Below are 230,686 nucleotides of genomic sequence, written 5' to 3' on the forward strand. Positions count from 1 at the left end.
GTTGCGACTCACCTCTTTTGTGTCTTTCGAGAGATTCTTTTAATGCTTGCGATGTGGACTTTGCTGGTGCTGGCCTGTGCACTGGATCGTCCTGGCCGTGATATTTCACTTCAAAAACTCTGGTGCAATCCGCACACAACCACGCGAATTCTGTTTGCTCATCGGGGAAAAGAACTTCTCCCGCGCAGTATGGGCAGTACAGAGGGTGGTTGCGGTTGGGATTGGGTTTCCTCCGAAGACTCACACCAAATCTTCCTCAGCGGCCCGCTGGACCCAATCGCGGAAGTGCTCGTCCTCGTGGCGCTGTTCCTTGAAGTGGGTAACAACGCGAGTGACGTACTCTCCCACTTCATCGGCAATAACCTTGTGGCCCTTGAGCTTGCGTCCGAAGTTTGGATCCAAGTTCATGGAACCGCCCAGGTGAACCTGGAAACCTTCAACGCGGTTGCCGTCAGCATCAGTGACGGTCTGTCCCTTGAATCCGATGTCGGAAACCTGGGTGCGTGCACAAGAGTTAGGGCAACCGTTCAGTGCAATCTTGATGGGAACATCCAAATCGCCGAGTCGCTCTTCCAGTTCGTCGACAAGCTCAATTGCTCGTGACTTGGTGGTTGCGTGCGCAAGCTTGCAGAACTCCAAGCCGGTGCAGGAAATGATGCCGCGGCGGAACTCGGAAGGTGAAGAGTACAGTCCGATTTCATCCAGGTCACGTGCAACGGTAGTAAGGTTTTCTCGCTCAATATCGAGGAAGAGCAGTTCCTTTTCCGCCGTGGTACGAATCCTGGTGATGCCGTGCTTTTCTGCAACATCAGCAATGGCAATGAGCTGCTCACCGGTGGTGTGTCCAACGGTTGGCTTCACACCGAGGTAGAACTTGCCGTCCTTTTGTGGGTGAATGCCAATGTGGTCACGGTAGCCAGGGTTGGTGGTAACAACTGGGCCATCGATCAGCTTGCGCTCGAGGTATTCGGTCTCAAGAACTTCACGGAACTTCTCAATACCCCACTGTGCCACCAAGAACTTGAGGCGAGCGCGGTTACGCAGGCGTCGGAAGCCGTAGTCGCGGAAAATTCCGGCGACGCCAGCCCACACTTCTGGAACCTCATCAAGTGGAATCCAAGAACCAAGTGGCTGAGCAAGCATTGGGTTGGTGGACAGGCCACCGCCCACAAAGCACTCAAATCCTGGGCCGAATTCTGGGTGAATCGAAGGAACGAAGGAAACGTCCTGGATTTCGTGGGTAACATCCTGGCGCTGGTTGCCAGTGATAGCAGTCTTAAACTTACGAGGAAGGTTGTGGAACTCTTCCTTGTCTAGGTAGCGCTCACGAATCGCATCGATAGCCGGGGTGGCATCGATCAGCTCTTCAGCAGCTACGCCAGAAACTGGGGAGCCCAAGATAACACGTGGAACGTCACCGCAACCAAGCATGGTGGACAGTCCGACGGTTTCTAGCTTCTCCCAGATCGCAGGCACATCTTCAATACGAATCCAGTGCAGCTGAATGTTCTGGCGGTCGGTGAAGTCCGCGGTGGAACGAGCATAATCCCTAGAAATTTCACCCACGGCACGCAGGCGCTCAGGGGAAGCCAGTCCGCCATCAAAACGCACACGCATCATGAAGTACTCATCCTGCAGCTCATCATCAGGAAGCTGACCGGTCAGTTCACCGCCCAGATCCTGCTTACGCTGGGTGTAAATGCCCAACCACTTAAAGCGTGGGGCAATGTCATCCGGTGCAATGGAAGAAAAACCCTGCTTGGAGTAAATATCAATGACCCGCTGCTTGACAGCAAAAGCGGGTTCTTCTTGCTTAATTTCCTCGGCATGGTTAAGCGGCTCGGTGCCGTCGATTTTCCATTGGCCTTCGGGCTTAGGCTTCCTGGCGGCACGTGCTGGCCGGGCACTTCCGGTGGTTGTTGTCATAGGGAGTTAATCCTTAAAGAGCTAGTGAAGTACATGTCACTCGGTTTGATCTATCCGCAAACTTAGACGTACCGCTCTGTCTAGACCAACCATTAGATTCATGAGACTGAAAGCAATGGAGTCACCTTACGCCCGTTTAAATGAATTAACCTGGGGATATTAGGTTAGGTTCACCGTGAATATAATAGACTGATCTGTCTAGTTTTTTCATGGAGTTTGAATTTAATTAAGCAAAAGTCTTCGCATTGTCGCATTTCGCTGCTACGTTTACAGACCAAGCGGTCTAGGAGAGTTAAACAACCTGGACTTGAAATACCTTTAACTACTTGATTTTCACACCCTTGTTTCCATAAAAGGGCTCACGAAAGGCAACTTCAAACACATGACAACTCCCCTGCGCGTAGCCGTCATCGGAGCTGGCCCTGCTGGCATTTACGCATCCGACCTCCTCATCCGCAATGAAGAGCGCGAAGTGTTCGTTGACCTTTTCGAGCAAATGCCTGCACCGTTCGGACTCATCCGTTACGGCGTTGCACCAGACCACCCACGCATCAAGGGCATCGTTAAGTCACTGCACAACGTGTTGGACAAGCCACGCCTGCGCCTGCTCGGCAACATTGAAATCGGCAAAGACATCACCGTCGAAGAACTCCGCGACTACTACGATGCAGTCGTGTTCTCCACCGGTGCAGTTGCAGACCGCGACCTCAACATCCCCGGAATTGAAGCAGAAGGCTCCTTCGGTGCCGGCGAGTTCGTTGGCTTCTACGACGGCAACCCACGCTTCGAGCGCTCCTGGGATCTGTCTGCACAGTCCGTCGCTGTTATCGGCGTTGGTAACGTCGGCCTCGACGTAGCCCGCATCCTGGCCAAGACCGGCGATGAGCTCAAAGTCACCGAAATCTCCGACAATGTCTACGACTCCCTCAAAGAAAACAAGGCCACTGAAGTACACGTTTTCGGACGTCGTGGCCCAGCACAGGTCAAGTTCACTCCACAGGAACTCAAAGAACTCGACCACTCCCCCACCATCAACGTGGTTGTTGATCCAGAAGACATCGACTACGACGGCGCCTCCGAAGAAGCCCGCCGCGCATCCAAGTCCCAGGACCTGGTCTGCCAGATCCTGGAACAGTACGCAATCCGCGAGCCAAAGGATGCTCCGCACACCCTGCAGATCCACCTCTTTGAAAACCCAGTTGAGGTTCTTCAAAAGGACGGCAAGGTTGTTGGCCTGCGCACCGAACGCACCGCACTTGATGGCAACGGCGGCGTAAACGGAACCGGCGAATTCAAGGACTGGCCAGTCCAGGCTGTTTACCGCGCAGTCGGCTACAAGTCCGACCCAATCGACGGCGTCCCATTCGATGATGCCAAGCACGTCATCCCTAATGACGGCGGACATGTCCTCACCGCCCCAGGTGCAGAACCAGTACCAGGCCTCTATGCAACCGGCTGGATCAAGCGTGGACCAATCGGTCTGATCGGCAACACCAAGTCTGATGCCAAGGAAACCACCGACATCCTCATCAAGGATGCCGTCGCCGGTGTACTTGAAGCTCCAAAGCACCAGGGCGAAGAAGCCATCATCGAGCTTCTCGATTCCCGCAACATCCCATTCACCACCTGGGAAGGCTGGTACAAACTCGACGCAGCAGAGCGCGCACTCGGTGAAGCCGAAGGCCGCGAGCGCAAGAAGATTGTTGATTGGGAAGAAATGGTCCGCCAGGCCCGCGAAGCTCCAGCAATTGTCTAAATTGTTTTAACGCGTGAAGCAGTCCCCGCTCGATTTATTCGAGGCGGGGACTTTGGCTTTCCGGGATAAAAATTGCAACGCACTACACTGAGCAGTATGAATGATGAGAATATTCAAAGCTCCAACTATCAGCCATTCCCGAGTTTTGACGATTGGAAACAGATCGAGGTGTCGCTCTTAGATGTCATCGAATCCTCACGCCATTTTTCTGATTTGAAAGATAGCACTGATCGTTCTGCATTAGATGCTGCGCTAGAGAGAGCAAAAAGAGCTGCCGCAGTTGATACCAATGCCATAGAAGGAATCTTCCAAACTGATCGCGGTTTTACCCATACAGTTGCAACGCAGGTAGGGGCTTGGGAGCAACAAATGGCGATGAAAGGCAAACATGTTAAGCCTGCGTTTGACGATACTCTAGAAGGCTTTGAGTATGTTCTCGATGCAGTAACTGGTAGAACTCCAATCTCTCAGCAATGGATTAGAAATTTGCACGCCGTCATTCTGCGGAGCCAAGAAAGCCACGAGGTTTTTACAGCCGTTGGAGTCCAAAATCAGGCGCTTCAGAAAGGCGAGTATAAAACTCAGCCAAATAGTCCACAGCGCTCAGATGGATCTGTACATGCATACGCCCCAGTTGAAGATACTCCTGCTGAAATGGCTAGATTTATTTCAGAACTTGAATCTAAGGAATTCTTAGCAGCCGAGAAGGTTATTCAAGCTGCCTATGCCCACTATGCTTTCGTATGTATTCATCCATTTGCAGATGGGAATGGACGAGTTGCACGAGCCTTGGCTAGTGTTTTTCTATACAAAGATCCTGGTGTCCCTCTCGTAATCTACCAAGATCAACGCAGAGATTACATCCATGCTCTAGAAGCAGCGGACAAGAATAACCCGCTCCTGCTGATTAGATTCTTTGCTGAACGAGTGACCGATACTATTAACTCTATTATCGTTGATCTCACTACCCCGATCGCGGGTAAATCTGGTTCGGCTAAGCTTTCGGATGCGCTACGCCCCACTCGCGTATTACCAGAATTACATGATGCTGCACATAGGCTCCAAGAAAGTTTATTTACAGAAATCCGATCTCGATTGGATGAAGAAGGAAAAAGGAATGGGTTGGAGTTTCTACTTCAACGGATTTTTATCGGTTCCCCATTCAATCTGCCAGAGGGCTATAACGCTTTCCCTGATAGCTATTGTCTGACCTTAGCTTTCAATAGCAACTCTCCAAAACAAATCTTCCACCCGCTATCCATAGTAATAGCAGCTCGAGATGGGAAAAGAGCGAGCAGCGACCTCGTGGCAGCTACTTCTATTGGATACAACTTTCACGCTTACGGACGTGAAGTCGAGCCTGTTGTTACTGAAAGCTTTCGAGAACGTGTGAAAATTTACGCCGACGGGATTGTAGATCACTTCTTAACCGAACTGGCTAAAAAGTTTCAACAGAATTAATTAGCCTATCTCGGCTTTCGCCTTCCGATCCTCAGTCTAGGTTTAGCGACTTTTAAAGTCCCCGCTCGATTTATTCGAGGCGGGGACTTTCACTTTCCGCCTTGCGCGGCCGATTCACCATATAAACCAGCACTGCCACTGCCAATCCGGCGATCATAAAACCAAACGCAACCAACGCATTGGCATACATGATGCCGATGTACATCCCGGTGAGAACTCCAAGCAAGAAGATAATGAACGCCTTAACAACGGCCCTTCGTTGAAGATCTTCTTTCATGGCAATCACCTTTTCTTAAATACTAAATCTCAGCCTTAAGTCCAGAGTTGCAGTTGCTTCACCCGAATTCAATAAGTTTCCGTTTAAAGGTAACTTAAGTTTCCAAAAGTTTTAGCCACCGATGTTGAACATCCAGTGGGTGCCAAAACGATCCTCCAGCGCACCATAAACCGCGCCCCAAGGAACCGCTTCCAAAGGCATGGTCACGGTGCCGCCCTCAGACAGCTTCTCCCAGTATCCACGAATTTCCGCATCAGCATCAGCGCCACCAGTCAGCGACAACGGAGTGTCCTCGCCCTTCATACGCTGCATCATGCGCGGAATATCACTAGCAAAAAGCAATTTCTGACCATCAACGACCAACTCAGCGTGCATGATTTTCTCGCCATCGCCGCCAACTTCCTCATCAGAATGCACTGCAGAAAACGGCATCATCTGAAGCTCGCCACCAAAAACTGTTTGGTAGAACTCCATTGCTTCTTTGGCATTTCCATTGAACTGACGGTACGGGGTGAGATCGGCTTTCATCGGATTCCTGTCTTCCAAGCGAGAGCATTTTCTGTGACTCACATTACTCTAGAAAGCATGCGCCAATCAGATTCCAGACATGTCGCCCTCCTCAGCACCGCCACCCCACAAAAGATTTACGAAATAGCGCGCGATCTTCCTAGGCTGCCCGCTTGGGCTTCAGGTTTAGCAAGCGGGACGCTTTCGCTTATCGACGCCAACTCCCTCCATTTGGAATCCCCCATGGGCCTAGTTCACACCGAATTCACCCCAATAAACACCTACGGAATCCTCGACCACGTAGTCACCCTCCCCCGACGGAACTAAAGTGCTCAACCCTTTCCGAGTCATCCCCCACGACACCGGCTCCGAACTCATTTTCACCGTCCGCGCCAACGAAAACTTCGAAGAAGATTGCCAAGCAGTCGCAGCAGACCTCGAAAGGCTGGTCGCACTGGCCGAAAAAATGACCCCACAGAATGGTCTCTAAGCGACTTCGAGGCCTTAAACAAGAAACAGGCAAACCGTAGCCCACAGCTACGGTTTGCCTGTTTCTATATGGAGACTTTAAGCGTCGATGGTTTCGAGCTGAGAAGTCAGGTGCTTGCGGCGACCTCGTACTGCAGTAATGATGCTGACCGCGATGAAGATGGCGAGCACTGCGTAGAGGGACCAGGTGATGGGGCTGGAGACGAGGATGGAGAAATCGCCAACCGAGGACAGTAGTGCGTCGCGGAGAGAGGTTTCAGCCAAAGGTCCAAGAACCATACCGATCATCAGCGGAGCCAGCGGGTAACCGTAGCGACGCATGATCAAAGCCACGACACCGATACCGAGCAGCATGAGCAGGTCGAACACTGCGCCGGAGGTAGCGTAAATGCCCAGGCCACAGAACAATGCGATGCCGGAGTAGAGGTAGTGGTTTGGAATGAGCAGGAGCTTTGCCCACAGCTGCGCGAACGGCAGGTTGATGAACAACAGGACGATCATCGCGATAAAGAAGCTGGCAAGAAGTGCCCAGACAAGTTCAGGGTTGCGATCGAAAAGCAGTGGTCCGGGCTGGATTCCGTACTGACGGAACGCTGCCAACATGATGGCCGCAGTTGCAGAGACTGGCAGACCCAGGGCAAGAAGAGCACCCATGGCCATGCCGGTGGTGGCGTTACCTGCAGCTTCAGGAGCAGCGAGTCCTCGGATTGCACCCTTATCGCCGAACTGTGGATCTTTGCGCCGTTTATCCAACGCGCGCTCCGTAGAGTAAGCCAAGAAGGTTGGAACTTCAGATCCACCAACAGGGATCACACCGAAAGGCAGACCAATGATGGTTCCGCGTGCCCAGGCTGGAGCAGCTTCTTTGAATTCCGTTCCGGTAAGCCACGGACGTCCTGCGGAGCGCGTTTCCAGATTTGTTTTGTCACGGCGTGCGCGGGCTGCAATGTAAAACACTTCTCCCAGTGCCAAAATCGCGACGGTAACAGTAACGAGGGAAATGCCGTCGAAAAGCTGCGGTGCCCCGAGCGTGAAGCGCTCGATGCCGGTGACCGAATCGATGCCGATGGTCGCAATGCCGAGGCCGAAAATGAGGGACGCAAGTCCCTTAAACACGGAGTCGGACACCACGGAGGAAGTGGCGACGAACGCGAAGAGTGCCAGCGCGAAGTACTCGGCGGGGCCGAATGCGGTGGACAGTTCCGCCAGGGTTGGTGCGAGGAAGACCACGATAAAGGAGGAGACGATACCGCCGATGAAAGCACCGATCGCTGCGGTAGCCAGAGCCTGTGGCGCACGACCGTTAAGAGCCATGCGGTGGCCCTCGAATGTTGAGGCGATCGCTGATGCCTGACCTGGGGTGTTCATCAAAATTGCCATCGTGGAGTCGCCGAAGAGACCACCGAAGTACACGCCGGAGAACATAATAAACGCCGCAGTTGGATCAAGTGCGAACGTCATAGGCAACAGCAACGCCACAGCCATCGAGGAGCCAAGACCAGGCATGACGCCCACCGCGGTGCCGAGCAAACAGCCGACGATAACCCAGAGAAGGTTCATCGGCGTTAATGCGCCGGCGAAGCCTTCCATCAAGAGGGACAAAATATCCATTAGAAGCCACCACCCAAAAGTCCAGAAGGAAGATTAAGTCCCAAGCCCACATCGAATGCGAGGTAGACCACGGAGCTCATCATGAGGGAAACAAGAACATCGAAACCTGGGCGTTTGGAACCGAAAGCCCTGGTCATTGTCCAGAACAACAAGGAGCCAGCAAGGACCCAACCAAGATATGGAAGCAAGACTGCAAAGGCGAAGAAGCCACCGATCGCCCACGCGAGTGAGACGTAATCAGAGTGGAATTTCCAGCTTCGGCCAGATTCATTTTCTGGATGCATGGGGTACTTGATGGTTTGAATGGTCAACGCCACTGCCACCAGCAAACCCGCAATACCGAGGATTGTTGGGAAGAATCGAGGTCCTGGGAATGCTGCATTGCCCACATCCATGTTTAAAACACCGATGAGCAAATACAAACTAAATACCGTGAGAATTGCGGGCATGATGAGCCCGGAGCGGCCTTCCCAGAAAGTGCCCTCGCCAACTGGACGAGGTCCGGGCAGCTGGTGTGATTCCGGGATGTCGATATGGGACTCGCCGGATTGTTCAGTGACGTTCACTAGCCCATCTCCTTGAATAGCTGATCAATTCTGTCAATTTCATCTTCAACAAACTGGTCGAGTTCTTCGCCTTCAAGTGGTGCACTCATCCAGTAGTTACGCTCAACTGCGGATTTCCATTCAGGTGTCTCGATAGATTCAGCAACGATTTCCCGAAGTTCTGCGATCTGCTCATCGCTCAAACCAGGAGGAGCGAACATGGCACGCCAGTTGGTCAAGGTCACGTCATAGCCTTGTTCCACCAAGGTGGGGATCTCGGTGCCGGGCAGTCGTTCTTCAGCAGCAATTCCCAAGACCTTCAAGCGACCAGCTTCTACCTGCGGATACATATCAGCAAAACCACCAGTTGATGCCTTTGCGGTTCCGTTCAGTAGCGCCTGAATCGCTTCGCCACCACCATCAGAAGGAATAAAGGTGGTTTGCTTTGGATCTATACCTGCAGACAGTGCAATTTCTGTCATAACAAGCTGGTCAAAGGAACCACCACCGGTCCAGGACACTCCTGCTGGATCTGCCTTCCAACCTTCAATGAGCTCTTCAAGGGTGTTGTATGGAGAATCCGCTGGCACGGTGATGATGTCGAACTCTTCCACCACACGAGCAATTGGGGTCACATCCTGGATTTTCGCAGGGGTATCGAATTGAATTTGTGCTGCAATATGCCCCGTTCCACCCACCATCAAGGTGTTCGGTGCAGTCATGGTAGACAGTTTGCCAAGTGCAATGGTTCCACCAGCTCCAGGGATGTTGACCACCTGAATATTGTTCACGATCTTATTCACGCGCATAGACTGCTGCTGCTCACGTTGGAAAGTATCCCAACCTCCACCTGCAGCTGCAGGAGCAATCAGCGTCATGTTGGAACGAATATCCTCGCCACCGGATGCAGACTGGATGGAGAAAAACGCAGCGATTGCAGTGATGACCACCGCTGCGGTACCTACAACAAATTGTTTAGTTTTGGATTGTGCAGACCCTGCGGGTTCTGCTCCTACTTCGGCCATTTTGGGGGAATCCCTCTCGGTCGGACTTTTGGACAACAAGCTCTTGAATGTTTGATGCCTAAGTGCTTGGGTGATTCACGTCACCGCTTCACTGTGGTGTGGACTACATTAAATGGCTTGCCGTGATCCCTAAAAGTCCTTGATGGAATTCTTTGAGATTCACCCCCAATCAGAGTGTTAAAACTCATTGACCTCGATATATGCTTATTTGGATCATTTTAAATCATTTAGCGCACAGTGATTTGTAGATCATTCTTCAAGGTTTTGTGATCCAATCGAGAACTACTTGTGAGCTAGGGCTCCTCTTTCGCGTCCATCATGACGTCCATCATGTACTCAGCAATTTCTTCCGGATCCTCAAAGAAGTCACGTAGCGCTCGAAACGCCGTTGTCACCTCAAAATCAAACCCTCGATGCAGTTCCCCCGATGCACTAAACTCCCAAATTTCTGCACCCGGAATAGCCATCAACACCGGTGAATGCGTCACGATGATAATTTGCGCACCACTTTCCGCCAGAAAATTAAGCTCCGCCAGAATCGCCATCTGTCGAATGAACGATAGCCCCGCTTCAGGCTCATCCATCAGATACAGCCCCTTGCCCACAAAAGCATTCTGCACAATATGCATCACTGACTCTCCGTGCGACATGTGATGAAGGTTCACCCAGCCGGGAGCCTCATCGCGATATCCAGACGCGACGTTGAAATGAGTTTCCGCCCGCAGGAAATACCCCCGCATCGGCTCTTTTCCCTTGTGTGCTTTTGCCACAGTTTGCAAAGGGTTGTCGGAAGGTTTGAACTTTCCGGTGTGTTCACCACCTGCTGTGTCGAAGCCGGCATTGATCGCGATAGCCTCCAGCAATGTCGACTTACCCACACCGTTTTCCCCGGTTATGACGGTGATCGGCGCACGAAAGTCCAGTGTGCGTTTTTCTCTCAACACCCGAAAAGCAGGAACCTTCTCTGTCCAAGCAGCAGCCACACCCACATGTTCAAGCGCTGCAATATCGGTGATATACGGCATCATTGGTGATCCTCCTCCGCAGTCAGAAACGCCGCCGTACCTCGCGGATCTGCCACAAATTCCCGAGCCGCACGAACAGCCTCCGCATCCTCAAAATTCACCTTTGCAACACCCGAAGATGTAATTTCAAGGATCTCTGCCCCCGGAATAGCCAATAATATTGGAGAGTGCGTAGCCATAATTATTTGCGCACCACCTCGAGCAAGGTTGCCCAGCTTCCCCAATAGCTCCAACTGCCTCAGCATGGAAAGGCCTGCCTCAGGCTCGTCCAAAACAAAAAATCCCTGATTGTGAAAACGCCGATCAATCACCGCAAACACCGATTCACCATGGCTCATCTTGTGAAGATCATGCATATTCTTTTCATCCATTAGCTCCTCATAATAGGAAGCCACGTTATACATCGTCTCACCCCGAAAAAAGAACGCATCCCGAGGGTTTTCCCTCCGCACCAACTTCAACGACTGATGAAGCGACGACACAATATCGCCTTCCCTGCCAAAGTTTGCATGCCTAGAGCCACCAGACGGATTAAGGCGCATCCCCACCGCCAAAGCCTCAACCAACGTGGATTTACCCACCCCATTTTCACCAGTAATCACAGTGATCGGTGCACGAAACTCCAACGGCTGTTCATGCAGATATTCCACGATGGCCAGGCTCGATAGATACCCTGGTAAAGACTCCGGATGATCAAGCAGCGATACCTTTGTCAAGAACATAACTCCCCACCCTAGACAAAAGCCCAAATAAATCTGCTCAATAACCTAACCTAAAGTCCATGCACGCCCCTTCGTCCCAACCTCACCCTCAGCGCACCCGTGTTCTCAGCGGCCTGATTTTCGCCCAAATCATGGTTGGTGCGTCCAATGGCGTGACACTGTCGATGGGAAGTTTGCTGGCAGCGCACTTGGCGGGAGCTTCGTGGGGAGGATCAGCCGCCACATTGACCACGATCGGCGCAGCTATCTTTTCGATTCCCCTTGCCCGCATGGTCTCCACATACGATCGCCGAACTTCACTCAGCACGGGCATGTTGCTTGGTTGCGTGGGCGCACTACTGGCGATCCTCGGCGCACAATTCGGCTTGTTTCCAGTAGTACTTTTGGCATTCCTATTCATGGGATCCATGTCCGCGGTCAATCTCCAAGCACGTTTCGCCGCAACCGATGTGGCTAGTGAAGAAACCCGCGGACGAGACTTGTCGATCGTCGTTTGGTCCACCACCATCGGCGCAATTGCCGGACCAAATTTATTTGAACCCAGCGCCCGATTCAGCGAATCCCTCGGGTTGGAACAACATGCCGGCGCCTACCTGTTGTGTCTATTTGGCCAGCTCATCGCCGTCGCAGTCTGGCGATTCACCCTCCCCAAAGGCCTCAAACCCGAAGCCACCCCAAATGCACCAACAGAAAAGAAGCGCCTCACCCCGAAAGCCCTCCAAGCCATCACATCGGTTGCAACCGCGCACTTTTCCATGGTCGGCCTTATGTCCATGGCCGCCATCCACATGCAAGGCCACGGCGCCAGCCTCACCATCATCGGCTTCACCATCAGCTTGCACGTCGCCGGAATGTACGCCCTCTCACCCGTTTTCGGCCTGCTCACCGACAAACTCGGCCGCAATTTCACCATCTTTTCCGGCTTCACCATGCTCGCCGCCTCCGCCGCATTGCTTCTTATCTGGCCCGAACCGCAGTGGGCCATGATCACATCCATGATCCTGCTTGGGCTCGGCTGGAACTCCGCCCTCGTTGGTTCTTCGGCATTGCTTGTCGACGCCACCCCCATCCATCACCGCACCTACGCCCAGGGGCGCAGCGACCTAACGATGAATCTTGCGGGAGCTTCAGGCGGGTTGATCGCCGGACCGTTAATTGCCATGGGCGGAATGCCCTTGTTGGCAGGCGTCGTTCTTGCAGTTGTGACGCTTCAAACGGTGCTTAGTTTCAGAAACCGTTCAATTGAAAAGACGCCTGCTTCACGTTTTTAGCTTAGGAATTCACGCACCACGGAGTCATAACCCCGGACAGTCAGTTCGAGATCTTCCAGGTACAGCGCCTCGTCATGGGAGTGGAGTTGTCCCATTGCTTCCGCCAAAGTTCGTTCACGTGCATGAACTGCAAAACCATAACCAACACCGCCTAGTCGACGACCAAAGCGCAGGTCAGAGCCACCAGAGGAAATAATTGGGACCACAGGCGCATCGGGGAAGAAATCACCAAGAACTTTTTCCAAGGTGTTATACAACCTGGAATCAGTTGGGCTCACCGTTGCTTCTTCAGAGATGAGGTGTTCAATTTCTACTTCATCGGCAAGATCACCCAAAGCAGCACGCAAAGTGTCATCAACATAGTCGTTGGTTTGGCCTGGAAGAGTGCGGATATCTAATTCCAGGTACGCGTGCGATGGCAATACGTTGATGGCTTGACCTGCGCGAACCACCGTTTGGGCAATCGTGAGGTGCGATACCGCGTGGGCGAACCTAGCTAAGTCGCCGAACTCGGCGTAGGCCTCGGGGGAAGTGCCGTCGAAAAGCGCTTTCTCGGTTTCTGAGTCGAAGCGGTGAGCTTGGACGAAGCCTTGCCAGATATCGTCTTTGGCTACCTTTAAATCAGCAGCCGCAATGCGGCGGGCGACTTCACCGATTTTGACAATGGCGCTATCGCGGTCAAAGGGAATGGAACCATGACCGGCATCGCCATTGACGTGAATACGGCGCTGAGCTGCGCCTTTTTCACCAACAGTGATCACTACCGCATCGCTGCCATCGCGGACTGGAAGGTGCGATCCACCGGATTCGGAAAGGCAGTTTTTCCAACTGAAGAGGTTTTGGTGTTCTTCCGAAAGCCACTTCGCACCAAGCCCGCCGCGCGCCTCCTCATCGGCCACGCCAACAAATGTCAGCGTGCCACGCAGGCCGCCTTCACGGGCTACTTGACGGGTGACGGCCGCTTGGGTTGCGGTGATAAAGAGCATATCGACGGACCCTCTACCCCAAATCTGTCCATCCGAAATCTCCGCACCGAATGGATCTTTAGTCCATTTAGGCAGATCAACAGGCACAACATCGGTATGTCCAAGCAGTGTTAAAGGCTCAGCATCTGGATCGCTGCCTGGAACAGTCACGATAATTGAGGTCCGGCCCAGACGCGGTTCCAGCTTGGTGATTTTAACGTTGGGGGTTCCTTCAAAGAAACGTTCTAGGCTTTCCGCGTTTCTAATTTCCTGACCTGAATCTGGGGTTAGATCATTCACGCAGGCGTTGCGGATAAGTTCCTGAAGGAGGGTGAGGGTTTCGTCGTAAAGCGTCATCTTTTTCTTTCTAATATCGCGTTCATCGCCACTGTATCGAATTTCCAGCTAACTGACACTGGATTCTGTCTGTTTTCCCTGGAGTTTTAGACCGTATCGTTCAATGCGTATAGACTATGCAGTCTAGTAATGTTTCTTCGAACACGCTAACCATGCACCAGCCCACATGACTTTCCAGCGTGCCCGATTCGAAAGCATCACCCACCCAACACAACGTCACAGTATGAAACAAACCAGCTCACGATATGGAATTTCACCAAATGCAAACTACCCTAAATACCAAAGACAGACAGTGACAGCCCCTTCGAGAATGCAGCAAGAGACGACACCTCCTATGGACGGCACCTCGCCACAGAACAAAATTTCCACCACTCCCCCAGCGCCAGGAAATGCTATTCCTGCACCTGGAGGCGCCATTCCTACACCAGCGAAAACTGAGCAGGACGCAGTACCTCCAACTGTGGCGGCGAAACTACCCGTACCTGGAAGTTCTATTCCAGCACCCGGTAGAGCATTGCCAACTCCAGTGGCTCCGGGAGGTTCCGTCCCAGCTCCGGGAGCGTCCGCACCTGCGGTTCCTAACGTTCCTGCAGCTCCCGGCGCTGCTGTTCCAGCTCCGGGAACCTCGATCCCGGCAGCACCTAGTGCCCCAGGCAGTGCAATTCCAACACCAGGCACAGCAATCCCTGTGCCTGGAAGTGCAACTCCTGTCCCAGCACCTGGGGTTAGTGCACCTGGCGCAAGCGTTCCAAGCATTCCAGTACCAGGATCTGTCACCCCACCTGCACCAGGAATTTCCGCACCTGGCGGTGCACTTCCGACTCCTGGCAGTGCGCTCCCAACACCTGGCGGTGCCCTTCCGACTCCAGGTGAGGCACTTCCCGTTCCCGGAGCACCTGGTGCACCCGGAGCATCCGGAATCCCAAGTCCTGGCCTTCCAACCCCAGGTGTCCCAACTCCCGGAGCTTCCTTACCAGTCCCAGGAGCACCAGGCGCACCTGGAGCCCCAAGCATTCCCGCAGCTCCCGGCATTCCAGCACCAGGAATTCCGGCAGCACCAGGAGCCCCTGCCCAAGCTGCTGCTCACGCAAAGCCAGTATTCCAAGATGCAGAGAAACGACCTCGCACAGATGAAGCTGGAAATGCGAAGAAGGAACTGCCGCTGAGAGTTCGGTTGGCGCAGCCAATTACACGTAAGCAGTGGGCAATGACTCTTGGTGTCCTGGTTCTCGGAGCAATTGTCGTGGCTGCAATCGCGGTGGTCCTTACCAAATGGGCGTTTACCACGGAGTGGTTGCAGGACTTCGTCGAGAAGTATCCGGGTAAATATGACAACCCCGAAGGTGCGCCAGTAGGAATTCCAACGTGGCTGAGTTGGCAGCACTTCTTCAACATGTTCTTCATGGTGTTGATTATCAAGACGGGCATTGAGATCAATAGAACCCGCAGGCCAAAGGGTTATTGGACGCCGAAAAAGGGTGGCAAGAAGATCTCCTTGACGTTGTGGATCCACCTGGTTTTGGATTTGTTGTGGATCATCAACGGTGCGGTGTTCATCATTTTGTTGTTCGCGACAGGTCAGTGGATGCGCATTGTTCCAACTAGTTGGGATGTGTTCCCGAACGCGCTGAGTGCTGGTTTGCAGTATGTGTCGTTGGATTGGCCGACTGAGAATGGTTGGGCGAATTACAACAGTTTGCAGGAGCTGACGTACTTCTTCACTGTCTTTATTGCGGCACCGTTGTCGATTGTGTCTGGTTTCCGGATGTCGAGTTACTGGCCTAAGAACAATGCGACGATGAATAAGTTGATCCCCATCGGGTTTGCTCGTGCGCTGCACATGCCGGTGATGGTGTATTACATCGTGTTCATCTGTATCCACGTGTTCTTGGTGTTGGCGACCGGCGCGTTGCGCAATTTCAACCATATGTATGCAGGTCAAGACGTTGTGAACTGGGTTGGTTTTGGCTGGTTCGTGGCGTCGTTGGTGGTGATCATTGGAGCATTTGTGGCCTTGCGTCCAACGATTATCGCTCCGGTGGCCAAGCTGTTTGGTCAGGTCACTGCCCGTTAAGCGAGATCCCTCATTGCCCTTCAGATGTAATTCTGAAGGGCCTTTTCTGTTGAGTGCTCATCTAACGGGTCGAAGTCATGAGATGAGCTCTTTGTATAGCTTGGGTGCGTTCAGCCCCTTAGACGCGATTCTGAGAGGTCACTTCTTTTGGATCCGTAGGTAGATTCCTGACTGCACCAGACCACAGTGCCCACGAAGCCTCGAAACCCAAAACTTGGGCATCTGTGACCGGTATCGAGGGCGATAAAACAAACCACAGTGCCCACGAACTCGGAAAACCCGATCCGTGGGCACTGTGGTTTGGTCCAAAGAAACCTAGAGCCCCATTTCCTTCACTATCGCGTATTCAGCTACCTCTGCCACGAAGGTTTCATCATGGCAGGTCAGGATTATCGCTCCCCCATTCCCCAAAAAATCAGCAAAGCGCTGGTGGATGGCGTTTCGGCCGCCGATATCAAGGCCAACGTCGGGTTCATCAGCAAGCAAAACTTCCGGGTTATTACCCAGGGCTGCGTCGCATTGGGCAAGGCGGAGTTCGCGTTGCGATAAATCCAGCGGATGTTCTTCACTGTTATTGCCTGGTACCCACTGCGCCACGGTTGCATCAATCACTTGGTCGGCCGCATTTTGCAGCATCAATTCAGTGCCAGGTTCATTGGCGAGACCACGCAGGAGTGTGGATTTTCCAGAACCATTGGGACCCCGCAACCACAGCACTTGACCTGCAGAAACAGTAATATCCAGGGGGTCGATCTGAAACTGTGGTTGGGGTTCGTTGAATTGCCACCAGCGTCGGCGTTGTTGCCCGCGGGTTCCTGTAATTTCCGAAAATGTTCGAGAAGTGCCGGAAAATTCCACCCGCGCAGGCAGGGACAGCCCCTCCAAGTCCCCTAAGTACACAGTCGGCGCGTCGAGCCACCGTTTGTGTGCAGCGACGATGACATCGCCCTCATATGATTCCAACATTGTGATGAGTTGGGCTCGCGAGGAGGTATCAAGACCGGAGAAGGGGTCGTCGAGAAGCATCGTTGGTGCCTCTAAGATGGCGACAGTGCCGATCGCCAGCCGCCGGGTTTGCCCGCCGGAAAGTTGTGCAGGTGCGCGGTCGAGCAGATTTTCTAGGCCAAGCCCGATTTTTCGGACCCGTTCCCACATCTGAGCAGGTGCGATGCCGCGTTGTTCCAGCCCAAAGGCCAGTTCCTCCGCAACTGTTGCGCGCAGGTAGGTGATATGCGCGCGCGGGTCGGCGGTCAGCATCACCGCTCCGGGCGTTTCCCGGTAGCGTTTTTCCAATTCCCGCGTGAGCCCGGAGCCGGACGGTCCGACGATTTGAGTTAGAGCCACCACGCCATCCCGACTGCCAAAAGCGGCAGCAACCAGCGACAATGCTTTTCGACGCGCCCCTCCACCACATCAATCAACACCGTACGCGGCCCCGGCCTGTCCAGCCCCGCGACCTCCAAAGGAATCGCACGTGCGGCACCGGCACTAAGTAGATGTGTAATCAGTGGCAAACCCACATATTTCACCGCGCGCACGGGACCTTTGATGCTGCGCCCGCGCAAAGCATTGGCATCTCGAACCATCGCCAAGGTCTGTTTGCCCTGCGGAATCATCTGCAGCGCGGAGCCCACTATATACGCCAGCTTGGGCCAGCGATACAGTGATTTCACCAGCTCAGGGATAGTAATCGCCGTGGCGGCAAGAAGGAAAATAGACATCAACGCACTAAAACGCACCGTCAACGTCAACGCAATCAACCAGCCGTCGGAAGAATACGGCATGTGAATCAGCGCCATCGAGGCCAACACGGGAACTGATAACAACGCCGTTGAAGCCAACACAGATACATTGCGCACCCGAATCATCGCCACGACCTGCGCGATGATGATCACGGCGATGCTTAAACCAAGCTTATTAACGCCCAGCACCACGATCCACATGCTGAATGCGCCAATGATCCATGTCAAAGGATTCATATTTAAGCGACGTCCTCCGGAACCCGCTGCGGAGCCAATGCCCTGGTGGTGCGCTTGGGTAGCGACTTGACCACCACAAACACGATGAGCATAACAATGGCCTTATCCAAAGGATCGGAAATAAACGACTGCCACGTCACCGATGCGAGCAAAGAATTACCCATTTCGCGGAAGAGGCTGACCACCGCGCCAGTTCCCACACCTGCGGTTCCGCCATACACAAACGCCGCTACCGGAGCCGCCACAGCACCCGTGATCAAACCAATGACCGCACCAGAAATAACGGTGGCAAAGATGTTCTTAAACGCACCCTTTTTAATCACCACACCAGTCAACCAACCAGTCAGCGCGGAACCTGCAGCAAACGGCAACGCCAGCGGATTGAACAACGCCCACACCACAGAACTTAAAGCACCTGTTGCCAAACCAGCACTAGGACCAGCCAGAGCTGCGACCAGCACAGTTCCCACCGCATCTAAATACAGCGGAATGACAAAAGAACCAGTGACTTGGCCTAACAAAATATTGAGCACCAAAGCCACAGGAATGATCGCAATGGTCCTGGCTGGAAGCGTAGGCAGCACACCAACCAACAACGCGATCGTGCCGGCAACATAGCCCACCAACGTGATCAACGCTTCCGTGGAACCACCCACTGATTCCCAATCAGTAGGCCTGACCAAGACCAAATACAGCCAGGTAGCAGCGATGAGTAGGCCACCAAACGCGACCGAAATTTTAGATGAGCGTGACATAGTAATCCCCATGCAGATCGTCGAATGCAAAAACAAGCCAGCAGTATGTCACCTCGTGCTGGCGGAAACGATTTGAAAGTATAGCGGACTAGCGCATATTTCTCTGCATAGCGCTAGAATTTTCCACTTTCAATCAGTTTCCGGTTACGTTCTAAATCAATGGCCTGGAAGCGGTAATAATCCTCCAAGGGAATGCGCGGAGTAAAAGGATCTTTAATAAGATCCGGGCCACCAACGATGTACAGTAAAGATTCACCCTCATAAAAATTTGGATCATTCCACCGAATGCCATAAGTTTCTTCCAACCACTGGGAAACTAGGCGGGTATTGAAGAAATCCACAATGCGCTCTTGCCCGCGATGATCAAAGGGCAGTACTTTCAGGTAATCAGCTGAGGCCTCGGGATCCTTGTCATATTCTCGATAAGATGGCCCCAGATCAAATAACTTACGGAAACCTAAATCACAATACGATGGATAATCTTTAAGGATATGCTCTGGAACTTCCGCCCTCAGCGGAACATCTAGGCCCTCAAAACCAGGTAATCCATTTCCTGCGATTTCGTACCTATTCCAATTTAGACCTGGGACGTAGGAAGAATTTTCTGCGAAACGAGATGTCATAGTTGTCGAATAAACACCAACCACTAATCTATCGCCATACCAATGTGGACCGTATTCAATTCGTGGTTCGCGCAAGTCATATCGAATATGAATTTGAGCAATACCCAAGGGATCATTAAGTGGTGGACAACCATCTCTTTCAGCAACAGAACAGTATACCCCTTTACCAAGTTCAATATCCCGAGGCTCAACCGTGGGTTCAAAAATCATCGCAATCCACCCTGGTAACGCAACATCGATAAAAAAGAAGCGCTTGACATAATTCTGTGGCTGCAAAATCCTCAACCAGTCAGATGGAGAAGACTTTCCACTATAGAACTCACGGAACTGGATATCAGAACGCTCATCCTCAAAAAATGGATTCCGCCCCGGAGAGCTATTCCAATAGGAGGGATATTCTGACATCAGCCACCGCACATCATCCAGTGTGGCACGAATAAACAACATTTGCCGACCAGCGGGGTACGAATCAAAACTAAGAGTCATTTAGGCCTCACAGCACCATCGATAATCACAAAACGACCAGTAAGAAACTCAGGGTCTTGCAAGTCAATCCCCATCTCCATGCATAACGCATATAGTTTTTCATGATTAAATTTTTTCCAACCACGGCCTTCGTATGAGGGCTCACCAGGAAACTTGTAGGAAATATCATCGGAGAAGCTTGAATTAAACTTGCCACGAAAACGCTGCGCCCAGCGTTCACGAAGCTGGCCTCCAATGCGATAATCATAATGCCGAAAACTAACTGTTGGTGCTCCATTGCTCAATGTATAGTTGATCTGTATGGCCTCAGTCTTTCGTGCTACCCCGCTGTCTCTTAATGCGTTATGGAGAGGCCCAGAAAGGCTTGATTGTTCAATTGGAGCGCTGAAACACCATTGTGGGTTCTTTGTTTCAGAAATGACGTAAGTGACTTTCAATGGCGTCTCTTGAAAACCCTCCAACCATGTTTTAGGTGATCCCAGCTGCGGAGCCATAACAGGAGGAACGACATTACGTGGGTCCACGGATTGTGCAAAAGACCACCACGCCTCCAAAGCTTCCTCCAGGCTCCATTTCACCAATTCAAAAGACGGGTCAAAATGGCCTTCCGTACCTGCAAGAAGAATTGGCTTGAGCCCTTTAGGGATCTTCTCCTCTGAATCCTTCATGACGCTTTTTCCATCGTAGTTAAGCCCTTCAGAAGTGCTTCTTGATCAGCAATAAAATCTGTCAATGCCTTCTGTGCAGAATCTGACATTTTAGAGGTCTCCATCTTGAACAACACTACTGCGGCATTCGGATTCGCGTGGAGAAAGTGCTGAGCGTGAGAAACCTCACGACCACTACGAGGACGATCAAACTCATAGGAAACGCCATAATTGTACTGAGTGATCGTGGGGTTGTTGGTCGCATCAGCATTACCTTTAGTGAAAATTTGTACGTCAGGGCGCTTCTTTCCCACAAACCCTAAAATGTTTCCGATCTTAAGTAACAACCCTTGATCAATTCTGACATCCATATTGCTCTTTCCACCGACCCCTAGATGAGTTTGGGCAATTATTGATGCATAGGAGTTTTGCGCTGGGTCACCTCCCACGCTTCGGCGTTTCAGTTTGCCTCCCAGAAATTCCTTATTTTTTGTTCCGCTCAAAAGAAGTTTCTCATCTATAGAAACTGCCTTCGGATCTTTCTTCGCAGAGGACACCGCACGGCCAAAGCCATCCTTTAACTGAATGTTTTGCATGACTTCGTTAGTACTGTCTTTGACCAGATCATTCAGTCTTTCAACTTCCTTGCCTTCCAGGGGCTTCGGAACGAGCAGATTTCCTTCACGTTTGAGTACTACTGGATTTTCCAACCCAGAAGAAGGAATCCAATTAGCTACAAGGCTGAAATCTTCCTTCGTCTCCAACTCTGCTGCATCAACCCGATAAACCCGTCCAGCATCTCTGTCCGGATCAAAGCCCGATGGAACACATCCCGAATCTGCCATTGGGGCGGCCATCGCTGTGCGTGGAGTGATCCCACACGAGGCACCGCTGAACCTATTTTCTTCATAAGCCCTACGCTGTTGCTTCGCATCATTAAACCGCTCGAAAATCCTCCCAGACTTCCGAATCAAATCACGAATCACCGGTGCCGATTTCGCTAGCTTCGCAATTTTACCAATAGGTAACGCACCCGCAGCAGCCCACAAACAGGCACCAAAGTCACCACCAACACAATCAATAATGTCAGTAACCCCAATAAGATCCAACACAAGATCAGAAGCAGCAGGACCGATTTCTTCCCTAATGATCTGCCATAAATCAACTTCAGGTTCTAACTCACCATCAAGAACAGCATCCTGGATACCCATATCAGAACTGTTATGCATCTGGGTGGAATAGGCATACATTCGATCCGCCGCAGCCTGCGCTGCGGTAGCATCTTCTTGCGCATTAAGCGCAGATTCTCGAGCAGAAGCCGCAGCGACCTGGGCCTGCGATGAAGATTCACGAGCGGATGCTGCATATTGACCTGCAGCAACAGCATGAGTTTGTGCTGTGCGCGCATCATTTTCTGCCCGCCCTGCAGCCGCAGCTGCTCTCTGCCCATGCATCCGAGCAGTCTCAAGGTGCCCTTTAGCAACATCTAACAAGTTTCTCGCTGACGCAGCCGATCGGGCTGCATCTTCAGCATGCCCACGCGCGATCCCTGCATACTCATCAGCACGAGCAGCATCAACAAGAGCTTGAGCATGCACTACTTCTGCACTCGCAGCAGCTTCTTTAGCGACAGAGACTAACTCACTAATCACCTCATGAAGCCCTGCCACCTGCGCATCAGTAGCTTCTAAAGCCATATCGGCATGAAGAGCAGCAGGGCGGGTATAAAACAGATACTCCAAACGGTCGTTATCAGACCCTCTGATTGCTACTTCCGCCGCCATTGTTGAATGTGGCCCTAAAGTATCCAAGCTGTTATAAGCAGTAATCCGCGCATCTGTTGCCATGCCCTGGACAACACCAGCACTAAGATAAGACTCCATCTGCTCAACGGACTGTGATGCAAGTGCATCCTGTCCCCAACTAATAGCCACATCAAAAACAGGATCAGACCCAGCCTGAACTAGAAGATCATTTTGGGCACCAAAGCTATCAATGTAGCCTTGCACCTGTGCGCTCAAACTAGGAAGCCTCAGGTGTTCTAATTCCACACTCAAGAAATGGTGAATGTCTTCTTCGGAAGAATCCACCACTTCCCCTGCACGCAGAGACACAGCCTCATCACCGTGCTCCCACCAATACTGCGCTTCACTTTGCTCATACTGAGCAAACGCAAACTGATAACTGCTCAGCGAAAAATCGAAGATCGCCTCATCAGTACCTGCAGATAGAGCTACTGCAGCAGCACCGCGTACTGGTTCTGGAGCAAATTGCAATAAATCAACGGTTAAGTCATAAAGCTCACCAGCATGATCTTCAAGATCGACCTCAAAATCTTCAACAAGCTCGACGATCCGATCACCGGATTCATGCCAATTCTTATGCGCTTCGTCTTCTGCTTGTTGCTCCTGATCGAGCGTGTACTGAGCTAGAGCGTTCGCCTCAGCTTGGGCGATGCGTTTGTCACGTTCTTGCTCAAAAAGAGCCACTTGAGCTGCATCAGCAAGATCAGAAACCTGCAGCGCCAAGGCTGCAGTCGCTTCAGCAGCATTCGCTGCTTGTTGTGCGTTGCTAGCCGCTTCACCTGCTTTTTGTGCAGCGACAGAGCTATCACCTGCGTGAGCAACTGCCTCATATGCTGACTGGGCAGCAAGAGTTGCCTGGGTTTGCGCTTCAGTGGCAGCCGCTTGAACTTCACTGACGGTGTTATCAACTTCAATAATCAAACTGTTAACACGCTGTGATGCCGCCCGGGCGCGGTCTGCTGCCGCACGCGCCACTGCAGCACCTTCTCGTGCTTCCGCAGCTGCCTGCTCGCTCATACCAGCGGCTTCAGAGGCCTGTTGCGCTGCATCAGCTGCAGCGCCTGCGTTACCCGCAGCATTTAATGCAGCAACACTGGCATTATTAGCTTGAAACTGCGTTGCTGCTGTCTGTCCAGCAATAACAGTAAGGTCCTTGGCCAAACCACCAAGACGTTCCGCTTCTTCTGCTGCCTGCCGTGCTTGGGCTGCCACTTGAGAATCCCCATATGCAGCTGCAGCGAACTGTTGTGTCGTCGCGGCCCATTGCTGCGCCTTCGCTGCACCAGTAGCTGCACGATTCATTGCTTGTGCTGTACGAATCATGGCTGATTGAGCCTCATCAGCCGCAGCTACTGCCTCATCTGCTGCTTGTCCAGCCAATCTTGCGAGCTCACCGGCTTGACGTGCCCCGGCTTCCGCTCTTTGTACAGCCTGCCCAGCTGCTAATGCATGATCACGGGATCTTTCTGTGGCAAGCCGTGCAGCTTCAGCCGAGCGCTCTGCTTGTTTGCCGAACTCTACAGCATCGTTATAAGCATCAAGTGCAGCATCAGTTTCGCCCCTTACCTGATCAACTAACACGGCAATATCAAGTACTTCTTGATCTGCAGCAGCTGCGACGAACTGACCAAACTCCAAAAACTCGGTCACAACTTGATCCGAACCGCTTGTCAATGCATGGTGTGCGCCAGCAGCTACCGATGGCAATGGTGAGGCAGCCAACTCATACAGTGCACGACGTTGATCATGGATCTGTGCTTCAAGCTGTCCAGCGGAAACAAATTCTGTGATCGCGTGATCACCACCGGCCAAGGCTTCCTGTGCCCATTGGGTAACCACATCATGAGGATCGCCTTGGCTTAAGGCAGTTACCTCAACACGATCATCTTCTAACTGGAATGACTCCCACCCGGAATCAATAAACGTAATCATCTCATCTACATCACCTCCCTGGAGGATCCGCATTGCTTCTTGCCCTGTTGTTTCACCAGTAACTTTCACCAAGAAAGCAAGAATACGTTCTAGGTCAGCTTGCTGGGCTTGTTCGTATCCGCCCTCAACAAAATCCCCCAGACCTGCTCCGTGATCGGCCAAAGCTTCCGCACCAGCGGCTGCAACGTTAGGCAACGGCCCCAACACAGCATTAACCGCAAGTTGTCTCGCTATTGGCGACCCACTTTGTGCACGCGCTTGTGGAATCTCGTGGGTAAATACCGCACTGAGAAACACAGCAAGAGCGACAATAAAACTGACAATGAAGTGGGAACTGGTTTTCAATCCGCGTTGTACAGATGTCATTACTGTGGATCCGCCAATCCACGATCTAATCGCCACAGACCATTGTTAGATGACGCCGTTCTCAATGTCACTGAGCCAAGAATGTCGTTTTCTAACCAGCGCCCAGTCCCATCAGCAACCTGCAACCGAACCTGGGTGGAACTCGCATGAGTAACACACCATGTCGCTCGATTTGCTACCGTATTCATGGTTCGGATGACACCACCACCAGAGGCGGCTGCTGCTTGCAGGTACATCCCCGGATACGCTGCGCTTTGAAAACTGACACAAGAATCATCAGAAAGACCTGGTTGTACAACGAAAGAGGCATCTAAACGGTCTTCAAACCCGCTGTTTTGTCCCACTGACTTCAACTTTGCTTTGTCATCAAAGACATCAAATCCCAGTGTTCCTGAAGATAGGAAACCACTTTGATAGAAAGACACCGAGGCGCCGTCTTCGATAACTCCTTGTCCCTGCCCTGAGGTCGATGATGGAGTACCGACCATCATCTCAATGACTCTCGACCGAGAACGATCAACATCAAGGGTGCGAACTGTGCCAGCCTTAATTGTTTCCTGCCAAAATACGCTGCCTTCAACCAGCCTGAAGGCAATCACGACATCAAAAGAAGATCGGTTGTAGACTCCATATACTTTTTCAATATCGGTTCTGATCCACCCGGTTCCAGTCGTTTCAAAACAAACCGACCCACCAGGATTAGACGTATCAAGTTGAATTTGAGCACGACCATAATTACAGGTAGTCGCTGCGATGCCGCCATCACCGTCCTCCGCAGCAACTGCAGGTGTCACCAACACGGCCACAGCCGTTAATGCACTAAGCATGCCCAGGCCTAGTCGCGTGCCTAATCGTTTACTCATGATCATTAACCTCGCATCCTGAAGGGGCGCATTCTTCCAGTGGAAGAAGCTCAGATGCTTCAGTTGGCTTCTGTGTTCGTCTCATTGGCGATATGGCTTGCTGCTGAGCTGAAGCAGATGGTTCAGCTACATCCGCAAGGAGGGTGTCGTCAATACCTTCTACTAGGTAAACCGTATTCATATTGTCAGTTTCAATGAGAATATTGCTGCCCATATTCGCCCAGGACATGGCACCGATACGCCGATTGTTAAACGGACCAGACCACTGTGCATCAGCAATAGGACCAAATGACTCCACTGTCATTGCCACCCAGGATCTAGAAGGCTCTAATGTCTCGAAAAGGATTTGAGAGGCGGAGTTAGGAAACACAAGATCAACGTCCGAACTTCTGCTTTGAATAACATTAAACTTAAACGTTGTTGTTCGACCGGCCCCCTCAGGGGAACCTTCCAAGGTTGTAAGAGCAAAACCATCATCAGAGATGGTGGAAATCTCTACTGTTTCTTCCAACCCACCCATAGCTTGAAGCTGGCACGTCGACCCGACCCAGATTCTCTCAGGACAACTGGAATACGGAAAGACACTGGAAAACATCCGCTTGACATGCTGATTTACCCCTTCTGGCCCTAGATGTGCAGTTTTCGAACCAGCAGTAAAATCGACGGGGAAAACAGGAACAACCACCCGATAACTAGAATGTGGTTTCTTATCACTTAACGGAAGTGGAGTCATACTCCGTAGCGCCACACGAACATCGCCATGTTCAAAATGCTGAAGACCAGTGACATCAACGAGGTCGAGTTCTGGATCAGATGTCGGTAATCCCAACAGCGAGTTTTCCCACCCCTGGGCACTCCAGTATTGTTTAATCGCTCCAGACACCGGATGCGCCCCAGTTTCAGGACTCCAGTAAATCGATCCTCCCTCAAAATGATTAAACCGCCCCGTTCGCTGCGGAAGTGCGGTTTCATCAGTTGTGGGGTAGCCAAGGTAGCCTTGCTCCCAGTCGTTTTCTTCCCATTTTGACCGGATTAGTCCACCGACTTGGCGCGCAACACCACCTGAGACATCAGGATTCCAAAAAATTGATGCATCGTTGTAAAAGTGTTGATTTGTTCCACCCCGTGCTCCGGGAGTTTCATCGCTGATGGCATCTCCCCACACAGCATGTCCGCCTAGGCGCACATACGTTTCTTCGATAGCCCCACGAATCCATCTGCCGTGGAACACATCCGCGATAGCTGTAGGTACGGCTAGTAGTGTTGCCACCACTATGGTTACTAGGACAGTGCTATAGAAAGCATTCCTTTTTTTCCGGTAATTCCCCATAGTTACCGGACAGTATCATTGGAGTAACCTGTGTGCTGGTCGGAAATTAGATTATACACATCCTTTACCCGCTAACAGGGGTGTTTATTTTGCACAGCGCAGGAAAACACCTTAATCAGCCTCTTCCCATGCACAACTTTCGCACCTCTGGTAACAATAAACTGTAATGAGACTGTGAATTTTCCTTGAGCTCTTCCCTAAGATTGCACAAAAGAGTAGAAATAATGCGCCTAAATTACCGATGTGCTGTAGCCACTATCCTTCCCATGACACTATTTACACTCACAGCATGCAGCGGTGACAGTGCCGCCACCAAGGCAGGTGAAACGGCTGAAACCACAAGCAGTGTGTCTTCTGAAAGCACCTCATCTGAGCAACCTTCGACTGCTCCCCTTTCAGAAATCATTGTGGATGCATCGGTGGCACCGGTTGGATTTGAATACATTCCTCCTGCTGCAGAAGGTGAACCATCATTGGCTGAGCTTTTGGGGGCAGAGGATCCTGAAGCTGGTCTACCCATTGACATCAACACATTTAATCCACCACAATGCGCAGGTGTCCACATGGATTCACTGACCGTCTTGGACTGGATGATGGAACCAACTGACACCACGGCGACCGCCAGTTATGCCAATCCAAACAATGATAATGAAGCTATCTTTGTAAAAGTCACCTCGAGCCCAGCAGACCCAGAAACGTTCCCTGCAGATATGAGCGAGTGCGCCGAGATTTCTCGTGATATGTCAGGTGACGGTGAACAAGGCACTTTGTACTACGCAGCATCACCTGCTGATTTTTCCGTCGATGGTGCAGAGGTATTGGTGGCTGCACATGTGTCACTCACTGGTGCGAGCATGAGCGGTATTCCACTGGAGGCCGAAGGTATTGGTCAGGGCTTCCACCTGGTTACCGCAACTGTTGATGATTTAACGTTTACAATCGCTGCCGCGGATACTCTTGCTGTTGATGCGGTGTCCACTATTGCTCATGAGCAGGCAGCGCGCATCGCTGCAGCCCGCAGCTAAACGCCGCGCGCTTGGGTGGCGGGCGACGTCGATAAGCGTGCTTTTACCTCAGCCTAACCTCTAGCACACACCACAACAGCTTCTTGCCTGAAAAGTCCCCGATGATGCCGTGAAAACGATGGCACAATTCGTGTCACTGCCAACGGGTGTACTGAAAAACTCTTAAGCGAATTGTGTCCCTTCCAGAATACTAATGTGACTGATCAGTTCTGTGCACGATAAGCCACGGTCAAACACACTTCAGCTGTCCACTTACTGGTATTCAGCAGGAAAGATTCTAATTGCTCATCGCTAAGACCAGCGGGAAGATCGAGCCTTGCCTCCGCAAATACGCCCGAGCGTGCACCATTTTCAATCTCTTCGGTAAACACTGTCACCAATACGTGTGCCTCAGTGAATTGATTACACAACTCTAGAAGCTTCTGCATCTGCTTTTTCGACGACACCTTCATGCCAGTACCTGACGATACTGCTAGCGTCTGACGAGCCCGCCCATCACCGCCATTCGTTAGCCATGCGCTTACTCGCTGTCCCATCAGTTGGAACTCAACAAATCCATCTCTTTTTACCAAGCCTTCGGCTGAGAGTGACCCCAAGGTTGCATAGATTCTCTCCAGATCCACAACCTGCGTAGGTTCATCAATCAAGCCAAAAGGATTTCCCTCCGCACGCTGCTGCGCATCAAATTCAAAAGGAACATCTGAAGGCTGTGGTTCCTGCAATACAATTTGCTCGGGTGCAAACTTTGGCCAGGTCTGAGCACACCACGACACAAAGGTCTGGGAAACTTCAGTCATACAATAATGAACAAACTCAGTAGCTTGCTCCCAACTAACACCTGCGCCCGAGAACAGAAACTCGCGAGCTTGAACGATAACTCCCTTGGACTCAACAAGCTCAAGAAGCACCTGCAAGTCTCGGGTAGGGCTATTAAATTCATTGACGATTTTGAGATGATCCTGCAACTTTTTTGCAGGAAGGTATGCATGCCATACAAATACTGCCTCTACACAGGAAGTCACTGCATCCATGCGGAAAGTTACCGTCAAACCTGGCTGGCGCACAATAAGGGCAATCCCGTTATCAGTCACTGACATGTCATGGCTATAACCCAACACCAGCAAAGCCATTTGCACAGGCTTCATCTTCATACCTTGCAATGCGCTATTTAGATTTTCAGACATGTTCTCAGACATAAAACTACCAATTTCCCTCATCGACTACGACACATTTAGGTGTCGCTAGAATTTTCCACTTTCAATTAATGCCTTATGGCGTTCCAGTTCAATAGCTTGGAAACGATAGTAGTTCTCTATCGGAACACGCGGAGTAAAAGGTTTCTTAATAGCATCAAGCGAGGTCTCCGCCCCCTTGCCATAATAAGGCGTCATAACAGATGGAACGACATTTCGTAGATCCAATAATTGCGCAAATGGCCATCCGTGCCCTCAAGAAGAATCGGCTTGAGACCTTTTGGGATCTTGCTTAGAACTTCACTCATTTACTACTCCGTTCATCCTTCGACTGGCCTCTATCCTCAAAAGTCCACGTCACACGTATTTTAGGAACGCTATCATTTCGATTTACTGAATGCAGTTTGAAAAGAACTTTGATATTCCATGCCACCCCGACAAAGGGGGAGCATTTTCAGCTGTTCAAAAATCTTTAAAATTCCCAGTTAGAATATGTATACAATCTTGCTTTGTCGCCAAACAATAACTAGATCAAAAGCGCTATAGGTTCTAGTTCAGATTTCACGCCACACGGCGACCTACCTCCTGAACTCTCCAGAATTGAGAACCCCATGTCCGTAGCACCTGAAACTTTCCGCAATAATCTTTTTCCTGAAATCAATGCAACTTTAGAATTTCGTGGACTCACTTATGTCTTTTTCGAGCAGTTCTCCCTGCCTACTGCAGAGCAACTAGACCTGATCCAATCAACGCTTCCGGGCTGGTCGCTTATTACTTGGGGCTGGTGGAACGACGATGCTGATATTGAAGATCAAGATATCGAGGGGATCACTGAAGAGGGTGATAGCTTTGAGGATTTCTCAGAGGAAAATCAGACTGTCGCTTTAACTACGTTTGGCCTCAATGCTGAGGGTCTACCTCTTGGTGATCGCCAACTTCAACCCATCGACACTGCTGCAGAGCTTGAGCAGATTTTCCCGGAGGGTGACAATTGGGGCTTAGTGGCAATTAGCTGCCCGAATTGGCGTACTGTTTCTGCTTGCGAGTGGCGTGGCTGCATGAATGTTGCAGAGCCAGATGAAATGGCCTTAACGCTTAAGAAGTGGCAAGACAATTGGGGTATAGAAGCTCTGGCTTTTGGCGGTGAGGAAGATGATGCTGATTTATTAGTGCGTATCCCGGCAGAGCATGAAGCTAATTTAGAAATGTACTCGGCTTTGAGAGTTGCTGCTGATCAAGTAACCATCTTTAAAGATGACAATCTCGGCCAGCTGGCTAACCTGTGGTTTGACTAATTTCCCAGGACAATTCTAGGAATGGTGTTTCACACCCACCTATTCACGAGGTTCAAATACTCCCTCCACTGCTCTTAAAAGTTCGGCATGGGCACCGCTGATATCTGCAGATTCGATGAGGTGAGCGTTTGCTGGACGCCCCCAATGACCACGGATATCTGCAACAGTGGTGCCTCGCATGAGCGCAGAGTCCGCCTCGACATCAATAGTGGTATCGCGTCCTTGGTATTCAATTTTATCTAAGGCGATCATACAGGTGAGAAGGTCATGTATCTGGGCAAGATATCCTTCTCCTTGCGCTTCATGGAATTCAAAGTAGAAGCGGAGCATCTCGGGGAGAAATTGTGCAATGGGGGCGGAATCCAGGACGCTGATAAGCGCAGACAAACTCTCCGAGTTCAAGGTAAATTGTTCTGTTACCCCGAGTGAGCACACCTTGATGGGGTGCTCTGCCTGTGCAAAGGCTTGTTTTGCGGCGTGTGGATCTACCCAAGTATTCCATTCCGCGGTTGGCGTGGTATTCCCAGGATAAAGGTATGCACCACCCATTAACGTGGTGTTTTTAATCGGACCAAATGCGGCGAGGTTGGTGGCGGGGCCGGTAACGATCAACCTGGTAGCTGTGTTGCTGAGGTGTTCTTTCCACAGCTGCTTCCAGTCGATCTGGGAAATTTCGACGTGACCTGGGTTTATATAGCCAAGGCCGTGGTCGCCGTGCGTTTCGGGAGTAGTCACTAGCGACACGCGCTTTGGTTCAGATTGTCCTGAACAGACTGGGATGTCTGGTAATCCGCACTGGTTCAACACCCATCTGGTGTTAATGGCGGTTTGTTTCACATCTACATTTCCTGCGGTGGTCGTTGCTCCAAAAAGTTGGATTTCACCACGTTTATGCAAAGCAGCCAGGTAGATCAGGGCGAGGGCGTCGTCGATGCCGGTGTCGCAGTCGATGAGAACAGGAATCATGTCTCACGAGCTTAGTGTTTTCTGGTTTTGGGGTTGGGTCCTAGTTGGGGTCTAGTGCTGGATAGGCTCCTTGGTGGACTAACTGCCATAGCAGCCCATAAGGGGGAAAGAATGTGCGAAAATCCGTCTCCAACAAGGGGGAAACCGAGGATGAGAAGCTGATCAGCAACCTTTCAGGTTTCACTTCTGCCCCACTGGCAACAATATGAGCACCGCCTAGATTCGCCTCTAAGCGCCCGAACGAATCCCTTTTATGCTTAAGCCACACTAGAAACCCAACCCCTTAAATCGCCTTCTACCCCTGATATGTAAGCCTCAAAGCCATAATTCAACGAGACTTCATCGATATCACTTGAGCCGAATTGCCAGCAAGGAGATGCAACTCTACCTGCTCTGCGACCCAAGAATTACCATTTAATACACTGCCATCCATCAAACCAAGCTCATCACAGCCTTGCTTCGCAAACTCAGGATTTCCGAAAATACGAGCAACGGGAACATCTCCAACTACTGATTAGCGTTCTCATATGCATCCCCTGCGCAGGATTAATCTCAGCACCATGAGAACTATCGGTGTCTTTCACCATCACATGTACCTTATACCGGTAAAAAGTACAGTAAAGAAACCCGACACATAACGCCAAAGGTTTTCTTTAGCCCCAACCCTGATTTTACAGACCCAGAGACACCCACTACTTCCATGCGAAAACCACCCTGCACACAGCAAGGTGGCTTCAACGAGAAGTGTACAAGGTACTTAACTTACGGGTGTACTGCACTGGTGAAAATCCTCAATCGTCTGTAACGACGATGATCTCCCAACCACTACCCACCCCTCATCCAACTCACTCACATCACCATAAGTTGTCGTCAGTTGATGCGCTTGAGCATCTTTTCCACTCACCCAGGCAGTAACAAGGAGCTCAAATCATCGAATACTTCTTAATCAATCTTCTTGTCCTTGTATGGCGAAGCGGAGTGCTAGTGATCGTCTTAACGAATAGGAAAAACCTGACACAATCATCCCCAGACCTAAAAAAAGGAACAAATTGAGGAAAATATATGATCCATCAAGAAATGACCTGAAGTAAAGGAACAGCGGTAGACCTACCCCTATGTAACAAAAATCCACCCAACGCACACGAAGAGGAATAAATAGTAGAGGAATACCGGCTATAAGACCACTGAAACCAGCTATGTTCAAGATTCCTCCAAGTCGATTTAAATCGGAGAGAATTTCCGGATTGGTAAATTCAAGAACTAGACCCACAACGAAACTGACAAATTCCAACAGTGGTAAATTCCACCATTTCACTCGATAAAGCTTGCTATTTATAGTGGCTGGATTTGCGTCATTGTGTTTCTCATATGAGTTTAAGAACAAAGATCCCTCTTCTCATTTAGTACTGAGCCATTGTTCTGTATATCAGAGAAATAGGAGCTGTTTCTCATTGACGATCTACAGATGCCCCACCAGAGCATCTTGCACATGTCATCAATTCCCACCGTTAGCAAACCTTTGATAACCCTTTACAACTTGATACATCCCTTCAGCAATTGACCAACAATAACCTCTAGTAACAGATGTTCCATATGCTTCCCTACAGGCCGTTTTAAGATCTCTTCTGAGATTCGGATCACAGGAGTCAGCGCGGGTGCTATAGTCCCGATTTTGGTCGTAACATATATCGTGTGTTGCACAAGGTCCTCTGAAGTCTGCTACTCGATCCGTGTGGTTGAAGTTTTGAGTATCTTCACCCCACAAATCTTGCGAGACGCTGCAAAAATCGTGCAACCTACGTTCAGGGTGATTGGTGTCATATACATAGTTCACTGGGATACGAACTGGGGACACAATTCGCCATACTCTCCCTTTATAGGACCAGGTGGAGTTTTCTAAAGGGTCCCAAAGTTGAGTAGTGCGCAGCATCGGTTCTACTTGAGTAGTGGCCGATGACCCAGGGGGAATTTCAATTCCCAAAAATTCCTCTAGAAAGTTAAGATAGTCCAAGGAAACTTCACGATCACCCACCAATACAAGTTGATTTGATGTGAAATAGTCTCCGAGATTTAAGCTTTGGTTGCTGAAGTCTTGTCGAACATTGCTATCAGAATCTAGATATACGTCGGAAATAGGATACCCACGAGGACCGTTTTCTGCACCTTCTTGTTTCCACACTTGGAAAACGGCTCCATCAACTGCATGGGCTCCATAATTTGGGTGCCAATAGATTGCACCACTTTGGAATAGACCGAATCTACCCACACCGTCAGCTGTAACAGCTTCATCTGCGATAGGGAAACCGAGGTCACTCTCCGGACCACCCAGCTCAAGCCAACGATCCAAGATCAGCCCATTAATACTAGCAACCTGGAACCCGTCCACTACCGGACTGCGATACACTCGCCCACCCTGGAAAGTTTGCACCCATCCGTTCAACTCGCCATCAATTGGATTGGATCCTGATACTGGGACTTCACCACCAGTGGGATACCCCATCCACCCAGACTCCCAACCATTACGCTCCCACACCTGCGCACTGTAATTATTAACCGCATGCGCACCAGTAGAAGGATGCCAATAAATAAACCCAGCCATAAATCGCTGACGATACCCCTGACCATCAGGATTAAGCGCTTGGCCTTCAGTAGGCAACAACATCCACCCAAACTGGGACCCCTGCTGAATATAACGCTCTAAAATAGCACCACAGACCTGATAAGGCGACGGCCAAAACGTCTGACACGCCGCAGCCGCAGCAAGACCCCTCGCCTGCGGTTGGGACTGTTGCTGTGCAATAGCTATCTCAGCTTCATCAGCAGCGGCTTTATCAATAGTTGCTGGCAGCTCCACCTTATCTGACCACATCTGACCAGGAATAAGTTCATCATTAGGTGCACCAGAGTCTTGGGCTTGACGGATAGCCTCATGAATCTCAGCAATTTCTTCCTCCGTGTAGCCACCAACCCCATCAACAACAGGTGGGGTATCACCATCGTGGTGGAACTGTTGGACATAGGACTCTTGGTCTTCAGGTGTGACCACCTGAAGAGCTTGCCCCTGTGCCACAGGTGCTATACCACCTGTGACAAGAAGTGCTGCGGCAATCACACCTGCAGCCTTGGAAAACAGTTTCATTCACATATTCCTTTCGTCTCTATATAATGTGAACGAACTGACCCTAACCTGAAAACGTCATTAGTTCTGCGGATAAAACAGATAGTCATGTATTTTTACCCCCGTTATAGTCATGGCAAACAACACATAAAAAGGTAACTTTTGGCCACTGACTTTTGTGCCTATTCAGGGTATTTATGTGACTCCGCGAGCCAGGACCAAAAGCACCTGAAACATGAGGTAATCAAGGTTTTATTGTTCAAGCAGTTCACAAAAAGACCTCTCACGGTGGACGCGATTAGAACAAGCTCACTCCAGCATCACCCGCAAAAATCAGAAGACCCCTTTTAATGTGATATCACTTTCTGTTAAACTGATATCACATTCTTTTTCAGCACCCCAGACTTAAAAGGAGCACCACCATGAGCAGCATAGAAGAGCGCACTCCTGGAGCTGTCGCTACAGAACCAGTTGGACACGAGGGCGCACGCGTCAGTATTAATGAGAAGAAAGTGTGGTCTTTGGGCGCAGGTCCAGCAGCTTTCGCACTGCTCGCAATGATTGTGCTCATGATTGCCAGTGGAGTTTTCTTCGCTCAATCCATCAACACTTTAGAAAACGATGGCGGTGGAGCACTTGCGGTAACGGGACTGATTGCCAGCATCGTCGTTTTCACTGTTGCATTGGTGGTCACCATAACGTCGGTGAAGGTGGTCAGCCCTGGACATACTCTGACTGTGCAGTTCTTTGGACGCTACATCGGAACCCTGCGTCGGACTGGATTGTCCTTTGTTCCTCCATTGTCTGTGACAAAGAAAGTGTCCGTGAGGGTCCGAAACTTTGAAACCAACGAAGCCAAAGTTAACGATTACAACGGCAACCCCATCAACATTGCAGCGATCATCGTGTGGCAGGTAGCCGATACTGCACAGGCTAGCTTCTCCGTGGAAGATTTCGAAGAGTTCCTGCACCAGCAGGCCGAGTCCGCACTGCGTCACGTGGCAACCCAGCACCCCTATGATTCCCCAGTTGATGGTCGTGTTTCCTTGCGTGGCGCCACCGATGAGGTCAGTGAAGAACTCGCAGATGAGGTGGCACAACGTGCGGCTGTTGCAGGACTTGAAATCGTCGAAGCCCGCATCTCTTCTTTGAGTTACGCACCGGAAATTGCCCAGGCGATGCTGCAGCGCCAGCAGGCTTCCGCGATTGTTGATGCCCGCGAAAAGATCGTCGAGGGCGCTGTCACCATGGTGGAAACCGCACTTGACCAGCTTGAACAACGTGAAATCGTGGATTTGGATCCAGAGCGACGCGCCGCGATGGTTTCCAACCTGTTGGTTGTGTTGTGTTCCGACACCAATGCTCAGCCAATCGTCAACGCCGGTAGCCTCTACCAATAAGACAATGGCCCGCAAACAGGTGCCGCTGCGCCTTGATCCGGCAGTCTACGACGCAATCGCGAACTGGGCTACTGATGAAGCTCGCAGTACTAATGCACAAATTGAAATGATGCTCAGGGAACAATTGCGCAAGGCGGGTCGGCTGCCTAAAAATATTGGGGACATTCCGAAACCAGGCCGACCCAAGGAGAATCCATGAGTTCATTAATCGTTGGCGAGGACGGCCTCAGTCGCCCGAGTTGGGCTGCGCAAGATCCCCTGATGCGCGATTATTACGACACCGAGTGGGGCATGCCGATTCGCGATGAGCAGGGATTATTCGAAAGAATCAGTCTAGAAGCTTTTCAATCCGGGCTGTCCTGGGCGACGATTTTGCGCAAGCGCGATAATTTCCGCGCAGCTTTCGCTCAATTCAATCCGGAATTAGTCGCAAAATTCACCGACGCTGACATCGAACGCCTCATGGAGGATGCCGGCATCGTGCGCAACAAACGCAAGATTTTAGCCACCATCAACAATGCCAAAGCCACCCTTCAATTGCGTGAGAAGGGTGGCTTGGTGGATTTCGTGTGGAGTTTCAAACCTGCCAAAACCCCACAACCGGAGACCCTGGAGGAAATCCCGACGCAGTCGCCGGAATCAGTTGCGCTGTCAAAAGCGCTGAAGAAGGAAGGTTTTTCCTTCGTTGGTCCCACCACGATGTTTGCCCTCATGGAGGCCATAGGGATCATCGATACCCATTTGGTGGGCAGCCATCGCCGTGGAAGTTCTGGGGTGTGGGCTTAGGAAATCAGCCAGTCGTTTGGTGAGAACAGCTCGAAGTTCACATCGCGTGGCTGCTCTTCCAACGCTTCAATCTGGCCACGGACATTCTTCAAGAATTCCACGCCACCACACAGGTACACGGACGCACCTGATGGAATGCGGCCAGCGACCTCGAGCCACTGGTCGTTGTCGCGATAGAAGATTTCAAACGCAGCCTTAGGGAGCTTTTCGACGAGCCCCTGCACTTCCTCCACCTGCGCGTAGGTGGACTCGGCCTGGTCAGCATGCAAAACCACAACGTCACGCTCTGGATCCATGCCTGCGAGCATGCCTACCATTGGGGTGGAGCCGATGCCCTGGGAAATCAGCACAACTGGATTGGTGTCCTTGTTAAGAACCAGGTCGCCGGCCGCGATTGTGGCTTCAATCTTGTCACCAACGGATACGCGATCACGCAGGAATCCAGAAACCTCGCCGTTATCCTCAACCGCAATGCGATACTCGGAGCTGGAGCCGCCGAGCAAACTGTACTGGCGCAGCTGGCGGGCGCCGTCGTCAAGCACTACTCCGATGGAGGTGTACTGACCTGGCTCTGGGGCAACCAGCTCACCTGCCAGGGTGTATTCCCAGACGGTTGCGCTGAGCTGCTTCTTTGCAGTGACGGTGACTTCGCGGAAGACATCGCCAGGCTCCAGATCGTTGGAGGCGTAGAGGCTGTTCTCAAAACCGATGAGCACGTTAGCCATCATCCAGTACACGGCATCCCATGCTTCAGCGACAGGTGCGGTGACAGTTTCCGCTCCCAAAACCTCAACGATTGCGGCAAAAAGGTGATCGTGAACAATGTTGTACTGATCAGCAGTAATGCCGAGGGACACGTGCTTGTGACCAATACGGGACAGCAGCTGAACTGGGTCCGGAGCATCAGGAGTAACGAGCATGGTGGCAAACGTTGCAATCGAAGCCGCCAGCGCCTTCTGCTGATCGCCTTGCTTCTGATTGCCACGGTTGAAGGTGTTAGCGATCAATTCTGGGTGAGCCGCAAACATCTTGTTGTAGAAAACCGGCGTGATCTCATTAATCTTGCCGCCCACGAGAGGAAGCGTTGCTTTGATCACCTCTGCATGTTCTGCCGAGAGTGCGCTGCGATCAGTAATGGGCTGGGTGGAAACGATCAAGGGGTTTTCGCCTTTCCATGCTTCATGGGCTAATTTCTACGGATTTAATCTAATTAAATAAATCCCAGGATCCAAGCAATTTGGCCTTAATATGATGGCAATCACTAATTGGAAAAATGTTTAAACGGGCATTAAAAACGGATTCAACCGGGTTTAATGCCGTTTATCGCGATTTAATACAGGCCTACCCCCACTACCCCCATTCAGTTCAGGGAATCCCCGGATTTAAAACAATTAAAAACCCTCTAGAATGAGACATTATGGGCGAACAATTTCCAGGCGATAAAAACATCCGAGTCAGCGACACCGAAAGATCAGCAGCACTAGCAGCACTCGGCCAGTTCTACGCAGAAGGTCGCCTCTCCCTAGAAGAAACCGACGACCGCTGCGAAGCCGTCGCCGACGCCAAAACCCGCGGCGACCTCAACGCCATCTTCTACGATCTGCCCAACCAACAAATCGCAGTCGTCGACCGCTCCGAACAAACCTACACAGCCACCGAAGTTGCCGAACTCCACCGCAAAGGCGCACGCCCACGCGCCGGAATCCTCGGACTCACCACAGTTTTAGCCATCACCGGTACCGCTGCTTTCGCCAGCACCACAGCTTTTGCAACAGCACTTTTAGCCCTGATTCCGATCGTGTTCATCATGCTGTACGTGATGAAAATTGGTCCTGAATCCTGGCACGCACCAACACCTCGCCAACTTCAGCGAAAGCGCATGATCGAACTGCGTGAAAAGGAAAAACTCCGCGACATGGAGCTCAAAGCCCAGCGCAAGGAACGCACCCACGCATTAACCAACCGCGCGTTGGATGCTGCTGAAACTGCTTTCAACACCAAGCCCTGGAAGAAGAACAAATAGGGCTTTTGAGGTGTGTCGCGTGTGCGGACTGAAATAGTTTCCGCTTCAACTTGGTTGCTAAGGATAGGCTCCATAAAAATAACCAAAGGCGGAAAATTTCAATGTCACACACTAAGCCATCCATTGCCATCCTCGGTGCTGGCCGAGTGGGTTCTTCACTTGCCAGGTCAGCGGTCGCCGCAGGCTATGAGGTAAAGGTTGCTGGTTCAGGTGCTGTCGACAAAATCGCTCTTACCGCTGAGATCCTTATGCCCGGCGCGGTTCCAAGCACTGCTGACCAGGCTGTAAAGGATGCAGATATTGTGTTCTTGGCTGTTCCCCTGCATAAATTCCGCAGTGTCAATCCAGCCACTTTAGAGGGCAAGATCGTTATTGACACGATGAACCACTGGGTTCCGGTCAATGGTGAGTTGGAGGAAATTGATCAGGATCCGCGCAGCACTTCGGAGATTATTGCGGAGTTTTTCGCGGGATCAACCATGGTGAAGTCTTTTAACCACATTGGTTATCACGAGATTGAGCAGGATGCGGGTACCGGGCGTGCGATTGCGTATGCCACGAATGATGTGGATGCAGGTGCCCAGGTTGCACAGCTAATTAAGAGTTTTGGGTTTGTTCCTTTAAATATTGGCGCATTGGAAAACGGCCGTATTCTGGAACCTGGCCAAGAAGCTTTCGGCGCGCACCTTAATAAAGATTCGCGCCTAGAGCTTGTTAATCAGCGGTAGTACCTCGATCTTCAGCCAACCTCGCGACATGGAGCGCGAGGTAGGTTTGCTCGTCGGAGGAAAGCTCGGCACCCAATCGGAGACTGAGGATTTGGCTGAGTCTTTCCGCACATGCCACCGAATCCGGGTGGGAAATTTCTAGGCTGTTGCGCAGCACGGACATGCCGTCGTTTAGTTGGCCATCATGGTGAACTCGGACGAAAAAATAGCGCATGTGGGTGATAAATCGTGCGGCGTTGACGGATTGTCGGTCAAGGGTGATGCCAAACGAGGAATCGATTACCTCAAAGAGCTGCTCGAAAACACCAGTCATCACGTAGGTTTCTGCGAGGTCTTCCGTGTGAAAACCAGCATTAACCAGGTGTAATGAGATGGCTACAACTTCCGCTGGTGGCAGCGGAGGGATCCCTTTTTCAGCAAGCCAATTGTTGGTGCGTTCCAGGATCTCCGTTGCAAGACGAGTTTCCTCAGAATACAAATGATGCACTTCTGCGCTTAATGGGTTGGGTTTGGAGGTCAGCTCGGGTTCCAACTCATTACGTTTCACCTCCATTTGAAGGTGATCCGCCAACGCCACCACCGTGGTACTTCCGCCAGCAAGCTGACCATATGATCAGCGTCGCGGTTATTTTCTGGCACAAACACCTGCGCCACTTTGGACTAATCAATATCTTCACCTGGTTTTTTCTGGAAACCCACACCTCATCCGGTCAGTACCACCTCGGCACCGTCTTTCATGGCAAGCACAACATTATTGTTGAGCACTCTCAACCCTTTCACCGAAGTGACACCTACCTTTATTTCTTAGGATTCCAGGCTTTCGTCATTGGTGGCGATGACGTCGCGGCACCAACCAAAGGACTTCTTCTTGTAGCGCTTCAAGATTCCTGAGCCGCCGTCGTCGAGGTATTTGATGCGGTAGTCATCGTTTACTGTTGGGCCGGAGGGTCCGTCGATAAGCACGTCCTTTGCTCCTAGTCCGTTTTCGACGATGAACAGTGGCTTCTGCCAGCGCTCCCAGTAGTTGTTCAGGACGATGCGCAAACCGAGGGGATCAACTTGCCAACCCCATTCGGAAGCCGCGAGAGTGGGGCTGACCACTCCGCCGATGATGTTACCGCCACCGGTTGAGTAGTTTTCGGGGTTGTGGGCTTCACATACGGACATGTAATAGGAGAAGGAAATGAAATCGACGGTGTTTTTTAAGATCTCACGGTCTTCATCTGTGATGTCGATGGTGATACCCTTTCGCGGAATTTGCGCAGCAAGTAGCCTGGGTATTCGCCACGGACGTGAATATCGCCGAAGGCATAGTCCTCGTGGGACTTTTGCTGGGCGGTAAGTTGATCGCGTGGGTCCGGGGTAATGCCATAACGAGGAACGGCAATAATCATGCAACCGATCTGGTTTTGTGGGTCGATCTCATGAGCAATCTTAGTTGCCAAAGCACTTGCTACTCAATCATGGTAAACAGCCTGGTCGCAGTCCTTCACGATTCAAACTTTGCCTTCCGCTACGCCTTCCACCTGATCATCATAGAAGACGGTGAAGTAACAGCAGCCGGAGATCCCACAGAGATCGTCACTGCGGGACTGATCGAAGAAGTCTACAACGTCAAAGCCTGTGCATCCCAGACCCCGTGAACAGCAAACCGATGATCGTGCCACTGGAAAGATCTTAGGCAGCCGTGGGATTACACCCTTTTAGAGCTAGAACAGCAAAAATTCACCCAATAGCTTTCAACTACGCACACAAAGTGGCAACATTGAGCGGGTGACTACAGACAAGCGCAAAACCTCTAAGACCACCGACACCGCCAACAAGGCTGTGGGCGCGGATCAGGCGGCGCGTCCCACTCGGCGAACAACTCGCCGCATCTTCGATCAGTCGGAGAAGATGAAGGACGTGCTGTACGAGATCCGTGGCCCGGTGGCCGCGGAGGCGGAACGCATGGAGCTTGATGGGCACAACATCTTAAAGCTCAACACGGGAAATCCAGCCGTGTTCGGATTCGATGCCCCCGACGTGATTATGCGTGACATGATCGCCAACCTTCCAACTTCCCAAGGGTATTCCACCTCCAAAGGCATTATTCCGGCCCGACGAGCAGTGGTCACCCGCTACGAAGTTGTGCCCGGATTCCCCCACTTCGATGTTGATGATGTGTTCTTAGGCAACGGTGTCTCAGAACTAATCACCATGACCACCCAAGCACTCCTCAACGACGGCGATGAAGTTCTTATCCCCGCACCGGACTACCCACTGTGGACTGCAGCAACATCACTTGCTGGCGGAAAACCTGTGCACTACCTCTGTGATGAGGAAGATGACTGGAACCCATCCATCGAAGACATCAAGTCCAAAATCTCAGAGAAAACCAAAGCTATTGTGGTGATCAACCCCAACAACCCCACGGGAGCTGTCTACCCGCGCCGGGTGTTGGAACAAATCGTCGAGATTGCACGCGAGCATGACCTGCTGATTTTGGCCGATGAAATCTACGACCGCATTCTCTACGATGATGCCGAGCACATCAGCCTGGCAACCCTTGCACCAGATCTCCTTTGCATCACATACAACGGTCTATCCAAGGCATACCGCGTCGCAGGATACCGAGCTGGCTGGATGGTATTGACTGGACCAAAGCAATACGCACGTGGATTTATTGAGGGCCTCGAACTCCTCGCAGGCACTCGACTCTGCCCGAATGTCCCAGCTCAGCACGCTATTCAGGTGGCTCTCGGTGGACGCCAGTCCATCTACGACCTCACTGGCGAACACGGCCGACTCCTGGAACAGCGCAACATGGCATGGACGAAACTCAACGAAATCCCAGGTGTCAGCTGTGTGAAACCAATGGGAGCTCTATACGCGTTCCCCAAGCTCGACCCCAACGTGTACGAAATCCACGACGACACCCAACTCATGCTGGATCTTCTCCGTGCCGAGAAAATCCTCATGGTTCAGGGCACTGGCTTCAACTGGCCACATCACGATCACTTCCGAGTGGTCACCCTGCCATGGGCATCCCAGTTGGAAAACGCAATTGAACGCCTGGGTAACTTCCTGTCCACTTACAAGCAGTAGCAGTTGTTAGGATTCACCACGAATCTCAGGATTTTTGAGATTCGTGGTGAATTTTTGCGTTTTCCAGTCAGGTTCTTGCAACTTTCGAACCGATTTCAGAGGGTCGGAGCCGGTTTGTGGTGGATCCTTGAAATGAAACCTCGCAGGAAGCTTTCAGGAAGACCAAGTTGGGCCTAGGGGTGGCGCGATTGCAAAAATCCGTCCCCGGTTCGCCATGAAATGCTGATTTTGATCGAATCTTTGCGCTAACTGTGGGAGATTGTACGAAAATTCGTTCGCCTTTCGGATTTCCTGGCGATCTGAGACGAGAAGTTGAACAGCTAACCTGCAGAAACCTTGCAAGAATCACAACAGTCCCAATGGCCTCAAAAGTCACGCCCTCAGAATCTCTGCCAGGCGTCTAAATCCCCTAAAACGGGACAATAGGTCACTGGGCGATCCCAAGCCCTTAAAACGTGATCCTTAAATACCCACTGTCCTCTATTCTGGGTTAGGCTTCACTGGGTAAAAGTGCCTGCCTATGCCTGAAACTTGAGCATGGCAACAGCAAGGAGACACCGTGGGAAAACATGCAGCTGACACGTCGGAATCGAAGAAAAATTCACCGTGGCGCATTGGATTGTTGACGTTTTTGATTTCTTCAGTTGTCGTGACGCTGGTGGGCATGGTGATGCTGTGGCCGGATTCTGACGATGTGGTGTTGGCGGATAACTTTTCGCAGACGTTTGCGGGAAATCATGAGCAGGTGGATGGAACGATCACGCTCGTTGATAATTCTGCGTGTAATTCGCCAGACACCGGCCGAGTTTTTGCGGAAAGCCCCACGATTTCTGCGGAGCCGGCAACGTTGGAGTGCGTGCGTGCACTCGTAGATATCACATCGGGTGCCAATGAGGGTCAGAAAACTCAGCTGATCACTTACGCGCAACCTGGTGATCCGGAGTTTTCCGTGGGCGACAAGATCCGCATGGTGGAAACACCGGATACAAATGGCGAGATCATCTACACTTTTGCTGATTATCAGCGGGGCACGGCATTGGTTATTTGGGGTGTGATCCTTGTCGTGGCGATGGGAGCTTTCGCGGCGTGGCGAGGTGTGCGTGCGCTGGTTGGTTTGGTCGTGACCTTGGGGATTGTTGGTATTTTCTTGCTGCCAGGATTGGCCAGCGGGCACGATGCGATGTGGTTGGCGCTGGTGTGTGGCGCGGCGATCTTGTTGATTGTGGTGCCGATGGTTCACGGAATCAACTGGAAATCGGCAGCTGCGTTGGCGGGCACGCTGGTGGCATTGTTGTTGTCGGCAGTGTTGTCGTGGGCGTCGATCGTCACCACGAATTTGCGCGGACTGGGCGATGAGAATCATCTGAAGATCATCAACTATTTGCCGGAGGTGTCGATCTCTGGGTTGCTGTTGGCATCGTTCATCATTGGTACCTTGGGTGTGCTCAACGATGTGACGATCTCACAGGCGTCGACCATCAATGAGCTCGCGGAAATCGATGAAGATGCCACCCCGTGGAGGCTGTTTACCGGCGCGATGTCGGTTGGTCGCGACCACATTTCCTCAATGATTTACACCCTGGTGTTGGGCTACACCGGCGCAGCTTTGCCACTGTTGCTGCTGCTTTCCTTGGCAGAGCGTCCGCTGATTCAGACTCTGAGCAGCGATGTTATGGCCGGCGAGCTGCTGCGTTCAGGTGTCGGTGCGCTGACGTTGACACTGGCGGTGCCGATCACCACGCTGATCGCCGCATGGACGGTACCCGGCGATGAGCCTGCCCCAGATGATGGCAAGCCCCGCCTGGTCCACCGCCACTAAAGGTTGCGGCCGAGCGCTTCCATTTCCCAGCCGGCGGCCTTCCATTTGGCAACATCGAGGACGTTTCGGCCATCAATAATAGCGCGCTTCTCGACGACCCCTCCCGCCACTTGGGGGTCAAGGTCGCGGAATTCTTGCCATTCAGTGGCAAGAACGACGAGGTGGGCGTCGATAAGCGCCTCTTTAGTGCTGGACGCATAGCTGAGCGTCGGGAAGACGCGTCGAGCGTTGTCCATAGCTTCCGGGTCGTAAACCGAGACCGCAGCACCCTGGAGCGACAGCGAGCCAGCGACCGACAACGCCGGAGAATCGCGGACATCGTCCGAGTTGGGTTTGAATGCGGCGCCGAGTACCGTGATGCGCTTGCCCAGCAGCGAACCGCCACACATCTCTTTGGCCAGCTGCACCACGCGGTCACGGCGGCGCATGTTGATGGAATCGACCTCACGCAGGAAGGTAAGTGCCTGGTCAGCGCCCAATTCGCCCGCGCGCGCCATGAATGCGCGGATATCCTTAGGCAAGCAACCGCCACCGAATCCCAGGCCCGCGCCTAAGAACTTTCGGCCGATACGATCGTCGTGACCGATGGCATCCGCAAGCGCAACCACATCGGCGCCGGTCTGCTCACAAATCTCAGCGACCGCATTGATGAAGGAAATCTTGGTGGCCAAGAAAGCATTCGCGGAAACTTTCACCAGCTCAGCGGTAGCAAGATCAGTCACCAAAAATGGGGTATCGGCAGCAATCGCGGTGGAGTAAACCTCCCGAGCGATCGCCTCTGCTGTCGCCCCCTCACGCACACCCACCACGATGCGGTCCGGAGTGATGGTGTCTTTGACCGCGTAGCCCTCACGCAAGAACTCCGGATTCCACGCGATCTCCACATGAGAACCAGGCTTGACCAGAGAATCAGCAAGCTCCTGCAACTGCTCAGCAGTACCAACCGGAACCGTAGACTTGCCGAAAATAATGTGCTCACCCTCAAGCATCGGCACCAAATCCTCAACAACCTGACGAACATACGTCAGATCCGCCGCATAAGTACCCTTCTGCTGAGGAGTACCCACGCCCAAGAAATGCACCTGCGCGAAAGCCGCAGCCTCCGCATAATCAGTAGTGAAGTTCAGACGACCATTATCCAGATTGCGCTCCAAAACCTCAGGCAAACCCGGCTCAAAAAATGGGACCTTGCTGTCCTTCAACGACGCAATCTTTGCCTCATCGACATCAACACCAAGAACCTCATGGCCAAGCTCAGCCATGCAGGCCGCGTGCGTAGCGCCAAGGTAACCCGTACCAATCACTGTCATCCGCATGTAGGGTGATTCCTTTCAATGAAGAGTGGACTGGAGATTATCTCAACACGTTTTGATACAGCCCGCGACCGGAACACATGATTGCTTACTTGTTGGGGAAATTCAGGTACGCCTTCGAAGGAGTAGGACCACGCTGCCCCTGATACTTCGAACCAAGCTTGCCGGAACCATACGGAGTCTCCGCAGGGGAACTCATCTGGAACAAAGCCAACTGCCCCACCTTCATACCCGGCCACAACGTGATCGGCAGATTAGCCACATTGGACAACTCCAACGTGATGTAACCACTAAAACCAGGATCAATGAAACCAGCAGTAGAGTGCGTCAACAAGCCAAGACGACCAAGAGACGACTTACCCTCCAAACGACCAGCCAAATGCGCAGGCAAAGTGAACTTTTCCAGCGTGGACGCCAGCACAAACTCACCCGGATGCAGAACAAAACCATCGCCGTCCTCAACCTCAACAAGGCTGGTCAGCTCATCCTGATTCAACTTAGGGTCAATGTGGGTGTACTTAGAGTTATTGAAAACCCGGAAGTAACGGTCCATGCGGACATCGACACTCGACGGCTGAATCAGCTCAGCGTCGAAAGGTTCAATTCCCAAGTCGCCTGCGTCAATTGATTTACGAATGTCACGATCTGAAAGAAGCACGTCAACCAGTGTAGCGTTCAGCGTTCAGGGTTGGGCCACGGGTTGCTGCGATGAGGTTCCTGGGGCGCGTGGTGCTGGCGCTGATTTTTATCATGCTAGCCTTATTCTCGGCCCTTAATTAAGCGCCACCTTTACACTGCCGGTGTAGTTCAATGGTAGAACCCCTGCTTCCCAAGCAGGCGGCGCGGGTTCGATTCCCGTCACCGGCTCCAAATAAGCCCCTGACCTCTCAATACGCAATGAAGGTCAAGGGCTTAATTCTATGGAAACTACAAAAAGTACCCACTTAAATACACGCTTTAAATCCCCTCACGATGCGATCATCAGCCCTTTTACATTTTTAGAAAAAGCTTTGCAGTTTTCCATCGCAGCCGAAAACCGCTCCAGTGCGAAATTGCACACTACATCACACCGAACACTCGACGACATCTTTAATTTTCAACATATCCCCACCCCCAGAAATTATTCACCACTTACACTTCACATACTCACCAATGCATAACCCAAAAAGCGTTAGATGAAACTCCCCACCCGAATCCACAAGAACTCGGGTGCCCTCAGTTTCACATACCCCTAAGCGCAACACTGTGCGAGCTTTCCGCCAGTAGGCCAAGCACCCTTTCGATTAACCCCGACAAACTTTTAAGGCAAGCCTAAATTAGGTAAACCTTAAACAGTCGCCATTGAAGAAATTGAAGAATTTTAAAAACAAACAACCTTCAACGCGCTAACAAGCATCTTCCCACTCTCGTTACCGGAGTTTCTCACATGTCTCACAAGTTTTCCCGCCGCGCTTTCGCAGTACTGACCGCTGCCGCGATTTCCACTTCCGCTTTCGCAACCACTGCTCCGTCTGCGATTGCAGAACCAGTTTCCATAGTCACCACCGCAGACGATTCTAGCGTCGCAACTTCAGAAAACTCCCTTGACTGGGGTTTCAAGTCTTCCTGGCGCACCTATGTCACCGGACCTTGGACTGGTGGAACCGTTGACGCAACTGGCGGTGCAACTGTCAACGAAGATGGAACCTACAACTTCACCCTCGGAACTGGCTCCACTTACGACATCGACACCGAGAAGGGCCAGCTGAACTACGAAGGAACTGTTGCCTTCGCCAGTGACGCTCACGGCTTCAACATCACCTTGTCCAACCCGCAGATCACCGTCGAGGGCGACACTGCAACTTTGAGCGCCGAGCTGTCTGACAATGCCGCTCCAGAAGAGACCTCCACTACTCGCGTTGATGTCGCTGAGTTCGAGCTGACTGCTCCTGCGGTTTCAGAAACCGATGCAAACACCACTTACACTTGGATCGATGTTTCCGGCACTTTCCTAGAATCCCTGCAGCCTGAAGAATTGAGCCGTTACGCAGGCCAGGAAGCGGATGCGCTGAGCTTCTCCATCACCGTGGACAAGGCTTCAGAGAACCCTTCCGATGATGTTGCTACCGGATCTTCCTCCAGCTTCCTCTCCACCATCTTGAACTTCCTTCAGCAGCTGGCGAGCCCACTACTCAAGCTCTTCGGTTCGCTTTCTTCCTAAATAATCAGTAATGCCCCACCAGATCTGGTGGGGCATTTTGTTTTAGGAGCAGACCACGTTTGGTGAAGGATCGTAAACCGTGGTGACGGTTTCTCTGGTGATTTCGTTGCCAGAAAGATCGCTGATGATTCGGGTGTCGGAGGTGGTAAATCCTGGTGCACCGGTTGATGGCACACAATCTGAACCCGATACTCGAACTGTGTTGGGCTGGGTGGTGGACCAACGTCCGTTGTTGATGGATTCCACGGAGGTGGTGTCCACACCCATGATGCGCACGGTCACGTTTGAGGCGTCGGCAGAGGTGCTGATCATGACGGGGTATGGGGAGTTGTTGCGGAATTGAAGGTCGATGGCACCATCGAAAATAGTAGCTTCACGTCCGGCTGGGTAGCGGGAAATGTAGTAGCTGTGCGGGGTGTGCGTGATGTCTTCCAGACCTGCGAAGTAGTACGCGTTGTACAAGGTGGTGGCGAACTGACTGATGCCACCGCCGACTGCGGTGTCGGAACGACCATTCAAAATGATGCCGGAATCAACAAAGCCTTGGGCTGCGCCACGTGGGCCGGTGTAGTTGTTGAGGGAGAACGTATCGCCAGGTGAAACGACTGCGCCGTCGACCATTTGCGCGGTGAGGCGGATGTTTGTTCCGGAGGCAGCAGAGAAGCCGCCGGTGGTGAACTCGCCCATGACCTCATTGAAGGTAGCGTTTTGGGCGTCGGTGGCGGTGAATGTTGCTGGGGTGTCCTCATAGACAGCGTCGATGGTGCGGGGGCCATCGCCGGTGAGGTTGTTGGGCAGATCGGCCAGGGTTTCTTCCCAGTTGATTCCGTGTCCGGTGACTTCTGGGGTGACTACGCGGGAGCCTGAGGAGAAACTGATTTGAGCGTTGGTGGGCTCGATCTCTGTTTCTTTGAGGCCTTCGGCCAGCATTGCTGTGGCTGCTTCTGCATTGATGTCGACGCGGATGGTGCCGTTTTCTTCTGGGAAACTCACCACTTCACCCATGCGCTCGACGGGGATGGTGCCTTCAATTCCGTCATCGCCTCGGACGACGAAGGGGCTAGATACGGCTTTAGCTCCGGCGCCTTCTGCAAGTTCATCGATGGTGTCTTGGCTGATCGCAGCGGGAACAACGTATGGCTCGGCTTCTACGCCCTCTGGGTTGAGCCAGTTTTCTGTGACTGCTTGTTCCAAAACGGTGCGGTCTACGGCTTGTCCGTCGATGGTGTCGTTGACCACGAGGGTGCCGGCGTCGATATTCAGGTTTCCGGAAATGGGATCTCGATAGAGTTCGCCGACCATGCGATCAAGGGTTGGGCCGAAGGCTGCGGGATCGACGGTGCTCACGATGGGAGATTCGGATTCTTTGAACAGCGCCACGAAGCGGGTAATGGGGTTCCAAGACTGCTCGCCGGTGCCTTCGATGGTTGCGTCCCAATCGATGCCGACGCCGGAGGAAACTGGATCAAAAGTGGTGCTCTGCTCCCCTGCCGTCACGGTGACGGGCTGAACCACATCATTGGCCAGTTCAGTTTCCAACTTTGTGCGGGCTTCTTGTGCACTGAGGTTGGAAATACTGACGCCACCGACGGTTGTTCCACGAGGGATGTTGTCCTTGTTGAGGAAAACATCGACCGCATAGATGCCTGCAAAAATGGCAATAAGACCAACGAGAACCCCGATTAGGATCCCTTTGGTCCGATTCTTTGCCGAATTTTTCCCAGAGTTCTTCACACCTGAAAGGCTAGTTGCACTGATGCGAAATTCCTACTCAAAAGGGGTTACGGACTGGTAACTTCACTTTTTTTCGAGACGTGTGATGTAGAGCAATTGGACTCTCAACGCAGATGCCAGCATTTGTTCTTGAGGGTATTCACCGCTGCTAACGGCAGCATCAACGCGATCAATCGCGGAGCCCAACGACCCATAGTCGATCCATAATGCTTGGTCTGCGCCTGCTTTGAGGGAGGCAAGCACTGCTTCTGCGGGTGAATGGGTGGCGGAAATGGCACTCATTCCAGAGAGATCGTCGGTGTAAATCACGCCATCGAAAGGCACGCCACCTGGGTAATCGCCACTGCGGAGCAGTTGATAGGTGGCGGGGTCGATAGAGGATGGAACTCCGTCGGTACCAAGACCTGGAACAATCATGTGGCCAACCATGACGGCTCCGTCAGTTTCAGAAAGTGCTTGGCCATAAGGGATGAGGTCGTAAGTTTTAAGCTCATCAAGTGCGGGGGTCACCACATCTTGGGTGTGCGAATCGCCACTTGCACGACCGTGACCTGGGAAATGTTTGAATACTGGGGTAATTCCTACTTTGCTTAAGCCCTTTGCAAAAGCTGTGGCATAAGTAGCTGCTACGGCTGGGTCGTTGGAGAAAGAGCGATCGCCAACGACGGGGAGGCCCCAGGCATCGACATCTACGACGGGTGCAAAGTTCACGGTCACGCCATGGGCTGCCAGCCCGGTGCCTAGGATTTCTGCGAGGTCTTCTACCTGCTCTGGGGTCATGGTCTGCGCCATCACGCGAGGTGAGGGGAAATCACCAAGAATATTGGTGGCACGCTGGACGCGGCCGCCTTCGAAGTCGATGCTGACGGAGAAATCCCTGCCGACGGCTTCGCGGAGCGCCTCAATATTACGGCCAGGTTCCGTGAGCAGATTTTCATCTGTCCAGGAACCAATGAAAATGCCACCTACGCCTTGGTTGAGGGCATCCAACGCTTGATCATAATTTGCAACTCCAACCATCATCAGCGACGCGACTTGGTCGCGTTGCTGTTCAGGGATTTGCGCGCGCGCCAAATCCTCCGCGGTCGGTGCGGGAGGGGTGGAGGTGGACGTCGATAAGCGGCTTATTGCTTTTTGCTGTTCCAGCTCTTCTGCGCAGCCCGCAAGGAGCACACCGGCTACCGCGACGGCTGCTGCGAGGGGTTTCAATCGCTTCCACACGGCTCTAACTATAGGAAAAGACGGCAGCAAAGCATTAATCGTCGGTAGGCTGAAGTGAAGTACTTTCCACAAGTTTCACAGGGAGCATGCAATGACCGACAAAACCATGCTGGTTGCTTTTGATGGCTCACCGGAATCCCGGCGCGCTTTGGAATATGCAGCGAAATTGTTGCAGCCGCGCACCGTGGAAATTTTAACTGCGTGGGAGCCATTGCATCGGCAAGCTGCGCGCTCGGTTTCGTTGATCACCTTGGGGGTGGAACCCGAAGACCCCGCCCATTCCGCTGCACTAAAAACCTGCCAGGAAGGCGTAGAGCTGGCCCAATCTCTAGGTCTGGAAGCGCGAGCCCACATGGTGGAATCCGCAACGGCCGTGTGGAGCGCCATCGTTGATGCTGCTGACGAGCTCCGACCCGACGTGATTGTCACCGGCACCCGCGGGATCTCCGGATGGAAATCCCTGTGGCAATCCTCCACCTCAGACAGCGTGCTCCACCACGCCGACGTACCAGTTTTTGTCGTTCCGCCGCTGGACTAAAACCGAGACGAGAACCAAGAAGATGAAACCAAGGGGTAAAAACTGGTAGTCTCTTCCACGTCATGGCATACGAAACTGATTCCCTCAACCGACGCACCCTCGGGCCCGCGATTGCAAGCGCAGTCGTGGGAATCGCCGTCGGCGCAGTCGCAGTAGTTGGGGTCTCAATGATCTCAGGGCAGGACACTGTTCCCACTGGTAACGCCGTAACTGCAGACGATGCCCTGCTCGGTGGCCCTGAGTATGGTTCACGCGAAGCAGACTAAAAAGCCACTTCCCCGTTTTCTTCACTCGGCGCATTTCTATGTCTGGATTGCGCTGGGTTTTGTGGTGTTTGCGCAACCTTATGGTCAGGTTGCTGCCGATACTAAACTAGATTTGCTGCTCAACCCCGCAGGATTTTTAACCGGTGCGCTTCATGCGTGGACTGACACGTTCACCTTGGGTCAGTTGCAAAACCAAGCTTATGGCTATCTGTTTCCCCAAGGGTTTTTCTTCCTCATCACTGATTTCCTCCCTGACTGGATTGCGCAGCGACTGTGGTGGTGGCTTGTTCTTAGCCTGGGATTTTCTGGATTCTACGCACTGGTAGCCCGGCTGGGGATTGGCAATCCTGCATTCAGGGTGATCGCCGCACTGCTGTTTGCTCTGTCCCCGCGCACGCTCACCACCCTCACTGCAATCTCCTCCGAAACTTGGCCCATCATGCTCGCGCCATGGGTATGTCTGCCTCTGCTTTCGCGAAATGTGGGTGCACGAGCCATCGCGTTGTCCTTACTTCCCGCGGCATGCATGGGTGCAGTTAATGCCACCGCCACGATGGCAGCACTCATCCCGGCAGCGCTGATCTTGCTGTATAGAGGGCTCTTCTTAAGGCTGCTTCTGTGGGGAATGGGCGTTCTCGCTGTTAATTCATGGTGGATCGGACCTTTGTTGGTGCTTGGCAAATACGCCCCGCCCTTCACCGAATTCATCGAAAGTTCCTCCGTCACCACCTCCTGGCTCAACCCAGTAGAAATACTCCGCGGAACCACCAGTTGGACACCCTTCGTAGACACTGAACGACAAGCCGGATATCTCCTGGTCAACGACGCTCTCTTTGTCACCCTCAGCGTTCTCGTCGCAGCCCTCGGCTTGATCGGCCTCACCTTGATGAAACACCGTGGACTGTGGGCATTCATGCTGGCCATCGGACTCCTCATCCTCGGCAGCGCCCACCTAACGGCTGTTCAAGAATTCCTCGACGGCCCAGGCGCAGCACTTCGAAACATCCACAAATTTGATCTATTAGTCCGCATGCCGTTGATGGTGGGCGTTGCCGCATTGGGGTCGCATATCAGTCTGCCCTTGCTTGGGACGACTGCATTGACCAGCGGACAAGGCAAACACCACACCATCCCGCTGCCTCTCCAAAAACGCCAAGCCGCAGGACTCCTCGTGGTGATCATCGCTGTCGGTGCTCTTGCTCCCGCATGGTCGGCACGGCTGCTACCTCAGGGAACGTGGGATGAAGTGCCTGACTACTGGTACGAAGCCACAGAATTCCTCAACCAAAACGCCACAGGCACCCGCACGTTGATTTGGCCTAGCTCTCCGTTTGCCCGCCATGACTGGGGATGGACTCGGGATGAACCGGCTCAACCACTTCTTGATGTTCCGTGGGCTGTCCGCGATGCCATTCCTTTGGTTCCCCCGGAGGCGATTCGCGGATTAGATGGTCTCGACGACCTAGGCACTCTAGGCACCGGTCTAAACGACGAGGCATTAAAACGTCTAGGCATCGGCGCAGTACTGGTGAGGCATGATCTGGAAGCCGACCCAGATATTGAGGTGGATCTGCCTGGGGAAAAGCACACTTTTGGCTCCCAAGGCCAAGTAGACGTCTACCTCATCGACCCCGACCGCAATATGTGGATCACTTCCGGCACATCCAAGCAGCTGCCCACTGTCGCCGGCGGCGGTGAAATCCTCTCCCTCCTGGACACCATTAACGGCTATTCTCCGCGGACTTTGGTGAGTGAGAACGCCCAGATAGTCACCGATACCCCGCAGCTAGTCGGCACAAATTATGGCGATGGCACCAGTTCCGCAGCGTTGGCCAGCCTTGATGAGACTGAGGTGAAAAACCGCATCGTGGATTATCCTTCCGCGGGGCCAATGACGCAGGTGGTGCAGGAAGGTTCCATCACGGCGTCTTCGTCTGGTTCCGATGCCACTTCTTTCGGCGGCGCGGATCCTGATCGTTCCCTTAATTCACTTCTTGATCATCGTTACAACACCGCCTGGTACCCGACACCTGGCGATACGTCTCCGTGGCTCGAAGTCTCCGGTACCGGCACCACATTATCGATCTCCCCCCGTAGCACCGTCACCGCCACCATCACCTCCGGCGATTCCGTGATGGTCCGCGAGTTCGAAAAAGGCCGCACCACCACAGTTACGTTGGCGGAGCCTGAAGCTCACATTGAATTCGACGGTTTCGTAGGAATTTCCGAGCTGTCCCTCGAAGGCCTCAGCCGCACCATCACTGTGCCGGAGACCTCTCCTGACGTGCAGCAATTCGTTTTCCAACGCCTCACAGTGCCCACCTCGTTCCTCGACCGCACTTTCACAGTCTCCCGCCACATGTCCGTCACCGTGGACGCCCAATCCTGCGTCACCTTGGAACTCGACGGCGATCGCATCGACTGTGACCCCCTCGAACTCACCCCCGGAACCCACACGCTGCGCACCCAATCGGAATGGGTCACCCTCACCGAATCCGCCCCGCTCGCCGCTGTTCAGCCAGCAACAAACATCGAGGCAGCACCCACCGACCGCGTGCTCGTCACCACGCGCGCTTTCAATTCAGGTACCAGCGCGCTTATCGACGCCACCCCCCTCTCCCCCATCCAACTCGACGCCTCCTCCCAAGGTTTCATCATCCCCGCGAACGCCTCCGGCGAGTTGAGCTTCGCTTTCGACGGCGAAAAACCCTACAAACTGTCCCTTTTCGGTGGCGCAACCATCGCATTAATCGTGGTGTTGGGTTGTGTTGTTGTGGGGAGGCGTCGAGAAGCAATAAACCCCGTGTGGCAGGACACCCGCAACGCGCAATGGGCGGTGGTGGCATTGATCCCGATGTTGGGGTGGTGGTTCGTGCCGGCGGTGGCGTCGTGGCTAGTTCTGCGATTCACCCTCATCCCGAAATGGGTGTTGGCAGGGCTCCCGTTGGCTATCTGCGGATTGTGGCTCGCCCAAGCTCCCTGGCCGGCAGCCGCATACCCAGGAGATTCCCCCGCATTGGCCCTGCTAGCGGGCATTTCCGTGGCTGCGCTATTTGCTGGCGATTTAAGGCCTCCAAAGCGTTAAATGGGTGTCAGTTCATTCTGACAGTTCTAGGCCCTTGGAGGCGATTGTAGAGGGGGTCGGTTTTGGGACCATTGGGGCTCCTGTGATTCCTGTCAGCTTGTTGATCAAGGATCCACCACAATCCTGTGGCCAGACCTTCAAATCGAACGTATTTTTGCATCAAACCACCGGCGATTTGCAAAAATCCACCACAAACGGCTGAAAATCCGGATCCTGTGGTGAGTATTAGCAAATTAGTTCCCTTATCGGCTTGCCATGCCCCGTCCCCGTCTTGACGTGGTGCCGATTCACCATTTTCCAGACCTACCCCCAGAAAAATGGTGAATCCTAACGACCCCCAGTCCGAATGGCGCGCCGGGTCCACCGCATGATGGGCTCTTCGATGAAGGTGTAGCTGATGGCGGCAACTGGGATCGTCAACAAGACCGTCACGACAAACACCAACAGGAAATTTCCACTAAATAAAGGCAACCCGAGCAGTGGGAACACAATCGTCAGCACGGGAAGGTGCCAGAGGAAGATGGAATACGACCAGGTGCCGAGCGTTTTCATCCAACTGGAATCAAGAAGCCGAGAGGGCGTACCCAGCGCGTAGGGAACCACCAGAAATACAGCGAAAAGTGTGCCCGCGAGGACTCTTAAGTTGAATTCCCAGGGGCTGGGGTGCACTAAACCTAGTGGTCCGAACCATTCTTGGCCCGCGATCCAAGCGACAACTAAAGCCAGACCCACCCACACAAAGCTCGGAACCCGGGGGAATCGAACTCCTTCAATTTCTGCGGCGATCATGCCGACTGCAAACCAGCAAGCGTAGGCGGGTGGCCAGATCTGCATGTTTGCCCACCCCTCGTCCAACGAATGTTCTACTACTGGAATCCACGGCCACGCCAGACTCAACACTGCCCCACCAGCAATCAACAGGATGCGCACCGGCCGATCAAACCTATCCAACACCCACGCGAGAAGCGGCATCACCAGGTAAAATGCCACTTCCACGCACAGGGACCAAAGGTGGGTAAGGCCTGTCATGAGGCCGTCTGGCCAGTAAATTTGAGTCATCGTCAGGTTGGCTAACCAAGGGCCGGTGGGAATGAACAGTAGGACGGCGATGACCGTTGCCCAGTATGCGGGCATGATGCGGGCTAGGCGTTTGAGGTAGTACAGTCCCACTGGTTGCCCGGCGCGGCGTCGCCAAAGAACGAAGGCGGAGAGTGCGAAGAAGACGGCGACGAAAAAGTCGAAACGCGCGAGTACTGCACCGATGTTGCTGGCGGGGTCGACGGAGGTTTGGAATGCAACGTGGGTCGCCAAGACTCCCAGGGAGGCGATTGCGCGTAGTCCCTCGAGTGAGCTGATGAATCCGCGATGGCGGATGGGTGCATATGATTGGGTAGACATTATTTCAACATGCGAGTTTAGCGGAAAGGTGTGGGCTGTTTTTATGAAGCGATCTGCAACGGTCCTCATTATTGCGGGCGTGCTGTTCCTCATTTTTGCCTTCACGGTACCGCCGTATGTGACTGGTCAGGCGCGGACGATTCCGAAGGATTTGGATCTGACGTTGGTGAGTGAGAGTCCGCAGGGGTTTGTGCGCACTGAGCATATTGTGACTGCGCCGACGTCGATGGTCGATGAGATCGCGACGCATGTGGATCAGACAGTTACGGATGTGCAGGGGAAAACTGTTGCGGAAATTTCGGATGATGTGGTGCTGATTGGTCACTCTCGTTTTCCGGTGATTGAGCCGACTGCCACCATTTCGGGTTCGCCGGCGGATAGTAGCAATGTGGTGCGGGAGGGGTTGCATTACTTCTTCCCGGCGAATACGTTGCGGAATTCTTATCCTTATTACGACATTGTGTTAGGTGAGGAGTCCCCGGTGGATTACGTGTCCCGCGAGGGCAATACTTATACCTTCTACCAGCATCTTCGTTATGTTCCGTTGGATGATTCCAGGACGTATTCGGTGGAGCGGACCCTGAAGGTGGATCGTTTCTCTGGCATCATTGTGGCTAAAGATGAGGCGATGACGTTCCATGGCTCGGACGGTGATGACACAGTAGAATTCACTTATACTGCGGATACGTTGAAGCTTCTGCAGGATAATGCGCATGATATTGATCAGCAGTTGTCGTGGGCTAAGGGGTTTGATTTCTTTTCTAAATTCTTAGGCCTGTCGTTGCTTGCGATTGGTGTGTTCCTCACGGGAATTTTCAAGCGCGGCCGCCTGATGAGCACTGTGAATAAACTCAGGAGTTAAATCCTTATGACCCCAACCCGGCGTATCCTGCTGTGGGCATGGACGACTGTGCTTTTGGGATCTTTGCTGTGGCCGTTGGCTGCGCCTGGCGAGTTGTTGTTGCGGGATATGTCGGTGGTGGACCATCCGGCGTTGTCGTTGAATGCGTTGGGTTTTGGTGATTTGCCGTCGCGGAACGCCCCGCAGGATGGTGTGCTGGCGTTGCTTGGCTTTTTGCCGGTGAGTTGGATCGTTCGCGGCATGCTGCTTGTGGCGGGTTTCGCGGGCGCGTGGGGTGCGATGCGCCTTGGGCCTTCTAAGTTTTTGGCCGTTACCGTGGCGATTTACAATCCCTTCGTGGTGGAGCGTCTGCTGCAGGGCCATTGGTCGTTGGTGATGGCGGTGTGGCTGTTGCCGCTGGTTGTGGCGCTGCGCAGGCATCCGCGTTGGCAGGTTGTGGCGATCTGGGCGGCGTCGTTGACGCCCACGGGTGCGGTGGTTGCGGCGGTCACGGGCGTGGCGAGTTCCAAAAGAAAATGCTTTACGACGCTATGTTCCTTCCTTTCGTGGCTTCCTTGGCTAATACCTGCGCTTCTTGCCACCCCCACTTCGGGAGGTGCGCTGACCTTCGCCATTCGTTCTGAAACATATGCAGGAACGTTGGGAACTGCGCTGGGTCTGGGTGGAATTTGGAATGCGGGGGCAGTGCCGGCTTCCCGTGAAGTGGGTTTCGCAGTTGCTGGAATTTTGTTATTTGCGATTCTGCTGGCGGGTTTCAAAAACTGCCCGTTGATTCTCGCTCTGCTTGCAGTTGCAGGTTTCGTGGGGGCGATCGGTCCGTGGCTGATGCCGAATCTGTTCACGTGGACCATCGCATATGTTCCAGGCGCCGCGCTGTTTAGGGATTCTCAAAAACTCCTCATGCTGGCTATCCCTGCCTATGTGTGTTTGGCCGCCGGGGTGAAAAGCCCGCTGTCGTGGGTGGCTACCGGTTTGGCGTTGCTCCAGATTCCTGATGCACCACGTGAGGTTTCCGTGATACGCCCGAGTTCAGCGCATGTGGAATCAGTGGAAGCACTGGCAGAAATCGCTGATGGCCGCGACATCTTAATCATCGGCCAAGGCCCCTTGGTGACCCGCGAGGATGGGATCCCGGTTGTCGATCCCAAAACCAAAGCCCTCTCCGTGGTGGAATCCGGCGAACTGCGTGTGGATGGCATCATCACCGACGCGCCCTCACAGCGGTGGACCGAAGCAACGCAGGCATGGGCGGCCGGGGATATCGAGCGCCTTGAGGAACTTGGTGTTGGTGTCGTGGTGGATGGCGATACGATCACAGAAACTGGCGCACCACCGCAGCGTGGCTGGAAATACTACCTCGGTGTGGGCCTGACCGTGCTGTGGATGGCGTTGCCGCTGGGACTACTTCTTCGACGCAAGACCAAGAAGTAGTTCCTCGAACTGCGCTCCCGCGGTGTCCCACTTGTAGTTTTCGGCGCGCTGCTTCGCGCTGGCGCCGAGCTTGGAGCGGAGGGAGGCGTCGATAAGCAGGGTTTTGGTGGCTGAAATAAGCTCGGCCTTGGAGTCGACAAGCATGCCGGTTTCGCCGTCGACGACGGAATCGCGCAGGCCGCCTGAGCTGCGGTAACCGATCGTCGGAACGCCGTGCTGCGCCGCCTCCGTGACCGCCAGGCCCCAGCCTTCCTTGCGCGAAGGCATGAGATGAATCGTGGCGCGCTCCAGCAGGGCATGCTTGTGATCCTCGGCGACCTGGCCGTGGAAAACCACGCGATCGCTCACACCCAGCGTGCGGGCATAATCGACCAGTTCCTCCTGCCACCAACCGCTTCCGACTACATCCAGCACCACGCCGTCGAGCGCCGCGACGACATCCATCGCATGCTCAATCTGCTTGTGCGGAACCAGGCGCGACAACGTCACCGCATGCTGGCCATCGCGATCCAGCTTCGGCGTGTGCAGCGGCACGGGATCCACGCCATTGCGCACGATATGAATCCGCTGCGGATCCACACCCAACGCAATGAGCTCCTCAGCGCTCGGCTCTGAAACAGTCACATACGGCGCGGTTTTGTAAGCGCGCGGCGCGATCTGGCTCTCAATCAGCCAACCAACCTTCGCCAGCACCCGACCCACCACCGGCCACTGCTCCTTATGGCAATGATGCGTGAGCAGCACAGTCGGCTTACCGGAGAAAAACTTTCCAAAAAACGGAATGCCATTCTGCGTATCCACCACCACATCAACCTTGGAAAACGTGCCAATCCCCACACGACCCAACATCATGGCCACCCACGCCTTGGGATACACACTAAACTTCCCACCGCTCCTGGAATACCTCACACCATCGCGGAAAGAACGCCGTGGCGCATCCGTGTGCCCAGCAGTACGAAACACCACCTCATGGCCCTGATCCGCCAAAAACTCGCCCACTCGCTCCAGATAGCGTTCACTTCCGCCACCTTGAGGATGAGTGGTATCACGCCAGCACAACAAAAGGATCTTCATAGGGTTATTCAGTCTAGCTGCTTTTAAACAAGCCATAATGGAAGCCATGGCCACAACGATCACCGTTTTCTCTCCCACCCACTCCCCCGCACAAATCCGCGAAACCATCCTCAGCGCCGCGAAAGAAGACGACGTGGACTTCCTCGGAGTCCCCTTTACCCACCCCAGAAACGTCACCATCGAAGTCGACGACGAACTGATCAACGACTGCTTAGGCTGGCTCGACGACGTGGCACTCGCCTCCGGCCTGGGCATCCAATACAACGACGAAGTCCTCCGCTACGGCGACGAAGACATCTCCTTTACCGTCCAAACCAAAAATGACGACGACGCCCGCATCGGCGCCTCCCGCCTTGGACTCGAGCACCAGTTGAACGTCATTGCCGGGGGCTCTGGAGATTCCGGGGATTCCGGGGATTCCGGGGATTCCGGGGATTCCGGGGATTATTTGAAGATTGCACACTTCGACCTAGACAACCCCGCCGACGAGTCCTCCTACATCTCCGCGCGCAGCCTCGCAGAAGTAGACGGCTGGACCCTAGAATTCGGCGTTGCAGGAGTAAATAACACCACCATTGTTTCCTCCATCGACGATGCCATCACCACCATTTTGCGATGGATGAACGGCGAAGACATCCACGACCTCAACTGGACCCGCGCATAAATGGCCTCATTTCCGGAGCTTCCGGCTCTTCGTCGCTTGGCTACCTTGGGCAGGTCGTGGGGTTTACTGTCTGATTTCAAATACGAACAAACCCGACCTGACATCTTTTACGGAAACCTGGCCCTCGATACCTCGAGTCTGGTGGCGGCTTTGTCTGAAGATATTTCTGGCGCCGGATTAAATGACCTGAAAGTTCTCGACGTCGGCGGCGGACCCGGATACTTCGCCGAAGCCTTTGAGACACTGGGCGCCACCTACTTCTCCGTCGAACCCGACGTTGGCGAAATGTCCGCAGCTGGCATCGACGTCCACGGATCAGTCCGCGGATCCGGCCTCGACCTGCCGTTTCTTCCCGATTCCTTTGACGTGGTGTACTCCTCCAACGTTGCAGAACATGTCTCCGCACCGTGGGAATTGGGAGAAGAAATGCTCCGCGTCACCCGCAGCGGCGGCCTGGCAATCCTGAGCTACACCATTTGGTTAGGCCCATTCGGTGGTCATGAAACCGGACTGTGGGAACACTACGTTGGCGGAGAATTTGCCCGCGATCACTACACGAAGAAACACGGGCATCCACCCAAGAACGTTTTCGGGGAGTCACTGTTTAATGTGTCCTGCCGGGAGGGGCTGGAATGGGGAGCCTCCGTGGGCAATGCGGAATTGGTTGCCGCTTTTCCCCGCTACCACCCGTATTGGGCCTGGTGGATGGTTAAAGTCCCAGTGCTCCGAGAATTCGCGGTAAGTAACTTGGTGTTGGTGTTTAAAAAGCACTGAGGTTTTGAGGAATTCATCGCTTAACGACAAGAAAGGCTCCCACTTTCGGTGGGAGCCTTTCTTGTTATTTAGCAGTTCTTAAGCGTGAACTTTAAGCGTGAGCTGCTGAAATGCGGGCCTTCAGAGCATCGAACTGGCTGTGAACCTCTGCAGGAACACGTGGTCCGAGGAAAGTGAGGTACTCGGCGTTGTCTTCAACGTCGTTCGCCCACTGCTCTGCAGGAGCGGTCAGTGCTTCCTTGACATCCTCAATTGGGGTGTCGAGGCCGTCGAGGTCGAGGTCTTCAGCCTTAGCGGTGTGTCCAACAACGGTCTCGTCTGCGCCAACGCGGCCTTCGATGCGGTCGATGACCCACTTCAGAACGCGAGAGTTTTCGCCGAAGCCAGGCCACAGGAAGCGTCCATCTTCGCCACGGCGGAACCAGTTGACCAGGAAGATGGATGGCATCTTGTCGCCACCCTTGTTACCCATGTCAATCCAGTTCTGCAGGTATTCACCAGCGTTGTAGCCAATGAATGGGAGCATTGCCATTGGGTCGTGGCGGAGTGTGCCGACCTTTGCTTCTGCGGAAGCTGCGGTCTGACCGGATGCGAGCAGTGCACCAACCATGGTGCCGTGCTCCCAGTCGTAGGTCTGGGTAACCAGTGGGACGGTGTCTGCGCGACGTCCACCGAAGAGGATTGCGTCGATCTTGACGCCTTCCCAGTCGTTGAACTCAGGTGCTGCTGCTGGGGACTGGTCGATTGCTACGCAGTAACGGGAGTTAGGGTGAGCAGCGTTTTCGTCGGACTCTGGGGTCCAGTCGTTGCCCATCCAGTCAATGAGGTGAGCTGGGGCGTCGCCGTCCATGCCTTCCCACCAGATGTCGCCGTCGTCGGTGAGTGCCACGTTGGTGAACAGGGTGTTGCCTGGTTCCATGGTCTTCATCGCGATTGGGTTGGATGCGTAGTTGGTGCCTGGAGCAACACCGAAGAAACCATTTTCTGGGTTAACTGCGTAGAGGCCGTCCTCGCGCAGCTTAAGCCAAGCAATGTCGTCGCCAACAACCTGAGCGGTCCAGCCTGGGATGGTTGGAGTGATCATGGCGAGGTTGGTCTTGCCACAAGCAGATGGGAATGCTGCTGCGATGTGGTACGCCTTGCCCTCTGGGTTGATCAGTTTCAGGATGAGCATGTGCTCAGCCATCCAGCCTTCTTCGCGAGCCATGACAGATGCGATACGCAGTGCGTAGCACTTCTTTGCCAGGATTGCGTTTCCGCCGTAGCCGGAACCGTAGGACCAAATTTCCTTGGTCTCTGGGAACTGGGTGATGTACTTGGTGTCGTTGCAAGGCCATGCAACGTCTTCCTGGCCTGGCTCCAAAGGAGCACCAACGGAGTGGAGGCACCTGACGAAGCTGCCGTTCGCGCCGATCTTGTCCAGCGCTTCAATACCCATGCGGGTCATGATGCGCATGGACATGACAACGTACTCGGAGTCAGTGAGCTGCACACCAAGCTTAGGATCCGGATCGCTGATTGGACCCATGCAGAAAGGCACGACGTACATGGTGCGCCCCTTCATGGAACCAGCGTAATGCTTGGACATTTCGTCCTTCATTGCCTGTGGTGGAGCCCAGTTGTTGGTTGGGCCAGCATCTTCTTCCTTCTCGGAGCAGATGAAGGTGCGGGACTCAACGCGCGCAACGTCAGATGGGTTGGAACGAGCTAGGTAGCTGTTCGGACGCTTTTCCTCGTTGAGCTTGATGAGGGTACCGGCTTCAACAAGATCCTCCGCCATGCGATCCCACTCAGCCTGGGATCCATCAACGAACACAACAGCCTCAGGCTGGAAGAGCTCGACGGCGTCTGCGATCCAGTTCAGCAGTTCCTTATTCTTGGTCGGCGCCTCACCCTGAAGGCCCCTGATTGCAGCAGTAGTCATTACTTCTCCAGATTTTGTGTCATTCGACAGAGTTCTTGCCCCCTAGCGTAGCTTTCAGATACAGAACTAGTTAAAACTTTAGGTGAGACAACGGACACATTTGTCATTACCAGTGGACCTACCCCCTGCCCACACGCATCTACACACTTTCTTTAATATGAGAGCACCCGTTTAAATAGCCTATTTTGGGGGTGGTTTCAAGAATTAACCTCAACCGTTCTCTGACAGTTCATTCCCCGTCCATGGCCATTGGGTTCAGATTTGGGCAATTCTCACACATTCCAGGAGACAACTTTCCCAGATTTCCGACCATTAACACTTAACATTCGGACAATAGGCAACAAAACGCCAAGAACAGCGGTACTGGTAATCCCTTTCCCTTACTCTGCCATCACAATCCAAGCACTCCGCTAGTGGCCGACCAGCACAAACCGGCCCACTGTCAGTACACCCCTTTTTAAAACAACATTTACACCCACATGCATGCCCGCACTGTCACCACCCGCCCTCAACTACCGAACTAAAGGTATGTACTTGAAGCCAAATTTTTACCCTAGATCCCCCTTTTGAATACTCTGAAAATTACCCACACACATCCCCCACGTTACCCCAAAGGTTATATCCAGTTGGTCGTATCAAAAGGCGCTCTGAACTTAACTTTGCCCTACATAAATACATGACCTCACCACGACGGCCAGTACTAACGACAGAATCCACTAGCGAACCCATTTATTAACAAACATTGCAAACAAGTGTTGAAGCATTCGCGAAATTGCAACTTTTGGAGCCCAAAGGTCTAGACCAGTGATCGAGCGCACAACGCCCCCATTTAGCGGTTTCACTGCCCCAAAGGCTTAAAGTAATGGGCATGCCCACTCCCTCTTCGACCAAAAGCTACGCTGCGGTCTTACCTCCACCTGGCCCCTCGTGGGCTGGTTCCCTCATGGGCATCTCATTGTTGTCATCACTGTTAAAAATCCATGGTTTTCCAGTCGTCGCAGATTCCTTCTTCGCGTTAGCTGTTGTGGTGGCAATTGTCATTATTGGCGGTTGGCTAATCTACCGCTCTCCTTCATTCAAAACTGAAGTCATGCCGGCATGGGCAATGCTGTCCATGGGTTTGATCGCATTGGGAACTGCAAGCCCCGTAGTTTTGGGTGATGATCTGTGGGGATTCATGTTTGTGTGCTGGTCTATTGGCACAGCCGTGGGACTTGTTGCCTATTCCTTATATATAACGGCCATTTTGCGATCTAAGGCGGGCACACCAACTTTTGCGTGGGGTCTTCCTCTGGTCACGCCGATGGTTGCTTCCACCTCGGCAGCACAACTCCAAGAGCACTTTGAACTTCCGGCGATGCTGTGGGTTTCTTTCGGGCTCTTCCTTTTAACTTTGGCGTCTGCACCAGCAGTTTTTACCCGAGTGTATTTCTACTATTTCAGCCCCAAGGCGCAGGGCATCCCACTGATGGCAACACCAACATCGTGGATTCCTTTGGGTATGGTCGGCCAATCCACTGCAGCAGCTCAGCTCATCGGTGCGTCCTTTGGATCCAAGACAGCAATCACAATGGGCATTATTTACGGCATCGTCATGGGAATTTTTACGATTCCTCTGGGAGCCATCGCTCACTTTGTGTTCTACAGAGCTGTTTTCAAAGGGGCGACATACAGCCCCACATGGTGGGCCAGTACCTTCCCAGTTGGCACTTTGAGTTTGGGTGCGCATTTTTTATCACAGAGCACCGGAGTGGAGTGGTTTAACTACTTCAGCCTGTACTTAATTGCTTTAATGCTCTTTCATGTCATCGTGTCCACCATCGCCGGTACGATTGCAGTAATGAGAAGAATCGTCGGAAAGCTTAAATCTCAGCTGGCCTAAATTGCAGCGAGAGGTCTAAAAGGTAGTGCTCGAGGGATTCATCCAAACTCACGAATATTGAAGTTTTAAAGTTGAACAGGAAAAATAACAAATAATGTCTATTTCTGATAATTCCCGCGATCAATTAGGAGAACTGCCAGCTGGTCGGCCTCTCCAATCCGATTTTGATAATGACCTCGACTACCCACGTCTAGGCAGTGTCACGTTTAGGCGTGGCACCCTCACTGAAAACCAGCAAACCATGTGGGATGAAAAGTGGCCTGAACTGGGTCGCGTCCTCGAAGATGAGCTGATTGATGTTGATGCGTGGTTCGGGCGCGAAGGCGCAAAAACCATCGTAGAGATCGGCTCTGGCACTGGAACTTCTACTGCTGCCATGGCTCCACTTGAGGCTGATACCAACATTGTCGCCGTCGAACTATACAAGCCGGGCTTGGCCAAGTTGATGGGCTCTGTTGTCCGTGGAGACATCGACAACGTGCGCATGGTCCGCGGAGACGGCATCGAGGTACTCAACCGCATGTTTGCCGATGGGTCCCTGGACGGCATCCGCGTATACTTCCCGGACCCTTGGCCAAAGGCGCGCCACAACAAGCGCCGCATCATCCAGTCTGGTCCGCTGAACCTGTTTGCAAAGAAGCTCAAGCCAGGTGGAGTTCTGCACGTTGCTACCGACCACGCTGATTACGCAGAGTGGATCAATGAGCTAGTTGAGGTCGAACCACTGCTTGAGTACAAAGGCTGGCCATGGGAGGAATGCCCTCAGCTGACTGACCGTCAGGTCATCACCAAGTTTGAAGGCAAAGGCTTGGAAAAAGATCACGTGATCAATGAGTACTTGTGGCAGAAGGTGCAAAACTAATGTCTGATGTGCATGAGGTCATTCATAGCTACAATCCCACTGACAAAGAAGGCCCTGAAAGTGTCCTTCTAGTGTGGGACGCTCCCAACCTAGATATGGGTTTGGGCGCTATTTTGGGTGGTCGCCCAACCGCTGCGTACCGACCTCGCTTTGATGCCATCGGTCGGTGGTTGCTTGCTCGCGCAGGTCGCAGGGCACATGAGTTGGGCCGCCACATTGAGCCTGAGGCAACGGTGTTTGCCAACATCACCCCAGGTGGCTCTGATGTTGTTCGACCTTGGGTGGAAGCGCTGCGTAACGTTGGTTTCGCGGTCTTCGCTAAGCCTAAGATCGGCGAGGATTCCGATGTCGATCCGGACATGATTGATCACATTCGCAGGCGCTATGAAGAAGGCGTGCTGCGGGGTGTCATCGTGGCCAGTGCAGATGGTCAGAACTTCCGTGAGACTCTCGAGGAGCTCGTTGCAGAGGGCATTCCTGCCACGGTCATTGGTTTCCACGAGCACGCGTCATGGGCTGTAGCTCATGACACCATCGAGTTTGTTGATCTGGAGGAAATCCCCGGCGTCTTCCGTGAGCCGCTTCCTCGCGTCAGCCTGGATAACCTGCCAGACGGTGGCGCATGGCTGCAGCCGTTCCGCCCTCTGACTGCCTTGTTATCCAACCGCCACAATTCCCAGGAGTAATCCACCCGTGTTTTCTAAATGGGGCCACTTTGCTTACAGATTTAGGCGCATTGTTCCGTTAGTTGTCATCGCCGCGATTTTGGCTTTGTTTGTCATTTTCGGCACCAAGCTGGGCGACCGCATGAGCCAGGAAGGATGGGATGATCCTGGTTCTTCCTCGACCGCTGCGGCGCGCATCGAGTTGGAGACCTTTGGGCGTGACAATGACGGCGATGTCGTGTTGCTGTTTACTGCGCCTGAAGGCACTTCTTTCGATGATGCAGAGGTGTTCTCCAGCATCTCTGGCTACTTAGCTGGGCTAATCGAGAACAACCCTGATGAAGTCAGCCACATCAACAGCTACTTTGACACTCGTAATCAAAATCTCCTCAGCGAAGACGGCACCCAAACCTTTGCAGCTCTCGGGCTCAAAGGTGACGGCGAGCAAACGCTGAAGGACTTCCGGGAGATTGAAGATCAGCTTCATCCGGACAACCTTGCCGGTGGCGTCACCACTGAGGTCGCGGGTGCCACCGCTGTAGCCGACGCACTCGATGAGGGCATGGCTGGCGATATTTCACGCGCCGAAGTTTTTGCGCTGCCTTTCGTGGCTATCTTGCTGCTCATCGTGTTTGGCTCAGTTGTTGCCGCGGCGATGCCATTGATCGTGAGCATTTTGTCCATCTTGGGTTCGCTGGGCATCTTGGCAATTTTGGCTGGATTCTTCCAGGTCAACGTATTTGCACAATCTGTTGTGACCCTTCTGGGCTTGGGTCTTGCCATTGACTATGGCTTATTCATGGTCTCTCGTTTCCGTGAGGAAATGGATAAGGGCACCCCGGTTGAACAGGCTGTTGCCACCACTACGGCGACCGCGGGTAAGACTGTGGTGTTCTCTGCAGCGATGGTGGCTGTGGCGCTGTCCGGGTTGTTTGTTTTCCCACAGGCTTTCTTGAAGTCGGTGGCATTCGGTGCGATTTCCGCGGTTGGCCTTGCTGCTTTGATGTCGGTGACGGTGTTGCCGTCGCTGTTCAGCATGTTGGGTAAGAATATCGATAAGTGGAGTTTGCGTCGCACTGCTCGAACAGCGCGCCGTTTGGAAGACACCATTTGGTACCGCGTGCCGGCATGGGCAATGCGCCATGCCAAGGCAGTGACCGTGGGCGTCGTATTGCTCTTGCTTGCTCTTACAGTGCCGTTGACGGGCGTGAAATTCGGCGGCATCAATGAAACGTATCTGCCACCAGCTAACGACACCCGCGTCGCCCAAGAGCGTTTCGACGAGGCGTTTCCCGCCTTCCGCACCGAGCCGGTCAAGCTTGTGGTCACCGGGGCGGACAACAACCAGCTGATCGATATCTATGTTCAGGCCAACGAAGTTGAGGGACTGACAGATCGTTTCACCGCAGGTGCGACTACCGATGATGGCACCACGGTGTTGTCTGCTGGTATTCAGGATCGTTCCCTCAATGAGCAGGTAGTGGAGCAGCTTCGCGCTATTTCCGTCCCTGAGGGCGTTGAGGTGCAGATCGGTGGCACTCCAGCCATGGAGATCGAATCCATTGAGGCGCTCTTTGAAAAGCTCCCCTGGATGGCTCTCTACATTGTGCTGGCCACTTTCATCCTCATGGCATTGGTATTTGGTTCGGTGATTTTGCCGGCGAAGGCCATCATCATGACCATTCTGGGTATGGGTGCCACCTTGGGTATTCTCACCTTGATGTTCGTCGATGGCGTGGGTGCCAGCGCATTGAACTTCTCCCCTGGCCCACTGATGAGTCCAGTGCTGGTGCTGATCATGGCTATTATTTACGGACTTTCCACCGACTATGAGGTGTTCCTGGTATCTCGCATGGTGGAGGCCCGCGACAAAGGCGAATCCACCGACGACGCCATCAGATACGGCACTGCACACACCGGATCTATCATCACCGCGGCCGCACTGATCATGATTGTGGTCTGTGGAGCGTTTGGTTTCTCTGAGATCGTCATGATGAAGTACATCGCGTTCGGCATGATCGCAGCGCTGATTCTGGATGCCACCATCATCCGCATGCTGCTTGTCCCCGCCGTGATGCACCTGCTTCGCGACGACAACTGGTGGGCACCCGGCTTCGTTAAAAAGGCCTACACTGTCATGGGTCACGGCTCTGAGGTGGAGGAAGCACCTCGCCCAACCACCCGTCGCCTCAACGACGATGAGGAAGTCACCGTGCATGAAGCAGTTGTCGCTGGCGATACCGTGGCATCTCGCGGTGGTTTGAGCACGCAGGAAAACCGTGATCTGGTGTCCTTCGTGGAACTTAAGGCTCGTTTGGAAAAGCGCAGGCTTGAGGATCTAGATTAAATCTATGCGAGGATTTTTCAGCAACCCCTGGATTCGTTGGGCTTTGTCCCTGGCGTTTCTAGGGGTGATCCTATTTTTCCTGAGGGATCAGCTGGATTTCCTCAAAATGGGCATCCAACAAATCCGCCACGTCAGCCCCGTAGGCGTTGCCCTCACCATGGTGGCGTTGGTGTTGTCATTCGTTGCGATGGCCAGAGTCATGCAGATCATGTTGAAAGCCGGAGGTAGTCCTGCGACTCTCAAAGCCACCACGGCTTTAACTTTTGCGGCTAACTCCTGGTCCGCGACCCTTCCTGGCGGCCCGGCGTTTTCCGCGATTCTCACCTATAAAGTGCAGCGCAGCTGGGGTGCCAGCGCCGTGCTGTGTTCGTGGTTTTTCCTGCTCTCCAGTGCCCTATCGACCGTCTGGTTGGTTGCTCTCGGTGTCATCGCCGTGTTTTATATGGGCGCATCGCTGAACTTATGGTCACTGATCGCCACATTCATCGCCATGGTCGGGCTGTCTGGCGCCGTTTATTGGGCAGCCAACAACCCCGACTCCTTGGCTCGGTGGGTGCGAAAATTGACGAAAAACAGGGAGTGGGGCTTCGTCGAAAAGCTTCTTGGAAGCATTGAGCAGCTGCGCTCGGTCTCGCTCACCGGGCCACAATTCGCGGCCAGCGCCGCGTGGTCTTTAGGCAATAGGCTTTTCGACGCCATCTCCCTCTGGATTTGCATCTGGGCGGTCACCGGCACTGCCCCGATGTTTGAACCAGAACCCAACAACACCACTATCGCAGGCGTGCTGTTGGCGTACACCACCGCAAAAATCGCAGGCTCAATCCAAGCCACCCCAGGCGGAATCGGCCCTATCGAAGCCGCCTACATCGCAGCCCTCGTAGCCACCGGTATGACCGCAGTGGAAGCCGCCGGAGCTGTCATAATCTACCGTTTATGCTCATTTATCATCATGGCGATTGTCGGATGGGTCATCTATTTTATCTATTTCACCCCCAAGGGACTCAAGGCCAATGAATCCCTGGATGTGGAACAGGATACGATTAACTCAGACTCTAACCGACAGTCCGCAATTGAAAGGCCAGATACGTGAACCGCTGGATGTCCTTGCTGTGTGATTCCATCGCCATCGGTCTCTTCGCACTCTTCGCCCGCGTCGCCCACCAAAGCGCCGACATGCCACTAAATGTGCAGGGCTGGTTTTTCACATGGCTGCCATTCCTCGCAGGTGTGTTCATCGCCTACCTGGTGGCAATCCTCCCTGCGAAGCTTCCCAGCGAACGCATCCGCCCCGCTGGCCTGACCGTGTGGATACTCGCGGTAATTGTGGGACTTGTGATTTGGGGCTTCAACAATGGTGGGGTTCCACACTGGTCCTTCATGATTGTCGCAACGACCGCCTCCGCCATTTTGGTTCTCGGCTGGCGAGCGTTGTTTAAGGTGACAATGCGCTAAGTGCTTTTAAAAAATGGGAGCTTCTAGATTTCTAGAGGCTCCTTTTTTCACAACTCATCGACCCTTACTCCTTGTCTAAGACGCGAAAGAGGGGACCTTCTAAAGCGTTCTAGAAGGTCCCCTCTTTCTTGAAAGGCTTAGTAGCTCAAGAATCCTTGCAGGTAAGACAGGCTTACGCTGAGGAAGTCAATACCCGACAGAACTGCGAAGATGGTTGCCATTGCGGTCTCCTCTGGTGAATTAGTTACAGAATTTCTATCTGGATAATTCTTTGGACGTTACATCGGCATGATGGTGTGCTTTTTGTCGAGGTCTCGCACAGCCTTGGTTTCCAGCTGGCGGACTGCTCGGCGAAGCACCAAACGGGTCTCTGCAGGTTCGATCATGGCGTCGATGTAACCACGCTCGGCGGCCACATATGGGCTGGTCATGTTCTCGTCGTAGAAGTCCATGAACAGTTTCTTCATGTATTCACGCTGCTCAGGTGGGGCAGCTTCGAGCTGCTTGCCCTGGATCATCACGACAGCTGCGGCTGCGCCCATCACGGCGATCTGTGCGGTTGGCCATGCGAAGTTGAGGTCACCGGTGAGGTTCTTGGAACCCATCACGGCATATGCTCCGCCGTAGGCCTTGCGCACGATCAAGGAAATCTTAGGGACGGTCGATTCCACCACTGCGAAGGCTAGCTTTGCGCCACGGTGAATCAAACCGACCTTCTCTTGGTCCACGCCAGGCAGGTAGCCAGGGGTGTCCACGACGAAGATGATCGGGATGTTGTAGGCGTCGCAGATACGGATGAAGCGGGCGCCCTTGTCGGCGGCGTCAGCGTCGATGCAGCCTGCCTTATCCATTGGTTGGTTGGCCACCACACCGACTGCCTTGCCATCAACGCGGGCGAAGGTAGTGATCAGGTTGGGGGCGTACTCCTCTTGGATTTCCAGCAGGTTGGCGTCGTCGAAAAGCTTGTCCAGCAGGTCATGCATGTCGTAGCCCTGGTTAGTGTCATCAGGCATGAACGAGTTCAGAGCTTCGTCGTAGGCGATCTCTTCATCCGTTGGTGCTGCAAACACAGGGGCTGGATCATTGCAGGTCAAAGGCAGGAAGTCGAGCAAATCCTTGACCATATTCAGGGCCTCTTCTTCAGAGGACGCCAAATAGGAAATGTTGCCGTTTTGCATCTGCTGCGCACCGCCACCGAGGTCTGCGGAGGTGATCTGCTCGCCGGTGACTTCCTTGATCACGGCTGGGCCGGTGACATACATTTCTGTTTCACCATCAACGCCGATAACAAAGTCAGTGGTCACAGGTGCATACACTGCGCCACCTGCCGATTTACCCAGCATGATGGAAATCTGAGGGCTGCGGCCAGACAGCGGAAGCTGACGACGCGCGATCTCTGAGTACATCGCCAAGGAGGTCACCGCATCCTGAATGCGGGCTCCGCCGGAATCCTGAATACCGATAACTGGGCAACCAATGCGGATAGCCATGTCCATGACTTCGCTGACTTTACGTCCGAAAGTCATGCCCACGGAACCACCGTAAACGGTCTTGTCATGGGCGTAGATGGCCACTGGGCGACCATCGATGCGACCATAACCAGTCACCACACCGTCAGAGTAAGGCGCATCGGGTTCATCCGGGGTACGGCCTAGTGCACCGATCTCCACAAAGGATCCGGCATCAAGCAGAGCATCAATACGCTGACGAGGGGTGGTTCGGCCTTCCTCGTCGCGCTTTTTACGTGCGCGTTCACTACCTGGGTCTTTGGCAATCTCCAGGCGTGCGCGCAGATCCGCTAGCTTCTCTGCAGTAGTGGTGTTACTCAACTTCCGTCAGCTCTCCGTTACTAATTCTTCCGAGAAATCTCTTCAATGCGGCGACTCAAATGAGCTCCGACTGTGCCGATTTCTGGTTCATCGACAACTGCCAGGTGGTCACCATTCAGCTGAACAATTTCCAAATCGTTGACAATTCCGGACCATCCTCCATCTTGATCAATCTTGGCATAGTTTGGTTCAAGTTCGATAGCTCCATCATGCATGCGTTCCGCGCGGAACAGGATGACAGGGGCTTCAACGTTGGCCCAGTCTGCAAAATTAAGTTTAGCCAGGATGCGGTTGTCCACAAAAGAAGCGCGCTGGTGTTCAAGCACACCTGCGGACAATCCGTGTTCGGAGGCGTCGGTGTTGGCCAGGAAGTCGGTCATCATGGACAGCATTCCGTCTTCACCGATGGTGTCCAAGATTTCAAAAGGTACCTCGAAATCAAGGCCGTAGGTCTTCTTGGCGAAGTCCGCGTAGCGAGTCCAGCGTGCACGAGTTTCCTCAGCGGTATCTGGTGCTGGGTCTGAAGGCTGCACAGTATCCAGCAACGCCACGGTAGCTACCTCAACATCGGAGCCAACCAGTTGGTGGGCAACCTCGAAGGCAACGGCGCCGCCGAAGCTCCAGCCACCCAAAACTACTGGGAAGCCATCGGAGTACTTCTTGATGTCATCAACATATGCTGCCGCGCGGTCAGCGAGATCGCCTTCCAGACGCTCAACGCCATAGACAGGGACATCTTCAGGCAGACGACGCATTAGTGGTTGGTAGACCACGGAAGAACCGCCAGCTGGGTGGAACATGAACACTGCAGGCTTGGTGGAGCCTTCTGCACGTCTACGCAGCACACGAATGTTGCCCTGAACTTCAGTTTCGAGGCCTTCACGCACCAGGTCAGACAGTGGTTCGAGGGTTTCTGCAGCCAACACCTGTTCAGTGCTGATTTCAATTCCGGAACGCTCGGTGAGGCGCTCGGCAATTGCGGTTGCAGTATCGACATCGATCTGTGGCAACTTGCTGGTCACGCCAGCTGCCGCAGCGCCAGTCAGGCCTGCCCAAGTACCAAAGACCATGCGTTCCGACGCATCTCGCGGTGCAACGCCAACGCCCTGCACGTCCTCGCCCGAAGCAGAAGACTCAGCAGCTTGAGCCTCCCCTGCTGCCTCAGCTGGCACCTGCGGGGTGGCGTCGACAAGCGTCTCAGAGGAGCGGCCAGCGACCATGTTTTCCACCATGATTACCACGTCAGCGACGGATGCATCGCGGAGCGCTTGGACCTGGAGTGGTGGAATCTGGAAGTCGTTTTCGATGCGGTTTTTGATGCGCATGCCCATGAGGGAGTCGAGGCCGAGGTCAATCAGTGGGAGTTCGCGTGGGAGGTCATCCACGTCGTAGCCCATTGCTTCGGAGACGATGGCGCGCATGCGCTCTTCGACGGTTTCGGTCGCTGGGTCCCAGCGGACTGCTTCGATGTCCAAAGGCAGGTCGGAGCGAGGGTCTGGCTGGTCGCTGTAATCGGTGTTGAATCCGTCGTAGCCTGGACCGTCGAAGGAAGATGCTGCGGCGAATCCTGGGTTGGCTGCGAAACCTTCGGCGACAAGAGTGCTGGTGGTTCCCTCAATCTTGTATACGGACAGGCTCAAACCGCCCAAGGAGCGAGTCACGATGGTGGTGATTTCGCCGCTTGGTGGCAGCATGTCGCGCTCGTCCACTGCGTCGACGGAGGAACCTGGGGTGACAGCCATGGCGGCTGCTTCCATGATTGCCACTGCGGATGGTGCCAGTTCGGCTGCGGTGGAAAACGCCACAGTGTTGTTTGGCAGATTCACGCGGAAGCCCGGCAGATCCAGGGATGCGCCAGAGGATGGGCGTGCGGAAGTCCAGAAGCGCTGGTGCTTCCAGGTGATGTGTGGCGGATCGATGGTTTCACCTTCGCCGTACAGCGCGGAGAAATCAACGTTTGCGCCGTTGACGTACAGCTTCGCCAGAAGGTCGCGGAGGGATTCTGCCTCTGGGACTTTTCGCTTCAGGCTGAACAGCAGCTGTGCATCAGGCTTGCCCACGGTGAACGCGGTGTTCATCATGCCCATGAGTGCAACTGGGTTCGGGGAAATTTCCACCAAGGTGTTGTGGCCTGCAGCGAATGCAGCTTCGGTGGAGTCCTGGAAGTACACGGACTGGCGGGTACAGCGGAGCATGTAATCGGCGTCGTGGACCACTGCTCCAACTGGGTAGGTAACACCCTGATCGACAGAGCTGAACAACGGGATCTGCAGCGGAAGTGGCTCGATGCCAGCGATTTCGCCAGCGAGCTCACCAAGAAGTGGTTCCACAGCAGAGGTGTGGCCAGCGCCCTTGACGTTGAGCAGGCGGGCAAACTTGTCTTCAGATTCCAGCTTCTCTACGAACTGAACCACGGCGTCGCGAGGTCCACCCACGGTAGTCATGCCTGGACCTGCATAAACAGCAGGCTCAATGCCCTTGTACTCAGGGTTTTCTTCGATGAACTTATCCAGGTCCGCAGCGGCGAATTCCACCACAGCCATGGCACCCAGCTGATCCTCAGCCAGGGACTTCTCGCCCTCGCCCATTAGGCGGGAACGGTGGCTGGCAATGAGCATGGTATCGCGGTCGCTGAGTCCACCGGCAGCGTAAGCGGCAGCGATCTCACCCATCGACATGCCCATGACGGCAGCTGGCTTCACACCGAAGCTTGCCAACAGGTCAGTCAGTGCGATCTGGATTGCGGTGATCGCAACCTGCGCGGTCTCGGTGTCGTAAGTTTGCTCATCATCCAAAACAAGTTCCATGATGGACCAGCCGGACTCGAACTTAACCATTTCATCGAGCTCTTCGATGCGCTCGCGGAACTGTGGCGAAATTGAGCACAATTCCTTGATCATGAGGCGGTGCTGGGATCCGAAACCGGAGTACACAAACACAGGACCGTTGGCCGCTGGGGAATCAGCTGCGGAGATACCGACGCTGACCTTGCCTTCTGCGACCTGGCGCAGGCGCTTTACGGCTTCCTCGATGGTGCTTGCAAGCACGACTGCGCGGGAGCGGCCATGATTGCGGCCTGCCAGCGCGCGGGCTACTGGGGTCAGGTCGCAATCTTTGCGGCCCTCCAAGAAGTCCGCCAAGTCAGCAGCTGCTTGTCGACGCCTGGATGGCAGGTGACCAGACACCGGCAGGGCAACCTGCTGGTCAGGAAGCAACGCCGCCTTCGGGGCACGGGTTTCGTAGTCTTCTGCGTTGTACTCAGAGATCACCACGTGCGCGTTGGTTCCACCGAACCCGAACGCGGACACACCAGCTACTGCGTGACCGTTGTATTCCGGCCATTCACGTGGATCTTCCACAACTTCCAAACGCTCAGCATCGAAATCGATGTAGCGGTTTGGACCTGCAAAGTTCACGGTTGGTGGCAGAGTCTTGTTCTGCAAAGCAAGCAACACCTTGATGACACCTGCAATACCCGCAGCTGACTCAGTGTGGCCGAAGTTGGACTTTGCAGAGCCCAGAAGAGTTGGGGTGGATGCGTCACGGCCATAGCCCAAAACAGCACCCAGGGCGGTTGCTTCAATGGGGTCACCCAGGATGGTGCCGGTGCCGTGAGCCTCAACGTAATCCACGGTGGTGGGATCAACCTGAGCGTCAACATATGCACGCTGCAGCACATCAACCTGTGCGTCAGGGTTTGGAGCGGTCAGTCCGTTGGAGTGACCATCGGAGTTCACTGCAGAACCCTTGATCACACCGATGATCTTGTCGCCGTCGCGGATTGCGTCATCCACGCGCTTCAGCACAACGACTCCGGCGCCGTCGGAACGCACGAAACCATCGGCATCATCAGAGAATGCGTGGATCTTGCCGGTTGGGCTGATCACACCGAGCTCAGCGAATGCAGTTGTGACAAATGGAGATGCCAAAATGTTCACTCCACCAGCGATAGCGTGATCCGCTTCGCCATTCCGCAGCGCACGGACAGCCTGGTGAACCGCTACCAGAGAAGAAGAACATGCGGTATCCACGTTGACGGAAGGACCGCGGAAATCGAAAGCGTAGTTAATGCGGTTAGCGACAATCGCACTAGAAGTACCAGTCAGCGCATAAGGATGTGCTTCTGCTGGATCGGCAGCGATCATCATGCCGTAATCGTTGTTGGAGGAACCCATGAACACGCCCACGGCTTCGCCACGCAAAGTGTTTGGTGCGATGCGAGCGTACTCCAAAGCCTCCCACGTTAGCTCCAGCAAAATACGCTGCTGAGGATCCATGTTGGCGGCCTCGAGCGGAGACAGACCAAAGAACTCCGCATCAAAGCTAGAGATATCTGACAGGTAGCCACCGATGGTAGAAAACTCTTCCATCTTCCGAGACATAACCTCATCGCCTGCATACTCAGACCAACGGCCAATCGGTAGATCCGAGATACCGTCACGGCCCTCGACGAGTAGCTTCCACATATCCTCCAGGCTCTCAGCGCCTGGGTAACGCGCAGCCATACCGACAACCGCAATATCGTGGGAACCTGGGGAATCGCTCACCGCGGAGAAATTCAACTCACGCTGGGTATGTGCACGACGAGGCTCGCCCTCAACAAGGCGCTGCGCCAAACTACGGATCGTTGGGTACTCATAAGCGATGGTGGCATCCAAGGAGGTGTCCAGCAGGTTTTCCAACTCACCAGACAACACAACAACATCGCGAGAGGAAAGGCCAAAGGTCTCCATTGCCTTGTCATCCGTAACTTCCTCCACCGGAATACCCGTGGTGCGGACAACCCAATCACGGAGCCAGGTGCGAACCTGTTCAACGGTCATCTTCTGATCCGACGATTGGCTCTGTTCCATATTGAGGCCTCAGCCTTTCAGCTCGATTACAACTTAAACTTAAAAAAATATTAAAACTATCCGCATCAACCAAAACGAGGCTGAGGAGAATAGACATCCAGACGTTTATCGCTATTCAACCTTCGAACGTTTCATCCCCAGGTCAGAAGCAATTTTTTCCAGACGGATTTGTAAACCTATCGCGTCCACCGCTAACTGCAATAGTTTACAAGGACAAAGCGCTCGATGGAATTTATAGAGAAGCTTCACCTGACAATTCCGCTGATGTTTCTACTGATGTTTCCACTATGCACAAAACCAAAAGAACCCCGATGGATTCTGTTGAAAATCCATCGGGGTGCTGCTGTGTTTGCAAAGAACTAGTTAGCTTGTTCCTGAATGTAGTTGCGCTGGTTGACGCGGCGTGCGATCTTTCCGGAGGAAGAACGCGCGATCTCGTCAGGTGCGAGGATACGGATCTCTTCTGGAACAACACCGTGTGCAGTGCCAACGGCGGAGCGGATTGCTTCTTCAGCAGCTGCATCGTCGGCTTCGTTTGCAGTGGTGTCGCGTTCTGCCAGGATGATGAGCTTTTCAATGTCATCGCCTGGGACTGCGAATGCTGCGACGGAATCTGCACGGATGTGTGCGGAAGCAGCCTGGACGGTGTACTCGATGTCCTGTGGGTAGTGGTTTCGGCCTGCGACAACGATGAGGTCCTTCAGACGACCGGTGATGTAGAGCTCGTTGTCTACGATGACGCCGAGGTCACCGGTAGCCATCCAGTAGTTGTCGTCGGCAGCGCCTTCTGCGCGGGAGTTTTCCTCCAGGCGGGTGTTCAGTCGGTTGCGGAAGGTTTCTGCGGTGTCTTCCTCGCGGTCGAGGTAACCGGCTGCGGTGTTTTCGCCGTGGGTCCAGATTTCTCCGATCTGGCCGTCTGCCAGCTCAGTTCCGGTTTCGGAATCAACGATGACCAGCTGCTGTGGGGCTGCAACCTGGCCGTTGGAGACGAAAGCAACAGCCTTGTCATTGCTCTTTTCTACAAGCTCAACGCGGTTTTCGGCCAAGGCCTCGCGGTCGAAGAAGGAGATCAGCGGACGGTTTTCGGTCTGTGGGGTGGTGACCAGCAGGGATGCTTCTGCGAGACCGTAGGAAGGACGCAGGGTCTGAACAGGCAGGCCGTAAGGCTCGAAAGCTTCACGGAAGGTGGTCAGAGCATTCTCGGTGACTGGCTCGGAACCGATAATGATGGCATCCAATGCGGAAAGATCCAGGGTCTCTCCCTCTGCTGGCTTTGCGTAGCGTGCTGCAAGCTCGAGGGCGAAGTTAGGAACCACGGTGTAGACGTTAACGTCCACGTCGCTTTCACGGCGGTTGAGCTGCTTGATCCAGCGGGAAGGCTGCTGCACGAAATCGCGTGGGTTCATGAACTCGTTGTCCAGGCCAAGCATGGTGACAAACGCGGCGAGGATAATGCCCATGTCGTGGTGCAGTGGTAGCCAGGAGACCAAGCGCAGTGGGGTTTTAAGCTGTGCAGCGCTGAAGATCTGCAGGACGTTGGTCAGGATGGAGCGGTTGGTCAGAACAACGCCGGCTGGGGTTCGGGTGGAGCCGGAGGTGTACTGCAGGAATGCGGTCAGATCGATAGGTGCGGACTGGCGCAGAGCAGCCAGGCGGCGGCCGGCTTCGGTCAGCATTGGGTTCTCGTAAGAATCTGCGAGGGAATCAGGCAAGGAATCTACAGAGAGGATGCGTGGGCGTTCTGCAGCTGGAAGGCTGGAGAAGTGCTTGCGCACGGCACCTGCGGACTTAGAGTTGGTCAGCACAACTACTGGCTCGCTGTCTGCGAAAACAGCGTTGAGGTGGTCTGCGTGTCCTGGCTCGTTTGGATCATAAAGCGGCACAGGGACCATGCCAGCGTAGATCGCGCCGAGGAAGCTGAAAATGTACTCAGGGCTGTTGTTAGCCAGGATCGCTGCACGATCACCCAGGGTGGCGACCTGCTGCAAGCGGCCTGCTACAGCCTTGATACGAGTATCGATCTCGTTTCGGGTGTACTGAATCAGCTTGCCATCGCGGTCTTCGGAGAAGTCCCAGAAATGCATGCGTGGTTTATCCCCGCCGCCTTCAGCGATGTCAGCCTGGTACATGAACTCACCCATGGCTGCCAAAGTTAGGAATGGAGGAAGGTTGATTTCTCCATTCTCATCGAAGAATGAACCAATCGCTTTATCTAAATCCATGTGAACCCCTCTTACAATTCTTTAATGACTATTGTGACCATCGACAAAGATGAACATTTTATTACTTTTGCAAACTAACACTACTTGAGCGAGTGACCGTTCCTCCAACAAAAGACGAAGGGCTCGCCGTTTAAGGCGAGCCCCTGCGCAAAACCTCAAGCTTTAGCGCACAACGTCCGGGAGGTGGACGTCGAAAAGCGAAAAAGCTTTATCCGTTGTCGATGAGGTTGGTCGCCCAATCCACAACCCACGCATTAGTGGTTGTGCCTGGGAAAACATCCGGATTGGTGGCGTAGAGCGCGTGCACACCGTTGGCGGAGACCATGGCCAACGCACGATCAAGGGCGTTGCCGACATTCACCGGAGCATCACAGATCGCATCATTTGGAGCACAAATATCCTGCACCCGGTCGTTGAGCACACCGAAACCGCCCGCGCGCCCGCCACGCATGGTTGCGCCCGGAACAATCGGCTGCACCAGCAAGTTCAAAGGCTGCAGAGTAACCTCCGCGCCGATGCCATCCACAAACGTGCCTGGGAACTGGCCCACACCAGGCTCCCGGCGACCGTCAGCGATCAGGGCGACACCCCTGACGCTATCAGCTGGAATAACACCTTGCTCTGAACCGATCTGAGCAGCCACATCGCCCGCAATGACCGCACCCTGGGAGAAACCAACGATGATGAACTCCGTGGCAGGGCACTCATTGTGAGTGTTGATCAGTTCCTCATTCATCTTCGCGGTGCCTTCATTGCGCGAATCGTCATAGGACATCTCATTTTGCGAGTTGATGTTGCGGAACTGCGCAGTGTACGGCAGCGTCCACACCTTGACGTCATCCGCAGAATAACGCTCCTGCAGTGGCTGAGTGATGCTCAACATGAATGACAGCGGATTAGCGGTCGGGTTGATCGGATCATCATTAGCAGCCGACTCCCACGTACCCGGCGCGGCAATGACTTCTACCGCAGGGCACCAATCAGGTTGAACCGGTGGTTCCGTGGTTTCGGTACCGGTTGGCTCGCCAGGCTGGCCAATGAAATCTGAGTCATCGGATGTGTTCACATACTGCACGATGCCCACGCCGATTAAGACGAGGACGATCAATACAGCAATAACGGTGATGGTTTTCCTCATCGGTTAACAATACGTCCGATCCGCAGATTCCTTCAGCAGCGTAGAAATTTCCGCTGCTTGATCTTCCTTCACGCTGGTGCGTCCCTGCACGATGAGCTGGCCTGCAACCGCATCGACAGTGACGTTTTGGTCCTTGTTTTCCGAACTGCAGTAATTTTGCGCAGTCGCAATCAACTGGTCCTCCACGCCGGAGATGTCGATTTTTTCATCTTTCAGCGCATCCAGAAACGCTTGCGCCTCAGCGCTGCGTTCCACGGTCACCTCGGGCAGGCCGTCGATTTCCTCGGCTGCCCCGTCCCGGGCTGTGCTTCCGCCGCTTCCATTGCTTTGCGACGCCTGACTGCTGCGTTCGGTCGACCTTGCGGTGCTGCTTGACCCAGCGCTGCTTTCTGTTGGGGCTGCCGCTGTCGAGGGAGAATCATCTCCTTCAACAGTGACTCCCCCACAAGCAGCAAGGCTCAGGCACAAAAGTCCGGAAGCGAGAGTTGCGTAGATGCGCTTCACTATTAGCGAGACTCCTCAATTCGGCCATTGACCTGACGGATGGTGCCGTTCTGGAAATCAATGGTCTGTCCACCCGCGGTGATTGCGGTCTGGTCAGAGGTTGGGAAGCCGTATTCGCCCTGCTCCCAGCCCTTAGCACCCCATGCGTCGAAGATGTCGCCGTGCAGAATCACGTGCGCGCCAGTGGACGCGGACCAGTAGATGTTGCCCTTTTCGAATTCCTGGAAAGCGCCACCGTTGATCAACTTCTCATTGCCGGTTGGGAAACCAAGCTGAGCGAAGATTCCGTCATCGGCGTACTTCTTGGAGATTTCTCCGCGAACCCAGTAAGACTGGTTATTGGAGGTACGGAATACGTAGCCACCTTCGAACTGCTGGCGCAGGCCACCGTTGTATTCAACTGCAGCGCCGGTTGGGTAGCCGAGGCTGCCCTTCTCATAGTCCTGGGTGCCCCATGCGGCGAGCATATCGCCTGGGATTTCCCAAGGACCAGTGGTGGCGGTCCAGTAGATAGAGCCGTGCTCGAAGGTGACGAAGCGGCCACGTCCGTCTGGTGTCTTCAACTCAGAAGAGGTTGGGTAGCCCAACCAGGAGTCAGGTCCACCCAGCTCAGAGTAACGAGCGTTGATGCGTCCAACCAGGCCGAAAGCGCCAGTGTTTGCAGACCAGTATGCGCGACCGTTAGCGAAGTCCTGGGCCTTACCGCCGGTAACATCGTATTCGTTGGTCAGGCAGGTGCCCATCGCGCCGTCGGCAACAGCGTCAGCGATTGCGCCGACAGGTGCACACTCAACGCCACGGTCCTCAGTGGACATGCCAAGAGCGTTAGCGATGTGAGGGAACGCCTGAGTCATCTCGAACTGCCAGTATTCCCATGAGTGCACGCCGGATGGACGGAAGCTAGCAACAACTTCCACGCCAGCCTGGTTTGCACGATCGACGAAGGTCTGGGAAGTCATACGGGAGATAACTTCCAGACCGACACCTGCTGCGTTTGCAGGTCCAATAGCTACAGAGTCTTCCTTACCGAAGTCATCTGCACCGTTACCAGAGGAAACGTAGATGGTCTTGCCCTTGAGCTTGTCTACGTTGCTCTTTGGATCGTTTTCCTGCCAGCGCTCAGAACCGACTGGTCCCCACATTGCGTTGGCATCGTATCCGCCGGCGTCTGCCAGGGCTGCGGAAATAGCGATTGGCATGCCAGCGGAGGTGGTGTCCAGATAGCCGGAGAAGGAACCGACGAACTTAAACATGTCTGGGTGGTGGGTTGCGATGTTAACCGCAGCGGTACCGCCCATGGAGATACCGGTGATGGCGCGATCGGTGTTGGAACGGAAGCCCTTGTCCAGGATCGGTGCGAGCTCCTGAGTCAGGAAGGTCTCCCACTGGTAGTTCTTGCCGTTGTTTGGCTCTTCCCAGTCAGAGTAGAAGGAGCTCTCGCCACCGATTGGGAGCACAACAATGGCGTTCTTATCGGCGTAGTACTGCTCAATGTTGGTCTCAATGGTCCAACCACTCTGCTCTTCAATCGCGCGCAGACCGTCAAGTGCCCAGATTTCAGGGAACTCACGGTTCGGGGAAGAGTACCAGTCACGCGGAAGCAGCAGCTGCACCTTGATTGGGCGCTCTGGCATTGCTGCAGACTGAATAGTCAAAATGACATGCTTGGAGGTTGCCCACTCAGCGCTGATCACGCGCACACCATCAGGCAGCCCGGCGATCTCTGGGTAGGTGACTTCACCAGCAGGAAGCTCTTCGACGCGAGGCTTCAGGTAGTCAGTCAGGCCATCGGTGACGCCCTGCGCGATGCTGCCAACAACGGCATCAGAGGAAAGGTTGCTGGACTGAGCCGAAGCCATAGGTGCCAGGGACATAGTCAACGCAATTGCGGTTGGGACAGCGCCTGCTGCAATCCAGAGGGAACGGCGCTTAGCCTGAGCTTTAGCCTTGATGGAACGAAATGCGGTGTCGCGCATGAAGTTTTCCTTCTCATTTTGATTTTTGGATACTGCGCACAGGCCCGCAATGAGTTAGATCCGTCCCGAAAGTTCCCCGCTTCCGGCCCGACAAACACACGTGGGCTATGCCTTGAGAGTCTTCAGTTCTTTTCAGTCTGTCGTGATCTTAGTCCAGAAGGTTACATATGTGGGTATGTAACTCTTCTGATGCAGGTCACAACTTCAGAATGACCTCAATCTTAAGTTCAACTTTAGACTTTTTTCAATGCCACGCCGGGAATCCGCAAGACTCGCAGCATTTCCCCTCCACCTTTTCGCATTTCGCTGAATTTTTCAATCCGCCCCTCCGCTTCCTGTGGATAACTTTTCACCCCAGGGCGCGGATCACTTCGGATCTGTGGATAACTTTTAAGGCCCTTGTTTTCCCCTTGAAGCTTCGGTTGTGTGGAAAACAGAAAAGGAGGGGAAAACAAAATGCAAGAAATCCACACCATCATGAAACACATGGACGCGCTCATCGCCGACCCGTCCGCCGCCGCATTCAAAGCAACACTCCCCTTCGCCGAACTCCTCGAAAAGCTCCACAACAAAAAAGCGCTTTTCGACGCCGCCCTCGCCAAATCCGCCGAGCGCGCCGATGCCGGACGCATCATCGGAAAAACTTCCCACATCGATGCCCTCGCGTACCTTCTCGACATCTCCAAATCCGAAGCATTCCGACGCACAAAACGCGCCGAAGAACACTACGGCAACCCAAGCCCGGAACCCAGTTCAGAAGAACTCGCGAAAGAAACCCCCGAAGAGAAGCTAGCCAGAGAAGAAAAAGAGAAACAAGACCTAGCCGAACAAGCAGAAGCCAACCGCATCGCCCGCGAACACGGCATCTCCGCCGAAAAACAAGACACCATCCGCTACGAACTAGAAAAACTCAACGACAACACATCCCTATCCCGAGCCTCACTCCGCAAACTAGCAATGCAGGAAGCCACCAGCCGAACCCCCGAAGACCTACGCAACTGGACCCGCAACAAAGTTATCCGCATAAACCCCACCGCCAAAGACCCACTCGCCGCAGTAAAGAAACGCTCCTTAAGCATCGGACGCCAAGACCACGACGGCGGAGCCAAAGCATCCCTCTATTTAGATGCCAAAGGTCTAGCCCTGCTCAAATCACTGATGTCTAAAGCCAAGCCGGGGCATTTGCTTGAAGACTCTTTGGCGGAGGATAAACGTACGAAACCGCAACGCCAATACGATGCCTTCGCCGACATCCTCCACCGCGCACACAGCGATCTCCTCCCCGCACGATCCGGAGTGGGCACCATCCTCGTCTCCCTCTCCGCCAAAGACGTAGCAAACCTCAAAGCATCGGGCCCCGACCACCGCTACCCCACCAGCACCGGCATAAAACTCACACCGCTTGAGATCCTGCGACTCGGTGCAGCCAAATATGACTTCGTGACCGTCCTCGACTCCGAATCCGGCCGTCCGCTGCACCTGGCACGCACTCAACGCACCGCCAGCCTGTATCAACGCCTAGCCCTCTTCGCCTCCGAACTCGTCTGCACCCGCGAAGGCTGCGACTCCCCCTTCGAAGACAACGAAATACACCACATCAGATCCTGGCTAGACGGCGGCCCCACAGACATAGAAAACATCACCAACATCTGCCCCCACGACCACGGAAACAACAACGACCAACGCGACGGCAAAGACAACATGGGGCACATGAACATAGATCCCACAACCGGGCGCGTCGGATATCAACCCGCCGACCGCCGAAAACCCATGCGGTTTAACAACACCGCAGCCGCAGCAGAATCAGGAGGAGCACAGGCCAGGACCTGAGTTTTTAGCGCGCCAAAAAGCCCACTGCAATAGTACAGTGGGCTTTTGATTTTGGTGTGGCCTTTGGTGTGGCTCTACCAGGCGTTCATGACGTCTAGAACACGACCCTGAGTTCTCTCCAGCTGGGAGTTGAACTGAGCCCAGCCGTGAATGCCATACATTGGGTAATCCGCAGTTGGGTTCAGACCCTGAAACCTTGCCTTTGCTTCCCAAATCCTGGTGGATGTCATTGCCACGAATTCAAGCACAGAACCAGTGAGGCGGTGGTCTACGCGAACTCCATCATCCTGAGGGCTCCACAGGCCGGAAGCTGCAGAGATGTAGACGTCGGTGTTAGCCAAGCCGCCCATGTTCCAGAATGGGTCGTTTTCAAAACGACGTGGGTTAATGATTGAGCCATACATTGCGTTGACGTTGAATCCACCGGTGTCCAGCATGGCCAGACGCAGCAGGGTTTGCATGCCTGGTGCAGTGGTGTTCAAGTAGCCGGACCAAGACATAGCCTGGCGGAACTGATCTGGGTGCTTTGCTGCGAGGTTCAGCGCGGCAGTTCCGCCCATGGACAGGCCACCAATGGAGTTGTTGTTTCGCGCAACGCCGAAGTTCTGCTCAAGGTATGCAGGCAATTCCTGGGTAAGGAAAGTCTCCCACATGTAGATGACAGGATCGGAGGAAAGAGATGCCTGGGAGTTCCAGTCAGCATAGAAGGAACCTGCGCCACCAACTGGCATCACGAGGGTGATGTTGTTTGGTGCGTAGAGGCGCGCAGCGTTGGTATCCACGAGCCATGCGTTTGAGTACTCAGTAGCGCGCATACCATCGAGCAGGTACAGGCCAGCGTTTCCGCCACGCTCTGCAGGCTGGATCTGGACAGGAATGTTGCGGCCCATTGCAGGCGACCAAACATCACAGCGCTGAACCCAGAAGCCCACAGCATCCCAGTCACAGTAACCAGAGTTATCTGCGCGCAACCAGTCACGGTTTGCAGCTTGTGCGGTGCCTTGTCCAACAACCATGAGGGCTGCCGCGGTGGCAAGAGCCACTACAAGGGCGACGAGCTTACGGCTTGCCTCGCCAGCTCGTGTAAATACGGACATAATTCTCCTCCGGCAAAAATTGATATGTACCCATCGGCGGTATGGACCGCTGATACCTCTCGATGCCTATCTTGTTTTTCCGCCCACACGTTACCAAGTTGTGACACTCTTGGGTAGTTATCACAGCCCAATGATTTGTGAATAAGTGTTTACTGAGAGCTATATAAAGGTTCTCCGCGAGGTTCATCAAGTTTAATTTCCCCAGGCCAAGCAATAGTTTCTAACCCGTCCTGAATCTCTGCAGGGGTCGGGTTAAATTCTTTCAAAAGATCTTCAGGATTATCTGAAATTTCCAGTGTCCTTCCGGTAGTGAGTGCGTATTTAATATTGTCCACAAACCGGTGGTAGGACATTGGCTCACGGTAAGTCTGGAAAAGGTGAACCAATTCTGGGTGGCGTAGCGCCTGGCGGGCCTCATAAGTCTTTTGAGCATCCAACCAACCCGGTGTGTACGCCAGCGGAGTGGCGGATTCCGCGACCTGCCATTCCAAGTCCATCAATTTATCGTGGCCGATTCGACCACCTTCAATGCGTGGCTGGCGGGCTGCCAGTGGCGTTGCCAAACCAATCAGGTCTGTCACACGCACGTTGAGCGGTGCGTTCATGGAGGTCATGCCGAGGTTCACATGGAAAACAGTTGGCGGGAGGTTAGCCAAATCACCGGCTTCAACCCCCTCCACGCGAGGTGTGGTGATCCACGAATAAGTGGTCGGGTCACTGCTGGCCAGAATATTGAGTTGCTGGCCTGTTGGATTAACCAACGTCTGATCGCGCATAACCTCTGCGTAATCATTCATGGAATCAACAGTGAGGAAATCCTCTGCATAAAGCGGAGGATGATCTTCATCTCGGTTGGTGAAATCAATCCAAAAATCACGCTCATCAACCACATGCTGGCCGGTATTTTCCCATTGGTGCCCCTGCACAAAAACCACAGTGGACCACACCCACGTAGAGAAAACGAGAACCAGCGCAACCAAATCCTGCCAACCTCGATCAACAACATTGACCGGAATGACAGAAACAGGCAGCAGAATGGCAAAAAGTGGAAGGAGCAGCATGCGTCCATGCATGAAGTCGCCACCAACACGGATAACGTAAAGGAAGTGGAGGAGCGCACAGATAACCAGCAACGCTATAGCCATACCCGGAGTGCGCAGCCCCAGCCGCCCCTTCGGTATCGCTAAGTGCTTGTCAGTTTTCCACACTGTCAACGCGCCTGCGGCCAACAGCAAGGCCAAACCGAGCCACAGGTTGTAAGGCCCCGTGAAATCCTCAACATATTCCCAACCAGTCCCCCACACCGCATCTGAGGCTGATTTCGCTACAGCCGTGTGCGGCACCATCAGCCCGTAATAACCCATGCGGAAGATTTGGTACGCAGCTGGAAGAGGCAAAGCCGCCACCAGGATCCCCAAAACAACCCGCCATCGTGGCGCAGTAAGCAGCAGCAACACTCCAGTCAAACCGCCATACATCGCCAGTTCTGGGCGAACCAGCCAGCTCAAGCCTGACCAAAAGGCCAAAGCATAGGTTATTGCACCGGCATTAACGATAGGATTTGAAGTTTTTGCGCCCGAAGCCTTCTTGCCCGAGGTCTTGCCCGAGGTCTTGCCCGAAGTCGCCCACAACACCAGCAGCAGCCATTGGATGGAAATCCACATCAAAGATAGGCCCCACTCCAATCCGGAAGTGGCAAAGTCTCGCGCCGGGGAAAGGCTGAAGTAGCCGATCACGCCTGCAGGAAGCAATACGGCAATGCGTTTGCGGTGGAGATGCGCGGTACCCAGGACACCGATGATGGACGCTGCGGTGGTGAACAGCAGCGCAAGCCACAGAGCAATATCTTCGAGGCGATAGTCAGTTACTAAGGCAACCAGATAGATGCAGTATTGCCACAGAGTAGATGTGTTGGCTTCGACGCGTTCGCCAGCGTTGAATACTGGCCCGTTTCCAGCCAGGAGGTTTCGGACGGTGCGTAGGACGATCAGTCCGTCGTCGCTGATCCATTTGCGGGTCCAGCCTGCCCAGAAAGCAAAGATGCCAGCAGTAAGGGCCGCTAAAAACGTTGTAATGAGGGTGTAGTTCGGACCAGAAGAACCGTTAGATGCGGCGCGAGGAGCACTGCTTGAGGTTTCTTCAAGGAGGTCACCTGCGTGTTCAGTTTCTGGATCTGGCTGCTTACCGGTCTCAAACTCCGGACGCTGGGGGCTAAACGTCATGAGGCCACATGCTAGCACCGCATGTGGCCTCAAACGTTAATGGACATGCTGGTCAGAGCATGTTCATTGGTAAATATTTAAAACATCGGCATGATGTACACAGCCATCACGATGCAGAAAACCCATGCTAGGGCTAGTACCTGCAGAACTTTGTCGCTGAGTGCCACTTCGTCAGGGGCACCGCCGTCGCCGGTGTCTACGCCGGCTGCGTAGCGCAGGATGGCGATGGTGAATGGAACCATGGAGATTTGGTACCACGGACCTGCGTCGGTGGAGTGTTGGGAAAGGTCGAAGCCCCACAGTGCGTAGGACATGACCACTGCTGTTGCTGCCATGGTCCAAACGAAGCGCAGGTAGGTGGGGGTGTAGCTTTCCAGGGATTTGCGGATTTTGGCTCCGGTGCGTTCGTGCAGAAGGATTTCTGCGTAGCGCTTTCCAGATGCCATGAACAGGGAGCCAAACGCTGCAACCAGCAGGAACCACTGGGACAGCTCGATGCCTGCTGCGACACCACCGGCCATTGCGCGGAGCATGAATCCGGAGGAAACAAGCGCAATATCGATCACTGGCATGTGCTTCCAACCGAAGCAGTATCCCAGCTGCAGCGCAATGTACACGCCAATCACGCAGGCAAGTGCCACGCCGTCGGTGGCGAGGAAAGACAGTCCGATGGATAGTGCAATGAGCGCCACGGCCATGCCGTATGCCATTCCTACTGGCAGGACTCCTGCAGCGATGGGGCGGAAACGCTTGGTTGGGTGCTCGCGGTCAGCTTCCACGTCACGGGCATCATTAACCAAGTAAATGGCTGATGCACCGAAGCAGAACACTACGAATGCGATAGCAACGTCGATGATCGTGCGCTGGTTGAAGATCGCATCTGCACCAGCAGCAAGTGGTGCTGCTAGCACAAGAACGTTCTTGACCCACTGCTTGGGGCGCAGCGCCTTGATCATGCCGTCAGCAAGGTTTTTCGGCGGTTGGCGGTTCTTGTTGTCTTCGATTGCCGTGGTGTGCGGTTCGGAGGTTAAGAAATTTTGGGTATCGCGGTGATGTTCAGCGGCGTGTTCGCTCACTTCGTAGCCCTTTCGATCTTATGGACGGCCTCTGCGGTCGCTGCTCCCAACAACGCGCCGGCTAGCACATCGGTTGGGTAATGCACGCCAAGCACCATGCGTGATAGCGCCATGATGGGGATTCCTAGCAGTGGCACTGGTGACTTGGTGATGCGCGCAAGATAAACCATAGTTGCGGTTGTCGAGGTCGCATGTGAAGAAGGAAAGCTTAGCTTTGAGGGGGTGCCCACACCAATCCTGATGGCTGGGTCATGTGGTCGAGCGCGGCGGACAACTCGTTTGATGATCACTGATGCTGCGTGGCTTCCCAGTGCAGCGATGAAGAGTCCAGCCCAGGAGCGGCGACGTTTTTTGTCCACAACAGCACCGCCAGCGCCGAGTGCCAGCCAGCCTGCAGCATGTTCGCCGAGCAGGCTGAGTCCTCGTGCGGTGGGCAGTACTCCTGGGGCATCCATGAGTTGATCCTGGATTGCTACCAGAATCTGTACTTCCTTATTGCTCATCGAAGACCTTTCCCCAGGCTTCACGGCTCACAAGCTCAGGATGAGCGTTGCGGTAGGCGCGACTGAGTTCGTCGAAACGCTCTGCTACTTGCTTTTGCAGTGCGCGTGCTTCTTTGCCAAGTTCTTTAGCTTTGTCGCGGTCGCGCTTGCGGTAGACCACGCCGCGGCCATCCGCGGTGGTAACTGTTGCGCCATCGACTCGGGACAGGCTGAACCAACGTGCTTCGATTGGTGCGAAGTTGGCCTGTGGCACCTCGTGGTGGGAGGCATCTTCCTTAGACAGGGAGTGCTTCAGGCCCTTAGCCAGCCACATTGCCTTCTTGATTGGGGCAAGGCGTCCACCGATGTCCTTGGTTGGGACACCCGGCGCGCCGGTTGCTCGTGGCAGTTCGGTGGCGCTTGGCAGCACAACGGCGTCTGGATAGGTTTTGCGAATCGCTGCAATTCGAGGTAGTGAGGTGTCCAGGATCGAGAAGAGCTGATCTGGTCCTGCAAGGAAGTCCTTCATTGCTTCGTTTTGGATTGCCACGGTGGAGTATTCCAGGCACAGCAGGTGCTTGAAGGTGGCTTTTTGCATCGATCGGACAATGCCGTCGACGCTGCCTTGGTGGTACATCGCGGCAACCACGAGGCGGTTGCGGAGGTGGAAGTAGGCCTGCCAGTCGATGGCGTCGTCTTTGTCGGACCAGGCCATGTGCCAGATTGCGATTCCTGGCCAGGTTGCTGTGGGGAATCCGGCTTTGCGTGCGCGTAGACCGTATTCGGCGTCGTCCCACTTGATAAAGAGTGGGAGTGGTTGGCCGATCTGTTCGGCGACAACGCGTGGGATCATGCACATCCACCAGCCGTTGAAGTCAACGTCGATGCGGCGGTGCAGGTCGCGGGAGTTTGGTGCGTCTGGCTTGTCGTCGAATTTACCGCGATCATGCAGTGGGTGTGCAGAGAAGTCGTGGTCGTAGTGCACGTGTGGTGCGGCGGTCCACATGAAGTCGTGTCCGCCAACTACTTCGCCCATGGTGTGAAGGTGGCTGCGCTCTTGCAGGTTGAGCATTTGTCCGCCAACGAGAATGGGGGATTTTGCGTAGCGGGCTACCTGAAGCGCACGCAGCACTGAGTCTGGCTCAATAGCAATGTCGTCATCCATGTACAGGATGTATGGGCTCTTGGCAGCGCCTGCTTCGCCCTTGCCGTCGACTCCGCCAAGGGCTTCGAACATGATGCGGGAGTAACCGCCGGATCCGCCGAGGTTGCCCTGGCGGAATTCGAAGAAGCGGTCGCCGAAGTGCTCAACAGCTGCCTTGTAACCTGGCTCGTCGGCAGGGTGCTTGTTGCCTTGATCAGGCATGATGACGGTATCAATGACGGCGTCAACTGCTGGGTCGGAGGCAAGTGCTTCCAGTGCTGCAACTGCATCAGCTGGGCGGTTGAAGGTCGGGATTCCGACGGTTGCACGGGCTTCAAATGGGCCGACTTCAGATCCATCTGGCATGATCTGGGCTTTTGGCGCGTGTGGAGCGTACCAGCCTGCTTCTTCGACGGTTGCGTCGGTTTCAGCGGTGAGGTCGAACCAGATCCAGCCGCCGTCTTCGAATGGGGCTAATGAAACTTCAAATTCGATGAAGTCATCTTTGACTACGGAACCGGTAATTCCGATGCGTGCTCCATCGATCTTGGATCGGTAGAGGTCGACGCGCGCTTCGCCGGAAACTTTCAGTTTCAGTACGACAGAATCTAGCTGTGACCAGCGACGCCAGTAGCTTGCAGGAAATGCATTGAAGTAGGTCTGAAAAGACACCTCGGCGCCAGCGGGGACGGAAACGCTAAAACGATCTTCCCATTCCAGGCGTTCCTTATTACTTTCTGCTTCCAACAGGTACAACGACCTGACATCTGCTGGCTCGCCGCGCCTCGGCAGGAGTACTCGCTGTAGCTGCTCAACCGCCAGGTTTGTTGCGCTCATTGACGTATCTTCACCCTTCATTGAACTCACAATTTATCTTGCCTAAGCGTAGTATCCGGACCCCGCATTCACAGAACTTACGCGCCGTATCCGCCATGGAAGATCCTGGCAATTGTATGAGATTGTCTGTTTAACCGGGCTGTCTTTAAAAGATTTTGCTTTTCGACGCACCGTTCGGCCGTTATCTAGATCTGGTCACAATGTCGGTTTTTCATGGATTCATGTCCTTTATCGGACGTACTGTGGGGAGTATGCAACCTTTTCCACTGTCCTTAACCAACAGCTCCGTTGCTGGTATTGCAGCGGGAGCGTTGCTGTTTCTCTCAGTCCCTTTCGCATCGCCTGTTCACGCGCAAACCATACTGCAAGACACCCTTGAAGTGACTGTGTTGGATAATGCCGACGAGCTCGCTCCAGAGGATGAGGATTTCCTCAGCACGGAAACACCCAAGATTGATTTCCCTGACTCAGTTACCGCAGTCCGGTACATCACGCTCACGGACAACACTGACAAAATCAATGATGACGTTGAAAATTACCTGCGCGCCGAACACCCCGAGTGGATCCAAACAAACTCTTTCGCCCCTGGTGAAGTGATCATCGCAGTCGGTTTCGACCCCAACACCATGGGTGCCTACGCGGGTAACGATGTGGCCGCAGAGACTGGAATCGCAGAACAAGACCGCATCGATGGCACCACCGATGCGATGCGCCCATTACTCCAAGACGGTCGCATTGCCCTAGGCATGTTGGAGGGTGCAAAATCGGTTGCTGATACCTCCGTCGTTCGGGAAAGCTCAGCTCCAAGTGGTGGAGTAATCGCCGCTATTTTGGGTGGCATCGCTGCTCTCGTGGCAATTATTGTCGCGTGGGCTACGAGTTACGCGAATAAGAAGAAGGCAGAAAAGGCTCGTGAGCAGTTTGATTATGCATCACGCCATTATGGTGAGGTCGCCCAGCAACTCGACGGCATCAACGTGCGAGCGCACTCGCTAACTTCCCCACTGGCTGATGATGAGCTCCGCAGGCAATGGGACGATGTAAATTCTCGTTTTCTTGAAGTCAATGATATTTTTGGCAGGCTCGAAGGTTTGACCTCGACCTCAGAAAACAAGGCATTTCGAAAAGCCTTGCCAGATATTGAAAAAGCTCATACTGCCGTGACTCAAATGGAGATCGCACAGAAAAACATTGACACGCTCTACGATATGGAGCACGGCCATGAAGACACCCGTCGCAGGGAATTAACTAGGCTGCGTGCCGATATGCAGGAAGCCCGTCAAGATATCAACGATAAAGATACAGTTGTTGACGATATTCTCCGCACGCTGATCCAGCGCACGGAAACTATCGCACCGTCCGCACCTGATTTCATGGACCAATACGCCCGCTTGATCCGTGATTATGCCGTGGCGCTTCAAGGTGTGGAAAAGAACCTCGAGCAGGTTAAACAGACCACCGAGCGCAATGCTCCAGCCATCTACGACGACAATTGGCGCGTGGGCACTGGCTACAACTCGTGGGTCCCGTACTACATGATCAGTTCTTGGCACGCAGCTGATGTCAGTGCTGCATCGTCAGCTTCTTCCAGTTCAGCAAATACCACTTTCAGCAGTGGTTTCAGCGGCGCTGGAGGAGGTTCCAGCTGGTAAACACCACCACTGAAGTCAACGCACCGATGGCCCAGCCGGCAAGCACATCGCTGGGCCAATGCACACCGACATACAACCGAGACAGCCCCACAAGCAGCGCGATGACCCACAACGTGAGTTTCCACCACCGGTTCACAGAGTAGCCAACCGCCACGACACATGCTGCAGCGCCCACAGCATGACCAGAAGGGAATGAAAAGTTAGTTTCTACAACCAAGTGCTCTGCTGTATTTGGTCGAGGCCGTTCAAACGCCCTCTTGAGAAAATGACTGATCAGATTAGCCAGCCCCACCGCGATCGGGGCGGTGACGCTCTTGCGCAACAAGCCCCACACAAGCGCATACACAAACATCAGTGTTGGCCCGGTGAGCTGGGTGAACAAAATAATCACCGGACTCAGCCAAGTCACTCTCAAGCCGATAAATGCGTCGAGGATTAGCTGATCCATAATTCTCCTTTACGCAAGTAGGAGTGCATAACAAATGCCGGTTGCAACTGCTCCTGTAACAACGCCCGCCACAATCTCCGACATCGTATGATGCTTGATCCGCATACGTGCCCACGCGGTGACTGGGGTAAACAGCAACCCGAGTAACCACCACGAAGAAACCGTCAGACCGAGGAACATCACTAAACACACCCACAGCCCAACATGAACTGAGGCTTTAATTTTCAACGTCACTTGTGCAAACAGAACTAAGAAAATCAGTGCTGAGAACATGCCGTCCCAAATCAGCTGAGGTGCTTCAAGGGCTCTGAGGATAAAAATCAAAATGATGACACAAACAATGATGCCCACAAACACAAGGCCGCGCTGATTTCGGGCCGTCACATGGTGGTTTCCTACCCTGCCGAGCTTCATCAAGCCCAAAATTAAGATCATCGGAACGATTCCGGTTCCGATTGCCGCCACAATTCCTAGCGTCCAGGCGCCTGTTGCGCCGCCCAGGATGAGGAAAAATCCGATGTTGAGTACCCACGGTGCACAGATTTCACTAACGATTCTGGCCGCAAGCTCACTGAGACTTCTTTTGTTTTGGTCAGTTGTCACGATCTCCAACCATATAGTGTCCGATTTCCCCTCTCCCGTTGACTGTGGTTCAACCACAGGATCCATCCAGTTTTCCGTCATAGGGGGTACTTTCCCAAAGTTATGTTTTGCCAATTCATTCGATAGATCCTCGCAAAAAGTACACAGTACCCACTTTGCAAGAATTACAAACGGGGGCACCCTCAATGACTTGAAACACTTTATTGAGTAGAAAGTGAGTCACGACACTTTTTAAAGGAGGATGCTTTGCCCGAACAAGACTTAACCACCTTGGCCAATGATTGGCTCCAAGCTTTTGAAAAGGCCACTGCTAGTTCCAGCCCTGATGAAGCTGCCACTGCAGTCGTGCAACTTTTTGAGGATGAAGGATACTGGCGAGACCTTCTTGCATTCACGTGGAACCTCACCACCGCTGAAGGTGCAGATGAAATCGCCGAGATGATTCGCAATACGTGGCCATCAAGCATCTTCCGAAACGTTGAGCTAAAGGGCGAACCAGCTGATGAAGGAGATGGTGTCACTCGCGTACATTTCTCCTGCGAATCCGCAGACTTCAAGTGCACGGGCATTGTCCGCCTTCGTAATGGCAAGGCGTGGACGCTACTCACCTCAGCTCGTGAGCTCCTGGAGCACCCAGAGCCCAAGGGGCGCAACCGTGAGATGGGCGTCGTCCATGGACAAAATGAGGACACCCGAAATTGGACTGACCGCAAGAATGATCGACAAGCAGCGTTGGGTGTCACCGAGCAGCCATACACCCTCATCATCGGTGGTGGACAGGGCGGCATTGCCTTGGGCGCACGACTCAAGCGACTTGGTGTGCCCGCTCTAATCATTGATAAAGCATCTCGCCCCGGCGACCAGTGGCGTAGCCGTTACCATTCCCTCTGCCTGCACGATCCAGTTTGGTACGATCACCTGCCTTACATTCCATTCCCAGATCATTGGCCAGTATTTACTCCAAAGGACAAGATGGGCGACTGGCTCGAGCACTATGTCGGCATCATGGATTTGGACTATTGGACCAACACCGAGTGCCTGCGCGCCTCCTACAATGAGGACACCAAGCAGTGGGATGTGACGGTCAATCGTGATGGCGCGGAGTCCACGCTCCACCCCACCCAACTAGTCATGGCTACTGGAATGTCGGGCAGCCCGAACAAACCAACTTTGCCTGGCCAGGATAAGTTCCAGGGTGAAATTCGGCACTCTTCAGAGCACCCCGGCGGCGATGTCGATCGCGATAAGAACGTTGTAGTTCTGGGCGCTAACAACTCAGCCCACGACATCTGCGCGGATCTTTATTCCAATGGTGCAAAGCCCGTGATGATTCAGCGCTCGTCTACACACATCGTGCGTTCTGATTCGCTGATGCGCGAAGTCTTCGGCCCTCTCTATTCTGAGGATGCCGTTGAAGCCGGCATTGATACCGATACTGCAGACCTCCTGTTTGCTTCGTGGCCATATAAGGTGCTGCCAGGCGTACAAAAGCAGGCTTTCGACAAGATCCGTGAAGACGACAAGGAGTTCTACAAAAAGCTTGAAAATGCTGGATTCTTGCTTGATTTCGGCGATGACGATTCGGGGCTTTTCTTAAAGTACCTTCGCCGTGGCTCTGGCTACTACATCGATGTCGGCGCCTCTGAACTGGTGGCTGATGGAAAGATTCCGGTGCGCTCCAATGTCAGCATTGAAGACGTCAAGGAAAACTCTGTGGTGCTCACAGATGGCACTGAGCTCCCAGCTGACGTGATTGTTCTAGCGACCGGCTATGGAAACATGAACAACTGGGTTGCTCAGCTGGTTGATCAGGAAACCGCTGACAAGGTCGGCCCATGCTGGGGCCTGGGCTCTGAAACCACCAAGGATCCAGGCCCATGGGAAGGCGAACTGCGCAATATGTGGAAGCCCACAAACGTGGATTCGCTGTGGTTCCATGGCGGCAACCTTCACCAGTCACGCCACTACTCACGGTATTTGTCCATGCAGTTGAAGGCGCGCTACGAAGGTATGAACACTCCGGTGTACAGCAAGTAGATACAAAGAAAAGGGCATCTCCGCCATATGGGTGATGCCCTTCCTTTTAGTGTCCGCGTTCCTGCTCTAGCGGTGTGCCTTCTTCAAAGAACGGCACCAGCTTGTTGTCAAACATGCTCAGCGCAGAACCGATAGCCATGTGCATGTCGAGGTATTGGTACGTGCCCAGTCGACCGCCGAACAGCACCTTATTATTAGCAGCCTCTTCAGCAGCCAGAAGGCGGTACTGCTTCAGCATATCCCGGTCATCTGGAGTGTTGATTGGGTAATAAGGCTCATCCTCGTTATCTGCGAAACGGGAGAACTCACGCATGATGACGGTCTTATCCTTGGGGTAACTGTCATCACGCTCTGGGTGGAAGTGACGGAACTCGTGGATGCGGGTGAAAGGTACATCCGCATCGTTGTAGTTCATCACTGGGGTTCCCTGGAAGTCACCGGTTTCTACTACTTCGGTTTCAAAGTCGAGGGTGCGCCATCCCAGCTTGCCCTCTGCGTAGTTGAAGTAGAGGTCGAGTGGGCCGGTGTAGACCACAGGTGCGTCGGGGTTGCTTGCGCGGAGGTCATCGCGAACGTCGAACCAGTCGGTGTTGAGGCGGACGTCGATAAGCTCATGCTCTGCCATCTTTTCCAACCATGCCGCGTAGCCGTCTGTGGGAAGGCCTTCGTAGGTGTCGTTGAAGTAGCGGTTGTTGAAGTTGTAGCGAACTGGCAGGCGGGTGATGTTGCCGGCTGGGAGGTTCTTTGGATCAGTCTGCCACTGCTTTGCGGTGTAGTCGCGGATGAATGCCTCGTAAAGTGGGCGACCAATGAGGGAAATGGCCTTTTCTTCGAGGTTGGTGGCGTCGGAGGAATCGATTTCTGCAGACTGTTCCTTGATGAGCTCACGGGCTTCATCTGGGCTGTAGTACTTGCCGAAGAACTGGTTAATCAGGCCCAGTCCCATGGGGAATTGGTAGGCGGTGCCGTTGTGCATTGCGAAGACGCGGTGCTGGTAGCCGGTGAAACTGGTGAACTGGTTGACGTATTCCCACACGCGTGTGTTGGAGGTGTGGAAGAGGTGTGCGCCGTATTTGTGGATTTCAATGCCGGTCTCTGGTTCTGCTTCAGAGTAAGCATTGCCACCGAGATGCGAGCGGCGTTCAACGATGAGGACTTTCTTACCCAGCTGGCTAGCTGCACGCTCAGCCACGGTGAGCCCGAAGAGGCCGGAGCCTACAACGATTAAGTCGTAATTTTTCGATTCCGTCATGCATTCGACACTAACTTACATTCGGCGTTGCCGAAATTTCAGACACCCGATCGGGCCAAGTTTCTCCAGTTAGCAGGGCATATCCACACCCAGATACCTTTGTCGTTCTCACAGGCTCTTAACAACTTGCGACACACCCTACGAAACTTTAGTCACATAGGTACCATTATCCTCAGAAGTGCACTAGGCTTCTCAGTTGTTTCATATAGTCTCAGCCGCACCAATATCATCAGGGAGAACATCGTGCAGCAACGACGCCGCATCAGCGAGACTCGGAAAAAACCGATGCTCGCTATTATTTTGACCGCCGTATTGGGCGCATCTGGCCTTGCAGCCGCTGGCACTCAGTACCTCAATACTCAGGGCGAAGGCATCGGTCCGGTCGCCGTCCAAAACGACAGTGAATCGTTTAATTCCGGCACCAACGTGGTTGTTGAAGACGCAGCAGTCACCGCCCAGGGTGAAGGCGGAGGCGCTCGCACCGTTAAGGAATTCCAGCGTGACCAGCAATTCTCAAGCTTTGCTCTCACCTGGTCTGGCCAAAAAGATGTCACTGCTTTTGTTCGCGCAGAACAAGAAGATGGCACCTGGTCACAGTGGTACGACTTGGAGCCAATGGTCAATGAAGATCAAGGCACCAACGGAACTGAGCTGATCTGGCACGGCCCTACCAACAAGATCCAGGTTTCCACCCTCAACGTGGATCTCTTTGGAGCAGATGCTGCAGCCGCTGATGAAAACGGTCAAGACATTCCAGCAGTAGATGCAGCCGAGGCAGCGCCAGCAGCAGAACCTGCACCAACTGAAGCGCCAGTCGAGGAAGCTCCTGTACCTGTCGCAGAACCAGCACCAGCTGCTGAACCTATCGCTGAGCCAGCACCAGCTGCTGAACCTATCGCTGAGCCAGTCGCTGATTACTCAGCAAATGACGGCCTCGCTCCCCTGCCATCCAACTATGGCGACATCCAGCCTGTTGCCGATGTTGATGACGGCCTAAACGCAGTATTTATCGATGGCAATGCTGATGCAGGCGTGGGTATCGCTAACGTTGCTGACACCGATGGCATGCCAAAGGTGATTTCCCGCGCTGGTTGGGGTGCGAACGAAACTATGCGTTGCTCAACCCCAACTATTGATGATGGCGTTTCTGCAATCACCATTCACCACACTGCGGGTTCCAACAACTACACCGAGGCGCAGGCTGCAGCCCAGGTTCGTGGTGCTTACAGCTATCACGCTCAGACCCTTGGGTGGTGCGATATCGGATACCAATCGCTGGTTGATAAGTTCGGCAACATCTACGAGGGTCGTGCTGGTGGCATGACCAACGCTGTTCAGGGTGCTCACGCTGGCGGCTTCAACCAGAATACTTGGGCAATCTCCATGATTGGCAACTATTCCACTGTCACTCCTCCTACAGCAACTATTAAAGCTGTCGGTGAGCTTGCGGGTTGGCGTGCAAAGGTTGCAGGTTTCGATCCAACTGGTACTGATACTCACTACTCCGAGGGCACTTCTTACGCGAAGCACTCCTATGGCACTCCGGTTGTCTTAAAAAATATTTTCGCTCACCGCGATGTCGGTCTGACCGCATGTCCTGGCGATGCCGGCTATGCGCAAATGGATAATATCCGCCAGATCGCTAAGGCAAAGTACGACAGCCTGCAAAGCGGCAACACTGGTGGCACGACCACCGCAGCATCAACGCCGAAGGAAACGTCGACAAGCAATGCTCCTTCGACTACCACCCCGGCGACAACGCCGAAGGAGACGTCGACAAGCAATGCTCCTTCGACGACCACTGCCCAGCCTGTAACTCCCGCTGAACCTCAGCAGTACAGCGAGTCCGATGCCCTGGCAGCTCTGCTGACAGGTGGCTCTTCCGGTGGCACAGACCTGCTCAATGGCGCAAACTCTGAGCAGCTCCTGACTGGCCTGGGTTCCATTGCGGCTGTGCTGATTGCTGCGTCTTTGGCTGATGGTGGCCTGAATGGTCTGATCAGCAATGTTGGTAGCAACAACGGCGTCCCGGTGCTTGGCGATATCAAGATCACTGACGTCATCCCTATCGTTGATACCGTGATCAATCTGACTGGCGACAATAAGTACTCTCGCGGTTGGAACGACCTAAACAACACGCTTGGACCAGTGCTTGGCGCTGCCACTGGTGGCGAAACCACCGTGAAGTACACTAGTGACCAGAACTCTGAGGTTACTTTCGTGCCATTTGAAAATGGCATCATGGTGTCTTCCCCTGAGGCTGGAACTCACGGCCTGTGGGGCGCAATCGGTGACGCGTGGGCTCAGCAGGGCGCTGACCTTGGCCCTCTGGGACTTCCAACCAGCAACCAGTACCAGTCTGGTGATCTGCTGCGCGTTGACTTCCAGAACGGTTACATCACTTACGATTCTGCGACTGGCCAGGCAAGCATTCAGCTGAACTAGTCTCAATTAGAGCCAAAAACCCCGCTACCTTCCCTGAGGAGGCGGGGTTTTCTCCAATCAAAAGCCAATTAAAGGCCGACCCAAATCAGCTAGGCCTGGTCATAAGAATGCTCCACTGCCCTATTCCATTCGGCATAGCGACGTTCGCGCTCTTCTTCGCTCATGTCAGGGTTCCAGACTTTCTTCACTGCAATAAGTTTTTCGATCTCGTCAGTTGTTTTGAAGAATCCAGAGCCGAGACCTGCAGCGAATGCGACGCCGACGGCGGTGGTTTCTACGTCCTCGAGACGTTGGACGTCGATGCCGAGGAAGTCGGCTTGCATTTGCATGAGGAGGTCATTTTCCACCATCGCACCGTCGACGCGGAGGGATTCGAGGGCTTTGCCTGCGTCTTTGGCCATGGCTTCCACAACTTCGCGGGTTTGGAAGGCGTTGGCTTCAAGGACTGCGCGGGCGATGTGTTTGCGGTTGGCAAAACGGGTGAGGCCTGTAATGACGCCACGAGCATCGGGGCGCCAACGTGGTGCGAACAGTCCGGTGAATGCTGGGACAACATGAACGCCGCCGTTGTCTTCGACTTCTCGGGCGAGGTTTTCAATCGCTGGTGCGTTGGGGATTAGCTGTAGGTTGTCGCGCAGCCACTGCACCAAGGAACCGCCCATGGATACGGAACCTTCCAGCGCGTAGACCGGCGCGGAGCCTTCCCGTTGATAGGCGATGGTGGACAGCAGGCCGTGCTCGGAAATCTTCAACGAAGTGCCGGTGTTCATTAGCAGGAAGAGGCCGGTGCCGTAGGTATTTTTAGCAGCACCTTCGTGGAATCCGCCCTGACCAAAAAGGGCCGCTTGCTGGTCGCCGAGCACGCCAGTAATGGGGACGTCGGCTAGGGTTCCGCGGTGGCGCACGGAGCGGAATTCTCCGACGGAGGGACGAATCTCAGGGAGCATGGACATCGGAATGTCTAGGGCTTCGCATAGTTCTGGATCCCACTGTTGCGTGCGGAGATCCATCAATAGTGTGCGGGATGCGTTGGTGACATCGGTGACGTGGATGGCATCATCACCGTCGTCGCCGCGGACACCGCCGGTCAGGTTCCACAGCACCCAGGTATCCATGGTGCCAAACAAAAGGTCGCCCTTTTCGGCGCGTTCGCGAGCTCCCTCAACGTTGTCGAGAATCCACTTGATTTTGGGCCCCGATGGGTAGGAGTTGATCAGCAGGCCGGTGCGGTCAAGCCACTTTTCCTGGCCTTCTTCGCCCGCGATCTCTAGGCAAATGTCAGAGGTGCGGGTGTCTTGCCACACGATTGCGTTGTAGACAGGTTCGCCGGTGTGCTTGTCCCACACCACGGTGGTTTCGCGCTGGTTGGTGACTCCCAGCGATGCAACCTCGTGCGGGGTGATGTCAATGGAGACCATCGCCTGGCTGACGACAGATCGGATGTTGTCCCAAATTTCTTCAGGATCGTGCTCTACCCAACCCTGTTGTGGGAAGATTTGGCGGTGCTCCTTGGAAGCAGAAGACACCACTTTTCCTTGGGCATCAATTAAGATGCACCGAGTGGAAGTGGTGCCTTGGTCAATCGCTGCAACATACGCATTGGCCTTTGAGATTCTCATGGCCCTATTTTTGCACGTATTGGGCCACTAGGCAGTGTTTTAACACCACCTATTAGAACCACCACTCCAACACATCTGCTACTCCGGCGTCGTCGTTGGTGCGGGTGATGTGGTCGGATACTGCTTTGACCTCTGGTCGGGCGTTGCCCATCGCCACTCCCCGGCCGGCCCACTGGAGCATTTCAATATCGTTGGGCATGTCGCCGAACGTTATAACGTCCTTTTGCGCAATCTTTAGGCGCTCTGCCAGCATCGATACGCCCAGTGCCTTGGTCACGCCGGGCGCTGCGATCTCAATGAGTCCGCCGGACATGGAGAAGGTGACGTGGACTTGATCCTCGGGAACGGAAGCGCGGACGATATCAAAAAGCTGCTTGGAGTCGAGGTAATCGCTGCGCATCAACAATTTGGTGGCTGGTTCGGAAAGCACTTCGGCTTCCTCGAAGGTGCCGTGATCATTCGAGGGCCACGCGTGGCTGTATTCCGGGGTGACCAAAAACAGCTCATCGGCTGGATCGTAAGCGGATTTTCCAGCACGCTCGACAGCAATGCTGACCCCGCCATGCTCTTCCAAAGCGGCACGCGCAGCCATGACGGCACTCGTCATAACCTCCGAACTAAGCGTCTGAGCTGCAAGAATCTCATCGGCAGCGGAATCGTACAGCACCGCGCCATTCGCGCAGACGCAAATCGGCTTCACGCTCAGCTGATCCAGCACATAATGAATCCAGCGCGGCGGGCGGCCCGTGGACAGCGCCAGGGTCACGCCCTGATTGGTCATCCGCGTGATCACATCGCGCAGGCGTTGCGGCACGCGCTCAGAACTATTGATGAGGGTGCCATCAACATCGGAGGCAACCAGCTTGGGCGCTGAACCCAGTGCAATCATTTTTTAAAGATTTTCCTTATAAAGGTGGTGCGTTTCTTGGCGGCCTTAGCCGCGCGTTTTGCTTGTCGACGTTCCCGTTCGGCGATTTCCAACATTTTCGCCTGCTCCAACGTTGGGGCGCCGCCGCCGAGGGATTTCGGGCGCCACAATTCTCCACCTTCGAATGGGCCATACTTTTGTTCGTAGGCGGTGCGGGTTTCGTCGAGAAGCTTTTTCATAGCCTCGTAGAGGCGTTCCGTTGCTTCGTCGGGATCGCCGCTGGCGTCGACGGGTTCACCCACGCTGATGAAAACGGGGATGTGGGAGCGGCCAAAGTCGCGCTCGATGTCTTTGGTGATGATGCGCTGGCCGCCCCAAATAATAAGTGGCAGCAGCGGAACGTCTGAGCTGTCGGCAATGCGGACAGCGCCGGTTTTTAGTTCCTTGATTTCAAACGACCGTGACACCGTCGCCTCGGGGAAGATACCGACGAGGCTGCCGGCGTCGAGACGCTTTCGCGCATCTTCCATGGAACCGGCACCTGCGGAACGGTCCACAGAGACGTGCTTCATCCAGCGCATGAGGGTGCCGACAACTGGGGTGTCGAAAATTTCCTTCTTCGCCATGAAGCGAACCAGGCGCTTGCCCCGCACGAATGCGGGGATACCACCCAGAATGAAGTCATAATAACCAGTGTGGTTGATGGCGAAAAGCGCGCCGCCGGTGGTCGGAATGTTCTCCGCACCGAAGATGGAAATCTGCACATCCTGGGCTTTCATCACCGTCCGCACAGCACTAATGATGATGCGCCCATAAAACGTCTCCCGTGACTCTTCGGGATGCAGCGGAACCTTAGGCAGGGAATCCTCTACGAAAAAGCCAAACCTTTTGACCATATCGACCACGAGCTTTCCGCTTAATTAACCGGCTTGTTTCACTGGCTTGAGCACGTCTTTGCCCACGAATGGACGAAGCGCCTCAGGAACAACAACAGATCCGTCTGCCTGCTGGTTGTTCTCCAGGATCGCGACAAGCCAACGAGTGGTAGCCAACGTACCGTTCAAGGTTGCGGCGATCTGTGGCTTGCCGTTTTCATCGCGGTAACGAGTCTGCAGACGACGAGCCTGGAAAGTGGTGCAGTTAGATGTCGAGGTGAGCTCACGGTAGGTGTCCTGGGTTGGCACCCATGCCTCGGTGTCGAACTTGCGGGCAGCAGATGCACCCAAGTCTCCACCGGCAACGTCGATGACGCGGTAAGGAACCTCGATGGCTGCGAGCATTTCCTTTTCCATGCCGAGCAGCTGCTGGTGTACATCTTCAGCATCTTCAGGCTTGCAGTAGACAAACATCTCAACCTTGTCGAACTGGTGCACACGCAAAATGCCTCGGGTGTCCTTGCCGTAGGAACCAGCCTCACGGCGGAAGCAGGAGCTCCAACCGGCATACTTCACTGGGCCTTCGTTGAGATCAATGATTTCGTCCTTGTGGTAACCCGCAAGAGCCACCTCAGAGGTACCCACCAAGTACATGTCATCGCGTTCGAGGTAGTAGATCTCCTCGGAGTGATCCCCCAAGAAACCGGTGCCCGCCATGATTTCAGGACGCACCAAAACTGGAGGAATCATCATGCTAAATCCGGCTTCGCGCGCCTTCTGAGCAGCCAACATGAGCATGCCCAACTGCAGCATTGCGCCGTCACCGGTGAGGTAGTAGAAACGTGCACCGGAAACCTTGGTGCCACGCTTCATATCGATAAGTCCGAGGGATTCACCGAGCTCCAGGTGATCCTTTGGCTCGAAATCAAAAGTGCGAGGCTCGCCGATGGTCTCCAGGACGACGAAATCATCTTCGCCACCAGCAGGCGCGCCGGAAACCACGTTGGAGAGCTTCATCTGCAGCTCGTTGACCTTTGCCTCTGCAGCTTCCTGCGCAGCCTCGGCATCCTTCACCTTGGCCTTAAGCTCGTTGGAACCCTCCAGAAGTGCAGGGCGGTCCTCCGGAGAGGCCTGTCCGATCTTCTTTCCAAAAGCCTTCTGCTCAGCGCGCAAATCGTCGGCAGCCTTGATTGCTTCGCGACGAGATTCATCAGCACTAATCAGTTCGTCCACAAGCGCGGGGTCTTCGCCGCGAGTGATCTGGGAGACACGAACAACGTCCGGGTTATCACGGAGGAATTTCAGATCGATCATAAAGAACAATCTACCGTGATCGGTAGACATGTGGGCACTTAGGGCTTATCTGTTTTCCAGCCTTGCTTTTTACTAGGCACTCCTGTCCCGCTTCAGTCACCAAAACCACACCCCTGGTTATGACCAGATCGGCTAAAATGAACACCATGCCTGACCAACCGCTCAACCAGGACGGATTCCCTACCGCATCCAAAGGGGTGGAACCCGACAACCTCCCCGACCGCGTTCTCGTGGACGGCCTTAAACCAAAGCATCAGCAGCTTCGTGAAATTTTGGAGGAAATCTGCACCACCCAGCTTCAGCCTGGGGACATGCTGCCTGGTGAGCGCATCCTGGAAGAAAAGTATGGCGTCAGCCGAATTACGGTTCGTCGGGCGATTGGTGATCTGGTCGCGTCCGGCAGGTTGAAGCGAGCTCGCGGCAAAGGTACCTTCGTGGCCCACTCGCCGTTGATTTCCCGCCTGCATTTGGCCTCGTTTTCCGCAGAGATGGCCGCCCAGAAGCTATCGGCTACCAGCAGGATTTTGAGTTCTTCCCGCGGTCCCGCCCCAGATGATATTGCTGATTTCTTTGGTACCGATCGCGCGGCCCAGCACATCACGCTGCGCCGCCTGCGCCTTGGAAATGGTCGACCCTATGCCATTGACAACGGCTGGTACAACTCCGAATTCGCACCTGACCTGCTGGAAAATGATGTGTACAACTCCGTGTACTCCATCCTGGACCGCGTCTATGGCGTCCCCGTCACCCAGGCCGAGCAAACGGTCACCGCCGTAGCAGCCGACGAAGACACCGCACGGCTTCTCGACGTCACCCCCGGCGCCCCACTCCTTCGTATCCTTCGACAGTCACTTTCTGGCGATAAGCCCGTGGAATGGTGCGTTTCCTTGTACCGAACCGACCGATATTCTTTAAAAACATTGGTTACACGCTCCGAAGATCTCTGACGTGAACCCATTTTGGTGGCATGATGGTGTCAATTATGAGTACAAACTTTGACACTTCGACGTCTCCAGAGGGTGAAACCAAGAAGAACTCTTCTTTCCGCACTGCGGCCTCTGTGCAGACCATGCTTGTTGCAGCTTTGGCAGCAACGGCTGCTGTTGGCGTGTACTCCTACAACACGGACAATTCAGCAAACGGCGGCGAATCCCCCACAGGACCTGAGCAAAGTACAGTGTCCACCACCGCAACTATTGCCCCATTTACCACTGCTGACGTGGGCCAATGTGCAACCTGGGATGTTAACAATGAAGGTCTAGTGTCTGGTTTTGAACAAACCAGCTGCGATCAAGAGCACCGCTTTGAAATTTCTGCTCGGGAAAACTTGGCAACTTACCCAAGTTCGGAATTCGGTCCGGACGCAGCTCCACCAAACCTCACCCGTCAGGCGCAGCTGCGTGAAGAGCTCTGCCAATCTCCTACCTTGGCGTATTTGAATAACCGTTTCGATCCATCGGGGCGCTACACCATCGCCCCGATCCTGCCACCTGCGGAAGCGTGGGCTGCGGGAGATCGCACCATGCTCTGTGGACTTCAGGCAACCGACGCTTCAGGCACTCCACAACTCACCGTCGGACCGGTAGCAGCCAATGACCAGGCACGCGTTTTTGAAACCGGCGCCTGCGTGAAGGTGGAATCCTCCGCAGAGTTCCGCCAAGTTGATTGCACGGAAGATCACCACCTCGAATCAATTTTGACAGTCAACCTTGGTGTCCCCTTCCCACAGGGCGTGCCCAGCACGGATGAGCAGAACAATTTCCTCGGAAACACCTGCACCCAAGCATCCATTGATTACCTAGGCTCCGAAGAAAACGTCTACCAATCCACCCTGCAGACCTTCTGGCCAACGATTACCTCCAATTCCTGGTTGGGCGGTTCACACAGCGTGAACTGCTTCCTCATGTCACCATCCACCGAGGGTGCTGCAACATTTAACACCCTCAACGGTTCAGCGACTGGCACATTCACCATCAACGGTGAAGTTCCCCCACCTCAGCCAGAGCGCGATCCGCTCCGTGACACTGCAGGAACGACAGCATCCGCGGAGGTCGGAGTACCTGTAGAGGAGAATGCTCCATGATTGAAGTCAGCGACGAACGCTTCGAGGAACTGGTCGAACTAGCCTTCGACCAAGTTCCCCAGCAATTCCTGGATCACATGCGCAACGTGGTGTTGCTCATTGAGGATTTCAACCCAGATTCGCCTTATATCTTGGGTTTATACCACGGCGTTGCGCTGACTGAGCGTACTTTCAACCACGGTGGCCTGCCGGATTCCATCACCATTTATAAAGGTGCGTTGCAAAATTACTGCAATTCAGAGGAACAACTAGTGGAGCAGGTCCGGGTGACGGTACTGCATGAGATTGGGCATTATTTTGGCCTCGGCGAAGAGGACCTGCACAGGCTCGGATACGCCTAAAACGCCTCATTAGGTGCACAGACCAAGAACCCCTAAAAAGTGGGCGTCCTTGGTCTGAAACAGCAGTTTCCCAAGCCTAAACGCTCGCTGCCAGGGGTTTGTGAACCAGGGGGGCGATAAGAACACGTGCTAACTCAAGCACTTAACAGCGACGCTACACCACCAACCCTCTCCTGTACAGACCCATCATCACGCGCACCATTAAGACGCACCACACCAGCAACTTCCTGAACCACCGGCTGTCCCACATACCGCTGCGGGAACTGCCGGTAATGGGCATCCAACGCCTGCACACGCAACCGATGCACCGCCCTCCAACTACCATCAAACACCGACTGTGGAGTATGCCCAGCCACACCAGAATGCGGATGAACCGTGTTGTAATACACCACAAACTCCTCCACCCACACCCGGGCCTGATCCATCGATGCAAACACCTTCGGATAAAACGGCCGATACTTCAACGTATGAAACACCGACTCCACAAACGCATTATCATCACTCACCCGCGGCCGAATCAACGACAACGCCACACCATGATCCGCTAACAACCGCGCACCCTCGTCGATGTCATCGCCGACCCATTATCCGAATGCACCGTCACCACACCCGGATTATCCGCTAACACCTGCGTTAACAACTCCACCGCGGTGGAGGTATTTTCCGTCGGCGCGACCTTCGCCCCAACAATCTTGCGGGAAAACAAATCAATCGCCAGATGCAACGCATAGGTCTTACCACGTACCAGCGACGGCAAGAACGTCACATCCCAACACACCACCTGACCAGGCTGTGTTGCTTCCAACCTCGACTTAACCCGTGGCGTTGGTGATCGTTTCACCGGGGACAGGGCACTGACTCGGTCTTTGTGTAACAACTTGTGCTGCTTGGCAACACGCCACCATGTACGTAGTGATGCGCGGTAGATGCCTTTGTTAAACAACATGTTAAACACCCCACTAACGCTCAGTTGTGGGTACGCGGTGATCGCATCAACAATGAACTGGCGTTCGTGTTCTGCCAACGCTTGACGCACCGACGACACTGCTGGCTCCTTCCCCTGCCAAGGCTCTGGTGTGGGTTCCACACCAGGTGCTGCTAGTTCCACACCAGGTGCTGTTGGTGCTGGCACGGCCTGCAGGACAGGTTTCGGTGCAGGACAGGGACGCGCTTGTTGCGGTAATACGCCGTTGATTTCGACAGCTTGATCAGCCGTAATGCCTTGTTATGGCTCAGCCTGGCACAGGTGGTGAGATCTGTGATCAAGGTGTTTTCTTCCTTGAGTCCTTGATCAAAGGCGCGTTGCTCATCCACGTTTAGGTGGCGTCCTCCTCGTCTAAGCCCTCGCCAGGATTGGGCCTGGTCCCAATAGCTTTTCCCAAGATATCGATCACCATTTGATTCTGATGGTCTTTTTGCTTGTAGTGCGCGAGTTCTTTCTTCAGCGCTGCGATTTCTTTGAGGTACTCGTTTTCCATGATCGTGGCTCTTTCTAGTTGTTGGGCAATCATGTGGCGTAGTCGAACGATTTCGACCACGGTTCGGGTGGTCATCAACCCGATCTTGCGGGGTGAGATATCAGCGTCTAAGTCCCCGTCGGTCATAGCGGCGCACCAGGCCATGATGGTGTGCTTACGGAGTTGGTAAAACGTGAGGAATTGCTGGCCCTGACCGTGTGGTTGAGCTAAGTATCCTATGACCAGGTCACGTTTGTCATCAGCCGTTAGTGTGGTGACATCGTCGACTGGGGTGGTGCGTTCGATCCCGAAGCGGTGGGCATCATCAAAAGCATGGGGAAGCCGGCTGAAGGTGCTTATTGCTGCTAGCCAGGTTCGAACGGTGCAGTGGCCGATGTTGTTGGCTGTGAGGAAGGGCTGGCGGTAGCCGTGCGGCAGGGTGGTGTAGATCCGCATGAACTCGAGTCGTGTTTGTGGCTCGTAGTAGCGTCGCCCGTTGGCGGAGATTCGATCTGGTGGGAAGATCGGCCACTCGATGCTGTGTGGGTCCGGCGCCGGTGGTAGCTGGGGTGCTGTGGGGGCAGGGGCCGGGGGCTGTGGGATCTGGGGTAAGGCTTCGGGACTGATCAGATCCAGGTAGTCCTGAAGGACTGAGAAGGGGATGGACATGATGAACTCCTTGCTAAGGATGGTGGTTCACCACTGACCTGACACTGAGAGTAAAAACGTCGTTTTGGACCAAAGACCCACCAAAAATCCGAGCCTTTGGTCGCAATTACTCCTGCCATGGCAGTGGGCTGTCAGTCCAGCGCACAACATCCCATTGGCCGAATTTCTTACCATTTGGCTCCAGCACCACAAAGCGACAGTTGCCCAGGTAGGTGTTGAACGCAAAGTTGGGATCCACACCAGTTGAGTGTGTTGCCACGATGCGGATGACGGCGCCGTGGCTGACAACGGCAACATCGCGGTCGTCGTCAAGGTCGTGGCTGTCCATGATTCGATCAAGTGTTGGCTGGTAGCGGTTCAGCACGTCTTTGTAGGTCTCGCCGCCGGGAAGACCAGCAGCGGGATCGCCGTGGAGCCAGCCGTTGAGTGCGCGGGAGTAGTTCATGTGTGCTTCTTCGTCGCTGCGCATTTCAAAGTCGCCGACGTTGATTTCCTGAATGCCCTCTACAACATCCAAAGGAACCGCACCGGCCTGCATGTCGCGAGCCTTTTCAAAGGTAGAGGTGGCAAGCACCGCGGTTTGTTGGGCGCGCAACACGATGGAGCTGTAGACGTGGGCTAGTCGCTCACCGGAGTAGGTGGCTAGTTCGTGGCCAACTTCAAGGGCTTGTTTACGGCCCAGGTCGGTGAGTTCAGCTCCTGGTGGGCGGGTGTCCAGGAGGTGTTTGACGTTGTTGTGGGTCTGCCCGTGTCGTAGCAAAATAATTCGGCCGGCCATGGCTAGTTAAGTTTCCTTCCTTCGCTTGCTGCGCGAACCCATTCGTCCGCCTTGTGTAGCTTAGCTAGTTGGTCGGTTTGGGGCGTGCTGTCTTCCGCACGGTTGGAGGGCCAGGAGCCGACGAAGACGAGTTCTTCGGCTTGGAGGTGGAGTGCGCGGAGGGCTTCGGCGACGGGGATATCGCGGATATGTCCGGAAATGTCTAAGTGGAAGCGGTAGGTTCCGAAGACTTTGCGGGTGGGGCGGGATTCGATGCGGGTGAGGTCGACGCCACGGATGGCGAATTCGTTGAGGGCGCGCACGAGGCTGCCTGGCACATTCGGTAGGGAGAAAATGACGGAGGTGCGGTCGTGGCCGGTCGGTTCGGAAACAGCTGCTTGGGCTTGGACAGCAACGAAGCGGGTGCGGGCGCCACGGACGTCGGCGACATCATCAACAAGGCGTTCCAGTCCGAAGAGTTCGGCTGCGCGGGAGGGCGCTGCGGCTGCGTCGGCGGTTCCTTCGGCAACCATTTGTGCGCCGGCGCCGTTGGAGCTTGCTGAAAGATACATGGCGTCCGGAATGGTGGTTGCCATCCAGTTTTTCACTTGTTGGTACCCAACCGGGTGGGTGGCGAGGGTTTTGACGTCGGCAAGCGAAGTCCCTGGCCGGACCATGATGGAAAAGGCGATGTCGAGTTCTTCTTCGGCGATGATTTGCACGTTGGAGCCCTGGTCGAGGGCGTCGAAGGTGGGGGTGACGGGGCCGTCGACGAAGTTTTCGATGGCGACCACCGCGAACTGGGCGGTGCCGTGGCGGACGGCGTCGACAGCTTCTTGTGGCGATTTGGCTGGCAGCTGCTCGATCTCACCGTCGCCGAATACGCCGGCGTCGGCAAATTTGTAGAGGGCTTCTTCGGTGAAGGTTCCGGCAGGCCCCAAATAGGCCACAACAGTTGGTGCGTCGCTCATGGTTACACAGCTTAACCCGCCGAACTAAGGTGGGTGTCCATGTCTGTTGCTCAATTAGCGAACCGCTTGGCCCAACTCTCCCCCGCCGAGCATGGTTTTGCATGGTTCGACCCTGAAATCACCGCCGGACATGGCGTCGGACCGTTGCATGGCATGGTGATTCCAGCCAAGGACCTCAACGATGTCGCAGGCATGCCCACCGCGTTCGGAAATGCATCTCGGCGCAAGGTAGCAACAGACACCGATCCGTTCATCCAAAATCTCATCGACCGCGGCGCGATCATCGCTGGCAAAACCCAAACCAGCGAGCTCGGCATGACGGCGTATTGCGAGCCCATCGGCATGGACGCACCCAGCAACCCGGTTTTACCTGGTCACACGCCTGGAGGTTCGTCCGGTGGTGCGGCCGTTGCTGTTGCCAGGTCGCTTGTCGACGCCGCCCACGCCTCAGACGGTGGCGGCTCGATCCGGGTTCCAGCCGCCGCGTGTGGCCTGGTCGGGTTTAAACCCGCCCACGATTCCCGAGGTGGAAACCCCTCCACGCAGGGGTTTATCACCCGCGACGTGGCCACCCAAGTGCGTTTGCACGCACTTCAACCACGCACCAGACGCCTGCGCATCGGCGTGCTCGCTGAGCCTATCCATGCCAATTCGCTTGTCGACGCCCCCTTCCTGAGCATCCTCGAATCCACCGCCCACCTCCTGGAGAAAGCTGGCCACGAAATAGTGTCCGTACCCCTCCCTTATGGCGCTTGGGCTTTTGACGCTTATACAGAAGTTTTCATGATGAAATCCGCTGGACTAACCAACCTGGGTAGCCCCATTACAAGATGGTTGAGTGAACAAGGCCGTAGTCTTTCTCCTTCTGATAGACAATCAAGTGTCAAGGCTTTTGATTCCGTGGCTGAGACTGTACACGGAGCATGGGACATCGATGTTTTATTAACCCCTACCTTGGCTTATGCACCTCCCAAGATTGGGTACTTTTCATCCATGCCACCTGAAGAAGACTTCCTTGCACAAACCAAATGGACGCCGTGGGCAACGCTGTTCAACATGACCGGTGGTGCAGCCATCAGCGTGCCTGTTGAAGGTGTCGGCATTCATCTTGGTGGGATACGCGTACGAGATGAAGACCTCTTAGGATTAGCAGCATTTCTTGAAGGAGCTGTGGCATGAGTAGTTCAGTAATGTCACCGCGTCGAATAAAGGCGGAAATACTTATCGTTTTAGCCATCACCTTTGGCATGAGCGGTCTGCGATCAATCCTGCGCCTCATCGACGATCTCCTCGCACCGGTTGCGCTCAACGACCAGCAAGTTGCACTGAATGCCTCAATGGCAAACTCCGCATGGCTGGATCTCGCCTTGCAATTGTGTTCCGCCGGTGTGCTGTTTTCCTGGGGAGCGCTAGCGATCTATCTGCTTGGCGAACGATTCCGCTGGATCAAACCCAAAGATTGGACATGGGGTGCAGGCCTTGCAGCGCTCATCGGCATTCCCGGGCTGATCTTCTATGCGAGTGCTGTTCATCTGGGTCTTTCCAAACAGGTCGTGCCCACCACTTTGGAAACCTGGTGGGAAATCCCAGTGCTGCTTATATGGTCAGCCGCCAACGCATTTGGTGAAGAGATCGTGGTGGTCATGTGGTTCTTCACCAGACTGCGCCAACTGAAGTGGAGCGTGCCAGCAGTCATTGTGGCATCTTCAGTTTTGCGCGGTTCCTACCACCTCTACCAGGGAATCTCTGCGGGTTTTGGCAACATCATCATGGGAGTAGCGTTCACATATTTCTTTCACCGCACGGGCAAAATCTGGCCACTGGTAATCGCTCACTTCTTGATTGATGCGGTGGCTTTTGTGGGCTACTCCGCAATTGGGGGAAATTTAAGTTGGTTAGGGCTTTAAACTGAAGTTCCTATTTTATTGGGATTAGAAAAACACGAGAGATTTAAGGCAAATCCGCTAAATACATCTGTCCCTCCTAGGCGCTACTCTATTAACCATGGATTCACCAGGACAGGGCGAAATTGCCCGCGATAGTCAAGGACGCCCGATATTGGACCGGTATGGTCGGCCGGTTCGGGTTCGTCCGCAAGCGCGGCAAACTCCCCCAACTCCTCGGACTGCTCCGGTAAATGAAACGAGGGTCTATCAGCCAAGGCAAACGCCACCGCGCCAGACTCCTCCAAGGCAGACACCTCCACGACAAATGCCTCCTAGGCAAACCCCACCGAGGCAGGTTCCCCCACAACAGCAGTACCAGCAGCCTGGTCAGATCGGACACCTTCGCCCGCAGCCGCCAGTGATTACAAATGGTGGAGGGAGACGTCGAAAAGCAATATCTTTTAAGCCCCGTGGCTGCCTTGGCTCGCTCGCGGGCCTGGTTGCTGTGGTGCTGGTGCTCGCTTTTGTGGTCGCGCTGTGGGCGGATGCCAAGCTGAATCGCGTGGATGCGACGCCCGCGACGCAGGTGGCGAATACCGCAGGCACGAACTGGCTGCTGGTGGGTTCGGACTCGCGGCAGGGTTTAAGTGATGAGGATATTGAGCGGCTGGGTACCGGCGGAGATATCGGTGTGGGTCGTACGGACACGATCATGGTGTTGCATATGCCGCGTACTGGCGAGCCGACGCTGTTGTCGATTCCGCGTGATTCTTATGTCAATGTCCCTGGCTGGGGCATGGATAAGGCAAACGCGGCGTTCACTGTGGGTGGCCCGCAGCTGCTCACGCAGACCGTGGAGGAGGCGACTGGTCTGCGAATTGATCACTATGCAGAAATCGGCATGGGTGGTTTGGCGAACATGGTCGATGCGGTGGGTGGTGTGGAAATGTGTCCCGCCGAGGCAATGTACGATCCGCTGGCGAACCTGGATATTCAGGCCGGCTGCCAGGAATTTGATGGGGCGACCGCGCTGGGTTACGTGCGCACTCGTGCCACATCCCTGGGTGATCTGGACCGCGTGGTGCGTCAGCGGGAATTCTTCTCCGCTCTGCTGAGTACAGCTACGTCCCCGGGCACGTTGCTGAATCCGTTCCGCACCTTCCCGATGATCTCCAACGCGGTGGGAACATTCACCGTCGGCGAGGGCGATCACGTGTGGCACCTGGCCCGATTGGCGCTGGCGATGCGCGGAGGAATCGTGACGGAGACCGTGCCGATTGCCTCATTCGCCGACTACGATGTGGGAAATGTTGCGATCTGGGACGAAGCTGGAGCCGAAGCACTATTTAGCTCCATGCGCTAAAACCCCAGCTAATTGCTCACAGGAAGTGTTCAGTGAACTTTTTGGTTAATTGATTATCTTACCTAGAGACTTGGATACTTCCCTCCACGGATTGCTAACGATCCAGTTTTATCGTTGGACTCATGAAAAAGATCCACATGATTCCAGCGGCCCTCCTCATCGGCTCCCTTGCGCTTGTTAGCTGCGCGCCTTCACAACCTACCCAGAACGCGCAGACGGTTTCTTCTGTCATGACGGAAACTCCTACTTATACCTCTTCATCTAGGTCGGTGGAATCTACCGCGGGGACGATCGCTGCCTCGGAGGAAGCCGCGATGACGCTGCTGGCGAATAGTTCGGGGGATCCGGGATCTGATTCTGGGGGTGCGCGCTATAGCCTCAATTCGCTCAAGGTTTCCGAGCAAGCCGCGGCGAACGCCGTATTAAAGGCCATGCTTAACGACGCCTCCTACCAAGAGTTCGCAGACTCCTCCTACTTAGAAATCACAGGAACGCCCTCCGCCGACGGAACATGGGGCATCTCATTTGGCAGACCTTCCGAATCGGCCTCCGTGGAATTCTCCGACGGCAGCGTCAGCTTCTCCCCCGTCGACATGACAGTGCCCGCAACACGCTTGCCGCAAATGGGCGCATTTTATGAAACCCTGACCGAAGAACAATTAGGCATGCTGGAGACTGGCCTCGCGGTTTCCACCTTGGATTCGAGCCAACAGGAAATGCTTCTGGACTTGATCTCCAACTCGATCGGCCTGGCAGATACTGAAACCACTGCGACTGCAATTAGTGAAATCCGAGCAACGCTTTCCGAGACCTACCTGTTCGGAACCCCCGACGGATTAACCTTGGCGCTTAGTGGCCCACACGTTGATTTCGAAGTCTCCCACCAGGGCAGCACCGCGAAAATTACTTACCGCGATCCAAGCACCGACAGCTTAACCGCCGAAGATCGGGTAGATACCGCAAGTGTGGCTGCTGCTCCGCCGGAGGTTGTTTAGGCGTTTGCCGAGAAATTTTCATTGGGCCTGGATTTCATTGAAATTCAGGCCCTTGCCATTCCCGATGCTGCTAGGTTCGTGTTAAGCAACCACAAGTTGCACCACCATTCTTCCATCCAGAGAATACGAATTCGTTTACCTCTAGAAAGGCACTTTCCCATGTCTTACCACGATCACAGCGACATCGAATACCTCGAGAAGATCGGCGCCAACTCCCCTGACGCCTTCAAAGCTTTTGCCCATTTTGATGAGGCAGCTCTCCGCGGCCCGAACAAGAAAATCCCACGCAACTACACCGAAATGATCGCACTTGCGGTCGCATTCACAACCCAATGCGCCTACTGCATCGACATCCACACTGCCGCTGCGAAGAAGGAAGGTGTCACCACCGAGGAGCTCGCTGAGGTTGCGCTCATCGCCGCAGCACTTCGGGCAGGCGGCGCCATGACGCACGGCGCACTTGCCATGAAGCTTTACGACGAAAACTAGAAGCGATTCTGCACATTTTTTAACATCCCCAAGGCGTGATTTCGATTTTCGGAATCACGCCTTTCCCATTTTCGCGTTAAAATACCAGGTCAACACACACAGGAACCGTTCAGAAACCTTCCAGATTGCTCACTTTTTGATTTCACTTTTTTGAGAAGTTTTACTTTTATATTAGTTCTCATGCGCCTCAACAAACGACTCCCAGCGGCACTCTCCGGACTGCTGCTCTCTGCTGCCCTTCTTGCCGGATGCTCCACTTCTGGAACCGCCGAGACCACGACAACAACCGTTTCATCTGCTGCGGCATCAACAACCACTTCCACCTCCTCCGATTCCTCTTCCTCCTCTTCCTCCGACTCAAGCACCACCGCCGAAACCATCTCCAACACCGCGGAAGCTGCCCAAGCTTTCTTGTCCACCCTGTCCACCGAAGAACAAGACGCCGTACTCTACGACTACGACGCTGAAGAAAAGTCCACCGGCTGGTCTAACTTCCCAGTCACCTTCGTGCAGCGTTCCGGCGTGAACCTCACCGACCTCACTGAGGAACAGCAAGCAGCTGCCCTCAACGTGCTGAAGAACCTGCTCAACGACGACGCCTACCAAATGATCGAAGACATCATGGCTAGCGATCAGTACCTCAACGACGAAAGCAACACCACCGAGGATTCCCTCGGCCAGTACTACATCGCATTCTTCGGCGATCCAAGCAGCGACTCCGACTGGTCCATCCAATTCGGCGGACACCACATCGGCATCAACGCCACCTTCTCCGACGGTGCCATCACCTTCGCCCCAACCCACCTTGGCACCCAGCCTTCCGAGTGGACCAACCAGGACGGCGAAACCGTTGCAGCACTAAGCAACATGTACGAAACCGCCTTCGCCTTCTACGACAGCCTCACCGAAGAGCAGCAAGCACAGCTCTACCAGGGTGAAGAGTTGGATTCCATGGTCTGCGCACCGGGCAGCACCTGCGACTACCCAACCGGCACCGGCTTGAAAGGCTCCGACCTCACCGACGAGCAAAAGGAATTGCTTCTCGACGTGATCGCCAACTGGGTTGGTCTAGCCGATGAGGAAACCACCGAAACTGAACTCGATGCCATCCGCGAAACCCTGGATGACACCTACATCAACTGGTCCGGAGCCACCGAGTACGACACCTCCACCGGCGACGGCATCTACTTCCAGATCAGTGGCCCAAAGGTCTACATTGAGTTCGCTAACCAGCAAGGTTCTGCAGGTGCCGACATCGACGGTGTCATCACCGCTGGATGGGGCCACATTCACACCATCTACCGCGACCCAACCAATGATTACGCTAACTCCGTAACTCAGGAAGCAGCCAGCGGAATGATGGGCGGCGGCCCTGGTGGTAATGGTGGCGAGATGCCTAGCGGTGACATGCCTACTGGTGAAATGCCTTCTGGCGCTCCATCAAACTAACGCCATTTAAGAGGCCGAACCCGTGAGACGAGCATTTACATCACCTCACGGGTTTGGATCCCTCAGAGGCGATTCTGTGAAGTCGGTTTCTGCTGGGCCCAGGTCAGTTTCTCCAGGCGGTTAGCATTGGAGAGGCGTTTCAGACCAAAAGCGCTCGGATTCTTCCGATCCTTGGCCTCGAATGACAGTTTCCTCGCCTACAAAGTGCTGTTTCAGACCAAGAACCCCACTTTTCGACTGGCCCTTTGGTCTCTTTTTCAAGTCCACCCACAAAGCGCGTGTCCCTCGTCAAAGAAGGGCACGCGCTTGAAGTGTTTTTAAGAGATTTTAGCGGATGGTCACCTGGCGGGACTTGATGTTCTCCAGCTGACGGCGCTCGTCGGCGTTGAGCTGTGCATCGTTATCCAGTTCAGCGACGATCTTCTCGTTGAGTGCAACCAAAACATCGGCGTAATCGGTGGATGGACGCTCAGGATCGAGATCCCACACTGGGACGACGATGCCGTGGGTGCGGAAAGCGCCAGCGAACTTGGTTTCCTCGCCGAGATTCAGCTCGCCACGTGCTGCGATGCGTGCCAAAGCGTTGAACAGTGCGGTTTCGTTTTCGGTGCGGACCCAACGGATGTGAGCCTTGCCGCCTGGGTTGACCCACCAAACAGCGCCTGGGACGTCTGCTTCGACTTCGTGTGAAGGCAGGATGGAGTCATTGGCTGCCTGCATGTGCTGCGCAACTTCTGGGGAGAGGTTGTCGTTTTCCGCCAGCCACCAGTTGAAGTCCTGGTGAGTGGTGATTTCGAGGGTGTCAGCGTCGTTAAGCAAGCTCTTCAGCTCTGGCTGGGTGCCGTCCGCTGTGGCGGTGGCCAGTGACTCGCCGGCTTTTGCGTTGATGACCCAGTTCAGCGCGAACGCGAGGTCCTTGCTTGGGTTGTTGGAGCGGATGGCCTGCTGCATTGCAACAAACGCTTCGCCGCCGAATGCTTCTTCGCGGACAAGTGCCGCAGCTGCGCCTGGAAGCACGGTGCAGAGGGTGATCTTGCGATCGGTGCCTGCAACGGTGATGGGTGCGGTTGCAGATGGAATGAATTCCTGCAGTGCAACGAGCTGTGATTCCATTGCCAGGCCCTCGAATGGGCGAGGTTCACGCTCAAGTGCTGCACGTTCAGCTGCGCGGGCTGCCAGTTTTGCCTGACGACGGCTCATGCCCTCCGGCAGCTGTTCATTCTTCTTAGTCTTCTTTGCCATGCGCATTAGCGTACATGGCGGGCTTGGGATGTGGGTTCAAAAGCTCCGCCGCACGGTCCGGATAATTGGTGGCGAGCATGTCGACGCCCTGTTCGCGCGCCCACAGCATGTCTTTTTGCTTATCGACGGTGAAAAGATAGGTGGGTAACCCTTTCGCCCCAATCATCCTTGGATCCATCTTCGCCCGCTCCAGCGACAACCCCAAACCGGTGGGTACACCGCAGCGCAGATCGCCCGGATTACCCCAACGCTCCCACGACCTGCGCAGATGAATGCGATCAAGCTGTGGAGCAAGGCGAGCCATGCGATACATCGCGGGAAGTGCAAAAGAAATGATGTGGATGCGTGGGTCTTCCGTCAGCCCACGATATTTTAAGATTTTTGTGATTTCTTCTTCCAGCATGACCGCGTAGCGCATTGGGTGCTTGGTTTCTATATAAAGGTGCTTATCTGGATAATCCTCAAAAATATCTAATAGATTGTTTAAAGTAAGCACTTTTTCTGGGGATTCTTTGGTTCCAAAGTTCAAGCTCAGCAAGGATTCCAAGTCCAAACGCGACACCCGACCGCGACCATTCGACACGCGATCCACAATGGGGTCATGGACGTTAACCACTTCGCCGCATTTAGTCAGCCGGACATCAGTTTCAATTCCATGAATCGGTAGCTCTAGAGCCGCCCGAAACGCAGACTCTGTTAATTCGGGAAAGCGAGACGATAAACCTCGGTGCGCGATGACTTTCATGAACCCATCTCTCCTGGCCTTTATATACCTGCTATCGACTCTAGTATCCCTCCAAACCACCAGCCCCGCAGCGTGAACGGAAATAAATACACTGCGCTAATTTTGTGATGCAGATTACTTTTTCTTTTCACGACCTAGCAAGGATCTACGAGGAAAATGTCCGGCGGGTTAGATGAAGGGATTTTTAAGGAAGCCGGATACAATCCCAATACAGCAATCGATTGCATAGTTTCTTAAGAGGGCTTGATTGTGGTTTTACCGCCCGATCGGGGTATGAAAATTCCGACCAGAAGCGCCAGTAGAAGTAAATTATTCAGTGATAACCATTGGGTGTTAAGAAATTTGTGGCTTAGATCTCAATTTCTGTATAGTTTGATCATACTAATTCATTCACTTCCAAATTTTCACGAAGGATCACCCCATGGACACCTGGGAACAAACCCTTGGAACAGGGCCACTGCTAGGCATTGCAGCCGGCGCCATTGCCCTCATCTTGGTTCTCGTCATCGTTTTTAAACTCCATGCTTTTCTCACCCTAATACTGGTTTCAATTGTTACCGCACTTGCTGCCGGCATTCCCGTCACCGCAGTAGTGGACACTCTCCTTGACGGTTTTGGTAAAACACTCGCCTCGGTCGCCCTATTGGTAGGCCTGGGTGCCATGCTTGGTCGATTGGTTGAAACATCCGGTGGCGCAAAATCTCTAGCCGACACTATGGTGCGAATCTTCGGTGAAAAACGAGCAGCTTTCGCACTCGGTGTCGCATCGCTGATCATGGGATTCCCTATCTTCTTCGATGCTGGCCTCGTGGTCATGCTCCCAGTGATCTTCGCAGTAGCTCGACGCCTCAACGGCTCCGTCCTTACTTTTGGTATCCCTGCAGCTGGCGCCTTCTCTGTCATGCACGTGTTCGTCCCACCTCACCCAGGCCCAATTGCAGCCTCTGAATTCTTCGGCGCACAAGTTGGATACGTACTAATCGCTGGCATCATCATTGCACTACCCACCTGGTATTTAACCGGTTACCTGCTAGGTAAGTTCTTAGGCCGAAAGTTCCCCCTTCCCGTACCCGATCTACTCAGTGGTGGAGCACAGGAAGATGATCAGCCTCAGAACCCAGCTAACGCAGTGTCGATCATTGTCATTTTGCTCATTCCTATGCTCCTTATTTTTGGCAATACCGGAACATCAATGGCAGTTTCCGCCGGCCTCCTAGATGCAGAATCCACCATGGTGAAAATTCTAGGATTCCTCGGCGAAACACCAGTGGCACTGCTCATTACCTTGATCATTGCCCTGTTCTTTCTAGGCAACCGACGTGGCATTAATGGTTCTGCTCTAGAGAAAACCATCGAAGGCGCACTCGGCCCAATCTGTTCAGTCGTATTAATCACTGGCGCCGGTGGCATGTTCGGTGGAGTGCTACGCACGTCTGGAATTGGAGGAGCGCTTGCAGACTCCATGGCAGATCTAGGACTTCCAGTTATCGCAGGTTGTTTCATCGTGGCAGCCGTCCTTCGTGTCGCGCAGGGTTCTGCCACCGTTGCGCTAACCACCGCCGCAGCACTCATGGCACCTGCTGTTGCCGCTGCTGACTTTAACGAATTCCAGCTTGCTGCCATCGTTATTTCCACTGCCGCTGGTTCTGTTATTGCCAGCCACGTCAACGACTCCGGATTCTGGCTCGTTGGTCGACTCATGAACGCCGACGTACCCACCACGCTAAAAACTTGGACCGTAAACCAAACCTGCATTGCGATTGTGGGATTTGTGATGGCCTATGCAATGTTCGGATTGGCATCGCTTGCATAGTCCGCTGACCCCATTGATTCACAGGCTTTAAGTTCGAGACCTTAACTGCGATTTCTTATTACCGAGACCGGTCGATTTCGGGTGATAATCCGACTGAAATCGGTGTTAAGAAATTGAGCTTGAGGTCTTAGTAATGTGGTATCGAACTTAAGAAATCGCCCTCTGTCGTCAACGTACTCAGAGCCCTTCTAAGGCGTCGAAAATCTGCGATGAGCATAGGTACGGTAGGGCCAATAAAGAGGCTTAGAAGCAATTCTGGAGCCTCATGTTTTTTTGGGGTCGGGCTCCAAAAATCTCTCCACCCAGTCGAAACCAAACATACAAGACAAAAATACTGAAAACCCTGCAATTTTGGTACCTATGTTTGGTTTATCTCGCCCTCAACCAGCCCTCAACCAGACAGGGAGGAAAAGAATCTGGGAAAACCCAAATCCTTGTCACCCATGTTTGGTGCGAGCCGAACCAGGGTGCCCGCAATCCTTGAAGATCCAAATGTTGGGCATCTGTTTCCGACCCCAAGCCGAAACCGTCCTATATGGCCAAGCAGAGATGAGTTTGAAGTTCGTTGGTCACCTGGTTTGGTCGAGGAGCAAAGAATGAAAAATGGCTTTAGGCTCACAAAAAGGGACCTCACAGAATCGCTCCTAAGGGTTTTTAATGTGAGGTCAATACCAAAAAGCTCCCTCCAGATTTACAAGACTTTAAAAGCACTCTGAGGGGCTTAGGGATTTGGGAGTTGTTAAGGGCGGTTTCTTAAGTTCGATTTCGCACTACCGATACCTTAATTCCAATACCTCCCGCTCAATTTCTCATCTCCAATTTCAGTCCGAAAAGTGCTCAAAACCGACTGAAATCGTCCTTAAGAAATTGAGCGCGCGAAACCGTCGGTGAGAAACCGCTGGTGTGAAATCGCTGTTAAGGTCTCGAAGTTAACGCCAATCGCCTTTGTGAGTTACTCTTCCCAGCTCTTCACCTTGCGCAGCAGCAGCCTGCTCTTTCGTTGGGATGCACCAAGTTTGCGGCTCATTTTGGTGAGGACCTTGATGGCGTCGTTGATGTGTGGTCCCTTGTTCAGCATGACGCATTCAGCGCGAAGTGCCATTGCTGCGTCGGTGATTTCTGCGCGAGATGGGAGTCCGTTTTTGGCCATGTTTTCCAGGACTTGGGTGGCCAAGATGGTTGGGACGTGGGCGGCTTCGGCAAGGGCCATGATCAGTTGGGGGACTTCTGCCATGCGGTCGAAGCCGAGTTCGACGGCGAGGTCTCCGCGGGCGATCATGATGCCGAAGTTTTCGTGGCGCATGCCGGTCAGGAGGATTTGGGCGAGGCCTTCGTAGCCTGGGATGGTCTCGATTTTAAGGACGAGGCCAAGACGTTCGACGGCTACTGGATCTCCGATGTCGGCGAGTGCTTGGAGGAGGTATTCCACATCGGCGACGTTTCGGATGAAGGAGATGGCTGCGATGTCGGCGTATTGGACAACAAAGCGCAGGTGTTGAAGGTCTTCTTCAGTGAGGCTTGGGAGTGGAAGTTCGGAGTCTGGGAGGTTGATTCCCTTGTATGCGGCCAGGTTTACGCCTTGTGGGCGGGCGTGGGTGACTTCCAATTCTACGTCGTTGTGGCCGTCGGCGGTGGAGGTCTTGTCGATGCAGACTGCGGCGATGGCTCCGTCGTCGAAAAGCACGCGGTGCCCGACTTTAATTGCATCGACTGCTTGTGGAAGGGTGCAGCTGATGCGTGGTGTGCGGCCGGATCCGAGGGATGGATCGTAGGTGAGTTCTTCGTCGGTAAGGATGAGGCGGTCGCCGATTTTGAGGTTGATGCGCTGAACTACGGCGGGGATCCCGTAGACCCGGGAGCGGTCGTAGTTGTGTTCCAGGAGGGTGCCGTTGGAGATGTAGGCTTTTTGTGGGCCTTCGGCGAGGACCGCGCCATCAAAAACCCTGGTCACGGTGAATGCTCGGCGGGATCCGCGGGTGTCTGGGACGTTGATGACGCTGCCGATTTCTAGTTTGTCGAACCATTCTGGGGTGACTTCAATCGGCAGAGCGGGGCGACCGGGCAGGCTTTCGGGGGCTGGGACTGGTTCGGAGCCGTGGGCGGTGATCCACAGTTTTGCGGGCGTCAGTACTTTTCCGGTTTCGTCGCGGGTTACTCGTGCGCGACCTACTTCTGCGCCTGGGGCGATTTCGCCGGTGCGTACTTTTGGTCCGGCGAGGTCCATGCTGACGCGGATTTCCCGGCCAACTTCTTCTGCAACGGTGTGGACGTTGTCGATCATCTGCTTCCAGACGGTTTCATCGTCGTGTGCACAGTTGATGCGAGCTAGATCCATGCCGCTTTTGGCGAAGCCACGGACAAGTTCAATGTCGGTGGCGGCTTCGGTGGGCAGGGTGACCATGATGCAGGCTGGAGTATCCGGTAGGGGTTCGCCAAGGAGAATTTCGGCGTGCTCGTCGAGAATCTCATCGGCATCTTCGAAGGCATCGACGACATCTGAGGGTGGATAAAGTGGGCCTTCACCTGCGAAAGCTCCGATAACATTGCGGGCGGCCTTGAGGCGGGCCTGCACTGCTGGTTCGGTGGTAGTCAAGCGGGTAGCTCCCACAGAGGAGAGGCGTTGCTGCAGGCCACGGAGGTCTTTGGTGCGAAGATGCGCGTAATGCATGAGGTTGCGGGCACCAACGTAATGGGTTGGGGAGACCTGCCCGATGGCCTCGCTGTGAGTTTGTGTCACCTCATCAAGTTCTAGAATTAACTCGTCGAGTTCAGTCTTGATCTCCTGGAGAATGTCCTGGTCAAACTCATTCATTTGAGCTCCTTAAGCTACAAACAGTCTAAATTCCATCCAACAGTTTCATTTTGCCCGTAAACCAAAAAGTTGGCAGCGCAAGTGTTCCAATGAAACACTTGCGTCGCCAACTAGGCGCCAAAAATTTAGAAGAACTGCTTCTGAATTTCGCGCAGGGTATTTGCGGAATGCTTGAAGCGTTCCATCTCGTGGTCGGTGATTTCTAGTTCGACAACGCGGCGGATGCCTCGGCGGTTCACCACAGCTGGGGTGCCAATGTAGATGTCTTCCTCACCGTATTCACCGTGGAGCAGTGCAGAGACTGGGACTGCAACGTCTTGGTTCTGCAGGATTGCGCGGGTGATGCGAGCAAGACCCATGCCGATGCCGTAGGAAGTGGAGCCCTTGGCGTCGATAATGTGATAGGCAGCGTCGCGGGTGTCTTCGAAAATTTTCTCTAGACGGCCCTCAAGCTCTGGGTCTTTGTCTAGCATTCGGCTAAGCGATACGCCGGCGATGGTCGCGGAGGACAGGACTGGAAGTTCGGTGTCGCCGTGTTCGCCGATGATGTAGGCGTGGACAGAGCTTGGTGCCACTTCGTAGAGTTCGCCCAGCATGTAGCGGAATCGAGCGGAGTCCAGGACAGTTCCGGAGCCGATCACGCGGTTCCATTCCAAGCCGGAGAATTTCCACACTGCGTAGGTCAGGATATCCACTGGGTTGGACGCCACGAGGAAGATGCCGTCGAATCCGCTGTCCATGACATCGCCGACGATGGATTTCATAATCTTGACGTTTTTGTCCACCAGCTGGAGGCGGGTCTCGCCTGGCTTTTGGGCTGCGCCGGCACAAATGACAACCATGGCTGCGTCTTCGCAGTCAGCGTAGGTTCCCTTAGTGACGCGGGTGCGGGAATCGGCCCACACAACACCATGGTTTAAGTCCTTGACGTTGCCTTCGAGTTTCTTTTCATCAATGTCGATGATCGCAAGGTGGTCTGCCATGCCTTGGTTGATCAGTGCATATGCGTATGCAACTCCGACATCGCCTGCGCCAATGAGGACAATCTTGTTACCGACGGTTTCTTTCATTTTCGATCCCACTTCCTGATTTCCCTAACCGGACAACCCACAAAGCAGCTCAGAAAATCAGCAAGAGCTTGTGCCCGGATTCCTTTGTTACACCTTTAATTATGCCCGATTATGTCCGAAAATGTGGTCAGACCAAGTGTTATTTTTGTTGAAAAAATCACATTGTAAATCGAGCAAAACCAATCTATGCCCTGCAGAATTGTGCATGCTCTGCCAAGATGACTCAATATGGTTTCGCTCCCCAGACTAGCGTCTTTGCTCACCACTCGCCTGGCAACGCTTAAACCCGCACTAAAACCTGCCACCCACCTCGCTTCCCTCGGCGCGCAGGTCATTGCAGAGCTGGTTCCGGGGATCCGAATGTCGCCAAACCGCAGGCGAATCCTCCCTGCAAATATGGGCGCTGGCTTTATCGGAGCGGAAATCGCAATGTGGTGGGCTCTCTCGCCGTCATTGTTGCCGAAACCGTGGTGGGTTACAGCCGCTAACCTGGCTGTTTTACAAGCGGTGGGGCATGCGGCAGCGACGGGAATCCACTCGATCCTCCCCAGAACCAACCGGCGGGTATCCAGGAAAATTTACAACGCCACCCACATCGCAACTGGTGCCATCACGTTGACCACCACGGTTGTGGGATTGATCAGGCATCGCACCCAAATCCGGCTGATTGGGCAGAAGAATTTTGGACCGAAGGAGACGATCGCGGGCATTAGTGTCGGCACCTTGGGGTACGGCGCGCTGCTGATCACCGGCGAATTAACCCAGCACAGCATTAATGAGGTCAAGCTCCTAATTGAGAGGTTTTTACCGCCGTGGATTAGTTTCATCGCAGCGGTTTCGGTCATTACATTGACCACTTTGACCTTGGCCGATCGCGTTTTGTTGCGGCGCATCTTGCATAATTCTACAATTCAAGCAGCGCACCTTAATCGCATGGTGTTCCCAGGAACTGAGCAGCCGTGGGAGCCGGAGCGTTCGGGGAGCCCGTGGTCGTATGAAAAATGGGGTGCGGTGGGTTCGCAGGGCCGTGCAGTGTTGTCGGGAGGCCCACGCAAAGATGACATCATCACGGTAACCAGGCTTTCTGACACGGAAACACATGAACCGATTCGTATTTTTATCGGTATGGTTCCGGGACGATCCTTAAGCGATCAGGTGGATCTTGTCATTCATGAAATGCGCCGCACGGGAGCCCTGCGCCGCGACCACATCGTGATCAACAATTCCACGGGCACCGGCTGGATCACCGATTGGTCCGCCCACACCTTTGAGTTCCTCACCGGCGGAAACTGCGTGACAATTTCCATGCAATACTCTTATCTTCCCAGTGCACTGAGCTGGTACAAGGACAACGACGGCCCCATTAATGCGGCGAGAATGCTTATCGACGCCGTCCTCCACGAGCTAGACCAGCTTCCCACCGGGAGTCGCCCAAAGCTGTTCCTCGCGGGAGAGTCACTGGGGGCGTATGGGTTGGCTGAGGTGTGGGGAGACGTCGAAAAGCTTCTTGGAACCGCTGACGGCGTGCTGCTCAGTGGGGCGCCACGTTTTTCGGACGCCATGAATGCGTTGCGCACCCGGCGTGATGCGAGCAGCTCCGAGCGGCTGCCCGTGATTGATAGCGGGCGGCACATCCGTTTTGCGGGCGAGCCTGAGCACCTTGATATGCCTGCTACCTGGCAGTTTCCGCGCATGATCGTGGCGCAGCACGCCTCTGATCCGATTGTGTGGTGGAACGCGGAGCTGTTTATTCGGCGGCCGGAATGGTTGAAAACTCCCAAGCAAGACCACCAAGATGTCTTTCCCCGCTTGCGATGGATGCCGTTTGTAACCGGCTGGCAGGTGGCTTTGGATTTGCTCACTTCAACCTCCGTTCCCGGCGGGCACGGGCACAATTATCACGAGGAGTTTATTGATTATTGGGCAGCTCTTTTGGACCGCGAAGTCACCCCCGAGCTGCGCCACAGCATTGCTTATTGGATCCGCGCGAACCACATCAAACGCTAGAGTGATCCCATGACGCATGCGATCCTCTTTGACCTCGACGGCACCCTCGTTGATCACGCTTCCGCAGCCAGCGCCGCCCTGCACGCCTGGTCGCCGACCGTGGGCGTCGACACGGATGTTGAGCGCTGGATTGAGCTGGATAAGTGGGGTTTTGCCCGTTTTGAGCGCGGCGAAACCACGCATTTAGGTCAGCGGCGCGACCGCATCAGGGCGTACCTCAACAGAGAGCTTGACGACGCCACCTGCGATGATATTTACTCCGGCTACCTTAAAGCATATGAGCAAAACTGGACTGCCTACCCCGATGCCAAGGGCGTTCTCGATCGCGCGGTAGCCACCGGTGCCCCTGTGGGAATCCTGACCAATGGCGCAGCCCCCATGCAGCAAGACAAGCTTGATCGCACCGGCCTTGGCCTGCCAGAACTCGTCATGTTGGCGGCGTCCACCCTGGATTCCGCAAAGCCTCGCCCCGAAATGTATGCCCGAGCGCTCACCCATTTGGGTGCAACTTCTGCGACGATCATCGGCGACGATTGGACCAACGATGTCGCAGCTCCCCGTGAACTTGGCTGGAATGCTTTCTATCTAGATCGTTCCGGAACCGATCCGCGCGCCGATATCCACTCCCTGGAAGAACTCTTTCACTAGGCTTGTTCCTGTTGGAAACACTCTTTGAAAGGATGGTTGTTTTATGAAAATCGGCGTCATTCTAGGAAGTATCCGCGAGGGTCGGTTCGGTGCAGGTGTTGCCGATTGGGTCATGGAACAAGTCGCAGCATATGCTGCCCCCGATGCGGAGTTTGAACTCCTAGACCTTAAATCTTTCAATGTTCCACTGTTGGAATCCGCCACTGTTCCAGCTGCTGCCAACAAACAATACGACGATCCGCAGGTCACTGCCTGGTCTAAAGCCATCGATGCCTGTGACGCCTTTATTTTCATCACCCCCGAGTACAACCACGGTGTACCCGGCGCGTTCAAAAATGCCTTCGATGTCTTAGGCAATGAGTGGCAAAACAAAGTTGTCGCTTTCGTTTCCTATGGTGCAGCTGAAGGTGTCCGTGCTGTTGAGCAGTGGCGCCAAATTGTCGGAAACTTCAATATTTTTGATATCCGCAGCCAGGTAACTTTTTCCACCTTCACTGAAAATAAAGACGGCGCGTTTAGCCCCAACGAACGCCGCGCCGGTGAATTAGACAGGCTGCTTGACAGCCTCCTAACGGCTGTCCGCGATTAAGGCTCTGAAATACTAATGAGTGTGAAAGCACATGAATCTGTCATGGATTGGGTCACCGAGGAACTCCGCAGCGGTCGCCTAAAAATCGGTGATCATCTCCCCAGCGAACGGGCGCTCTCCGAAACCCTCGGAGTTTCCCGAAGCTCCCTGCGCGAGGCGCTTCGTGTGCTCGAAGCCCTCGGCACCATTTCCACCGCCACCGGATCCGGACCGCGGTCTGGCACCATCATCACCGCTGCCCCTGGCCAGGCGCTTTCCCTCTCCGTGACGCTGCAATTGGTCACCAACCAGGTCGGCCACCACGATATTTATGAAACCCGCCAACTCCTTGAAGGCTGGGCTGCCCTGCATTCCAGCGCCGAACGCGGCGACTGGGACGTGGCAGAAGCGTTGCTGGAAAAGATGGATGACCCCACGCTACCGCTCGAGGATTTTTTGCGTTTCGACGCCGAATTCCACGTCGTTATCTCCAAAGGCGCGGAAAACCCTCTGATCAGTACGCTCATGGAAGCCCTCCGCCTGTCCGTGGCAGATCACACCGTTGCCAGGGCTCTGGCGCTCCCAGATTGGCCGGCGACCTCAGCTCGTCTGCAGAAAGAACACCGTGCAATCCTCGCAGCACTTCGCGCAGGTGAATCCACTATGGCAGCAACCCTGATCAAAGACCACATCGAAGGCTATTACCAAGAAACCGCTGCTGCCGAGGCATAAATGTCCCGCACATTGTGGGCAGTTTCCGACCTCCACGTCACCTTCGCCCAGAACCAAGACACCGTTGACGCCCTCATTCCACGAGACCCCGGCGATTGGTTGATCGTCGCCGGAGATGTGGCAGAGAAAATCCCCGACGTAGTACGCACCCTATCCTCCCTGGTCAAACGCTTTGACACCGTGATTTGGGTGCCCGGCAACCACGAACTCTTCAACCGGAAAACAGACCGCGTCAACGGCAAAGCCCGCTACCGCGCACTAGTCGGACAACTCCGAGCCATCGGCGCAATCACCCCCGAAGACCCCTACCCGGTCTTTGGTGGCGTCACCATCTGCCCACTTTTCACACTTTACGATTACTCTTTCCGCCCTCTTGGCCTCACCGCGAAACAAGCCCTCGCCCAAGCAAAAATAAAGCTAGATGACGAACTAGCCATCGCCCCCTACGTGGATATCCCCGCCTGGTGCGCTGAACGAGTCACCTACACAGAAGACCGACTTAAAGCCACCAAAGGCCCAAAAGTCCTGGTCAACCACTGGCCACTGGTCATTGAACCTACCCACCGACTCTTTGAAAAAGATATCGCGCTGTGGTGTGGAACCACCGCCACCAGGGATTGGGCCGTACGATTCAACGCTCTCATGGCCATTCACGGACACCTGCATATTCCTGCCGAAACCCGCGTTGATGGGGTAAGCCACGTGGAGGTTTCTTTGGGCTATCCCTTTGAGAAACACCCACCTCACATGAAGCGTCCGTGGCCGTTTCCGGTCATGCAGATTAACTGATTCTGTTGCTTTGTGGGGTGTGCATGATTCATACAACCAATCGCAGTAAATCAGAAACTACCAAATGTCAACTGTGGCCCTTTTCCGTTACTTCCCTGCGATTTCTGCATTGCAAAAAAAGCATCGAGCTGTTCGCGTGAGAAATCCTTGAAGCTTTCGACAGCTAAGTCTTTTAGTTCTGTAATTCTTCGAGTTGCCTCGCCCCAATCACTGGCTGTAATCCAATTTTCAATGGGGCGCGAAATCATGCTTAAATCTCTCAGGGAATTCATGTCCGAGGGATGCCCGAAGATTTTTTTGCGAGCATTTAATGCGACAAGGACATTAATCTCCTCAGCCAGCTCTTGCTTTCCCGTCATCCACTGAATCGAATACAAGCGTTTCTCCAGGCTTTCTGTTTCGGTCTCATCAGATTCGCGTTCCAAAATTAGAGCTAAAGATCTACTCATCGGAAATATTATTTGTTGTGCAACCGCTATCCCAGGAGCAAGTACCGAATTTGAGGTTCGTTGAAAGTCAGAAATTATGACGGGGCGATCCCCGGAAATTAAGGTTGGTCTCCCAAAGTCAAGAACGACCCATTTGCGGGTGAGCAGTATCGACTGCTTAGTGTCCTTAGTCAGTTGTTTGAACTGTGAAAAACTGCTTTCTACAGTGCTGTAGAATCCTGGACCTTCATCACATGTATATCGTTTCCAAATTGATTCCCATTCTTCATCTTCGACGGGGCCCTCGAAGCTAATCTCATGAAAGAGCCGTACATCTTTTTCAGAGCTGTTTCGAGCCATATCCCGTAATGCAAGATTCTTGAAGCTTCTTGAGGCGCTTCGAAAGTCATCCCCCCGAGCCCATTGCGCAAGTAAAAACTCGGCAATACTTGACTTTTCTTCTAGATCTATTCGCCGATTATTCCTCAGAGAACGTAGCGCATTAGACGCAATCGCTTCAACGTTTGCCAAGTGATCCTCAAATTCGAGAGCATTCTCAGCATTATCATCGGTTTTTCTGTAGAAATCATTCACAACAAATGCATTTGTCTTTGACACGAGATACGCTTTACCAGCAAGCTCTTGCATTTGAAGCTTCCCTTTTTCGGAGAAGGCATCAAGATAAAACTGGGGAATTAAATGATGTCTTTTAGCTGGCTTATTAGACATTTAAAACTGCCTCACATTTGAAATACCATTTTAAAGACGAGTCTTGATCATACATTATTCGAAATTATATTCGTACCTTCCCCCCCAAGGCCGAGCGTCTCAGATACGTCACCCAGCCCCACACCCCAGGAGACACGTTAAGGCGAGGGCAACACAATCCACCCCCTGTTTGCTACACCCCATTGACAATCAAAGGTGACATGCCTTACATTCTTGTGGTCTGACCATGAGGTTGGGCCAATCGGTTTCAGCCCGTTTACTCCCGCCGTCCGTTTCAGAGAAGAGGTCACCATGACAACCGCAGTAGATCAAAACTCACCGCCCAAGCAGCAACTCAACAAGCGCGTCCTGCTGGGCAGCTTGAGTGGCAGCGTTATCGAATGGTTCGACTTCCTGGTTTACGGAACCGTCGCCGCGCTGGTCTTCAACAAGATGTACTTCCCCAGTGACAACGAGTTCCTCTCCACAATCCTGGCGTACGCTTCCTTCTCCCTGACCTTCTTCTTCCGTCCCGTTGGCGGCGTCATCTTCGCCCACATCGGTGACCGCATTGGTCGTAAGAAGACCCTGTTCATCACTTTGATGCTCATGGGTGGCGGTACCGTCGCCATTGGTTTGCTCCCCGACTACAACTCTATCGGCATTTGGGCACCAATCCTCCTGATGTTCCTCCGCATCCTGCAGGGCATCGGCATCGGTGGCGAATGGGGTGGCGCACTGCTGCTCGCGTACGAATACGCACCAAAGAAGCAGCGCGGACTCTACGGCGCAGTTCCACAAATGGGCATCTCCCTGGGCATGCTCCTTGCTGCCGGCGTAATCTCCCTGCTCACCCTCATGCCGGAAGATCAGTTCCTCACCTGGGGCTGGCGTATCCCATTCGTTGGATCTATCCTCCTGGTGTTCATCGGCTTGTTCATCCGAAACGGCCTTGATGAGACCCCAGAATTCAAGCGCATCCGCGATTCCGGCCAGCAGGTAAAGATGCCACTGAAGGAAGTCCTGACCAAGTACTGGCCAGCCGTGTTGGTTTCCATCGGAGCAAAAGCTGCAGAGACCGGCCCGTTCTACATCTTCGGTACCTACATCGTTGCTTACGCAACCAACTTCCTGAACATCCGCGATAACATTGTTCTTCTGGCAGTTGCTTGTGCAGCCCTTGTTGCCACCATCTGGATGCCACTGTTCGGATCCTTCTCCGACCGTGTCAACCGAGCAGCCCTCTACAGGATCTGTGCATCTGCAACCATCGTGTTTATCGTCCCTTACTACTTGATCCTTAACACCGGCGAAATTTGGGCACTATTTATCACCACCGTGATTGGCTTCGGCATCCTCTGGGGTAGCGTCAACGCAATCCTCGGAACCGTCATCGCAGAAAACTTCGCACCTGAGGTCCGCTACACCGGCGCTACCCTGGGTTACCAAGTCGGAGCAGCACTCTTCGGCGGTACCGCACCCATCATCGCAGCATGGCTGTTCGAAATCTCCGGCAGACAATGGTGGCCAATCGCCGTCTACGTCGTCGCATGTTGCCTCCTATCTGTGATCGCCTCGTTCTTCATCCAACGCGTCGCACACCAAGAGAACTAAAATCTAAGTAAAACCCCTCCGAAAGGAACCACCCATGGTGAAACGTCAACTGCCCAACCCCGCAGAACTACTCGAACTCATGAAGTTCAAAAAGCCAGAGATCAACGGCAAGAAACGACGCCTAGACTCCGCGCTCACCATCTACGACCTGCGCAAAATTGCTAAACGACGCACCCCAGCCGCCGCATTCGACTACACCGACGGAGCAGCCGAGGCCGAACTGTCAATCAAACGCGCACGTGAAGCATTCGAAAACATCGAATTCCACCCAGATATCCTCAAGCCTGCAGAGCACGTAGACACCACCACCCAAATCCTGGGCGGAACCTCCTCCATGCCTTTCGGCATCGCACCAACCGGCTTCACCCGCCTCATGCAGACCGAAGGCGAAATCGCAGGTGCCGGAGCTGCAGGCGCCGCAGGTATTCCTTTCACCCTGTCCACCTTGGGCACCACCTCTATTGAAGACGTCAAGGCCACCAACCCCAACGGCCGAAACTGGTTCCAGCTTTACGTCATGCGTGACCGCGAAATCTCCTACGGACTCGTCGAACGCGCAGCCAAAGCGGGCTTCGACACCCTCATGTTCACCGTGGACACCCCAATCGCTGGCTACCGTATCCGCGATTCCCGCAACGGATTCTCCATCCCACCACAGCTGACCCCATCCACCGTGCTCAACGCAATTCCACGCCCATGGTGGTGGATCGACTTCCTCACCACGCCAACCTTGGAATTCGCATCCCTTTCCTCCACTGGAGGCACCGTAGGAGACCTCCTCAACTCCGCAATGGACCCCACCATTTCTTACGAAGACCTCAAGGTCATCCGTGAAATGTGGCCAGGAAAACTCGTAGTCAAGGGCGTCCAAAACGTAGCAGACTCCGTCAAACTTCTCGACCAAGGCGTCGACGGCCTCATTCTCTCCAACCACGGTGGCCGTCAGCTCGACCGCGCACCCGTCCCATTCCACCTCCTGCCACAGGTACGCAAGGAAGTTGGATCTGAACCAACCATCATGATCGACACCGGCATCATGAACGGTGCCGACATCGTCGCAGCCGTAGCCATGGGCGCCGATTTCACTCTCATCGGTCGTGCCTACCTCTACGGACTCATGGCCGGAGGCCGCGAAGGTGTCGATCGCACCATCGCCATCCTGCGCAGCGAAATCAACCGCACCATGGCACTTCTCGGTGTTTCTTCCCTCGAAGAACTCGAACCACGCCACGTCACCCAACTGGCCAAGATGGTTCCAGTTTCTGACAACGTGAAGAACCTCAGCGACCTCGTCTAATACCTGTTGCATCTGCTACTTGTGGCCAATTGAATTCTCTCCAATTGGCCACAAGTAGCATCACTATTTTAAAAGCCCCTCGAAGAATCTACTTACAGGAAAGAGCACCATGAGTAACGAAGTAGGCGCCATTACCAGCTGGACTTTTGTACAAGAAGTGCCAATTCCAAACGATCTGGAGACAATCCTGATCCCTGGTGAACGCCCCATCACCGCATATAAAACATTTCGTGACTCTGCCATTTTTACGGATCGGCGCCTTATCGTGCGGGATGCCCAAGGAATCCGGGGCAAAAAAGTCGAGATGTATTCCCTCCCTTATTCTTCAATCAACATGTGGTCTTCAGAAAATTCAGGAACTCTGGACTTTAACTCCGAGCTCGAGCTTTGGACTAAAGCGGGGCACATCAAAATTAAACTAGGCAGAAATGCCGATATTCGACGCCTTGACCTACTAATTGCACATGCAGTTTTTGGCACTTTAGGCGGTTAGACAAAAAGGAGTGGGGCACCAATTAGTGACTAATTGGTGGCCCCTTTTTTGAATTCTATTGAGTTCGATCAGACGCTAACTCTGATTTTTCAGAAGGCTCCTGGCCCTTCTCTTGGATCTCCTCTTGGATCCCTAATTTTTTTGACATCGGTTCACCCAACATCGTGGAACGCTCTGCTTCAGGGACAAGTGCCACTCGCCCAGCCGCGACATCATCTCGGTATCCCTGGATTTCTTGCTTAAGCTTCTTACCCAACAGGTAGATTCCAAGTAGATTTGGCACTGTAACAAGGAAGAACATTGCATCAGAGAATCTCACCACCACGTCCAGAGAAACAGATGCTCCGACGATAATCATTGCAAGGTAGACGACATCGTAGATGCGCTCAGCAACGCGGCTCTGCTTGAACACATATCCTGCGGCTTTCTTGCCGTAGTAGGAGTAGCTCAAAATGGTGGAGAACGCGAAGAGAATGATGCAAATCGTCAACAGAATAGGGAATGCTGAGTGAACTGTTGCGAAGGCATCAGTGGTGAGGTTGATTCCGTCAGATGTCGAGCCACCATAAGCGCCGGTCACGATGATTGCCAAGGCAGTCATGGTGCAGACAATGACGGAGTCTAGGAATGGTTCCCATGCTGCAACAAGGCCTTCTTCTGCTGGACGGCGGTTCTTAGTCACCGCGTGAGCCATTCCTGCAGTACCAACGCCCGCAACATTTGAGAACAGTGCACGCTGGATACCAATGACCGCGACGCCTAAGATTCCGCCCTGAATACCAGCACCGGTTAGTCCACCTTCAAGAATTAACTTGATTGCTTCTGGGATGTTCTGGAAGTTCACAATCAAAATGATGATCACGGAACCGCCATACAAAACAGTCATGATTGGGACTAGTCGGCTGGTGGTACGCGCGATTGACTTAATGCCTCCGACAATCACGAGGCTTGCAACAACGGCAATTGCGACACCAATCATCCACTCATTTCCTACAAGGAAAGAGTCTCCTCCTCCAATGGTTTCAGAAAGGTGCGCTGCCATTTGGTTTGCCTGGAAGAGGTTTCCGGCACCCATAACTGCGATCATCAGGCAAAATGCGTAAATGAAGGCCATGGTCTTTCCAAGCTTCGGCTTTCCAATGGATGCCAGGCCATCGCGCAGGTAGTACATTGGCCCGCCCGAGACTGTTCCATCAGCATGTACCTTGCGGAACATTTGGGCTAATGTAGCCTCGGCCATTTTCACAGCCATACCTAAAACGCCGGCGATAATAATCCACAACGTTGCACCAGGCCCACCAACTGAGATCGCTACAGCTACACCAGCGATATTTCCAAGTCCGACAGTTCCGGATAGTTCTGTCGCCAGAGCTTGGAAACTTGTCACCTCTCCTGGATCTTTATGCCTACTGAGATGTCCGCGGATGACGCGAAATGTTTGCATTGCATCTTTAATTGGTCGCACTCGGAGGAAGAGAGTGAGAAATATGCTGCCGGCGAAAAGCCAAATCACAAGGATTGGTACATCGGCCCCAAACAAGGGGATAGAAAAGAAGACAGCCGTTTCCAAAAAGTTTACAAACGGCTCGAACACGCTTTGAATGGCGTCGTTTACTGCGCTTCCAGAGCTCATTATTTTCTCCGTTCACCTATGGGTGATCTACATATCCAGACAGTTTTCGAAACTGTCCAGGAGTGTCAGGGGCTACCAAGGCCCACAAGGGAATACCGGGAACTACCAGAGACTGTGCCAACGTAATTTGAGTCTCAACACAATCCGTAGTGTGAGATCCACCATACATTGAGTTATCGATAACCAATAGTCGTTTGCGGAAATTTCTCAAACATTTTCACCTGCGTATACTATTCAACAACTAACAATCTTCCCAAGGAGTCCTCATGTCCAATGAAAATTGGCCAGATCATGTAGATACCCAAAGGTTTTCACGATTAACACTTAAATCGTCCACAGAGGAGCTTTTACGCAATTACCTCCTTGACGGCGACATGAAACCTGGTGAAATCTACTCCGCCAACGCCTTGGCTAAAAAACTTGGCACCTCAAATAGTCCAGTGCGCGAGGCCATGACTTCACTAGTACATAGAGGCCTACTTGAGCTTGTGCCCAATCGAGGATTTCGGGTCATCGAATTAACAGAACAGGATCATCGCGAGATCTACATTCTGCGATCAATTGTTGAAGTACAGGCAGTTCGAGAACTTGCCCGACGCGGCATTACAGCAGATCAAGGCAGTGAATTACACCGGCTCGCAGCCCAAACCCTCACTATTATTACTGCAAAAAATCCCCCCGACCTCACTAAGTACCTCGAGGCGGATGACGCATTTCATGGCTACCTGATCACGCTTTTAGACAATCGACGCCTCCAAGACATTGTCCTTAACCTTCGCGACCAGTCTCGAATTAATGGTGCTTATCGACGCCTCCCAGAACAAGGTTTGCTCATTCCTAGCGCGCAAGAGCATATTGAACTTGCTACTGCCATCGTCTCCCAGGAGCCTGAAAATGCCGCGCGCGTCATGCTCCAACATCTTGAATATGCGCGCCCAAAATCCCTCAGCCCCGAGATTGAACCCGCGCTCCACATGGACTACCCAACAGCTTAACGTGCACGAATAGTGTTGTAGATAAAATCTTTTTAAAAAAGTGGTGCAAACCACTTTCTTTTCTTGTACGGTTATCGATAAGCGGTAATCAAGTAGAGAATTGAAAGGAGTTTCACCATGGCTAAGATCACTGTTCCACTCGAACTAACCGAAGCGCAGGAGCAACCCACAACGGCTGAAGTCGTCATTATCGGCGGAGGCGTAATGGGCATGAGTATCGCTTGGCACCTCGCCGAGCGGGGTATCACGGATATCGTCGTTGTAGAACAAGCAGAGTTCGGCAGCGGATCGTCTGCAAAACCACTTGGAGGCGTTCGAGCTAACTTCTCAGATCCGCTCAATATCGCTTTGGGACGCAGGTCTTTGGAAGAGTTCGCAAACTTCCGCGAGAAGTTTGGCGTGGATATCATGCTCAACCGCGTCGGCTACCTTTTCTTGGGTCGCAACGAGCAAGAAAAGCAGAACCTTGAAATTAGTGTGCATGAACAGCGCAAACAAGGTGTTAACTCCCAAATGATCAGCGCTCAAGACGCTGCGAAACTCAATCCTTTCCTTGACCCAAAGAGCATCACCGCAGCGAGCTTCTCGCCAGATGATGGCTGGGCTGCCCCCAGCAAAGTCGTCGAAGGTTATGCCAACGGAGCAAAGGCACTGGGAGCAACACTGCTCAACCGCACCCAGGTGTTGGACATCCAGCGCACTGGGACTGTCATTCATTCTGTAACAACCAACCGTGGTGAGATCAAGACCAATTCCATCATTTGCGCGGCGGGTGCCTGGAGTGCAGAAATCGGGCGTCTAGCTGGAGTTCCACTTCCAATTGAAGCGGTTCGCCGCATGATTGGCATTACCCCACAGCAGGCAAAGCCATTTCCACGAATCCCCTTCACCTTGGATCTGTCCACCACGTTGTATTTCCATAACTACCAAAATGCCCTACTACTTGGCATCTCCCATTTGGAAAAGACTGGATTCTGCCGCGAGTACTCCTACGAGTGGCTCAAAGAATTCAATGCTGCAGCTTCTGTCTTCGCCCCCGGCCTGGAGAATCCAGAGCTGGCTGAGGGCTGGGCAGGTTATTACGAAAACACCCCAGATAAGAACGCCATTATTGGTCAGTCAGAAGAACTCCCTGGATTCTTCTACGCAGCAGGCTTCTCCGGCCATGGCTTCTTGCAATCCCCAGCTGTTGGCGAGATCGTCGCGGATCTTTATCAGGGCAAGGAATCTTTCGTCGATGCAAGCCAATTCACCGCGGAACGTTTCCGCACCGGTGGCTCATTGGTGTCCGAAGTAAACATTATTTAAGGAGAACAGTTCTAGTGTCTTTCAAGAAAACATGGCAACTACGGGCAGAGTTTGCTCGCAGGCTTTCAGAAATGTACGGCATGGAAGTTCCTGCGTACAACACTCTTGTGGATGTATCGGAGCGGGTTAACCGCGATTTCCTGGAGAAGGAAGGCGGGGATGCTGAAAGGCTTGGTTCGATTCAGCGTGTGACTGCAGAACGCCACGGCGCGATTCGTGTGGGTTCACCAAAGGAGATGTCGCAGGTAGCTACCGTCTTTGAAGCCTTTGGTATGTACCCGGTGGGTTTTTATGATCTCCGCGACGCTTCTGCTTCTTCGGTTCCTGTCGTTTCAACCGCGTTCCGTCCTGTTGACGCTGAAGAACTAGCGCTCAATCCTTTCCGAGTTTTCACCTCCATGCTCGCGGCTGATGATCCACGGTTTTTCAACGCGGAACAGCAGCGCAAGCTCCAAGAATTCATCAATGCCCGAACCCTGTTCCCGCAGGAGCTGCTCAGCCTTGCTGAAAAGGCTACTGAGCAGGAAGGACTCGATGGGGCAGAGGCTTCAACACTGCTCGATCTAGCCACTGCTTCTTTTGAACTTTCCAGTGAGCCGGTTGATCACGCGTGGTACCGCGAGCTTGAGTCGGTTTCCGCTGTTGCGGCAGATATTGGCGGAGTTCCAAGCACTCACATCAATCACTTAACTCCGCGTGTGCTTGATATTGAAGATCTTTATGCACGCATGGAGAGCCTCGGAATCGCCATGATTGATGAGGTCCAAGGCCCTCCATCGTGGCAAGGTCCCGATGTTCTGCTTCGCCAGACGTCTTTCAGGGCGCTTTCGGAGGAACGCATCTTTAAGTTTGAGGATGGAAGCGTCGGCCCTGGCGCGCTGCGGGTGCGTTTTGGCGAAGTCGAACAGCGTGGAATCGCGCTGACGCCTCGAGGTCGGGAGCTGTACGACCGGATGGTGGTTGACGTCGATAAGCAATTGCAGGAAACCGGTGGCGTCCGCACCGACGTTGCGCGCCAGGTGTGGCAGGACAATTTGCCGGATACCGAAGCCGGCTTGCTGGCCGAAGGCCTTGCGTATTTTGAGTTTGATTTGGCGCCCGGGCAGGCGCCCACGGTTCCGGCCGAAGTCAGCTTAAAAGCATTGCTTGACGACGCGACCGTGCAGGCGAGCCCCATCGTCTACGAGGACTTTTTGCCTCGGTCGGCAGCAGGAATTTTCCAATCGAATCTCACTGGCGAAGGCACGAAAGACGCTGCACAGAAAGGCACAGAATATGACCTAGAAACACTGTCCAAGATCATCGGCCGAGACATCGCAGACCCATTCCACCTCTACCAAGCTCAGGTCGATGCGTCGATCGCGCGCCTAGCTGAAAAACTCAATACCACCATCATCAATGACACCTTTCTGAAGGAGAACTCCGATCATGTCTAACACCGCGCTTGCCACCAAGACTTCCCTTTACAACGATGTTTCCGCTGCTCTCCAAGCTATTGGTGTTGATCCTTCAACGCTTGACGGTGAGATCAAGACCCGCTCCCCTCTGACTGGTGAAACCCTTCTTTTTCTGCCTAAGCACACCGCAGAAGATGTGGAAGCAGCCATTGATCGAGCTGACGAGGCATTCCGCACCTGGCGCGACGTTCCTGCACCCGTGCGCGGCACAGTAGTAAAGCGTTGGGGTGAGCTGCTCACCGAGCACAAGCGTGACCTGGCAATTCTTGTTCAAGCCGAGGCTGGAAAATCAATTTCTGAGGCGGAAGGCGAAGTCCAAGAAATGATCGACATCTGCGATTTCGCCGTCGGACAGTCCCGCATGCTATACGGCCAAACCATGCCTTCCGAGCGCCCAGGACACCGCCTCATGGAAACCTGGCACCCACTTGGCGTGGTCGGAGTTATCTCAGCGTTCAACTTCCCTGTCGCTGTATACTCCTGGAACACTGCGCTTGCCCTGATCTGTGGCGATTCCGTGGTGTGGAAGCCATCCGAGATGGTCGCACTCAGCGCACTTGGCGCACACACTCTCCTTGCCCGCGCCATTGAAGAGCAGGATGCACCAGCAGAAATCATCCAGCTCGTACTCACTGACCGTTACGCAGCAGAAAAGCTTCTCGACGACCCCCGCGTCCCACTGATCTCCGCCACCGGCTCCACCCGCATGGGCCGTGAAGTAGGTCCTCGTGTTGCTGCCCGATTCGGCAAAACCATCCTGGAGCTGGGCGGAAACAACGCAGCCATAGTCACCCCAGATGCAGATCTTGACCTGGCACTTCGCGGAATTGTCTTCGCGGCTGCCGGAACCGCTGGTCAGCGCTGCACCACCATGCGCCGCGTTATCGTCCACGAGTCCATTGCAGAAGAGCTCACCGAAAAACTCGTTTCCGCATACCAAACCCTGACCATCGGCGATCCTCGCGACGAGCAGATCCTCGTTGGACCACTGATCAATGAATCCGGATTCCAGGGTATGCAGGATGCACTCAAGGCTGCAACCGAACAGGGCGGAACGGTTATCACCGGTGGCAACCGAGTCCTCGAAGATGAATTCCCAGAGGCCTACTACGTTGAGCCTGCAATCGTAACCATGCCAGCACAAACAGACATTGTGCGCGATGAAACCTTCGCACCAATTCTCTACGTGCTGACCTACTCCACTTTGGAAGAAGCAATCGCACTCCAAAACGATGTTCCACAGGGCCTTTCTTCTGCAATCTTCACCGAAAACCAGCGCGAAGCAGAGCTCTTCGTCTCCGCTTCCGGCTCCGACTGTGGCATTGCCAACGTCAACATCGGTACCTCCGGCGCAGAAATCGGCGGCGCATTCGGTGGCGAAAAGGAAACCGGTGGCGGACGCGAATCCGGCTCCGACTCCTGGAAGTCCTACATGCGACGCGCCACCAACACCGTCAACTACTCCGGCGAACTGCCACTCGCCCAAGGCGTTAAATTCCTCTAACCCCCTCTTTAAGGACAGAAAGGTTTCAACCAAGACATGTTCGAGCTAATCGACGACTGGGGTCCCGAAAAGATCGTCATCGTCAGCGATCAAAAAACCGGGATGCGTGGCGTACTTGTCATCGACAACACCGCCCGCGGCATGGGCAAGGGTGGCACGCGCATGCAGCCCACCGTTTCAGTCGCAGAAATAGCCAGGTTGGCTCGCGTCATGACCTGGAAATGGGCTGGTGTAGACCTCTTTTATGGTGGTGCAAAAGCCGGAATCCAAGCAGACCCCACCTCCCCAGATAAAGAAGCAATCCTTCGGTCATTCGTCAGAAAACTCTCCAACGAAGTACCTAAAGAATATGTCTTCGGCCTGGACATGGGGCTGACTGAAAATGACGCCGCCATCATCGTCGACGAGCTCGGCTGGGGCACCAGTATGGGAACACCCTACGAGCTCGGTGGAGTGCCCTACGACAAGCTTGGTATCACCGGCTTTGGTGTTGCAGAAGTGGTGGATCAAGTAGCACAAATGCAAAAACTCAAAGGTGCATCGGTAGCAGTCCAAGGCTTCGGTGCCGTTGGACATGCCACAGCTTCCCGCCTGGCAGAACTTGGCTATCCTGTTGTGGCTATCTCCACAGCAAAGGGAGCAATCGCAGACCCCAACGGGCTCAACATCCCCGAGCTCATGGAACTACGCGATCAGGTGGGTGACTCACTTGTGGACCACTACCCAGCACTTCGCATCAACCCAGGTGACGAACTTTTCACCGAAGCCGAAATCCTCGTACCGGCAGCGCTCCAGGACGTCATCGATGAAGACGCAGCCAATCGACTACAAGCACAACTCGTCGTCGAAGGAGCAAACCTTCCCACTAATGAAGCCGCACAAAAAGTCCTAAGTAACCGTGGCATCACTGTGGTTCCAGACTTTGTCGCCAACGCCGGAGGAGTAGTCGCCGCAGCATTCGCCATGGATAACCGCATGTCTGCATTCCGTGCAGAGACTGCCAACATCTTCACGAGCGTTTCCGACAAACTCCGATCCAATGCCGAAACTGTCCTGAATTTCACCTCTGAATCTGACCTGACCAGCCACGAAGCGGCAAGGCAACTTTCACAGGAACGAGTTCTTGCAGCTATGCGCGCCAGAGGTATGGTTCGCCGATAACACACACCGGCACATTCCAGGTTGCAGTTTGTGGCGCAATCCGCTCTGCAGCTGCGGAGATCTAAAGACTCTCACTACTGATGAAAGGTGCCCATCCATTTGGATGGGTACCTTTGCCTACCACAAATAATGGAACCACTGACCACCGAAAATGATCTATAGGCTAGATGGAAAGCTGCCGATTTAGAACTGATTCCCAAGTTAGCCAATCCACTCTGAAGCTGCTGTCGGCGGGACTCTCACTATTTCTCAAAAAACAAGGGCACATCTACAAGAGCTAGCCCCAATTTCATTACTCACCAAGCGGGGTTGCATCACTTCTACTGATGTAAAAGTACAGAAAAAGCAAGTCCTTAACTTGTTTGGGAAGCTACCTTCGACGATCCTTCAACAATAAGTTTTGCCGCTCGTCGAAGTAACGGTGACGAAGACGCCACAGTCTTGCAACACTCATGGGCTGCATGCGTCAGAACGGTCGCCAAGGCTCTAGATGCTGCAGAGTTCTCTCATGACGCGCTGCTGAATCCAGCTAAGACCCTTTCTAATAGGGTGCGCGAGCCTCAATCAATTGCAGAGTTTCAGGACATGTTCGCGGTGGTCGGCGTTAAACTTGTTTACATCGATTCATTCCCCGGAGGCAAGCTCGACGGTTGTGCCATGGTGGTTGACGGACATCCTGTAATCGGACTCTCAGGACGAGGGAAACGACTTGATAAGGTATTTTTCACCCTTCTCCATGAAATAGCCCCTATTCTCTTAGTCCACCTTGTCATTTAATCGGGGCGCCTAATAGTGTTCACTCTCTAGACATGAAACGGGGGTGGCTTAATTACGTTCCTTCTCCCGGATCAGATCTAGCGCGACCATGCCTCCAATGATGACTTTTCTGATTTCATCAGGGGCTTCTTCATCGAAAATAAGGGCGTAGGTGCTTCGGCCTAGGTATCCTTTGCCAGCGCCGGACCATTTTCGGGAAACCCGCGCTGGAATTCGGTCGCCCATGCGAAACTCAAAGTCGAACCCAAGGAAGTTACCGTGCATTTCAATAACGCGGTCACCTGGTAGTTCGATGTCCATCCGCTTGTTGAAGAAGGTGAAACGCTTCCGCACATGAGCAATGGGATTGCCATTTGGATCATCAATTTCATAGGTGTCGCGAACAAAGTTCATGGGATCGCGAACCTGCATCAATGGGGTGCCGAAGGCATCTTCCAGTGTGAATCTGCGGTCGCCCTTGACCAGCCGAGAGCCCAACGACCCTTCAGTTTTGATTCTGATAACAACTTCGCCGTCTGGGTTGTAAATCTCAAAGTTGTTAGACAGGAAGGAAGAGGTCTGCTGGACAATCAACGTGTCTGAAAGAAAAGGATTCATTAGCCAATTATTTCACTAGCCACGCAGAAGCAGCTACAACCAGCGCTTCCACACCACGATCAAGAGTTGGCTGTATATCTGGCGCGAACGCTGGGGAGTGATTTCCCGGCGCGTTTTGGTGATCCGCAAATCCACCCAATCCCCAGTAAGAATAAGGAATTCCAAACGCATCGGGGATGATCGAGAAGTCTTCCGAGGCTGGCACCTGCGCTAAATCGACAGAATTCTCTCCGAAAAACTCATCAAATGCCGCCCGAACATGAGCAGTCACCGACTCATCATTACTGGTTAATGGGTATTGGTCGTAGTACTTAAACTCTGGCGGCTCCGGGCACCGTGCAGCCGCACATTCACTGCGCACAATCCGCTCGATCGCCTCATGCAAATGCGCCGCCACATCCTTCGAAAATGCACGAGTATTCAATTGCAACACCGCAGAATCGGGAATGATGTTGGATTTTGTGCCCGCATGAAAACTACCCACGGTCAGCACTGCAGTCTCACTAGCTGCGATTTCCCGAGAAATCACCGACTGCAGGCGCGTCACGATCGCCGAGCCCAACACAATCGGATCCACACCCAAATTGGGCATTGAACCATGCGAACCCTTGCCATGCAGCGTAATTTCAATCGACGCCGCCTCCGACATCACCGCCCCAACCCGGGTGCCCACCGCCCCACCGGGCAAGGAGCCCAGCACATGCTGGCCTAGATAAACATCCGGCGCAGAAAGCTTTTCGACGATTCCCTCCTCCACCATCATCCTCGCACCAGCTGCCGTCTCTTCCGCTGGCTGGAAAACGGCCATCAACGTTCCGTTCCACAATTCCCGATGAGAATTAAACGCCTGCACCGCACCCAACAGTGAAGAAATGTGCACATCATGACCGCATGTATGCGCCACCGGAGTTTCTTGACCTGTGTTGTTATCCACCTGCGTCGCTCCGATTGCTGCATATTCTTTGCCGGATCGCTCCGCCATGGGCAGCGCATCAATATCGCCACGAAGCGCAACAACCGGCCCATCCCCATTGCTGATCACCGCAACAACACCGGTGTCACCAATGCGCTGGATGGATTCCACACCATAGGATTCCAGTTCGGAAATAATCCGTTTGGATGTCTCGAACTCTTGCAAAGACAACTCCGGGTGCTGATGGAAGAACTTGTACAGCTCTTCGCGGTAGCTGCGCGTGCTGTCCAGGTCGGAAAGGATCGCGGAGATAGTCATGCCCCAAGCGTAATCCGAGGTGGAGGGAGGCGTCGAAAAGCAAAAATCTTTTAAGCTTCTATCCCGCACGGAATGCCCGTGGAATGGTGAGGGCAGTAGCCGTCAGGATTCTTGTCCAGGTATTGCTGGTGGTAATCCTCGGCGAGGAAGTACTCAGACGGGCTGATGACACCGATTTCCGTGGTGATTTCACCGAAACCGTGCTGTTTCAGCGTCTCACCATAGGCATCGACCACGGCTTTTACGCGCGCAGCGTCCTCTTCGTTCTCGGTGTAATAAGCAGAGCGGTACTGAGTTCCCACATCGTTACCCTGGCGGAAACCCTGAGTCGGATCGTGTGCTTCCAGACCGCGGGCAACAAGCTGCTCGAGGGAGATCTTCGAAGGATCGTAAACAACCTCCACGATTTCAGTGTGGCCGGTGCGCCCAGAACACACCTCGCGATAAGTGGGATTAGGGGTGAAACCGCCGGCGTAACCAACCGAAGTTCCCTCAACGCCATCCATCTGCCAATACATTTGCTCCACACCCCAGAAACAACCAAGGCCAATCCAAATTCGCTGCTGGCCTTCTTTCCACGGACCAGTCACAGGAGTTCCCAACACAGTGTGCGGCGCAGGATTTTCTAAAACAGGATGCCTGCCACCTTTAAGCGCCTCATCAGCGGTAACCATCACGGGTTCGGGTGCGAAAAACCATGCCATAACAGGAATGTTCCTTTCGAAAATTGAGGAAGCCTTAAGCCCTACAACCCTACTTAGCTGCCAATTATTCCGGGCTTGTGACCAGCTACCCAATAAATAGGTGGGCTGAAAAATTTCGTTGCAATATCAACAAAAAGGCCTATCATTGGGAAGTGTCGCACCAAGTACTTTTGCGAAGCGCCATCTGACGGATTTTCAAAAGATGTATATGCTCGGTGCGGAAACCTACGAAAGGATTTTTTACCCATGGCTGTATACGAACTCCCAGAACTCGACTACGCATACGATGCTCTCGAGCCACACATCGCCGCTGAAATCATGGAGCTTCACCACTCCAAGCACCACGCAACCTACGTTGCAGGCGCAAATGCAGCACTCGAGGCACTAGAGAAGGCACGCGAAGAGGGCACCAACCCTGACCAGATCCGTGCACTGTCCAAGAACCTTGCATTCAACCTCGGTGGACACACCAACCACTCCGTTTTCTGGAAGAACCTCTCCCCTAACGGTGGCGGCGAGCCTACCGGCGAACTGGCTGAGGCTATCAACCGCGACTTCGGTTCTTTCGCTAAGTTCCAGGATCACTTCAACTCTGCAGCACTCGGCCTGCAGGGCTCCGGCTGGGCGGTTCTCGGCTACGACCACATCTCCGGTCGCCTGGTTATCGAGCAGCTCACCGACCAGCAGGGCAACATCTCCGTCGACATCACCCCAGTTCTGATGCTCGATATGTGGGAGCACGCTTTCTACCTGCAGTACAAGAACGTTAAGGCAGATTACGTCAAGGCTGTTTGGAACGTCTTCAACTGGGACGACGCAGCAGCACGCTTCGCAGCAGCTTCCAAGTAAGCATTTTTAGTACGTGCAATAACCACTCTGGTTTTTCCAGGGTGGTTTTTTGATGCCCTTTTTGGAGTCTTCAACTGGGTAGCGTTAGGATTCACCATTTCCGGCGGGCATCCGGCGAAAAATGGTGAATCCACACACTGTTGCCGGGCAGTAAGTACTTTTCGCCGACCCCGATCGCTAGGCCAGCTGTGGCAAGCCCCGGGTTGCAAATTTTCGTCCCCGGCCAGAGCGAAATCGCCAATTCCGATCGAATCTTTACGCTAATCAATCGGAATTATACAAAAACTCGTTCGATTTCCAGGCTTCCCAAGCAATCCGTGACGAGAAGTTGAACAGAAGTCTTACAGTAACCCCTCAGGATTAACGCCAGCCCCAATGGCCACAAAAACCACAGTCCCAGAATCGCCCCTAGGGGCCTCTAACGCACAATCTGGACCAACTAGTCATCGGGAAAACTCAACCCCTTAAAACCGCACCCACGGCACTTATAGCTCAACCCTCTTCCAATGCATACCTCGATCCCGCCACGAACTTCCGGAAGTTATCCACCGCAGGTGCCGGCCCCGCGTCGAGTCGCCACACCAAACCCAGTTCCCTATAAGCGGGTGGACTAAGTGGACGTTGCACGATTCCCACTGTGGGAAGGTACGGATCATCCATCGGAACCACCCCAACGCCGAGACCTGCACTAACAAGGCCTGCGACGGTGGTGAGTTCCATGGATTCGAAAACCACATTGGGAACAAAACCGGCTTCTTCGGCTAATGCATCCATGAGGAGTCGGGTGCCGAAACCTGCTCGCATCGCCACGAAAGGTTCTTCCGTCGCACTAATCAACGGCAATTCTCCTTGGCCAGAAAATGAGGCAAGCCGGTGATCTGCGGGAACAGCTAGGGCAAGTCGTTGACGAAGCAGTGGCGCCCACCCTAAAGAGGTACCAACCTCGGCAGGTTTGGGGCCAACTAATGCGAGGTCAGTTTCATCAGCCAAAACACGATCTACCAGGAGCATTGCTGCCGCTTGGTGGAGTTGGAATTCTACGTTGGGGTGTTCGGCGCGGAATGTTCGGATAAGTTCGGGGACCATCCAAGTGCCCAAGGAATGCATGAAGTCCAGTCGGATTGTGCCTTTTTCTGGGTCCATGAGGCGTTTGATTTCAGTTGCGGCGGAGTTGAATTCTGCGACGATGGCGCTGGCGTGGTTGAGGAAGGCATGGCCTCGTTGGTTGAGGACGAGTTTGCGGCCGGCGCGGTCGAAAAGTGGGGTGCCTGCGTGTTTTTCCACTCGGCTGATTCGTCTGGAAAGTGTGGGCTGCGGGATGCCTAATCTTTCGGCGGTTTCGGTCAGGTGGCCTGATTGGGCGACTGAAATGAAGCTGCGTAGGTCGTCGATTCGCATGTCTCCGCCGTCGTTGTCCATGGTCACAGCCTACATGCGCAAAGTGAATCAAAAACAGCTATTTCTAACATTTTACTAATATTTACTGTTGGCGCATGATGAACTCCATGAGCCAAGCAATAGATAGCAAGGTCGAGGCACACGAAGGTTACGAAGGCATCGAGCGAGGAACACGCAATTACAAGCGCGCTGTGTTTGCGATGCTGGCCGCCGGTCTTGCTGCTTTCAATGGTCTTTATTGCACGCAGGCATTGCTTCCCACCATGACGGAAGAGTTGGGAATTACGCCTACTGAGTCCGCGCTGACGGTGTCGGCGACGACTGGAATGTTGGCGCTGTGTATTGTTCCGGCGTCGATACTTTCGGAGAAATTTGGTCGCGGTCGGGTGCTGACAATTTCACTCACGTTGGCCATCATCGTGGGATTAATTTTGCCGCTTGTCCCCAATATCACTGCTCTCATCCTGCTCAGAGGTCTCCAAGGTGCGCTGCTTGCTGGCACTCCGGCGGTGGCGATGACCTGGTTGTCTGAGGAAATTCACCCCAAGGATATTGGGCACGCGATGGGAATTTACATCGCGGGAAATACTGTCGGCGGGCTCACTGGACGTATGATTCCGGCGGGACTACTTGAAGTAACTCATTGGCAAAACGCACTGCTGGGAAGTTCTATCGCTGCGCTAATCTTCGGCGTAATCATGGTGGTATTGCTTCCCAAACAGCGGAAATTCCAGCCGAAGAATATCAATCTGGGTCATGAGGTTTCTGCGATGGCTGCTCATTGGCGGAATCCTCGTTTGGCTTTGCTCTTTGGTACTGCATTTTTGGGCATGGGTACTTTTGTGTCGCTGTACAACTATTTGGGTTTCCGCATGATTGATCAGTTTGGGCTGAGTGAAGTGCTGGTTGGTGCAGTGTTCATCATGTATCTGGCCGGGACCTGGAGTTCCACCCAGGCAGGTGCGTTGAGGGAGAAGATTGGCAATGGACAAACTGTCATTTTCTTGAGCCTGATGATGATCGCCTCGATGGCTCTCATGGGCATTAACAATTTGTGGATCACCCTCATCGCGCTTTTTGTGTTCACAGCAGCGTTTTTCGCACTGCATTCCAGTGCTTCGGGATGGATCGGAATCATCGCAACGAAGGATCGCGCGGAAGCCTCCAGCATGTATTTGTTCTGTTATTACGTGGGATCCTCGGTGATTGGTTGGGTTTCTGGATTCGCGTTTACGCATTTGCCGTGGTTGGCGTTCATTGGCTGGTTGATTCTGCTTCTTTTTGGAGTGCTGGCGATTTGTGTGACGCTGGCAAGGCTTGCCCGCAACGCCAATTAATACGAGTTTGTCCGTGTTTAAATCGGCGCTATTGTGGAACCCATGAGAAGCGATTCCACATGGAGCAGTCGGACTTGGCACAGAAAAGCTAGTAGACCAGTATCGATTTGGTTGATGGTTCTGGTAATCGCCGGAATAATCCACCCGCTCCTGCCGGAATACCGTTGGGTTCTCATTCACCTTTTCACCCTTGGTGCCATCACCAATTCGATTGTGGTGTGGTCGCAGCATTTCACGGAAAAGTTTCTGCATTTAAAGCTTGAGGAATCGAAACGCCCCGCGCAGCTGCTGAAAATTCGGGTGCTGAATGTGGGAATTATCGTCACGATTATTGGGCAGATGATCGGTCAGTGGATCGTCACCAGTGTCGGCGCGACGATTGTGGGAGGGGCTTTGGCGTGGCACGCAGGCAGTTTGGCAATGCAGTTTCGGAGCGCAAAACGCGGTCAGCCTTTCGCGTCGGCAGTGATCGCGTATGTTGCCAGCGCGTGCTGCCTGCCGTTTGGCGCATTTGCCGGGGCGCTGTTGTCCAAGGAGCTGTCGGGACATCTCCAGGAACGAGTCCTTCTCACCCACACGGTGATTAATTTTCTAGGTTTCGTGGGATTTGCTGCGCTCGGTTCGCTGTCGGTGCTGTTCGCCGCGATTTGGCGCACCAAAATTCGCCACAATTTCACCCCGTGGTCTGTGGGGATCATGGCGGTGAGCCTGCCGATCATCGTCACGGGCATCCTGCTCAACAACGGCTATGTCGCCGCCACAGGCCTGGCCGCGTACGTGGCAGCATGGTTGCTGGCCATGGCGGGGTGGGGGAAGGCGTCGATAAGCAATTTAAGCTTTTCGACGTCCACCTCCACCACCGCACCCCTTTGGCTCGTGGGCACGCTTGTGTGGCTGGCGGTGCAGGCGGTGATGCATGACGGCGAGCTTTACCATGTGGAAGTTCCCACGATTGCGCTGGTCATCGGCTTTGGCGCGCAGCTTCTGATCGGTGTGATGAGTTATCTGCTGCCGTCGACGATGGGTGGCGGCGCGAGCGCGGTGCGGACTGGAACGCACATTTTAAACACTGCGGGGCTGTTTAGGTGGACGCTGATCAACGGTGGCCTGGCGATTTGGCTGCTCACCGACAATTCATGGCTGCGCGTCGTGGTGTCCCTGCTAAGTATCGGAGCGTTGGCAGTTTTTGTCATTCTGCTGCCCAAGGCTGTGCGTGCGCAGCGAGGAGTGATCACCAAAAAGCGCGAACCAATTACTCCGCCGGAGGAACCTCGACTCAATCAAATTACCGCGGGAATCTCTGTGCTTGCCCTGATTTTGGCAGCATTCGGTGGGCTCAACCCCGGTGTTGCGCCGGTGGCAAGCTCAAATGAAGACGTCTATGCTGTGACCATTACCGCAGGTGACATGGTGTTTATCCCTGATGTGATCGAAGTTCCTGCTGGTAAATCACTCGAAGTCACGATGGTCAACGAAGACGACATGGTGCACGATCTGAAATTTGCCAACGGTGTGCAAACCGGACGTGTGGCGCCAGGTGATGAAATTACGGTGACCGTCGGCGATATTTCCGAAGACATGGACGGCTGGTGCACCATCGCTGGGCACCGCGCGCAAGGAATGGATCTGGAAGTAAAGGTTGCGGCTCCGAATTAACCAAGGGCTGCTGAAAAACTTCTCGCCTTGGTCTCAATCGCACAGTTTTCGCGCGTCGAAGTGTGCATTTGAGACCAAGGACGGCTCTGGAGAATCCTTCCTTGTTTTAAATATTCCCCAGCACAGGTGCCGTGCGCGCACCTTGTCGAAGCCAATGGCGAACCGCTGCGGTGGCCCTGCAATCATCGCCGTTGTAGCTGAGCAATTGAGCACGAGCGGCCTCAGCTTCTGGTTCGGCAGCCGTGGAAGCAATGAGATATGCGTGGAGGCTATCTTCACCTGCGAAGTCTTCTTCCTCCCAATGGAATCCAGCTGCCGGCGCGAGTTGTTTCAGACCTAAACCACCGGGGCCAACAAGTTGGGAGCGCGCGACAGCAAACATGTCATTCCACTGGTCAGAGCTAATGAAGCTGCGGATTTCTTGCTCGTCGGGCACACCTTTGACTTTGCCGAAGAATCTGCGAGCAGTGGAGAGCATCCAGTGGTTTTCGCCGTTGCTGGCATAGCAGAACACACCGAAGGTTTGTCCCTGCTGGCGAGCTTTGTCCCGGCGCGATTTCAGCCAGGACCAGAAGCGAGCAAAGTTCTCACCTTCGGCAGCCTCACCGAGATCGGACCAAATGACAAAAGGTATGTACGTTTTGCCGTCCCAAGCTCCCCACAAATAGGCACCTAAATCTAGGTAGGCTTCCACATCGACGTCGATTTCCACATCGAAACGTGGGGCGCTGGTGTGCGCCTCGCGTCGAAGGACGGGGATTTCGGCGCGCCAGGCGGCAGCGACGTGGGAGATTTCGCCGAGGTTGGCGTCGATAAGCGCTGTTGTGGTGTTGATGCCTTTTTCGCGGTAGGTGTCTGCGCGGTCGCCGGTGAGGAAGAGGCTGATGTCATCGGCGGCTTTGAGTTCTGGTTCGCATTTGGGCCAGAATCTGCAGGTTGCGCACTCTTTTACCCGTCGAGGTGCTGTCGGCGCCGGGGTCAGCAACGCGCGGTGAGCTGCAGGGATGTAGCGGGTGACATCCACTAGGTATGCCCAATCGCGGTCCTGTCCCACGACGGCGCCGATCGAAGACTCGGGTGCTGCTCCAGCTTCCTCCAAACCCATCAACGCGAGAGTGAGGCGATAGCCATCGATCGTGTGGTGGCGCAGCGTTGCCTTGACCTCTAACGGCTGCCCCAAACCAAGGCGAGTCACGGCAATGCCCTGCATAGTTTTGTGCGGATCCGGACGGGCGACACGGTGATTGCTCACCATCACCGGCATGTACGTGCCATCCGGATTGCGCACCAAAACATCCACTTGGACTTCCCACGCCACCCCTTCGAGGGTGCCCGTAAACACTGCGCCGGTAATCAAAGTGTCGCCGGCAGCAATTGCCTCGAGGGTATCAAATTCCGCCAATTCTGCGTCGTTATCTAAATCTGCCCTGGTGAAAGGAATTCGGCCACGCTTTTTAGGCTGTTCTGGAAGACGATCCAAAACCTCCGCCAAACCCACTTCACGGCGAGCCCTGCGCTGCATCGTTGCAGGTAAAGGAGAGATTTCTGGGAAATTTATGCGCTGGACCTGACGGTACCTACATCCCACCAGATCACTTGGCGTTAACCGTTCCGATTGCATTCTTCCCACAATGACATGAGCTTATTGCAACATCGTGGGTAAAGTTGAATCGAGAAGTCGAGAAATAACCGACCGATGAAAGAGTTGAGACGATAATGGGCATCTTCGAAGCCATCCGAGCCGCACGCGCGAAGACCAAAGCTGAGATCAAAGCAGCCGAGGCAAAAGTAAAAACTGAGGCGAAAAACAAAGCAAAGCTAGATCTCAAGCGCGAGAAGCTTCTTGTCCAGCAGGAAAAGAATCTGCTCAAGGTTGAAGAAAAGGGCCTGAAGAAGCGCAACAAGCATGAGCTGAAGATGGCTAAAAATATCCTTGAGCAAAAACGCCAAGGACGCCTGAACAAAGACAAGGTGAAGCGTTGGGCTGGCACCGCACGTGTGCTCACTCCACTGCTGCTGCCTATTATTTATCGACTCTCCACCGAAGCACGCGATCAGGTTGTTAAGGGACGTGCCCGTCGCACAGGTGTCACCGCGGAGCAGCTTAGCCAATTCGCAGGTCACGCAGCAGCGCTGAAGGCTCGTATTCAGGGCGTTCGCGAAACCGCAAAGAACTCCGGTCTCCCTGCTGGCTTTGTACGCGATGTTGAGGAACGACTCAATGAGCTCGAGGCTGCTGCGAACAACTCTGAGTTCATGTCTCCACAGCAGAGGAACCGTGCGCACCAGTCGATCAGTCGTGATCTGAACCAGGTGTCAGATCAGATTCAGGATCGACTACTGGACAAGTAGCTGCTGGTCGAGTCGCTGCCGGGATTATTTTGCTTCCACCACAGTGGTTGTGGTGGGGATGAAATAGGAGATGACCACAGCCACAAGCGCGGCGCAGCATCCGATGATCAGAGTGGTCATGAATCCCCCTAAGGTGGGTACTCCGCCACTCATCATTCCGGCCAACACTGCACCGATGACAGCTGATGAGCCGGTGGTGCCCAGTGAACGCATAAGAGAGTTGAAACCATTCGCTGCGGCTTTCTCCGTGGCTGGTACGGCACCCATGATCAAGGCAGGCATGGAACCAAATGCCAGGCCAATGCCGATACCGACCACGAGACTACACACTGAGAACAGCACCAGGGTGGTCAAAATAAGTGCGTTGTCTGCATCTCCTCCCGGTGTGCGGTTGCCGATAGTGAACAACACTGTGGCAGTAAGCGCATAACCGACTGCGATCACAACACCCGCAATTGTCAGCGTCACACGAGGACCATGAGCAGCGCTAATGGCTGCACCTGCATTCGAAATCAACATCATGCCTAGACCCATCGGGATCAGCCAGATGCCCATCTGAAGCATGCTCTGGCCTAGACCGTAGCCCAGAATTACAGGCAGCTGCATGACCTGAGGCAGGATCAGATTCATTCCATACATGGTGAAACCGATGAGGATGGACGCAATATTTGTCATCAACACGGTCTCCCGAATAGTGGTGCGCAGATCAATCAAAGGGGATTTCTGGCGGGTTTCGAACCAGCCCCAACCCACCAAAATCACCAGCGCTGCCACGAATAACCCAATGGTCAGGGCACTTCTCCAGCCCCATTCTGATCCCTTGGACACCGCGAGCAACAATGCGATAAGTCCCATTGCAAGGCCGAGAGCACCGAAATAATCAAAGCCGCCACTCCTCACGATCCTGGAGCTAGCAGGAATCGCCTTCCAAATGACCGCGCCAACTGTAAGCGCTACCAGAGCGGTGAACCAGAACAGCACCCGCCAGGACGCAAACTGGGCAATAGCAGCAGCCAGCGGTAGACCGAGTGCACCGCCAATGCCCATGGAAGAACTCATCAAAGCAATGGCAGACCCTGCTTTCTCCCGGGGCAACAAATCATGCATGAGAGAAATGCCAAGAGGAATCAGGCCAGAGCCAAGCCCCTGAAAACCACGGCCGATGATCATCGGAATCAAATCCGCCGACACAGCGCAGATCACTGATCCAAGAATGAACGGGACAAGTGAGATAAGCATCATCTTTTTCTTGCCGTACATATCTGCAAGCCTGCCCATCACAGGAGTCGCCACTGCGCCCACCAGCAGCGTCACAGTAATGATCCAAGAGGCATTAGCAGCCGTGGTGTTGAAGATCTCGGGCAACCGACCAATGATCGGAATAACCAGGGTCTGCGCTAGGGAAACAGTGATACCAGCTGAGGCGAGAGTGACCACCAGCAGGCCGTATTTGATCTGTGGTGCGGCTGATTCGGGAGGACCCGATGACATTATGTGTATGGTACATATTTTGTGCATGATGCAATAGCTGGCAAACTGGAGAGCCATGAGCACCGACCCCATCGCGGCCCTGGAATACGAATCCACCATCTTCGCCCGTCACCGGAATCAATACACCGGCCAAGCAGGTACGAATGCTGGCGTCCTCGATTCCAGCGGCTACAACCTACTCACGCTGCTCCAGTTACGTGGCCCCTCCACCATCGGCGAACTCAGCGCCATCACCGGCCTAGACGCATCTACCCTTAACCGTCAGACAAAAGCCCTACTAACCAAAGGATTTGTCGAACGCATCCCAGATCCCGACGGTGGAATCGCTCGGAAATTCCACCCCACCGACCTCGGCAATGAACTGCTCAACGAGGAACGCACATCCAGCCAAGAAAAATATGCCGAGTTACTTTCAGACTGGCCCGAAGAGGATCTACGCACCTTCGTCAAACTTCTTGAAAAACTAAATAAAGCCGTGGAGACACGCGTCGGAAAGCATTGGCCGCGCCCCTGACTCAGCCCAAGCCAGAGCCCGTGCCCCTGCTCAAGCCTCGGGATGCTCCCGTAGGCCAACCCCGGCGCGGATACCTAAAGCCTTGCAGCAACCCCCTCTACAGCAGCCCCTGCTCACGTGCGGCTGCGACAGCGGAGGTACGTGACCGCACGCCGAGCTTGTCGTAGATGTGCACGAGGTGGGATTTCACCGTGGCTTCTGAGAGGAAGAGGATACGGCCAATGTCGCGGTTGGAGGAACCGCCGGCGACCAGTTTGAGAACCTCCAGCTCGCGTGGGGTGAGTGAGGTTTTGGGGGTTCGCACGCGAGTCATCAGGCGGTTAGCAACCATGGGTGACAGTGTGGAGTCACCTTCTGCTGCGGATCGTACTGCTGCCAGGAGTTCGCTCGGTGGGGCGTCTTTGAGCAGGTAGCCCAGTGCGCCGGCTTCGATTGCGCCGAGGATGTCTGTGTCGGTGTCGTAGTTGGTCACAACCAGGACTTTTGGCGGGTTATCGATGTTTCGCTTGATGGCTGCGGTGGCGTCTGCGCCGGTGGATACCTGGGTTCCTTGGACGCCGGGGCCGAATCGGAGGTCCATCAAGATGACGTCGATTCCGCCTTCTTGGGCTGCCTGCACGGCACCTTCAGCGGTGGAGACTTCGCCCACCACTTCAATGTCCTCGGCGCTTTCCAGCACAGCTCGGAGTCCGAGCCTCACGATTTCGTGGTCATCAGCAAGCAGCACGCGAATCATTGTTTGAACTAGGTCCTTCCCAATGGCGCACTTCGTTTCGAATGAAAATGCGCCTTCAAGAGTATCGATGAGCAGATGAATCGTACTTTAGTCTAGCCTTACTCATCGTCAGTTGGAGAACTTAGTTCAACCTCGCCTGTAGCACTTGAGTCCGAATCTGCCAAAACCGGCGCCCCGACAAACCCCTCTGGTGGCTCCACCGGCAATGCTGCAGATACCGCAGTACCCTGCCCATATGCAGATTCCACTATAACTTCGCCGTGTAATTCCATCGCACGCTGCTGCAATGCGGTTAAGCCGATATGGCCAAGGCCAGCGGGGGTACTGGACACTTCCGAAGGCTCAAAACCCACACCGTCATCAACCACATCAAGGCGTACTTCTGTGTCTTCGTAGGTTAGTGTCACGTGGCAGTTTTTCGCCTCTGAGTGTTTCGCCACATTTCCGATCGCACCTTGAGCAATTCGCAGAAGGGTGGCTTCAGTTTTCATGGGCAGTTGGCGAACATCACCGTCGACAGAAATCACAAAATTAATACCCAACAACGGTTCTGTGACACGGTGGAGCGCAGCTTCCAAGGAGGTTTTAGACAGCGCTGCCGGTTGCAACGCCGCAATCATCGCGCGAGCCTCACTGAGATTATCGGAGGCTGTTTGTCGGGCAAGGCGCATCTTCTTCACGATCGCCTCCTTTGGCTTCTCTTCCATCTCAGCAACGAGAATCTCCTGTTCAGAGACATGCAGCAGCATTTGAATGGAGGAGAGTCCCTGGGCGACCGTGTCGTGAATTTCATGCGCAATACGTTGACGTTCCGCAGCGATACCCGCATTTCGTTCCGTCACCGCCAGCTGGGAGCGAGTTTCAATCAACTGATCAATCAATTCCTGCTTTTCATTATTCACCCGCCACAACGTGCGGAACGCGTAATCAATAGCCACGGTCACGATCGCAGAGACCACCGGACCCATCACACCACCAAAGGTCAACCCCACGGAATACTGGCTGGCAATCGCAATCGCTGTCGCACCCAAAATCGCAATAATGCCTCTCACGTCAGGCATCACCTGTAGATAGAGGAAAAACAGCGGGAACAGCAGATAAATGGACACGGGCACGATCGGCACCATAAAAATCCACACCAGCGTCAGCACAAACAGCCAGCCCAGCTGCATGCCGTGGCGCAAATCTACGCGTTTGGTTGATCCATAGAAGTACAGAAAACCCCACACAAACAACAGCACGCACGACAGCGCAAACATCGGCAGCGTTAGGCGGGCGGAAGCACCCAGCCCCACAACCAGCAGCGAGGCTGTCAAAATGTGGATACTGTTGCGATAGCTCGTCGCGCCCGGTTGATTCCCCTTCTTCACAAGGGTTTCAACATCGAGCTCATTGCGTCCGGTTTCCGACACACGATCTAGGCTTGACTGCATGCGTCGTACATTACCTACTATCCTCGCTGCTTCCATCATGCTCACCGCTTGTACCCCGGCGGAACCTGAAGCAACCCCAGAGACCACCACCGAAGCAACCCCGGAAGTAATTACTGACGGCCTTCCCATCGACGCGATGCCCGCCGTCGAACGCACAGTCCAAACCGCATGTCCCTACCTGAACACCGACTGGGTCGCCGATACCAACGGCCAGCGCGTCACGGGTTACGGCACAGACGAACGCTTTTCGACGCCCTCCTGCGTTTTTTACTCCTACCCCGAAGAACCACAACTCACGGTGATTGTCCGCGATATGTCCACCACGGATAATGCTATCGCGGTAGTGGACTGGGCAGCCCCCATCGATTCCACTGAGCCCGCTGAGGAACCCGCAGGGTGGTCCGGTGGCCGCCGAGGTGGAAACGATACTTCAGGCGCACTCTACGCGGTTCAAAACGGCCCCACCGCGGTCATCGTGTTCACCAATCAGGATCAATCCCTCAAAGCGCAGTTAATCGCTGAGGAAGTAATCCAGAATCTTGGTCTCTAACTATTAGAAGGCCACATCGTTATATGGCATCAGTGTGGACACCCATGGGAACACAACATCCATGAGGAGGAAGAACACCAACACAATGAGCGCCAATACGATGAGAAGTTTTACAAACCAAGGTCCTGGAAGATAGTGCCACAGAAGTGAATACATTTAGTTTTCCTCCAAAGCTGCAGGGCGTTCGCCACTTGATTTATCGATTTCTTCCACCAACATTGCGTGCACAATCATGCGCTCAGCGTTGGAGAACTGCGGGTGACACGTAGTCAAGGTAAGCAGAGCTTCTGATCCTTCACGCACTGCAGTGTCGAAGACGCCCGGTGTTGGGTAGGTGGCATCGATGCGATCCGGAGTGGTGATGCTTCGTCCGGACACATTCACATAGTCACCTTCAGCCATGCGGCTGACCTGGGTTTCGTTGAAGCAATCCGCAGCTTCTGCTGCACGATCTGCACCGTTGGTGGACATTGGCATCACGCGGTACACATCCCAGGAATTGTAAGTCTCCACCACGATCGCATCGCAGACTTCCAGGTTTCCTAGATCATTGAATGGCGCACCCTTGCCCACTCGGTGGCCTGCCACTGCAAAGTTTCCGGCTTCACCAGGCATTTGGGAATCCACATAACGGCCAGGACCGGCAAGAAGGTCTTCCTCATCGGTTCCTTCAATCACTGCGAAGTTGAAGTCAGAGCCGAAAGCTGGAACATACATCCGGGCAAATGCCTCACCAAGTTCCGGGGTGAGCTTTTGTCGAGGATTCACCCGAGCTTCATTCCAGTCTTCATCAAGCTTTTGACCAGCCGATTCTTGTAATTTCCCAGATTCCACGTTGGTCCAATAGGCCTCATAGTATGCGAATAACAAGGCCAAAATGCCTACGGTGAGCAAGATTTCACCAACAACCTGGGAAACACTCACTCGAGGCCGGGGCTTTCTACCATTGCGAGAAGATTCCGCGCTTAACGTGGCTGTCATCGTTACTGTTTTCGTCCAAAATCTTTGTTAGGCGAATCTCAACGTCCTTTTAGGTACCCGTACTTTCAGACACGTACCATGAGACAAGTGCACATGAGATCAATTCATATCTCAAACATTGTACATCTGATTAGCAATAGCGATTATTGCTTGATTGTGTGTTTTTAGATCTTCGGTTCTCTTCACTTAGCTGCTGTGAAGTGCCACCTGTTTGGAAAGGCGAACACGATAGTGCTCGATATTTTGATTTACCCGGTGTCTGGAGTGATGAAGCTGTGGCACCTGCTTCTTCACAACGTTGCGGGTTTGGACGATTCACTGGCGTGGTTCTTTTCCCTTTTCGGCCTTGTCATCACGATCCGTGCAATTATCGCGCCTTTCACCTGGCAGATGTACAAGTCGGGCCGCACTGCCGCACATATTCGTCCTCACCGCGCTGCGCTCCGGGAAGAATACAAGGGAAAGTACGATGAGGCGTCTATTCGGGAGTTGCAGAAGCGCCAGAATGATTTGAATAAGGAATACGGCATTAACCCGCTAGCAGGTTGTGTGCCTGGGCTGATCCAGATACCGATTGTCCTTGGTCTTTACTGGGCACTTCTCCGCATGGCTCGCCCTGAAGGTGGTTTGGAAAATCCCGTCTTCCAGTCGATCGGCTTCCTAACTCCTGAGGAAGTGGAATCTTTCCTCGCTGGTCGCGTGAGCAATGTGCCTCTGCCCGCTTATGTTTCGATGCCCACTGAGCAGCTGGAATATTTGAGCACCACGCAGGCGGAAGTCCTTAATTTCGTTTTGCCACTGTTCATCACAGCCGCAATCCTCACCGCAATCAACATGGCGATGTCCATGTACCGCAGCTTCCAAACCAACGATTACGCATCCGGATTCTCTAACGGCATGCTGAAGTTCATGATCGTGATGTCGATCCTCGCGCCGATCTTCCCACTGTCCCTTGGCCTCACAGGACCATTCCCCACAGCAATCGCACTCTATTGGGTCAGCAACAACCTGTGGACGCTCCTCCAAACAATCATCATGATGGTCATTTTGGAACGCAAATACCCACTTACCGACGATTTCAAAGTGCACCACCTAGAGCAGCGCGACATCTACCGCGCAAAACAAAAAGAGAAGCGCATCTTTTTGTGGACACGACGCAAAAACCGCGCCCTGATGATTCTCACCCCATGGAACGCCTCAACACTTCACGCAACAAACGTGGAACTCACCAAAACCCGTACTGCCGAAATCAACGAAGCAAAACAGGCCCGCAAAGAAATCGCCAACAAGAGGCGCGAAACGCAACGCGAAATGAACCGCGCAGCCATGCAGCGCTTAAAGCAGCGCCGCGCTGAGGTTAAAGCTAAAAAGAAGGGGCTTATCGACGCCTCCCCCAACGAAGATACCCCTTCGGAAAATGAAGAAACTAAATTGAGTAGTCCGCAGGTGGAGCCGACAACAACTGCCGAGCCAAATCGCGAGCCGTCTCAAGAGGACTGATGTTGTGGACCAATCGAGATCCAGCAAGTCCACCATCAAGGAACACCAACAGCTGATTCGCCTGGGTGCTGCCTGGGTAGCCGTTCTTCTCAGTGAGCAAATCAGTCAGAGTCTTATGACACCACTCGCGGTGCTCTAACACTGCTGCAACAATGCCCTTTTCGCTATCAGTTTCGGGGCGAGGGTACTCACTAGCCGCATTCTGAAAGTGCGAGCCGCGGAAATCTTTTTCTGGTTCTTCCTCAATGCACTGATCAAAGAACGCGATGATTTTATCTTCCGGATCCTTCATACCGACGGTGCGCTCACGCCACGCTTCACGCCACAGCTGATCGAGGTTCTCCAGGTATGCAATAACCAGGGCGTCCTTCGATCCGAAAAGGGAATAGAGGCTCGCCTTCGCCACGTCAGCTTCACGGAGGATACGATCAATACCGATGACGCGAATACCTTCTGTGGTGAAAAGGTTGGTTGCGCTATCGAGGAGACGCTGTCGGGGGCTTGGTCGATTGCGACGACGGTTTGCCCCGGCACTTGTTTTACTCTTGCCTGAAGCGCTAGCAGCCACGTTCGGCCACGTCCTTTCGGGTTGGTCTGTTTCAAGATACGACGAACTGTCTAACACCAATATAGACAAACCGGTTCGTATAGTTTTAATCCACAGGCAAGTCTAGTGCTTTTTCCACCCCAAAATGACCAAAAGGCCTGTTGATATCGAAATATCAACAGGCCCTACGAATTTAAAACAGATTACTTCTTCCGAGTGAAGAACTGCACGATCGTCAGCAAAATGACAGCACCAATCAGACATGTGATGAAGCTGAAGATCAAACCGCCACCGGCAACATCCACTCCGAAGACTCCAAGCAGCCAGCCGCCTAACAAGCCACCGATAATACCGACGACTATGTTCAGCAAAATTCCTTGCTGAGCATCAGTGCCTTTAATCTTGGAGGCAATCCAACCAGCTAGACCACCAATAATGATCCATGTAATCCAACCTAGGGCAAGCATGTGGTTCTCCTTTTCTTTCGGTGAATGCTGCCAATTTTAACCAGCTCCGCTCCAAAGGTGTCGACCTATTCCAATTATTCATTGGATTGTTATTAAAAGTTGATGGCCTAATTTCTCGATTTAAGCGCCCGAGTTCCCCGAAGGGCTATGGCCTAGGAATACCGGCTTTAGGCCCTTAGAAGCAATCCTGTGAGGTCAAACTTTTAGGAGTCTCGGCCATGAAATCACCCTTTTCAAGGCAAACCAGACAGGCGTGACAAGATTGGCGAAAAGCCGAAGTTTTGGCACGTGTGTCCGGTATCTCACTGCCTAAACCAGACGGGCGTGCCAAAACCTGGCGGAAATCCAGATTCTTGGCACGTCTGTCTGGCTGCCCTTGGTTTCTCCCTTTCGAATGGCCCGAACTAACCCGCAAACACCAATGCCCCGGCCTCCCTGCACAAAATCAGGAAACCGGGGCATCGAAACTTAAAAGAAACTACTTCTTAATCTTCTCAGGTGAGCGAACCACCATCATTGGGCACGGTGCGGATTGCAGCAGTGCGCGGGAGGTGGAGCCAAGGAGCATGCCCTTAAATCCGCCACGACCATGGGAACCAACGACTAGGAGCTGCGCGTTTTCAGATGCTTCTGCAAGTGCGCGAACTGGGCGGTCACGGGTGATGATCTTCTTGACGGTTACACTTGGGTACTTTTCCACCAGTGGTGCGAGGCGTTCGATCAGCATGTCGGTTTGCTGACGTTCTACTTCATCCCACTGCTGTTGAGCAGCTGCAAGACCTGCAAGTGATGCCTGTACCTGCATGTCCATCCAGGTGTGAACTGCAACGAGTTCGGCGCCACGAGCTTCAGCTTCCGCAAATGCGTATTCGGTTGCCTGTTGGGAGACTTCGGAGCCATCCACACCGACGACGACTGGGCCGTACTTGCTGTCTTCGTTGACTGCGCTGTCCTCACGGACAACAACGACTGGACACTTTGCATGGCTGACCACTGCACCGGAGACGGAGCCCATGACCATTCCGGAGAGTCCGCCGAGTCCGCGGGAACCCATGACGATCATTGTGGCATCGGGAGACATTTCCAACAGCATGTCGATGGGACTGCCTTCAGCGATGGTGTGCCCGATCTTGATTTCTGGCGCTACCTCATGGGCGATGTCACGGGCTTCGTTGATCTTTTCCAGGGCTTCGGCCTGGAGGTCATCGAAAAGCTCTTGTGGTGGAACCATTCCCTCTGCGTAGAGGAACTGAGGCATGGTGTAGCTGGAAGCCAAGCGAAGTGGAATGCCACGTTTGTTGGCGGTATTTGCAGCCCACCGAACAGCTTGTTTTGAGGCGTCCGAGCCATCTACTGCTACGACGACAATGTCTTCAGTGCTCATGTCGGTCGACCTTTCATTGATTGGTGAATCCTGCGTTACAGTTCGTGGAAACTCATGATCTCTAACACCTCTAAGTGTAGCGCGGATACCCGATCCGCACAGCTGGTTAGTACCAGTATTTTTGAGGCTTTTGACACTAATTCCATGCCGTGCCAAGTGCAGCTATGGAGCGGAACCTGACTTCGGGGTCGTAGGAGTAGGTGACTGTAATGATCTCATCTAACTTGTAGCGATCAGCGAATTCCTGCAGTTGTAATACCACTGATTCGGCTGTTCCGATGAAAGTCATTTCCAATGAATCTTCGATGTGTTTCCAGATCATCGGGTCGAGTTTGTCTTTCAGATTCCGCACTGGTGGGGCAAGTTTGCCGCGGGAGTTGGTCACGATTCCGGCGAACATTTGGTGCAGTGTGGAGATCTGGAATTCGGCTTCTTCCTCGGTGTCGCACACCAGGACATTCGCTGCGGCCATGACATAAGGATTGGCTGCTCGTTCGCGATAGGAGGCGATGGCGGGCCCCATTTGGAAGGGTGCGAAGTGGCTGGCGAAGGCGAATGGAAGGTCTAATTTAGCGGCCATCGCAGCGCCGTTGAGGGAAGATCCCAGCATGAATAGCGGCACACAGGAGTTTATTCCTGGATGCGCGATGATGCTCGGGCGTCCTTCGGGGGGGTCCAAATAATTCTGGAGGGAGACGATTGTGGAGAGGACGTCGTCGACAAGCGAACTTGCCCGACCCAATTCCCGCGCCGTCATGGGGTCGGTTCCTGGTGCGCGCCCTAGGCCAGCCTCGATGCGGCCGGGGTAAATGGCCTCAAGGGTGCCGAGTTCTTCGGCGACGTGCAGCGCGGAGTGGTTGGGCATCATGATGCCACCGGAACCGACGCGAATGCGTGAAGTGTGGCCTGCAATATGGCCCATGAGCAGCGTCGTCGCGGAAGATGCCAAGCCTTCCGAGTTGTGGTGCTCCGCTACCCAGAAACGCGCATAATTGTGCTCTTCGGCGATCTGCGCAGCGCGAACACTGTGCGCAATGGCCTCGCCGGCCGTCATCCCTTCACTCAGCGCGACGAGATCAAGCACGCTCAATCGTGGTTTTGGGCCTTCCCCGACTACACTAGACATGTTAAAAACTTATCCAGCATTCACCACTGCGGCATCAGTGTTTGAAGGGAAAAGCAGGTCAAACAAGGTGCGGCTGATTTGAGCGATCACAGCACCGAGATCTGTGCTGAAGAATTCAATGATTGGGTTGATGATTGCGTTGAAGTCCATGTCTAACAGGGTAGTACAAAAGCCAAAAATGAAAGCGCCGCTACCCATCCGCGACGGCCTCAACCCCTCCCGTGTGCGTTTGCCGCTCGACGCGGCGCCGATCCGCGCCATCGATTTTGTTGAATACCTCATTTCCACGCAGCGCCACCGCAATCCGGCCGACAACGCCGAAGCGCTTCAAGCGCGTTTCGACGCCAACCTCGTTGTCAACCACTACGGCGAGCCCTACGCCCCCGACACCATGGTGCAGCCCGACGACGACATTTGGTTCTACCGCATGCCCGCCGCCGAACGGCCGATCCCTTACAAAATTCATGTCATTCACGAAGACGATGACATCCTAGTCATTGACAAGCCACCCTACCTAGCAACCATGCCTCGTGGCCGCCACATCACCGAAACCGCGCTGGTGAAAATGCGTGTGCTGACTGGAAACAACGATCTCACCCCAGCTCACCGCCTCGATCGCCTGACTTCCGGTGTGTTAGTCATGGTGAAAAAACCAGAACTCCGTGGCGCTTACCAAACCTTGTTTGCCCGACGTGAGGCGTCCAAAACCTATGAGGCAATCGCAGAATTCGTTCCAGGGCTACTTGATGATGGTCCCGCGATTTGGGAATCCCGCATCGAAAAGGAACGCGGCATCGTGCAAGCCTTCGTCGTGGAAGGCCCCGTCAACGCACGCACCGAACTGGTGTCAGTCACCCCAGTCGACGACGCCGAACAGAGCATCCTCGAAGAAATGCACGGCCCACTCCCCCGCCAAGCGCGCTACGTTCTAGCCCCCTCAACAGGCAAAACCCACCAGCTGCGCATCCACATGCGCGACTTCGCAGCCCCCATCCTCGGCGACCCCCTCTACCCTATCCTCCACGCAGTCGACGATGAGGACTACACCACCCCAATGCACCTCATCGCCCGTACGCTAACCTTCGTGGACCCTCAAACAAATGAGGAACGCACCTTTGTGAGTAATCGACCTACGGGAAGTCTGTAGGCCTCGTAGACATCACCCAGACGCTCAAGCACTTTTTCAAGCCGGTGTAGTTTTCCCTACACCGGCTTTTCTGTCGCTTCGAGCACTTCGGCCCCATCTTGGCATGTCAGCCCATTTTAAGACTCTCTACAAGCCCTATAAACCAAAAAAGGGAGTGATGAGGACACACAACCATGTATCCTCACCACTCCCACAACACTTTGTGCTTGTCGACGCCCACCCCAGGCACAGGCTGCCGCGTGCACCGGGGCCAACCCCGCCAGACATCTCCTCCGGAAAAATACGATGCCAGGCTGCCGCGTGCACCGGGGCCAACCCCCAACGCAAAAAATGAGAAGAAGCACAACCAACACACCTGTTGATCATGCTTCTTCTCATATATTGTTAAGTTTTTGGTCGGCGGTAACCTACTCTCCCACACCCTCCCGAGTGCAGTACCATCAGCGTAACCAGGCTTAGCTTCCGGGTTCGGAAAGGGACCGGGCGTTTCCCTGCTACTATCACCACCGACACAACCACACACCAAACCAACCACAGGTTGGTTGTGCTGTGTCAGACACTGCATAATGGACGCGAACACATATTGTTCTGTTTTCGTTACGTTGCGCAACACCAAACCATAAGTGGTTTGTTGTTATCGGTAAATTAGTACCAGTCACCTCCACACCTCACAGTGCTTCCAGATCTGGCCTATCAACCCCATAATCTCTAGGGAACCTCAAAAGAAACCTCATCTCGAAACAGGCTTCCCGCTTAGATGCTTTCAGCGGTTATCCCTCCCGTACGTAGCCAACCAGCCCTGCTCCTGGCGGAACAACTGGCACACCAGAGGTACGTCCGTCCCGGTCCTCTCGTACTAGGGACAGCCTTCCTTCAAGTTTCAACGCGCGCGCGGATAGAGACCGAACTGTCTCACGACGTTCTAAACCCAGCTCGCGTCCGCTTTAATGGGCGAACAGCCCAACCCTTGGGACCTACTCCAGCCCCAGGATGCGACGAGCCGACATCGAGGTGCCAAACCATCCCGTCGATATGGACTCTTGGGGAAGATCAGCCTGTTATCCCCGGGGTACCTTTTATCCGTTGAGCGACACCACAACCACAAGTAGGTGCCGGATCACTAGTCCCGACTTTCGTCCCTGCTCCACCTGTCAGTGTCACAGTCAAGCTCCCTTGTGCACTTACACTCACCACCTGATTACCAACCAAGCTGAGGAAACCTTTGGGCGCCTCCGTTACATTTTAGGAGGCAACCGCCCCAGTTAAACTACCCACCAGGCACTGTCCCCAACCCAGATCATGGGCCAAGGTTAAGACATCCAATCCGATCAGAGTGGTATTTCACCAACGACTCACACACAACTAGCGTCATATGATCAAAGTCTCCCACCTATCCTACACAAACCGAATCAAACACCAATACCAAGCTATAGTGAAGGTCCCGGGGTCTTTTCGTCCTGCCGCGTAACGAGCATCTTTACTCGTACTGCAATTTCACCGGGCCTGTGGTTGAGACAGCAGGGAAGTCGTTACGCCATTCGTGCAGGTCGGAACTTACCCGACAAGGAATTTCGCTACCTTAGGATGGTTATAGTTACCACCGCCGTTTACTGGGGCTTAAATTCTCAGCTTCGCAACCATAAAGGTCACTAACCGGTCCTCTTAACCTTCCAGCACCGGGCAGGCGTCAGTCCGTATACATCAACTTAAACGTCTTCGCACGGACCTGTGTTTTTAGTAAACAGTCGCTTCCCTCTATTCTCTGCGACCACAACACGCTCCCAACGAAAAGTTGTTCACACGCCGTGGCCCCCTTCTCCCGAAGTTACGGGGGCATTTTGCCGAGTTCCTTAACCACAGTTCACCCGAACGCCTTAGTATTCTCTACCTGACTACCTGTGTCGGTTTAGGGTACGGGCCGAATATCAACATCGCTAGAGGCTTTTCTCGACAGCACAGGATCACCCACTTCACCCTTTTACGGGCTCCGCATCACGCCTCACACAAAAACAGTGCGGATTTGACCTACACTGCGTGCCACACGCTTACACCACAATCCAATAAGTGGCTGAGCTACCTCCCTGCGTCACCCCATCACTTAGCTACTACCAGATCAGGTCCCACGCAACCACACACCACAAAAAGCAAAGCCTTTTCGCGGGTGCTTATGGGTGGTTAGTATCACTGATTCACCATGGTCGCTCATACTCGGGTACGGGAATATCAACCCGTTATCCATCGACTACGCCTGTCGGCCTCGCCTTAGGCCCCGACTCACCCTGGGAAGATTAACTTGACCCAGGAACCCTTAGTCATCCGGCGGATACGTTTCTCACGCATCATTCGTTACTCATGCCTGCATTCTCACTCGCACACACTCCACCCAAGGTCACCCCAAAGCTTCAACGCATGCACGACGCTCCCCTACCCAACAATCCAAAAGGATCATTGCCGCGGCTTCGGCGGTGTACTTAAGCCCCACTACATTGTCGGCGCGGAATCACTCGACCAGTGAGCTATTACGCACTCTTTCAAGGATGGCTGCTTCTAAGCCAACCTCCTGGCTGTCTTCGCGACCCCACCTCCTTTTCCACTTAGCACACCCTTAGGGGCCTTAGCCGGCGATCTGGGCTGTTTCCCTCTCGACTACGAAGCTTATCCCCCGCAGTCTCACTGCCGTGCTCTGACTTACCGGCATTCGGAGTTTGGCTGATGTCGCTAAGATGTTGGTCCCGCTAAACCATCCAGTAGCTCTACCTCCGGCAAGAAACACACGACGCTGCACCTAAATGCATTTCGGGGAGAACCAGCTATCACGGAGTTTGATTGGCCTTTCACCCCTACCCACAACTCATCCCCTCAGTTTTCAACCTAAGTGGGTTCGCGCCTCCACAACCTCTTACAGCTGCTTCACACTGGCCATGGGTAGATCACTCCGCTTCGGGTCCAAGACATGCCACTCAAAATCACCCTCGTTAGGATTCGGTTTCCCTACGGCTACCCCACACGGGTTAACCTCGCGACATGCCGCTGACTCGCAGGCTCATTCTTCAAAAGGCACGCCATCACACCACAAACGGGTGCTCTGACGGATTGACAGCACACGGTTTCAGGTACTATTTCACTCCCCTCCCGGGGTACTTTTCACCATTCCCTCACGGTACTAATCCGCTATCGGTCATATCAAGTATTCAGGCTTACCGGGTGGTCCCGGCTAATTCACAGCAGATTCCACGAGCCCGCTGCTACTCGGGGTATCAACAACCACACACACCACCATGATCTTCGTGTACAGGACTCTCACCTTCTACGGCAGGTGTTTCCACACCACTTCCACTAACCACGCAGCACATGCCCACATCCGGCAGAATATGAACGTTATTGCCCCACAACCACCTACATGCAACCCCTGCCGGGTATCACACACATAAGTTTTAGCCATCATCCACGTTCGCTCGCCACTACTAACGGAATCACAATTGTTTTCTTCTCCTACGGGTACTGAGATGTTTCACTTCCCCGTGTCAACCTCCACACCAGCTATACATTCACTGGCAGGTAACCACACATCACTACGGCTGGGTTTCCCCATTCGGACATCCTCGGATCAACGCTTAGTTGGCAACTCCCCGAGGCATAACGCAGCCTCTCACGTCCTTCATCGGCTTGATATGCCAAGGCATCCACCGTGTGCCCTACAAAACAACAAACAAAAAACTATAACCCAACCACCAACAAGGACAAGCCTCACCAATGTTTGGGCGCGTTCGGTATCACACAACAAAAAACAAAAAAATAAAGATGCTCGCGTCCACTATACAGTTCTCACACAACACACCACCGACACCACAACCAAAGAACACAAACATTCTCTACCCGTGTTGACGATGCTCGATGTTAGAAACAACCCACACACACCACCATAAGGTGATGCAAGCGATGTCATTCCAGACACCCAACAGCATGCCACCTATTAATCACAGTATTGACTGTGTTGTTGTCACCCTCAGGGGTCATCTCCACCCGATTAAAAATATGTTGATGGCAACCACATACGGGTTCCAACACCAACAACCACACACACAAACAACTGTTTGCCGGTGGTTAGTAAAGCTCCTTAGAAAGGAGGTGATCCAGCCGCACCTTCCGGTACGGCTACCTTGTTACGACTTCGTCCCAATCGCCGATCCCACCTTCGACAGCTCCCCCTAAAAGGTTGGGCCACTGGCTTCGGGTGTTACCAACTTTCATGACGTGACGGGCGGTGTGTACAAGGCCCGGGAACGTATTCACCGCAGCGTTGCTGATCTGCGATTACTAGCGACTCCGACTTCATGGGGTCGAGTTGCAGACCCCAATCCGAACTGAGGCCGGCTTTAAGAGATTAGCTCCACCTCACGGTGTGGCAACTCGCTGTACCGACCATTGTAGCATGTGTGAAGCCCTGGACATAAGGGGCATGATGATTTGACGTCATCCCCACCTTCCTCCGAGTTAACCCCGGCAGTCTCTCATGAGTACCCACCATAATGTGCTGGCAACATAAGACAAGGGTTGCGCTCGTTGCGGGACTTAACCCAACATCTCACGACACGAGCTGACGACAACCATGCACCACCTGTGAACCGACCACAAGGGAAAACGTATCTCTACGCCGATCCGGTCCATGTCAAGCCCAGGTAAGGTTCTTCGCGTTGCATCGAATTAATCCACATGCTCCATGCTTGTGCGGGCCCCCGTCAATTCCTTTGAGTTTTAGCCTTGCGGCCGTACTCCCCAGGCGGGGCGCTTAATGCGTTAGCTGCGGCACAGAAGTCGTGGAAGACCCCTACACCTAGCGCCCACCGTTTACGGCATGGACTACCAGGGTATCTAATCCTGTTCGCTACCCATGCTTTCGCTCCTCAGCGTCAGTTACTGCCCAGAGACCTGCCTTCGCCATTGGTGTTCCTCCTGATATCTGCGCATTTCACCGCTACACCAGGAATTCCAGTCTCCCCTACAGCACTCAAGTTATGCCCGTATCGCCTGCACGCCCGAAGTTAAGCCCCGGGATTTCACAGACGACGCGACAAACCACCTACGAGCTCTTTACGCCCAGTAATTCCGGACAACGCTCGCACCCTACGTATTACCGCGGCTGCTGGCACGTAGTTAGCCGGTGCTTCTTCTCCAGGTACCGTCACCTAAAAGGCTTCGTCCCTAGCGAAAGGAGTTTACAACCCGAAGGCCGTCATCCCCCACGCGGCGTCGCTGCATCAGGCTTGCGCCCATTGTGCAATATTCCCCACTGCTGCCTCCCGTAGGAGTCTGGGCCGTGTCTCAGTCCCAATGTGGCCGTACACCCTCTCAGGCCGGCTACCCGTCGACGCCTTGGTAGGCCATTACCCCACCAACAAGCTGATAGGCCGCAGGCTCATCCCACACCGCATAAAGCTTTCCACACCACCCCTACGGTGGTGTGAATATTCGGTATTAGACCCAGTTTCCCAGGCTTATCCCAAAGTGTAGGGCAGATCACCCACGTGTTACTCACCCGTTCGCCACTCATCCACCAAATGCAAGCATTTGGTTTCAGCGTTCGACTTGCATGTGTTAAGCACGCCGCCAGCGTTCGTCCTGAGCCAGGATCAAACTCTCCACAAAAAACAATAAAAAAGATTGTTTAGGCCGTGAAAAGCCCAACACCTGACAAAAACAACAACACCCCCACCAACCATCAGAAAATGATCAGATAATGGGGTGTTACTGGCATTATCAAAAAATAATGATTTAAAAAAACACCACAACCCACATAAGGATCATCGTGTCTTTCATGTGGGCCTGATCCCTTGACGGGGAACAAGCAGACCCACAAAATCATGCCAACAATATTGGTTTATTGTTTACAGTGATGGATAAATATTGGCGATCCACCACCCGGCATGACCCACCACCAAAACCCTCAAGGGGTTAAGAGTGGTAGTGACAAAAATAATAAATGGCACACTATTGAGTTCTCAAACAACATACGCACACCATAAGATCATCAACATTTTGTTTGTTGGTGTCTTGTTGGCAGCTTGTTCAACGTTACTTCATCTTGTTTACTTTCACCAAATCGGTGTTTGTTGACTTCGATGAAGTGTTGTTGGTTTGTCGAGCGTTTGTTTTCCTAGATCCGCCTCACTGTCCACATAATCTCTTATGTGTTGGGGCGTTGTTGGTCGCGCTGACTGGAATTAATTTACACACCCGCACAACAGTCCGCAACTCCCCAGGTCAAGAGGGTTTAAGCGCTACTTGTACAGGCCCCTACTTTCAGCGACCTGGTCTAAAAGGGCGTGAATGCGCGCACGAGTGAAACCAAGGTGGATGGATTCGTCGATAAGCGGTGCTACATAAGTAGCTGCGAAGGCGGCATCTCGCCGCTCTCGGATGAGTGCTGGGGCCTGGGCGCTGACGAACATGCCAATGCCACGCTTCTTATAGAGGATGCCGGCTTCGACAAGGAGGGTCAGGCCGTTGCGTGCGGTGGCGGGATTAATGCGATGGAACGCGGCTAGTTCATTAGTAGAAGGCACGCGTTGATCAACGCTCAAGGTTCCGTCAACGATGGAGTCCTCAATCAAAGAAGCGATCTGTTTATACAGAGGCGCGGTCACGACGATCCCCATGGTTGGTTACTCATATAACTAACCCTATGCCTCTTTATAGCCATTAAAAACAGTATTAACGACATTACTTTCGGGTAATACCAAGTGTTATGCAGTCTCTACCCACTTAAAATGGACGCATATTCGCAAGATAAGGCATGCTTAGATGAATAGATTTTAACTCAACGTTTACTAAACAGAATCGGAATTAGGAGCCATGCTTGAACGCACACAGGTATTCGTGGATACGTCCTACCTGCTCGCAAGCTTTTACAACTCTTGGGAGACAGGGGCACGTGCCCAATTAGAAATCGACCTCCCCGAAGTAGTCGGGGTATTAGGAAGGATGATTGAACAACAACTTAAACAGCCAGTACAACGCCAGATGTGGTACGACGGAATCCCCGATTCCGGCCCCCACCGCTATCAACGAGCATTACGCACCTGCGATGGTGTGCAACTTCGTGCTGGCCAATTAATTGAATGGGGCGAACGCCGCACACAAAAGGCAGTAGATACCCGCCTTGTTGCAGACCTCGTTCTCGCAGGTGTTCGCGGACAATGCTCCGATATCGTGCTCGTCAGTGGCGACGCCGACATGATCCCCGGTGTTCAAGAAGCTGCCAATGCAGGCCTTCGCGTTCACCTCTACGGCTTCGGCTGGGATTCTATGTCCTCCCAACTGCGCCACTGCTGTGACACCACCACCATTTTGGATCCTCGAGAAGATTTTGCTGAATGCATGCAGCTGCAGGTTCTCGAAGGTCCACTACCCCCTGTCGTTCGGGTAAAGCCCATCAACGATGCAGAACCCATCGAGGATTTGGATTTCACTCCAGTTCCAGGCGTCGCCTCACCATTTGAAGAGGTCAGCGCGAAAGATGAGAAATTCTCTCCACACCCAGGTGAACCTGCCGAAGCTTTGTCGGAACAGGTCTGTGAAGCGCAGAATGAGATCTCCAAACACGAAGGTCAAACCGCTGATTCAGTAGAAATCACCGAATCTTTCGAGGCCGCTGAAATCAAGGTAACTGAGTTTTTTGGAGAACCAGCTGCTCCAGTAGCGGAATCAGGCGTAGAAGCTCCCACGGTTCCTGAGGCAGCTAAGCCCACTCCGGCGAAACCTAAGACTCCAAAGGCAGAGCCCCAAAAGCAAGAATCCCCCAAGCCGGGAACTCCAAAACCAAAAGCTCCAAGCCCTGCGGATATTCCACCGAAAGCCCCAGCTGACACTGAGGAACATTCGGAAGTCGAAGCTGAAATCGAGGACTCACGTCCAAAGATCCCCAGCCCTTCGATGATGGCTCCCCGCCGCAAGCTTCGTTCCCGCTACGTTCCGCTTCCCAACGAAGTGTGGGCAACAGCAGGATTCCAAACTCCTTACGATGTCGGGCAACAGTACGCATCGTGGTGGTTTGAAAACGCAGCTACCAGCACTCAAAGAGATCAGGCTCATCTATTGTCTGGTGGCGGACTTCCACCAGAGATCGATCGCCCGCTTCTGCAGTTTGCTTGTGAAACTCTCCACGAATACACCCTGACTGAAGCGCAGCGCGTAGCTTTACGCGATGGCTTTCACTCCGGAATCCGTGGTGTATTGCTCAACCAGCGAAATAGCTAGAATCACAAAAAACTGGGGCTAATTCCTTTCGGAGTTAGCCCCAGTTTTTTGTGTTTAGGTTATTTCTTCTCGGACTCGTCTGCGGATGCTTCTGGAGCATCAGCTTCTGGGCTTGCGGTTTCTGGGATAGCTGAAGGGGTGGAGGTTTCGTCGATAAGCTCTTCCGCATCCTCGACACCTGCCTCTAGCTGGCCCTTAGGCGTTGCGGACGTGCCCAGCGCCTCCGCGCGAAGTTCAGCCAAACGAGCTGACGCCCGCATATCGGTGCCGGACTGCGCAATCTCAGCCATGCGATCACTAACAGTGTTCTGGGTAAGTTCCTGCGCGCCCAAAGCATCTGCATATCGACGCTCGATCTTCTCACGCACCGCATCAAGGGTAGGAACAGAAGAATCCTGAGTGCCAAACTGATTCAAAGAATCCATAGACTTAGTGACACTTTCCTGCATCTTCGCCTGATCAGCCTGCGCACGTAGAGCATCAATCTGAGACATCTGCTCTTTCAGGCGCATCTCAGACTCTTTAGACTTCGCAACAGCATCCTTCGCCGCAACCTCAGCCTGCTGATGAAGCGCAGTAGTCTGCTCCAACTGCTGTTCCACAGCTACCAACTGGGAAGCAAAAACCTCAGCAGTGTTGTTGAACTCCTGAGCCTTAACACTGTCGCCTTCGTTTGCGGACTTATCTGCCAACTGAATTGCCTGACGAGCCTGTTCCTGCAACTTATCGCGGTCAGTAACCAAGCGGTTCAATTTCATCTCAAGCTGCTTCTGCTGACCGATAATCTGAGAAGCGTGCTGCATAATCTGCTGGTGCTGCTTCTGGGCAGCTTCTGTAGCTTGCTGAATTTGGATCTTTGGATCTGCATTCTCATCGATCTTGTTGTCGAACGATGCCATGAGATACTTCCAGCCCTTGCTGAGCGGATTAGCCATTATCAGTCACTTCCCTGAGATTTTAGTTACGTGTGTCTAAGTGTGTCTAATTGAAAAATCATTTCTGCGCCCGCAAGCAAATCACTGAATCCGATTCGCTGCTCAGAACCCGAGTCTACGCAAAACTGCACTCTGCTGAACGCTCATTTGAAAAAATGGGGGATGGTTCGGGGTCTTCATCAGGGGTGAAGGTGGTGCGCCCTTAGGTTTGGAGGGACTTCGTAAGATTCCGGCTTTACTTCGGGCGTCACTTCAGGCCTGTATCGCCAGTTTTGGCCTTGGCGCCCGCGATTTCGCCCCAGACGACCTCAATTCAAGGGGGTCAAATCCTAAAACCGGACTAAAACCAGACTGTAAAGTGTCAGCACGTTGTGCACACTCAATATCATATCCTTGCGCACGCCCGATCCCACTAGGTTGTGCACACACAAAGCCACAGCAGTGTGCACACCAACCATCACCCTCGGGACAAGTTTCTAGCGCAGTAGATCCCCCGGATCTATCGACTTAAATCGCTTCTCAGCCTCATCACGTTTGCGTTGCCACAACAGCGTCGGGTGCTGCATCCACACCCCACGAATGTTGTAAGAACTGATATACGACTTACCCCGGGCAATCGCCACAACCGGCAACGAAATCAACAACTCAAGCTCCCCGGTTATCGCATCCCAGAAACCAAGCTCAGTTGCTGTCACTGTCCGATAAAACTCCCTGTCCTTCATCGTACGAGGAACAGAAATACGCATCCCCTGGAACACCACCTTCTGATTATTCCCAGCAAAGGTAAACACATCAGGATCCACAGACTTTTTACCAAAACGACGAACCCTACGACACTGCTCGGTCTGCTGCATCTTAGACACCGGAACAGATTCCTCCTGCCGAACAAGCGGGACATCTAATTGGGTGCTGTTGCAAAGTCGGGTGGAGGGGCCACGAACGCCCGAGTTTCATTTCTCCATGGTCTCTGCGACTCAGCGTTCTCAGGCCGTCTCGAAGACCCGGCTGACGATCACCGCGTCCGGGTTCGGTTGCCCGTAAGCAAACATCGTCCCCTGACCTTTCCGCAAGGAGTGCATCGCCTCCATCCCTTTCAACGTCCGATATGCAGATGTCTAAGTTCTTAAATGCACCCTTCGGCCCCAGGATCCTTTTCAGCCGCCCATGATCTCCCTCGAGAACGTTGTTCAGGTATTTCACCTGACGGTGCTCCACTGTCGGTGGGCAGATGCCTTCTTCCTTGAGCTCGGAGATCGCCCTGGCCAGGGAGGGTGCCTTATCTGTATTAATCACCCGCGGGGACCCGGCTGACGCGTTCGACCGCAGGGTCTTAGCCAGGAAACGCTTCGCTGCCGCGACGTTGCGCTTCGGAGAGAGGTAAAAGTCCAGGGTATGCCCACCAGCGGTAATAGCCCGATAGAGGTAGCACCACCTGCCGCCGACCCGGATGTAGGTCTCATCCACCCGCCAGGACCGGGCCTGCCAGTCAGGTACCTGCCGGTACCACCGAGTGTGCTTGTCCAGCTCAGGGGCGTATTTCTGGACCCAGCGGTGAGAATCGTGGTGTGATCAACTGGCACGCCGCGGCTGAAGTCATCATTTCCTCCAGATCTTAGGTCAGCTCACCCCGTAGCGGCAGTGACCTGCGCACTGCCCACAAAATGATGTCACGGGGGAAATGACGACCGGAGAAGATACCCATGGCTGTGATTATTTCACGTCGATCTTCCTACTGCCCCAACTTTGCAACAGCACCGTTTTGAGTTTATTGGCAAGAGTTAAGACTGGGGTGTTTTCACCTGAGCATTGGGGCGGGGCAGGGCACGCCCCGCCGGGACTACCTCGATACCGCCGGGGATGACCGGAGCTCGTGTCGTGGCTTCTGGCCGCGGTGCGTGTGAGTGGTGGTCGATCAGGCTGCGGTCATATCAATCACGATTTTGCCGGTGGCGTGGCCGTCTTCAACCACGGCTAGTGCCTCCCCGGCCCGATCGAGGGGATACCGGCTGGTGACCTGCGGGTCAACCAGGCCGTATTTGATCACATCGGTGATCTTCGCCATCGCCTCCGGGGTTCGCTCCAGGCCCACTCCACCGAGTTCTGCGGCGGTAGCCGGATCAACGGCAGAGATGAGATGGGAGGGGTCGGTGACCAGTCCGGCGACCTCGCGCAGTGCCTGCCCGCCGACCAGGTCGACGATGAGGTCGACTCCGTCCGGGGCTAGGTGGCGGACCCGGCCGGCCACAGCATCCCCCGACGGGATGAAGGTGGCACCGGTGGCTTCGACGACCTGGCGTTTAGCTTCACTGGCCACTCCGAGCACGGTGAACTTATGGACCCGACCGATCTGGGCGGCCATCAAGCCGACACCCCCACCGGCCCCGACGATCAGCAGAACCTGGCCGGGATCGAGCTCGATCTGGTGGGTGACATCATAAGCGGTCGCTGCGGCCACCGGGATGGTGGCGGCATCAGTGAAGGAAATCTCCTCCGGCTTGACCACCGCGTCGACCGCGGCGACCAGGGTGTCTTCAGCGAAGCCGCCGTAACCCGGGACGACTGGGCCCAGGATCTCCTGGCCAACGGTGAACTCCTCGACTCCGGCTCCCACGGCGGTGATCACGCCGGCGACTTCCTGGCCCATCGGGGCTGGCAGCGCCAGATCGGTGCCCAGGGCGCCGGAGCGGATCTTCCAGTCGACGGGGTTGACCCCGGCGGCACGAACGTTCACCGCGAGTTCTCCCGGTCCTGGTTGCGGGGCTGGACGGTCAATCAACTTCTGAGTGTCAGGCCTATCGAAGATGTGGAACGCATATACCTTGGACATGGTTGTTCTCTTCTTTCTGTGAGTGGTTCTCGTAGGTGTCAGAGCCGTGATGGTGATCAGCTCTCCGGCGGGGTGTCTCGCCCCTCGGCTTCAGCTGCCTCCGCCTCAGTGCGGGTGGCGTGGGCGCTATCGACGGCGTGCTCGGGCGGGGCGTAGATCGTATAAAGCACCAGCGGTTCATCCCCGGTGTTGCGGAAGTTATGTCGGGCTCCAGCCGACACGGCGCACTGGTCACCGGGTCCGATGAGATGGGTTTCGCCGTCGAGATCGGCCTTACCGGTGCCGGCGACAAACGTCAGGATTTGGTCGGTGGTGTCGTGGACTTCCTCGCCGATCTCTTCTCCGGGTGGAATGGTCATCACGACGGTCTGGGCATGGTGACCGGTCCACAGCACCCGGCGGAAGTCCGGGTTGTCTGTGGCGATATCGGCGATGGTGAAGTGCTTAATGTTGTCACCGATGTGGAAGTTTTTCGATGAAACCATGGTGTCCTCTTTCTTTCCTGCGGCACTGCCGCTGGTGGGGTGGCGGGTGATGGTTGGTTATGTGGTGGCGGTCTGGTGGGTATCGGCGGCGGCCTTCTTGGCCGCGGCCTGCGGTTCCTTGAGGGTGGGGCGCAGCAGGAGCATCGCAATCGCGATGACCAGCAGGACGGAGGCCTCGTGGACGAGCATGCCAATCGACATGGTCACTCCACCGAGCAGGACACCGGCCAGCAGGATCGTGACAGTGAGCAGGGCGATGCCGATGTTGACCCGCATGGTGCGCACCGTGCGCTGGGCCAGACCCAGGGCGTAGGGCAGCCGCGGCAGCTTGTCGGCCATCAGGGCGATATCGGCGGTCTCGATGGCGGCAGGCGAACCGGCCGCACCCATCGCCACACCGATGTCCGCGGTGGCCAGTGCCGGGGTGTCATTGACACCGTCGCCAACCATGGCCACGACCCGGCCCTGCGCCTGCAGCTCCTTGACGATCTCGAGCTTGTCCTCAGGCATCAGTTCTGCCCTCACCTCATCGACACCGAGCTCGGCGGCGACGTTGCGGGCGACGCGTTCGGCATCACCGGTGGCCATGACCACGCGGATTCCCTTATCGTGCAGGGACCTGATCGCGGCCGGGGCATCATCTCGGATGGTGTCGGCCACGGCGACGATGCCCACGGCCTTGCCGTTGACGCCGACGTACATGGCGGTCCTGCCCTGTTCGTTGAGCTCGAGAATGCGGGTGTTATCCGGGGTGTGATCGAGCAGGTCGGCTGAGCCCACGGCCACGGTGGCACCGTCCACGTCAGCGCGGATACCGCGGCCGGCGACCGGTTCGGCCTTTTCTACCATCGCCACGGTCAAGCCCCTGTTCTCCGCGCCGCGGATGATGGCCTCGGCCAGGGGGTGCTCGGAGGCGGTTTCCGCGCGGGCGGCCAGGGTGAGCACCTCATCGTCTGAGTAGGCGGGGTCGAGGACGTCGACGTTAGTCAGCTCGGGGCGGCCGTTGGTCAGGGTGCCGGTCTTGTCGACGACTATGGTGTCGACCTTCGCGGAGGTCTCCAGGTATTCCCCGCCCTTGATCAGGACGCCGTCCTTGGCGGAGCGGCCGATACCGGCGACGATCGAGACCGGGATCGAGATGACCAGGGCACCCGGGCAGGCGATGACCAGCAGGGTCAGGGCCAGTTCAACGTTCAGGGTGATCAGGCCGACGGCCAGGGCGGCGATCATGACGCCGGGGGTGTAGTACTTCGAGAATTTCTCCAGGAACGTCTGGGTTTTTGCCTTGTCATCCTGGGCGTCTTCGACACGGTGGATGATCTTGGCCAGGGTGGAATCCGAGCCGATGCCGATCGCCTCAATGCGCAGCACACCGGAGCGCAGCCAAGTACCGGCGAAGACCTCGGAGTCCGCGGCCTTCTCGGCCGGGACGGATTCTCCGGTGATGGTGGCCTCATCGACCCCACCGTGTCCGGAGAGCACGCGTCCATCGACGGGGATCTGCTCGCCGTTTTTCACGAGCACGACGTCACCGGGGGCCAGTTCCCAGATCTCAACGGTTTCGGGCTCACCGTCGCGCAGCACGGTGGCGGTCTCGGGGGCAGCGTCCACCAGGTCCGACAATGCCTTGCGGGTGCGGTTCATCGTGGCCTTCTCCAGGGCCTTGCCGAGGGCGAAGAGGAAGGTGACGGCGGCGGATTCCCAGTAGTTGTTGATGAACAGCGCGCCGATGGCGGCGACGATGACCAGCAGGTCAATTGAGATCATCTTGATCCGCAGTGCCTGGTAGGCGGAGAGGGCGATCTGCCAGCCGGCGACGACCGCGGCGGCGATCATGAATCCGTCTGACAGCCACCCAGTGGGGGTGAGCCAGGACAGGATAATCAACAGGCCTGAGACGGCGACGATGCCCCAGGTTTTCCAGGTCTTCATGATGGGTGTCCTTTACTTTTTGAGGGTCTTTTTCTTGTGACACTCATTAAGTTAGGACAATTCCGGAGAAACTTCCTTGACCTGGATCAATTACCCACACACCTCCGACCTGACGAGGTGGAGCAGAAGAGCATGCCACGTGGCCTGTCAACGCTAGGAACCCACCAGCACCGTGCGGTGCTGGTGGGTTCCTGGCGTGGAGATGACGTGGCGTCGATCATGCTCCTTTCCCGGGTACTCGGATAGGGGGTGTTTAGTAGGCCGAGGGTTTGGCGGTACAGCCGGGGTCCATGAGAGGGCCGGTGTGAGTGCTCAGCCATTCCTGGATCGGGTGGCGGCCGTGTGGGTCGGGCGCCGCAAGGGAGGGGAACAGGGCGAGGTCGTCATCTACGCGTCGCTGGTAGGCGTCACGGGTCTCCTTGAGATGTCCTAGGTGGATAGTGTCGTCCTGGCCCGCAGGACGGCTCACGCGGTACAACGCCGCCACACTGTGATAGGCGGGAGTAGCCGTTGCGTATGGCACCCTGGATGTCGCCTGTATTCAGGGCTCGAGTTCTTGCGAGAAGATTCGGTCCCTGTCGTTCACGGGTCGGTGTGGGCATGAGGACAGCGCGGCTCCCACTTCGGAAAGATGGTCCAGTCGCTAATGATCGTGGGCGTTGACAATGGCGTTGACCTTGGCATCCACAGCCTCCAGTGTGCTCAAGTCCAGGCGGGCAGTGTCGGTGTCCACGCCGTGCCCCTTCATCAGGAAGTCCAGCTTCGGGTGCAGCTGGGCGAGGGTATCGTTCGCCATGCGGGAGGGGTCGCCGCCGTGGGCGGCGCATAACGCGTTCGCCTTGGCGTGCAGTGAGGAGACGGATTCGAGGTCCAGATCCGACTCGTCGAAGTTCTCGACCCCGTGGTCCTTGAGCAGGAAGTTCATCTTCTCGTGGAGACTGGCAAAGGTCACTTCGGCCATGGTGGTGTCCTTTCATGATGAAGATCAGGTGTTTTCTGTGATACTCATTAAGTTATGAACAATCCGGAGAAAGTACCTTGATCCGCATCAAGTACCCGCAAAGTGAGATATGGATCGCAAAAAGACTGTGGTGCTCGTAGCCCGGGGCACAGATGGCCCGCCGGCACTTTCTGGTGCGGGCGGGCTTGTGGGGTCGGGAGTGCGTCAGATCGCCGACGGCTTGGCGGTGTAACCGACCTCGGCTACCGCGGTGACCAGGTCACGTACGGAGACCTTCTGTGGGTCGTGGGTGACCAGGATGCGTCCGGAGGAGAACTTCACCTCCGCATTCTCCACGCCGTCCAAACCATTCAGCTTGTTTTCGATCTTGGCGACACAGCTCGGACAGGTGAACTCATCAGAGCGCAAGGTGGTGTTCTTCAGCGTGGTCGGGGCGGTCATCGTAACCAGGTCCTTTCATCTTTTATCGTCATGTTCCTGTGCTTGCACCTTTAAAGATACGGTCCTTTCCGGGTTAATTCCTTGACCTAGATCAAACAACGACAAATCTCTCCTACCAGGAAATTGTCTTGGAAAAGAGAGAGGGATGTGGGCGTTTAGAGGCCGGCGACCAGGTCGGCCAGGGCCTGGTGGTTGGTAATGGCGATCCATTCGCGGCCGGAGTCGATGACACCGGTTTTCTTCATCCGCGCCATTGCCCGGGAGGCGGACTCGACGGTGGTGCCGGCCATGCCGGCCACGTCGTCGCGGCGCAGGCGGACCTGCAGCAGGCTGGATCCGTCTTGTCGGATTTGCCCGAGCTTGGCGTCCAGGTGTTGGAGGGCGGCGGCCACGCGCTGCTCGACAGTCGAGGTGGTCTGTGCGGTCTCGCGTTCCCGGGACCGGACCAATTGGTCCTGCTGCATCCGCATGATCGCCAACGCCAGTTGCGGGTAGGCGTCCACGACCTCGGCCAGGGCCTCGGCGGGCAGGTAGAGCGCGCAGGTGGTCTCAATCGCCCAGGCGGAGTCGGTGGCTGGGGAGCTATGGGTGTGCAGTGGGCCGTCGACATCCCCGGGGGCGGCGATGTCGACGGTGATTTCGCGGCCATCGATGGTGTCCCGGGTGATCCGGGCCCGACCGGCGGCGACCATATAGCTGCCCTGAGCCTGCTCGCCGGCTAGGAGGATGGGATCACCCGCGGCCCAGGCCCAGGAGGTCAGATGCTGGTCGAGTTCCCTGTGCTGTTGTGGGTTCAGCTTCTTGGTCAGCGGGGAACGGGCCATGACCTGCATGCGCACGTCCAGGGAGCACTGGTGGGGTTGGGCGCAGTTGTGACGGACGGGATTGCGGGCCATAAGCCCCATGCTATCGGGCCCGGAGAGCAATGACCGCGGAAGCGGAGGAGCAAAAGCCTCCGACACAACCGACAGCCGCGCCCCCTCACCACTCGCTGCCTGAGGAGTGGGCAGTGGAGGTGATGTCGGTGACGACCTTGATGAGCTCGTCCACAGACACCTGTTGTAGGTCATGGGACACCACGAGATGGCCGGGCGGTACTACCACTTCGACGGAGGCCACCCCCTCCAGGTCACTGAGTGTGGTCTGGGCGGTGGCCAGGCAACTCGGGCAGAAAAACCCCGACGTGGACACGGTGGTGTGCTTGTGAATCGCCCTGGGTTTCGTTCCTACTTGGTTTCCTGTCCAGCGAGTGCTGGTCGGGCTGATTCAACCTCAGCGTAGTGCGTCGCTTCGACCTCAGCCGGAGATCGATAACCTATCTCGCCGTGTAGGCGGGCGTTGTTCCACCACCACACGTATTCGAGCGTTGCGAGCTCGACTTGCTCGACCGTTCGCCACGGCCCCCGGCGACGGATCAACTCCGTCTTGTAGAGCCCGTTGACCGCCTCAGCGAGAGCGTTGTCATATGAGTCGCCGACTGTCCCTGTCGATGGCCTCGCGCCGAGCTCGGCAATCCGGTCGGTATAGACGACGGACAAGTAGTTCGAGCTATGGTCGGCATGATGGACGAGATCGTCGAGCGACCCGCGAGTGTTGAACGCCGCCATGTTCAGCGCTTGCAGCGGCAACACGTCCGCTTTCAATGTCGCCGCGACATTCCACCCGACAATCGTGCGGGAGAATACGTCGATGACGAACGCGACGTACGCGAACCCTGCCCAGGTTGCGACATAGGTGATGTCCGCGACCCATAACCGATTAGGCGACACCGCATAAACGGGCCCTTCACTATGAAGGGCCACTAAACGATGCCGAGCTGTAGTTTCTGCGAACTCACCCTTCCCCAAATTTCCCCCATCTTCGAGGGCACGAGGGTTCTCCACCATGGTCTCGATCGTTCCAGCCTGTCCTGAGTGTCAGCTCGCCAGCGGAAATTCTTGATCAGACCTCCACCTGATCTCCACACAAATACGCGGGCGTACCGGCCAATGTGGAACTCGACCGGAAGACAGGGGCGCGGTATGGTGTGGGCGAGTGTAACCGTAGTGGCCATTGGCCTGGGCGTGTTCTGGGCCAGTGTGCTCTGCCTCATTGTCGCCCTGACAGGGACCGCTCCCCAGGTGTGAGACACCCAGGGACCAATCGATGGGTGAGCCGGGTTCAACCACCTACCCCACATACCCCATAGGGGTATAATTGGAGGTGTTCCAGTGAGCACCAGCAACGAATATGAAGAGGAGAAGATGTCTATCCAGCCTCGCAGTAACCTTCCGTTGGAAGCGATCGCTGAATCCTGCACGTGCTGCTCCACACCCAGACCCTCGGTGCCGATGCCGATCCACGGTCTCCAGACCGACCGCCACGCCCCGCACCCGGCGCCACCACCCCCCAGACACCGGCGGGCCACACGCTCGGGACTGAGAAGTAGCGAAGGACGATCGCGATGATGTGGAACAACGGGATGGGTTCGGGAATGGGCTGGATGTGGATCTTCTGGCTCTTGGTCATTCTGGGCACGGTGGTGGTCACCGTCGTCCTGGCGAAAGCGTTCACCGGCGGCCGGGGCCAGACCGGAGGGCATGAGCATGTCAAAACCGGGGAACGCCCGCGCCAGCCGCGAGAGATCCTGGACGAACGCTACGCCCGTGGAGAGCTAACCACCGAGGAGTACCGGGAGCGACTACACACTCTGGGCGAGGGACGGCAGTGAGCGAGCTGGCCCGACGGCAGCTCCTCGCACTGGGTTTGGCAGGGGCCGGCACCGCCACCGTGGGCGGGGCCGGCCTGTGGTGGACCGTCAGTGAGGGCAACACCACGAACAGTGGTGGCTTCTCCGACGGTGGTGACGACCTTCTCGAGCCGGACGTGGTGGCCAGTCGGGACGGTGTGCTCGATCTGGAGTTGGTCGCCGCCCCCGCCCGGGTCAAGATCGGCGGGCGAAACGCAAACGTGCAGGCGTTCAACGGCACACTCCCAGGCCCCACCCTGCGCGTTCGGGGCGGAGACACGATCCGAGTGGCGATTGCCAACGAACTCGACACCCCGACCAACCTGCACGTACACGGGTTGCACGTCTCCCCCGAGGGCAATGGCGACAACCCCTTCGTCAGCATCTCCCCCGGCGAGTCCTTCGACTACGAAATCGTCCTGCCAAACGACCACCCGCCCGGGACTTTCTGGTACCACCCCCACCACCACGGCCATGTCGCTGACCAACTGGCGGCCGGACTCTACGGAGCGATCGTTGTTGAGGACCCCGAGCCGGTCCCGGTGTCCCGTGAGCGCACCTTGGTCGTCTCCGACATCACCCTCGACGGCACTGGCAACCCGGCTGCCGCGTCCCCGCCCGAGAAGATGATGGGCCGTCAAGGCGAGATAGTGATGGTCAACGGCCAGGTTCGGCCCCGGGCCACCGCTTCGCCGGGAGAGCGAGAGCAGTGGCGGATCGTCAACGCCTGCCCGTCCCGCTACCTGCGCCTGACCCTGGATGGTCAGTCTCTGCGCCTGCTCGGCCGTGACACCGGCCGCCTACCCGAACCTGTCGACCTCACCGAGGTGACGCTGGCTCCCGGAAACAGAGTCGAACTCCTGGTGGACGCTCGCCAGGGCACCTCCACTCTGCTCAGCATCCCGGTGGACCGCGGCGCCATGCCTGGCATGATGGGCGGACCCATGGCCGGTGCGTTCCCGGCGGACGACGAGCCGATCGGTCTGCTCACGCTGGACGTGACTGGGCCCCCGGCGGACGAACCCGATCCCGTGCCCGCGGGACCGGCCCTGCGGGACCTGCGCACCGCACCGGTAACTGCCCGTCGAACCCTGGAATTCGCCATGGGCATGGGCCTGGGCCGTGGGATGCACGGAGCCGAATCGATGATGTCGTTCACCATCAACGGCCGACAGTTCGACGCCGACCGAAACGACATCACGGTCCGCGCCAGAACTGTGGAGGAATGGACCCTGACCAACACCAGCCCCATGGACCACCCAATGCACCTGCACGTGTGGCCCATGCAAGTCCTCGACGACGGCGAGTCACCCACCTGGCAGGACGTGGTCAACATTCCGGCCTTCGGCCGCGTCACCATCCGCGTGGCCTTCGACGACATCGTCGGCCGCACCGTCTACCACTGTCACATCCTCGACCACGAGGACCTCGGCACCGCATGGATCGCAGCGCCCAGTCCTCGAACTCACTGACCCTCACTGGATCCGTTGCGCTCGGGACGGGGGTGATGATCGGGGCGGGCATTTTCGCCCTGGTAGGGCAGGTCGCCGAGCTGGCCGGGGGGTGGATGCCGTGGGCCTTCCTTTCCGGGGCAGTGGTGGTGGCCTTCAGCTCCTACTCCTACATCCGCTACTCAGCCACCAACCCTTCCTCGGGCGGAATCGCGATGCAACTCAAAGCCGCGTATGGACCCGGGGTCGTGGCTGGCTCGGTTTCGCTGTTCATGTACGTGTCGATGATCCTCGCCGAGTCCCTTCTCGGCCGAACCTTCGGTACCTACATGCTGCGACCGTTCGGGATGCAGGACTCCGACGTGTGGGTCCCGGTGCTGGCCGTCCTCGCCATCGCCGGCGCCGCACTGGTGAACCTGGTGGGCAACCAACTAGTGGAGCGCTCTGCCACGGTCACCGCAGCGCTCAAGATCGTCGGCATCGCGGTGCTGGCGATCGCGGGAATCCTCGCCGCGGGACTCTCCTCCCTGCCCCGGCTCATTACCGCCGCTGGACGCACGCCACCAGACCAGGGATGGGTGGGCTTTCTCGCCGGTGTCACCCTATGCATCCTGGCGTACAAGGGGTTCACCACGATCACCAACCACGGCGGGGATCTGAAGAACCCCAAGCGCAATATCGGCCGCTCAATCATTATTTCCATCGCCCTGTGCACGGCGCTCTATCTATTGATCACCGTCGCAGTCACTGCGAGCCTGACCGTGCCAGAGATCATCGAGGCCCGCGACTACGCACTGGCCGAAGCAGCCCAGCCGATGTTCGGCGACTGGGGCATGAGAATAACCGTGCTTATCGCGGTGGTCGCCACACTGTCTGGACTGATCGCGAGCCTATTCTCAGTCTCGAAGCTCTACGACATGCTCCGAGAAATGGGCCAAGCCCCGGGCCTGCCCGGCCGGCCAGGACATCAGTCGCTCTACATCACCGCCGGGCTGGCGATCGTGATGGCCGCCTTCTTCGACCTCTCCCAGATCGCCTCCCTTGGCGCTATCTTGTATTTGGCCATGGACATTGCCATCCACTTCGGGATCATCCGCCGTCTCAAAAACGACGTCGCCGCCAACTCCTGGATCCCGTTGCTCGCGATCATCCTTGACCTCGCGGTACTGGTGCCCTTCCTGCTCACCAAGAGCCAATCGGACCCGTTCACCCTCGTCATCACCGCGCTAGTGGCCCTAGCCATCGTCCTCGCCCAGTGGCTCGCCGTGCGACACCACCAACACCAGTGAGAACACAGAGCACACCAGAGACTCCAACCAACCCAGCGCGATTCAGGCCGCACGACGCGCGTCCGCTGAGCGCGTTGAGGCGCGCATCTCCCCACACTTGTGGCACACGCCGTACCGGCTTCACCGAACCTTCACGTGAAGGACAGTTCGTCCTTCACAAACACTTGGCAGATTGGGGGTGTACCGATCAATGGTCCCGTGCACTCGGGGCTGGATCGAGCACCCAGGAGGAAACGATGCAGGCGAGATGGAGTATCAACATCACCCCTATCGAAAGGGGCGCTCGCATCGTGTTGGGTCTTCTCGGTGTCGTTGGCGGAGGAATTCTGCTCAGCCAGGCGGACTCCACGGGCGCGGTGATCGTGGAGCTGTTGTTGATCGTGGCTGGTCTGGACCTGATCGTCACTGGTGGGACCGGGCACTGTCCACTGTGCAAAAAATTGGGCCGCCGCCCGCTTCGGAAAGGACACCCCTCATGAGCGAGCAATCACCCCAGGAGCGACGGCGCCAGCCACTAGACGCGCCCCCTGATCAGCCCCCCGTTGCGGGGTCGGCTTCCCCCTACAGCGATGGGCCTCTGGAAGAGCAGTACCCGCCCGAGCCCTCGAAGCCCGGACGCTCCGGTCATCGTTGGATGATGCTCGCGTGTTGTGTCCCGATGCTCGTTCTTGTCGGGGTCCTGCTGGTGACCGGGGTCGCAGGCACCGGAGTGATCGTGTTTGGCGCGCTGTGCGTGGCGATGATGGGCCTGATGATGTTCGCAATGCCCGGTGGCCACGGCCATTAACCCGCCACTACACGCTCCTGGGATCCAATCGGCTCAGCATTGAACCGACGGTGCTGTTGCAAAGTTCGGGCGACAGGAAGACCTGCGTGAAATAATCACAGCCATGGGCATCTTCTCCGGTCGTCATTTCCCCCGTGAAATCATCCTGTGGGCGGTCCGGTGGTACTGCCGCTACGGGCTCAGCTACCGCGATCTGGAAGAAATGATGACCGAACGCGGCGTACCGGTCGATCACAGCACCATCTACCGCTGGGTCCAGAAATATGCTCCTGAGCTGGACAAGCAGACCCGGTGGTACCGACAAGTCCCGGATTGGCAGGCCCGGTCCTGGCGGGTGGACGAGACCTATATCCGGGTCGGGGGAAAGTGGTGCTACCTCTATCGGGCCATCACCGCGGGCGGGCATACCCTGGATTTTTACCTGTCCCCAAAGCGTAACGTCGCCGCAGCGAAGCGTTTCCTGGCCAAGACCCTGAGGTCGAACACGATAACCGGGTTCCCGCGGGTGATCAACACCGATAAAGCACCCTCCCTGGCCAGGGCAATCGCCGAGTTGAAGTCAGAGGGAATCTGCCCGCAGACCGTGGAACACCGGCAGGTGAAATACCTCAATAACGTCATTGAAGGAGATCATGGGCGGCTGAAACGGATCCTCGGACCGAAGGGGGCGTTCAAAAACCGGACCTCGGCGTACCGGACGTTGAAAGGGATGGAAGCGATGCACTCATTACGGAAAGGCCAGGGCGCGATGTTTGCCTACGGGCAACCGAACCCGGATGCGGTGATCGTCAGCCGGGTGTTCGAGGCTGCCTGAGAACGCCGACCCGCAGCGAGCATCAGAGGATGAAGACTGGGTCGTCACGGCTCTCCGCCTGAAGTTTGCAACAGCACCGTTTTGATAAGACGAAAAGCATACTTACGCAAGTTATCAGCGACCCTAATTCATCAGAAGAAAGTCGCCGAGATGCTTTCGATCGGCTAGAACGCCTTGACGACAAGCTTATGGAGCATGACGTCAACAACAAAAGATTTAACCTGCAATCACTGCAGATAAATAAAGAAGCATTTATTATAGGCTCAGTTTTGGTTGCGAGTGCTGTGGTGGCAACTATTAATCCAGAGGCCAAGAATTTTTTGGCTCAAAATGCACCAAAGGTATTATCCTCAACGGCCAAAATGTTACTTCCAGGTAAGAAATAGTCCTTATTTAAAGATCGATCCTGGTGATCAATCCTGCCATCTTTGCTCTCGTCGAGCTGCAACTCTCGCATAGCGTGGTTGCTAAGGAGGTGTGCCCAATTGGATTACAAGTACCTACACACTTGATCGGTGCTGCACGTTTCAGGGTCCGGGTGCGCGGCGTCCTGTCTGAGGTCCGCGATAGTGTCGCGCAGCACGGAGAGCTGCGCGATCTGCTGCTCGATCTCAGCGAGGCGCACGTCAAGCAGGTCGCGCACGTGCTCGCAGGGCGCATGGCCGCCGTCGCGGATGTCGAGGATCTGGCGGATCTGGGCGAGGGTGAGGCCCGCGGCCTGGCCGCGGTGGACGAAGTCGATCCGAGCGACCGTCTCGGGCGCGTAGTCGCGGTATCCGGACGGCGTGCGCTCGGTCGGGGGAAGAAGGCCCTGTTCCTCGTAGAAGCGAAGGGTCTTCGCGGTAGTGCCCGCCCTCTCGGCGAGTTCTCCGATCCGCATTGCTGTCTCCCTCCGTGGCCGCGCTTGACCTTCCCCTGTACTGGAAGGTCCAGTATGGCTGAGACAGAGCAGAAAGCCAAGAGTTGACAGGAGCAGCGATGCCTACGAAGTACGATCTCGCCATCATCGGATCGGGAGGCGGCGCGTTCGCCGCTGCGATCCGCGCCAGCACGCTCGGAAAGTCGGTGGTGATGATCGAGCGCGGGACGCTCGGCGGCACCTGCGTGAACACGGGCTGCGTCCCGTCGAAGGCGCTCATCGCCGCGGCCGGCGCGCGGCACGTCGCCGTCGACGCCGCAACCCGGTTCCCCGGGATCGCGACGACGGCGGATCCCGTCGACATGCCCGCGCTGATCGCTGGGAAGCAAGCGTTGGTGGAGTCGCTGCGCGGCGAGAAGTACGCCGACGTCGCCGACTCCTACGGCTGGCAGGTCCTCCGCGGCGACGCCTCATTCGTGGGCACCCCTGATGCGCCGGTTCTCGATGTTGCCGGAGCCGACAGAAGCGTCGAGACCATCGAGGCCCACCACTACCTGGTCGCGACTGGTTCTCGCCCGTGGGCACCGCCGATCGACGGCCTGGAGGAGACCGGATACCTGACCTCGACCACGGCGATGGAGCTGACGGAGGTCCCCGAGTCGCTGCTGGTGCTCGGCGGCGGCTACGTCGCCCTGGAGCAGGCGCAGCTGTTCGCCCGCCTCGGCTCGCAGGTCACGCTGCTCGTGCGGTCCCGGCTCGCCTCGAAGGAGGAGCCGGAGGTGTCGAAGGCGCTCCAGGAGGTGTTCGCCGACGAGGGCATCCGCGTCGTCAGCCGCGCAGTGCCCACCCGGGTCTCCCGCGGCACGGGAGGCGAGGCCGTCGTGACCGCCGCCGTGTCCGGCGGCTCGCAGGAGTTCCGCGCCGACCAGGTCCTGGTCGCCCTCGGACGCCGTCCCGTCACCGATGGCCTGAACCTCGATGCGGTCGGGGTGAAGACCGGAGACTCCGGCGAGGTGGTCGTCTCCGACCGGCTGCAGTCCTCGAACCCGCGGATCTGGGCCGCGGGCGACGTGACCGGGCACCCCGAGTTCGTCTACGTCGCCGCCCACCACGGCACCCTCGTCGCCGAGAACGCGTTCGCCGACGCCGACCGGTCCGTCGACTACGCCCGCCTGCCGCGGGTGACGTTCACCGGGCCCGCGATCGGCGCGGTCGGGATGACCGAGAAGGACGTCCTCGCCGCGGGGATCCGCTGCGACTGCCGCGTCCTGCCCCTGCACCACGTGCCCCGCGCCTTGGTGAACCGCGACACCCGCGGGTTCATCAAGATCGTCGTGAACGCCGAGACGAACGAGATCCTCGGCCTGACCGCCGTCGCCAAGGACGCCGGGGAGCTCGCCGCCGCAGGCGTCCACGTGCTCGGCAGGACCGTCGCCGAGGTCGCCGACGCCTGGGCCCCCTACCTGACCATGGCCGAGGGCATCCGGATCGCCGCGAAGGCCTTCACCACCGACCCGTCGCTGCTGTCGTGCTGCGCATGAACGGCAACGCAGGCAATCGGGGAGATCTCATCCTGAAGAGGTGCAGACGATGAGCGCCCCTCCCCCTTGGTGGCTCCTGTCGGTTTTGAGATAAAGATGATTCGATAGGGCATACCCCAGAGCAACAGGTGGCACACACCCTAAAACCGCTGTGACTTGCAGCTTCGTTTGGCGGTTTTTCCGCAGCTTCGAAATGGCGGTTCAGTCGACGCCGATGACAACACCTGGATAGGCCACCCGGGCGCCCGGGATGGGCTTATTAGAGACCGAAGGCGCCGCCGCTGACGAGGATGAAGATGCCCAGGCCGATCAGGACGATCGGGAACAGCACGTGCTCCCAGCGCTCAAGGACTTCTGCGATGGGCGGGCGGGTGGCCACGAACTTTGCCAGCAGGACCAGGCCTGCCACCAGGACGAGGAAAACGATGCAGTAGATGATGACGGCGGCAGTGTCCACGTTGAGGAAGACCGGGACGTAGACGCCGATATTGTCGCCACCGTTGGCAAACGTCACACCGGCGACGGTCAGCACACCCACCTTTTTCCCGGCGATCTCCGCATCATCATCGTCGTCATCATCGCTTCGCCAGGCCTGCCAGGCCGCCCATAGTCCCAGGGCCAGGGGAATTAGTCCGAAGTACGGGATCGCCTCAGCAGGTAGGAATGCTCCTGCCCCCAGCGTGACCAGGACTGCGCGAGGATGCCCATGAAGCCGAGGTACTGACCAGCCAGAATCCGAAGCGTGGTCCCTTTTGCCCCGCCCCGCGGGCAAAAACAGCGAGAGCACGATGATGTCGTCGATATTGGTGGCGATAAACAGACCAATCGCCGACAGTAGACCGGTTACCACTACGCACTCTCCTGTCCAGTGACACACCCAGGTACGGCGCATCCGGCGTCGATGCATTCGGCGTTGTCATCGACGGCCAGGGTGATATCCAGCAACGCGTTCAACGCCTGCGCCAGATGAGCATCAACGATCTCGTAGCGGGTCTGTCGCCCCTGCGGTTCGGCGACAACAATTCCGCAGTCCCTCAGGCAGGCGAGATGGTTCGACACGTTCGAGCGCGTCAGTTCCAGATCCTGGGCGAGAGCGGCCGGGTAGGCCGGCCCCTCCAGCAGCGCCAGGAGAATGCGGGAACGAGTCGGATCCGCCATGGCCCGACCCAACCGGTTCATCACGTCTAGACGAGAAGCAATAGTCAGCATGTGCTGAACTATACAGCTGTTGCTGAACTAACTTCAACATAGGGTGGCGTCGTTGCCAGAGGTCGTCTGCACTTTCAGGCTGAGGCCTTCACTGCGCAGGAAGGAAGCGGCTGCCTAGTTGGCGGTGTTCCCGACGTGATTTAAAGGTGAGGGCTATTGCCGGCAGCTTCCGGCCCAGGCCAGTGGCGGCCCACGTACCGATCAAGGTGTCCCACTTCCAAGGAAGTGGGACACCCTTAATGAAACCAATTGAAAATGCATAGTCCCAAGAGAAAACTGTTCCGCAAGCTATTCCAACGAACTGTCTCACGAACCCTGCTACAGAATAGACTTCCGGTACGCTGTGGTCATGGATATTGGTTACGTCCGGGTTTCCACCGCGAAACAAGACCTCGACCGCCAGATCGACGCGCTCCGTAAAGAAGGTGTTGCGGATAAATACATCTACGTCGACAAGAAATCCGGATCCACCACTAATCGGCCCGGACTTCAGCAAGCCCTTGAGCAAGCCCGCGCGGGTGATGTCATCGTCGTTCACACCCTCGACCGGCTGGGCCGCACCGTCCGGGACACTCTCAACTTGATCCATGATCTTCAGGAGCGTGAGGTCGGGGTGCGCACCCTGGCCGATCCCATCAAGGTCGATTCCTCGAATCCGAATGATCCGATGGCGCAGTTGGCGGTGGTGATCCTCTCGCTGTTCGGGCAGATGGAACGCACCTACGCCGTCGAACGCGCAGCCCATGCCCGGGCGGTGGCCGAGGCGAAGGGAAAACGGGTGGGCCGGCCCAGTGTGGTGGACCCAGACAAACTCCGATACGCAGAACACCTGCGCAACGAGGGGTACTCGATGAGCAAGATTGTGGAGAAGACCGGCATCACCCGCTCCAGTCTCTACCGGCACCTGCCACCCCGGCCGGTGGAGCCCCACACCGCCGCAGGCATCCCTGACACCTCACACCCCAGCCTGCGGTGAGGGTTGCTGAACGGGACTTCTGACACTTGTCGTCTTGTGCACGCAGGTAGTGACCAGATAGTGGTCAGGAGGCGTGTGCACAGCCCTGCTGACTAGGCCGTGTTTGTGCCAATCGCCTTCTGGCCCTGACAACGATATTTTTCGATGTGTGTCACATAAACGATCGTTTACGTGACACCTCTAATCACTGTGTCCGCATCCAACAAAATTGTCACTTAACGCGTCATAATACCTATGTCACGTCAACGGTCTGCAAGGGAATGAATGTGACAGTGTTTCCCGGCCTTGCCGAGTTTTTTCCACACCTTTCATATTCTGGCGGGGACGATTGTCACCTCAAGCAGTTGTGCCCCTCGCCGGATATAGAAGTCTTCTAAAAATGCCACCAGCGCCAGCGACTTCTAACTCTGACAAGCACTTTAGATCTGATAAATCTTTCTATTTATATCTAAGGTGGGGTTATGAAGCCAAAGATTCTGTGGGGTGGTGCACTACTAGGGATTATGGGTTTTTGTCTTAGTGCCTGCGCCGATGATGATGTGGAGGCAGCTGAGGCCTTGGTTGAGGTCTTTAACCAAGAGGCCCAGGATCGTGATCTCGGCATTCATTATTGGGTGGGTGGGGTCTCTTCCGTGATTGATGGTCAGACTCCCGACCCCTCGCCCGATATGTCTGCCATAATTTTCGTGGAATCTGATCTGAAGGAATCAGATATGGCAGAGGTCTCTGAAACACTGAACTTATTGGAAGGGCAAGAGCAACGCACCATTACAGAAGGACTGCAGTTTGGATTCTATGTGGTTACTGCCATGGTGAATGGCACACAGGTCGGAATGTCTTCAGGAGCAGATACTGGAACCGATTTAGAGGTGGTCAGCCAGTTGCTAGAGAAGGATATACAGCGCGTCAGCACTGACACTAATGGTTCTTGGGTGGTGGATACCGCCCCCTGCGAGGTAAATGACATCACGTGCCTGGAGGCGCGCACTGATGATGTGGCGACTTCCGTCGACCAGATAGCTGCCCGTCCCGTGACCATCACGGTGCCTGATCACGAAGGGCAGAGCTGGATGGAGCTCCGGGTAGTGCCTGATACGGAGAACCCACTCAGTAAAAACCGTCTGGAGGAGGCAGTAAACCTGGTGAAAGACATAAATGAGCTGGGGGTGAAGGTGAGTTCTCTGGAATTGGGGCATCAAAGCCAACTGTCTATCCACAGCCCTGCAGGTGATGAAGCCATCCTTGCAGCAGCAAGACAGGTGGCGGATCGTGCCCGGGAATTGCCGGAATGGCAGAAGTGGATGCAGCAGAAATTTCTGGAGGGCGAGGTTATATATGGGCCGGTTATTCATGCCCGATCAGAGAAGGGAATACCAGCAGCTGCAGACCTATGGATCAGCAGCAGTTCCATTACCCCTCCACGTAATGAGTGGGAGAGGAATTTGAAGGGTGCTGTTGCAACTTGGGGCGGGAGCCAAGAAGGCTCCGTTTTTATTGTGTGATCAACGCTATGTGCCTGTGTTGTCAGGCCGTCTCGAATACCCGGCTAACAATCACTGCATCCGGATTCGGGTGACCATAGGCAAACATCGTGCCCTGCCCCTTCCGCAATGAGTGCATCGCCTCCATCCCTTTCAACGTCCGGTAGGCAGACGTTCGGTTTTTGAATGCGCCTTTCGGCCCCAGGATCCGCTTTAACCGACCATGGTCGCCTTCAATGACGTTGTTGAGGTATTTCACCCGACGATGCTCGACCGTCGATGGACAGACGCCTTCCGCCTTCAGCTCAGAGATTGCCCTGGCGAGTGAGGGGGCCTTGTCGGTGCTGATCACCCGCGGATAGCCTGCCGATTTATTCGACCGCAGCGTCTTCGCCAGGAAACGCTTCGCCGCCGCGACGTTTCTCTTCGGGGAGAGGTAGAAGTCCAGGGTCTGGCCACCGGCGGTGATTGCCCGATAGAGGTAGCACCACTTTCCCCCGACCCGGATATAGGTCTCATCCACCCGCCAGGACCTGGCCTGCCAGTCAGGAACTTGCCGATACCACCGGGTCTTCTTATCCAGCTCAGGAGCATATTTCTGGACCCAGCGGTAGATCGTGGTGTGATCGACCGGCACTCCCCGCTCGGTCATCATCTCTTCGAGGTCGCGATAGCTCACGCCGTAGCGGCAGTACCACCGCACCGCCCACAGGATGATTTCACGAGGGAACTGCCGACCGGAGAAGATGCCCATGGACCTGATTATTCCACGCCGGTCTTCCTACTGCCCCAACTTTGCAACAGCACCATAGCGAGTAAGCAGAAATTCCTGTTTGCAACAGCACCTCGATGTCCATGTCATCTGTGACAACTACGGCACGCATAAACATCCAACGATTCAGTCCTGGCTGGGAAACATCCCCGGTTCCGCATGCACTTCACCCCGACGTACTCGTCCTGGATCAACCAAGTTGAACGGCTCTTCGCCGAAGTCACGCGAGATCTGCTGCAACGCTCGGAACACCGAAGTGTGCAGGCTTTGGAGAAAGACCTACGTAACTGGGTGAAAGCATGGAAGGGGGATCCCAGGCTGCTTATCTTGGACCAAGACATCAGAGGAGATCCTTGCATCATCGCCCGATACCTGAAACGAATTAACGGCGCAGGACACTAGCCGTGCTTTGTTAGGCGGGTGGGTTCCTCAAGGGGTATTTAAACAGGTAAAATAGAGTGACGAATGTGCCCAGAGAAAACTACCCAGCGTCGCCAGAATATTGGATCCTCGCCCGCCTCTGGATACTGACGGATGAATGACGAAATACCGGATTAGGGTCTTTCTCATGAGGCACCCCGGTTCGTCTTAAGCTCAGTCAAGACGCCCTGGTCCTGGTGTGCAGGGGAAAGGTCTGGTTGGCCGGTGATTACAGACCAGTGAAGACAGTGAAGAAGCGGGAGAACACAGAAACCGCAACAGCGACATAGACCACGGTGATCAGGGTGCCCGCCCACGTGGGGACAAACCGCACCACAGGCCCAGGTGCGGGGATAATCCCATAGACCAGGTTGCGCGCAGTGAGCAGGATAAACAACGGGATCATTACCGCCCACACCACCATGCAATATAAACATAAAACATGGATGACAAACAGAGCTTGGTACCACAGCCAGAATACAAAGAGCAGGCCCATACTCACCCCGACCTGTAGGCCGAGCCAGTACCAGGGGGAAAACCGGGCCCCGGACAGGGCTGCCATCGCTGTGGTTATCACGATGGCGAAGGCGACGATACCGATCAGAGGGTTGGGAAAGCCGAACACTGCAGACTGCCAGGTATCCATCACTTTTCCGCAAGACACCCAAGGATTGATATCACAGCTGGTGACGTAACCGGTATCTTCATAGAGAGCCAGACGCTCAAGCACCAGGATTGCTGAGGCCACCCACCCGATCGCACCGGTGACCAGCATGAGCAGGGCAAACGGCCGGTGTCGGACGAAGACCGGCAGGCTGCGGTGATCCGTCACCGCGGTTTGGGTGGTTCCTTCTTCTGGGGGAGTGGGGTGTGTCATGGGGTTGGTTTTAATCGGTGGCAGCGGCAGCGACTTCGGCACGGAACTGCTCGAGAGATTCGGGGAGAAGGGGCTGGCCGTCGAGGAAGAAGGTTGGGGTTCCACTCACACCCAGCGCCGTGCCATCTGCGACATCGAGTCGGATCCGTTCCTCGGTGGCCGGATCAGCAACGGCAGTGTCGTAGGCGGCCATGTCCAGCCCAAGTTCTTGGGCGAAACCGCGGAAAACCGCGCTTTTATCCTCGGCGGACTCGCCCCACTGGTCCTGGGTTTCAAACATTTTCTGATACATGGCTTCGTACTGTCCCTGCTGGGCAGCGGCTTCAACGGCCGTAGCGGCGGTCAGGGAGTTGCGGTGGCCCGGCAGCGGGAAGTAACGGTTAACGAAGGTAACGGTGTCGGAATGTTCTTCGCGTAGCTCTTCGACGAGCGGGTAGGCCGCCCGACAGGCCTCACACTCAAAATCAAGGAATTCCACCAGCACAGCCTTTTCATTCGGTGCCTGGGACAGCACCCGGCTGTTCTCCCGCACAATTTGGCCGGCATCACTGGCCATGGTCTCCGGTGTCGCACTCTGGGAGGAGTCCGATCGATTGACGACAAAGATGACGATCCCGGCGATCACAATGATGGCTAGAACCGTCCACACGATGATCTTGGCTCTGTGTGAATTCGCGGAAGAGGGGGTGATCATGGAAGTTCCGATCTATTTCGGGGAGTCAAGGGTCGGCGAGATCATGCGCAGGTGCATCCCTCAGGTGAGCAACAATCCGGGTCGATGGTGAGCACCGGGATGAGTAGATCTCCCAATGCATCGCGCAAACGTGGATCGGCCAGCGTGTACCAGACGTGTCGTCCCTCAGGGGTCGAGGTGACTAGACCGCATCCACGCAGGCAGGACAATTGGTTCGACATCACTTGCTTGGAGACGCCCAATTGCTGTGCCAATTCCGATGGCCTCGCCGCTCCATTGCGCAGGGCCAACAAGATTGCCATCCGGGTGTCATCGTAGAGGGCATGCCCAATCCGGGACAACGCCGAGGTATGGGTGACCGTCACCGTATGTATAACCGTAGATAGTACACAATTCTCTGTACTGTTTTTCAACGGGTTCCGTGGAGCCGTTCGAACTTATCGGGGCCATCATCCTCGTAGGAAAGGTGACCACGGGACAGGTGGTGGGCTGGAACCTGAACCCAGGTGGGTGAGGAATTAGAAGGTAATGCCGTGCTCGGCGAACCAAGGCGCTGGGTCGACGGCATCGCTCCCGGCCGGGTAGAGCTCGAAGTGGAGGTGGGATCCAGTGGAAAAACCACGATTGCCCATACCTGCGATCTTCTGGCCCGCGGTGACCTGTTCACCGACGGTGACATCAAGGGTCTCCATGTGCCCGTAGACGGCAATCGAACCATCATCGTGTTGAATGCGGATCCACTGGCCGAAACCGGAGGCGGGGCCAGAATCGATCACCGTGCCACCCATTGCAGCCAGGATCGGGGTGCCGACGACGTTGGCGACATCCAGGCCTTTATGGACGCTGCCCCAGCGCACACCATAACCCGAGGTGAAGGTGCCTTCGGTGGGCTTGACTACTGAAGGGGCGCGAGCAGCCCGCTCGGCCTCGACCCGCTCGTTGTTGTATTCGACGGCCTTAATCAGCTGTTCATCGAGATTGTCGACCGGCTTGTACTCGGCGATCGCCAGAATCTGCGGGACAAGCTCTACGGAGCTTGAGGAAAATGCAGTATCACTGGTGGCGAGCTCAATGTCGCCCACGGTTGACTCGGCAGATGTGGGGGTCTCATCCGGTGTCTGCAGCGTGGCTGCGGCCGCTCCTCCAGCTCCGGCGAAGGAAATCGTGCCAGCGGCCACGGCCACAAGTGCGATGCGCCCCTTCTGAGTCGGCGAGGCGGTGATCTTGCGGTGTCTACCTGGGGTCGACTGTCGAGTCGTGGTCCGCATTGAACTTCTTTCCGTGGTGTTTATCTTTTCATCACAAACAATCACGACGGTATACCCATCGGAGACGATATCGTGATCTTTCTGTTACCTGCGGAAGGTAACATTAGTATTTCAACTCGACAGAGTCCATCCTGGAAGCGTGTATGACGATTTCTTCACACATTCTTTACAATGGCCGCGCTGAAGTTTCCGGCTGATCGATAACTCCCGCGCCACCCCAGCGGGAAATGACCGTTACGTTGAGGCCATCCCCACAAGGGGGATGGTCGCCTAGAGTGTGTTTGATAAATGCTTCAGCCAGGTGACCATGTGCCTTGCACATCACCCCAGCCCGAAACACCACCGATAGCTTGTCGTAGCGGGTGGCCACACCCCGCCACTGCTTGAACTCATAGAACCGGCGTTCCACCACATTACGGCCCTTATAGGACTGCTCATCGAACGCCGGTGGCCGCCCACCCTTGGATCCTTTTCGTTTCCGATTACGCACCCAATCGGCAGGCTCCGGGATGGTGACCTTGACCCGGCGTTTCCGGCACCACGTCCGCACTTCCCGGGATGAATAGGCCTTATCGCCGCGTAGTTCATCCGGCACAGTGCGCGGCCTGCCCACCGGGCGAGGCACCCGAATTCCTTCCAGCAGGGGAACCGCCTGCGGGTTATCACCGGCGTGACCAGGACCGATCAAGGTCACCAGGGGCAGGCACTGGCCATCAACCAGGGCATGGGTCTTGGTTGATAGGCCACCGCGGGAGCGTCCGAACCCGTGGTCAGGCCGCTCGGTCAGCCGATTGTGGTCATTCGACAAAGCCCCCTGTGTGGCGGGTGATATTCGTAGCGTGCTGATGGGCGCGGCTGATCGTCGAGTCGATGCTGACCGACCAGTCCACCAGACCCTGGTGGTCGGCTGCTGCGATCAAGGTGGTCACGATCTCATCGAAGATGCCGTCTTTGGCCATGCGGTTGTACCAGTGGTAGACGGTGTGCCAGGATCCGAAGCATTCCGGCAGGTCACGCCAGGGAATGCCGCAGCGCAGCCGGTAGATGATGCCTTCGAGCATGAGCCTCGGGTCGGAGAAGGGGCGGCCCTTTTTGCCGATGCGATGGGGCAGCTTATCGGAGATCAGGGCCCATTGGTCATCGGTGAGAAGTTGGAAGCGCGACACGGGATCTATGATCCCATGCCGCGCTACCCTCAATTATCAAACACGCTCTAGCCGGAAATCGTCTCACGTTGCTCTACCGCGAGTAGTTCACCGGCCACTTTGAATCAGTCGCGATCTTATTCTGCTGGCACTGCTAGTGGTGCCTGATCGTGGGGTCGTCTCCTGATGTCGCGCCACTGGCGGATCAACAGGATGATCGCCAGGAGCAGGGGAATCCCACCGATGGCCCAGGCGGTGACGGCGGCGTGCTGGTCGGCAAGCAGGTCGATGTCCCAGGGCAGGAGGAGCGAGCGGTAGAACTCCTCGCCCAGGATCGTGTCCAGGCGCAGGAGATAGACCCCGACGAGCAGGTGGACGGGCAGGGAGGCAACCAGCCAGCCCAGGCGGACGGTGGCTGGGCGCCGGCGCGGGATCGGGTCGGGTCCGAGCATCCCCCAGACGTAGAAGCAACCGGAGACCAGGAGCACGGTGTTCATGATCAGCTGCCCCGCGTACTTGGAGATCAGCAGCTCATAAAGCGGGATGAACAGGTACATGACGTAGAAGAACACCAGGAACTGCAGGGTGTTGACCACCGGATGGGTGATCACCCCCACCAACCGGCTGCGGGTGAAGGCGCGCACCCAGTCGTGGATATTCGGCCTACCCGGGGCCCCCGGGGCGAAGGCGGTCATCAGCAGGGTCAGCGGGGCACCCATCACCAGGAAGATGGGGATGACCAGCGACAAGATGATGTGGCCGACCATGTGCACCGAGAAGACCGCGGGCATATTCAGCCCGATCCCGGAACTCATCGTCACCAGCAGGGTCACACATCCGGCCAACCACCAGGCGGTGGGGGTGCTTGACCAGGTGTGACCTGTCTGGCGGGTGCGCCACACAGCGGCCAGATAGCCGACGGCCAGCAGCAGGGCGAGGGCACCAAACAGCAGGTCAAAGCGCCACATGCCCCACACGTTGAGGATGGTGGGCTTCTCGGACAGCTCGTAGCCGAGCTTGGTGACCATCTGCGAGAGGTTCGGGATGCGCGGTGGGGGCGGCGGGGTGCGCCCCATGGTGATGGCGATACCGGTGACCGCCGCCATGACAAGCACCTCGACGATGGCGACCTGGCGGAACAGGCGGCGATCAGCGGGGTTGGCCTGCACCTGCGGAATGACCCACGCCCGGTGGATCCACCCGAAGACACCGAGGATGATCACGCCGATGGTCTTGGCCACGATGATTAACCCGTAACGGGTGGTCAACAGATCCGTCAGCTCGATGCGGATGGCGGCGTTGACCAGCCCGGACACGGCCATGACGATGATGGAGACCAGGGCGATCATCGAGTAGCGGCGCAGCGCAATATCCAGGTCAGGTCCCAGGCGACGCCCGTGGGCGAGCAGGGCCATGAGTCCGCCGACCCACAGGACTAAGAAGACCAGGTGCCACAGGTAGGAGTTGGTGCCGTGGTCGTGGTTACCGCCCGAGGAGGAGTGTCCTGTCAGGCCCAGGGGGATGATCATGAGGATTGACCCGAGGAGCAACAGTGGTTGGGTGATCCACGCCCGGCTCATCAGGCCCGTACAACCGGTGACCAGGGCAATAAGGGCGACGATCAGCCACACCTGGGCCATGACCACCTGCTCGACGGCCACCGTCAGGGTCTCCAGGCCCAGTGTCTGGGCCAGGGGGGTGCCGGAGACATCTGAGAGCACCAGCGGGATCATCAACAACGCGATCAGTCCGAAGCAGATGGCCGCGACCGCACCGGTACGCGAGGCCAGGTGCCCGTCCACACTCAACGAGGCCTGGTGCAGGCGGTCGTGATCACCGCCGGGCAACCGTGGGGAGATGAGGAAAGCAGCGAACAGGAAAGAACCGGCCGACAGGGCAGCGAGCATCCAACCGACCGCACGGAAAAACGGCAACCCGAAGGTGGTCGCGATGCCCGGGTTGGGGATCCCCAGGGCCGCGAGGGATTCACCGAGGAAGCTGTAGGCAACCGTCCCGCCGATGGCACCGGCGACGGCGAAAAAGAGCAGGTACAACGGCCACGTGGGGCGCACCCGCTCCTGAGGCCGGCTCCCGATGGTGGGGGTCGTCCCTGTGGTCGTATCCGTGGCAGTGGGGGTGTCATTTACCGGGTGGGTCATCTGTGTCCATTTCGCCGTCCATGCCGCCTCCGCTCTCATGGTGTGCTCGGAAGCGGGCGTGAGGTTCACCCTAATGGGGCCTGCGGGTGTTCTTGTACATTACCCAGGGACCGGTCTCTTCCCCGGTTCGCACCCTGCAGGGGTGCACCGACCTGGGAAGAACAACACCCGGTGAAGGCGGCGTGGCCGGGAACTTTCCTCCCGCCCGTTCCGACCAGTGTCTTGGCACCTCCCGCAGGCAGGTGCCTTAGTCGCTCACATCCGGTTGAAGAACCGGCCCAGTCCAGGAGGACTTTCGTGATCATCTCCCCCATGCTCCCTCGTCGTGTGCTGGCTACTGTTGTGGCGGTCGGGGCCCTGACCGTCGTAGCCACCCCGGTTGCCCTCGCGCATGACTCCGTGATCGGCGGCAATCCCGCGGACGGTGAAGTGGTCGAAGAATTTCCCCGCAGCATCGAGCTGAAGTTCTCCGGGCTTCCCCAGGAGGGTTTCAGCACCGTAGCCATCACCGACCAGGACTCCGGTGATCTCCTGTTCAGTGGTGAGCCGACCATCGACGGCCGACTGGTGACCCTTGATCTACCTGCGGATGTCAGCGGCGGGCCAGGTGACTACACCGTCGGCTTCCAGATCCTCTCCTCCGACGGCCACGCCACCCGCAGCGCGACCACTTTCACCGTCGCCGGTGACGCCCAAACGACCGCCACCCCCACGGGCGCCGACGCCAAGCCTGTGGAGGAGACCACAGCTGTCGAGAACACCGCCGAGGGGGACACCTCCATAGTCAGTAATCCGATAGTCCTGACCCTCGCGGGGTTGGCCCTCTTCGGCGTCATCGCCGGGGCCATCGTGCTGGCTGTCCGGAGCCGTGACAGGCGTTAGGGAGCAGAAGACTCCCGCTACATCCTGAGCGCCGGTGTGCCATGCCGCGGGTCAATCTCCCTCCAGGCTGACGCGGTTTCAGGACCCCACCTCCCACCTGACGTTCGTCGGACATCCAGGGGCGACCACCCTAGGGACAATTGCAGACTAATCAGTCCCCACTGTATAGTCAGTGCATGCTGACTATTGCTTCTCGTCTTGATGTGATGAATCGCCTGGGCCGTGCCATGGCCGATCCCACCCGGTCCCGGATCCTGTTGTCCCTACTCGAATCCCCCGGGTATCCGGCCCAACTGGCCGAAACGCTGGGGTTGACCCGGACGAATGTCTCCAACCACCTGGCGTGTCTGCGTGACTGCGGAATCGTCGTCGCGGAACCGGAGGGCCGGCGCACCCGCTATGAGATCGTCGACGCCCACCTCGCCCGGGCGCTTGCCGTCCTGGTGGAGACCACCCTGGCGGTTGACGAGAACGCCGCGTGTCTGGACCCGCAGTGTCCGGTTGCTGGTTGCTGCGATGAGGAAAGAGGCCAGCGGTCATGACGTCTGCCTGTGGTTGTGAACCGTCCGTGCCGATGGCCGACGAAGAGGAGCCCACCCCGTGGTGGCGTGACCGTGCCGTCCTTCTCCCGGTGGCTTCCGGCGTGTCCCTGCTCATCGGCCTGATCCTCGAGTGGTTCGTCCCCGGGGCCGGACTGGTGGCCACCGGCCTGTTCTGGCTCGCCCTACTGCTGGGCGCCTCCCAATTCGTCCCCGGAGCCCTCAAGGGGTTGTTTACCCGGGGAAAACTGGGTATCGGGTTGCTGATGACGATCAGCGCCCTCGGTGCCGTCCTGCTGGGTTTCATCGAGGAGGCCGCCGCCCTGGCCTTCCTCTACTCCATCGCAGAGGCGCTGGAAGATAAGGCGATGGACAAGGCCCGCTCGGGCCTGCGTGCCCTGCTGGCCCTCATCCCCTCCACCGCGACCATCATCTCCCACGGGGTGACCCGCAGTGTGGCGGTCGAGGAGCTGGTCCCAGGGGATGTGTTGCGCCTGGCGGCCGGAGATCGCTTGGCCACCGATGGAATCATCCGGTCCGGGCACAGCAGCCTGGATGTTTCGGCGATCACCGGGGAATCCATCCCTGTGGAGGTCGGCCCCGGTGACGCGGTGCTGGCCGGGTCGATCAACACCACCGGGGCGCTCGAGGTCGAGGCCACCGCCGGAGGCACGGACAATTCCCTGACCACCGTGGTCGCCCTGGTGGAACAGGCCCAGCACGATAAGGGCCAACGGGCCCGGATCGCCGACCGCCTGGCCCGTCCCCTGGTGCCCGGTGTCCTCATCCTCGCCATCCTCGTCGCCGTCATCGGGTCCTGGCTGGGGGATCCGGGCGTATGGATTGAGCGTGCCCTGGTCGTGCTGGTCGCGGCCTCGCCGTGTGCGCTGGCGATCTCGGTGCCGGTCACGGTCGTCTCTGCGATCGGGGCGGCCAGCAAGTTCGGGGTGGTCATCAAGTCCGGCGCCGCCTTCGAGCGCCTCGGTGGTATCCGGCATCTGGCCCTGGATAAGACCGGTACCCTGACCCGCAACCGGCCCACCGTCGTAGATGTGCTCACCACTGGTGGAGCCACCCGGGCGGATGTCCTCGGTTGGGCCGCGGCGCTGGAGGCTCACAGCACCCACCCGTTGGCTGCCGCCATTACCGCCGCTACACCGCAGGCCCCGGCCGCCCAGCAGGTCGACGAAGCCGCCGGGCAGGGCATCACCGGACTTATTGACGGAGCGCAGATCGCCGTGGGCAGCCCCCGCTGGCTGTCCCCCGGCCCCTTGGCCGGTCAGGTCGAGGACCTGGAAAAACAAGGCATGACCGTGGTCGTCATCCACCGCGATGGCCAGCCCGTGGGGGCGATCGGGGTGCGCGATGAACTCCGCCCCGAGGTCCCCGAGGTCATCCGGACGCTCACCGATGAGGGTTTCGGGGTCACCATGCTCACCGGCGACAACAGCCGCACCGCCGCTGCGCTGGCCCGGGAGGCCGGCATCACGGACGTGCGGGCCGAGCTACGCCCGGAGGACAAGGCCACCGCCGTGGCCGGACTGGGGACCCGCGGCCCGGTGGCGATGATCGGTGACGGCATCAACGACGCGCCCGCCCTGGCCCGAGCCGATATCGGTATCGCCATGGGTGCCAAGGGCTCGGACGCGGCGATCGAGTCCGCGGATGTGGCGTTTACCGGCGATGACCTGCGCCTGATCCCCAGGGCTCTGCGCCACGCCCGCCGGGGCCGGGCGATCATCAACCAGAACATTGTGCTGTCCCTGGCGATCATCATCGTCCTGTTGCCGCTGGCGATCACCGGTGTGCTGGGACTGGCTGCTGTCGTGCTGGTCCACGAGGTGGCCGAGGTCATCGTCATCGCCAACGGCCTGCGGGCCGCCCGCACCAAGCATCTTGACCTGAAGCCCGTCGAGGCGGCCACGGTCACTGCCGACGAGGATGCGGACGGAAGGTCCCGGGTCTCGTAGTGCTTTCCCCATGAGCACCCTGCGACAGGATGTACTTTCTCACCGGACGGTGCAGTAGACTTCATGGCTGTGAGCAGCACAGGTGAACGCAGGTACGGTCGGGCCCCGCAGAAGAAGGGCTGGCGGACCTTCCTCCGGCCCGGCTGGGTGTTCGGTGTCCTTGCCATCATCGCTTTCTCCTACGTCGCCTTTACCTTTCTGGCGCCGTGGCAGCTGAGCAGGGATAGCACTATCGTCGAGCGCAACGAGCAGATCGAAGCCGCCTTCGAGGTCGAGCCCGTCCCCGCCGAGGAGATCTTTGACGCCCAGGGCAGTATCGAGCCCGGGGAGGAATGGGCCCGGGTGATCCTTCAGGGCCACTACCTGCCCGAGGATGAGGTGCTGATGCGCAACCGTCCGGTCGACTCCTCCCCTGCCTTCCATGCCTTGACTCCCTTCCAGCTGAACTCCGGTGAGGTCATCCTGGTCAACCGGGGTTTCAACCCGCCGCTTGAGGGCGGTGTCCCACCGATGGATACTGCGCCAGCCGGTGAGCAGTCCATCGTCGGCCACGCCCGATTCACCGAGCAGACACCGATGTCCCCCCCGATCGAGGACCAGGGCTACCGCCAGGTCTACGGCATCAACACCGCGCAGATTGCCGAGGTGACCGGCAGGGACCTGGCGGAGGACTATGTGCAGCTGGCCGAGGGGCAGGCCGGGGAGATCAACGCCATCCCGGTGCCCATGCTCGACCGCGGTTCGCACCTGTCCTACGCCTTCCAGTGGATCGCCTTCGGCATCATGGCCCCGCTCGGCCTGGGGTATTTTATCTGGGCGGAGCTGAAGGAACGCCGCCGTGTGCGCCGCGAGGAGGCCGAGCTGGCCGACGGATCCGCATCCTCGCAGCAGACCGGGGACTCCCAGGACGAAGAGACAGATTCCGACCCGGTGGGCGTCCTCCACACCACTCACCCGGAAAATGACACCCAGGGTCTCGCCCATGCCCAAGCTCCTACTTCCGCATCCTCTGGTGCCCGTGCACGCATGTTGCACGACCGTTACGGCGACAGCCAGCCGAATCACTCCCGGAAATTCACCAACCGCCGGCACGAGCGGTTCTAAGCGCAGCCTTGCGCACCACACGGTGCGGCCCGCTCGATGTCTATACGGAGGGTGCGGAATGGGATACCCTCAAGGATTTTTAATAAGCTTTCAATAAGAGGTTTTCCCCGTTAGGCTACAGGCATGAGCGAGCACCAACACGACCATGACCCCGGCCACCGTACTGCCCCGAACGGATCCCCCACAACCCTGCCACCGACATCGGCGGCCACTCATACCCAAGATCATGCCCACGGTTCCGCACGCTGGGAGCTGTGGTTCGCGATCGCCGCCGGCGTCACTTACACCGGTGGGATGATCGCGGAGTTCGCGTTGGGGCTGCCGATGGTCGGATGGCCGTTGGCGTTCTTCCTCGCCACCTACTTCTTCGGTGGGTTCTTCACCATCCGCACCGCTATCTCCTCCACGCTGCGAGGGAAGTTCGAGGTCGACTTCCTCATGCTCGTCGCCGCGGTCGGCGCCGCTCTCATCGGCCGGTGGGCGGAGGGTGCGGTGCTGCTGTTTCTGTTCAGCCTCGGCCACGCGCTCGAAGAGTACGCCCTTAGCCGTGCCAGCAAGTCCATCGAGGCCCTCGCCGAGCTCGCCCCCCGCAGCGCCCTGGTGCGCCGCGGCGAAACCGAACCCGTGGAAGTACCGGTGGAGGAGCTCGTGGTCGGAGACATCGTTGTCATCCGTCCGAACTCCCGCATCCCCTCGGACGGGTTCGTGATCTCCGGAATGTCCGCCGTTGATCAATCGGCAGTCACGGGCGAGTCGATCCCCGTGGAGAAGGAACCGGTGTCCGACCCCACACGGACGATGCACACGGTCGGCACCCTCCCCGCCACCAATCGAGTGTTTGCCGGCACCGTGAACGGGTCTGGCCTACTCGAGATCGAGGTCACCGCGACCGCCGCTGACTCGACACTGAGCAAGGTCGTTGAGCTTGTTCGCACCGCCGACCAGGCTGCGTCCCCGACACAGCAGTTCATCGACCGGTTCCAGCGCTGGTACGTGCCCGCCGTGATCCTCGGGGTCATCGCCACCCTGCTGGTGTCGATGTTCGCGTTCGCGCAGCCGTTCCGCGACGCCTTCTACCTCGCCATGACTGTGCTCGTCGCCGCGAGCCCATGCGCTCTCGCGATCGCCACCCCAGCCGCAGTCCTGGCGGGCGTGGCCCGCGCCGCCCGTGCCGGCGTGCTCGTCAAGGGCGGTGCCCCGCTCGAGACACTCGGACGAGTAGAGGCGATAGCGTTCGACAAGACCGGCACCCTCACGTGGGGCGCACCACGAGTGACCTCGCTCGTTCCCGCCGATGACACGTCCGAATCGGAACTGATCCCGACACTCGTGTCGGTCGAATCTCTCAGCGACCACCCCCTCGCCGCCGCGATCGTCCGCGACCTTGCACCCCGCGTCCCCGAGACCGGGCGGCTGGTGGCCACCGACCTCTCGGCACTCACCGGCCGCGGCATCACCGCGACGATCGACGGAGAGCGGGTCGAAATCGGCAACCTGCGCATGTTCGACGAACAGCAGCTTGAACTGCCCTCCTCGCTGGCCAAGGCCTACGCCGAAGCCCGCGACTCTGGGCAGACGTTGATGATCGTGCGTCGTGGTGACCGCTTCCTGGGGGTCGTGGGAGTGATGGACGCCTCCCGCGCCGAATCCGCCCAGGTGCTCAACGCGCTCCGGGACACAGGGGTCGGCCATCTGGTCATGATCTCCGGCGACAATCAGCGGGTCGCCGACGCGGTAGGTCAGGAAGTCGGCGTCGACACGGCGATCGGAGAGCTCCTCCCCGAGGACAAGGTCACTCACATCACGAGCCTGGCCAAGACATACCGCCCGATCGCGATGATCGGCGACGGCGTCAACGACGCCCCCGCGATGGCCCGCGCTGACGTCGGCATTGCGATGGGTGCTGCCGGGTCGACGGTCGCGTTAGAGACCTGCGACATCGCGCTGATGAGCGACGACCTCGGACGCATCCCGTTCGCTGTCCGGCTGAGCCGGGCCGCCAGCCGGATCATCCGACAGAACCTCATCGCCAGCCTCGCCATCGTCGTTTTCCTCATCATCGCGACCTTCCTTGGGCTTAATATCGGCGCCGTCGTGCTCATCCATGAGGGATCCACCCTCATCGTCGTCGCGAACGCGCTTCGCCTGCTCAACTTCCAGAAAGGCCAGGAACACGCCGGCATCGACCACGAAGAAAAGCCCACGCACTGATGCTTCTCCCCGCGAGTCACCAGTGGGGCCCGTGGCGAGAACAGTCCGTCCGATCTGTCGGAGAACCGCTTACCCCCACTCAACCCCCGGGCTATCCAGAGGAACTCACTCATGGATTGTCCCGTCAGCGGCACCGTATGGGTCATATCAGACGGGACTGGAATCAACATCGACTTCCGGACACTCCTTCCGGCCTGTCAGACGATCGCCGGGAGTTTGGTTCCCTGGGGGAAGCTCGCCTAGTGTCCTGCGCCGTTAATTCGCTGCTGGATCATTGTAAAATTGGGTATGGCACACCGAGGACCGGCGTTAGCCCCACTGACCTTGACCGATGATGAACGCGACCAACTGCAACGCTGGGTCCGGCGACGCAAAACCACCCAGGACCTCGCGCTCCGCTCCCGGATCGTACTGGAATGCGCAACCGGGGCATCGAACTCGGAGGTCGCCCGTCGGTTGGGGATCTCATTGCCGACGGTGGGTAAATGGCGGGCCCGCTTCATCGACAAGCGCCTCGACGGACTGGTCGACGAGCCCCGGCCGGGTCGGCCCGCGACGATCGGTATCGACCGGGTCGAGCAGGTCATCATCGACACCCTGGAATCAACCCCTGCGAATGCGACCCATTGGTCGCGGGCGAGCATGGCCGAGAAATCCGGCCTGTCGAAGTCCACGGTCGGTCGGATCTGGAAGGCTTTCGGACTCAAGCCCCACCTGGAGGAGGGGTTCAAGCTTTCCAACGATCCCTTTTTCACCGAGAAAATTTATGACATCGTCGGGTTGTATCTGAACCCACCGGAGTCAGCGGTCGTGCTGTGTGTCGATGAGAAAAGCCAGGTACAAGCCCTACAGCGGTCCCAGCCGGCCTTTCCGATGATGCCGGGAACACCCGAGCGCCGCGCACACGACTATGTCCGCCACGGCACCACGAGTCTGTTCGCCGCACTCAACGTTGCCGATGGGACGGTGATCTCCCAGGTCCACCGCAAGCACCGCTCGGTGGAGTTCAGAAAATTCCTGGTCAAGATCGACAAAACCGTCCCCGAGGGCCTGGACGTGCACGTCATCTGCGACAACTACGCCACCCACAAACACCCGACGATCCAGACCTGGCTGGGCAAGCACCCCCGGTTCCACATGCACTTCACGCCCACCTACTCCTCCTGGATCAACCAGGTGGAGCGGGTGTTTGCCGAGGTGACCCGAGAGCTCCTTCAGCGCAGCGACCACCGAAGCGTGCAGGCACTGGAGAAAGACCTCCGCGACTGGGTGAGGGCGTGGAACGAGGACCCGAAGCCGTTCATCTGGACTAAAACGGCCGAGGACATCCTCGACTCCATCGCCCGATCCTTACAACGAATTAACGGCGCAGGACACTAGTAGTGCTTTGTTAGGTGTCTCTGGGGCGGTGGCAGTAGGGACAGCGGTCGAGTAACCGGATGACGGCGGTCTGGAGTTCAGTGAGCACCGTGTAAAAAGTCAGGCCGCCGGTAGTGCTTTTGGGCCGGCGGCCAGTCGTTTCATGGTGATGAACAGGTGTGCTGCGGTGACGGGTGTGGTGTGGTGATGCCAGCCGAGCCAATGTCGACCCTCGAAGTGGTCGAGTCCCAGGCCGTGCTTGAGTTCGCGGTAGTCGTGTTCGATCCGCCACCGGATCTTTCCCAGGCGCACCAACTGCTCGATGGGGGTGGTCTCGGGCAGGGTCGACAACCAGTAATCGGTGGGTTCGTCTTCTCCGGCGGGCCATTCGACCAGCAGCCAACACTCTGGGGCGGTGCCGTGAACCGCTACGGCTTTGTTGCCGCCGTTAGATTGGGTGAGCCGCCGTCGCAGGTGACCCAGGAATTGTAGCTTCTCTGGCCCAGTAGGACTCCTCGTACTCCGCCGGCGGGACCATCCCCAGGGTGGAATGCAGCCGGTGGTGGTTGTGCCACTGCACCCACGCCATGGTCGCGAGTTCGACGTCGACGATCGACTCCAGGTTCTGTGCGGTGAAGATCCGGGAGCCGATGCACTCGGTCTTGTCCAGCCCGTTGCTCGACTCCATCAGCGCATTGTCGTAGGCATCACCCACACTCCCGATCGACGGGGTGATGCCCTGCAGGGCCAGGTTCTCAGTGAATTTCACCGCGGTGTGACTTGCTGCCCGCATCCGAGTGGTGCGTCAGCTCACCACGGACAACGGGACGCTGGGTGCGGTCACGCTCCCACAGCGCCGGGTACCGTGGGATACGCACCAGTTCGACTCCGCGGGAGGTCTGCGCGTGCCAGCCGACGATGCGCTGCGAGTACACGTCAACGATGAAGGCCACATAGACCCAGCCCGAACCGGTGCGGGCGTAGGTGAAATCGGCGACCCATACCCGGTTGGACGCCTCGGCGGTAAAGTTCCGGTTCAGCAGGTCAGGGGCACGGTCCCCGGACCCGGGAATCGTGGTCCGCACCGTGGTCCGGCGCCTGAAGATACCGTTCATCCCGGCCAGGCGCATCAACCGGCCGACGGTGCAATGCGCCCTCGCATGACCCTGCCGACGCAGGTGGGCGACCATCTTGCGCCGCCCGTACAGGGATTCCGGTGCGTCCCGAAGCTCGTAGAGGGCGTTGAGGATCTGCGCGTCCGTCATGGTCCGTGTGGCCGGTACTTTCTTCCAGTGGTGGTAGGTCCTCGCCGCGACCTGCACGCCCTGCTCACGCAGCACATGGCGGGCCGACTCGACAGCAAAGCCTTCTTTTTTCATCTGGTCGATGAAGGCGACGATCAACGGTTTCCGGGGTCGAGCTCCCCGGCGAAGAAAACCGTCTTGGGTTCAATCCGTCAACGCAACAGTGCTTCATACTGCTCAGCAGGGGTGCGGAATCCCAGAACCTTCCGGGGACGGTTGTTGAGCTTATCGGCCACCTGATCCAGGTCCGTCTGACTGAAGCCCTTCATCGATGTTTTCTTCGGGAAATACTGCCGCAGCAACCGGTTGGTATTTTCGTTTGTTCCGCGTTGCCAGGGTGAGTGAGGATCAGCGAAGCACACCGTCATCCCCGTGCCGGCGGTGACCTCCTTGTGGCCGGCCAGCTCCATTCCCCGGTCCCACGTCAACGAACGCTTCGCCTGATCCGGCAGCTGCCCCAGTTCCCGTATCAGACCAGCTGTCACCGACGCCGCATGTCTGGACTCGACGTGGACCACCCGTGTGAATCGGGTTGCCCGTTCGATCACCGTGGCGATCTGTGACTGCTGGGCGCCGATGACGAGATCTCCCTCCCAGTGGCCCACCTGGACGCGGGCTTCTGCCTCCTTCGGGCGCTTCGAGATCGACACTGCATCCTTGATCTGGGAGCGCCACTGCCCACTGGTGGTGTTGGAGCGTGCCTTCCTGATCGGCCGGCGGGAACGGAGATGTTTCTGCAGGTCTTTGGGCAGGACGCCTCTGGACTGGATGAACAGTGACTTGTAGATCGACTCGTGAGAGATCTGCATCCGAGAGGTGCACGCGTAGGTGATCTTGAGTCGTCCGGCGATCTGTTCCGGTGACCAGTCCTCGCGCAGACGCGCGGCCACGTATCCGCGTAGGACGGGGTTCTTGGCGAGTTTGCAGCGCTGGGGTCGACGCGCCTGTCGCCATGAGCGGTCATCGGCATCTATGGCACGGTAGGCCGTGCGTCCCCTGTTACGGGTTACTTCACGACTGATCGTCGACGCGCTGCGACCTGTCAGTCGTGCGATCGCGCGGTAGGATAATCCCACACTTAAGCCGCGGGATATTTCCTCGCGCTCGGCCAGGGTGAGAGTGCCTGGGTGGTGTTTCTGGGCCGGGAGATAGATCCCTCCCCGGGGCAGGAGAATGGAAAAGATTGATCCTGGTGGGGAACCGACGTCGCGTGATATATCGCTGATAGAGGAACCGGTTTTCCACAGGTCCCAGACTTTCTGGCGTTGATCTTGGGGTAAGCCGGGTCGTCCGATCTTGGCCATCTGATTCTTCCCTTCATGAGGTGGGCCGAGATGGTGTTGCACTCACGGGTTGAGTCTAAGGTGGCCTTCTTCAAAATCTCGTTGGCCTCTCACAGGCGTTTGTTCTCCTTGCGCAGGCGGGTCATTTCCTCGTTTTCCTCGGTGCTCACACCGGGGACGTGGCCGGCGTCGACCTCGGCCTGGCGGACCCAGTTGCGCAGGGTTTCGCGCGAGACACCGAGCTCGTCCCCGACGGCGGTGCAGGTGACGGTCAGCGATCGGTAGTCCTCACGATGCTGCTGGACCATCCGGACGGCCCGTGCCTTGAACTTAAGGGTTGTAGGACTTCTTCATGGTGGTGATACTTCCTCATTGGAAGGCGGCAAGAAACCCGTGACGGTTCAGACCGAAAGCACCGCCGCCGACGAGGATGAAAATGCCCAGGCCGATCAAAACGATGGGGAACAGTACATGTTCCCAGCGTTCGAGGACCTCGGCGATGGGCGGACGGGTGGCAACGAATTTCGCCAGCAGGACCAAAACTGCCACCAGGACGAGGAAGACGACGCAGTAGGTGATGACCGTGGCGGTTCCCACATTAAGGAAGACGGGGACGTAGACGCCGATATTGTCGCCGCCGTTGGCAAACGTCACCCCGGCGACCGTCAGGATACCCACCTTCTTCCCGGCGACCTTCCCGGCGTCATCGTCGTCATCATCGCTCCGCCAGGCCTGCCAGGCCGCCCATAAGCCGAGGAGCAGGGGAATGAGCCCGAAGTATGGGATGGCCTGCTCGGGCAGGAAGGCTTCCGCCCCCAGGGTCACCAGGACGGCGGCGCCGAGGATGCCGACGAATCCGAGGTACTGGCCGACCAAGATCCGGGCTGTGGTCCCCTTTTGTCCCGCACCGCGGGCGAAGAACAGCGAAAGCACGATGATGTCGTCAATGTTCGTGGCGAGGAACAGGCCAATCGCCGACAGCAAGCCGGAGACCATCACATGCCCTCCTGCCCGGTGACACAACCGGGCACGTCACAGCCCGAGTCGAGACAGGGAGCGTGCTCATCCACCGCGAGCGTGACGTCCAGCAACGCGTTGAGCGCCTGGGCGAGGTGGGCGTCGACGATTTCGTAGCGAGTCTGCCGGCCCTCCGGTTCGGCAACGATGATGCCGCAGTCGCGTAGGCAGGCGAGATGGTTCGACACATTCGGGCGCGTCAGTTCCAGCTCCCGAGCCAGTTGCGCGGGATAGCCGGGCGCCTCCAGCAGGGACAACAGGATCCGGGACCGGGTGGGATCGGCCATGGCACGGCCTAACCGGTTCATCACATCGAGACAGGAAGCAATAGTCAGCATGCACTTAACTATACAGCAGACACTGAACAATCCTTGCCCGCCCCCGGAGGATGGGCCAGGAAATATGTGCATCAGCTCCGAACGTCACGCATCGCAAACGGGCGCCTTGGGCGCAGGACTTCAGAAAACAATCACGCTAGATGCAAAGAGTGGTGCGGCCGATATCCCCCCCTACCAGCTACAAGGAAGTGCTGCCCCGGAGGCCGGGGGAGGGCGCTACCCAAATGGCATTGGCTTGCTCCGTGGTGAGGATGACCTCTTTCCCATCAGCGCCTTTGAGGAGAACTCTGTCTTGGCGTGGGTCCGCGCCAGCGACGTTCACTATGGCGCCCGGAACTATTTCCTGCCTCCTAAAGCCGGCTAACTGGCTTGAGTCAGCATCAGAGATGCGGATGATTACGTAGTCACCCGGAACAACGTGGGTGAGCCGGATGGCATCGATGGAGCGGGAGATATGCCCGGTAGCGGTGGGGATGGGGTCGCCGTGTGGATCGGTGGCGGGGTTCCCGAGGAGAGCGTCGATACGCTCGATCATGGTTTCTGAGGCGGCGTGTTCGAGCCGTTCGGCCTCGTCGTGGACCTCCTCCCACGGGTAGCCCAGGGTGGTGACAAGGAAGGTCTCGAGTAGTCGATGCCTGCGTACCATCGCGATGGCGTACTTCTCGCCCCGCTCGGTAAGCATGACCGGTTTGTAAGGTTGATACTCCACCAGTCCCTGGGCCGCCAGCCGCTTGACCGTATCCGAGACGTTGGGCGTGGTCGTGCCCATCCGTGCCGCCAAGGCCGTGGCGGTGATGGGTGGGCCTCCCCACTCGGTGGCCGCCCAGATCACCTTGAGGTAGTCCTGGGCTACCGGCGTGATCTCACTCAGGTCCATGGACTCACGCTACCGAAGACCACAGCCGGTCAGCCCCGACCGGTGACCAGCAGTCCGATCAAGGCGAGATTCAGCGACACAATCAACGCGACCACCACCCAGGACGCCACCTGCAGAGGAACCCGGATGGCGAAACCACCCATGAGGGTTTGATCACTGCTCAACACCACCAGCGGGATCAGGGCGAAGGGGATACCCAAACTCAGGACCACCTGGGAGAGCACCAGCGCCCACGTCGGCTCCACCCCGGCGGCGATCACGATTAAGGCCGGGATCAGGGTGACCGCTCGCCGCACCACCTGCGGGATCTGCCGGTGCAACAATCCGCCCATGATCGTGGATCCGGCGTAGCAGCCCACCGAGGTGGACGCCAGCCCGGAAGCCAGCAAACCGACACCGAAGGCCACTCCGACTACCGGGCCCAGCGTGTCGGTGATCACCGCGTGGGCCCCTTCGATGCTGTCGGTGCCAGGAATCCCGTTCAAGTTGCCGGCCGCCAACAACAGCATCGCGATATTGACCGACCCGGCCACCAGCAGCGACAGGAGAACATCCCACCGGGTGACACGGAGCAGGCGCGGCAATGCCTCGGGCGCGATGGTGTCACCGTGGCGGTCTCGGGCGAGGGAGGAGTGGGCATAGATGGCATGGGGCATCACGGTGGCTCCGAGCATGCTCGCGGCCAGCACCACCGTCGGGGTCCCCTCAAAGCGCGGGATAACCCCAGCCAGGGCCTCGCCCCAGGAGACAGTGCCGATGAACATGCCCGTGAGGAAGCCGGCGGTGATGATTACCAGCAGACCTACGATGACGAACTCGAAGGGATGCTGACCGTGCCTGGATTGGATGGCCAGCAGCAGCATCGAGACCAGCCCGATGAGCAGGCCCCCTATCAGCAAGGGGAGGCCGAAGAGAATGTGGAGGGCGATCGCTCCGCCGATCACTTCGGCTAGGTCCGTGGCCGCGGCCACCGTCTCTGCTTGCGCCCAGAACATCAAGCGCCGTCCCCGCGGTAGCCGTTGCCCCAGCAACTCCGGCAGGGAATAACCGGTGACCAACCCGAGTTTGGCCGAGAGGTACTGCACGAGCATCGCCATGACATTGGCGACCACCAGCACCCACACCAGCAGGTACCCGTACTGCGCCCCGGCGGTGATATTCGCCGCGACGTTACCCGGGTCCACATAGGCCACCGCAGCCACGAAGGCCGGGCCCAGCAGCCAGGGCAGAGGCTGCCGGCTCACCCGTCGCCCACCCGGTACTCTTTGTACCGCTTGGTCCGAGTCGCCCCAGGCGCCCCTGAGTTTCATAAAAGTTAAGTTACACGAACTTATAGTCTCGGGGGGTAACTTTTAGGGATACTGCCGCACTCGCGAGATGCGCGGCCCTTCTCTGGCACGATGAAGATCAGGGGTATTTTCCCGGGCCGACTTTTCCTGCCATGAGATCATCCTGGGATGTGACTCACAGACTCTTTTGGCGACTGCAGTGATGGGGAAGTCGATGGGACCGGATTCTCCCCCTCAATTTTTCTCCCCTATACCTCTATATATAAGACACCTCGAGACGACCCCAGAAAACCCGATCCACCCGCGCTCTACCGCCAGTAGTCAGCTCCCGGAAAGCAGCTTGCGCCCATCCTCCCGCAGCTCACCGGTGGGAGAGACGTGCCGGTAGAGGGTCTGACGGGTAATCCCGAGTTCTTTACACAACGCGGCGACGCTGGTTTCGGGTTGGCCCATTGCCGCCATCGCCAACCGCACTTTCGCCGGTGTCATCTTGAACGGCCGACCACCCTTGCGCCCGCGGGCCCGCGCCGACTCCAGGCCGGCCTTCGTCCGCTCCGAGATCAACTCGCGTTCGAACTCGGCCAGGGCGGCGAAGATCCCGAACACGAGCTTGCCCTGGGCCGAGGTGGTATCGATTGCCGCCCCCTGCCCGGTGAGAACTTTGAGTCCTACTTCGCGGGCGGTGAGATCGTGGACGATGTTGACCAGGTGCCGCAGATTCCTGCCCAGCCGGTCGAGCTTCCACACCAGCAGGGTGTCCCCGGGACGCAGTGCCTTGAGGCAGGCATCCAGGTGTGGGCGGTCTTCTTGCTTGCCTGACGCCCGGTCCTCGTAGAGATGCCCCGGATCCACCCCGGCCGCGATGAGGGCGTCGCGTTGCAGATCCGTCGTCTGCGATCCATCCGACTTCGAGACCCGCATATACCCAATCAGTGCCATAGTGTTCTCCCATCACTTATACGATCATTTACGTGACACGCATCGAAAAAATATCGTTGTCAGGGTCAGAAGGCGATTGCACAAACACGATGTGGTGAGCAGGGCTGTGCACACGCCTTCTGACCACTATCTGGTCACTACCCGCGTGCACAAGACGGAAAATGTCAGAAGTCCCGTTCACAAACCGTCACCCCAGGCTGGGGTTCGAGGCGTCAGGGATGTCTGCGACGGTGTGAGTTTCCACCGGCCGGGGTGGCAGGTGCCGGTAGAGACTGGAGCGGGTAATGCCGGTCTTCTCCACGATCTTGCTCATTGAGTACCCCTCATTGCGCAGATGTTCTGCATAGCGGAGTTTGTCCGGGTCCACAACACTCGGCCGGCCCACGCGCTTCCCCTTGGCTTCGGCCACGGCCCGGGCATGGGCTGCGCGCTCAATGGCGTAGGTGCGTTCCATCTGCCCGAACAGCGAGAGGATCACCACCGCCAACTGCGCCATCGGATCATTCGGATTCGAGGAATCAACTTTGATCGGATCGGCCAGGGTGCGCACCCCGACCTCACGCTCCTGGAGATCATGGATCAGGTTAAGAGTGTCCCGGACGGTGCGGCCCAGCCGGTCGAGGGTGTGAACGACGATGACATCACCCGCGCGGGCTTGCTCAAGGGCTTGCTGAAGTCCGGGCCGATTAGTGGTGGATCCGGATTTCTTGTCGACGTAGATGTATTTATCCGCAACACCTTCTTTACGGAGCGCGTCGATCTGGCGGTCGAGGTCTTGTTTCGCGGTGGAAACCCGGGCGTAACGGTGCTGTTGCAAAGTTGGGGCAGTAGGAAGACCGGCGTGGAATAATCAGGTCCATGGGCATCTTCTCCGGTCGGCAGTTCCCTCGTGAAATCATCCTGTGGGCGGTGCGGTGGTACTGCCGCTACGGCGTGAGCTATCGCGACCTCGAAGAGATGATGACCGAGCGGGGAGTGCCGGTCGATCACACCACGATCTACCGCTGGGTCCAGAAATATGCTCCTGAGCTGGATAAGAAGACCCGGTGGTATCGGCAAGTTCCTGACTGGCAGGCCAGGTCCTGGCGGGTGGATGAGACCTATATCCGGGTCGGGGGAAAGTGGTGCTACCTCTATCGGGCAATCACCGCCGGTGGCCAGACCCTGGACTTCTACCTCTCCCCGAAGAGAAACGTCGCGGCGAAGCGTTTCCTGGCGAAGACGCTGCGGTCGAATAAATCGGCAGGCTATCCGCGGGTGATCAGCACCGACAAGGCCCCCTCACTCGCCAGGGCAATCTCTGAGCTGAAGGCGGAAGGCGTCTGTCCATCGACGGTCGAGCATCGTCGGGTGAAATACCTCAACAACGTCATTGAAGGCGACCATGGTCGGTTAAAGCGGATCCTGGGGCCGAAAGGCGCATTCAAAAACCGAACGTCTGCCTACCGGACGTTGAAAGGGATGGAGGCGATGCACTCATTGCGGAAGGGGCAGGGCACGATGTTTGCCTATGGTCACCCGAATCCGGATGCAGTGATTGTTAGCCGGGTATTCGAGACGGCCTGACAACACAGGCACATAGCGTTGATCACACAATAAAAACGGAGCCTTCTTGGCTCCCGCCCCAAGTTGCAACAGCACCGAATTGCTCTATCCGGCTCTTCCTGGGGATATTGAAATCCCCCAAACCGTGTCCGCTAATTCTTTGGTTAAGGTGGTGGAAATAGGTAATTGGGAGCCTACGCAGAATCCAAACTCAATCATTGTCCCCGGAGCTATGAGGAGTGACAGGGAGTCTATTCCCGGTGGATTCACCAAGGAGGAGGCCGATCGTGCGGAGATTGAAGAAGCGAAGCTTGCTAATACACCATTTCTGCGGGTGCAATCGGATACTGCATGCAAAGTCTATTGGCCATCTCCGTTTCAAGTGTGCGGGGAGATTCGTAAATTATACGATTCTATCGGTGGGCCGACGAGCTTTCTGACTTTCCCCAAGAGCAATGAACTTACCAACCCTGATGGGATCGGTAAACGTACAGAGTTTCTTAACGGTTTCATATACTGGCACCCATCCACAGGGGCTCACACAGTTAGCATTCCGGCCACTGTAGTTTGGGCCGAGCATGGCTGGGAACAGGGGATCTTTGGCTATCCGATAACCAGCGATGTTGCTTTGGGTGATCAGTGGTTTAAGCAAAGCTATCAGGGCGGGCACATTATTACCCGCAATTCAGTTCCGGCAGTCCAAGCTGGTATTTATGGGCAGATTTATGAAAAATGGGTGGAACTAGGAAGCCAAAATAGCGCCCTTGGATTTCCCATTAGCTCGGAATTCGTAGCCTCTGACGGAGTAGGACGATATAATATATTTGAGCGTGGTGTCATGTACTGGCATCCCGAATATGGAGCCCATGCAGTCACGGGCGACCTTCTTCTTCAATGGGCTTACTCGGGAGGAATTGAGGGTGTTTTAGGTTATCCTGCAGGTGACCCTGAACTCCAAGATGATGGTTGGTATAGACAAGCCTTTGCAGATGGTTTCTTGCATGGAAAACAACTGAGTACATTTTTTCCCGCATGGGACGAGTTTGCATGGGACGATTCCGCTGGTGGCGAACCGGGGGTACTAATGTCAAGGCAGGCGGCGAACTATGATAAAGGACCAGCTGGTGGAAATAAATACACTGATCAGGTCGTTCTTGAAACTGAGGATATGTGTGGCAATGAAATAATCCTCCGTAGAGGGTGGTACAACTCGGATGCCTCCAGAAAAGATAAGCCGTGGGGGTACGATAAAATTCGGCACAAACATGGTGTTTTTAGTTTGTGGTCAGTTAGTACAGTATTTGAAAATTCGTGTATCAACAGGATTGAAGGTACACAGCAGGTTTATGAAGAAGAAGTTTATCAAGTGAAATGTGATCGACTCTTCTTAAATTGTGAACAAACCGGGCAGTCTTTTGTATATCGCGGTATTTATGAAAGAAATATATATAAGCCTGGTGCTACAGAGCCACTTGGTTTGAGGACATTTTTTCCTGTACACAATGAGGGAACGCATGGTTCAAGTGATGTAACCCCAACATGGTTTAGTACAGACATTCCAACATTGGACTTATGGTAATGACGTACAAAGCAGATTATGATCTTGACTTGGAAAAAGTAGTTTTTCGTATGTCGCAGCTGTTCGAGGATCTTATTCCGTCAGAAAACGCTTTTGATTATTATGACAAGTCAACGTGGCCTACCCTGACTATGGCTGCGACATGGGTTCAGGATGATTGTCTCCTTATTGTTTTTAGGGTTGAGGAAAGCAGAGGTGAGACGTTCGTGGGTTATTTTTCTCGGATCTCGCCTCGATATAATCCCGACAACATCGAATTTGGTGCAGTAGAGCTAATGTATGCTGACTCAATTGCAGGTGATTGGTTTATAGAGAAGGTCGATCTGAAAGCTCCGCAAAAGATACATTGGAGAAATACCCACCATAGCCTCAATACTCCGGCGGATATAGAAGAATTATTGGACTATGCTAATGAGATACCAATGTGGTTGAGTCCAGACCTTGAGAAGTGGATGTGATGCACAACAAGACCATGGTCATCCAGCTTTATCTGGCTGAGCTGGGTATGTAATCACTTCTGAACGTAGTAGCCTCCTTGAGATTGTATTTAAGGAGGCTATTGTGTTTTTTCGGTAAAGGTCTCCGACTGAGCTATAGTCGGAGACTATTTCAATATCACCCCAGAGACAGCCTCGATGACCTGGTAAAACTCTTCATAGAATTCTGGGTGCTGTTGCAACTTGGGGCGGGAGCCAAGAAGGCTCCGTTTTTATTGTGTGATCAACGCTATGTGCCTGTGTTGTCAGGCCGTCTCGAATACCCGGCTAACAATCACTGCATCCGGATTCGGGTGACCATAGGCAAACATCGTGCCCTGCCCCTTCCGCAATGAGTGCATCGCCTCCATCCCTTTCAACGTCCGGTAGGCAGACGTTCGGTTTTTGAATGCGCCTTTCGGCCCCAGGATCCGCTTTAACCGACCATGGTCGCCTTCAATGACGTTGTTGAGGTATTTCACCCGACGATGCTCGACCGTCGATGGACAGACGCCTTCCGCCTTCAGCTCAGAGATTGCCCTGGCGAGTGAGGGGGCCTTGTCGGTGCTGATCACCCGCGGATAGCCTGCCGATTTATTCGACCGCAGCGTCTTCGCCAGGAAACGCTTCGCCGCGACGTTTCTCTTCGGGGAGAGGTAGAAGTCCAGGGTCTGGCCACCGGCGGTGATTGCCCGATAGAGGTAGCACCACTTTCCCCCGACCCGGATATAGGTCTCATCCACCCGCCAGGACCTGGCCTGCCAGTCAGGAACTTGCCGATACCACCGGGTCTTCTTATCCAGCTCAGGAGCATATTTCTGGACCCAGCGGTAGATCGTGGTGTGATCGACCGGCACTCCCCGCTCGGTCATCATCTCTTCGAGGTCGCGATAGCTCACGCCGTAGCGGCAGTACCACCGCACCGCCCACAGGATGATTTCACGAGGGAACTGCCGACCGGAGAAGATGCCCATGGACCTGATTATTCCACGCCGGTCTTCCTACTGCCCCAACTTTGCAACAGCACCGGCGCAGCTCCTTATAACAGCACTTGAAAATCGGTATGCAGAGTCTACGTGGGCTAAAAAGTGGAAACTACTAAGAACAGGGTAAAATTTGTTTTTACCCTGTGTCCAGCACAAAGATAGTTCGCGGTATTGCTAAGATTGTTTTGGAATTATTTTTTGAGAATGCGAAGGAACTGCTATGGAGAATACTCGGACACGTACATGCTCATGGTGTGGAGAGGCTGGGCACGATAAGCGTTCTTGCCAGGTTTCCTCTAATGCAGGCGAATGCAGTGTATGTGGTTTCCATGGTCACGATAAAAGAAACTGCCCACACCGATAGGGCAATGAGAATCGTAGAAGATTTCCATGACGCAACACAGAATTTATAGTTATCAATATTTATTTCTATAATTTATTGATTATAGAATAGTATATGCGTCATTGAGCTTTCACATTTTTAGAGGCATTCCAGGTAGTTGCTTAGTAAAGAAATTTCGGAGTTTTAACAAAATATCTTTTTACTCATCTACTTCGATCACTTCGTAGTCTGCATCTTCATCTTCCAGTGGGTAATCCCCTGGGTTTGACATATGGAGTATTTCATTACCTCGTCGATAACAAGACGCTAGGTAAGCACCGTGTTCTTCAGCTTCCCTTTCCGTATCGAAATGCTCATCTTGCTCTTCATCAGTTCCGTCGGGGAAAATTATGCGAATTTTAAACATGTATTACCTCTTTCGTGGTGAAAGCCAGTAGGTTTGGTATTTTTTTAGTAGGTCCAGTGGCCTAGTACCGGGGAAAAAGTTCACAGCAGCCCCGGTACTAGGCCTCTGGTACCTGTTTTCCAGATCAATAAGTGACTTCTGCGGAGTCAATTCCCTTACTTTGCAGAAAAGAGTACACATCGTTTAGGAAATCATCTTCCAGCGGGCCCTCACCCATATTGCTGAAGTGGCCATCATGATCATTCCAAGTTTTGAATATTTCGTATTGTTCGAGCGATTCGTTCCAGGTGATGTCTGCGCTCCATGTCACTTCTCCACTGAGAATTGTTGCTTCTTCAACCCCGTCTGCAAGTGCACCCGTATAAGGACTTTCTTCGTTATATTCATAGGTTTTGCTGTAGTCGTAGTATTCTTGTTTGGTCATTCTTAGCCTTCCTACTGCTTTTAGATGTGATGCTTCCGCTGTTTCAACAATTATATCTAGGTTGGAGTCGCACGGCCTCGGGCTTTCGGGCCTGACCCCTGTTTGGTGGACTGCTCATATCCCAACATCTGGGACGAAAAAGGTGGGTCACCCATCAGGGTGATCACGGCCGGTGCTGTTGCAAAGTTGGGTGGAGAACCGCGAACACTCCTTTCTTCGTCGCCTGGCCAGCATTATGGCCCAGCCTGCTTAGATATTCTGGAAGACCCGGTTGACGATCACCGCGTCCGGGTTCGGTTGCCCGTGAGGTCAAACATCGTGCCTTGCCCTTTCCGCAATGAGTGCATCGCCTCCATCCTTTCAACGTCCGATATGCAGATGTCCGGTTCTTAAACGCGCCTTTCGGCCCGAGGATCCGCTTCAGCCGACCATGGTCGCCTTCCAGGATGTTGTTGAGGTATTTCACCTGACGGTGCTCCACTGTCGGTGGGCAGATGCCTTCTTCCTTGAGCTCGGATATTGCCTTGGCCAGGGAGGGTGCCTTATCTGTATTAATCACCCGCGGGGACCCGGCTGACGCGTTTGACCTCAGGGTCTTAGCCAGGAAACGCTTGGCCGCAGCCACATTCCGCTTCGGAGAGAGGTAAAAGTCCAGGGTCTGGCCACCGGCGGTGATCGCCAGATCAGAGGTAGCACCACCTGCCGCCGACCCGGATATAAGTCTCATCCACCCGCCAGGAACTTAGCCTGCCAGTCAGGTACCTGCCGGTACCACCGTGTTTGCTTGTCCAGCTCAGGGCCGTATTTCTGGACCCAGCGGTGAGAATCGTGGTGTGATCAACCGGCACCCCCGCTGAAGTCATCATTTCCTCCAGATCTTAGGTCAGCTCACCCCGTAGCGGCAGTGACCTGCGCACCGCCCACAGAATGATGTCACGGGGAAACGACGACCGGAGACGATACCCATGGCTGTGATTATTTCACGTCGCTCTTCCTACTGCCCCAACTTTGCAACAGCACCGAACAGGCCACCAGGGTCACGGCGGTGAGCACCGCGGCAACCGCGATGGCGGCTCTGCGGGGTGTGCTCGGCATGGATTAGATCTCCTTATTCCGGGGCGGTGGGGAAGAAGACGGTGTTCTGGTTGTCCCGGAAGACCACAACACCGAGGAAGGTCATCGTGCTGCCCGGTGGGTGGTCTGCAGCGACTCTGCCCACCTCGGCACTCAACCCTGCTGTGGGGGTTACTCGTAGCGAAGCGAGCTGACCATCCCGGTTTCCATGTGATAGGCGTTATGGCAGTGAAATGCCCACTCACCGGGGTTGTCAGCGATCAGGTCGGCGATCATGGTTTCACCGTGGCGGAGAAGGACGGTGTCCTTGCGTAGCCCGCCGCTGCCGGGCAGCGCCCACGTGTGGCCGTGGATGTGCATGGGATGGGGCATCATGGTCCTGTTGCGCATGACCATCCGCAGGCGCTGGCCCTCCTGCACGGTCGCGGAGGAGGATTGGCCGTCGGTGAGAATGCTCCATTCATACGGCATCATCTGCCCGCCCAGGTCGATGCTGACTTCTCGGTCTGGTGTGCCCTCGGGCAGGAGTGCACGGTCTGCTGGCTTCAGGGAGGACAGAAGCAGTCCGGTGGACGACAACTCGGGGAAGTCGACATCGGGGCGGGGGGCCTGGCCGCCGGCGGTGCGGATGACGGCGAAGGCGCGGTCGTCCTTACCCACCGCCAAAGCCGTGAGCGGGAAGATGCCGTCGCCGAGGATGACCTCGACGTCGACACGCTCGCCCATCGACAGGTAGATCGATTCGGTCTCCCAGGGCTGGACAGGGAAGCCGTCGGTGTGGGTGACGGTCATGCGGTGACCACCGAGGGCCACCTTGAAGATGGTGTCACCGCCGGAGTTGATAAACCGCAGGCGGGCCTTGTCGCCCGGGCGAGCCTCGAAGGTCCGGTGAGCACGGGGGATACGTCCGTTGATGAGGTAGTGCGGATACATCACATCGCCGACATCCCCGCCCAGTACCCGGTCCGGGGTGCCGTGCATCATCTGGCCGTGACCTCCCATTCCCATCCTCCCGTTATGGTCGCCCGAACCCATTCCGGTGAGCTTGTCGAGCTCATCGTCGGGAGTGCCCTGAATGCCATCGACCCAGTCGTCGAGCACGATGGTCCACTCGACGTCCTGGTCCTCAGCGTCTTGCGGGTCACGGATGATCAGTGGGGCGTGGAGGCCGCGATCAAGCTGCAGGCCGGTGTGGGAATGGTAGAAGTAGGTGCCACCGTGGGGGACTTCAAAAACATAGGAGAAAGACTCGCCAGGTTCAATGGGGTCCTGGGTCATGCCGGGCACACCGTCGGCTGCGTTGTGGAGTGCGATGCCATGCCAGTGGATGGAGGTGCTCTCAGGCAGTTCATTGGTGATATCGACCTGGAGGACGTCGCCGGCGGTGGCCTCAATGGCCGCATCCCCGGTGTCAGAGACGTATCCCCACGTCTTGGCTTCGATGCCGCCGATATCCAGGGAGAGGGGCCGGGCGGTCAGTGTCCGGCGCACCGTCGGCTCACCGAGCGCAGTGGGGGTGGGAGTGGGGCGAAGGGAGGGACCTGGTGCCGAGGCAGCGGGTCCAGGGTCGCTGGTGCAGGCGGCCACGGCCCCGGTGCCGGCGAGTACGAGCCCGCCGAGCAGAAACTGTCGCCGGGAAAAACTACTTGTCATGGTTAAACCGTCCTTGGTGCAAGTCTGAGTGACACAGGGGAAGGATCAGGGGAAACCCACTGCTGAGGCATCAGGTCAGGCGCAGGTCCGTGACACAGGTGGCCCCGTCCTCGGTGGTGGAGAACTCGGTGACACCGGTGCGCCCCTGATGGGTGATCTCGATGGTGCCGGTGGCATCATCGGGAAGCCAGAAGCCGACAAACCCGTTGTCGAAGGTGGTGGTTTGCTCATCGATCAGGACCTCGCCGGTCGCTTCATCGGTGATCGTGACCTGGATATCCTCATTGTCGAGTTCCCCCAGGCAGGTCGTGAGGCTGTGGTAGAAGCAGTCGTGGGTGGAGGTGATATACGGAGCAACCGAGACATACGTCTGATTGTCGGGAAGATCGACCACGACTTCCTGGTCATCGCTCGAGAGCAGCAGTTCATCGGCACGCACGGAGGCGATCAGATCCGTGGGACGCTCAGTGACCTTCTGCCGGTCGAGGTGATCAATGATCTCCACCGCGTCCATGGCGGCCAGGCCATGGGTAGTCAGGAATGTATCCTGGGACACCGTCCCGTCGGCGGTGGGTTCCGGGTCGGCGGCCGAACACCCCGTGAGGGCGAGGGCAAGGGCGGCGGCTGCGATCGCTGCTCGTTTCACGTCAATCTCCTTGGATCGTGGTAAGACCGTGAGAAGACACCGCCTCAAGGTCGATGCCATACCTTTTCTAGCACGGGTGCCTGACGGCCCAGAAATCAAAAACCCTGCTCACAGCCTTATAACAGGGCGAAAAGGGGGTGACTCCGGTGGGCTGGGTCACCACCGGGACACCACCCCACAGCCGTGGGCGATGTCCTTCTACCCGCCCCGGGTATGCGGTGCAGGCAGTGAAATCCCTGGTGGCGCCTGCTGAACTGACCAGGGGAGGCGATGCCGCCGGCCCGGGGTGGGGCACAGGGGTGACGGCGGTCGAAGGGTGATGTTTGAAGATTTGATGAAGGTTTCCCCGCCGGGCACTGAGCGAGGGTGGTATTCTCCCCTGGCCGGAGCGATACTGGGGTCTATGGCTGACCGCACACCGACCACCGCCACGCCCCCGGGGCGGGTGCTGGTCGTCGATGATGAACAACCCCTGGCTCAGATGGTGGCCTCCTACCTCATCCGGGCCGGCTTCGATACCCGCCAGGCGCACACCGGCACCCAGGCCGTGGACGAGGCCCGTCGCTTTTCCCCCGATGTTGTGGTGCTGGATCTGGGGCTGCCCGAACTCGACGGCCTGGAGGTGTGCCGACGGATCCGCACCTTCTCGGACTGCTACATCCTCATGCTCACCGCGCGTGGCAGCGAGGACGACAAGATCAGCGGTTTGACCCTGGGGGCGGATGACTACATCACCAAACCTTTTAGCATCCGGGAACTGGTGACCCGGGTGCATGCGGTGCTGCGCCGCCCGCGCACCAGCACCACCCCACCGCAGGTGACCACCCCCTTGATCGTTGGTGACCTCATCCTTGACCCCGTCGCCCATCAGGTGCGGGTGGGGGAGACGACCGTGGAGCTCACCCGCACGGAGTTCGAGCTGCTGGTTGCCCTGGCCCTGCGCCCCGGCCAGGTACTGACCCGCCACGACCTGGTCACCGAGGTCTGGGACACCACCTGGGTCGGTGATGAACGCATCGTCGATGTCCACATCGGCAACTTGCGTCGCAAGCTCGGCACCGACACCCGGGGCCGGGGGTTTATCGACACCGTGCGTGGCGTGGGCTACCGGGTGGGGCAGCCATGAATCACGGACCCGGCCTGACCTTCCGCTTCCTGGCCGCCCAGGTGTTGGTCGTGGTGATTAGCCTGCTGGTGGCCGCGGCCGTGGCCACGATGGTGGGCCCGACCCTGTTCCATGATCATATGTTGATGACCGGCCGGGAGGACCCCTCGCTGGAGCTGTTCCATGCCGAGCAGGCCTACCGGGACGCCAACCTGATCACCCTGGCCGTCGCCCTGCCCACCGCCTTGATCAGCGCCCTGCTGGCCAGCCTGTGGTTATCGCGTCGCCTGCGCACCCCCCTGCAGGATCTCACCCGCGCCGCTACCAGCCTGACGGCCGGCAACTACCGTATCCGCGTGCCCGCCGGAGAAGCAGGCCCCGAGGTCACCACCCTGGCTCATGCCTTCAACACCATGGCCGACCGGCTGGAACACACCGAACAGGTCCGCCGCCAGATGCTCTCTGATCTGGCCCACGAAATGGGCACCCCCTTATCGGTGCTCACGGTCTACCTCGATGGTCTCCAGGACGGGGTCGTGGACTGGAATAATGCCACCCACACGATCATGGCTGACCAACTCACCCGCCTGACCCGGTTGATGGAAGACATCGACGATGTCTCCCGGGCCCAGGAACACCGGATCGATTTGGACCTGGCGGAGGAAGGGCTCGGGGATCTGCTCCATACCGCCGCTGCTGCCGCGGGGGAAGCTTATGCTGACAAAGGCGTCGATTTACAGGTCGAGACCATTACGGACACCGTCCGGGTGCTCGTGGACCGGCAACGCTTCGGCCAGGTGATGAGCAATCTCCTGTCGAACGCGCTACGGCACACCCCGGCCGGCGGGCAGGTCCGGATCAGCGTCCACCGACAGGGGGCGTCCACCGCGCTCATCCACGTCGCCGATGACGGCGAGGGCATCCCACCTGGCCAGCTCGGACACATCTTCGAACGCTTCTACCGGGGGGATGCCGCCCGCAGCCGGGACAACGGCGGGGCCGGTATCGGTCTGACCATCTCCAAGGCATTGATCGAGGCCCACGGCGGCACTCTCACCGCCACCTCTCCTGGCCCCGGTGCCGGATCGGTCTTCACCATCCGTCTTCCCCTGCACCAGGAAAACGTGTCCCTGATGCTCAGTGACCCCACTCCCGGGGACAATAATTCTGATGACCTCGGCAGCGATCCGTATCAACCCCTTGACAATACCCCATAGGGGTATACGATGGGAGGGGAAACCCCGCCTGATCCCCCGATCCCACAGGAGCGATCCGATGACCACCCCGACTTCCCCCTTGCTGCCGCTGGCCTCCGACGGTTGTGGATGCTGCGCGCCCTCTACGCCGTCCGCGACCGTCTCCGCCCCGGCCGTGGCCGCGGCAACCGACGCAACACCTGAAGGTCCCACCACCTACCAGGTCACAGGCATGACCTGCGGACACTGCGCCGGCAACGTCACCGAGGCGGTGAGCGCTCTGCCCCAGGTCGACGACGTCCAGGTCGACCTCATCGCCGGTGGGGTCTCCATCGTCACGGTCACGGGTTCCGTGCCCCTGGAAACCGTCCACCGGACGATTGAGGAGACCGGCTACACCGTCTTGTCCTGATCGATTCGCCCATTATCTCGACCCCGACCGGGTTGAGCGAAAGGAACCTCATGAGCACTCCCCACCACCACGGTGATCACCCCGCTCCGGAAACAGACCACACCCACCACCCGAATCATGCCGGTCACGAGCACCATGCGGATGCCGCCACCCACGGCCAGGCCATGCCACACGATCATCCGCATTCCACTGTCGATGAAGAACACCAGGTCCACAGTCACGGTGAACACGCCGGCCACAGCGCCGCGATGTTCCGGGACCGCTTCTGGTGGTCGCTGATCCTGTCGGTTCCGGTGGTGTTCTTCAGCCCGATGTTCGCCGACCTGCTGGGATATAATATTCCGGAGATTCCGGGAGCCTACTGGATTCCTCCGGTCCTGGGCACGATCATCTTCCTCTACGGCGGCACCCCCTTCCTCAAGGGCGCAATGACCGAGCTGAAATCCCGCCAACCGGGCATGATGCTCCTGATCGCCATGGCGATCACCGTGGCGTTTATCGCCTCCTGGGTCACCACCCTGGGGCTGGGCGGGTTCCACCTAGATTTCTGGTGGGAACTGGCCCTGCTGGTGACCATCATGCTGCTGGGCCACTGGCTGGAGATGCGCGCTCTTGGTGCAGCCTCCTCCGCGCTTGACGCGCTGGCAGCGCTCCTGCCCGATGAGGCCGAGAAGGTCGTCGACGGGACCACCCGCACCGTAGCGATCTCAGAGCTGGCCGTCGACGATGTCGTGCTGGTCCGAGCCGGTGCCCGCGTCCCGGCCGACGGGACCATCATCGACGGAGCGGCCGAATTCGATGAGGCCATGATCACCGGCGAATCCCGACCCGTCTACCGGGATACCGGTGAGACCGTGGTGGCCGGCACCGTGGCCACCGACAACACCGTCCGTATCCGGGTGGAGGCCACCGGTGGGGACACCGCCCTGGCAGGCATCCAGCGCATGGTCGCCGACGCCCAGGCCTCCTCCTCCCGGGCCCAGGCCCTGGCCGATCGAGCCGCAGCCTTCCTGTTCTGGTTCGCCCTGATCGCAGCCCTGATCACCGCCGTGGTCTGGACCATCATCGGCAGCCCCGACGATGCGGTAGTCCGCGCCGTGACCGTGCTGATCATCGCCTGCCCGCACGCCCTGGGCCTGGCCATCCCGCTGGTCATCGCGATCTCCTCCGAGCGCGCCGCGAAATCCGGGGTGCTCATCAAGGACCGCATGGCACTCGAGCACATGCGCACCATCGACGTCGTGCTCTTCGACAAGACCGGCACCCTGACCGAAGGCGCACACGCCGTCACCGGCGTGGCTCCGGCCACGGGTATCGCCGAGGGTGAGCTGCTGTCCCTGGCCGCCGCCGCTGAGGCCGATAGTGAGCACCCCGTGGCCCGCGCGATCGTGACTGCCGCGGCCGCACACCCGGAGGCCTCGCAGCGTCAGCTGCGCGCAACCGGTTTCACCGCCGCCTCCGGCCGCGGGATCCGGGCCACCGTCGACGGTGCCGAAATCCTCGTGGGCGGGCCGAACATGCTACGCGAGTTCAATCTGACCACCCCGGGTGAGCTCGCCGACATCACCGGTTCCTGGGCGCAGCGAGGTGCCGGAGTGCTCCATGTCGTCCGCGACGGTGAGATCATCGGTGCGGTGGCAGTGGAGGACAAGATCCGCCCCGAATCCCGCGCGGCGGTGCGCGCCCTGCAGGCCCGCGGGGTGAAGGTGGCGATGATCACCGGTGACGCCACCCAGGTCGCCCAGGCAGTGGGCAAGGATCTGGGGATCGATGAGGTCTTCGCCGAGGTTCTGCCGCAGGACAAGGACACCAAGGTCACCCAGCTGCAGGAGCGCGGTCTGAGCGTGGCCATGGTCGGCGACGGTGTCAATGACGCCCCGGCCCTGGCCCGGGCCGAGGTCGGTATTGCGATTGGCGCGGGTACAGATGTGGCCATGGAATCTGCCGGGGTGGTCCTGGCCAGTGATGATCCCCGGGCCGTGCTGTCGATGATCGAGCTCTCCCATGCCAGCTACCGCAAGATGGTCCAGAACCTGGTCTGGGCGACCGGGTACAACATCGTGGCCGTTCCGCTGGCCGCCGGTGTGCTCGCCCCTATCGGTGTGCTGCTTCCCCCGGCGGCCGCCGCTATCTTGATGTCCCTGTCCACGATCATCGTCGCCCTCAACGCTCAGCTGCTACGCCGGATAGACCTGGACCCGGCTCACCTGGCTCCGACCGACGGGAAGTAGGAGAAGACTGCTGTGAGCTCTGCAGCCCCCGTCCGCTGACTTTCAATCCTTCATCGACTCCCCCATACACAACCTCCGAAAGGGAACCCCCATGAAACGCACCATCACCATCGCCGCTCTCGCCTTGACCTCCACCCTGGTTTTGTCCGCCTGCGCAGATAACACTGAGGGAGAAAACACCGACACCACGACCATCGCCACTACGTCCGCCCCCGACACCACCGAAACGACCGGGGCCACCATGGATCCTGAGACAGAGACGGGGGCGGCCGGAGAGGTCTCCGCCGAGCACAATGACGCGGACATCATGTTCGCGCAGATGATGATCCTGCATCACCAACAGGCCGTGGAGATGAGTGAAATCCTCCTGGCCAAGGACGATATCCCGGCCGAGGTCATCGAGTTCACCCAGGGTGTTATCGATGCCCAGGGCCCGGAGATCGACCGGATGAATACCATGCTCGAGACCTGGGAAGAAGATCCGGTCACCGGTGATATGGGTGAGATGGACCATGGCGGGATGAGTGGAATGATGAGCGAGGAGGACATGACAGCCCTCGAGGACGCCCAGGGCACCGAGGCTGCCCGGCTCTACCTTGAGCAGATGACCGCCCACCATGAGGGCGCGGTCGATATGGCCCGCGATGAGGTCACTGATGGCCAGAACCCGCAGGCCAT

202 protein-coding genes, 1 tRNA gene, 3 rRNA genes and 8 pseudogenes (1 of these 214 running past the window's edge) are annotated in these 230,686 nt (G+C 55.7%); 94 read left to right on the forward strand and 120 right to left on the reverse strand.

Translation table 11 applies throughout. The features are described 5' to 3' along the window. Positions 1 to 240: 240 nt before the first annotated feature. Positions 241 to 1,926, reverse strand: coding sequence for a nitrite/sulfite reductase (locus tag KW808_RS14425; RefSeq protein WP_003853535.1), 1,686 nt, complete (start codon positions 1,924 to 1,926; stop codon positions 241 to 243). A gap of 382 nt (positions 1,927 to 2,308) precedes the next feature. Between KW808_RS14425 and KW808_RS14430 the strand changes: the two genes are divergently transcribed. Together KW808_RS14430 and KW808_RS14435 are read left to right on the forward strand one after the other, a co-directional pair. Next, entirely contained in the window at positions 2,309 to 3,682 is a 1,374-nt protein-coding gene (locus KW808_RS14430) for an FAD-dependent oxidoreductase (protein ID WP_003853532.1), read from the forward strand. Positions 3,683 to 3,778: 96 nt separating this feature from the next. Next, positions 3,779 to 5,143: a Fic family protein gene (locus KW808_RS14435; protein ID WP_003862769.1), complete on the forward strand. Its 1,365-nt coding sequence runs from the start codon at positions 3,779 to 3,781 to the stop codon at positions 5,141 to 5,143. Between the two features lie 70 nt (positions 5,144 to 5,213). On the opposite strand, the gene KW808_RS14440 is transcribed toward KW808_RS14435, so the two are convergent. Both KW808_RS14440 and KW808_RS14445 read right to left on the reverse strand, forming a co-directional pair. Next, positions 5,214 to 5,420, reverse strand: a complete 207-nt coding sequence (locus tag KW808_RS14440; protein ID WP_003862763.1) for a hypothetical protein — start codon at positions 5,418 to 5,420, stop codon at positions 5,214 to 5,216. A 111-nt stretch (positions 5,421 to 5,531) separates the two neighbouring features. Beyond that, a complete protein-coding gene (locus KW808_RS14445; RefSeq protein ID WP_003862761.1) occupies positions 5,532 to 5,948 on the reverse strand; it encodes a VOC family protein in 417 nt (138 codons plus the stop codon). A gap of 57 nt (positions 5,949 to 6,005) precedes the next feature. Here KW808_RS14445 and KW808_RS14450 point away from each other — a divergent pair, with 57 nt between their 5' ends. Beyond that, complete coding sequence (locus KW808_RS14450) at positions 6,006 to 6,254, forward strand: hypothetical protein (RefSeq protein ID WP_034983216.1); 249 nt, start codon at positions 6,006 to 6,008, stop codon at positions 6,252 to 6,254. Position 6,255: 1 nt separating this feature from the next. Further along, on the forward strand, positions 6,256 to 6,417 hold the full coding sequence (locus KW808_RS14455) for a hypothetical protein (protein ID WP_003862757.1): 162 nt from the start codon (positions 6,256 to 6,258) through the stop codon (positions 6,415 to 6,417). 77 nt (positions 6,418 to 6,494) lie between these two features. Here the strand turns inward: KW808_RS14455 and tctA are convergent, their stop codons facing one another. From tctA to KW808_RS14480, 5 genes are all read right to left on the reverse strand, one after another. Continuing rightward, complete coding sequence (gene tctA, locus KW808_RS14460; protein WP_003862755.1) at positions 6,495 to 8,027, reverse strand: tripartite tricarboxylate transporter permease TctA; 1,533 nt, start codon at positions 8,025 to 8,027, stop codon at positions 6,495 to 6,497. Beyond that, positions 8,027 to 8,593: a tripartite tricarboxylate transporter TctB gene (tctB, locus tag KW808_RS14465; RefSeq protein WP_003862752.1), complete on the reverse strand. Its 567-nt coding sequence runs from the start codon at positions 8,591 to 8,593 to the stop codon at positions 8,027 to 8,029. Before tctB ends, tctA begins: the two co-directional genes overlap by 1 nt. Then, positions 8,593 to 9,597 carry a tripartite tricarboxylate transporter substrate binding protein TctC gene (gene tctC, locus KW808_RS14470; RefSeq protein WP_003862750.1) on the reverse strand — a complete coding sequence of 335 codons (1,005 nt, stop codon included), beginning with the start codon at positions 9,595 to 9,597 and terminating at the stop codon, positions 8,593 to 8,595. Before tctC ends, tctB begins: the two co-directional genes overlap by 1 nt. 293 nt (positions 9,598 to 9,890) lie before the next feature. Next, on the reverse strand, positions 9,891 to 10,625 hold the full coding sequence (locus KW808_RS14475) for an AAA family ATPase (protein ID WP_003862747.1): 735 nt from the start codon (positions 10,623 to 10,625) through the stop codon (positions 9,891 to 9,893). Continuing rightward, positions 10,622 to 11,344 (reverse strand): AAA family ATPase, encoded by a 723-nt coding sequence (locus tag KW808_RS14480; RefSeq protein WP_003862745.1) that lies wholly within the window; start codon positions 11,342 to 11,344, stop codon positions 10,622 to 10,624. The genes KW808_RS14475 and KW808_RS14480 overlap by 4 nt, the downstream gene beginning before the upstream one ends. A gap of 59 nt (positions 11,345 to 11,403) precedes the next feature. Here KW808_RS14480 and KW808_RS14485 point away from each other — a divergent pair, with 59 nt between their 5' ends. Further along, positions 11,404 to 12,615 carry an MFS transporter gene (locus KW808_RS14485; RefSeq protein ID WP_003862743.1) on the forward strand — a complete coding sequence of 404 codons (1,212 nt, stop codon included), beginning with the start codon at positions 11,404 to 11,406 and terminating at the stop codon, positions 12,613 to 12,615. On the opposite strand, the gene KW808_RS14490 is transcribed toward KW808_RS14485, so the two are convergent. Continuing rightward, positions 12,612 to 13,937 (reverse strand): M20/M25/M40 family metallo-hydrolase, encoded by a 1,326-nt coding sequence (locus tag KW808_RS14490; protein ID WP_003862742.1) that lies wholly within the window; start codon positions 13,935 to 13,937, stop codon positions 12,612 to 12,614. The two genes, KW808_RS14485 and KW808_RS14490, sit on opposite strands and share 4 nt — an antisense overlap. A 334-nt stretch (positions 13,938 to 14,271) precedes the next feature. On the opposite strand from KW808_RS14490, the gene KW808_RS14495 reads away from it, so the two are divergent. Then, complete coding sequence (locus tag KW808_RS14495; RefSeq protein WP_003862738.1) at positions 14,272 to 16,011, forward strand: cytochrome b/b6 domain-containing protein; 1,740 nt, start codon at positions 14,272 to 14,274, stop codon at positions 16,009 to 16,011. A gap of 315 nt (positions 16,012 to 16,326) precedes the next feature. Here KW808_RS14495 and KW808_RS14500 read toward each other — a convergent pair whose 3' ends face one another. From KW808_RS14500 to KW808_RS14535, 8 genes are all read right to left on the reverse strand, one after another. Then, a complete protein-coding gene (locus KW808_RS14500) occupies positions 16,327 to 17,355 on the reverse strand; it encodes an ATP-binding cassette domain-containing protein (RefSeq protein ID WP_046552203.1) in 1,029 nt (342 codons plus the stop codon). Further along, positions 17,346 to 17,990, reverse strand: coding sequence for an energy-coupling factor transporter transmembrane component T family protein (locus tag KW808_RS14505; RefSeq protein ID WP_003862735.1), 645 nt, complete (start codon positions 17,988 to 17,990; stop codon positions 17,346 to 17,348). Before KW808_RS14505 ends, KW808_RS14500 begins: the two co-directional genes overlap by 10 nt. Before the next feature lie 2 nt (positions 17,991 to 17,992). Beyond that, the gene (locus tag KW808_RS14510) at positions 17,993 to 18,745 is read right to left on the reverse strand and encodes a hypothetical protein (RefSeq protein ID WP_003853500.1); all 753 of its coding nucleotides are present in this window, start codon (positions 18,743 to 18,745) and stop codon (positions 17,993 to 17,995) included. A gap of 113 nt (positions 18,746 to 18,858) precedes the next feature. Then, a complete protein-coding gene (locus tag KW808_RS14515; RefSeq protein WP_003862732.1) occupies positions 18,859 to 19,854 on the reverse strand; it encodes a hypothetical protein in 996 nt (331 codons plus the stop codon). Next, positions 19,851 to 20,522 carry a hypothetical protein gene (locus KW808_RS14520; protein WP_003862730.1) on the reverse strand — a complete coding sequence of 224 codons (672 nt, stop codon included), beginning with the start codon at positions 20,520 to 20,522 and terminating at the stop codon, positions 19,851 to 19,853. Before KW808_RS14520 ends, KW808_RS14515 begins: the two co-directional genes overlap by 4 nt. After that, positions 20,519 to 24,604 (reverse strand): ALF repeat-containing protein, encoded by a 4,086-nt coding sequence (locus KW808_RS14525; protein ID WP_003862728.1) that lies wholly within the window; start codon positions 24,602 to 24,604, stop codon positions 20,519 to 20,521. Before KW808_RS14525 ends, KW808_RS14520 begins: the two co-directional genes overlap by 4 nt. Then, the gene (locus KW808_RS14530; RefSeq protein WP_157677922.1) at positions 24,604 to 25,467 is read right to left on the reverse strand and encodes an AbfB domain-containing protein; all 864 of its coding nucleotides are present in this window, start codon (positions 25,465 to 25,467) and stop codon (positions 24,604 to 24,606) included. Before KW808_RS14530 ends, KW808_RS14525 begins: the two co-directional genes overlap by 1 nt. Continuing rightward, positions 25,460 to 26,737 (reverse strand): LGFP repeat-containing protein, encoded by a 1,278-nt coding sequence (locus KW808_RS14535; protein ID WP_143854321.1) that lies wholly within the window; start codon positions 26,735 to 26,737, stop codon positions 25,460 to 25,462. The genes KW808_RS14530 and KW808_RS14535 overlap by 8 nt, the downstream gene beginning before the upstream one ends. A 326-nt stretch (positions 26,738 to 27,063) precedes the next feature. Here KW808_RS14535 and KW808_RS14540 point away from each other — a divergent pair, with 326 nt between their 5' ends. After that, positions 27,064 to 27,822, forward strand: a complete 759-nt coding sequence (locus KW808_RS14540) for a hypothetical protein (protein ID WP_143854322.1) — start codon at positions 27,064 to 27,066, stop codon at positions 27,820 to 27,822. A 203-nt stretch (positions 27,823 to 28,025) separates the two neighbouring features. Here KW808_RS14540 and KW808_RS14545 read toward each other — a convergent pair whose 3' ends face one another. Continuing rightward, positions 28,026 to 29,018 carry a YbjN domain-containing protein gene (locus KW808_RS14545; RefSeq protein WP_003862721.1) on the reverse strand — a complete coding sequence of 331 codons (993 nt, stop codon included), beginning with the start codon at positions 29,016 to 29,018 and terminating at the stop codon, positions 28,026 to 28,028. Positions 29,019 to 29,626: 608 nt separating this feature from the next. On the opposite strand from KW808_RS14545, the gene KW808_RS14550 reads away from it, so the two are divergent. Continuing rightward, on the forward strand, positions 29,627 to 30,310 hold the full coding sequence (locus KW808_RS14550) for a hypothetical protein (RefSeq protein ID WP_003862717.1): 684 nt from the start codon (positions 29,627 to 29,629) through the stop codon (positions 30,308 to 30,310). 39 nt (positions 30,311 to 30,349) lie between these two features. Here the strand turns inward: KW808_RS14550 and KW808_RS14555 are convergent, their stop codons facing one another. Together KW808_RS14555 and KW808_RS14560 are read right to left on the reverse strand one after the other, a co-directional pair. Beyond that, positions 30,350 to 31,276 carry a nucleoside hydrolase gene (locus KW808_RS14555; protein ID WP_003862716.1) on the reverse strand — a complete coding sequence of 309 codons (927 nt, stop codon included), beginning with the start codon at positions 31,274 to 31,276 and terminating at the stop codon, positions 30,350 to 30,352. Positions 31,277 to 32,771: 1,495 nt separating this feature from the next. Then, positions 32,772 to 34,415, reverse strand: coding sequence for an LGFP repeat-containing protein (locus KW808_RS14560; protein ID WP_003862712.1), 1,644 nt, complete (start codon positions 34,413 to 34,415; stop codon positions 32,772 to 32,774). Positions 34,416 to 34,816: 401 nt separating this feature from the next. On the opposite strand from KW808_RS14560, the gene KW808_RS14565 reads away from it, so the two are divergent. Genes KW808_RS14565 through KW808_RS14575 form a run of 3 tightly spaced genes read left to right on the forward strand, consistent with a single transcriptional unit; the run spans position 34,817 to position 36,580 of the window. Continuing rightward, on the forward strand, positions 34,817 to 35,794 hold the full coding sequence (locus KW808_RS14565; protein WP_003853495.1) for an SPFH domain-containing protein: 978 nt from the start codon (positions 34,817 to 34,819) through the stop codon (positions 35,792 to 35,794). A 4-nt stretch (positions 35,795 to 35,798) separates the two neighbouring features. Continuing rightward, entirely contained in the window at positions 35,799 to 35,993 is a 195-nt protein-coding gene (locus tag KW808_RS14570) for a type II toxin-antitoxin system antitoxin (protein WP_003862710.1), read from the forward strand. Further along, complete coding sequence (locus KW808_RS14575; protein ID WP_003862708.1) at positions 35,990 to 36,580, forward strand: DNA-3-methyladenine glycosylase I; 591 nt, start codon at positions 35,990 to 35,992, stop codon at positions 36,578 to 36,580. The genes KW808_RS14570 and KW808_RS14575 overlap by 4 nt, the downstream gene beginning before the upstream one ends. Here KW808_RS14575 and KW808_RS14580 read toward each other — a convergent pair. Next, positions 36,577 to 37,737, reverse strand: coding sequence for a globin domain-containing protein (locus KW808_RS14580; protein WP_003862705.1), 1,161 nt, complete (start codon positions 37,735 to 37,737; stop codon positions 36,577 to 36,579). The two genes, KW808_RS14575 and KW808_RS14580, sit on opposite strands and share 4 nt — an antisense overlap. Before the next feature lie 260 nt (positions 37,738 to 37,997). Here KW808_RS14580 and KW808_RS14585 point away from each other — a divergent pair, with 260 nt between their 5' ends. Both KW808_RS14585 and KW808_RS14590 read left to right on the forward strand, forming a co-directional pair. Beyond that, entirely contained in the window at positions 37,998 to 38,603 is a 606-nt protein-coding gene (locus tag KW808_RS14585; protein WP_003862703.1) for a DUF1707 SHOCT-like domain-containing protein, read from the forward strand. A gap of 101 nt (positions 38,604 to 38,704) precedes the next feature. Continuing rightward, positions 38,705 to 39,331, forward strand: coding sequence for an NADPH-dependent F420 reductase (locus KW808_RS14590; RefSeq protein ID WP_003862701.1), 627 nt, complete (start codon positions 38,705 to 38,707; stop codon positions 39,329 to 39,331). Here KW808_RS14590 and KW808_RS14595 read toward each other — a convergent pair. The 3 genes and pseudogenes from KW808_RS14595 to KW808_RS14605 all read right to left on the reverse strand — a co-directional run. Beyond that, positions 39,318 to 39,884, reverse strand: coding sequence for a PRD domain-containing protein (locus KW808_RS14595; protein ID WP_499652272.1), 567 nt, complete (start codon positions 39,882 to 39,884; stop codon positions 39,318 to 39,320). The genes KW808_RS14590 and KW808_RS14595 overlap by 14 nt on opposite strands. 149 nt (positions 39,885 to 40,033) lie before the next feature. After that, complete coding sequence (locus KW808_RS14600) at positions 40,034 to 40,111, reverse strand: CAT RNA binding domain-containing protein (RefSeq protein WP_306556817.1); 78 nt, start codon at positions 40,109 to 40,111, stop codon at positions 40,034 to 40,036. A gap of 24 nt (positions 40,112 to 40,135) precedes the next feature. Then, positions 40,136 to 40,809, reverse strand: a pseudogene (locus KW808_RS14605) (family 1 glycosylhydrolase); the annotation flags it as partial. Between KW808_RS14605 and KW808_RS14610 the strand changes: the two are divergent. The 3 genes from KW808_RS14610 to KW808_RS14620 all read left to right on the forward strand — a co-directional run bounded on the left by KW808_RS14610 (position 40,795) and on the right by KW808_RS14620 (position 44,237). Then, entirely contained in the window at positions 40,795 to 40,974 is a 180-nt protein-coding gene (locus KW808_RS14610) for an ABC transporter ATP-binding protein (RefSeq protein WP_003862692.1), read from the forward strand. The pseudogene KW808_RS14605 and the gene KW808_RS14610 overlap by 15 nt on opposite strands. 130 nt (positions 40,975 to 41,104) lie before the next feature. Further along, on the forward strand, positions 41,105 to 42,418 hold the full coding sequence (locus KW808_RS14615) for a pyridoxal phosphate-dependent aminotransferase (protein ID WP_003862691.1): 1,314 nt from the start codon (positions 41,105 to 41,107) through the stop codon (positions 42,416 to 42,418). A gap of 559 nt (positions 42,419 to 42,977) precedes the next feature. Beyond that, positions 42,978 to 44,237, forward strand: a complete 1,260-nt coding sequence (locus KW808_RS14620) for a YibE/F family protein (RefSeq protein ID WP_003862690.1) — start codon at positions 42,978 to 42,980, stop codon at positions 44,235 to 44,237. Here the strand turns inward: KW808_RS14620 and KW808_RS14625 are convergent. Together KW808_RS14625 and dcd are read right to left on the reverse strand one after the other, a co-directional pair. After that, positions 44,234 to 45,553, reverse strand: a complete 1,320-nt coding sequence (locus KW808_RS14625) for a UDP-glucose dehydrogenase family protein (protein WP_034983223.1) — start codon at positions 45,551 to 45,553, stop codon at positions 44,234 to 44,236. The genes KW808_RS14620 and KW808_RS14625 overlap by 4 nt on opposite strands. An 85-nt stretch (positions 45,554 to 45,638) precedes the next feature. Further along, a complete protein-coding gene (gene dcd / locus KW808_RS14630; RefSeq protein WP_003862688.1) occupies positions 45,639 to 46,208 on the reverse strand; it encodes a dCTP deaminase in 570 nt (189 codons plus the stop codon). Between the two features lie 138 nt (positions 46,209 to 46,346). Here dcd and KW808_RS14635 point away from each other — a divergent pair. Then, positions 46,347 to 46,420: transfer RNA gene (locus KW808_RS14635), tRNA-Gly, on the forward strand. 556 nt (positions 46,421 to 46,976) lie between these two features. Beyond that, positions 46,977 to 47,750 (forward strand): HtaA domain-containing protein, encoded by a 774-nt coding sequence (locus tag KW808_RS14640; RefSeq protein ID WP_003862687.1) that lies wholly within the window; start codon positions 46,977 to 46,979, stop codon positions 47,748 to 47,750. 42 nt (positions 47,751 to 47,792) lie between these two features. Here the strand turns inward: KW808_RS14640 and KW808_RS14645 are convergent, their stop codons facing one another. Together KW808_RS14645 and KW808_RS14650 are read right to left on the reverse strand one after the other, a co-directional pair. After that, positions 47,793 to 49,484: a VanW family protein gene (locus KW808_RS14645; RefSeq protein WP_003862686.1), complete on the reverse strand. Its 1,692-nt coding sequence runs from the start codon at positions 49,482 to 49,484 to the stop codon at positions 47,793 to 47,795. A gap of 63 nt (positions 49,485 to 49,547) precedes the next feature. After that, positions 49,548 to 50,705, reverse strand: coding sequence for a glycoside hydrolase family 3 N-terminal domain-containing protein (locus KW808_RS14650; protein ID WP_034983226.1), 1,158 nt, complete (start codon positions 50,703 to 50,705; stop codon positions 49,548 to 49,550). 91 nt (positions 50,706 to 50,796) lie between these two features. Between KW808_RS14650 and KW808_RS14655 the strand changes: the two genes are divergently transcribed. The 3 genes from KW808_RS14655 to KW808_RS14665 all read left to right on the forward strand — a co-directional run bounded on the left by KW808_RS14655 (position 50,797) and on the right by KW808_RS14665 (position 54,594). Beyond that, positions 50,797 to 51,243: a universal stress protein gene (locus KW808_RS14655; protein ID WP_003862684.1), complete on the forward strand. Its 447-nt coding sequence runs from the start codon at positions 50,797 to 50,799 to the stop codon at positions 51,241 to 51,243. Between the two features lie 62 nt (positions 51,244 to 51,305). After that, entirely contained in the window at positions 51,306 to 51,509 is a 204-nt protein-coding gene (locus KW808_RS14660) for a DUF2613 domain-containing protein (RefSeq protein WP_003853449.1), read from the forward strand. Beyond that, the gene (locus tag KW808_RS14665; protein ID WP_003862683.1) at positions 51,487 to 54,594 is read left to right on the forward strand and encodes a DUF3367 domain-containing protein; all 3,108 of its coding nucleotides are present in this window, start codon (positions 51,487 to 51,489) and stop codon (positions 54,592 to 54,594) included. The genes KW808_RS14660 and KW808_RS14665 overlap by 23 nt, the downstream gene beginning before the upstream one ends. Positions 54,595 to 54,921: 327 nt before the next feature. On the opposite strand, the gene tmaT is transcribed toward KW808_RS14665, so the two are convergent. Then, positions 54,922 to 55,992 carry a trehalose corynomycolate mycolyl acetyltransferase TmaT gene (tmaT, locus tag KW808_RS14670; protein WP_003862681.1) on the reverse strand — a complete coding sequence of 357 codons (1,071 nt, stop codon included), beginning with the start codon at positions 55,990 to 55,992 and terminating at the stop codon, positions 54,922 to 54,924. Positions 55,993 to 56,035: 43 nt separating this feature from the next. On the opposite strand from tmaT, the gene KW808_RS14675 reads away from it, so the two are divergent. Continuing rightward, positions 56,036 to 56,854: a porin PorA family protein gene (locus KW808_RS14675; protein WP_003862680.1), complete on the forward strand. Its 819-nt coding sequence runs from the start codon at positions 56,036 to 56,038 to the stop codon at positions 56,852 to 56,854. Between the two features lie 6 nt (positions 56,855 to 56,860). Then, positions 56,861 to 58,285: an MmpA family trehalose lipid delivery protein gene (locus KW808_RS14680; RefSeq protein WP_003862679.1), complete on the forward strand. Its 1,425-nt coding sequence runs from the start codon at positions 56,861 to 56,863 to the stop codon at positions 58,283 to 58,285. Here the strand turns inward: KW808_RS14680 and KW808_RS14685 are convergent. After that, a complete protein-coding gene (locus KW808_RS14685) occupies positions 58,256 to 59,359 on the reverse strand; it encodes a glycosyltransferase family 4 protein (protein ID WP_003862677.1) in 1,104 nt (367 codons plus the stop codon). The genes KW808_RS14680 and KW808_RS14685 overlap by 30 nt on opposite strands. A 46-nt stretch (positions 59,360 to 59,405) precedes the next feature. Between KW808_RS14685 and KW808_RS14690 the strand changes: the two genes are divergently transcribed. Next, positions 59,406 to 60,023 carry a hypothetical protein gene (locus KW808_RS14690; RefSeq protein ID WP_034983229.1) on the forward strand — a complete coding sequence of 206 codons (618 nt, stop codon included), beginning with the start codon at positions 59,406 to 59,408 and terminating at the stop codon, positions 60,021 to 60,023. Beyond that, entirely contained in the window at positions 60,024 to 60,797 is a 774-nt protein-coding gene (locus tag KW808_RS14695) for a class I SAM-dependent methyltransferase (protein ID WP_003862673.1), read from the forward strand. 91 nt (positions 60,798 to 60,888) lie between these two features. On the opposite strand, the gene KW808_RS14700 is transcribed toward KW808_RS14695, so the two are convergent. Continuing rightward, positions 60,889 to 62,721: a phosphoenolpyruvate carboxykinase (GTP) gene (locus tag KW808_RS14700; protein WP_003862671.1), complete on the reverse strand. Its 1,833-nt coding sequence runs from the start codon at positions 62,719 to 62,721 to the stop codon at positions 60,889 to 60,891. Between the two features lie 862 nt (positions 62,722 to 63,583). On the opposite strand from KW808_RS14700, the gene KW808_RS14705 reads away from it, so the two are divergent. The 6 genes from KW808_RS14705 to KW808_RS14730 all read left to right on the forward strand — a co-directional run bounded on the left by KW808_RS14705 (position 63,584) and on the right by KW808_RS14730 (position 69,929). Continuing rightward, positions 63,584 to 64,603, forward strand: a complete 1,020-nt coding sequence (locus tag KW808_RS14705; RefSeq protein WP_003862669.1) for a TDT family transporter — start codon at positions 63,584 to 63,586, stop codon at positions 64,601 to 64,603. A 94-nt stretch (positions 64,604 to 64,697) separates the two neighbouring features. Next, a complete protein-coding gene (trmB, locus tag KW808_RS14710) occupies positions 64,698 to 65,465 on the forward strand; it encodes a tRNA (guanosine(46)-N7)-methyltransferase TrmB (RefSeq protein WP_003862667.1) in 768 nt (255 codons plus the stop codon). Continuing rightward, complete coding sequence (locus tag KW808_RS14715; protein ID WP_003857880.1) at positions 65,465 to 66,151, forward strand: NYN domain-containing protein; 687 nt, start codon at positions 65,465 to 65,467, stop codon at positions 66,149 to 66,151. The genes trmB and KW808_RS14715 overlap by 1 nt, the downstream gene beginning before the upstream one ends. Before the next feature lie 7 nt (positions 66,152 to 66,158). Further along, the gene (locus KW808_RS14720) at positions 66,159 to 68,477 is read left to right on the forward strand and encodes an MMPL family transporter (RefSeq protein WP_499652280.1); all 2,319 of its coding nucleotides are present in this window, start codon (positions 66,159 to 66,161) and stop codon (positions 68,475 to 68,477) included. A gap of 4 nt (positions 68,478 to 68,481) precedes the next feature. Continuing rightward, the gene (locus KW808_RS14725) at positions 68,482 to 69,567 is read left to right on the forward strand and encodes a lysylphosphatidylglycerol synthase transmembrane domain-containing protein (protein ID WP_003862662.1); all 1,086 of its coding nucleotides are present in this window, start codon (positions 68,482 to 68,484) and stop codon (positions 69,565 to 69,567) included. Next, a complete protein-coding gene (locus KW808_RS14730; RefSeq protein ID WP_003857875.1) occupies positions 69,564 to 69,929 on the forward strand; it encodes a DUF3054 domain-containing protein in 366 nt (121 codons plus the stop codon). The genes KW808_RS14725 and KW808_RS14730 overlap by 4 nt, the downstream gene beginning before the upstream one ends. Before the next feature lie 278 nt (positions 69,930 to 70,207). On the opposite strand, the gene KW808_RS14735 is transcribed toward KW808_RS14730, so the two are convergent. The 7 genes and pseudogenes from KW808_RS14735 to KW808_RS14765 all read right to left on the reverse strand — a co-directional run bounded on the left by KW808_RS14735 (position 70,208) and on the right by KW808_RS14765 (position 82,451). Continuing rightward, positions 70,208 to 71,758, reverse strand: a complete 1,551-nt coding sequence (locus tag KW808_RS14735) for an acyl-CoA carboxylase subunit beta (protein ID WP_003857874.1) — start codon at positions 71,756 to 71,758, stop codon at positions 70,208 to 70,210. 20 nt (positions 71,759 to 71,778) lie between these two features. Beyond that, positions 71,779 to 72,867: pseudogene (locus tag KW808_RS14740) on the reverse strand (alpha/beta fold hydrolase); the annotation flags it as partial. Positions 72,868 to 72,948: 81 nt separating this feature from the next. Beyond that, positions 72,949 to 76,611, reverse strand: a pseudogene (locus tag KW808_RS14745) (beta-ketoacyl synthase N-terminal-like domain-containing protein); the annotation flags it as partial. A 359-nt stretch (positions 76,612 to 76,970) separates the two neighbouring features. Beyond that, the gene (locus tag KW808_RS14750) at positions 76,971 to 78,833 is read right to left on the reverse strand and encodes a FadD32-like long-chain-fatty-acid--AMP ligase (RefSeq protein ID WP_462574128.1); all 1,863 of its coding nucleotides are present in this window, start codon (positions 78,831 to 78,833) and stop codon (positions 76,971 to 76,973) included. 208 nt (positions 78,834 to 79,041) lie between these two features. Continuing rightward, entirely contained in the window at positions 79,042 to 79,971 is a 930-nt protein-coding gene (locus tag KW808_RS14755) for a cutinase family protein (RefSeq protein ID WP_003862654.1), read from the reverse strand. 3 nt (positions 79,972 to 79,974) lie between these two features. Next, complete coding sequence (locus tag KW808_RS14760; protein ID WP_003862652.1) at positions 79,975 to 80,475, reverse strand: DUF732 domain-containing protein; 501 nt, start codon at positions 80,473 to 80,475, stop codon at positions 79,975 to 79,977. Positions 80,476 to 80,477: 2 nt separating this feature from the next. Next, positions 80,478 to 82,451, reverse strand: a complete 1,974-nt coding sequence (locus tag KW808_RS14765) for an alpha/beta hydrolase-fold protein (RefSeq protein ID WP_003862650.1) — start codon at positions 82,449 to 82,451, stop codon at positions 80,478 to 80,480. 456 nt (positions 82,452 to 82,907) lie between these two features. Here KW808_RS14765 and KW808_RS14770 point away from each other — a divergent pair, with 456 nt between their 5' ends. Then, the gene (locus KW808_RS14770; protein ID WP_003862648.1) at positions 82,908 to 84,281 is read left to right on the forward strand and encodes an HNH endonuclease signature motif containing protein; all 1,374 of its coding nucleotides are present in this window, start codon (positions 82,908 to 82,910) and stop codon (positions 84,279 to 84,281) included. Between the two features lie 74 nt (positions 84,282 to 84,355). Here KW808_RS14770 and KW808_RS14775 read toward each other — a convergent pair whose 3' ends face one another. The 5 genes from KW808_RS14775 to KW808_RS14795 all read right to left on the reverse strand — a co-directional run bounded on the left by KW808_RS14775 (position 84,356) and on the right by KW808_RS14795 (position 91,139). Further along, the gene (locus tag KW808_RS14775; protein WP_499652284.1) at positions 84,356 to 85,378 is read right to left on the reverse strand and encodes an alpha/beta hydrolase; all 1,023 of its coding nucleotides are present in this window, start codon (positions 85,376 to 85,378) and stop codon (positions 84,356 to 84,358) included. A gap of 149 nt (positions 85,379 to 85,527) precedes the next feature. Then, positions 85,528 to 87,600 (reverse strand): beta-(1->2)-arabinofuranosyltransferase, encoded by a 2,073-nt coding sequence (gene aftB, locus KW808_RS14780; protein WP_040073042.1) that lies wholly within the window; start codon positions 87,598 to 87,600, stop codon positions 85,528 to 85,530. Between the two features lie 77 nt (positions 87,601 to 87,677). After that, positions 87,678 to 88,676 (reverse strand): decaprenyl-phosphate phosphoribosyltransferase, encoded by a 999-nt coding sequence (locus KW808_RS14785; RefSeq protein WP_003862643.1) that lies wholly within the window; start codon positions 88,674 to 88,676, stop codon positions 87,678 to 87,680. Next, positions 88,673 to 89,179 carry a phosphatase PAP2 family protein gene (locus KW808_RS14790; RefSeq protein WP_003857853.1) on the reverse strand — a complete coding sequence of 169 codons (507 nt, stop codon included), beginning with the start codon at positions 89,177 to 89,179 and terminating at the stop codon, positions 88,673 to 88,675. Before KW808_RS14790 ends, KW808_RS14785 begins: the two co-directional genes overlap by 4 nt. Then, a complete protein-coding gene (locus KW808_RS14795) occupies positions 89,169 to 91,139 on the reverse strand; it encodes a glycosyltransferase (RefSeq protein WP_006284777.1) in 1,971 nt (656 codons plus the stop codon). The genes KW808_RS14790 and KW808_RS14795 overlap by 11 nt, the downstream gene beginning before the upstream one ends. 251 nt (positions 91,140 to 91,390) lie before the next feature. On the opposite strand from KW808_RS14795, the gene KW808_RS14800 reads away from it, so the two are divergent. Then, entirely contained in the window at positions 91,391 to 92,791 is a 1,401-nt protein-coding gene (locus KW808_RS14800) for a DUF5129 domain-containing protein (protein WP_003862641.1), read from the forward strand. Here the strand turns inward: KW808_RS14800 and KW808_RS14805 are convergent. Both KW808_RS14805 and KW808_RS14810 read right to left on the reverse strand, forming a co-directional pair. Next, a complete protein-coding gene (locus KW808_RS14805) occupies positions 92,760 to 93,239 on the reverse strand; it encodes a phosphatase PAP2 family protein (RefSeq protein ID WP_003862639.1) in 480 nt (159 codons plus the stop codon). The genes KW808_RS14800 and KW808_RS14805 overlap by 32 nt on opposite strands. A 9-nt stretch (positions 93,240 to 93,248) precedes the next feature. Continuing rightward, entirely contained in the window at positions 93,249 to 93,923 is a 675-nt protein-coding gene (locus KW808_RS14810) for a hypothetical protein (RefSeq protein WP_003862637.1), read from the reverse strand. Positions 93,924 to 94,088: 165 nt separating this feature from the next. Between KW808_RS14810 and KW808_RS14815 the strand changes: the two genes are divergently transcribed. Further along, positions 94,089 to 95,879, forward strand: a complete 1,791-nt coding sequence (locus tag KW808_RS14815; RefSeq protein WP_003862636.1) for a flavin-containing monooxygenase — start codon at positions 94,089 to 94,091, stop codon at positions 95,877 to 95,879. A gap of 46 nt (positions 95,880 to 95,925) precedes the next feature. On the opposite strand, the gene glf is transcribed toward KW808_RS14815, so the two are convergent. Then, positions 95,926 to 97,131 (reverse strand): UDP-galactopyranose mutase, encoded by a 1,206-nt coding sequence (gene glf, locus KW808_RS14820; RefSeq protein WP_003862633.1) that lies wholly within the window; start codon positions 97,129 to 97,131, stop codon positions 95,926 to 95,928. Positions 97,132 to 97,416: 285 nt separating this feature from the next. Here glf and KW808_RS14825 point away from each other — a divergent pair, with 285 nt between their 5' ends. Then, the gene (locus KW808_RS14825; RefSeq protein WP_034983309.1) at positions 97,417 to 99,576 is read left to right on the forward strand and encodes an LGFP repeat-containing protein; all 2,160 of its coding nucleotides are present in this window, start codon (positions 97,417 to 97,419) and stop codon (positions 99,574 to 99,576) included. 89 nt (positions 99,577 to 99,665) lie between these two features. Here KW808_RS14825 and glpK read toward each other — a convergent pair whose 3' ends face one another. The 4 genes from glpK to serS are packed head-to-tail and all read right to left on the reverse strand — an operon-like array spanning position 99,666 to position 104,252. Further along, a complete protein-coding gene (gene glpK, locus KW808_RS14830; RefSeq protein WP_003862629.1) occupies positions 99,666 to 101,195 on the reverse strand; it encodes a glycerol kinase GlpK in 1,530 nt (509 codons plus the stop codon). Positions 101,196 to 101,247: 52 nt separating this feature from the next. Beyond that, a complete protein-coding gene (locus KW808_RS14835) occupies positions 101,248 to 102,084 on the reverse strand; it encodes a Cof-type HAD-IIB family hydrolase (RefSeq protein ID WP_003862627.1) in 837 nt (278 codons plus the stop codon). Next, positions 102,081 to 102,959: a lysophospholipid acyltransferase family protein gene (locus KW808_RS14840; RefSeq protein ID WP_003857830.1), complete on the reverse strand. Its 879-nt coding sequence runs from the start codon at positions 102,957 to 102,959 to the stop codon at positions 102,081 to 102,083. Before KW808_RS14840 ends, KW808_RS14835 begins: the two co-directional genes overlap by 4 nt. 24 nt (positions 102,960 to 102,983) lie before the next feature. Then, positions 102,984 to 104,252, reverse strand: coding sequence for a serine--tRNA ligase (serS, locus tag KW808_RS14845; protein WP_003862624.1), 1,269 nt, complete (start codon positions 104,250 to 104,252; stop codon positions 102,984 to 102,986). A 146-nt stretch (positions 104,253 to 104,398) separates the two neighbouring features. Between serS and KW808_RS14850 the strand changes: the two genes are divergently transcribed. Genes KW808_RS14850 through KW808_RS14860 form a run of 3 tightly spaced genes read left to right on the forward strand, consistent with a single transcriptional unit; the run spans position 104,399 to position 106,676 of the window. Then, the gene (locus KW808_RS14850) at positions 104,399 to 105,199 is read left to right on the forward strand and encodes a GntR family transcriptional regulator (RefSeq protein ID WP_003862621.1); all 801 of its coding nucleotides are present in this window, start codon (positions 104,399 to 104,401) and stop codon (positions 105,197 to 105,199) included. A 35-nt stretch (positions 105,200 to 105,234) separates the two neighbouring features. Continuing rightward, positions 105,235 to 106,335 carry a septum formation family protein gene (locus KW808_RS14855; RefSeq protein WP_003862616.1) on the forward strand — a complete coding sequence of 367 codons (1,101 nt, stop codon included), beginning with the start codon at positions 105,235 to 105,237 and terminating at the stop codon, positions 106,333 to 106,335. Continuing rightward, positions 106,332 to 106,676, forward strand: a complete 345-nt coding sequence (locus tag KW808_RS14860) for a metallopeptidase family protein (RefSeq protein WP_003862613.1) — start codon at positions 106,332 to 106,334, stop codon at positions 106,674 to 106,676. Before KW808_RS14855 ends, KW808_RS14860 begins: the two co-directional genes overlap by 4 nt. A 134-nt stretch (positions 106,677 to 106,810) precedes the next feature. Here KW808_RS14860 and KW808_RS14865 read toward each other — a convergent pair whose 3' ends face one another. From KW808_RS14865 to pheA, 6 genes are all read right to left on the reverse strand, one after another. Further along, on the reverse strand, positions 106,811 to 107,227 hold the full coding sequence (locus KW808_RS14865; RefSeq protein ID WP_499651894.1) for an integrase core domain-containing protein: 417 nt from the start codon (positions 107,225 to 107,227) through the stop codon (positions 106,811 to 106,813). Beyond that, positions 107,221 to 107,808: a DDE-type integrase/transposase/recombinase gene (locus KW808_RS14870; RefSeq protein ID WP_499652289.1), complete on the reverse strand. Its 588-nt coding sequence runs from the start codon at positions 107,806 to 107,808 to the stop codon at positions 107,221 to 107,223. Before KW808_RS14870 ends, KW808_RS14865 begins: the two co-directional genes overlap by 7 nt. Further along, entirely contained in the window at positions 107,775 to 107,990 is a 216-nt protein-coding gene (locus KW808_RS14875) for a hypothetical protein (protein ID WP_499651905.1), read from the reverse strand. Before KW808_RS14875 ends, KW808_RS14870 begins: the two co-directional genes overlap by 34 nt. A 2-nt stretch (positions 107,991 to 107,992) precedes the next feature. Next, positions 107,993 to 108,802 carry a hypothetical protein gene (locus KW808_RS14880; protein ID WP_034983451.1) on the reverse strand — a complete coding sequence of 270 codons (810 nt, stop codon included), beginning with the start codon at positions 108,800 to 108,802 and terminating at the stop codon, positions 107,993 to 107,995. 106 nt (positions 108,803 to 108,908) lie between these two features. Next, entirely contained in the window at positions 108,909 to 109,580 is a 672-nt protein-coding gene (locus KW808_RS14885; protein ID WP_003862611.1) for a histidine phosphatase family protein, read from the reverse strand. A 2-nt stretch (positions 109,581 to 109,582) separates the two neighbouring features. Further along, a complete protein-coding gene (gene pheA / locus KW808_RS14890; RefSeq protein WP_003862609.1) occupies positions 109,583 to 110,530 on the reverse strand; it encodes a prephenate dehydratase in 948 nt (315 codons plus the stop codon). A gap of 39 nt (positions 110,531 to 110,569) precedes the next feature. Between pheA and KW808_RS14895 the strand changes: the two genes are divergently transcribed. From KW808_RS14895 to KW808_RS14920, 6 genes are all read left to right on the forward strand, one after another. Then, complete coding sequence (locus KW808_RS14895; protein ID WP_003862607.1) at positions 110,570 to 111,709, forward strand: amidase; 1,140 nt, start codon at positions 110,570 to 110,572, stop codon at positions 111,707 to 111,709. Further along, a complete protein-coding gene (locus KW808_RS14900) occupies positions 111,706 to 112,437 on the forward strand; it encodes a CPBP family intramembrane glutamic endopeptidase (RefSeq protein ID WP_003862605.1) in 732 nt (243 codons plus the stop codon). The genes KW808_RS14895 and KW808_RS14900 overlap by 4 nt, the downstream gene beginning before the upstream one ends. 97 nt (positions 112,438 to 112,534) lie before the next feature. Then, positions 112,535 to 113,779, forward strand: a complete 1,245-nt coding sequence (locus KW808_RS14905) for an LCP family protein (RefSeq protein ID WP_170844380.1) — start codon at positions 112,535 to 112,537, stop codon at positions 113,777 to 113,779. Between the two features lie 122 nt (positions 113,780 to 113,901). Beyond that, entirely contained in the window at positions 113,902 to 114,774 is an 873-nt protein-coding gene (locus tag KW808_RS14910) for a DUF3500 domain-containing protein (protein WP_231640530.1), read from the forward strand. Positions 114,775 to 114,933: 159 nt separating this feature from the next. After that, entirely contained in the window at positions 114,934 to 115,263 is a 330-nt protein-coding gene (locus KW808_RS14915; RefSeq protein WP_003862596.1) for a carboxymuconolactone decarboxylase family protein, read from the forward strand. 180 nt (positions 115,264 to 115,443) lie between these two features. Beyond that, positions 115,444 to 116,712: a DUF3500 domain-containing protein gene (locus tag KW808_RS14920; RefSeq protein WP_003862594.1), complete on the forward strand. Its 1,269-nt coding sequence runs from the start codon at positions 115,444 to 115,446 to the stop codon at positions 116,710 to 116,712. 327 nt (positions 116,713 to 117,039) lie between these two features. Here KW808_RS14920 and KW808_RS14925 read toward each other — a convergent pair whose 3' ends face one another. Together KW808_RS14925 and KW808_RS14930 are read right to left on the reverse strand one after the other, a co-directional pair. Further along, positions 117,040 to 117,954 (reverse strand): DUF5926 family protein, encoded by a 915-nt coding sequence (locus KW808_RS14925; protein WP_003862592.1) that lies wholly within the window; start codon positions 117,952 to 117,954, stop codon positions 117,040 to 117,042. Continuing rightward, positions 117,938 to 118,699, reverse strand: coding sequence for a glycerophosphodiester phosphodiesterase (locus tag KW808_RS14930; protein ID WP_003862591.1), 762 nt, complete (start codon positions 118,697 to 118,699; stop codon positions 117,938 to 117,940). Before KW808_RS14930 ends, KW808_RS14925 begins: the two co-directional genes overlap by 17 nt. 421 nt (positions 118,700 to 119,120) lie before the next feature. Between KW808_RS14930 and KW808_RS14935 the strand changes: the two genes are divergently transcribed. Beyond that, positions 119,121 to 120,512: a GntP family permease gene (locus KW808_RS14935; protein WP_003862588.1), complete on the forward strand. Its 1,392-nt coding sequence runs from the start codon at positions 119,121 to 119,123 to the stop codon at positions 120,510 to 120,512. A gap of 952 nt (positions 120,513 to 121,464) precedes the next feature. Here the strand turns inward: KW808_RS14935 and KW808_RS14940 are convergent. Next, positions 121,465 to 123,324 carry a pyruvate kinase gene (locus KW808_RS14940; protein ID WP_003862586.1) on the reverse strand — a complete coding sequence of 620 codons (1,860 nt, stop codon included), beginning with the start codon at positions 123,322 to 123,324 and terminating at the stop codon, positions 121,465 to 121,467. Positions 123,325 to 123,449: 125 nt separating this feature from the next. Then, positions 123,450 to 124,394: an L-lactate dehydrogenase gene (locus KW808_RS14945; RefSeq protein WP_003862584.1), complete on the reverse strand. Its 945-nt coding sequence runs from the start codon at positions 124,392 to 124,394 to the stop codon at positions 123,450 to 123,452. 228 nt (positions 124,395 to 124,622) lie between these two features. Between KW808_RS14945 and KW808_RS14950 the strand changes: the two genes are divergently transcribed. Genes KW808_RS14950 through KW808_RS14970 form a run of 5 tightly spaced genes read left to right on the forward strand, consistent with a single transcriptional unit; the run spans position 124,623 to position 129,138 of the window. Further along, positions 124,623 to 126,401: an alpha/beta-hydrolase family protein gene (locus KW808_RS14950; RefSeq protein WP_003862582.1), complete on the forward strand. Its 1,779-nt coding sequence runs from the start codon at positions 124,623 to 124,625 to the stop codon at positions 126,399 to 126,401. Between the two features lie 9 nt (positions 126,402 to 126,410). Continuing rightward, positions 126,411 to 127,049 (forward strand): HAD family hydrolase, encoded by a 639-nt coding sequence (locus tag KW808_RS14955; protein WP_003862580.1) that lies wholly within the window; start codon positions 126,411 to 126,413, stop codon positions 127,047 to 127,049. 43 nt (positions 127,050 to 127,092) lie between these two features. Then, positions 127,093 to 127,638: an NADPH-dependent FMN reductase gene (locus KW808_RS14960; protein ID WP_003862578.1), complete on the forward strand. Its 546-nt coding sequence runs from the start codon at positions 127,093 to 127,095 to the stop codon at positions 127,636 to 127,638. A gap of 15 nt (positions 127,639 to 127,653) precedes the next feature. Next, on the forward strand, positions 127,654 to 128,349 hold the full coding sequence (locus KW808_RS14965) for a FadR/GntR family transcriptional regulator (protein ID WP_003857756.1): 696 nt from the start codon (positions 127,654 to 127,656) through the stop codon (positions 128,347 to 128,349). Continuing rightward, positions 128,350 to 129,138: a metallophosphoesterase family protein gene (locus KW808_RS14970; RefSeq protein WP_003862575.1), complete on the forward strand. Its 789-nt coding sequence runs from the start codon at positions 128,350 to 128,352 to the stop codon at positions 129,136 to 129,138. A gap of 50 nt (positions 129,139 to 129,188) precedes the next feature. On the opposite strand, the gene KW808_RS14975 is transcribed toward KW808_RS14970, so the two are convergent. Beyond that, positions 129,189 to 130,295 carry a DUF4238 domain-containing protein gene (locus KW808_RS14975; protein WP_003857751.1) on the reverse strand — a complete coding sequence of 369 codons (1,107 nt, stop codon included), beginning with the start codon at positions 130,293 to 130,295 and terminating at the stop codon, positions 129,189 to 129,191. 291 nt (positions 130,296 to 130,586) lie between these two features. On the opposite strand from KW808_RS14975, the gene KW808_RS14980 reads away from it, so the two are divergent. The 3 genes from KW808_RS14980 (at position 130,587) to KW808_RS14990 (ending at position 133,678) form a co-directional block, all read left to right on the forward strand. Next, on the forward strand, positions 130,587 to 131,888 hold the full coding sequence (locus tag KW808_RS14980) for an MFS transporter (protein ID WP_003862573.1): 1,302 nt from the start codon (positions 130,587 to 130,589) through the stop codon (positions 131,886 to 131,888). A gap of 34 nt (positions 131,889 to 131,922) precedes the next feature. Then, positions 131,923 to 133,185 carry a quinone-dependent L-lactate dehydrogenase gene (gene lldD / locus KW808_RS14985; RefSeq protein ID WP_003862571.1) on the forward strand — a complete coding sequence of 421 codons (1,263 nt, stop codon included), beginning with the start codon at positions 131,923 to 131,925 and terminating at the stop codon, positions 133,183 to 133,185. A 109-nt stretch (positions 133,186 to 133,294) separates the two neighbouring features. Further along, on the forward strand, positions 133,295 to 133,678 hold the full coding sequence (locus KW808_RS14990; RefSeq protein ID WP_003857743.1) for a PH domain-containing protein: 384 nt from the start codon (positions 133,295 to 133,297) through the stop codon (positions 133,676 to 133,678). Positions 133,679 to 133,733: 55 nt separating this feature from the next. Here KW808_RS14990 and KW808_RS14995 read toward each other — a convergent pair whose 3' ends face one another. Beyond that, positions 133,734 to 135,311 (reverse strand): alanine/glycine:cation symporter family protein, encoded by a 1,578-nt coding sequence (locus tag KW808_RS14995; protein ID WP_003857740.1) that lies wholly within the window; start codon positions 135,309 to 135,311, stop codon positions 133,734 to 133,736. A gap of 266 nt (positions 135,312 to 135,577) precedes the next feature. Here KW808_RS14995 and KW808_RS15000 point away from each other — a divergent pair, with 266 nt between their 5' ends. The 5 genes from KW808_RS15000 (at position 135,578) to KW808_RS15020 (ending at position 141,736) form a co-directional block, all read left to right on the forward strand. Next, positions 135,578 to 136,306, forward strand: coding sequence for a GntR family transcriptional regulator (locus KW808_RS15000; RefSeq protein ID WP_003862569.1), 729 nt, complete (start codon positions 135,578 to 135,580; stop codon positions 136,304 to 136,306). Positions 136,307 to 136,423: 117 nt separating this feature from the next. Beyond that, entirely contained in the window at positions 136,424 to 137,614 is a 1,191-nt protein-coding gene (locus KW808_RS15005) for an NAD(P)/FAD-dependent oxidoreductase (protein ID WP_003862567.1), read from the forward strand. 14 nt (positions 137,615 to 137,628) lie between these two features. Then, on the forward strand, positions 137,629 to 139,050 hold the full coding sequence (gene hglS, locus KW808_RS15010) for a 2-oxoadipate dioxygenase/decarboxylase (RefSeq protein ID WP_003857735.1): 1,422 nt from the start codon (positions 137,629 to 137,631) through the stop codon (positions 139,048 to 139,050). After that, positions 139,043 to 140,575 (forward strand): L-piperidine-6-carboxylate dehydrogenase, encoded by a 1,533-nt coding sequence (amaB, locus tag KW808_RS15015; RefSeq protein ID WP_003862565.1) that lies wholly within the window; start codon positions 139,043 to 139,045, stop codon positions 140,573 to 140,575. The genes hglS and amaB overlap by 8 nt, the downstream gene beginning before the upstream one ends. Before the next feature lie 36 nt (positions 140,576 to 140,611). Continuing rightward, positions 140,612 to 141,736, forward strand: coding sequence for a Glu/Leu/Phe/Val family dehydrogenase (locus tag KW808_RS15020; RefSeq protein ID WP_003857732.1), 1,125 nt, complete (start codon positions 140,612 to 140,614; stop codon positions 141,734 to 141,736). 825 nt (positions 141,737 to 142,561) lie between these two features. On the opposite strand, the gene KW808_RS15025 is transcribed toward KW808_RS15020, so the two are convergent. From KW808_RS15025 to msrA, 3 genes are read right to left on the reverse strand one after another with little or no spacing between them, the layout of a single operon-like run. Further along, positions 142,562 to 143,110: an LURP-one-related/scramblase family protein gene (locus tag KW808_RS15025; RefSeq protein WP_003857727.1), complete on the reverse strand. Its 549-nt coding sequence runs from the start codon at positions 143,108 to 143,110 to the stop codon at positions 142,562 to 142,564. A gap of 7 nt (positions 143,111 to 143,117) precedes the next feature. Beyond that, positions 143,118 to 144,341, reverse strand: coding sequence for an amidohydrolase (locus KW808_RS15030; RefSeq protein ID WP_003862564.1), 1,224 nt, complete (start codon positions 144,339 to 144,341; stop codon positions 143,118 to 143,120). 50 nt (positions 144,342 to 144,391) lie between these two features. Then, positions 144,392 to 145,045, reverse strand: coding sequence for a peptide-methionine (S)-S-oxide reductase MsrA (msrA, locus tag KW808_RS15035; RefSeq protein ID WP_003862562.1), 654 nt, complete (start codon positions 145,043 to 145,045; stop codon positions 144,392 to 144,394). A 246-nt stretch (positions 145,046 to 145,291) separates the two neighbouring features. Between msrA and KW808_RS15040 the strand changes: the two genes are divergently transcribed. Continuing rightward, positions 145,292 to 145,894, forward strand: coding sequence for a superoxide dismutase (locus tag KW808_RS15040; protein ID WP_003862560.1), 603 nt, complete (start codon positions 145,292 to 145,294; stop codon positions 145,892 to 145,894). Between the two features lie 492 nt (positions 145,895 to 146,386). Here KW808_RS15040 and KW808_RS15045 read toward each other — a convergent pair whose 3' ends face one another. After that, positions 146,387 to 147,313 carry a LysR family transcriptional regulator gene (locus KW808_RS15045; RefSeq protein WP_003862555.1) on the reverse strand — a complete coding sequence of 309 codons (927 nt, stop codon included), beginning with the start codon at positions 147,311 to 147,313 and terminating at the stop codon, positions 146,387 to 146,389. 74 nt (positions 147,314 to 147,387) lie between these two features. Here KW808_RS15045 and KW808_RS15050 point away from each other — a divergent pair, with 74 nt between their 5' ends. After that, complete coding sequence (locus tag KW808_RS15050; protein WP_044394987.1) at positions 147,388 to 148,629, forward strand: MFS transporter; 1,242 nt, start codon at positions 147,388 to 147,390, stop codon at positions 148,627 to 148,629. 114 nt (positions 148,630 to 148,743) lie between these two features. Continuing rightward, on the forward strand, positions 148,744 to 150,285 hold the full coding sequence (locus KW808_RS15055; RefSeq protein ID WP_003862551.1) for a cupredoxin domain-containing protein: 1,542 nt from the start codon (positions 148,744 to 148,746) through the stop codon (positions 150,283 to 150,285). 106 nt (positions 150,286 to 150,391) lie between these two features. Here the strand turns inward: KW808_RS15055 and KW808_RS15060 are convergent, their stop codons facing one another. Beyond that, positions 150,392 to 151,807: a TM0106 family RecB-like putative nuclease gene (locus KW808_RS15060; protein ID WP_003862550.1), complete on the reverse strand. Its 1,416-nt coding sequence runs from the start codon at positions 151,805 to 151,807 to the stop codon at positions 150,392 to 150,394. Between the two features lie 194 nt (positions 151,808 to 152,001). Between KW808_RS15060 and KW808_RS15065 the strand changes: the two genes are divergently transcribed. Beyond that, positions 152,002 to 152,637 (forward strand): DUF6474 family protein, encoded by a 636-nt coding sequence (locus tag KW808_RS15065; protein WP_499652299.1) that lies wholly within the window; start codon positions 152,002 to 152,004, stop codon positions 152,635 to 152,637. Between the two features lie 24 nt (positions 152,638 to 152,661). On the opposite strand, the gene KW808_RS15070 is transcribed toward KW808_RS15065, so the two are convergent. Further along, positions 152,662 to 154,128: an MFS transporter gene (locus tag KW808_RS15070; protein WP_499652300.1), complete on the reverse strand. Its 1,467-nt coding sequence runs from the start codon at positions 154,126 to 154,128 to the stop codon at positions 152,662 to 152,664. A gap of 55 nt (positions 154,129 to 154,183) precedes the next feature. Between KW808_RS15070 and KW808_RS15075 the strand changes: the two genes are divergently transcribed. Further along, entirely contained in the window at positions 154,184 to 154,642 is a 459-nt protein-coding gene (locus tag KW808_RS15075) for a MarR family winged helix-turn-helix transcriptional regulator (protein WP_003862546.1), read from the forward strand. Positions 154,643 to 154,739: 97 nt separating this feature from the next. On the opposite strand, the gene KW808_RS15080 is transcribed toward KW808_RS15075, so the two are convergent. Next, a complete protein-coding gene (locus KW808_RS15080; protein ID WP_003862544.1) occupies positions 154,740 to 155,378 on the reverse strand; it encodes a LuxR C-terminal-related transcriptional regulator in 639 nt (212 codons plus the stop codon). Positions 155,379 to 155,476: 98 nt separating this feature from the next. Then, positions 155,477 to 156,811 (reverse strand): sensor histidine kinase, encoded by a 1,335-nt coding sequence (locus tag KW808_RS15085; RefSeq protein WP_003862537.1) that lies wholly within the window; start codon positions 156,809 to 156,811, stop codon positions 155,477 to 155,479. On the opposite strand from KW808_RS15085, the gene KW808_RS15090 reads away from it, so the two are divergent. Then, on the forward strand, positions 156,810 to 157,361 hold the full coding sequence (locus tag KW808_RS15090; RefSeq protein ID WP_003862535.1) for a DUF2020 domain-containing protein: 552 nt from the start codon (positions 156,810 to 156,812) through the stop codon (positions 157,359 to 157,361). The two genes, KW808_RS15085 and KW808_RS15090, sit on opposite strands and share 2 nt — an antisense overlap. A gap of 3 nt (positions 157,362 to 157,364) precedes the next feature. Here KW808_RS15090 and KW808_RS15095 read toward each other — a convergent pair whose 3' ends face one another. Together KW808_RS15095 and KW808_RS15100 are read right to left on the reverse strand one after the other, a co-directional pair. Further along, positions 157,365 to 157,517: a hypothetical protein gene (locus tag KW808_RS15095; RefSeq protein WP_003858985.1), complete on the reverse strand. Its 153-nt coding sequence runs from the start codon at positions 157,515 to 157,517 to the stop codon at positions 157,365 to 157,367. Beyond that, the gene (locus tag KW808_RS15100) at positions 157,518 to 158,342 is read right to left on the reverse strand and encodes a class E sortase (RefSeq protein ID WP_034983240.1); all 825 of its coding nucleotides are present in this window, start codon (positions 158,340 to 158,342) and stop codon (positions 157,518 to 157,520) included. Between the two features lie 231 nt (positions 158,343 to 158,573). On the opposite strand from KW808_RS15100, the gene yidC reads away from it, so the two are divergent. Next, positions 158,574 to 159,842 carry a membrane protein insertase YidC gene (yidC, locus tag KW808_RS15105; protein WP_003862532.1) on the forward strand — a complete coding sequence of 423 codons (1,269 nt, stop codon included), beginning with the start codon at positions 158,574 to 158,576 and terminating at the stop codon, positions 159,840 to 159,842. Here the strand turns inward: yidC and mcbR are convergent. The 5 genes from mcbR to KW808_RS15130 all read right to left on the reverse strand — a co-directional run bounded on the left by mcbR (position 159,769) and on the right by KW808_RS15130 (position 163,516). Continuing rightward, a complete protein-coding gene (mcbR, locus tag KW808_RS15110) occupies positions 159,769 to 160,410 on the reverse strand; it encodes a TetR/AcrR family transcriptional regulator MbcR (protein WP_034983244.1) in 642 nt (213 codons plus the stop codon). The two genes, yidC and mcbR, sit on opposite strands and share 74 nt — an antisense overlap. A 182-nt stretch (positions 160,411 to 160,592) precedes the next feature. Next, positions 160,593 to 160,856 carry a GlsB/YeaQ/YmgE family stress response membrane protein gene (locus KW808_RS15115; protein WP_003862528.1) on the reverse strand — a complete coding sequence of 88 codons (264 nt, stop codon included), beginning with the start codon at positions 160,854 to 160,856 and terminating at the stop codon, positions 160,593 to 160,595. A 478-nt stretch (positions 160,857 to 161,334) separates the two neighbouring features. After that, on the reverse strand, positions 161,335 to 162,240 hold the full coding sequence (locus KW808_RS15120; RefSeq protein ID WP_003862525.1) for a universal stress protein: 906 nt from the start codon (positions 162,238 to 162,240) through the stop codon (positions 161,335 to 161,337). Between the two features lie 136 nt (positions 162,241 to 162,376). Next, on the reverse strand, positions 162,377 to 163,366 hold the full coding sequence (locus KW808_RS15125) for an LLM class flavin-dependent oxidoreductase (RefSeq protein WP_040073063.1): 990 nt from the start codon (positions 163,364 to 163,366) through the stop codon (positions 162,377 to 162,379). Positions 163,367 to 163,375: 9 nt separating this feature from the next. Next, on the reverse strand, positions 163,376 to 163,516 hold the full coding sequence (locus tag KW808_RS15130) for a hypothetical protein (RefSeq protein WP_003862521.1): 141 nt from the start codon (positions 163,514 to 163,516) through the stop codon (positions 163,376 to 163,378). Between the two features lie 28 nt (positions 163,517 to 163,544). Between KW808_RS15130 and KW808_RS15135 the strand changes: the two genes are divergently transcribed. Continuing rightward, complete coding sequence (locus KW808_RS15135; protein ID WP_003862519.1) at positions 163,545 to 164,513, forward strand: RluA family pseudouridine synthase; 969 nt, start codon at positions 163,545 to 163,547, stop codon at positions 164,511 to 164,513. A gap of 394 nt (positions 164,514 to 164,907) precedes the next feature. On the opposite strand, the gene rrf is transcribed toward KW808_RS15135, so the two are convergent. From rrf to KW808_RS15155, 4 genes are all read right to left on the reverse strand, one after another. After that, positions 164,908 to 165,024, reverse strand: a 5S ribosomal RNA gene (gene rrf, locus KW808_RS15140). A gap of 114 nt (positions 165,025 to 165,138) precedes the next feature. Next, positions 165,139 to 168,223, reverse strand: a 23S ribosomal RNA gene (locus KW808_RS15145). Between the two features lie 411 nt (positions 168,224 to 168,634). Next, positions 168,635 to 170,159, reverse strand: a 16S ribosomal RNA gene (locus KW808_RS15150). The 16S, 23S and 5S rRNA genes sit together here, the layout of an rRNA operon. A 632-nt stretch (positions 170,160 to 170,791) precedes the next feature. Continuing rightward, on the reverse strand, positions 170,792 to 171,169 hold the full coding sequence (locus KW808_RS15155) for a GntR family transcriptional regulator (protein WP_003863733.1): 378 nt from the start codon (positions 171,167 to 171,169) through the stop codon (positions 170,792 to 170,794). A gap of 196 nt (positions 171,170 to 171,365) precedes the next feature. On the opposite strand from KW808_RS15155, the gene KW808_RS15160 reads away from it, so the two are divergent. Beyond that, a complete protein-coding gene (locus tag KW808_RS15160) occupies positions 171,366 to 172,769 on the forward strand; it encodes an NYN domain-containing protein (protein WP_499652304.1) in 1,404 nt (467 codons plus the stop codon). Positions 172,770 to 172,828: 59 nt separating this feature from the next. On the opposite strand, the gene rsmP is transcribed toward KW808_RS15160, so the two are convergent. The 6 genes and pseudogenes from rsmP to KW808_RS15190 all read right to left on the reverse strand — a co-directional run bounded on the left by rsmP (position 172,829) and on the right by KW808_RS15190 (position 178,948). Continuing rightward, entirely contained in the window at positions 172,829 to 173,704 is an 876-nt protein-coding gene (rsmP, locus tag KW808_RS15165; protein WP_499652305.1) for a rod-shaped morphology protein RsmP, read from the reverse strand. 476 nt (positions 173,705 to 174,180) lie between these two features. Next, positions 174,181 to 174,609 (reverse strand): annotated as a pseudogene (locus KW808_RS15170) (integrase core domain-containing protein); the annotation flags it as partial. Positions 174,610 to 174,687: 78 nt separating this feature from the next. Next, positions 174,688 to 175,406, reverse strand: a pseudogene (locus KW808_RS15175) (IS6 family transposase). 210 nt (positions 175,407 to 175,616) lie between these two features. After that, a complete protein-coding gene (locus KW808_RS15180; RefSeq protein WP_003859104.1) occupies positions 175,617 to 176,531 on the reverse strand; it encodes an NADP-dependent oxidoreductase in 915 nt (304 codons plus the stop codon). 56 nt (positions 176,532 to 176,587) lie between these two features. Beyond that, complete coding sequence (locus tag KW808_RS15185) at positions 176,588 to 177,016, reverse strand: cupin domain-containing protein (protein ID WP_003859107.1); 429 nt, start codon at positions 177,014 to 177,016, stop codon at positions 176,588 to 176,590. A 57-nt stretch (positions 177,017 to 177,073) separates the two neighbouring features. Then, entirely contained in the window at positions 177,074 to 178,948 is a 1,875-nt protein-coding gene (locus KW808_RS15190) for a heavy metal translocating P-type ATPase (protein ID WP_499652308.1), read from the reverse strand. A 36-nt stretch (positions 178,949 to 178,984) separates the two neighbouring features. Here KW808_RS15190 and KW808_RS15195 point away from each other — a divergent pair, with 36 nt between their 5' ends. Continuing rightward, on the forward strand, positions 178,985 to 179,194 hold the full coding sequence (locus KW808_RS15195; protein ID WP_144290627.1) for a hypothetical protein: 210 nt from the start codon (positions 178,985 to 178,987) through the stop codon (positions 179,192 to 179,194). 397 nt (positions 179,195 to 179,591) lie between these two features. Here the strand turns inward: KW808_RS15195 and KW808_RS15200 are convergent, their stop codons facing one another. The 5 genes and pseudogenes from KW808_RS15200 to KW808_RS15220 form a co-directional block, all read right to left on the reverse strand. After that, positions 179,592 to 179,909: a hypothetical protein gene (locus KW808_RS15200; protein ID WP_003862060.1), complete on the reverse strand. Its 318-nt coding sequence runs from the start codon at positions 179,907 to 179,909 to the stop codon at positions 179,592 to 179,594. A gap of 204 nt (positions 179,910 to 180,113) precedes the next feature. Next, complete coding sequence (locus KW808_RS15205; protein ID WP_003862062.1) at positions 180,114 to 180,350, reverse strand: heavy-metal-associated domain-containing protein; 237 nt, start codon at positions 180,348 to 180,350, stop codon at positions 180,114 to 180,116. A 155-nt stretch (positions 180,351 to 180,505) separates the two neighbouring features. Next, positions 180,506 to 181,246: a Crp/Fnr family transcriptional regulator gene (locus KW808_RS15210; protein WP_003862064.1), complete on the reverse strand. Its 741-nt coding sequence runs from the start codon at positions 181,244 to 181,246 to the stop codon at positions 180,506 to 180,508. 85 nt (positions 181,247 to 181,331) lie between these two features. Continuing rightward, on the reverse strand, positions 181,332 to 181,541 hold the full coding sequence (locus KW808_RS15215) for a heavy-metal-associated domain-containing protein (RefSeq protein ID WP_338141664.1): 210 nt from the start codon (positions 181,539 to 181,541) through the stop codon (positions 181,332 to 181,334). Positions 181,542 to 181,576: 35 nt separating this feature from the next. Next, positions 181,577 to 182,122: pseudogene (locus KW808_RS15220) on the reverse strand (IS3 family transposase); the annotation flags it as partial. Between the two features lie 671 nt (positions 182,123 to 182,793). Here KW808_RS15220 and KW808_RS15225 point away from each other — a divergent pair. The 7 genes from KW808_RS15225 (at position 182,794) to KW808_RS15255 (ending at position 187,805) form a co-directional block, all read left to right on the forward strand. Next, positions 182,794 to 183,060, forward strand: a complete 267-nt coding sequence (locus tag KW808_RS15225) for an SHOCT domain-containing protein (protein WP_003862069.1) — start codon at positions 182,794 to 182,796, stop codon at positions 183,058 to 183,060. Next, positions 183,057 to 184,550 (forward strand): multicopper oxidase family protein, encoded by a 1,494-nt coding sequence (locus KW808_RS15230; RefSeq protein WP_499652311.1) that lies wholly within the window; start codon positions 183,057 to 183,059, stop codon positions 184,548 to 184,550. The genes KW808_RS15225 and KW808_RS15230 overlap by 4 nt, the downstream gene beginning before the upstream one ends. After that, complete coding sequence (locus KW808_RS15235; RefSeq protein ID WP_003862071.1) at positions 184,517 to 185,818, forward strand: APC family permease; 1,302 nt, start codon at positions 184,517 to 184,519, stop codon at positions 185,816 to 185,818. Before KW808_RS15230 ends, KW808_RS15235 begins: the two co-directional genes overlap by 34 nt. Before the next feature lie 236 nt (positions 185,819 to 186,054). Beyond that, complete coding sequence (locus KW808_RS15240) at positions 186,055 to 186,297, forward strand: YgaP-like transmembrane domain (RefSeq protein ID WP_003862072.1); 243 nt, start codon at positions 186,055 to 186,057, stop codon at positions 186,295 to 186,297. Continuing rightward, positions 186,294 to 186,605, forward strand: coding sequence for a hypothetical protein (locus tag KW808_RS15245; protein ID WP_003862073.1), 312 nt, complete (start codon positions 186,294 to 186,296; stop codon positions 186,603 to 186,605). The genes KW808_RS15240 and KW808_RS15245 overlap by 4 nt, the downstream gene beginning before the upstream one ends. Before the next feature lie 103 nt (positions 186,606 to 186,708). Continuing rightward, positions 186,709 to 187,419, forward strand: a complete 711-nt coding sequence (locus KW808_RS15250) for an IS6-like element ISCef5 family transposase (RefSeq protein ID WP_003862074.1) — start codon at positions 186,709 to 186,711, stop codon at positions 187,417 to 187,419. A 65-nt stretch (positions 187,420 to 187,484) separates the two neighbouring features. Continuing rightward, positions 187,485 to 187,805, forward strand: a complete 321-nt coding sequence (locus KW808_RS15255) for a hypothetical protein (RefSeq protein ID WP_231107861.1) — start codon at positions 187,485 to 187,487, stop codon at positions 187,803 to 187,805. Positions 187,806 to 187,909: 104 nt separating this feature from the next. Here KW808_RS15255 and KW808_RS15260 read toward each other — a convergent pair whose 3' ends face one another. Next, positions 187,910 to 188,299 carry a heavy metal-responsive transcriptional regulator gene (locus KW808_RS15260; RefSeq protein ID WP_003859021.1) on the reverse strand — a complete coding sequence of 130 codons (390 nt, stop codon included), beginning with the start codon at positions 188,297 to 188,299 and terminating at the stop codon, positions 187,910 to 187,912. A gap of 98 nt (positions 188,300 to 188,397) precedes the next feature. Between KW808_RS15260 and merA the strand changes: the two genes are divergently transcribed. Beyond that, positions 188,398 to 189,819, forward strand: a complete 1,422-nt coding sequence (gene merA / locus KW808_RS15265; protein WP_003859023.1) for a mercury(II) reductase — start codon at positions 188,398 to 188,400, stop codon at positions 189,817 to 189,819. A 259-nt stretch (positions 189,820 to 190,078) separates the two neighbouring features. Here the strand turns inward: merA and KW808_RS15270 are convergent, their stop codons facing one another. Beyond that, entirely contained in the window at positions 190,079 to 190,669 is a 591-nt protein-coding gene (locus tag KW808_RS15270; protein WP_499652315.1) for a cadmium resistance transporter, read from the reverse strand. After that, positions 190,669 to 191,028 (reverse strand): Cd(II)/Pb(II)-sensing metalloregulatory transcriptional regulator CmtR, encoded by a 360-nt coding sequence (gene cmtR, locus KW808_RS15275; RefSeq protein ID WP_011013963.1) that lies wholly within the window; start codon positions 191,026 to 191,028, stop codon positions 190,669 to 190,671. Before cmtR (KW808_RS15275) ends, KW808_RS15270 begins: the two co-directional genes overlap by 1 nt. A gap of 349 nt (positions 191,029 to 191,377) precedes the next feature. Between cmtR (KW808_RS15275) and KW808_RS15280 the strand changes: the two genes are divergently transcribed. Then, the gene (locus KW808_RS15280) at positions 191,378 to 192,004 is read left to right on the forward strand and encodes a recombinase family protein (protein WP_003860174.1); all 627 of its coding nucleotides are present in this window, start codon (positions 191,378 to 191,380) and stop codon (positions 192,002 to 192,004) included. 461 nt (positions 192,005 to 192,465) lie between these two features. Next, on the forward strand, positions 192,466 to 193,506 hold the full coding sequence (locus tag KW808_RS15285) for a hypothetical protein (protein ID WP_034983343.1): 1,041 nt from the start codon (positions 192,466 to 192,468) through the stop codon (positions 193,504 to 193,506). A 22-nt stretch (positions 193,507 to 193,528) separates the two neighbouring features. Here KW808_RS15285 and KW808_RS15290 read toward each other — a convergent pair whose 3' ends face one another. Then, positions 193,529 to 194,239: an IS6-like element IS1628 family transposase gene (locus KW808_RS15290; RefSeq protein ID WP_010889963.1), complete on the reverse strand. Its 711-nt coding sequence runs from the start codon at positions 194,237 to 194,239 to the stop codon at positions 193,529 to 193,531. A 177-nt stretch (positions 194,240 to 194,416) separates the two neighbouring features. On the opposite strand from KW808_RS15290, the gene KW808_RS15295 reads away from it, so the two are divergent. Beyond that, the gene (locus tag KW808_RS15295; RefSeq protein ID WP_003860232.1) at positions 194,417 to 194,659 is read left to right on the forward strand and encodes a hypothetical protein; all 243 of its coding nucleotides are present in this window, start codon (positions 194,417 to 194,419) and stop codon (positions 194,657 to 194,659) included. Between the two features lie 247 nt (positions 194,660 to 194,906). On the opposite strand, the gene KW808_RS15300 is transcribed toward KW808_RS15295, so the two are convergent. The 7 genes from KW808_RS15300 to KW808_RS15330 all read right to left on the reverse strand — a co-directional run bounded on the left by KW808_RS15300 (position 194,907) and on the right by KW808_RS15330 (position 200,859). Next, on the reverse strand, positions 194,907 to 195,554 hold the full coding sequence (locus KW808_RS15300; protein ID WP_003860230.1) for a vitamin K epoxide reductase family protein: 648 nt from the start codon (positions 195,552 to 195,554) through the stop codon (positions 194,907 to 194,909). Between the two features lie 10 nt (positions 195,555 to 195,564). Further along, positions 195,565 to 196,248 (reverse strand): DsbA family protein, encoded by a 684-nt coding sequence (locus KW808_RS15305; RefSeq protein WP_003860228.1) that lies wholly within the window; start codon positions 196,246 to 196,248, stop codon positions 195,565 to 195,567. 41 nt (positions 196,249 to 196,289) lie between these two features. Next, positions 196,290 to 196,622 carry an ArsR/SmtB family transcription factor gene (locus KW808_RS15310; protein ID WP_074495768.1) on the reverse strand — a complete coding sequence of 111 codons (333 nt, stop codon included), beginning with the start codon at positions 196,620 to 196,622 and terminating at the stop codon, positions 196,290 to 196,292. A gap of 144 nt (positions 196,623 to 196,766) precedes the next feature. Beyond that, the gene (locus KW808_RS15315) at positions 196,767 to 197,516 is read right to left on the reverse strand and encodes a M23 family metallopeptidase (protein ID WP_034983345.1); all 750 of its coding nucleotides are present in this window, start codon (positions 197,514 to 197,516) and stop codon (positions 196,767 to 196,769) included. A gap of 166 nt (positions 197,517 to 197,682) precedes the next feature. Then, the gene (locus KW808_RS15320; RefSeq protein ID WP_499652320.1) at positions 197,683 to 198,324 is read right to left on the reverse strand and encodes an IS5 family transposase; all 642 of its coding nucleotides are present in this window, start codon (positions 198,322 to 198,324) and stop codon (positions 197,683 to 197,685) included. Next, a complete protein-coding gene (locus KW808_RS15325) occupies positions 198,314 to 198,682 on the reverse strand; it encodes a transposase (RefSeq protein WP_003860220.1) in 369 nt (122 codons plus the stop codon). Before KW808_RS15325 ends, KW808_RS15320 begins: the two co-directional genes overlap by 11 nt. A 116-nt stretch (positions 198,683 to 198,798) precedes the next feature. Beyond that, entirely contained in the window at positions 198,799 to 200,859 is a 2,061-nt protein-coding gene (locus tag KW808_RS15330; RefSeq protein WP_499653077.1) for a bifunctional copper resistance protein CopD/cytochrome c oxidase assembly protein, read from the reverse strand. A 258-nt stretch (positions 200,860 to 201,117) separates the two neighbouring features. On the opposite strand from KW808_RS15330, the gene KW808_RS15335 reads away from it, so the two are divergent. The 6 genes from KW808_RS15335 (at position 201,118) to KW808_RS15360 (ending at position 208,906) form a co-directional block, all read left to right on the forward strand. Continuing rightward, a complete protein-coding gene (locus tag KW808_RS15335) occupies positions 201,118 to 201,702 on the forward strand; it encodes a copper resistance CopC family protein (RefSeq protein ID WP_003860216.1) in 585 nt (194 codons plus the stop codon). Positions 201,703 to 201,878: 176 nt separating this feature from the next. Further along, positions 201,879 to 202,244, forward strand: a complete 366-nt coding sequence (cmtR, locus tag KW808_RS15340) for a Cd(II)/Pb(II)-sensing metalloregulatory transcriptional regulator CmtR (RefSeq protein WP_003860214.1) — start codon at positions 201,879 to 201,881, stop codon at positions 202,242 to 202,244. Further along, positions 202,241 to 204,211, forward strand: coding sequence for a heavy metal translocating P-type ATPase (locus tag KW808_RS15345; RefSeq protein ID WP_003860212.1), 1,971 nt, complete (start codon positions 202,241 to 202,243; stop codon positions 204,209 to 204,211). The genes cmtR (KW808_RS15340) and KW808_RS15345 overlap by 4 nt, the downstream gene beginning before the upstream one ends. A gap of 63 nt (positions 204,212 to 204,274) precedes the next feature. Then, entirely contained in the window at positions 204,275 to 205,315 is a 1,041-nt protein-coding gene (locus tag KW808_RS15350) for an SURF1 family cytochrome oxidase biogenesis protein (protein ID WP_003860209.1), read from the forward strand. 123 nt (positions 205,316 to 205,438) lie between these two features. Beyond that, complete coding sequence (locus tag KW808_RS15355; RefSeq protein WP_003860207.1) at positions 205,439 to 207,526, forward strand: heavy metal translocating P-type ATPase; 2,088 nt, start codon at positions 205,439 to 205,441, stop codon at positions 207,524 to 207,526. 288 nt (positions 207,527 to 207,814) lie between these two features. After that, positions 207,815 to 208,906, forward strand: coding sequence for an IS630 family transposase (locus KW808_RS15360; RefSeq protein WP_015453112.1), 1,092 nt, complete (start codon positions 207,815 to 207,817; stop codon positions 208,904 to 208,906). A 99-nt stretch (positions 208,907 to 209,005) separates the two neighbouring features. Here KW808_RS15360 and KW808_RS15365 read toward each other — a convergent pair. The 11 genes and pseudogenes from KW808_RS15365 to KW808_RS15415 all read right to left on the reverse strand — a co-directional run. Next, positions 209,006 to 209,389 (reverse strand): annotated as a pseudogene (locus KW808_RS15365) (transposase); the annotation flags it as partial. Continuing rightward, positions 209,334 to 209,678 (reverse strand): integrase core domain-containing protein, encoded by a 345-nt coding sequence (locus tag KW808_RS15370; protein WP_080506389.1) that lies wholly within the window; start codon positions 209,676 to 209,678, stop codon positions 209,334 to 209,336. The gene KW808_RS15370 and the pseudogene KW808_RS15365, both read right to left, overlap by 56 nt. Next, positions 209,641 to 210,288 carry an IS3 family transposase gene (locus tag KW808_RS15375; protein WP_003860196.1) on the reverse strand — a complete coding sequence of 216 codons (648 nt, stop codon included), beginning with the start codon at positions 210,286 to 210,288 and terminating at the stop codon, positions 209,641 to 209,643. Before KW808_RS15375 ends, KW808_RS15370 begins: the two co-directional genes overlap by 38 nt. A gap of 53 nt (positions 210,289 to 210,341) precedes the next feature. Next, positions 210,342 to 211,493 carry an IS30 family transposase gene (locus tag KW808_RS15380; protein WP_003860195.1) on the reverse strand — a complete coding sequence of 384 codons (1,152 nt, stop codon included), beginning with the start codon at positions 211,491 to 211,493 and terminating at the stop codon, positions 210,342 to 210,344. A gap of 89 nt (positions 211,494 to 211,582) precedes the next feature. Next, entirely contained in the window at positions 211,583 to 211,780 is a 198-nt protein-coding gene (locus KW808_RS15385) for a transposase (protein ID WP_003860194.1), read from the reverse strand. A gap of 61 nt (positions 211,781 to 211,841) precedes the next feature. Beyond that, positions 211,842 to 212,468, reverse strand: coding sequence for a cadmium resistance transporter (locus tag KW808_RS15390; RefSeq protein ID WP_003860193.1), 627 nt, complete (start codon positions 212,466 to 212,468; stop codon positions 211,842 to 211,844). Beyond that, positions 212,468 to 212,827, reverse strand: a complete 360-nt coding sequence (gene cmtR / locus KW808_RS15395; protein WP_003860192.1) for a Cd(II)/Pb(II)-sensing metalloregulatory transcriptional regulator CmtR — start codon at positions 212,825 to 212,827, stop codon at positions 212,468 to 212,470. The genes KW808_RS15390 and cmtR (KW808_RS15395) overlap by 1 nt, the downstream gene beginning before the upstream one ends. 178 nt (positions 212,828 to 213,005) lie before the next feature. Continuing rightward, on the reverse strand, positions 213,006 to 213,704 hold the full coding sequence (locus KW808_RS15400) for a metal-dependent transcriptional regulator (protein ID WP_003860191.1): 699 nt from the start codon (positions 213,702 to 213,704) through the stop codon (positions 213,006 to 213,008). A 29-nt stretch (positions 213,705 to 213,733) separates the two neighbouring features. After that, entirely contained in the window at positions 213,734 to 214,948 is a 1,215-nt protein-coding gene (locus KW808_RS15405) for an Nramp family divalent metal transporter (RefSeq protein ID WP_003860188.1), read from the reverse strand. Positions 214,949 to 215,314: 366 nt separating this feature from the next. Continuing rightward, the gene (locus tag KW808_RS15410; RefSeq protein ID WP_003860186.1) at positions 215,315 to 215,932 is read right to left on the reverse strand and encodes a recombinase family protein; all 618 of its coding nucleotides are present in this window, start codon (positions 215,930 to 215,932) and stop codon (positions 215,315 to 215,317) included. Positions 215,933 to 216,119: 187 nt separating this feature from the next. Continuing rightward, complete coding sequence (locus tag KW808_RS15415) at positions 216,120 to 216,749, reverse strand: recombinase family protein (RefSeq protein ID WP_034983351.1); 630 nt, start codon at positions 216,747 to 216,749, stop codon at positions 216,120 to 216,122. Positions 216,750 to 216,790: 41 nt separating this feature from the next. Between KW808_RS15415 and KW808_RS15420 the strand changes: the two genes are divergently transcribed. The 3 genes from KW808_RS15420 to KW808_RS15430 are packed head-to-tail and all read left to right on the forward strand — an operon-like array spanning position 216,791 to position 219,514. Further along, positions 216,791 to 217,498 carry an IS6-like element IS1628 family transposase gene (locus tag KW808_RS15420; protein WP_499652325.1) on the forward strand — a complete coding sequence of 236 codons (708 nt, stop codon included), beginning with the start codon at positions 216,791 to 216,793 and terminating at the stop codon, positions 217,496 to 217,498. Between the two features lie 46 nt (positions 217,499 to 217,544). Next, entirely contained in the window at positions 217,545 to 219,056 is a 1,512-nt protein-coding gene (locus KW808_RS15425; protein ID WP_046552206.1) for an LGFP repeat-containing protein, read from the forward strand. Continuing rightward, complete coding sequence (locus KW808_RS15430) at positions 219,056 to 219,514, forward strand: hypothetical protein (RefSeq protein ID WP_003858644.1); 459 nt, start codon at positions 219,056 to 219,058, stop codon at positions 219,512 to 219,514. The genes KW808_RS15425 and KW808_RS15430 overlap by 1 nt, the downstream gene beginning before the upstream one ends. A 284-nt stretch (positions 219,515 to 219,798) precedes the next feature. On the opposite strand, the gene KW808_RS15435 is transcribed toward KW808_RS15430, so the two are convergent. Then, on the reverse strand, positions 219,799 to 220,506 hold the full coding sequence (locus KW808_RS15435; protein WP_499652325.1) for an IS6-like element IS1628 family transposase: 708 nt from the start codon (positions 220,504 to 220,506) through the stop codon (positions 219,799 to 219,801). A gap of 155 nt (positions 220,507 to 220,661) precedes the next feature. Between KW808_RS15435 and KW808_RS15440 the strand changes: the two genes are divergently transcribed. Continuing rightward, positions 220,662 to 220,931, forward strand: coding sequence for a hypothetical protein (locus KW808_RS15440; protein ID WP_034983353.1), 270 nt, complete (start codon positions 220,662 to 220,664; stop codon positions 220,929 to 220,931). A gap of 129 nt (positions 220,932 to 221,060) precedes the next feature. Here KW808_RS15440 and KW808_RS15445 read toward each other — a convergent pair whose 3' ends face one another. The 5 genes and pseudogenes from KW808_RS15445 to KW808_RS15465 form a co-directional block, all read right to left on the reverse strand. Then, positions 221,061 to 221,267 (reverse strand): hypothetical protein, encoded by a 207-nt coding sequence (locus KW808_RS15445; protein ID WP_034983355.1) that lies wholly within the window; start codon positions 221,265 to 221,267, stop codon positions 221,061 to 221,063. 124 nt (positions 221,268 to 221,391) lie between these two features. Further along, entirely contained in the window at positions 221,392 to 221,691 is a 300-nt protein-coding gene (locus KW808_RS15450; RefSeq protein ID WP_034983357.1) for a hypothetical protein, read from the reverse strand. A gap of 249 nt (positions 221,692 to 221,940) precedes the next feature. Beyond that, positions 221,941 to 222,658: pseudogene (locus KW808_RS15455) on the reverse strand (IS6 family transposase). Between the two features lie 278 nt (positions 222,659 to 222,936). Then, positions 222,937 to 224,418, reverse strand: coding sequence for a multicopper oxidase family protein (locus KW808_RS15460; protein WP_003859486.1), 1,482 nt, complete (start codon positions 224,416 to 224,418; stop codon positions 222,937 to 222,939). A 70-nt stretch (positions 224,419 to 224,488) separates the two neighbouring features. Next, positions 224,489 to 225,064 carry a CueP family metal-binding protein gene (locus KW808_RS15465; protein ID WP_003859489.1) on the reverse strand — a complete coding sequence of 192 codons (576 nt, stop codon included), beginning with the start codon at positions 225,062 to 225,064 and terminating at the stop codon, positions 224,489 to 224,491. Between the two features lie 403 nt (positions 225,065 to 225,467). Here KW808_RS15465 and KW808_RS15470 point away from each other — a divergent pair, with 403 nt between their 5' ends. From KW808_RS15470 to KW808_RS15490, 5 genes are all read left to right on the forward strand, one after another. Then, positions 225,468 to 226,190, forward strand: a complete 723-nt coding sequence (locus KW808_RS15470; RefSeq protein ID WP_003859491.1) for a two-component system response regulator CopR — start codon at positions 225,468 to 225,470, stop codon at positions 226,188 to 226,190. Then, positions 226,187 to 227,386: a two-component system sensor histidine kinase CopS gene (locus tag KW808_RS15475; protein WP_003859493.1), complete on the forward strand. Its 1,200-nt coding sequence runs from the start codon at positions 226,187 to 226,189 to the stop codon at positions 227,384 to 227,386. Before KW808_RS15470 ends, KW808_RS15475 begins: the two co-directional genes overlap by 4 nt. A gap of 58 nt (positions 227,387 to 227,444) precedes the next feature. Then, positions 227,445 to 227,777 (forward strand): heavy-metal-associated domain-containing protein, encoded by a 333-nt coding sequence (locus KW808_RS15480; RefSeq protein WP_003859495.1) that lies wholly within the window; start codon positions 227,445 to 227,447, stop codon positions 227,775 to 227,777. A gap of 50 nt (positions 227,778 to 227,827) precedes the next feature. Then, positions 227,828 to 230,008 (forward strand): copper-translocating P-type ATPase, encoded by a 2,181-nt coding sequence (locus tag KW808_RS15485; protein ID WP_003859496.1) that lies wholly within the window; start codon positions 227,828 to 227,830, stop codon positions 230,006 to 230,008. A gap of 91 nt (positions 230,009 to 230,099) precedes the next feature. Then, positions 230,100 to 230,686: the 5' portion of a DUF305 domain-containing protein gene (locus KW808_RS15490; protein ID WP_003859498.1), read on the forward strand. The gene runs 76 nt beyond the window's last position; only the first 587 of its 663 coding nucleotides appear in the window; it begins with the start codon at positions 230,100 to 230,102; its stop codon lies off the right edge, out of view.

Origin of the sequence: [Brevibacterium] flavum (assembly GCF_019317305.1) — a bacterium.
GTDB classification, from domain to species: domain Bacteria; phylum Actinomycetota; class Actinomycetes; order Mycobacteriales; family Mycobacteriaceae; genus Corynebacterium; species Corynebacterium glutamicum.

Coding starts and splice junctions, on each gene's coding strand:
- KW808_RS14425 (WP_003853535.1), bottom strand. CDS start 1,926: ATGACAACAACCACCGGAAGTGCCCGGCCAGCACGTGCCGCCAGGAAG.
- KW808_RS14430 (WP_003853532.1), top strand. CDS start 2,309: ATGACAACTCCCCTGCGCGTAGCCGTCATCGGAGCTGGCCCTGCTGGC.
- KW808_RS14435 (WP_003862769.1), top strand. CDS start 3,779: ATGAATGATGAGAATATTCAAAGCTCCAACTATCAGCCATTCCCGAGT.
- KW808_RS14440 (WP_003862763.1), bottom strand. CDS start 5,420: ATGAAAGAAGATCTTCAACGAAGGGCCGTTGTTAAGGCGTTCATTATC.
- KW808_RS14445 (WP_003862761.1), bottom strand. CDS start 5,948: ATGAAAGCCGATCTCACCCCGTACCGTCAGTTCAATGGAAATGCCAAA.
- KW808_RS14450 (WP_034983216.1), top strand. CDS start 6,006: ATGCGCCAATCAGATTCCAGACATGTCGCCCTCCTCAGCACCGCCACC.
- tctA (WP_003862755.1), bottom strand. CDS start 8,027: ATGGATATTTTGTCCCTCTTGATGGAAGGCTTCGCCGGCGCATTAACG.
- tctC (WP_003862750.1), bottom strand. CDS start 9,597: ATGGCCGAAGTAGGAGCAGAACCCGCAGGGTCTGCACAATCCAAAACT.
- KW808_RS14475 (WP_003862747.1), bottom strand. CDS start 10,625: ATGATGCCGTATATCACCGATATTGCAGCGCTTGAACATGTGGGTGTG.
- KW808_RS14480 (WP_003862745.1), bottom strand. CDS start 11,344: ATGTTCTTGACAAAGGTATCGCTGCTTGATCATCCGGAGTCTTTACCA.
- KW808_RS14485 (WP_003862743.1), top strand. CDS start 11,404: ATGCACGCCCCTTCGTCCCAACCTCACCCTCAGCGCACCCGTGTTCTC.
- KW808_RS14490 (WP_003862742.1), bottom strand. CDS start 13,937: ATGACGCTTTACGACGAAACCCTCACCCTCCTTCAGGAACTTATCCGC.
- KW808_RS14495 (WP_003862738.1), top strand. CDS start 14,272: ATGGACGGCACCTCGCCACAGAACAAAATTTCCACCACTCCCCCAGCG.
- KW808_RS14505 (WP_003862735.1), bottom strand. CDS start 17,990: ATGAATCCTTTGACATGGATCATTGGCGCATTCAGCATGTGGATCGTG.
- KW808_RS14510 (WP_003853500.1), bottom strand. CDS start 18,745: ATGTCACGCTCATCTAAAATTTCGGTCGCGTTTGGTGGCCTACTCATC.
- KW808_RS14515 (WP_003862732.1), bottom strand. CDS start 19,854: ATGACTCTTAGTTTTGATTCGTACCCCGCTGGTCGGCAAATGTTGTTT.
- KW808_RS14520 (WP_003862730.1), bottom strand. CDS start 20,522: ATGAAGGATTCAGAGGAGAAGATCCCTAAAGGGCTCAAGCCAATTCTT.
- KW808_RS14525 (WP_003862728.1), bottom strand. CDS start 24,604: ATGACATCTGTACAACGCGGATTGAAAACCAGTTCCCACTTCATTGTC.
- KW808_RS14530 (WP_157677922.1), bottom strand. CDS start 25,467: ATGAGTAAACGATTAGGCACGCGACTAGGCCTGGGCATGCTTAGTGCA.
- KW808_RS14540 (WP_143854322.1), top strand. CDS start 27,064: ATGACACTATTTACACTCACAGCATGCAGCGGTGACAGTGCCGCCACC.
- KW808_RS14545 (WP_003862721.1), bottom strand. CDS start 29,018: ATGTCTGAGAACATGTCTGAAAATCTAAATAGCGCATTGCAAGGTATG.
- KW808_RS14550 (WP_003862717.1), top strand. CDS start 29,627: ATGTCCGTAGCACCTGAAACTTTCCGCAATAATCTTTTTCCTGAAATC.
- KW808_RS14555 (WP_003862716.1), bottom strand. CDS start 31,276: ATGATTCCTGTTCTCATCGACTGCGACACCGGCATCGACGACGCCCTC.
- KW808_RS14560 (WP_003862712.1), bottom strand. CDS start 34,415: ATGAAACTGTTTTCCAAGGCTGCAGGTGTGATTGCCGCAGCACTTCTT.
- KW808_RS14565 (WP_003853495.1), top strand. CDS start 34,817: ATGAGCAGCATAGAAGAGCGCACTCCTGGAGCTGTCGCTACAGAACCA.
- KW808_RS14570 (WP_003862710.1), top strand. CDS start 35,799: ATGGCCCGCAAACAGGTGCCGCTGCGCCTTGATCCGGCAGTCTACGAC.
- KW808_RS14575 (WP_003862708.1), top strand. CDS start 35,990: ATGAGTTCATTAATCGTTGGCGAGGACGGCCTCAGTCGCCCGAGTTGG.
- KW808_RS14585 (WP_003862703.1), top strand. CDS start 37,998: ATGGGCGAACAATTTCCAGGCGATAAAAACATCCGAGTCAGCGACACC.
- KW808_RS14590 (WP_003862701.1), top strand. CDS start 38,705: ATGTCACACACTAAGCCATCCATTGCCATCCTCGGTGCTGGCCGAGTG.
- KW808_RS14595 (WP_499652272.1), bottom strand. CDS start 39,884: ATGGAGGTGAAACGTAATGAGTTGGAACCCGAGCTGACCTCCAAACCC.
- KW808_RS14610 (WP_003862692.1), top strand. CDS start 40,795: ATGGTAAACAGCCTGGTCGCAGTCCTTCACGATTCAAACTTTGCCTTC.
- KW808_RS14625 (WP_034983223.1), bottom strand. CDS start 45,553: ATGCGGATGACAGTGATTGGTACGGGTTACCTTGGCGCTACGCACGCG.
- KW808_RS14640 (WP_003862687.1), top strand. CDS start 46,977: ATGTCTCACAAGTTTTCCCGCCGCGCTTTCGCAGTACTGACCGCTGCC.
- KW808_RS14655 (WP_003862684.1), top strand. CDS start 50,797: ATGACCGACAAAACCATGCTGGTTGCTTTTGATGGCTCACCGGAATCC.
- KW808_RS14660 (WP_003853449.1), top strand. CDS start 51,306: ATGGCATACGAAACTGATTCCCTCAACCGACGCACCCTCGGGCCCGCG.
- KW808_RS14665 (WP_003862683.1), top strand. CDS start 51,487: ATGGTTCACGCGAAGCAGACTAAAAAGCCACTTCCCCGTTTTCTTCAC.
- tmaT (WP_003862681.1), bottom strand. CDS start 55,992: ATGTCTACCCAATCATATGCACCCATCCGCCATCGCGGATTCATCAGC.
- KW808_RS14675 (WP_003862680.1), top strand. CDS start 56,036: ATGAAGCGATCTGCAACGGTCCTCATTATTGCGGGCGTGCTGTTCCTC.
- KW808_RS14680 (WP_003862679.1), top strand. CDS start 56,861: ATGACCCCAACCCGGCGTATCCTGCTGTGGGCATGGACGACTGTGCTT.
- KW808_RS14685 (WP_003862677.1), bottom strand. CDS start 59,359: ATGAAGATCCTTTTGTTGTGCTGGCGTGATACCACTCATCCTCAAGGT.
- KW808_RS14690 (WP_034983229.1), top strand. CDS start 59,406: ATGGCCACAACGATCACCGTTTTCTCTCCCACCCACTCCCCCGCACAA.
- KW808_RS14695 (WP_003862673.1), top strand. CDS start 60,024: ATGGCCTCATTTCCGGAGCTTCCGGCTCTTCGTCGCTTGGCTACCTTG.
- KW808_RS14700 (WP_003862671.1), bottom strand. CDS start 62,721: ATGACTACTGCTGCAATCAGGGGCCTTCAGGGTGAGGCGCCGACCAAG.
- KW808_RS14705 (WP_003862669.1), top strand. CDS start 63,584: ATGGGCATGCCCACTCCCTCTTCGACCAAAAGCTACGCTGCGGTCTTA.
- trmB (WP_003862667.1), top strand. CDS start 64,698: ATGTCTATTTCTGATAATTCCCGCGATCAATTAGGAGAACTGCCAGCT.
- KW808_RS14715 (WP_003857880.1), top strand. CDS start 65,465: ATGTCTGATGTGCATGAGGTCATTCATAGCTACAATCCCACTGACAAA.
- KW808_RS14725 (WP_003862662.1), top strand. CDS start 68,482: ATGCGAGGATTTTTCAGCAACCCCTGGATTCGTTGGGCTTTGTCCCTG.
- KW808_RS14750 (WP_462574128.1), bottom strand. CDS start 78,833: ATGGATTTAGATAAAGCGATTGGTTCATTCTTCGATGAGAATGGAGAA.
- KW808_RS14755 (WP_003862654.1), bottom strand. CDS start 79,971: ATGAGGAAAACCATCACCGTTATTGCTGTATTGATCGTCCTCGTCTTA.
- KW808_RS14765 (WP_003862650.1), bottom strand. CDS start 82,451: ATGCGCGACACCGCATTTCGTTCCATCAAGGCTAAAGCTCAGGCTAAG.
- KW808_RS14770 (WP_003862648.1), top strand. CDS start 82,908: ATGCAAGAAATCCACACCATCATGAAACACATGGACGCGCTCATCGCC.
- KW808_RS14775 (WP_499652284.1), bottom strand. CDS start 85,378: ATGTCCGTATTTACACGAGCTGGCGAGGCAAGCCGTAAGCTCGTCGCC.
- aftB (WP_040073042.1), bottom strand. CDS start 87,600: ATGACGTTTAGCCCCCAGCGTCCGGAGTTTGAGACCGGTAAGCAGCCA.
- KW808_RS14790 (WP_003857853.1), bottom strand. CDS start 89,179: ATGAGCAATAAGGAAGTACAGATTCTGGTAGCAATCCAGGATCAACTC.
- KW808_RS14795 (WP_006284777.1), bottom strand. CDS start 91,139: ATGAGCGCAACAAACCTGGCGGTTGAGCAGCTACAGCGAGTACTCCTG.
- KW808_RS14800 (WP_003862641.1), top strand. CDS start 91,391: ATGCAACCTTTTCCACTGTCCTTAACCAACAGCTCCGTTGCTGGTATT.
- KW808_RS14805 (WP_003862639.1), bottom strand. CDS start 93,239: ATGGATCAGCTAATCCTCGACGCATTTATCGGCTTGAGAGTGACTTGG.
- KW808_RS14810 (WP_003862637.1), bottom strand. CDS start 93,923: ATGACGGAAAACTGGATGGATCCTGTGGTTGAACCACAGTCAACGGGA.
- glf (WP_003862633.1), bottom strand. CDS start 97,131: ATGACGGAATCGAAAAATTACGACTTAATCGTTGTAGGCTCCGGCCTC.
- KW808_RS14825 (WP_034983309.1), top strand. CDS start 97,417: ATGCTCGCTATTATTTTGACCGCCGTATTGGGCGCATCTGGCCTTGCA.
- glpK (WP_003862629.1), bottom strand. CDS start 101,195: ATGAGAATCTCAAAGGCCAATGCGTATGTTGCAGCGATTGACCAAGGC.
- KW808_RS14835 (WP_003862627.1), bottom strand. CDS start 102,084: ATGATTGCACTGGGTTCAGCGCCCAAGCTGGTTGCCTCCGATGTTGAT.
- KW808_RS14840 (WP_003857830.1), bottom strand. CDS start 102,959: ATGGTCAAAAGGTTTGGCTTTTTCGTAGAGGATTCCCTGCCTAAGGTT.
- serS (WP_003862624.1), bottom strand. CDS start 104,252: ATGATCGATCTGAAATTCCTCCGTGATAACCCGGACGTTGTTCGTGTC.
- KW808_RS14850 (WP_003862621.1), top strand. CDS start 104,399: ATGCCTGACCAACCGCTCAACCAGGACGGATTCCCTACCGCATCCAAA.
- KW808_RS14855 (WP_003862616.1), top strand. CDS start 105,235: ATGAGTACAAACTTTGACACTTCGACGTCTCCAGAGGGTGAAACCAAG.
- KW808_RS14860 (WP_003862613.1), top strand. CDS start 106,332: ATGATTGAAGTCAGCGACGAACGCTTCGAGGAACTGGTCGAACTAGCC.
- KW808_RS14880 (WP_034983451.1), bottom strand. CDS start 108,802: ATGTCCATCCCCTTCTCAGTCCTTCAGGACTACCTGGATCTGATCAGT.
- KW808_RS14885 (WP_003862611.1), bottom strand. CDS start 109,580: ATGGCCGGCCGAATTATTTTGCTACGACACGGGCAGACCCACAACAAC.
- pheA (WP_003862609.1), bottom strand. CDS start 110,530: ATGAGCGACGCACCAACTGTTGTGGCCTATTTGGGGCCTGCCGGAACC.
- KW808_RS14895 (WP_003862607.1), top strand. CDS start 110,570: ATGTCTGTTGCTCAATTAGCGAACCGCTTGGCCCAACTCTCCCCCGCC.
- KW808_RS14900 (WP_003862605.1), top strand. CDS start 111,706: ATGAGTAGTTCAGTAATGTCACCGCGTCGAATAAAGGCGGAAATACTT.
- KW808_RS14905 (WP_170844380.1), top strand. CDS start 112,535: ATGGATTCACCAGGACAGGGCGAAATTGCCCGCGATAGTCAAGGACGC.
- KW808_RS14910 (WP_231640530.1), top strand. CDS start 113,902: ATGAAAAAGATCCACATGATTCCAGCGGCCCTCCTCATCGGCTCCCTT.
- KW808_RS14915 (WP_003862596.1), top strand. CDS start 114,934: ATGTCTTACCACGATCACAGCGACATCGAATACCTCGAGAAGATCGGC.
- KW808_RS14920 (WP_003862594.1), top strand. CDS start 115,444: ATGCGCCTCAACAAACGACTCCCAGCGGCACTCTCCGGACTGCTGCTC.
- KW808_RS14925 (WP_003862592.1), bottom strand. CDS start 117,954: ATGGCAAAGAAGACTAAGAAGAATGAACAGCTGCCGGAGGGCATGAGC.
- KW808_RS14930 (WP_003862591.1), bottom strand. CDS start 118,699: ATGAAAGTCATCGCGCACCGAGGTTTATCGTCTCGCTTTCCCGAATTA.
- KW808_RS14935 (WP_003862588.1), top strand. CDS start 119,121: ATGGACACCTGGGAACAAACCCTTGGAACAGGGCCACTGCTAGGCATT.
- KW808_RS14940 (WP_003862586.1), bottom strand. CDS start 123,324: ATGAATGAGTTTGACCAGGACATTCTCCAGGAGATCAAGACTGAACTC.
- KW808_RS14945 (WP_003862584.1), bottom strand. CDS start 124,394: ATGAAAGAAACCGTCGGTAACAAGATTGTCCTCATTGGCGCAGGCGAT.
- KW808_RS14950 (WP_003862582.1), top strand. CDS start 124,623: ATGGTTTCGCTCCCCAGACTAGCGTCTTTGCTCACCACTCGCCTGGCA.
- KW808_RS14955 (WP_003862580.1), top strand. CDS start 126,411: ATGACGCATGCGATCCTCTTTGACCTCGACGGCACCCTCGTTGATCAC.
- KW808_RS14960 (WP_003862578.1), top strand. CDS start 127,093: ATGAAAATCGGCGTCATTCTAGGAAGTATCCGCGAGGGTCGGTTCGGT.
- KW808_RS14965 (WP_003857756.1), top strand. CDS start 127,654: ATGAGTGTGAAAGCACATGAATCTGTCATGGATTGGGTCACCGAGGAA.
- KW808_RS14970 (WP_003862575.1), top strand. CDS start 128,350: ATGTCCCGCACATTGTGGGCAGTTTCCGACCTCCACGTCACCTTCGCC.
- KW808_RS14975 (WP_003857751.1), bottom strand. CDS start 130,295: ATGTCTAATAAGCCAGCTAAAAGACATCATTTAATTCCCCAGTTTTAT.
- KW808_RS14980 (WP_003862573.1), top strand. CDS start 130,587: ATGACAACCGCAGTAGATCAAAACTCACCGCCCAAGCAGCAACTCAAC.
- lldD (WP_003862571.1), top strand. CDS start 131,923: ATGGTGAAACGTCAACTGCCCAACCCCGCAGAACTACTCGAACTCATG.
- KW808_RS14990 (WP_003857743.1), top strand. CDS start 133,295: ATGAGTAACGAAGTAGGCGCCATTACCAGCTGGACTTTTGTACAAGAA.
- KW808_RS14995 (WP_003857740.1), bottom strand. CDS start 135,311: ATGAGCTCTGGAAGCGCAGTAAACGACGCCATTCAAAGCGTGTTCGAG.
- KW808_RS15000 (WP_003862569.1), top strand. CDS start 135,578: ATGTCCAATGAAAATTGGCCAGATCATGTAGATACCCAAAGGTTTTCA.
- KW808_RS15005 (WP_003862567.1), top strand. CDS start 136,424: ATGGCTAAGATCACTGTTCCACTCGAACTAACCGAAGCGCAGGAGCAA.
- amaB (WP_003862565.1), top strand. CDS start 139,043: ATGTCTAACACCGCGCTTGCCACCAAGACTTCCCTTTACAACGATGTT.
- KW808_RS15020 (WP_003857732.1), top strand. CDS start 140,612: ATGTTCGAGCTAATCGACGACTGGGGTCCCGAAAAGATCGTCATCGTC.
- KW808_RS15025 (WP_003857727.1), bottom strand. CDS start 143,110: ATGAATCCTTTTCTTTCAGACACGTTGATTGTCCAGCAGACCTCTTCC.
- KW808_RS15030 (WP_003862564.1), bottom strand. CDS start 144,341: ATGACTATCTCCGCGATCCTTTCCGACCTGGACAGCACGCGCAGCTAC.
- msrA (WP_003862562.1), bottom strand. CDS start 145,045: ATGGCATGGTTTTTCGCACCCGAACCCGTGATGGTTACCGCTGATGAG.
- KW808_RS15040 (WP_003862560.1), top strand. CDS start 145,292: ATGGCTGTATACGAACTCCCAGAACTCGACTACGCATACGATGCTCTC.
- KW808_RS15045 (WP_003862555.1), bottom strand. CDS start 147,313: ATGGACAACGACGGCGGAGACATGCGAATCGACGACCTACGCAGCTTC.
- KW808_RS15050 (WP_044394987.1), top strand. CDS start 147,388: ATGATGAACTCCATGAGCCAAGCAATAGATAGCAAGGTCGAGGCACAC.
- KW808_RS15055 (WP_003862551.1), top strand. CDS start 148,744: ATGGTTCTGGTAATCGCCGGAATAATCCACCCGCTCCTGCCGGAATAC.
- KW808_RS15060 (WP_003862550.1), bottom strand. CDS start 151,807: ATGCAGCGCAGGGCTCGCCGTGAAGTGGGTTTGGCGGAGGTTTTGGAT.
- KW808_RS15065 (WP_499652299.1), top strand. CDS start 152,002: ATGGGCATCTTCGAAGCCATCCGAGCCGCACGCGCGAAGACCAAAGCT.
- KW808_RS15070 (WP_499652300.1), bottom strand. CDS start 154,128: ATGTCATCGGGTCCTCCCGAATCAGCCGCACCACAGATCAAATACGGC.
- KW808_RS15075 (WP_003862546.1), top strand. CDS start 154,184: ATGAGCACCGACCCCATCGCGGCCCTGGAATACGAATCCACCATCTTC.
- KW808_RS15080 (WP_003862544.1), bottom strand. CDS start 155,378: ATGATTCGCGTGCTGCTTGCTGATGACCACGAAATCGTGAGGCTCGGA.
- KW808_RS15090 (WP_003862535.1), top strand. CDS start 156,810: ATGCGTCGTACATTACCTACTATCCTCGCTGCTTCCATCATGCTCACC.
- KW808_RS15085 (WP_003862537.1), bottom strand. CDS start 156,811: ATGCAGTCAAGCCTAGATCGTGTGTCGGAAACCGGACGCAATGAGCTC.
- KW808_RS15095 (WP_003858985.1), bottom strand. CDS start 157,517: ATGTATTCACTTCTGTGGCACTATCTTCCAGGACCTTGGTTTGTAAAA.
- KW808_RS15100 (WP_034983240.1), bottom strand. CDS start 158,342: ATGACAGCCACGTTAAGCGCGGAATCTTCTCGCAATGGTAGAAAGCCC.
- KW808_RS15115 (WP_003862528.1), bottom strand. CDS start 160,856: ATGCTTGCCCTAGGTTGGATTACATGGATCATTATTGGTGGTCTAGCT.
- KW808_RS15120 (WP_003862525.1), bottom strand. CDS start 162,240: ATGAGCACTGAAGACATTGTCGTCGTAGCAGTAGATGGCTCGGACGCC.
- KW808_RS15125 (WP_040073063.1), bottom strand. CDS start 163,366: ATGTCTAGTGTAGTCGGGGAAGGCCCAAAACCACGATTGAGCGTGCTT.
- KW808_RS15130 (WP_003862521.1), bottom strand. CDS start 163,516: ATGGACTTCAACGCAATCATCAACCCAATCATTGAATTCTTCAGCACA.
- KW808_RS15135 (WP_003862519.1), top strand. CDS start 163,545: ATGAAAGCGCCGCTACCCATCCGCGACGGCCTCAACCCCTCCCGTGTG.
- KW808_RS15155 (WP_003863733.1), bottom strand. CDS start 171,169: ATGGGGATCGTCGTGACCGCGCCTCTGTATAAACAGATCGCTTCTTTG.
- KW808_RS15160 (WP_499652304.1), top strand. CDS start 171,366: ATGCTTGAACGCACACAGGTATTCGTGGATACGTCCTACCTGCTCGCA.
- rsmP (WP_499652305.1), bottom strand. CDS start 173,704: ATGGCTAATCCGCTCAGCAAGGGCTGGAAGTATCTCATGGCATCGTTC.
- KW808_RS15180 (WP_003859104.1), bottom strand. CDS start 176,531: ATGTCCAAGGTATATGCGTTCCACATCTTCGATAGGCCTGACACTCAG.
- KW808_RS15185 (WP_003859107.1), bottom strand. CDS start 177,016: ATGGTTTCATCGAAAAACTTCCACATCGGTGACAACATTAAGCACTTC.
- KW808_RS15190 (WP_499652308.1), bottom strand. CDS start 178,948: ATGAAGACCTGGAAAACCTGGGGCATCGTCGCCGTCTCAGGCCTGTTG.
- KW808_RS15200 (WP_003862060.1), bottom strand. CDS start 179,909: ATGGCCGAAGTGACCTTTGCCAGTCTCCACGAGAAGATGAACTTCCTG.
- KW808_RS15205 (WP_003862062.1), bottom strand. CDS start 180,350: ATGACCGCCCCGACCACGCTGAAGAACACCACCTTGCGCTCTGATGAG.
- KW808_RS15210 (WP_003862064.1), bottom strand. CDS start 181,246: ATGGCCCGCAATCCCGTCCGTCACAACTGCGCCCAACCCCACCAGTGC.
- KW808_RS15225 (WP_003862069.1), top strand. CDS start 182,794: ATGATGTGGAACAACGGGATGGGTTCGGGAATGGGCTGGATGTGGATC.
- KW808_RS15235 (WP_003862071.1), top strand. CDS start 184,517: ATGGATCGCAGCGCCCAGTCCTCGAACTCACTGACCCTCACTGGATCC.
- KW808_RS15240 (WP_003862072.1), top strand. CDS start 186,055: ATGCAGGCGAGATGGAGTATCAACATCACCCCTATCGAAAGGGGCGCT.
- KW808_RS15245 (WP_003862073.1), top strand. CDS start 186,294: ATGAGCGAGCAATCACCCCAGGAGCGACGGCGCCAGCCACTAGACGCG.
- KW808_RS15250 (WP_003862074.1), top strand. CDS start 186,709: ATGGGCATCTTCTCCGGTCGTCATTTCCCCCGTGAAATCATCCTGTGG.
- KW808_RS15260 (WP_003859021.1), bottom strand. CDS start 188,299: ATGCGGATCGGAGAACTCGCCGAGAGGGCGGGCACTACCGCGAAGACC.
- merA (WP_003859023.1), top strand. CDS start 188,398: ATGCCTACGAAGTACGATCTCGCCATCATCGGATCGGGAGGCGGCGCG.
- cmtR (WP_011013963.1), bottom strand. CDS start 191,028: ATGCTGACTATTGCTTCTCGTCTAGACGTGATGAACCGGTTGGGTCGG.
- KW808_RS15280 (WP_003860174.1), top strand. CDS start 191,378: ATGGATATTGGTTACGTCCGGGTTTCCACCGCGAAACAAGACCTCGAC.
- KW808_RS15285 (WP_034983343.1), top strand. CDS start 192,466: ATGAAGCCAAAGATTCTGTGGGGTGGTGCACTACTAGGGATTATGGGT.
- KW808_RS15290 (WP_010889963.1), bottom strand. CDS start 194,239: ATGGGCATCTTCTCCGGTCGGCAGTTCCCTCGTGAAATCATCCTGTGG.
- KW808_RS15295 (WP_003860232.1), top strand. CDS start 194,417: ATGCACTTCACCCCGACGTACTCGTCCTGGATCAACCAAGTTGAACGG.
- KW808_RS15300 (WP_003860230.1), bottom strand. CDS start 195,554: ATGACACACCCCACTCCCCCAGAAGAAGGAACCACCCAAACCGCGGTG.
- KW808_RS15305 (WP_003860228.1), bottom strand. CDS start 196,248: ATGATCACCCCCTCTTCCGCGAATTCACACAGAGCCAAGATCATCGTG.
- KW808_RS15315 (WP_034983345.1), bottom strand. CDS start 197,516: ATGCGGACCACGACTCGACAGTCGACCCCAGGTAGACACCGCAAGATC.
- KW808_RS15330 (WP_499653077.1), bottom strand. CDS start 200,859: ATGAGAGCGGAGGCGGCATGGACGGCGAAATGGACACAGATGACCCAC.
- cmtR (WP_003860214.1), top strand. CDS start 201,879: ATGCTGACTATTGCTTCTCGTCTTGATGTGATGAATCGCCTGGGCCGT.
- KW808_RS15345 (WP_003860212.1), top strand. CDS start 202,241: ATGACGTCTGCCTGTGGTTGTGAACCGTCCGTGCCGATGGCCGACGAA.
- KW808_RS15350 (WP_003860209.1), top strand. CDS start 204,275: ATGGCTGTGAGCAGCACAGGTGAACGCAGGTACGGTCGGGCCCCGCAG.
- KW808_RS15355 (WP_003860207.1), top strand. CDS start 205,439: ATGAGCGAGCACCAACACGACCATGACCCCGGCCACCGTACTGCCCCG.
- KW808_RS15360 (WP_015453112.1), top strand. CDS start 207,815: ATGGCACACCGAGGACCGGCGTTAGCCCCACTGACCTTGACCGATGAT.
- KW808_RS15370 (WP_080506389.1), bottom strand. CDS start 209,678: ATGCGGGCAGCAAGTCACACCGCGGTGAAATTCACTGAGAACCTGGCC.
- KW808_RS15380 (WP_003860195.1), bottom strand. CDS start 211,493: ATGGCCAAGATCGGACGACCCGGCTTACCCCAAGATCAACGCCAGAAA.
- KW808_RS15385 (WP_003860194.1), bottom strand. CDS start 211,780: ATGGTCCAGCAGCATCGTGAGGACTACCGATCGCTGACCGTCACCTGC.
- KW808_RS15390 (WP_003860193.1), bottom strand. CDS start 212,468: ATGGTCTCCGGCTTGCTGTCGGCGATTGGCCTGTTCCTCGCCACGAAC.
- cmtR (WP_003860192.1), bottom strand. CDS start 212,827: ATGCTGACTATTGCTTCCTGTCTCGATGTGATGAACCGGTTAGGCCGT.
- KW808_RS15400 (WP_003860191.1), bottom strand. CDS start 213,704: ATGGACCTGAGTGAGATCACGCCGGTAGCCCAGGACTACCTCAAGGTG.
- KW808_RS15410 (WP_003860186.1), bottom strand. CDS start 215,932: ATGGCACTGATTGGGTATATGCGGGTCTCGAAGTCGGATGGATCGCAG.
- KW808_RS15420 (WP_499652325.1), top strand. CDS start 216,791: ATGGGCATCTTCTCCGGTCGGCAGTTCCCTCGTGAAATCATCCTGTGG.
- KW808_RS15430 (WP_003858644.1), top strand. CDS start 219,056: ATGACGTACAAAGCAGATTATGATCTTGACTTGGAAAAAGTAGTTTTT.
- KW808_RS15435 (WP_499652325.1), bottom strand. CDS start 220,506: ATGGGCATCTTCTCCGGTCGGCAGTTCCCTCGTGAAATCATCCTGTGG.
- KW808_RS15445 (WP_034983355.1), bottom strand. CDS start 221,267: ATGTTTAAAATTCGCATAATTTTCCCCGACGGAACTGATGAAGAGCAA.
- KW808_RS15450 (WP_034983357.1), bottom strand. CDS start 221,691: ATGACCAAACAAGAATACTACGACTACAGCAAAACCTATGAATATAAC.
- KW808_RS15460 (WP_003859486.1), bottom strand. CDS start 224,418: ATGACAAGTAGTTTTTCCCGGCGACAGTTTCTGCTCGGCGGGCTCGTA.
- KW808_RS15470 (WP_003859491.1), top strand. CDS start 225,468: ATGGCTGACCGCACACCGACCACCGCCACGCCCCCGGGGCGGGTGCTG.
- KW808_RS15475 (WP_003859493.1), top strand. CDS start 226,187: ATGAATCACGGACCCGGCCTGACCTTCCGCTTCCTGGCCGCCCAGGTG.
- KW808_RS15480 (WP_003859495.1), top strand. CDS start 227,445: ATGACCACCCCGACTTCCCCCTTGCTGCCGCTGGCCTCCGACGGTTGT.
- KW808_RS15485 (WP_003859496.1), top strand. CDS start 227,828: ATGAGCACTCCCCACCACCACGGTGATCACCCCGCTCCGGAAACAGAC.